Raw genomic sequence first — 227,405 nt, 5'->3', positions numbered from 1 at the left:
AGAAAGTCCTCTAATAAAATCTTCTACCTCGCGGGATTCCCTGTCTGCGATACTCAAACGAAGTTGGATCCATCTATCGGACACATGCAGTCCTGAGATAGCAAGGGAGCCGCTCAGTTTCCCACCGTTCCCAATTAAATTAAGAGCATTCGTGACATTTGATCGAGGCGCCCAATACTCAACATGTCCTCTATCTCTTACTAACCGAGCAATCAAGCGTTCAGCGAACTCAGGTGAAATATCAATAAGTACAACTCGTGCTTCTCCCGCCTTCAAAAGTTCGCTTTCACTAAAACAGAAGACAACTGTACCGTTTCCTTTGGGCAAGGGAAGCAGCTGCTCCGAAGAGCTTAAAAGCACCGCGAACTCAGTTTCAACTGGCTGGTAATCGCTCAGAGAATTGACTCTCATCCATTTTCCTTGTCGAGCTAGAATCTATCAGCTGCAACACTATGTACGATATTGCGAACCGTTCGGGGAACTACGCCGTCTCGTTGTTGAGCGACCCACTCTCGTCCACGAGACGACACGTGCAGCTGGGAGCGATCTTTGATTAGATTAATCCACATGTCAGCAAGTGCTTCCGGATTATCGGGTTCGACAACATTTCCGGCCTCGAGTTGCTCTACCAATCTCGCCGCTTCTCCCTGGACTACAGCACTAATGTGAATCCCTACCGACATTAGCTCATAGGTTTTTGACGGTACCGTACGGGTAAGCGGCTCCCACGCTGTCAGGTGTACCAACGCACTATCTGCCCAGTCATAAAACTCTTCCAGTTTTTCTGCGGGATAGCGGTGTTCGATAAGGGCATCAGTACCAGAATCATGAATCAGATCCTTTACCGCTAGCCAACCTGCCCCGTCACCGACAATCCGTAGGCTCACTTTGTACCCGCGATCCTGCGCAATCTTCACTGCCTTAACGGCATTGTCAAGGCGCTGCGCACGCCCTACTGTGCCAGCATAGAGAACATTAAGCCCCTCGCGATTAAGCGCACTCTTGTCTTCCGCCAGATATCTCGTTTTCGGCGGAAATACGTTACGCACCGTACAAATAACACGCTCACGACCACTACCTTTTGCAGGCATTGTGTCTTCAAGATGAGCGGCTAAGTCCTCGGAGGTAGTGATGATTCCGTCCGCATGGTTCAATGCCTTGTTCATAGTCCACTCGGTAAATGCAGTGAGTACCTGAAAAGGCCCCTTGCTTAAGACGATTTCACGAATAGACTTTCTACCTGTGCCGGAGTTCCAGTCGTCTTTTTCGCGTAGTAGTTCCGGCCATGCGTCTCGAAGGTCAATAATGTATGGGGCCCCAATAATACGAGCTGTAAGCATGGTCACCACCGACGTCGGTAACGCCGGCACCGTACCAATTACTAAGTCCGGAGCGTACTCACGGATCTTGCCCCGATGGCTGATTTGCATGGCAAGCATAGATGCAGCAACTGATGCCTGGTTTAAGATTCTTCGTGTCAGCGTCGATCCCGCTGGGAAGAATCCCGATCGCAGGATTTTTTCCCCTGAATTTCCACCAACAATATGTTGAGCACCAACGATCGACTCTCGTGAAAGCCATTCGATAATGCTAATTTGACGCTGGTAGTGCGGCGGAGGCGCGATCACCATCACCTCATGCCCAGCCTCCACGAGAATCTTGGTCAACCACGACCATCGCCGTTGAGGAACACCGTTCTCCGGAGCCCAATACTGGGATAGGACAAGAATCCGCATTGTTACGCCGCTCTTCCTAGCCGTTACGTCCCTACAAGGTGAAAACAACCACCCCATGGGGCGTCTTGCTATCGCCAAATTCCTTTAGTGTCGATGATGGTCTTTCCCTCAAGTTTCGAGGTATCAAATGCGACGAATTCTTTGTGATTAACCAGTAGAAGCACGACATCCGCAGCAGCAATAGCTTCTTCAGTTCCTTGCTTTGTAAGATTCGAAATGTTCTCCAAAACATCGGGAAGATCGTCTACGTTCGGCTCAACCACGCGAATGTCCAACTGTGGATTGTCCATCCCCAGTCGCTTGACAATTTCCAAAGACGGCGACTCACGCAGATCATCAATATCATTTTTAAAGGCAATACCAAGAGCAGCCACTACAGGGCTTTCTTTCCCTTCAATAGCCTCGATGACCTGCTCGATGACCCAATCCGGCTTCCCGTCATTGACATCACGGGCCATCTTAATAAGCCGCGCTTCTTCAGGAGCAGCGGAGACAATGAACCAAGGATCAACTGCAATACAATGCCCACCGACGCCTGGACCAGGCTGCAAGATATTAACACGCGGATGGTGATTCGCTAGCTCGATAAGCTCCCACACGTCAATTCCAAGGCGATCACAAATGAGAGAAAGCTCGTTAGCGAAAGCAATGTTGACATCGCGGAAGGAGTTCTCCGTAAGCTTTGCCATTTCCGCTGTCGTGGCATTAGTCATGAGGAGTTCTGCGGTACAGAAAGTGGCATACAAGTCTCGTGCAAGTTCAGTCCCTTTGGGGGTTAGACCTCCGATTACACGGTCATTGTTTTCCATTTCTTCCATAATCCGGCCTGGAAGCACTCGCTCTGGACAGTGCGCAATAAAGATGGCGTTGTCATCTTCGTCATTGAGTGACAAGTCCGGTCGAAGTTCAATGAGGTGCTTAGCCATGCCTTCGGTAGTGCCCGGAGGAGAAGTTGATTCCAACACTACGAGTGCTCCCGGACGAAGATGAGGTGCAAGCGCCTCTGAAGCAGCACGGATGTACTTTGTATCAACCTCGTGGTTTTCTTTGAAAGGCGTCGGTACACAAACAATATAGGCATCAGCTTCGACATGTTCGGCTTGGGCGATCAGGCTTCCCTCCTCGACCACTTTGGATAGAAGTTCTTCGAAGCCCGGCTCAAAAAAGGGTACCTTTCCGTCATTAATCAATTTGACGAAACGCTCATTCACATCAATGCCAACGACATTAACCCCCTTCGAGGCAATGAAAGCCGCTGTAGGCAGACCAATGTATCCGAGGCCTACAACACAAACTTTGTCAAAGCTTTTAGAAACGAATTCCTGAGACGACATCTTGTACCTTTCTCGCTTTACGCTCTGTCAACGGTATCACGGGTATACATTTTGCGAACATGTCAGTATCGTTCAATGAAAGCTTACAGGTAGTTTAACTCTCTTTAGCGAGCTCAAACCACCATGATGCAGGGAATAGCTCTTAGAACATATGCGAGATAAACTGACGAACCATGACTTTGAGGAGAAACTACGCGCGATATGGCGCCTCAACTTCTTTCTTCGGTTCTGTCGAGGATTTTCTAAGTACCCCCCTTCTAGGAAGTCTACCCAAAGAAGCCGAGGCAGTTTCGATTCGATACGGCGAAGCTTTCTTGGATTTACTTATTGAAGATCGCGGTGCCGATTCCACTATCATCCTGTTCCACGCCGCTATTGATCCTTCAAAAACAACTCTTCCCGTCTTTGTTGGTAGACAGGTTGTTGATGGCATTGATGCCAATTTGATATATGTCTCTGACCCCTCGCTTGACCGCGGAGCAAGTATTGGCTGGTTCACAGGAGACGAATCGCGGCCGTACCAGGAAGACCTAGAAAGGTGCCTATCTCACGTTTTCACCGGCCTCCACCCTGATACCCCTGTCTCCGAGTTAGGCGAGCGAACAATTTTTTGGGGTGCATCAGCTGGAGGCTTTGCTGCACTTTACTACTCAAACCGCTTCCCCAAATCACTGGCGGTGGTGTCTAACCCGCAAACACACATTGGCCGTTATCATGAACCCCAAGTGACAGCTTATCTCGAAAAGTGCTGGAGTGGCCGAAGCCTTTCCGACACGAACATTACATTCGACCTAGTGGCGGAGTACAACAAGGGCTTCGAGAACTATGTAGCGTACCTGCAAAACAGGGACGACGAGCTGCACTACAAACAGCATTTTCTACCATGGTCCCAGGCAGTGGCAGATCATCCCCGACAGTGGCGCCTTCTCCTCGGGGATTGGGGCAAAGGGCATGCTCCAGCCCCCACATTTCTACTTACGGGAATCCTTGGCTTCGCAGCATCCCTGCACGGCGATTGGGAGCAACTATTTAGCGACGAAGTTTTCACTGACGACGCCTAGTTCAAATCTCTACTTGCGTAGGATCTTGCTTAACCGATCAAAACGCACAATCGCTTTACTGGTCCATTCCTCCCCTACGAGTTTACGTGCACCGGCTACAATAGTCGACCGGTTCTGATAGACACCGTCAATAGCCTGATCAATGAAGCCTCGAGCTCCTTGGCGACGAACCAAATCCCAGTCATCGGTACCAACGTAGCTCGCTTTCCCATCTCGTTGCTGCATGACGACTCGTGAAACCCAAACTGTTTTAGCGCGGTCGCTTTGCGCCAGAATTCGGAATCCACGAAGCCGATAACCGTGCTCTAAATGCAAGCTCACCAGACGACGGAAAGCCCCTTCAGATACCGGAACATACAAAAAATGCCCGACACTTGGGTTTTGAGATGCCGCAAATCCCTCGACCAGCCTATAAGACGGGACACGCCGACCACGCGAATCCTCGATCCAAAGACTCACCAGAATCTCTTTCTCGAACGCATAGTCTGATTTACCCTCGATAATGAAGTTAACGTCGCTACTGTTAGGCTCGAGCAGGAAGTGAAGGCCATGGCCAACGGGACACTCGATGTTCAGGGCCAGACTCTTATCCTGCATCTGCCTCGTAACCGTTGGAAACGCCCCCTCAAGAGCAGCAACGTCAGTAAATGCAGGGAATGAGGCCATATCCTCCATAAGGCGCGCCATTAGCACGCTCGACTCATGGCGCATGGCATTGTCCTGCCCAGAATGAATAGCGCGTAAATATCCTAATTCACTTGCGTCTAAGATAACTGGGACAAAGCGGTCTGACTTATCATGCGGACCACTTTGGGGTTCCACAAAAGCTCCGTTCTCCTTAACCGCGCAAATCGACAACAACCCCATTGAGTTCATAGGGGCATGAGCCTCACGCATATGAAAGAACTGCCCGTCCGAATAAACCGCTTCAACACCGAGAGGCATACTAACGAGCATGCCCTCAAACTCCGGTTTAATATATGAATCCATCGTCTGAAAGTAATGTCTCGACAGGACATCATCATCGTCGAGCCGATAACGACCAAACGTGCCTCTAAAGCCTATACTCTCGACATATCGACGCACCGCCGTCCAGCCACTGTCGCCGTCAGGAAGCTCATCAAGATGCAGGATGGCATATTCTTCTGCCGCCTCGCGTAACTGCAATTTGAATTTATGAGGCAATGAATCCGAAATGGAGACGATATGCTTCACCTCGAAACCCTCGGCCGCCTGAGCCAAGGTTGGCAGAGTGTGATTCAGAAAGATATCCGCGCGTAGCGAAAGGCGAGAATCCTCATAAAGGTAGTCACGATACTCGTTTCCCGACAACCCAGCTTGCCCATTGCTAGCACGCCACGACACTGAATCCGGAACGAAGAGACTGAAACGGGTATGCCCAACAAACATGAATATCTCTCTTTTCCCTACGATTCTTAACTAACAAATAGCTTAGCGGCGCTTGCTAGCAAGTCCGAATATCGCATCACTAACGTCTCCAATACCGCCCTTGTGCAGGCGATTTGTAATCTTCAACATAGGCCCTATATAGTTACTTCTCGTTGCACCGGTTAAGGAAACTTACCAAGCAGCATACGCACATTCCTCCATAGCTCAGTTGGCAGAGCATTCGACTGTTAATCGAAGGGTCACTGGTTCGAGCCCAGTTGGAGGAGCGGTTACCCCCCTCCTATCGGCTAAAAGCCAATAGGAGGGTTTCCGCATCCCACGCCTGGCTACCACTTAAGTTGGGTTAAGGGACATTTCGTGTGGATTTAGGAGCGCACGGCGCAGCCTTTTCCTATACCAAAGCTCGGATCCCATCCATTATCGATATGGATGTCGCATGTGGCCGGTCGCCCACCTGGACGGCCACGTCGTGAGAGCTTTCCCTGGCCCAGATAGCGCCGGGTAGCAGCCCACTACCCCTCCACTATAATCAGCCCACTGCCCTCACTGTAATTAAGAATGGGAACCAATGACTTCTCTTTGAATAGCATCAGCTTGGGCTTCGTAGAAGATGCTCGAATAATGAAATGGGCTTAACCCCCATCGATGCTTTTCATCCGCCAAGAAGGTAGAGTCCGGATACTCAAGAAATCTGACGTTGTTGTCTCTCCCACAAGCTGCAATATCATATAGGCGCTGTAGTTTAGCGTTTTGCTTAGCAATGAGTTTCTGATCCGGCAAGAGACGTCCCGCCGAGGAATGCGTTGCCCAAAACACTTTATTAACCAAGAGGATCTTTTGGCTCAATGCTGAAGTAAAAAACTTCCATCCTTTTTCAAAATTCATAAAGTACGATTCCGAAAACACGTCGATTGATTTCGATCCACGTATGAGTCCAGTTGCCAGATATTCGGGGCTTTCGGTGTACACACTACGGGACCCCACGAACAAAGGAAGGCGCTCGTCAATATAATCAACCAAGATAGTAGAACCTGCCGCTAATTGTGCGAGCCGAATATTTGTCCTACTAAGATCACCTTCTACCATTCTTCTCTGAAATGGGCTTTTGTTAAGTTCCAGATGCTCTTTTTCGTGGTAAATAGGCGGTAAATGAAGTGTTGAATAGCTGAACCGTGCTCTATACCCTGCAAGCGGAACTTGCACATATTCAAAGACATCACGCGAAACACAGCTTCCCATAACGAACACCGCATTTTCAAAATCGTTTCCATCTATGGAAAAATAGATTTCAGAGTCTGTATACCACCGTCGAAGGAACATACTCACACTCGACAGACCTTCCATCGAAAACTGTTTTTCGAATCGCTCAAGTCTCCCAGTACCAATAAGATAGAAGAAATCAAAACCAGCTGGAGAGCGCACAAACCCGCTGGGGGTAGGCCCTTGCCCTTGCTCAATCCCAACGACGATTCTCTGATCTCGCCTTGCAAAGAATTGACCCGAAATCCGAAACACCCCCTCTGACTCGGAGCTCAAATCGAAGCTCAAACTACTGTCAAGGGCAAAGAGGCTTTGACTTGTATTCATGATTCCTTCAATACTTCCTTTTAATAGATACGATTCAATCGAAGTCACGGGACTTCATACGACAATGCATTCAGCTGCAGTTCTACATTAAGCCACGGTCGAAGTTCTAAGCATCTCGAGACACTCTCAGCTAACTCATATTTCCAAGCTATAGTGCAATCTTGTTCGTTACTGTCACACAAATGCACTTAGCATCGGATTCAAATTGAATCATACGCATTCTCATTCCCAGCCGGCTTGAAACACCTGCGCTGCAGTTACTATCGCACCAAAGAGGGATTGGCCACTATGCCAAGAACGCGTTATGTTGAAGCTGTAAAAAGGGAAGTCCATCCGATCACTGAACTGGCCCGCCAGAAGTCCCAATTACTCCAGCATATTTTCGAGGAAGCAGTCGACTTCCGCTACATAGTCCCCACATGTTAAAAGCTTGCTATCGCCGTGGATCCACAGATTGAAACCATGTAGGATTTCTTTTGCATTCCTATCCGGAAAAAAGAAGCCAAAGCCGCTACGTAGTGCGGAATAAGATCAATGAGGATGTTCACCAGGTTTGATGCCCGGCCTGGTTTGCGACTATGTATCCATACGTGTTCATCGACTCCGAGAATGCCTCACTCCATCGAAGTGGTAAGAGGTCGTCGAGGGCGTTCCGACGGCAGGTATCCGGTGCAACATGGTTAACCAGTTCCCTTCCTACACCGCGTGCTTTGACGGAGGCTGAAACACTCTTATGGTCATTAACTAGACACTGCAAGACTCAGTGAGGGCGCTTGGCTCCGTCTCCCGCACAAGCCAGTATGACCTAGAAGAGCTTTCTCACACACGACATGGCTACACACAGGAATCTGAGGCGCTTTACTTGCAGCCTGGTGGGAATCCTACGACGGGAAGAACGACGAGTCGACGGGCCGTGAGGTCGCGGGACATACCTGGCTACCCGCAGTCCGGCCCCTCGCCAATGGCGACTAACGGAGTGTCCTCGGTGATAGTAAGGCGACCTACTTCAGAAGCACCGGTGATGGTACGACCGGTTTCCATGGTACGGCCGATAGTGTAGACGACGAGCCGGTTTCCAGAAGGCTTCACAGCACGACTCCTTTGCGTGTTCAAATGACTACGCACCAGCTTTCATCTTCGCACCGGAAACCCCTGTAATGGTGCCCTCTGAACCCGTCAAGTTCTACTTCACCCCGCTTCGCCCCCGTAACCATAAGTGCCATTTCACCGGCAGTTTCAAATGCCCAATCCCAAAGATCCTTTAGGCCATAAAAGGTCTTTACGCTTGCATTACTCCCCAATTTCAGCATCCGCCATAAGGCCGACGCGTGCTAGTATTAACTAGAACACTGCGGGTTAATGCTCGCGTAGCTCATACCGACGGACTATAGAAGGATTTCAGAATGGCATTCGTAGGCACTACTCGCTTCAGTATTTACGATCCCACATCTCCAGCATGGAAATCAACTTCCACTTTTAATTCAGCCAAAGAATACTTTGACTATCTTTATGCCCCCGAACGAATCGAGCCCCGCCTGCGTATTCTTAGCAAATTCAGTATGCCACTCATTTCGATTGCGGCGGAAAAGCATCCAATTCGTCATCTCATTCGATATTCAACTGAGATGCCTGAAAAATACATCTCACAGCTGAAGGAAATCTCAAGCAAATATGATTTTATCATCCTAGAGCCACATACCGACGGAAAAAGTAAACTTAACCCCTATAAAATTGGACTCGACTTAGCTGGAAGCTCCAAAGCCTTTGGAATCTACAGACTCGACGACGACGATCTTCTAACTCCGGATTTTTTCAATCAAACTGCTAGATACCTCTCGCCCGCATTCGCAGGAATGAAGGTCTCACTCGCGTCGGGCATTACTGGTATTTACAACGGGAAAGAATTCAGCACTTTCCGACAATGTTATCGACCTAAAATTGCGATCGGCTTGCTCGGAATCTATACCACAGATAGTAATGGCCGATTGATTTCGCCTCCAGATTCGCCTCATCACCTTGCTGATAAATTTGGCCCAGTCATCGTAAACTCCGAACATCCATCCTATTTTTGGACCCGCCATGTGGGGCAAGACACCACATTCGACGCAGCAAATAAGGACTTGGAAATCATTCGTGAACTCAATAGTTTCGACTCACTTCCACCGTCTTGGAATATCGAAGAACTCTTTCCAACCATGCGAGGATCAATCAAAAATCGCAAGCGGTTGGAGCTCTTTAAAGGGAATCCATCTATCAACTCGGGTGATTTTGTAAAAATCCCCCCCATTAATGGAAACTTCACTCTTCGTATCGATGCCTCATTCAAGGAAGAAGTAGGCCCTAATTCGGCACTCATCAAATTTAGAATCAGTAATTCCACAGATAATACTCTTTTGGTTCCAAGTGAAACCCCAATTAATGGCCTATCGGTATCACCATATTCCTCAATTGGATATTTCCGCTACATTAAGACCAATAGTGGAAGAACTATCCAGGAAATCAGCGTCAATCTTCCGCATGACTTCACAGTTGAAGAAATTGGAATTCAACCATTTGGCATTAAAGCGCACCCCCTCGAGCTTCATTCTTTAGAAGTCATCACCGACGAGTAGTTGTTTCAAGGATCGGTACCTTCGGGAAGTTGGTTCACGACGTTTACTTCTTCCTAACCAAAACAAGCCCACTGAATCAAAGATTGTCTCAGATAGCCAACCGATCGAAAATCGTAGTCCGAAAGTCCCCCGCTATCGCAGTTTGCTCGGTCGCGGAAGTCCTACCAAGTTCCAAATATTGAGTCGAACAGAATCTCTCCATAAAAAGCCAAAGGAGCAACTGGCGTCATTTACCGACGATTTAGCTATTCTTTGAGCTGATTATCAACCGCAGCAAATCTTCAATAGGTAATGTTATGGCCGTAATAGTACTTTGATGCAAGCTCGGGGTACCAAAGATGGGACTTTTCATGAAGCCGCGAGTAGATTCGAAAGGTGCTCAATCACAGTTCGCCGCTCGTCGTAGCATCACCGGATAAGTTGTTCAATCCTCGGATGACGGTGCTGAGTTGGCTCACCAGTTTCGCATGGGCTAAGACAGAGTATGTAGCCCAACGGGAACAAGTTCTCTCAATTCAACTTGGTTCCGTGTCTGCGAGTATGGTGACACCACCAAGTCGAGCAAGAGCAACAAAGTAGTCGACCCTGCCCCATAAAACAGTTGGACTAACCCTCAACGCTGGGGTCAAAGTCTGGCAGGCGCTCCCCTACGCCGAGGAGCTCGGCAATAGCGGCAACGGCACGCTCGGCAGCCTTGCCATCGCCATAGGGGTTCACGGCGTTGGCCATGGAGTGGTACGCGGCGTCGTCATCAAGCAACAGCTTGGCCTCCGCCACGATGAGACTACGATTGGTTCCCACAAGCTTCACAGTGCCGGCAACAACAGCTTCAGGGCGCTCAGTGTTCTGGCGCATGACTAGGACCGGCTTACCCAGAGCCGGCGCTTCCTCCTGGACTCCGCCGGAATCCGTCAGGATGATGGTTGCGCGGTCAAGAAGCTTGGTGAACTGGTCATAAGGAAGTGGATTCGTGATGACGACATTGGGCAACGACTCTACTTCCGGAAGCACAGCTTCACGAACCTTTGGGTTCAGGTGTAGCGGAAGGACAAAGTTGATGTCCGAGTAATTCTCCGCAAGATCCTTGACTGCGCCGCCGATCTCCTTCATCGCTTCGAGGTTTTCACGGCGGTGGGTGGTGACCACCACGAGGCGCTTGCCAGATTCGGCTGCTTCCTGCAGCGCGGGATCCTCAAATTCGGTATCCCAGCTGGCGGCCTCCAGCAGTGCATCGATGACGGTATTACCGGTGACCGCGATGTCCTTCGACCGGACGTTCTCACGGCGCAGGTTTTCCATCGAGCCTGCAGTCGGCGCGAGGTGCAGCTCTGCCACCTGGCCAATGAGCTTTCGGTTGGCTTCTTCCGGGAACGGAGAGTGAATGTCACCGGTACGCAGACCTGCTTCGAGGTGAACGATCTTCACTCCACGGTGGAAACCAGCCAGCGCTGCGGCCATCGCAGTCGAGGTATCACCCTGGGAAATAATGACATCAGGCTGTTCGGCATCAATGATCTCATCCAAGCCCATCAGCGCACGAGAAACAATCTCATTGAGCCCCTGACCAGGCTTCATAAGGTGAAGATCCAGCTTTGGCTCAATGCCAAACATAGTATTAACCTGTTCCAGCATTTCCTTGTGCTGACCAGTGGAGACGGCGACGGACTCGAAACGCTCGTCCTTCTCCAGAGCCTTGATGACCGGTGCCACCTTGATGGCTTCAGGGCGGGTTCCGTACACGGTCATAATCTTTGGCTTAGACATAGACTTCCTTTGTTGACTACTGGGAGAGAATCTCCATAAGAGTCTACAATGCGGATGCTTCGCGCACATGGCCCAGAGTTATATAGAAAATAAACGCTAGTCCTCGCTCACGGTGACTTCGCGCGGCTCTTCAAGGCAATTGGTGCGGGGCTCAGCTGCCGCCACGCTGGCCGTTAGCAGCGCTGACATGGCCACGGCTGCCGATACCGCATGCGTACGCTTCGAAGTCTTCACAGGTATTAAGTTAACTGAAGCGAATGCATTATGGGAAGAGTTCTCGCCATATCTATTCGGCATCCCTGTTCGCTCCGCTGCCAAGAGGCCACCTGCCCCGGACTGGTTTGGCAGGTAGGCTATTCATGAGAATTGCACGTTGCCCGTACGTTGTACGCAAACGCCGGCTGATACGCTGGCTTGAAGTAAGGGGATGACTAGTTTCCAATGATCCAATTTGTTGTGGGTGCTGCCGCCGGATACGTCTTTGGAACCAAGGCGGGGCGCAAGCGCTATCACCAAATTAAGGGTGCCTACGAGAAGGCCGTCAACTCCCCCGCCACCAAGGCTGCGGTGCGTTCCGCACGCAAGGCAGTGGCCAACCGCTTGGACCCGGAACCGCGCATGCGTGAGCTTAAGGACTACAACAAGGGGCGCCGCGGCAACCGTGGCACCGCGAATGGTGTGCAACCGGATCGGATTTACGAGCCGGACGAAGATTAGCGCATACGCTACAACGCGTGCGCGCGGCTGCGGATTAGCGGGGGCGTCGGTTAGCGCACGCCGCGGAAAGCACGGTCGTTGAGCTCGCGGCGGGCTTGCTCGAGGGCGACGAGGTCCGCGAAGAGCGAGTTGTAGGATTCCTCGTCGTCGGAGGGGCGCATGCGGCCCAGCTGGGCCTTGAGCTGGGCTACCTGGTCGCCCACTCGTGCCTCTTGGAGGCGGGAGAGCACGGAATCGGCGTAGGCCTCAAGGTCGGTATCGGGGTTGCCGGTCTCCCCCAGCTTGATGGGTTCCACGGCGAGCTCAGAGACGAAGTTGCGAGCCATAAGGTCCGGCATTTCGCCAGCTACGGCGGCCAGCCATTCCACGCCGGGTTGCTCAGCGCCGGCGGTGACGCCACCGAGGGTGGAGATGGCGCGGCGGATGGTGCGGTAGGCCTCGTTGGAGTAGGCATCCTCCGTAATCCCGTCGAAGTAGCTGCCGGCGATCTGCGGGAATTGCAGGGCCAGCTTGAGGGCCTCGCGTTGTGGCCATAGGTGCGGCTCGCGGGGGCCGGGAATGTGCATAACGGGGGCGTTGGTCTGCGCGGGCACAGACGATGTTTGCTCCAGTGAGGCAAAACGCGGGCGCTGTTCCTTCTTCGGCTTGCGCGCCTCCTGGCGTACCTGGTGAAGGACTTCTTCCGGATCGGGCCAGCCCACCCAGCCGGCCAGGCGGCGGGCGTACTCGCGCTGCAGAGGTTGGTCACGGATTTGGGCTACTACGGGAACCGCACGCCGCAGGGCCTGGAGGCGGCCCTCCGCGGTATCGATGCTGAAGTCTGAGATCACGGAGCGGATGACGAACTCGAACATGGGGATGCGGTCCGCCACCAAGTCACGCACCGCGGCATCACCGCGCGCGAGGCGCAGATCGCACGGGTCCATTCCATCGGGGGCTACGGAGACGAAGGACTGGCCAGTGAATTTCTGCTCGCCCTCGAAGGCGCGCATCGCGGCTTTCTGTCCGGCCTCGTCACCGTCGAAGGTGTAGATGAGCTCGCCGTGGAAGTAGGAATCATCCAGCATCAAGCGTCGCAGGACCTGCAGGTGGTCCGCACCGAAGGCGGTACCGCAGGAAGCCACGGCAGTTTTCACGCCCGCGGCGTACATGGCCATGACATCCGTATAGCCCTCCACCACCACGGCCTGGTGCTGCTCCGCGATGTTGCGCTTGGCCAAATCTAGCCCGAAGAGCACCTTGGACTTGTGATAGAGCATGGTTTCGGAGGTGTTCATGTACTTGCCCAGCTTGTCATCGTCGAAAAGCTTGCGCGCGCCGAAACCGATGACGTTGCCGGACAGGTCCTTGATGGGCCACAGCAGACGCCGGTGGAAGCGGTCGATGGGACCGCGCTTGCCCATCTTGGAGATGCCGGCAGCGTCGAGCTCCTCAAAGGAAAAGCCCATGCGCAGCAGATGCTTGGTGGCGGTATCCCAGCCCTCCGGGGCATAGCCGCATTCGAAGGCGTAGATGATTTCCTTGGAGAAGCCGCGGTCGAGAAGGAACTCACGAGCAGTCGCGGCCTGCGGGGTTTCTAGCTGCTGGCGGTAGAACTCGTGCGCGGCCTTGTTGGCGGCGATGAGGCGGCGGCGAGTGCCGGGCTTTTCATCGCGCGCACCGGTGGAGCCACCCTGGTAGTTGATGTGGTAGCCGATCTTCTGGGCTACGGCCTCAACGGCCTCCGGGAAGGAGACCTGCTCCATCTCCATGAGGAAGCTGAAGACGTCTCCGCCCTTGCCGGTGGAGAAGCAGTGATAATAGCCGCGCTGCGGGCGCACATGGAAGGACGGGGTCTTTTCATCCTTGAAGGGGCTCAAGCCCTTCAGCGAGTCATAGCCAGCGGGTTTGAGCTGAACGTACTCGCCCACGATTTCATCAATAGGCGCGCGTTCACGGATAGCTTGGATATCGCTGTCCGGAATTCTGCCTCGTGCCATGCGTACAGACTACCCCGCCCGCCGGAGCTACAGGTACCCACGGCTGGGTGGATCCTTGATGCTTGTTCCCACATCCTCCAACAACCTGCGGTGGGGATTGGGAAAAGGCCTGGTCCGGATTTCTGGTTCAGGCCCTATACCTGCAATGATGGGGGCCATGTCCCAATCCTCCCCCTCCAAAAAATCGCTGCCGGCCATCATCGGTGGCGCGGTTCTAGTCCTCGTCGCGGGCTACTTCGGCATTGATCTCGGCGGCTCCGGCGATGGCGCGGACCAGAAGGCAGCGCCCTCATCGGCTGCGTCTGCTTCGTCCGCTGCATCCGGCGCATCCGGTGGCGGCGATGGGGATAAGGGGGACGTCGCAAAGCAGGGCAAGACAGACCTGCCCACCTGCGCTATGGATTCCCTGCCGCAGGAGGCGCACGAGACCGCCGAGGACATCCTGGCCGGCGGGCCCTATGACTATCCGGATAACGACAACGTGCGTTTCGGAAACTATGAGGGTGCGCTGCCGCAGCAGGCAAAGAATTACTACCGCGAATACACCGTGGAAACCCCGGGGATTGGGCACCGCGGGGCCAAGCGCATTGTTACCGGTGGCGGCAGTGAGACCGACCCGGATGTCTGGTACTACACCGATGACCACTACGACAGCTTCTGCAGTATCCCGGACGCGGAGGACTAAGACATGCAACGCATTCTCATCACCGAACCCATCCGCACGCGCGAGGATCTCTATGGCGCGCTCGGCCGCCTGCACGGCTGCACGTCCGGTGCCCCGCGCAACCTTGACGCTTTGGCGGACTTCCTCCGCGAGCAGCACATCGTGGCGATTATTGCTGCGGATTTTGACATGGTGGAAGAAGACCTGGCCCCCATCAGCATGGTGCTGGAGGACCAGGGTGTCGCGCTGGTGCGCTAGTGAGGTTGTTGACCGGCGAGTGGTTAGCCCGCCGGGGCCTTAGAGGCCGAGGGCGCGCTTGACGGTATCGCGCACTTCCGGCGCGAGGTAGTTCAGCAGGCCGGCGATGACGGCGGTGGCGCCTGCGGCACCGAAGAGGGCGCCGCGGATGGCGGGGAGGACGCTTCCGCGGCTCGAGCTGTTGCTCGAGTTGCTCGAGCCGCTGGAGCCGTCGTGGTTAGAGCTACTGCTGTCGCTGCTGGAGTCGGTGTTGTCGCCTTGGTTGCCGGCGGTAACTTCCACGACGCGGGAGGCCAAGGCTTGGTTGCCGGCGGAGTCCGTGACGGCGTAGGTGACGGAGTAGACGCCCGGCTTGGCGGTGTCGATGTTGCCCACCACCTTCACCTTGTCAGTGAGGTCACCGTCCTTATCGTCCTTGGCGGTCACGCCCTCAAGCAGGTTGGCTTCGGAGCCCTTGGTGATGGTGAGCTTGTCGCTGGGGACGGTGAGCTCAGGGGCAGTGTTATCCGGCTCTTGCTCCTGCTCCTGCGCGGTGAAGACGCCGAACTGGCGCACGATGCCAGGCTTGGTGCCCTCCTTGGAGGAAGCATCGGCGGAGGTGGCGTACCAGCCATAGGCCTGGCCGGCCTTGACGTCCTTGTAGGTCACGCTGGCGGGCCAACCGGACTTGGCGGTGTCTTTGCCAATCTCCTTGCCGGTATCGGTCAGGGCGAGCATCGAGTTCGTCGCAAAGCTGGTCTTGCGGGTCTGGAACTGGATCGGCACACGGAACTCATCCTCGTGGCCGTTGTAGCGCTGGCGGTCGTCGTACTCGGTGGCGTTGTGGTCGTCGAGAAGCGGCGAATACGTATCCACGATCATCTCTGAATTCTTCAGATCGAATTGCAGGAGGCGCAGGTAGCTGGAACCAAAGCGCAGGCCGGTGTCGCCGTCATAGTCGCCGATCTCCGTCAGCCCCAGCTCATCGGAGCCGACCTCGTAGAACTGGTAATCCGCGAGAAGCTCCACCACGTGGTTGTTGGTGTGGCCAACGTCCTTGCGGGTGACAATGGACACACCGTGCTCGTGGCCGGCCAGCACCAGGGCCACGTTGGGGTTCTTCTGGATGACGTTCTCGTAGACCATCACGCCATCGTGGGAGAAGTCCGAGCCGCGGCCATCCGGGTTCGCGGAAGGCTTGAGGTAGGCGTGAGTCAGCAGGATGGCGTTGCGGTCAGAGTACTGCTTGAGCACCTTATCGGCCCAGGCTGCTTCCTCCTCAGTGACGTCATAGCCCAGGTGCAGGGCGATGAAGTCCATGCCGTTGGTGGAGAACAGGTCATAGTGGTTGTCGTTATCGCCCTCAGCATAGGGGTGGTAGGAGGCGTCCTGCTCAGCCCACTTGCCCTTGCCCTGCTGCGCCTCGTAGCGCTCCGGGCCGAAGTACTCGTTGTAGAGGTTGTCGGCGCCGACATCCGCGCCGCTTTGGTTGTCGTGGTTGCCGGGCAGCACGCCGTTGACCACGCCGGCGTCCTCCAGAATCTTCTGGGCGTTGGAGGCTACCTCGAATTCCTTCTTGGCATTAGGGCGGTCGTTGTCCTTGCCAATCCAGTTCTCAATGATGTCGCCGGTGTGGGCGGAGTAGGCAATCTTGCGCTTCTCGGCGTTGTCCGCGATCCACTGGGTGGCGGCGGTGTAGCCGTCTTCCCACTTCTTGCGTTCCTCGGCGGTGGCCTTCTCTACTGCGCCTTCGGAGAGGTATTGGGTATCGGTGTGGTGGGCGATGGAGAAGTCATAGTCGCTGGTGTCGGCGAATTGCTCGTTGACGGGCTCGTTGAGGTCATCGGCAAAGACGTCATAGCCCACCAGCATGGTGTGGATGCTTCCGCCGTCGACGAAGTCCTGGTTGACCTCCGCACTCAGACTGACCTGGGCGTCGGCCGTGCCGCGGGTTTCTGCCAGCTTCTCCCAGCTATTGCTCTTGGTATTCCAGGCCATAAGGCGCACCGAACGCTTGGGGTCCACGGTGCCGGACCAGGCGAGGTCGTGGGCCTTCTTTTCAGTGTCCTTGACCTTCAGATCAAAGCGCTGGAAGGGCATGTCCTTCGTGGAGCTGGTCGCCTGGGCGTCCTCGTTGTCCGGGTTGAGAGACTTGTCAAAGTCCTCGCCGTCTTCGTACTCGAAGTCCAGGGTCTCCGGGATATCCGTGAAGGTGCCCTGGAAGCCCTTCTCCGCTACCGCAACGTCTGCTTCAGTGAAGGTGGTCTCCACCTCCCCACCGCTCGGGTTGTCCGCGCGGGCGGAGATGGTCACGCCCTCGCCGCTCGGCGTGGAGTCGGTGCCGGCAGCACCCGGGAGGTTGCCGGAGGTGAAGTCGATGGCCTGGGAGATGGGGTTGCCAAAGACATCGCGGCCCTCGACCTGGATGGAGTGGTTTCCTTCCTTGAGGCCGGTGCCGATTTCCTGCCCGCGCTCAATTTCCTCGCCATCCAGTGTGTAGGTGAGCTCGCGGGAGATGAGGGCGGCGTCGTTGAACTGGACGTCGAAAGTCACCGGGCCCGTCAGGTGCTGGCCGGCACTCGGGGTGGAGCCGGTAATCTCCGCCTTCTTGTCGGTGCTCAGGTTGGAGTCCTCATAAAGGACGGAAATCTCTTCTTCGCCCAGCGGATCGGAGAAGATGCGGGCTTCGCTCACGACGGCATCGGAGTAGAACTGGGCGGCGTTATCCCGGCCGGAGTCCGCGCCGATCATCACGGCGGTGGAGTTGGACTTGGGCTTGGTCACCTCACCGTTGATCTCGGTGTTCTCAGCCACCTTGGCGCCGTTGACATAGAGCTCGCTCTTGGTGCCGTCGTAGACGCCCACCGCGTGGTACCACTGGCCGGGTTCTACTTGCTGCTGGGCTTTCTTGTAGCCGTCGCTGCCGTTGACGGTGAAGGTGAGCTGGTCGCCGTAGATGACCATGGCCCAGCCGCCGGCTTCCTTGTTGGCGCAGAGGCTCTTTTCGTTGCCGTCGAATTCTCCGTCGTAGCGGAAGACGCATTCGACGGTGAAGCCGTCCTTGATCTGGTGAAACTTGTCTCCGATGTCGAAGCCGACGGCATCCTTGCGGCCGTCGAAGTGGGCCACGGGGCGCTCAAGCACGCTGTCTTGCTCCACGGTGGGCTCGCCGATCTTCAGCGGTGCGACATCGGAAGCGGAGTTGCTGATGGTCCCGTTCTCCAAGGACAAGTCCAGGATGTCTGCCTTGGGCAGGTTCTGGGCGGAGGCGAATGAGGGAGCAACAAGGCTTGAGCCAACGAGGCTGATGGAGGCGATCAGCGCGGCTTGATGCAGCTTTTTACGAGACTTCTTTTGAGACACAAAAATTCCTTGACAGATAGCAAAATGAAGAGACTTCCGCTTCTGAGGGCTCCACAGGAGCCGCACAGCTCACGGCCCGCCCGAGGCTAGGCCGCTCGTTTAACAACGAGTTGTCAGGTGCATGACGTCAAAGTAAACGGTGTTCAACTATCGAGTGACGGATATCTCCCGCTTCGCCCGGCCGTTGCGCGCAGCACGGCCCTTCCTCGCCTTCTGTCCGTGGGCAGGGTGCGCTGGTGCGCTAGCTCAGCCCTAGCTCAAGAAGCCGAAGAGCTCGGCGCTGCGCTGCGCCAGGCGCTCGAGGCGGGATTCCGTCATGGAGGCGATCTGGTCGATGATGGCGCGGTCGCGCTCCAGGTCGGTGTCTGCCTGGTTCCACCAGAGGGCGAAGGTGGCGTCCAGCGAGCCCGGCGCGCCGGCCACCAGGTAGTCGTAGACGCGGTAGATGCGCTCGCGCTGGCGGTCCTGGCGGGCCAGGTGGGCGGGCTCATCCATGACGTAGAGCACGGCGATGGTCTTGAGCAGGGTTACCTCCGCCACCGCGCCCGGCGGGACGGCGAGGTCACCGTTCATGCGGCCAAGCGGTTCGTCGTTAGCCGCAAGTGTGGCGGAGACGGTAGCGCCCACATAGCGGCCGACGAGCTCCGAGGTCATCTTCTTCAAGTTGGCATAGGAGCGCAGGGAGTAGTCGAAGTTGCCGATGGCGTTGATGACGTCCAGCTGGCGCAGGCGGTCGGCGGCCTCCAGGAGCTCGTCGGCAGTACCGCCGAAGGCCTTGGCGCCCTTGTCCGCGAGGTTGGCCAGCTCCACCAGGTCCCACAGCACCCCCAGGGAGATGCGGCGGGAGATGATGCCGTCTTCGACGTCGTGGACGGAATAGGCGATGTCATCCGACCAGTCCATGACCTGCGCCTCCATGGACTTGCGCTTATCGCTATGCCCTTGGCGCAGCCACTCCAGAATGTCCACGTCCTCGTCATAGGCGCCGTATTTGCGGTTGGTCGTGCCATCCGGGTTGGTCTTGGTCCAGGGGTATTTGCAGGCCGCATCGAGCGAGGCGCGGGTGAGGTTCAAGCCATAGCTGCGCGGGCCCGCCGGGGTATCCAGGACCACCTTGGGCTCCAGCTTGGCCAGGATGCGCAGGGTCTGGGCGTTGCCCTCGAAGCCGCCGAGGGCTACCTCGTTGAGCGCATTCTCGCCGTTGTGGCCGTAGGGCGGGTGGCCGATGTCATGGGTCAGGCCTGCCATATCGCACAGATCCGGATCCAGGCCTAAGCCAGCACCAATGCTGCGGGCGATCTGGCTGACCTCCAGGGAGTGCGTGAGCCGGGTGCGCGGGGTATCGCCATCGCGCGGGCCCACCACCTGGGTCTTATCCGCCAGCCGGCGCAGCGCCGCGGAGTGCAGGACGCGGGCGCGGTCCCGGGAGAAGGCGCCGCGGTGCTCCTCGGATTTGAGCAAGGCCGAGCCCTTGGGTGACTCGGAAGCGAGGCGGGCGACGTCTTCTGCGCGATAGGAATAGCTCACGGGTTTTAAGTTTAGGCGGAGTCCTGGTCTTCCTGGGTCTGCCTCGCGCCAATGACGCGGTGGCGCAGGGCCTGGTTGGGGCGGATAATGCGCTCGATGCGGTAGAAGGCCGCGCGCACGCCTTCGGTGCGCTCCTCCCCCAGCAGGGTGCGCAGGCCCAGGTAGGCCAAGCCGCCGGTCTCGTGGGCCAGGTAGCGCCACCACGGGATGGAGAAACGCGGGGAAGGATAATAGGGCGTGCCCATAACGGTAGCGGTGATTCCTTCTTGGCGGGCGATGAGGAAGGTGCGCAGGCGATGGAGCGGGTCGGTGATGATGACGGCCTCTCTCACACCCAGCTTGTCGCGCGCAGCAATCAGCTCGCTGCGGGTGTCGAGGCCTTCTTCGAGGGCGGTGACGTTGAGGGGGTCGTCGTCAAGCAAGGCTTTCGCCACCCCGGCTTCGGTGAACCTATCGCCGGGCAGCTTCCCGCCGACGGTGATGATGGGTAGGTCATGCGCGGCAGCGTATTCGGCGGCGAAGCGGACGCGGCCGCTCAGGATGCGGGAGGGGCGCCCGTCGTATTGCGCGGCACCCAGGACAATAACGTACTTCACTGTCTGACCACTCTAGCGCTAGGTGGGAAGGTATCGTGGTGCGCATGACTACTGCTGCTCGTTTTGGTCGCGCCGCCCTTGCTGCTCTTGTGTTGGGGTTGGCCACTGCTAGCCCCGCCGTGGCGGCGGACTATGTTCTTGCCGCGCCCGAGGCAGCCTCCATTAAGGACAAGGTGACGGATGAGGCGGGGGTGCTCTCGAGCTCGGAGAAGTCCGAGTTGGAGGACAAGATAGCCGCGCTGCAGCAGGAGAACCACGTGGTGATTTTCGTGGTCTTTGCCTCCTCGCTGCCGGAGGGCGCGGAAAGCTATGCGGGTGAGATTGTGCAGTCCAAGGGCCCAAACTCCGCGGCCTATGTGGTGGGCGTGGATGATTCCACCATAGGCGTGCAAACGGGTAAAGAGTGGCCGCGCGGGCGCCTGGACGCGATGTATGACGCGGCCTACGCCAAGCTTGCCGACGGTCACCAGTACGGCCCCTCCGCACTTGCGCTTGTCGACGCTGCCGCTTCCGGTTCTGCGGGGTCTTCTTCTTCCGGCTCGGCTGGTTCCTCCGATTCTGATGGCTCTGGTGGCCTGTGGTTGGCGGGCGGCGCGGGTGCTCTGGCTCTTGCCGGTGGTGGCGCTGTGGTGGCGAGCCGGCGCAAGACCAAGAAGGACTCGGCGGCCACGCTGGAGTCAGCGCGCCAGATTGAGCCGGGTAATACCGCGCAGCTGGACCGCTTGGATATGGCGACGTTGGAAAAGCTTGCGCAGGAGGAGCTGGTCTCCACCGATGAGTCGATCCGCCGCGGCAAGGAGGAGCTCGACATCGCGGTGGCCGAATTCGGTCCCGAGCGCACCCGCCCGTTCACGCGCGCGATGAACCACTCCACGCTAACACTGCAGAAGGCGTTCCAGCTGCAGCAGAGGCTGCAGGATAACCTGCCGAAATCGACTTCGGAGCGCCGCCAGATGCTGGTGGAGATTATCTCCTCCTGCGGGCAGGCAGATGATGCGTTGGATGAGCAGGCGGCGGACTTTGCCAAGATGCGGGACTTGCTGATCAACGCCGGCTCCAAGCTGGATGAGCTGACCCAGCGCACCGTCGATCTGCGCGGGCGCTTGCCGCAGGCGCGCACGACATTATCCTCCCTCAGTGCTTCTCATTCCGAGGAAGCGTTGTCCTCGATTGCGGATAACCCGGAGATGGCGGAGGTCTCGCTCGACGAGGCCGAGAAGCTGCTGTCACGCGGCCGCGAGCTGCAGTCCCAGCCAGCCGGGCAGCAGGGGCCGTTGGTGGGCTATATCCGCGATGCCGAGCATGCGCTGGAGGTCTCTGACCGTCTGCTCAGCGCCGTGGAAAACGCCGAGAACTCGATCACCGCGGCGCAGGATAACCTGCCGGCGCTCATCGATGAGGTGGAGGAAGAAATCGCCGAGGCACAACGCCTTGAGCAACAAGGAAAGGCCCAGGGCTCCCCTGCCGATTGGTCCGCGTTGGAGTCACTGCTCGTTCAGGCGCGGGAGGCGCTCAGTGCGGCTCGCCAGCAGGGCAAGGCCGACCCGCTGGGTCAGTACACTGCGCTGACAGCTCTCGATAGCAAGCTGGACGAGCAGCTCGACACCGTCCGCGAAACCAATGCCACCCGCGAGCGCCAGATTGCGCTCTACCGCCAGCAGATTGCCGCGGCCGAGTCCGCCATCCAGGCGGCGGAAGACTTGCTCTCCTCGCGTGGCCGCGTGGTGGGCCCCGATGCGCGCGTCGCGCTTGCCGACGCCTCCCGCCTCTTCGCCCAAGCCCAGAACTCCGCCTCCAAGGACCTGCGCGCGGCGCTCAACTTCTCCCGCGATGCTGCTGCGGCCGCGCAGACTTCGCTCAACCGCGCGAAGGAAGACCTGGAGGCTTATCGCCGCCGGGAGCAGCGCCGCCAGGCCACCGATGCCGCGGGCAACATCCTCACCGGCATGGTCATTGGCCAAATCCTCGGCGGCGGCAGCTCCCGCGGTGGCGGTTTCGGCGGCGGCTTCTCCGGTGGTGGAGGCTTCGGCGGCGGTGGCTTCTCGGGCGGCGGAGGCGGAGGCGGCTTCCGCGGCGGCTCCTTCTAGCCGCCCTCTCCCCTGCTCCGATTCCTCGCCTTCTCCCCTTTTCCGCCGGCGGCTCCCCCAGCCGCCTTCATACTTCTCCCCTGCCCGGCGCCTAGGCCTCGAAGCCCGCGGCCCACACCCGGCCTCTCATAACCGGGGCGGCCCCACATGGCATCTCGCAAAAGGCGCCTTGCACAAGGCATCTGTCAGATACCTTCTGCCGGATGCCATTTGTGAGATACCGTCTGCCACATTTCCTGTGCACACATCGGGCGACTGGACCCCGAATCGGTAGCCAGCCAATCAGATCCTCGGATACGGGGTGGTGCAAACACACGGTAGGCGTAAACCAGTCATGCACATGGTTCTAGTCAAAAGGCTTCTCTCACAAGGTTGCAGTCAAACGGTTTACTTGGGGGCAAGTAAACCTTCTGCACCGAGCTAGATGGTTCGTTTGGGGGCAAACAAACCTTATGACTGCAACCATCTAACTAGAGCCCTCTACTGGCATACCAAGCCGAGCAAGGATGCTAGAAGAGCTCCCCTTTTAATGAAATCACCCAAGTTTCCACGCCAGTTCTGGCTATATCGCGGAAGGTAGGTTAGGTGCGAAGGGGGCGGGTGGAGCCGTCGAGAAGCAGGCAACAGTAGCTGGTGAAGGCGGCGTCCGCGAGGGGGAGCTCGCCCACCGCAACCTCAAGGTCGTGGCCCCGCGGGGCGGTGCGGGCGACCTCGATGGCGTCTGCGAGAGCGAGGATGCGGCGCTCGCGGCGGAATGGGTTCGTGCGCTCGAGCAAGTACTCGCGGCCCTGACAGACCGCGCGCAGCTTTTTCACCGTGAAGCTGGTCTGCTCCGCCGAAAAGTCGGGCCCGCGCACAGTAAAGCTGCGGGCGCCCGGGATGTGCTCGAAGGCGATGGTGGCGCCCGTTCCAGGCAGCAGCAGGCCCGTCGGTCTCACGCGGGCGATGACCTCACCCGCACCATCCATCAACGCCCCGTCGCGCCACACCCAGCGCTGCATCAGAGCAGCACCACAACGACCGCGACGATGGTCAGCAGCACCAACGTCGCGATGATCGGGATAGCGGTGCTCTGCGTCCGCGCCTCCAGAATCACACGCGTAAACCAGCTCAGCGCCGCAATCTCCGAATGGTTGAGGTCATCGGAATCATCGCTCTTCTCGCCCTCAAACTCCAGGATGGCCTTACGCACACCCGAGTTCTTCGAGGAGAACTGCGCGATTTTCAGCCCGTCGTGGTCCTCAACAATCCAGTCGCCGCCGGCCTCGTTGATGAAGGCAAACGTGCGCCCATCCAGGGACGCCTCCAAGCGCTTATCGCGCTTGGGGTTGCCCGCCAGGCGGTAGACGCGGTCATCCTCCAGCGTCACCGACGCGCCCAAATCATCGAGCCCCAGGCGCCAATGCTCGCCTTCCACGTCCGCCGAGCGCTCCTGGAACATGCCCAGCGACGCCGGCCCCTCCCCCACGAGGAGCACCGGGTTCTTGCGGTCGCTGCGGTCCCAGCTGGTGTAATGCATTAGCAGCCGATCAGTCGAGCGGCCAGGTAAGCCTCAAGCTCATCGAGCTTGACGCGCTCCTGCTCCATGGAGTCACGCTCACGCACGGTGACCGCGTTGTCCTCCAAGGTGTCGAAATCATAGGTCACGCAGAACGGCGTGCCGATTTCATCCTGGCGACGGTAGCGGCGGCCGATGGCGCCGGAGGTATCGAACTCCACGTTCCAGTTCGCGCGCAGCTTGTTCGCCAGCTCGCGAGCCGGGGTGGACAGCGCTTCCTTCTTCGACAGCGGCAGCACGGCCACCTTCACCGGCGCCAGGCGGCGGTCCAGGCGCAGCACCACGCGCTTATCGGTGCCGCCCTTTGCGTTGGGGGCCTCCTCCTCGTCATAAGCGTCAACGAGGAAGGCCATCATGGAGCGGCCCAAGCCGGCAGCCGGCTCGATGACGTACGGGGTCCAGCGTTCGCCGGACTCCTGGTCGAAGTAGGACAGGTCCTCGCCCGAGCCCTTGGTGTGGACGGAAAGGTCGTAGTCCGTGCGGTTAGCCACGCCCTCCAGCTCGCCCCACTTGGAGCCCTTGAAGCCGAAGGCATACTCGACGTCCACGGTGCGCTTGGAGTAGTGGGAGAGCTTCTCCTTCGGGTGCTCGTAGAGGCGCAGGTTCTCTTCCTTGATGCCCAGGTCGACGTACCAGTTGTAGCGGTCATCGATCCAGTACTGGTGCCACTCTTCGTCCTCGCCCGGCTTGACGAAGAACTCCATCTCCATCTGCTCGAACTCGCGGGTGCGGAAGATGAAGTTACCCGGGGTGATTTCGTTACGGAAGGACTTACCAATGTTCGCAATGCCGAACGGCGGCTTCATGCGGGCCGAGGTCATCACGTTCTTGAAGTTCACGAAGATGCCCTGCGCGGTCTCCGGACGCAGGTAGTGCAAGCCCTGCTCATCGTCGACCGGGCCGAGGAAGGTCTTGAGCAGGCCGGAGAAGGCCTTCGGCTCAGTCCAGTCACCCGGCTGGCCGGTCTCCGGATCGTTGATGTCAGCGAGGCCGTTGGCCGGCTCGTGGCCGTGCTTTTCCTCGTAGGCCTCGATGAGGTGATCCGCGCGGTAGCGCTTACCGGTGTGCTTGGATTCCACCAGCGGGTCGGTGAAGACCTCGACGTGGCCGGAGGACACCCACACCTGGCGCGGCTGGATCACGGACGTATCGACGCCCACGACATCGTCGCGGGACTGCACCATGTGACGCCACCACTGGCGCTTAATGTTCTCCTTGAGCTCGACACCGAGCGGGCCGTAGTCCCACGCAGAGCGGGAACCGCCATAAATTTCACCTGCCTGGTAGACCAAGCCGCGGCGCTTACACAGGCTGACGACGGTATCAATGACGGATGCCATAGCTAATGGGACTCCTCTGGTAGGGGACAGTCTTTATACAATGCGGCCTAGTCTAGCGCGCCCCCTGACACCGCGTGCCCTCACCCCGAAACTGTGGTGCATTTTATACACTTTTTCGCATTCTTCAGCTATAGTACCTATATCTCTCTTTTTAACTCTCCCCCAATAGATATGGTTGAAGGTGAATGGTGTGACCAACACCCAGAAAGAAGCTCTCTCATTCGATCCTGCGGCAGCCGCCACCGTCATTAGCGCTTTGGATTCACCGTTGCGCATCGACATCATCCGGCGCCTAGCTGAGCGCGATCACTACGTCCACGAACTCGTGGCCGCCACCGGCAAATCCCAACCGCTTATTAGCCAACACCTGCGGGTCCTGAAGCGCGCACACATTGTCGACAGCGAACGCCTCGGCCGCGAAGTCCGCTACTTTTTGGCGGCTCCAAAGGTGCTGCCTTTGCTTCGCGACGCCTCACTGGCCACCTCTTAATGGAAGTGTATTGATAAACTTTAGACCCATGGCCATCCACGACAGTATTCCCAAGCTCGGCGCTCGCAATACCCGCCAGCGCACCGCCGTCGTCGAAGTCCTGCGTAGTCTCGACAAATTCGCCTCTGCCAAGGACATACACCAGGCGCTTATCGACGGCAACCAGAAAGTCGGCCTAACCACCGTCTATCGCACGCTCCAATCGCTTTCGGAGATTGAAGCCGTCGATGCACTCCACATGCCTTCCGGCGAGACCCTCTACCGGCACTGCGAAAGCAATGCGCACCACCACCACTTGGTATGCACCAAGTGCGGCCGCACCGAGGAAATCGACGGCGGCCCCATCGAAGAGTGGGCCTCCTCGGTAGCCAAGGAGCACGATTTCGAGCTCACCGGGCACGATGCCGAAATCTTCGGCATCTGTGCCAACTGCTCCGCGGCGTCTTAGATTGCGGGCTACTTGACGCCGCCAAAGCGGCGGTCGCGCCGCGCGTACTCCTCCACCGCGGCAAACAAGTCTTCCGGTGTGAAATCCGGGAAGAGCTTGTCCTGATAGATCATCTCCGCATAGGCCGACTGCCACAGCAGGAAGTTCGAGGTGCGCTTCTCACCGGAGGGGCGCAAGAACAGATCCACGTCCGGCATATCGGGGTCATACATCACCGAGCTCACCGTCTTCTCGTTGATGGAACGCGGATCGAGCTCGCCGCGGGAGACTTGCTCGGCGAGATCGCGGATGCCGTCGACAAGCTCGGCGCGCCCACCGTAATTCACGCACATCACCAGGGTCATCTTGGTGTTGTCCTTGGTGAGCTCCTCGGCTGCCTCGAGCTCCTTGATAACGGAGCGCCACAGGCGCGGGCGGCGGCCGGCCCACACCACGCGCACTCCCCTTTCGTTGAGCCAATGGCGCTGGCGGCGCAGCACATCGCGGTTAAAGCCCATGAGGAAGCGCACCTCCTCCGCGCTGCGGCGCCAATTCTCGGTGGAGAAGGCGTAGGCGGAAAGGTAAGGAACGCCGAGGGCGAGGCAGGCATCGACGACGTCGAGAAGCACTGCTTCCCCGCGGCGGTGGCCTTCGGTGCGCTTCATGCCGCGCTCCTCTGCCCAGCGGCCGTTGCCGTCCATGACCAGCGCGATGTGGCGCGGCAGGAACTCCTGCGGGATAGCGGGCGGATGAAGGACTCGGTTCGGGTCAGGCGTAATCACGCATTACAGTCTACTGTTCCATGATCCCCAGCGCGCCAACGGAGCGCTCGAGGTGCCATTGCAGGTGGGCACGGGTCAGCCGGTGGGCCTCCTGGGCTTGGGTGTTCGTCGGCTGGCTGGGGTGACCGTGGGCGATGAGCCACATGTGGTGCAGGGTTTCCGGGTCCACCTCCGCGGCCCCGGGCGGGCGGCATTGGTGGCAGGCGGCCCCACCCACGGCTGGGTGGAAGGCGTGGTGGGGGCCGGGCCTTTGGCACTGGGCGCAATCGAAAAGGCTGGGTGCCCAGCCGGCGTGGGACATGGCTTGGAGGAGGAAGGCGTCGAGAAGCATGAGCGGATCGCCGTGCTGGAGTTGGTTGAGGACGTCGACGCAGGCATCGTAGAGGTAGGGGTCCCCGGGGGCATCGGCGGCGGCGAGGCGCTCGGCGGATTCGAGGGCGGCGCAGGCGGCGGTGTAGCGCTCATAATCCTCGATGATGCGCGCACCGAAGTAGTCCACGGTATCGGCCTGGGAAATGGTGTAGAGGTTTCGGCCTGGGTAGAGCTGCACGTCGAGGTTGACGAAGAGCTGCAGGCGCGAGCCGAAGCGCGATTTGGCGCGGCGAACGCCCTTGGCCACCCCGCGCACGAGGCCGTGGTGGCGAGTCAAGAGCACGATGATGCGATCCGCCTCGCCAAAATCATAGGAGCGAATGACGAGGGCGCGGTCGCGGAAATTCTCCCGCATGTAGAAGCACCCCCGCTTCTAGAAGCCCAGGCGGCCCAGCGCCTTCGGGTCCGACTGCCAGTTCTTGAGCACCTTAATGCGCAGGTCAAGGTAGACGTTTTGGCCGAGCAGCTGGATGATTTCCTTGCGGGCGGTGCCCACGATGCGGCGGAAGCGGCGACCGTCCTTGCCCTCGATGATGCGCTTCTGGCCGGGGCGCTCCAGGTAGAGGATGGCGTGGACGTTGAGGACGTCTGGGCGTTCCTGGCTGGGCAGGATCTCATCGACCTCGACGGCGACGGAGTGCGGGAGCTCGTACTTCAGGCCGGACAGCGCAGACTCGCGGATAAGCTCAGCGATGCGCTTGGCCTGATCCTCGTCGGTGATGTGGTCATCCGGATAGAACTTAGGCCCCTCGGGGAGGTGGTCCACGATGACCTGGGTCAGCTCATCCAGCTGCACGCGCTCGGTGGCGGAGACGGGGATGACCACGGCGTCTGGGTTCTCCTCGGAGAGGAGCTCGTGAAGGGCTACAAGCTGGGCGCCGACTTGGTCCTTGGAGGCCTTGTCCAGCTTGGTGACGATCCCGATGATGGGGGTCTTCGGGGCGACCTTGCGGACGTTCTCCAGAATCCAGCGATCGCCGGGGCCGATCTTCTCATCGGCGGGGATGGTCAGGCCGATGACGTCGACGTCTGCGTAGGTGTCCTTGACTACCTCGTTGAGGCGCTCGCCGAGCAAGGTGCGCGGGCGGTGCAGGCCGGGTGTGTCGACGAGGACGATTTGCGCATCTTCGCGGTGTACGAGGCCGCGGATGGGGTGGCGGGTGGTTTCCGGCTGGTCGGCGGTGATGGCGATCTTCTGCCCCACCAGGGCGTTGGTCAGGGTGGACTTGCCGGTGTTGGGGCGGCCGACGAAGGACACGAAGCCGGAGCGGAAGCCCTCGGGCGTGTCGGTGTATTGCGAATAGTCAGCGGCGTTGGCTTCGCCCTCAGCCGGCAGGTCCGCGAAGGCGGCATCGAAATCAGTGCTCATATCGCCTCATATCATAACGCACGAGCTGCCGAGTCCCGTTCTTGTTGTATGGCCCTGCTCTGGCTCTCGACGTGCGGCCCGACGTATTTCCTGCCGATGCGCTTAAGAATAGTCCTTTCAGTTTGGTCCCTTCTCTGTGCAAAGGGACCATCTGGTGGTGGTTTTCGCGTACTGAAAGGTCCCTTTAGTGTGCGAAGGGACCAGACTAGAGGGACCTTTTGTGCTTTCGCGGGGTTTATCTGGCCTGCAGATGGTTCGAGTCAGACGGTTCTGGTCATAAGGTTTCTTTGCCCCCAAACGAACCATCTAGCGACCTCCAGAAGGTTTGTTTGCCCCCAAGAGAACCTTCTGACCCGAACCATCTGAGTAGAACCGTATGGCTGGAAACGACATCGTTGAAGGAGGGCCGCGAAAGCAGCGGTGAGGTGCGGGTGAAAGCTGATAGCGCGAGGTTATCCGCCGCATGGCGACTGCGAAAAAGCTTGCGCCAAATGGCATCTTGCACATGGTGTCTGTCAGAAGGCTAGAGCTCCTCCACCCGGAACTGCAGCTGCGGGTTAGCAAAGACATCCTGCGACTCGATGAGCAGCAGCTCCTGAGAATCCGCCTCATAGGTGTTTTGGAGCAGGTCAAAGACGGAAGACGCGGTTCGCTTGAGGGCCAGCTTGGCGTCATTGGTCTCCACGTAGTGCCCCGTAAAGAGCGAGGCCGTGACATCGCCCGAGCCGTTGCGCTTGAAAGGCAGCTTGGGGGTGGCCACCAAGAAGGCGCGTTCGCCATCAACGGCAAGCATCTCAATCTCGTCCTCGCTGGTCTCCGGGCGCTGCACCGAGGTGACCAACACGGTCTTCGGGCCGATCTCCTGCGCGCGCTTCACCGCCGCGAGGGTCTGCTCCAAGGTGCCCACCTCGCTGTCCGTCAGGTAGCCCAGCTCAAACTGGTTCGGGGTGATGATGTCCGCGACCGGCACAACCTTATCGCGCAGCAGCGGCGGAATCTCATCCGAGACGAAGCAACCGGACTTAGCGTTGCCCATCACCGGGTCACACGCATAGAGGGCCTTGGGGTTAACCGCCTTGATGCGGTTCACTGCATCCACGATGGCGCCCGCAATATCCGGCCCGCCCTGGTAACCGGACAAGATCGCATCGATGCGTGGGAAGGCACCGCGCTTCTCGATGCCATCCACAATCGCCGTGACCTCTTCCGCCGGGATCATCGGCCCGCCCCAGTCGCCATAACCGGTGTGGTTGGAAAAGTTCACCGTGTGAATCGGCCACACCTCATGGCCAGCGCGCTGAAGTGGAAAGACTGCTGCGGAGTTGCCCACGTGACCGAAGGTGACGTGGGACTGAATGGAGAGGATGTTCATAGTCCTCCATTGTGCTACGCCCCACGTAGCACCTCAACGTTTGGGCCGTTTTAGATTCCGCCGCCGGGAACTTCCTCATCGAGCTTCGCGCGCTCGGCGGCATCCGGGAAGGCCTTCGGGCCCGAGGGCTTGGGCTGGTAGCTCACGCCACGCGCCGCTAGGTCCTCGTACCAGTCCGCCAGCAGCTCATTCTGCAGGCCGAACATTTCTTTCTCCTCCGCCGCAGTGGTGTGATCATAGCCCAGCAGGTGCAGGCAACCATGCACTGTCAGCAAGGCCAGCTCGTGGCCCAAGGAGTGGCCGGCCGCGGTGGCTTGGCGCTGCGCAAACTCCGGGCAGAGCACGATATCGCCCAGCATGGCCGGTCCGGCTTCGGCAGCGTCGGGGCGCCCGCCGGTAGCGCCCGGGGTGAGCTCATCCATGGGAAAGCTCATCACGTCGGTCGGGCCTTCCAGGTCCATCCAGCGCACGTGCAAGTCCGCGATGGTATCCAGATCCACGGCGGTAATCGTGCACTCGGCATCCGGGTTAACGTCGAGGCGGCCGAGGGCGTAGGAGCAGACGTCGATCAGCATCTCCTCGTTCACGCCGTCATAACCGGACTCGTTAATAAATTCGATGCTCATTTCTTCTCCTCCTGCTCAGCAAAGTTATCGTAAGCCTCCACGATGCGCCCGACCAGCTGGTGGCGCACCACGTCGGCCGCGCCTAGCTCCGCGAAGTGAATATCCGGCACACCCTTGAGAATGCGCCGCACCAGACGCAGGCCGGAGACCTGGCCACCCGGCAAGTCCACCTGGGAAATATCGCCGGTCACCACGATGGTGGAGCCAAAACCCAAGCGCGTCAGGAACATCTTCATCTGCGCCGGCGTGGTGTTCTGGGCCTCGTCGAGGATGACGAAGGCATCGTTGAGCGTGCGGCCACGCATATAGGCCAAGGGGGCGACTTCGATGATGCCGGCCTCCATGAGCTTCGGAATCATCTCCGGGTCAATCATGTCCCGCAAAGCGTCGTACAGCGGGCGCAGGTAAGGGTCGATCTTGTCATTGAGGGTGCCGGGCAGAAAGCCCAGCTTCTCCCCCGCTTCAACCGCCGGGCGGGTCAGGATAATGCGGCTAACCTGCTTGGCGCGCAGGGCCTGCACCGCCTTGGCCACCGCCAGGTAGGTCTTACCGGTACCGGCCGGGCCGATGCCAAAGACAATCGTGTTCTCATCGATGGCTTGCACATAGCGCGATTGGCCCACCGTCTTCGGGCGCACGGCCTTGCCGCGGCGCGAAACGATATCCGCTGCGAGCGTCTCAGACACGGAAGCTGGGGCATCCACCGTGACCAGGTCCAGGGTGTGCTTCACGGTATCCGTGCTGACCGGATGGCCGCGGCGGGCAATGGCCTCGAGCTCCTCCAGGACCTTGTGCGCGCGGGCCACCTCATAATCGGGGCCGGCGGCAGTAATGGTGGTGCCGCGCGCAAAGAGGTCCACGCCCAGAAGGTTTCCCAAAACGCGCAGGTTATCGTCCGCCGGGCCGAGCACCGTGGCCAGGTAGGCGGAATCGAGATCAAACTTGGTGGTGATAATAGGCACGCCCAAAAGGCTACCAGCGCGAGGTCAGGGTGCCGATGCTGGCCAACGCCACCATGCTTGCCGACGCCGTCCTCAACACCTCCGGCCCCAACTTGATCGCCGTTGCACCGGCGTCCTGCAAGCGGGCTAGTTCCTCCGCGCCGATGCCACCCTCCGGGCCCACCAGAAGGTAGATAGTCTCGGCGACGTCGAGGTCAGCAAGGTCCTTAAGCCGAACCTCGGCTTCCTCGTGAAGGACCAAGGCTCGTGCGCCCGCAATCTCCTGGCACAACTGGCGGGTGGTCAAAGGACCACGCACGGCGGGCACGCGCGCGCGGCGCGATTGCTTGGCAGCCGCCACGGCCGCGGATTCCCACTTTGCTAGCGCCTTCGGGGCCTTCTTCGCATCCCACTTGGACACGCAGCGATCCGCCTGCCAGGCGATGATCTCATCCGCACCGGCCTGGGTGGCCAGGTCGACGGCCAACTCGGCGCGCTCCGACTTCGGGATGGCCTGGACCACGATGACGCGCGGGGAGGGTTCGGGGATGATCGCGAGGTCGTCGACAAGCGCGGCCAGCGTGTCCTTGCCCTGCGTATCAGTGATGGTGGCGGTGGCGCGGCGCCCGGACCCATCGATCAGGGCCAGGTGCTCCCCTGGGCCCATGCGCTTGACGGTGACCGCGTGGCGGCCCTCCGCGCCATCGAGGCCCACGGGCTGGCCGACCTTCGCGAGGGAGAGATCCGGGTGGAGGAAGACGGGCAAAGACATTAGCGGCGGAACTTACCTCGGAGGCGGGTAAAGAGGGATTCGCCCTGATTGTCACCGGCGCGGTGCACCTCGGTGCCGCTGTGACCGGCGGCGCGGACCTTTTCGAGGGCCTCACGGGTCTTCTTATCCAGGTCCGTCGGGATCACCACATCCACGTGAGCGTGGAGGTTGCCAAAGCCGTCGGTGCGCAGGCGCGGCATGCCCTTGCCCTGGAGCGTGATGGACTCGCCCGGCTGGGTGCCCGGCGCGATATCGATGGTGAGCTCTTCGCCGTCGAGCTGCTCGACGGTGCAGGAAGAGCCGAGGGCAGCATCCACCATGGGCACGCGAACGGTCAGGTGCAGGTCATCGGCATTACGCTCGAAGACGGGGTGCGGCTCGGTGTGCACCTCCACGTACAGGTCACCGGCGGGGCCGCCGCCGTGGCCGACCTCGCCCTGGGAGGCCATGCGGATGCGCATGCCATCACCAATGCCGGCGGGGATGCTCACCGTAATATCACGACGCTTGCGCACGCGGCCATCGCCGCCACAGTGGCCGCAGGGATCGGTAACCACTTCGCCGAAGCCATAGCACTTCGGGCAATCGCGGGTAGTCATCATGTTGCCCAGCATGCTGCGCTGGACTTCCTGGACCTGGCCCATGCCACCGCAATGGTCACAAGTGACCGGCTTGGCCTTGGACTCGGAACCGGTTCCCTCACAGCGGTCACAGATCACGGCGGTGTCCACCTTGACCTGCTGCTTGACGCCGCTATAAGCCTCCTCGAGGGTAATGGTGGTACGCAGGAGAGCATCATCGCCCGGCTGCACGCGGGAACGCGGGCCGCGGGAGGCCGCTCCCCCGCCGAAGAACTCGGCGAAGATATCCCCGAGTCCGCCGCCGCCGAAACCGCCAAAGCCGCCGCCTTGGGCCGCGCGCTCCTCCATGGGGTCACCACCCATGTCCACAATCCGGCGCTTCTGCGGATCGAGCAGAACCTCCTGTGCAAGGGAAGCCTCGCGGAACTTCTCCGCGGCCTCGTCATCGCCCGGGTTGACGTCCGGGTGGTACTTGCGCGCCAGCTTGCGGTAGGCCTTCTTAATCTCGGCGTCGGACGCCGACTTTTCTACACCAAGAATGCCGTAGTAGTCACGAGCCACGTACTGTCATCCTTCTATTTCTCGTTGATACTAAATCTAATCCGACGGGCTAGCTTACTCGCCCGCCAGGATTTCACTCACATAGCGTGCAACGGCAGAGACCTTGGAAATTGTTCCCGAATAGTCCATATACGTCGGCCCCACGACACCCAGCCCGCCGAGTGCCGCCGCATGCTCGCCGGTGCCAAAACCATAGCGCGTGGCCACGACAGAGGTTTGGCGCAGCTCGTCGGCTTCGTTCTCCTCGCCGATGGATACAGAAACATTGCCCAAATCCGGCACGCGCGCCAGCAGCTTGAGCACGACGACCTGCTCCTCGAGGGCCTCGATGATAGAGGGCAGGCCCTCGGTGAGAGCCACGCGGGTGAGGTTGGAGGTACCCGCCATAATCAGGCGGTCGGAGGGCTGTTCCACAAGGGTCTCGATCAGCGTCGTCGCGGCCTTGAGGAGGTGGGGGCGGATGTCGGCTGGGGAGTCGTCGACAAGCGCGGCCAGCTCCACCGAAGCATCGGTGAGCGTCTTGCCCTCCAGGGCGGTGTTGAGGATGTCGCGCAGGCGGTGGGTCTGCTCGGGGTCGATCACGTCATCGAGCTCCACATTGCGCTGATCGACGCGCCCATTATCCGTAATCAGCACCAAGAGCAAGCGCACCGGTGAGAGTGCCACGACCTCGCAGTGCTTGACGCGGGAGACCTTGAGGTTGGGCATCTGCACGACGGCTGCTTGCTTCGTCACCTGGGCCAGCAGCTGGACAGACCGGCGCAGCACGTCTTCCAAATCCACCCCGCCTTCGAGGAAGGTAAGCATGGCGCGGCGCTCGGCCTTGGAGAGCGGCTTGACGTCGTGCAGCGTATCGACGAATTGGCGGTAGCCCTTCTGCGTGGGCACGCGCCCGGAGCTGGCGTGTTCCTGGGCGATAAGCCCTTCGGCTTCGAGCACGGCCATGTCATTGCGGATCGTCGCCGAGGACACGCCCAGCTGGTAGCGCTCGAGCAGGGCCTTGGAGCCGACGGGCGATTGCGAGGCGATATAGTCCGCGACGATGGCGCGCAGGACCTCTTGGCGGCGGGCATCGGTGGAGCTGGACATGTCTTTAAGGCTATCCGTTCTGGCGGGCGATGAAGTCGTCAAAATTTGGCACAGTGTAGCTCACCCTGCCGTGTTCTGGAGCATAGATCAATCCTTTACTAATGAGCTTGGCTCGCACAGGACCCAGTTTCTTCGTGTCTTTACCTAAGATGTCCGCGATGTCCTTGCTCGAGATTTCCTCTCCGCCAACCTTTGCCATCGCGGTCAAGTAGTCCCGCTCGGCTGGAGTAGCGCGATCCCACCTGGCTTGGAAAAACCCGCGGTCCAACTGCTCAATTCCAAGCCGCGCGGCGCGTCGAGCTGCATCGGAATCCATAGGTGAAGTTCGCGCAGTACGCCACATTTGTGCACCAAATTCCTGGATGAAATACGGATACTGCCCCGATACATTAGCTAGATATTCAACTGCTTCATCGTCAAATTCCACATTCTGTGTCCGCGCAGGTTCACGGAAGGCGGCAACTGCGGCATACATTTCGAGCCTGCCAATTTGGTGCACCTCGAACATTCGCTCTGCATAAGAGCGGGACTCCGCCAGAATCCCTGGCAGACTCGGGAGCCCAGCGCCAATAATGTAAAAAGGCAAGCCCAGCTGCCCTGCTTCATGTTGTGCAGAAATGAGTGCTTCGAGCAGCTCTTCATCAAGGTCTTGCATTTCGTCGATGAAGATTCCTAAAGCTTTATCCTCCTTGAGGAGCGTCGTAGTGATGGCCTCGATCACATCGTGCAGATCAAGCTCGAGGTTTCCTGTTGCCGGAGGAATGTCTCCTACTTCAACCCCAAGGTCAATAATGCTTTGTCCTACCGAGAGCGAGAAAGATTTTACGGCCGCAGCAATAAAGTGAAAACCCTCAGATACCTTGGCTTTCGTCCGATAGCGCAAAGAGGCTTTGGCTAAACCTTGCGCTAGAGCACGGCGGGCTCCTTCTCGTCCACGTGCCCCCTGCGAAGCCTCAAACTTAATCGTTAGCCAGTCGGCTTGGTCAGCCTTCCTTTTTAATTGGTTGAGCAGCACGGTCTTACCCACTCCACGCAAGCCAACGAGCAGCATTGGACGGCCAAGCAATCCGTTCTGGATGCGTTTGACAAGATTGTCAAACGCATGAAGGTCTCTCTCGCGCCCAGTAAGAACTGTCGGCGCGATGCCCGAGCCAGGAGTATAGGGGTTTAAGGCGTCATCCATGCCACTAATACTAGCAATATCGAGAGCGACTAACAGGTTTCTCGACGTGGAGAGAGAAACTAACACCGCTATCAAACTTCCCGACGACAGGAGCAAAACTAACAAATTCCCGGCGGAGCTAACTTTAAGTCCCCATGTCTCCTCGACGTCGAAAGGCCAAGGCCTAGCCACTTCTTCGCAGCTTCGCGGTTGCATCACACAGCTGGTTCTACTCAGATGGTTCAGGTCATACGGTTTACTTGCCCCCAAACGAACCTTCTAGCAGCCTAAGGAAGGTTTGTTTGCCCCCAAACAAACCTTATGACTAGAACCTTTCCACTGGAACCATGTGCGGAAGGCTGAGGACAGGCCACGAGCAGGGTACGGCCGCTAATGAGCCAGCTGATGCGGATCCGGAGGTCGGCCCGCAGGCGGGGCAAGCCCCTAGCGAGCGGTGCCTTCGGCGGTATCTTCGGCGACAAGGAGGTCGGTGATGATCCCATCCGCGAGCAGGCGTCCCGCCTTGGTCACGCGGAGGTGGTCGCCGGCGCGCTCGAGCAGGCCGCGCTCGATGAAGCGCGCGGCGACGGGCTCGGCGGCCGGCGCGAGCCAGGACGCAGGGATGCCCTCGCGCAGGCGCAGTCCCAGCATGATGCGCTCGGTGTGGCGATCGGCGGCGCTGAGCTGCTCGCGCTCCTTGATGGGAAGCTCCCCCTCGCTGACAGCCTTGATATAGGTCCGCGGGTTCTTCACGTTGAAGAAGCGCTCGTTGCCTAGGTGCGAATGCGCGCCCGGGCCCGCGCCCCACCAATTGCCGTCCACCCAGTAGATGCGGTTGTGCTGGCACTCCCCGCCCGGCTTGGCCCAGTTGGAGACCTCGTACCACTCAAAGCCTTCGGCCTCGAGGGCGGAGGAGATCATCTCGTAGCGCCGGGCCAGCACGTCCTCGTCCGGGGCCGGAAGCAGGCCCTTCGATACCTTGCGGGCCATGCGCGTGCCGTCCTCCACAATGAGCGAATACGCACTGATGTGGTCCACCCCGGTCTCCAGGGCGCGCTCCAAGGTCAGGGCAACGTCGGCGTCCTCTTCAGTCGGCGTGCCATAAATCATGTCCAGGTTGACGTGCTCGAAGCCCGCGGCGATGGCTTCGCGTGCCGCATCGAAGGCGCGGCCCGGGGTGTGGGCACGCTCGAGCACGGCGAGCACACCCGGTGAGGCGGACTGCATGCCAAGGGAGAGGCGGGTGAAGCCGGCGTCGAGAAGCCCGGCGAAGTACTCCGGCGAGGTTGATTCCGGGTTGGATTCCGTGGTGACCTCCGCGCCCGGGGCCAGCCCGAAGGTGTCGCGCACCCGATTCAACACACGGCCCAGCCCCTCGGCCCCCAGCAAGCTCGGCGTACCGCCGCCGATAAAAACCGTTTCGGCCTCACGGCCTACCTGGGCCGCCGCCATCTCCAGCTCTTTCTCCAGCGCATCCAGATAATCGCTGGTCAGATCCCCTCCCAGCTCACCCGGGGTATAGGTGTTGAAATCGCAGTAGCCGCAGCGCGAGGCACAGAAGGGAACGTGAATATAAAGACCGAAGGGATCCATGGGGAACAAAATAACCGACTAAACCGTTGAAGCGGTAGTCTATAGTGCAGATTTGCAACCCCGATAGTTAAGAAAGGCCCCCTTTTTTCGTGGAACCTCCGAGTCGATGTCCCCGCCGCCTCCTTAAGGCGGTGGGGTGAGCCGTGTTATCTGCCATCCTGATGATTGTGGCGGGTTTCGCCGTCATCGCTCTCATTATCGTGGCCAACGCGTACTTCGTCGCGCAAGAATTTGCCTTCATGTCCGTGGACCGCACGCAGCTGCGCCAGCGCGCCGCTGCGGGGGATAAACCAGCGGAGCGCGCGCTCAAGATCACGCAGAAAACCTCCTTCATGCTTTCCGGCGCACAGCTGGGCATCACGATTACGGGCCTGCTTATCGGTTATGTGGCCGAGCCACTCGTGGGCCAAGGCCTGGGCCAGCTGCTCGGTGGCGTGGGCGTGCCCACGGGCGTGTCCGTCGCCGTGGGTACGGTGACCGCGCTGGCCGTGTCGACGGTTCTCACGATGCTCTTTGCCGAGCTCTTCCCCAAGAACTACACCATCGCCGCTCCCATGAAGACAGCGCTGTGGCTGTCCGCGTCCACGATGTGGTACCTCAAGATCTTCGGCTGGTTGATCCACTTCTTCGAGTATTCCTCCAACGCCATCCTCAAGGTCTTCGGCATCGAACCGGTGGAGGATGTCGATTCTTCTGCCACCACCGATGACCTGGAATCCATCGTGGATGCCTCCCACGAGGCCGGCGACTTGGATGAGGACACCTACCTGGTGCTCGACCGCCTCCTCGACTTCCCCGAACACGACGTGGGGCACGCCATGATTCCGCGCTCGCGCGTGGATGTCATCGAGCCGGAGACCACCATCGGTGAGGTCCGCGAGATGATGTCGGAGAACCACACCCGCTACCCCATCATCGACGATGAGCACAATCCCATCGGCGTGGTGCACCTCTATGACGTGCTGGGCACCGAGTTGCCCGCGGCCACCCCGGCCCGCGAAATCATGAAGGAACCCGTGGTGGTTCCGGAGCTCATGCCGCTTCCCGACGTCGTCACGGAGCTTCGCGACGCCGACGAAAAACTCGCCTGCGTCATCGACGAATACGGCGGCTTCGTGGGCATTGTGACCATGGAGGACTTGGCCGAGGAGATCCTCGGCGATGTCACCGATGAGCACGACCTCGAAGAGACCGAGGAGATCACCGAGCAGGACGAGACGCACTGGATCGTCGACGGTGACACACCCATCGACGAGGTCGAGCGCGCCATCGGCCACGACCTGCCGGAGGGTGATTTCGAAACCGTCGCCGGCCTGCTCATCGCGCACTCCGGCACGTTGCCGGAGGAAGGCGAAGAGCTCGCCATCGAGTTGGAGGCAGAGCCTGAAGACTGGGTCGACGGCGATGAAGCCCCCACCCGCACGCTCAACGTCCGCGTCGAGGAAATCGACCGCCACGTGCCCTCCGTCCTAGCCCTAGAGCTGGTGGAGGAATTCCCGGAAGGAGAGGATGACTAATGACTGATACCTGGTGGTTCAACCTCCTCATCACCATTCTCATCATTGCTGCTTCCGGCTTCTTCGTGGTCATCGAGTTCTCCCTCATGGGCGCGCGCCGCAACCGCCTGGAGGAAACCGCGGAATCCTCGGCTGCCTCGCGCGCGGGCCTGCGCTCGCTCAACGAGCTGACCGTCATGTTGGCCGGCGCCCAGCTGGGCATTACCGCCGCAACCTTCGTCCTCGGTGCCGTGACCAAGCCGTGGGTCCATCACCTGCTCATGAGCCCGCTGGAGGCCCTCGGCTTGCCGCTGGGCGTTGCTGACGTCGTCTCCTTCCTCCTCGCACTTTTCGTCGTGACCTTCCTACACCTGGTCATCGGTGAGATGGCGCCAAAGTCCTGGGCCATCGCCCACCCGGAGACGGCCCTGCAGCTCATTGCGGTTCCTGCCCGCGGCTTCATCTGGCTCTTCCGCCCGCTGCTGATCTGGATTAACAAGATGGCGAACAAGCTGGTGCTCATGACCGGCGAGGAACCCGTCGACCGCGCCGGTGCGGCCGGCTATGACGCGGAGACCCTGCGCCACCTCGTCGAGCACTCGCGGCAGACGGGCACGCTTGACGACGACTCCGCGAACCAGATCACCGGCGTCATCGAGCTGGAAGCGTCCACCGCCGCACAGTTGGCCCGCGAGCACGGCTCGGAAATCTTGCCTCTGTCTTCCGATGCCACGGTGGCTGAGCTGCACGACCTCGTCGTGCACAAGTCCATCATGCGCGTGCTGGTCTACCCGCGCGCCTCGCGCATTCCGCGCATCGTCCACGTCCGCGATACCCTGCTGGCGGATCCGGAAACCCCGGTGCTGGAATTCTCCCGCCCCGCGTTGGCGGTGAGTTCCTCCTCCACCGTGCAGAAGACTCTGGATCAGATGCGCGCCCGCAACGAGCAGCTCGTCATGGTGGGCAAGCCCACCAAGGACAAGACGGTGTGGATCCTGACCTGGGATGACATCATGGGCCAGCTGTGGCCGCAGATTACGGAACAGCTAGACCAGGCCGCGCCGGCCGCCAAGAACCCGGGGGCTTAGCGCGTACGCGCTAGACGGGGCACACGAAGCTAAGCGTGGTGCACGAAGCTAGACGGTGGCACGCAAAGTTATTCGTGCCACGCTAACTACGAAAAGCGCCGCCGAGAGAGGGATTCTCGGCGGCGCTCTTCTTTAGGTAATCCTTGTGTGTTGGCAACAAGGAAGTCTGTGATGCGGCTCCTTAAGCGGTCGTGGCGGCCTGCTTCTGGCGCTTAGCCCGGACGCGGGCGACGACGGCGTCGATACGCGCGCGCTCCTCTAGGAAGGGCGGCGGATTGTGCCCGCGCATGGTGCGCACGAAGGCGGGGTGTGCCTCGACGACGGTGTGACGCCAGGCTTGCACGGCAATAAGGGAGGATTCTCCCGCGCGCTTGTACAAGTTCGGCAGGGAAACCACGTCGAGGTTGCGGGCCACGGCGTCGGTTTGCGCCAGCACGTACTCGACCAGCTCGCGCAGGTAGGCAGCCACCGCGGCGGTACGGCCGCGCAAGGTTTCTGCCAGCTCGGAGACCACGACGGGCGGGCCGGAGATAGGCAGGCCCTCAGCGAGTGCGCGGGCGGTGAGCTGCTTCGGTTCCTCGACGTCATTGTCGCCGGAGGAGGCAGCCGAGATGGTGCCGGACTTCAGGCCGGAGACCAGCGCCTGGCGCAGGCCGATGAGCTCGCCGACGCAGCGCCCGGAATCCACGCGGGCGTCTTCGACGATATCCCCCAGCTCGGCCAAGCAGTCGAGGGAGAGTTCATCGTCCCAGTCCTCGATGGCCTCGATGAGGTGCTCGATGTAGTCGACGACTTCATCGCCGATGTTATAGATTTCTTGGGTCAGCTCACGGTGGCGCAGCTCGGCTGCGATCTTGTGCATAGGCCGCCCTTCCCGTGAGAACCTCTAGTTGAGGTTTAGAGTTTTTCTGACCCCGCTGACTCTATTAGAGATCCTCGCATTCGGCTGCGCGACACTCCGAAGGAATTCACAGACTCCGTCCAGCCTTATTTCTTGCCGGCGTAGAGGCGCTCAATGTCAGCCGCATAGCGCTGGGCCACCACGTAACGCTTGACCTTCAGGGTTGGGGTGAGCTCGTTGCTTTCCTCGGTGAGGTCCTGATCCAGGATGACGAACTTCTTAATACCCTCCGCGTGGGAGACGGTGGCGTTGACCTGGTTGATGGCGTCCTGAATATCCGCGCGCAGCGCCGGATCCGCAGCTACCTCGCGCATGCCCTTGGTCGCGGCGATGTTGTGGTCCGCCTTCCAGCGCTTGAGCGCGTCCTCATCCAGGGTGAGCAGCACGCCGACGAAGGGCTTGCCGTCGCCAACCACCATGGCCTGGGAGATCAGCGGGTGGGAACGCAGGATATCTTCCATCGGGCCAGGCGAGACATTCTTGCCGCCCGCGGTGACGATGAGGTCCTTCTTGCGGCCGGTGATAACGAGCTTGCCTTCTTCGTTGATCTCACCGAGGTCGCCGGTGTTGTACCAGCCGTCCTGCAGCGCATTCTCGGTGGCTTCCGGGTTCTGCCAGTAGCCCTTGAAGACGATATCTCCCTTAATCAGGATCTCGCCGTCCTCGTTAATGCGCATCGTCGTTCCGCCCAGCGGCGGGCCGACGGTGCCGATGGACTGATCCACGAAGTCCACGGCGGCAGCCGCTGCGGTCTCCGTAAGTCCATAGCCCTCGTAGATGGTCACGCCGATGCCGCGGTACCAGTGCAGCAGATCCTGCGAGATGGCCGAGCCACCGGAGATGCAGTACTTGACCTCGCCGCCCATTGCCTGGCGGATGGCGGAATAGACCAGCTTGTCAAAGGCCTTGTGCTTGGCCTTGAGAACTCGGTTGGGGCCCTCCGGGGTATCCAGCGCCTTGGAGTATTCGATGGCGACTTTCTCCGCGCTGTCGAAGATCGCGCCCTTGAACGCGGAGGAACCATGCGCCTTGGCGGACGCACCGTTGCGTACCTTTTCAAACACGCGCGGCACGCCAAGAATCAGGTTCGGGCGGGAACGAGCGAACTCAACGGTGATGGTGCTGAAGTCCGCCCAGTGGTTCTGGGACGCACCACCGATGGTGACCGCCAGCGACACCGCACGGCTGAAGACGTGTGCCAGCGGCAGGAAGGTCAGGACGTGTGCGCCCGGCACGGCGATGGCACCAATGGGGTTGGTCAGCAACCCGCGGGCTTCCGCCAGCCAGTTGCGGTGGGTCAGCATGCAACCCTTGGGGCGCCCGGTAGTGCCGGAGGTGTACACCAGGGAGGCGACGTCGTCAGTGTGCGTAGCTTCGATGCGCTGGTTGACGGTGTCGTCGCTGATGTCGCGTCCCTCAAACTTCAGCGTATCGATGGCCGAAGAGTTGATTTCTAAGACACGGCGCAGCTGGGAGGGGGAACCGTGCAGCTGCGGGGTTCCGTCCTCCTGCAGCTTCAGATGCTTGACCAGCTCGGAGTGCTCGCGGGTTTCCGTGATGGCGAGGATTGCGCCGGAGTCCTCGATGATCCACTGAACCTGGGACATCGACGACGAGGGGTACACCGGAACGGAAACCGCACCGGCGGCCCAGATGGCGTAGTCCAGCAAGGACCACTCATAGCGGGTGGTGGAAATGAGCGCCACGCGGTCACCCTGCTCCACGCCGAAGGCGATGAGCCCCTTGGCCACCGCGTAGACTTCCTCGACGAATTCCTTGGCGGTGACGTTGACCCACTCGTAATTCGCCGGGCGGGTAAACAGCACGCCATGTGGGCGGGCGTGCGCCGTAGCCATCATGGCGGTAAGGCACGTTTCGCCGTCCTTGATCTCGAATTCCGCTTTGGTGTGCGCTTCATTCAAAGTCACAGTTGTGTCCTTTCCCACAAAAACTAAATTCCAGCCCACTCTACCAACCTGATTTATTACGCGCGTGGGGAGGGCGTGGCACAATTGGGGGATGTGACTACCCGTGATCTGCTTCAAGAACTTGCCCAACGCCACGGTGTGGCCTGCGAGTACACCGCCCAGAACGGACAGCCTGTGTACGTCAGCGAGGAGACAATCACCTACACGCTGCGCGCACTCGGCGTCTCTATCTCCGACCGTCCGGACGATGAGGAGCTAACCCAAGCCCTCTTCGAGGACTACCTCGCTCGGGCTTCCCGCCCACTGCCGCCCTGCGTGGTGGCCCGCGAAGGCGCCGAAAAGTCCTTCGCCGTCCACGTCCACGACGGGGATCCGGTCTCCGTCACGATCGAATTGGAAAGCGGCGAGACCCGCCCGACTTACCAGGACCCCAACGATGCCCCGGCTGCCGACGTCTCCGGAACCATGTGGGGCGAGGCAAGCTTCCACGTCCCCGGCGACCTGCCTCTCGGATTCCATAAGCTGCTCCTGTCCTCTCCCGGCACCGGAGAGCACGAGTGCCCGCTCATCGTCGTGCCGAACCACCTGAGCACGGCAGATCGCTACCTCGAGCGCCCCGCAGCGGGTGCGATGACACAGCTGTATTCGGTGCGTTCCGAGAAGTCCTGGGGCATGGGTGATTTCGGTGACTTAGCAGAGCTGGCGGAGGTCTTAGCACCGGACTACGACTTCCTCCTTATTAATCCGCTGCATGCTGGCGAGCCGATTCCGCCGGTGGAAGACTCGCCCTACCTGCCCACCACGCGGCGATTCATCAATCCGATCTATATCCGCATCGAGGACGTCCCGGAGCTGAAACTACTCAGCCCGGAACTCCAGGATGACGTGGCCGAGCTGGCCGCCGAGTTCCGCGAGCGCAACCTGTCTGCAGAAGAGATTGATCGTGATTCCATCTTCGAGGCCAAGCTGCAGGTCCTCCAGGAGCTCTTCAACAAGGGGATGACCCCAGAGCGCCGCACCGCCTTTAGCGAGTACCAGCGCCGCGAGGGCCGTGGCCTGCGTAACTTCGCGCTGTGGTGCGCCGAGACCGAGCTCGAACGCCACAGCGGCCGTCGCCACGCGCTGAGCCTTGACGTCAGCGAGTTGGCTGAGTTCTATTCCTGGCTGCAGTTCCTCTGCGATGAGCAGCTAGATGCTGCCCAGCGCCGCGCGCTCGACGCCGGCATGAGCATCGGGCTTATCACCGACATGGCCGTGGGCATCCACCCCGCCGGTGCCGACGCCGTCAATCTGGCGGAATACCTCGCCCCGCAGTGTTCGGTGGGCGCCCCGCCGGATGATTACAACCAGCAGGGCCAGGACTGGTCTCAGCCGCCGTGGCACCCGGTCCGCCTGGCGGAATCCGGCTACCAGCCGTGGCGTGACTTGTTGCGAACGATGCTGGGCAATGCTGGCGGCCTGCGCGTTGACCACGTGCTCGGCCTGTTCCGCCTGTACTGGATCCCGCGTCACGCCACCCCGCTCAACGGCACCTACGTGACCTATGACTGGGAGGCTATGCTCGGCATCCTCGCGCTCGAGGCTGAGCGCGCCGGCGCGGTCCTCGTGGGCGAGGACCTGGGCACCCTGGAGCCGTGGGTCCAAAACGCTCTGCGCGATATGGGGGTGCTGGGCACCACCATCATCTGGTTTGAGCACGCCGAGGACGGCCCCACCCCGCGCCCGCAGGATCAATACCGCCAGATGGCGATGTCCTCGGTGGGCACGCACGATCTGCCGCCGACGCTCGCCTTCCTGCGCGGCGACCACATCGCGCTGCGCGCCCGCCTGGGTCTGCTCACCCGCCCGGTGGCAGAAGAAGAAGCCGAGGACCGCGCGTGGCAGGAAAAGGTCAAGGACAACCTGCAGGCCTATGGCATGTTGGACAACCGCGAGAGCGAAGAGGACATGCTCGTTGCCCTGCACCGCTACATCGCGGGAACCCCGTCGGCGCTGACGGTGACCAACCTGGTGGACATGGTCGGTGACGTGCGCGCCCAAAACCAGCCGGGCACGACGAAGGACCAGTACCCCAACTGGTGCATCCCGCTGTGCGATACCGCCGGCAAGCCGGTGTTGTTGGAGGATCTGCCGAAGCAGGAGCTCTACCAGCGCCTCGCCCAGGCCGCCACGAGGCCGGGCGCCGGGCGCTAAACGACGACGCCGACGATGGCCACCACGACGATGAGCGCGATCATCAGCCAGAGGGTCACGCTCACTCGGGACTTAGGCAGTGCGCGTTTGCGGTGGGGAGGCTGCGGGCGCTCGGGGTCCCACAGGCCTTCGCGGTGATCATCGTCAGTCATGTTTCTTCATCCTAGTCGCGGGCGCTAGCCACGAATTCACACGGTCGATAACCCACATCAGCACCCACCCCATGACGGTCGCGGCCGGCACTGCGGTCACGGCGAGCACCGCCATCTGCGCCCACACTGGCGCCTGCACGAGCCATTCCATGCCCTCAGGGTAGCCTGTTGTCCATGAGCAGTGCACCTTTCGACGTCACCTGCCCCGCGGGCACCATCACCGGCTACCTCGATGGGGACGTGGCCCATTTCCACTCCATCGAGTACTCCCACATCCCGGGAGATTTCGATAACCCCGAGCCCGCCCCGCCGCGTGACCAGGACGCGCGCGAACCGCATCCGGAGAAGGTCGCGCTGACCATCACCGCCCCCGCGCCCGGCGAACGCACCGCTGCCCTAGCACCCACCCTGGTCTACATCCACGGCGGCCGCTACGAGCACGGCTCCCACGAGGACCCCCGGGCGGAGGGCACGCCGACTGCGGAGGCGGGCATCGTCCACGTGCAGCTGGGCTACCGCGTGGGGCTGCCGGGGCTTGCCCGTTTCCGCGATGATGAGCCCAACCACTACCGCGCCATCGAGGACCTACAGCTGGGCTTGGAATGGATCCAGCGCAACATCGAGTCCTTCGGCGGCGACCCCACCAACGTCACCGTCGTGGGCCAGTCCGCCGGCGCTAATGCCGTTCTCTGGCTGTGTCGGCGCGACCACTACCGCGGGGCTTTTCGCCGCGCCGTGGCGCTCTCCCCGGGCTTCCCTCGTGAAAGCTTCGAGGAGCGCAAGGCCACGCTGCGCCAGGTGATGAAGAAACCCATCACACGCTCCTCCCTCGCGGCGATGAGCAAGGAGGAGCTCGCGGCCGGCTACGGCAAGTTCCGCAAGAAGTACAGCCTCGATATGGCGCTGGGCCCCACCCCACTGGAGTGTGGGCAGCTTGCCGACGTCCCCCTCATCCTCGCCAGCACCCGCGACGAGTTCTACAACATCCCGGCCACGCAGAAGATCGACCGCTCCCCTTTCCGCGGCCTCATCCTGCGCTATGTGGCCCCGCGCTTTGGATTTCCCCGCAATGGTTTCAAGCCGTGGTATCAGGTAGCACAGCACATGGATAAGGACCGCCCTATGGGCCGGTTGGTGGGTGATGCCATCATCCGCCGCTGGGCGGCCGAGGTGGCGGAGAAGGCACCAGGTAAGACCTGGATGGTGGAGTTTACCCGCTCCTCGGGCCCGGCCTTGCACTGCGAGGAGCTGCGCCCGCTCTTTGGGGACACGGAGCTAGCACAGTGGCTGCGGGACTTCCTGCGCACCGGCGAGCCCGGTTTCGAGGCCTACCGCCCCGAGCACGCCATCTGGGAATACAACCTGGATAACGGCGAAAACCGCGTGGCCTATTCCAGCCTGGATTACATCTCGGCGGCCTTCGCCCAGGATGGCAGCCTGCTTTAGGCCAACAGGGCCTCGCGCAGCGGCTCGTGGGCCAGCTCCTCAACCATCCACGGGCTAAAGGCGAATGGCGTGGCATCGGCGGCAGCGAGGACATCGCGCACCGGGACCCACGCGAAGGAGTCCACCTCATCCGGGTTAGGCGTGGGTTCGTCGGTGGTCTCAAAGAGATAGACCGGGCAGATTTCGTTTTCCACCACGCCGGAGGAATCCACGGCGCGGTAGGCAAAATCCGGCAGCACTAAGTGAGGTGTGCCGCTGAGGCCAAGTTCGAACTGGGCGCGGCGTATGACGGCGTCGGCAGTCGGCTCATCCGGCCCGGGGTGTCCGCAGAAAGAATTGGTCCATACACCAGGCCAGGTCAGCTTGGACAGGGCGCGGCGAGTCAACAACAGCTCGCCTCCGCGCACCACCCAGGCGGAGAAAGCAAAATGCAGCGGAGTATCCGCGGTGTGGACGGCGGCCTTCTCAGCTACGCCTGCGGGCTTGCCCTCGGGCGAGGCTAGAACGACGAGTTCCGTCATAGATTGAGGTCTCCTACAAAGCGCACGTTGCCGATGCTAAAGCGCGCGTTCCACAGGTTGCCGGGGGCAACATCATAGACATACTGGAGATTGGTGGACGCGCCTGCCCCCAGCGGGTGATCCAAGCCCGGCGCGGCTACATCTGGGTGGACAGCGGGGTCAACATCAATCGAATCCACGGTGGCCCAGCCGCCGTTGCCATCGGCGCGCTCGAGGGTGGGTTCCGGGAGGGCGTCGGCAGGCATGGGCACCTCGTTGAGGTTGTGGATCTTCACCGTGAGCACCGTTCCACCGCCGCCGGAGTACAGGCCCTGCAGCTCATACTCCACGTTGAGGCCCTTGTCCTTGACGGGTGCCGCCAGGTTGGAGGTCACCTCTTCGGCGTCCACGTCTTTAGCCTCAAACGTCGGCGGCTCCGAGCTGGACACCACGATGTTGTCCTGCGGGCCCGTGTCCGGCGGCTGGAGGATGCTGCAGCCTGAGAGGGCAACCAGGCACAGCGGGGCACACGCTAGGGGGAGGTACTTCTTCACCGCGAATCCTTTTCCATCACGACTTCGGTTTCTCCCTTACCTTAGTCGACGGGTTGGATATTCCTATTAAGGGCGTAACATCGGCCGACGATGAACTCTATTCTCCGCATCGTCCGCAGCGCGTCTGCGCTGTGGCCGTTCTATCTCGGCGTCCTAATCACCGCGTCAGTCACCGCGATTCTCTCGCTGCTGACGCCCTTCATCCTCCGCGAGGCCACCGACACCGTCGTCGCAGGAGGCCCGCTGCGTACCATCCTCTGGTGGGTCGTGGCGCTCTTTGTGGCGGATGCGCTGGGCAACGTGGTGAAAAACATCGGCGGCTATATCGGCGATGTCATGGTGGCGCGCCTGCGCCAGATTCTGTCCACGCGCTACTTTGCCAAGCTGCTCTCCGTGCCGCAGGGTTATTACGACAACCAGGTCACCGGCACCATCATTGCGCGCTTGGACCGCTCGATTGCGAATATCACGCAGTTCCTGCAGTCCTTCTCCAATAACTTCTTCGTCATGCTGATCCAGGCCGCGGCGGTGTTGGTCATCACCGCGGTGTACTACTGGCCGCTGGCCATCTTGCTGGCAGCGCTCTTCCCCATCTATATGTGGCTCACCGCGCTGACCTCGGAGCGCTGGCAGAAGTATGAGGGGATCAAGAACGAAAACATCGACGTGGCCAATGGGCGCTTCGCGGAGGTCATCGGCCAGGTGAAGGTGACCAAGTCCTTCGTCGCTGAGGCCCGCGAGTTGGCCTCCTTCGGTTCGCGCTACCGCACGGTGGTGGATACGACGAAGCCGCAATCGCACTGGTGGCATTCCATGGATACCGCGCGTGGCGCGGCCATGGCGCTGATCTTCTTAGGGATCTATGGCCTGATCTTCTGGCGCACCTTGGAGGGCCACTTCTCCATCGGTGACATGGTCATGCTCCTGCAGCTGGTGAACATGGCCAAGCAGCCGGTGTTCATGATGAGCTGGATCGTGGATGTCAGCCAGCGCGCCATTGCCGGCTCCAAGGACTATTTCAAGGTCATGGAGGAGACCCCGGAGCCGACGGTAAACCCGCAGCTGGTCGCCGCCGCTGACGCCTCCGACGTTCCCGAGCTGGACCTCACCCCGGCCGAGCCGCTGCGCCCAACGCAAGGCCCGGTCTTTGCCTTCGAGGACGTGTCCTTCTCCTATGAGTCGGAAAAGCCGGTCGTCGCCGATATTTCCTTCGCCGCCCAAGAGGGCCATAAGGTCGCGCTTGTCGGCGAATCCGGCGGCGGCAAGTCCACCTTGGTCAACCTGCTGCTGGGCCTGTACCAGCCCACGGAGGGAAAGCTGACGGTGCTCGGACACGACGCCGCGGAGCTTACCGCCGAGCGCCTGCGCGCCTCAGTCGGCGTGGTCTTCCAGGAGTCCTATCTCTTTTCCGGCACCATCAAGGAAAACATCGCATATGGCAAGCCGGGGGCGACGATGGAGGAGATCGTGAACGTCGCCAAGCGCGCCAATGCGCACGACTTCATCGAGGAATTCCCCGATGGTTATGACACCGTCATCGGTGAGCGCGGCCTCAAGCTCTCCGGCGGGCAGAAGCAGCGCGTGGCCGTGGCGCGCGCCATGCTGAAGGACGCCCCCATCCTCGTGCTCGACGAGGCCACCTCGGCGCTGGACACCAAGGCCGAGCGCGCCGTCCAGGCCGGTCTGGACGAGCTCATGAAGGACCGCACCACGCTCATCATCGCGCACCGCCTGTCCACCATCGCGGACGTGGACACCATCATCACCCTCGACCACGGCCGCATCTCCGAAATTGGTTCCCCGGCCGAGCTGGCGCAGTCCGGCGGCATCTACGCCGAGCTGCTGCGTTTGACCCAATCCGCCTCCGCCGCCGACCGCCAGCGGCTGAAAAAATACGGATTTGTGCAGCCCACCGACGAGTAAGGTGGGGCGCATGCATTTCCCTAGCCTGAAAGAACTTAGTGCCCGCGGCACCCGCAAGTGGACCGTCTATGACGAGGACATCATTCCGCTGTGGATCGCTGAATCGGACTTCCTCACCGCCCCCGCGGTGAAGGAAGCAATCCAGGAGGCTGTCGACGCCGAATCCTTCGGCTACACCCCGGCGCCGAAGGCCTCCGAGCTCAACGCGGCCCTGGCGGATTTCTATGAATCGCGCTATGGCTGGCGCCCAGAGCACGTCTTCTGGATTGGGGACGTCGTGCGCGGGCTGCTGCTCGGGGTGCAGTACTTTACTGAGGGCGCGGTGGCCGTACCGGTTCCGTCTTACCCGCCGCTGCTGGAGCTGCCGGAGACCGCGGGACGAGAGAAGATAGAGACCTCGCTGGAGCTAGACGATATCGAGCGTGCCTTTAAGGCTGGCGCCGGTTCTATCCTGCTCTCCCACCCCTATAACCCGCTGGGCATCGTCTTCGACGAGGACTGGCTGCGGGGACTCGTGGAACTGGCGGATAAGTATGATGCCCGCATCCTCTCCGATGAGATCCATGCCCCGCTGGTCTACGAAGGCCGCCACATCCCGTTGGGCGCTTTGTCCGACCGCGTCATCACCGTCACCGCTACCTCCAAGGCATGGAATACCGCGGGTCTCAAGTGCGCGCAGGTGATCTTCTCCAACTCCGCGGACGTGGAGCGCTGGAATTCGCTGACCGGTGTGGCCAAGGACGGCACCGGCACGCTGGGCGTTCTAGCGGCGGAGGCCGCCTACCGCGACGGCGGGGAGTTCCTCGACGAGGAGATTGCGTACTTAAAGAAGACCCGCGACTGGCTGGTGGAGGAGCTGCCCAAGCGCGTGCCGGGCCTAAAGACTTCCCACCCGCAGGCCACCTACCTGCTGTGGTTGGATTTTTCCGGGACCGCTATTGGTGATGACCCGAAGCCCGCGGCGTGGGTCCGTGAACACGCCAAGGTGGCTCTCAACGAGGGCGTGACCTTCGGTACGGGCGGCGAGCACCACGCGCGTTTGAACTTCGCCACCTCCCGCGAGCTGCTCGAAGAAGCGCTGGACCGGCTGGAGAAGGCCTTCAGCTAGAGTTTACATCTCATGTCATGGGCATTATTCTTAGAAAAATGTCCATTAATGACGCTCAGGCTCCCTCTCAGTCCGCCTCGAAGACGGGTTCCCCCATCGGCATCGTCATCGTTGCCTCACTCATGCTCTTCTCCATGTTCTTTGGAGCGGGCAACCTCATCTTCCCGCCGGAAGTCGGTGTCTCCTCCGGCACCAACTTCTGGCCCGCCACTTTGGGCTTCCTCGCCGCCGGCGTGGCACTGCCGGTCTTGGCTGTGGTCGCGGTGGCTATCTCCGGCCAGTCCGTGCGGGACATCGGAAACCACGGCGGCAAGATCTTCGGCGTGGCCTTCTCCGTCATTGCGTACCTGGCCATCGGCGCCTTCTACGCCCTGCCGCGTACCGGCGCGGTGTCCATGGAAACCGCCATCACCCCGCTGCTGGGTTGGGAGGGGACCTTCGCCAACGGCGCCTTCAACGTCGTCTTCTTCCTTATCGCGTTGGCTTTGGCCTGGCGCCCGAATGACATCATCGACACCTTGGGCAAGTTCCTCACCCCGGCGCTGGTCATCCTGCTCGCGGTCCTCATCACCCTCGCTACCGTGGCGAATCCCCGCATGCCCGGCACCCCAACCGAAGAGTATGCCTCCGCACCCTTCGTTACCGGCCTCTTTGAGGGCTATAACACCATGGACGCCATCGCGGGCCTGGCTTTCTCCATCGTCATCGTGACCTCCCTGCGCTCCAAGGGTTTTTCCAAGAACAGTGAGCTGCTGCGCGGAACCATTCTCTCCGCGGTCATCGCCGGCGCCCTGCTCGCCGCCATCTACCTGGGGCTGGCGTGGATCGGCCAAACCATGCCGAACGGTGCCTCCTATGAGTCCGGCGCCGCCTTGCTTGCCGACGCCTCCAATCTCACCATGGGCAACATCGGCCAGGCCGTCTTCTCCGCCATCGTCATCCTGGCGTGCATGACCACCGCCGTGGGCCTGATTTCCGCCACCTCGGAGTTCTTCGCCCTCCTTGTGCCGAAGACCACCTACCACCTGTGGGCCTGCCTGTTTACCGCGCTGTCCATCGCCTTCGCTTTCCAGGGCCTTGACACGGTGCTTGCCATCGCGGTGCCCTTCATCGTGTTCTTGTACCCGCCGGCTATCTCGCTGATTGCGCTGACCCTCCTGCAACCGGTAGTCAAGAAGTGGGTCACCTTCTACTGGGGATTCCGCTTGGCACTGTGGGTTTCCGTGCTGTGGTCCGCCGCCACCTCCTTCGGCGCCCCGCTTGATTTCGCCCCTGGCCAAGACGTTGGCCTGGGCTGGGTGGTTCCCACGCTCCTCGCATTTGCCATCGGCGTTATCATCGACGTTGTATCTACAGGCTCGTCGAAGAAAAGTGAGTAGCTCATGACGTCCCGCGCCGCTTTGTCCGTCCTCGATTTCTGCACCATCTACCCGGGGGAATCTCCCTCCCAGTCCATGGCCAGGTCGGTCGAGCTGGCGCAACGCGCGGAGGCATTGGGGTTTAAGCGCATGTGGTACACCGAGCACCACAACATGCCCTCCATTTCTTCCTCCTCCCCGGCGGTGCTCATCGCACACATCGGCGCGAAGACCGAGCGCATCCGCTTGGGCTCCGGCGGCGTCATGCTGCCGAACCACGCGCCCTATGTCATCGCCGAACAATTCGGCACCCTCGCCGAGCTCTACCCCGGCCGCATCGACCTCGGCCTGGGCCGCGCCCCCGGCACTGACATGCAGACCTTGGGCCGCGCCCTGCGCCGCGATGGCCACGCCGCCGAACGCTTCCCCGAGGACGTCAAAGAATTGCAGGGCTACCTCTCCGGAAAGTCCCTCATCCCCGGAGTGAAGGCCATCCCCGGCCATGGCACCAACGTCCCCATCTACATCCTGGGATCCTCGCTGTTCGGCGCCTCGCTCGCCGCCAAGTACGGGCTTCCCTATGCCTTCGCCTCGCACTTTGCCCCGCAACACCTCGAGGCCGCCACGGCCTACTATCGCGAGAATTACCAGCCTTCCGAAGCCCACCCGGAGCCCTATGTCATCGCGGGTGTCAACGTCACCGCGGGTGATGACGCCGAAGAGGAATTTGAAAAGGTCTGCTTCCGCCGCGTCAAGGCCTTTGCAGGTCGTGGCAAGCAGCTCAGCGACGCCGACGTTGCCCGCATCATCGATTCCCCGCAGGGCCAGCAGATCATCGGCATGCTGAAGTACTCCGCCGTGGGCAGTATCGAGCACGTGCGCGACTACCTCACGGAATTCCAAAATCTGGCCCAGGCGGATGAACTCATGATCTCCCTGCAATCCACAAGCCACGAGGCCGCCTTGGGTAACATGATTAACCTGGCTCAAGCGTGGCAGCTGTAGGCGGACGCGCCCTCGCGCATCCGCATATCCGCGCACCCGTACATTTTGCCCATCACAGCGTTTTCTACATAGAGGAGCATCACCGTGGCCCTTCGCGGTACACAGCAGCACAGTATTATCGCTGACTATCTGCGCAATCTCATCCGCAGCAAGAAGCTTTCTCCCGGTGATTTTCTGCCCAGCGAGGCCGAGCTGTGCGAGCAATTCTCCTCATCCCGTGGTCCCGTGCGCCAGGCCGTCGCGGCGCTGCGCTCGGAGGGCCTCATCTCCTCCGGCCGCGGCCGCCGCTCTGTCGTTCTCGGCCGTTTCACCTCGGAGTCCTTCGACTCCATCTACTCCGTGACACACTGGCTGCGCGAGCGCGGATTCGAGCCCGGCGCCTCCACCCTATGGCTGGGCCGCTGCCCCGCTACCGAAAGGGAGGCCGAGTTCCTGCGGGTAGAGCCCGGCTCCCCGGTTATCTTTGTGCACCGCGTGCGCAGCGCCAATGGCATGCCCATCGCCATCGAGCGCATGTTCTTCCCACTAGAAGTGGGCAGCCACATCCTCAACTTCGATGCCGATAATGAGTCCATCCACGATCACCTGCGCAAGCAAGGCGTGGAATTCGACAACGTCAACCGCGAGCTCTCGCTGGCTTCCGCCAGTGAGGAGGATGCGCGCTCCCTCAACGTGGAGCCCGCCACCCCGCTGTGGCGCCTGCACCTCGACATCTCGGATCACTCCGGGCATCCCGTCGAGTGCACCGAAATCCTGTACCTCGGGGACCGGCTAACACTTGGCATGACGAGCGTGCGGGGCACCACCTCCCCGCTCGAGGTCAAGTTGTCCGAAGGATGAAGGCCTGGTTAGGTGCGCTGGGGGTGATCGTGGGGGCGTCGCTCAGCGCCTGCTCCGCCGGTTCCACGGCGCTTGTTGATTCTGATTCCTCCGCGCTGACGCTGGCCACGACGACTCCCGCGACGTCCCTGGATTTCACCACCGTCGGCGGCGCCGCCATCCCGGCCGCGCTCATGAGCAACGTTTACGAAACCCTCGTGCGTATCTCCGCGCAAGGCGACATCGAACCGGGACTGGCCGAGTCCTGGGAGGTGGACTCCACGCGCTACACCTTCCACCTGCGCGAGGCCTCCTTCTCCAACGGCGAGGCCTTCACCGCGCACACCGCCGCGTGGTCCATCAACGCTGTGAAAACGGAATGGACCAACGGGCTCAAGAAGCAGATGGACGTGGTGGAATCCGCCACGGCGGTGGATGATCACACGCTCGTCGTCGAGCTATCCCGTCCCTCCGCCGGCTGGTTGTGGTCCATGGGCACCGTCATCGGCGCCATGCGCACGCCCACCGAAGCTGTGGGCACCGGCCCCTTCGCCGTCGCCGGCTTCTCCCCCAACGAGTACATCGCACTGCGCGCCCGCCCGGACTACTGGGGAACCCCGGCGAAGGAAGACATCACCATCCGCTACTTCCCGGATTCCCTCACCGCGGTCAACGCCCTGCGCTCCGGCGGGGTCGACGCCGTGTGGGGCGTGCAGAACCCCGAGCTGCTCGACACCCTCGATGACTCCATCGAAACAGCAGTCGGCACCACGAACGGCGAGGTGCTGCTGTCCATGAATAACCAGGCAGCGCCTTTCGACGACCCCCGCGTGCGCCGCGCCGTGGCTTATGGAATCGACCGCCAGGCCGCCAACGACATCCTCTGGGAGGGCCGCGCGAAAGACACCGGCGGCGCTCCGGTGCCGCCGACCGACCCGTGGTTTAGCGCCAAGGACTACTACCCTTACGACCCCGCGCGCGCCCGCGCGCTGATGGAGGAGGCCGGGGCCGTGGGCACGCCGCTCACGCTCACCGTGCCCAGCCTGCCCTATACGCAAACGCTCTCTGAGTTCCTCTACTCGCAACTGACGGAGATGGGATTCGAGGTCACGCTGGAAACCGCGGAGTTTCCCGCCGTGTGGCTGAGCCAAGTCATGGGGGCCAAGGACTATCAGATGTCGCTCGTCGCGCACGTCGAGCCGCGCGATATCCCTACCATCTTTGGCAACCCGGACTATTACATCGGCTATGATTCGCCGCAGACCCGCACGTTGTTGAAGCAGGATGACATGAAAGGGGCGGTCGACCAGATCATGGAAGATATGCCCGCCCTGACCTTGATGAATATGCCCAATATCGTGCTCTACCGCGAGGGCCTGACCGGCCTGCAACCCAACCAGATCACCGATGCCATCGAGTTGCGAGGAGTGCGATGAGATTCCTGCGCTTCCTCGGCACCATGTGGGCCGCCTCCATCATCATCTTCCTGCTCATGCGGGCAGTGCCCGGCAACCCGGCGCGCGTGGCCTTGGGCGTCAACGCCACTGATGAATCCGTGGCGGAGCTGACCCACGCCATGGGCCTGGACCGCCCGCTTCTCGTGCAATACCTGGAGTGGATGAAAGGGCTGTTGACCGGCAACTTCGGCGTCTCGCTGTCCTCGCAGCAGGACATCACCCCGCTCGTGGTTGACCGCGCGCAGGTCACGCTGTTGCTCATCGGGCTGGCCATCGCCCTCGCACTAGCCGGGGCTATCCCCATGGGCATCCTGCTGGCCCGCTTTAGGCTCCCCGTGCTCAACGCGGCCACGCAGCTGGGTATTGCGGTGCCGAGCTTCCTCGTCGGTATTTTGCTCGTCGCCGTGTTCTCCGTGCACCTGGGATGGCTGCCGGCGAATGGCTGGCAGCTGCCGCGCGAGGGCCTCAGCCACCTTGTCCTGCCGGTTATCTCGCTGGCACTGGTGCAGGGCGCGATGCTCACCCGCTACGTGCGCGCCACCCTCCGCGAGGAGATGGACAAGGACTACATCCGCACCGCCCGCTCCCTGGGTGAATCCCGCACCGGGGCGCTCATCCGCCACGGCCTGCGCAACGCCGCCCTGCCGGTGCTCACCGTCACCGGCGTGCAGCTGAGCACCCTGGTGGTGGGCGCGGTGGTCATCGAGAACGTCTTCGTCATCCCCGGCTTGGGCTCGCTGCTTCTCGACGCCGTCTCCACCCGCGACCTCACCACCGTCCAGACCCTCATCATGGTCTTCGTGACCTTCACCCTGACCGTCAACCTGCTCACGGACCTGGCCTACCGGGTCATCGACCCGCGGCTGAAGGAGGCGCGATGAAACCCGGCTATATCCTGGTGGGCCTGACCATCCTGCTTGCGCTGGTCTCCCTGGTGTGGACGCCCTATGACCCCAACCTCATCTCCCCCGACCGCCTGGCCGGCCCCAGCCTGGAGCACCTCATGGGCACCGACCGCTTCGGGCGCGATACCTTCTCCCGCATCCTCGCCGGCGCCCAGATCACCGTGCTGGTGGGCGTCGTGGCGGTGGCCATCGCCGCACTCATCGGCGTACCGCTCGGCATCGTCGCCGGGATGCGCGGCGGCGGTTTCATCATGGCGGCCACCGACCTGCTGCTCGCCTTCCCGGCGCTGTTGCTGGCCATCGTCGCCGGCGCGGTGTGGGGCTCCTCGACGCTCACGGCCACCATCGCCATCGGCATCGCCGGCATCCCCTCCTTCATCCGGGTCACGCGCTCCGGCACGCTGCAAATCATGACGCAGGACTATATCGCGGCCGCGCGCATCTCGCGCGTGCCGCCGGCGCTCATCGCGTGGCGCCACGTACTGCCCAACCTCGGCGGCATCGTGGCCATCCAGGCTTCCGTCTACTTTGCGCTGGCCGTCCTCGCCGAAGCCGGTCTCTCCTACCTCGGCCTGGGCACTGCCCCGCCGACCGCCTCATGGGGCCGCATGCTTCACGACGCCCAGCCCCTCCTGGCCACCCACCCCCTCCAGGCGCTGTGGCCCGGGCTGGCCATCGCCGGCACCGTCCTCGGATTCAACCTTCTAGGAAGCCATGCTGACCGTCACTGATCTGCGCGTGGGCCCCGTTGGCCCCCTCTCCTTTTCCATCGCTCCCGGCGAGCGCGTCGGCCTCGTCGGGGATTCCGGCAGCGGCAAGTCCCTGACGGCCCTGGCCATCATGGGGCTTTTGCCTGATCACCTGCAGGCCACGGGATCCATTCAGTTCAATGGCCAGGAGCTGCTGGGCATGCGCGACCGCAACCTGCGCAAGCTGCCGCTGGCCATGGTCTTTCAAGAACCCATGACCGCGCTCGACCCGTTGATGAAGGTGCCCGGCTTCAACCGCTTCCCGCACCAGCTTTCCGGCGGGCAGCGCCAGCGCGCGCTCATCGAGATGGCCATGGCCTGCCGCCCCAAACTCCTCATCTGCGATGAGCCGACCACCGCGCTGGATCCCTTCACCCAGGAAGAAATCCTGACCACCATCGTGGATGCCGCCGATAACGAGGACACCGCGCTGCTGTTTATTAGCCATGACCAGGATGTCGTCAAGCGCGTGTGCGACCGCGTCGTGCGCATCGGTGAGCTCACCACGCCCGATCTCACCCCGCCGCCCATGCCCACCCTGGGAGATCCCGTCATCACGCTCACAAACGTGACCAAGACCTACCACGGGGTGACCGCGCTGGACGACGTCTCCCTCACCGTCCGCGAGGGCGAGCGCCTCGGCATCATCGGTGGCTCCGGCTCCGGCAAATCCACGCTGCTCAAGCTGCTCACCGGTTTGGCGGAGCCGACCTCGGGAACGGTGGACGTCGCCAAGCGCGTGCACATGGTCTTCCAAGACCCCAAAGGCTCGCTCAACCCGCGCATGCCTATTTGGAAGATCGTGGCCGAGGGCGGCGGGACGCGCGAGGAGGCCGAGGCCGTGCTGCGGGAGGTCGGCATCGAGGACTTCGAGCGCTATCCGCGGGACTTCTCCGGCGGGCAGCGCCAACGCATCTCGCTGGCGCGCGCCGTGGTGGGTAAGCCGGATATTCTGCTGGCGGACGAGGCCGTCTCGGCGCTGGACGCCACCTCTCGGGCCCAGGTCCTGGAGCTGCTGCAGCGCGTGACGAAGGACATGACGCTGGTTTTTGTCTCCCACGACATCGACGTCGTGCGCCACTTGTGCCCCACGGTGGCGGTCTTGCAGGACGGCCGGCTGGTCGAGCGCGGCGAAGCGAGTAAGGTGTTCTCCCGATATGGAACACCCACTGCCGCAACGCCCTAACGCCCTTCAACTCTTTACCGCCTTCAACACCTCCGCGCGCCGTTGGCCCGGTGCCCTGCGCGCGGCATTGGCGATCATCATCCCGGGCGGGATTGCTGTTTTAACGGGCCACGCGGATGCGGTGTTGCTCATTTCTGCCGGCGCCTTCTCCGTCATCTACGGCGAGGGGCACCCCTACCGCACGCGGCGCCGCGTGATCCTCACCGCTGGCGGGCTGCTCACGCTGGCGGCTACGGCCGGTTCCCTCGTCGGCGTGCATGGCCTGGCGCTGTCTGCGGTGTTTACGGTGACTCTGGCAACCATCGGCGCGTTCGTGCAGAATGCGCTGCGGCTGCCGCCGCCGGGGTCCTTCTTCATCGTGATGGTGGCCGGTGGTTCCACCATGCTGCGCGGGGTCTCCCCGTGGGAGGTGGCCGCGTGGAGCCTGGCCGGCGTGGCGGCGGGCTACGTGCTGGGCATGGTGCCGCGCTTTAGGGATCCGCACGGCCCGGAAACGCGCGCGGTGGCCGCGCTGGAGAAGGCCGCCGATGCCTTCCTTCACTCGGACACCGATTTCTTGGCCCGCCACCACCAGGCGCAGTCCGCTATTTCCACCGCCTGGCAAGCGCTTGCCGACGCCGGCGTGATCCGCGGCCGCCGCATCCGCCGCCCCGCTCAGGCGGAGCTGGTTCACCGCGCGCTGGCCGCGCAACAGCGCATCGTGGCGCATCACAAACAGGTGGGCGGCAACTCGGATCAGCTCTCTGATTCCCCCACCTATGTCGACCCTGACCGCACCGCCATCCCGCACACCAAGCCGACGATGCGCTACCGCTTCTACCGCGCTGCGGTGGGCAATTCCCACGCGGTGGTGACGGCGGAAAAGATCGCGCTCGGCGGCCTGGTCACCGCGTTCATCGGCTTGGCGCTGGGGCTTAACCGCCCGGACTGGGGCGCGGTGTCGGTGCTCCTGGTCTTGCAGTGGGGCCCCGACCGGGTGCCGGGAACGATTCGCGGCGTGCAGCGCATGCTGGGATCGGTCTTGGGCGTGTGTCTCTTCGCTCTCATCGCTTCCTTCAGCCCGCACGGCTGGGGGCTGGTGCTCGCCTTGGCCTTCTGCCAGTTCTGCGCGGAGATTCTGGTGGTGAAGAACTACGCGCTATGCGTTATCTTCTCCACCCCACTGGCGCTGCTGATGGGCAATTCCTCGGAGCATTTGGCCCACACCATCGGCTCGCGCATGGCGGAGATTGGGCTCTCCGTGGTCGTGGCGATGCTCTTCCTGTGGCTGTGGAAGCCGCGGGCCCAGATGACCAACCACTACCGCCTGCAAACGCGTTGCTTCGAGGCGATGGCAGCCTTGCTCGGCTCCCTGCTTATCAAGACCCCGGAAGAGGCGTTGGCGCAGCGCCGCGACCTGCACTATGAGCTGCTCTCGGAGCGGCGCAGCATCCAGTCGCTGGCCACCAATCACTCCGATATCAGCCAGTTCTGGCAGCGCCACACGGCTCTGCAGACCGCCGGTTACTTCCTCCTCGACTTCTGCGTGGTCAACCCCCTCTCACAGCCCAGCCGCGCGGAGCTCGACACGCTCATTGAGAAGATCACCGCGGCGGAAATGCGGTCCTGACCTCATAGTGCGCACCCGCCGCGGAGTACTCGCGTGCGCACAGAAGAGGCGGATTATTTCACCGTGAACAACAGGTTCGGATCGAGGACGTGTTCCTCCACGAGCTCGAAGAGAGCAAAGGCTTCCTCCAGCTCACGGACATTCTCATCAAAATTAGGCAGCGACATGGCATTCCAATCGACGCAGAAATAAGTGCCTTCATCCTAGCTCACAACGCTGTCATTTCGCGCACCTGCGATAATGGTTGACGTGAACACTCGAAAATCTACCGGTCCACCGTTGGCCTCTACCCCCACAACATGCACCCGGGCCTGGTTCCCGGAATCGGTGTGGAAGACCAACGCAACGCTTTCACGCTGGACAAGGTCACCTTCTTCAGCACGGCTACGTTCGTCGTAGCCTTCATCATCTGGGGCATCACCTCACCGGAGTCCGTCTCCGCCGCCTCCTCCACGGCCTTTTCCTGGGCCATCACCAACGCCGGGTGGCTGCTCAACATCACCATGATGATGGCCGTCGTCACCATGCTCTACATCGGCTGCTCCCGCCTCGGCCGCATCAAACTCGGCACCGATGACGAGGAACCCGAGTTCGGCTGGTTCAGCTGGGTGGCCATGATGTTCGGTGCCGGCATCGGCGTCGGCATCTTCTTCTACGGTCCTTCGGAGCCGCTGTCGCACTACATCACCCCGCCTCCCCACACTGTCGACGGCAACAGCGTCGAAGCCCTCCACCAAGCAATGGCTCAGGCGCACTACCACTGGGGTGTCTCTCCCTGGGCGGCCTACGCCCTCGTCGGCGGCGCCATCGCCTACTCCTCCTACCGCCGCGGCCGCGTCCCGCTGGTGTCCTCGATTTTCAAGCCCCTGTTTGGCTCCCGCGATACCGACGGGCCGCTGGGCAAGCTTATCGACATCCTCGCACTCGTCGCCACGCTCTTCGGCACCGCCGCCACGCTGGGACTCTCCGCTATCCAGATCGGCCAAGGAGTCTCCATCATCCGCGGCGCAGGTCCGTTGACCAATGCCGTGCTCATCGTGATCATCGCCGTGCTGGGGTGCGGGTTCATCATCTCAGCGGTCTCTGGTGTCTCCCGCGGCGTGCGCTACCTGTCCAACTTCAACATCACGCTCACGCTCGGCCTGGTCGTCTTTGTTTTCTTCACCGGCCCAACCTTGCTCCTGCTCAACCTCGTGCCCTCCGGCATCGTCACCTACATCGACCAGTTCTTGCCCATGATGGCTAAGGGCCTGTCCTGGGGTGATGAAACGATTGAATTCCAGTCCTACTGGACCGCCTTCTACTGGGCATGGTGAATCGCGTGGACGCCCTTCGTCGGCATGTTCGTCGCCCGCATTTCCCGTGGCCGCACGCTGCGCGAATTCACCGCCGTCACCGTCTTCGCGCCCTCATCCTCATTTTGGCCTTCACCATCTTCGGCGGCACGGCCATCACTTTCCAGCGCGAGGACCTGCCCAACTTTGACGGCTCCGCCTCCGGCGAGCAGGTGCTCTTCGCCATGTTCGATAATCTGCCGCTGAGCAGCATCACGCCCTTCATCCTGATCGTGGTCCTAGCGGTCTTCTTCATCACCTCGGCCGATTCAGCGTCGGTCATCATGGGCACCATGTCCTCCAAGGGCGACCCCGCCCCCAACAAGTTCATCGTCATCTTCTGGGGACTGTGCATGATGGGCATCGCCATCGTCATGCTGCTGACCGGCGGCGAGGACGTACTCACCGGCTTGCAGAACCTCACCATCCTCTCAGCGCTGCCTTTCTGCATCGTGCTGCTCGTCATGATGGTGGCCTTCATCAAAGATCTGCGCTCCGACCCGATGTTCATCCGCCGCGCCTACGCGCGCGCCGCGGTAAAAACGCCGTCGTGCGCGGAATCGAGGAGCACGGCGATGACTTCGAGCTCACCGTCGAGCACGCCGACGAAGGCCGGGGTGCCGGCTCCGACTTCGACTCCTCAGCGCACCGCTACACGGACTGGTACCAGCGCACCGATGAAAAGGGCGAGAATGTAGACTACGACTTCGACACCGATACCTGGTCCGACGGCTACGACCCGCAAGCTGAGAAGAAGGAGAAGTAAATGGGAATCCCCGACGACGTCGTCCTTGACGGCTACACCCTCATCGAGCAACACGAGGTCGACCACGAGTTCCTCATCAACGGCTCCCCATTCGCTGCGGTAACTCCCCTGCTATTTGCTCTCACCATCGCCGGCATGCTCCTCGTGGCAGCCAGCTTCTTTCTGCGCGGCAGTCGCCGCATCATCGCTGGCCTGCTCGGCGCGGTCCTCACTCTCACAAAGCTGTGGTGGATGCCCATTGCACTTGCCCGCCAGTTCAACGACAGCCAGGTCTTCGGCTACGCGCTGAAGTACTACCCCCAGTACTGGCCGGCGGCGTCCATCATCGTGATCGTCATCGCGCTGCTCGGCCTCGCCTCCGCGTTTATCCGCCGGCGCTAGCGCGATTCCAACACCGCAATCGCGATGTGCACCCGGTTCGTGCCGCCCAGCTTGTCCAGGATGTGCTTGATGTGGGTTTTCACCGTGGTCACGGAGACGTAGAGCTGCCCCGCGATCTCCTGGTTGTCCAGGCCCTGGGCCACCAGCTGCGCCACCTCGTTCTCGCGCTGGCTTAAGCCCTCCAGCGGGCGAGGCCCAGGCGCCTTTGTCTCTGCCGGCGCGGGCTCGGGGTGCTTGAGCGCCAACAGGTTCTTCAGGGCCTTCGGACTCAAAAGCTGCTGCCCCGTGGCGGCGGCCCGCACCGCCGAGACCAGGCCCTCCGGCTCGATGGTCTTGAGCAGGAAGCCCATCGCGCCGGCGTGCAGCGCATCCACGATGAACTCATCCGTATCAAAAGCGGTGAGCATGACCACCGGGATATCCGGCGCGCTCGCGCGCAGTTTCCCGGCCGCCTCGATGCCATCCATGACGGGCATTCGGATGTCCATGAGAACGACATCAGGGCGCAGGTCCAGCACGCGGGCCACGCCATCGCGCCCATTGCTGGCCTCGGCCACCACCTCGATGTCTGCGGCGCCCTCCAGGATGAACCGAATGCCGCGGCGCAGCGCCTGCTCATCATCGACCAATACCACTGAAATCATTACGCGCGTGCCTCCTCCGGTAGTTCGAGGACCCAGGTGAAGGTGGAGGCATCGTCAAGCACTGTGAAGGTGCCTCCCGCCAGCCGGGCGCGTTCCTCCAGGCCCAACAAGCCGTTGCCGCCACCGGACTCTGGCTGCTCCGCTACTTTCTTGTTCTGCATGGTCACCCGCACCTTATCCTCCTCGTTCTCCACGGTGAGCGTCACCTTCTTCCCCGGCGCATACTTGCGCGCGTTGGTCAGCCCCTCCTGCACGGCGCGGCCCAGTGTGTGGGCGGCTAGTGTGCTCAGCTTATCGACGTCTCCCTTGACGTAGCGCACCTTCGTCCCCGCCGCGCGTGCGCGCCCGATGTGCTCCTCGATGCTCGCGCGCGGATCCACCCGGTCATCCACGCGCAGCGCCTTGATCACCCCGCGCAGGTCCTCCACGGCGGCCTTGGCCTCCGATTGGATGGTGTCTGCCGCCTCGGCGACCCGCTCCGGGTCGGCGTCCTTGCGGTAGCTCAAGCCTCCCGCGTACACGGAAATAAGGCTGAGCCGGTGCGAAAGGGAATCGTGGATATCGCGGGCAATGCGGTTGCGTTCCTCCAGGCGGGCGCGCTCCTCGCGCGAGCGCAGCTGATCCTCGTTGAGCTCCGCCAGGCTCACCAGCGTGACCTCGCGCTGGCGGCGCTGCGCGCGCACCGAGCCCGTAATCCAGGCAACGATAAGAAAGAGGCTTCCATAGAACACGTAACCAAAGGGATCGAAGATGTTCATCCGAATGTAAGGCACAGAGATAATGGTCACACACGAGGCCACGAACACCGCCGTCCCCGCCAGGGACCACCGCAGTCGGCCGCGCGAGATGATTGAAATCAACACCACCAGCACTGACAGCGACAGTGGGCGAAACCCGCCTAGTACCAGGACGAGCAGAGCCGCAATCAGCACCACCGGGTGGCCGGGGTACTCCTCGTGGATGTTGCGCTCCCGCCGTGAGTGGTGCAGGGCGAAGGGCAGCAGAATCCACGTGGCGAAGCTAAATAGACCCATCAAGCCCAAAACAAGGGCTTCCTGATCCGTCCCCTCGAAGTTTTCGATATGGGGGATCCATGCCGCCAAATCCGCCACCACGCAGAGCAGAATGAGCAGCACCGTGATCCACAGTGGTCGCGTCTTTCTCGTCATGGTTGCCACGATAGTTCTCCCTGCGTTCCGGAAAATCCTCCCTGCGGAGGATACCGGCACCCCAGGCGCGGTTCATAGCCTAAACCGCATGAGAAGAACACAGACTTTGTACGAACTGCTCACCGCCGCTGGGCTGGTGTACGTCGCTTATGATTTCTCCCACGGCGCTTTCGTGCCCACAAGTGCGCTCGCCGCGGTGGCCTACGCCGCTGTTGCACTAGGCCTCACGCTGCTGATTTTGCGCAAGCACCCCGGCATTGCGCACGGGGTGGTGTGGGGTATTGCGGTCTCCACTGTCGCCGGCCAGCTCAACGAGCACATGAACCACCTCCTCATCCGTACGGTCCCGGACTGGCTGGTCATCGCTGGAATCGCCCCGCTTAACGAGGAAGTCCTTAAATTCCTCGGCGTCGTCTTCATCTGCACCTGCGTCATCCGGCCCCGCCACTGGGCGGACTACGTCTTCGTCGGTGTGGCCGTGGGCATGGGCTTTAGCGTGACCGAGAACGCCATCTACTACGCCAACATGACACTGGAGAACCTCGATTCTGATCTCAAGGGAACGCTTCTGGGGCTCCTTGCCCGATTCATCGCGAACCCGCTCATGCATTCCTTCTTCACCTCAATCGCGGCTTACGGGCTCTCCCGCCGGCAACCGGTGCGCTGGTTGCTCATCGCCATGGCGGTGCACTTCACGGCTAATTTCGGCCCGTCTATCTCTACCGCGTTTGACGACGCCCTATGGCCCATCTTCCCCACCTTCCTCATCCTCATCGGCCTGTGGGTGGCCATGATTGTCAGCATTGTCAAACTCCGCAAAATCCTCCCTGCGGAGGATACCGGCGCAAAACCGCAGCTCTTAGGGTCGAAAGCATGAGAAACACACTGATTTATTCCTGCATCGGCGTCCTCGCCGCAGTACCGCTTGCCGACGCCCTCCTCCCCGACCCCACTCCCGACACCACCCCCGTGCGCGGCATCCCGGGACTGGAGTGCCCGGAGGATCCGTACGCCTCCTCGCAGACCTGGAACTGCGGGAGCGCGACCATCATTTCTGAGGAAGGCAGCTCCTCCCGCGAGGTCGAGACGTACCTGCCGCGCCAGCACCGCTCCTTCAACGGGACCAGCGCGCTCACCGACGCCCCCATCACCACCCAGGCTGCCGAGCTCTACCGCATCGAGGACGGCGACGGCATCACGCTGTCTCAGCGGCACAACAACACCATCTCCTTCCTCCACATCTACGGACCGAAGGCACGTGACTTCGCCGACCGCGTGCAGCCGGAGGACGCATGAAGTACCTGTACTACCTGCTGACCCTCGGCGCGCTGGCCGTCACCGCCTTCCACTACGCGAGCGAGCCCTTCCTGCCCGCAAGTGCTCTGGCCGCCGTGGTCTTCGCCGCCGTACTCGTCCCCCTCACGCTGTTCTTCCTGCGCCGCCGGCCGGGAATTGCGCACGGCGTGGTGTGGGGGTTCGCGGTTTCCGGGCTCGCGGTGGAACTCAACACGAACATGACCCACCTCCTCACCCGCGCGGGCCTGGACTGGCTGGGCGCTGCGGGGTATGCGCCGCTCATCGAGGAGGTGCTGAAGTTCCTCGGCGTGCTGCTTATCTGTACCTTCGTCATCCGGCCCCGCAGTTGGCTCGACTACGTCTTCGTGGGCGTGGCCGTGGGTATCGGTTTCACTGTGGGTGAGGACGCCACCGCCTTCGCGCGCATGACGGCGGACAACCTCGATTCGGATACCGCCGGGGCGATCGGGGCAGGCGTCATCCGCCTGGCCTCCAACCCGCTCTCCCACTCGCTGTTCACTGGTCTTAGTGCCTATGGCCTGTCCCAGAAACAGCCGGTGCGCTGGCTTATTATCGCCATCGCGGTGCACGCCACGAAGAACCTCTTCCCGTCGTTAAGCACTGCGCTCGACGACGCTATCTGGCCCCTCCTCGCCGGCATGGTCATCGTGCTAGCCGAATGGGTAGCCACCATCTGGGGCACTATTGCGCTGCGGAAGAAGGCGGCTGCGCATCCGCCCCTGTCCCCTGCACCGGCGCACGCATAGCCTTCGTGGCCGGCGAGGGGTGAGCGTCCTCGGCGGCGAGGCGCTCAAAGGCCACTGCCGCCAGGGCTGCGGCTTGGTCTCCCAGAACGGAATCATCGAAGCGCACCTGCGGCGAGTGGTTCCACTCGCGCATGTGCTCCGGGGTGTGCGGATCGCCCGTACCGAACCACATGAAGGTGCCCGGAACCTGGGCGAGTACCGCGCCGAAGTCTTCCGAGGCCATCATCGGGGTGTCCATGGTCAGCACGTTTTCCGCGCCGAACATACCCGCCCACAACGACGCAGCGAACTGGTCCTCGCGCGGTGAGGTCTTGGTGGCCGAGTACAGGACCTCGAAGTCCACCTTCGCGGTACAACGATGGGAAGCCGCCACGGAGCTCGAGACCTCGATGATCATTTGGCGGACGGCGTCGATGTGTTCGTCGCGAAGCACGCGCACCGTCGCGCCCAGCTCCGCCTTGTCCGGGATGACGTTGACCGCGCCATCGCCCGCGCGCAGGTTGGTCACCGTGATGACAATCGGCGAGTTCGCATCGAAGCGTCGTGTCAGCGCCACTTGCAGCGCCATCTGGATCTCCGCGAGGGCCGCAACGGGATCGATAGCATCGTGCGGGCGCGAGCCATGCCCACCCTTGCCGTAGACGGTAATCCCCAGGTTCGACGACGAGGCCATCATCGGGCCCGCGATGTGGTGGAAGGTGCCCCGATCCTGCGGGCCGACGTGCAAACCGTAGGCGGCGATGGGCCGGCGGCCGGCGGCGTCGAGCACGCCCTCATCGATCATCGGCTGCGCGCCGCCCGGACCTTCCTCGCCCGGCTGGAACATGAAGATGACATCGCCCAACAGCTCCTCGCGGTGGCGGCACAGCATCTTCACCGCGCCGATAAGCCCCGCCGTGTGCAGGTCGTGGCCACAGGCATGCATGTTGCTATTCGTCGAGGCAAACGGGCTGCCCGTTTGCTCACGCACCGGAAGGGCGTCCATGTCCGCGCGAAGCAGAACCGACACGGGGCGCTCGCCGCGCTTGCCGCCGCGCAGCACCGCGACGACCGAGCTGAGGTCACGGCCCAGATGAATCTCCAGCGGTAGGCCTTTAAGAGCTTCGAGCACCTTCTCCTGAGTGCGCGGCAGATGCAGCCCCACCTCCGGGTTCTGGTGCATATCGCGGCGGAAGGCCTGCAACTCCGGAAGCAGCTCCCGGCCTTCCTCCACGAACACGTGGCTGGCCAACCGCTCCCCGAGCTTGGCCGAGACCATCGGAAGCGGTGGCAATTGCTGACGGTGGCGCGGGGCCATCTTCATGGTGTCATCCTTTCCGAGCATGTGCGCCGAGCATACCGGAAACTGCTGTGCTGTCAGGTCGGTTTGGATTCAAGCTGATGGACTACCCATGCCCGCTATCCCGATAGCGAACCTCCTGCGAGGCTGTGTGAAATGGTCTCAGGAGGCTCTCGTTTCGACCGGCTTTACCGAGAGGAGAAAGGTTGGGCAGCAGCATATGGCGAATTCAATCGGTATGCGAACCAGCCAACTCAATCTAGGGGCTTTTCTCGTACCAGCCCCATTAACCAGGAATTTTGTCCCTCCGGTTGCGGGGCCCACGGTGCTGTTTTAGTCTCTGTGCCCATGGGGGATATCGAAACCTACATCCGCCTACGCAATTCGGGGATTGCGCTGGTGGAAAACATTCCTGGCTCACCCGACGAGCTTCGCGCGCTCGGCGCTTCTGCTTCCGATGCCACTGAGCTTGCACGCCTTAACCAGGTTTATTTCGGCCCCACCCGCTTTAGCGGTAAACAACGCAAAGCCCGCCACGCAGCACTTCAACAACGCCACAGCCTAGGCACCCTGGCACTGATTGAAACCTACACCGCGAAGGTGAAGAAAACACTCGACGCCTGGAACCTCAGAATCAAACTCGCAGGAACACCCGCACACCGCATCCCCACCGTCGCCGCCACACACCTGAAAGAACTACGCTCCAAGCGCATAGCCAAACCAGGCGTGCGCATCACCTACCGCGCACAAGGCCCCAACACCCTTTCCATAACTGACGATGCCACCACGATTGCCAACATGCGCGGTGTCCTCGAATCCACCAACAACACCGACCTGCTTCAAGCCGCCAACGACATCTTCTTCAACAAAGAAACAAGCGGTTCCAAACCAGCGGTGCGCACCCAAATCATCGTCACGTTGAACGAGTTGGACCAGATCATTAACGGCGACGGGGACGAAATAGAGCTCAACTTGACTAATGGTGGGCGGATGACCGGGGCAGAGTTTTTGACCCACAAGTTTGCCGAAATAGGGTATGCCACCATCGTGCACCCTATTGAAGGACCCATCGACACCTTCCGGCTAGAGCGTGGAGCAAACTACAAACAACGCCTTACCCTACATGCTGAATTCCACACATGTTCTAGACCAGGCTGTAACAAGCCCGCTGATTACTGCCAAGTCCATCACCTCATCCCCTGGCAGGCAGGCGGCTATACCAACATTAAGAACCTGACCTTCCTATGCGCCTACCACAACGGGATCAATGATGATGACCCACAAAGGCCTACCGGGCGCGGCTACATGTACCGGCTCAACACCGGGGTGGCCTTCATCCCACCCTGGGGCACACCAATAACAGCAATGCCCGAATACCAAGAAGCACTAGCCAGACTCACCGCCGAACAAGCAGGACAACCACCAGAGGAACCACCCGACAGCAGCTAACATCCACCAAACACAGCAACGGCAGGAAGGAAACAGCTAACCACCAGTGACAACACTGCCACCCGCGGACCACATCAAGGCACGCGGGCACATCGGTGATCCTTAAGTCAGCGCACTCGTCGGCCTAGGACAGGTTGAGACGAAAACCGGTGATCCCTGCCTGAACTTCCCCGGAATAGTGGGTGCACTGGTTCTAATTCAATACCGTGCACATAAAAGACTTGTTATCGTACTAGTAGCTACAGTGACCGAAGTTTTCACGCATGAAAGGACTACTCGTGACTAACCAAGTAAGCGTGTGGAAGATTGCCACCTCAATCGCAGTCGCGGGCAGCATCCTCCTGCTTATTCTTTACGTGGGTCTAAGCCGCTATTACAACTCACAAGAGCTCGCCATGCTTGTGAACGGCGCCACCGCCAACGGCCAGGACTACTCGGTGACAATCCACAATCAGCTCACCGGCGGCTACTCCTTTAACGCCCAGTAGGCAGGCTGAAAGCGCCATATCAAACCGGGCGCTTTCAGCCTCCAACAGCGCAAGTTCGCCCTGATTAGCACCAATAGCTCCAGACAGTGATGGTGGCCCGACCGGTACCGGAGGTGCTCGATGCGTTAGTCGGCGTCCGTGGACAGCGCCGCCACGAAGGCCTCCTGCGGCACGGAAACGGAACCGATGGACTTCATGCGCTTCTTACCGGCCTTCTGCTTCTCCAGCAGCTTGCGCTTACGGGAGATATCGCCGCCGTAGCACTTGGCCAGCACGTCCTTGCGCATCGCGCGGATGTTTTCACGCGCGATGATCTTTGAGCCGATGGCCGCCTGGACCGGCACCTCGAACTGCTGGCGCGGGATGATCTCCTTGAGCTTCTTCGTCATCTTATTGCCGTACCACTGCGCGGAATCACGGTGCACAATCGCGGAGAAGGCATCCACCGGATCACCGTTGAGCAGGATATCCACCTTCACCAGGTCCGCCAGCTGTTCGCCGGCCTCCTCGTAGTTGAGGGAAGCGTAGCCCTTGGTGCGGGACTTCAGCATGTCGAAGAAGTCGAAGATGATTTCACCCAGCGGCATGGTGTAGCGCAGCTCCACGCGGTCCTCAGACAGGTAGTCCATGCCACCCATCTGGCCGCGCTTGGACTGGCACAGCTCCATCGTCGGGCCCACAAACTCCTCCGGCACGATGATGGTCATCTTCACAATCGGCTCGTGAACCTCACGCAGCTTGCCCGCCGGCCAGTCGGAGGGATTGTGCACATACGATTCCTCGCCGTCTTCTGCCACCACGCGGTAGGTCACCGACGGGGCGGTGGAAATCAGGTCCAATCCAAACTCGCGCTCCAAACGGTCACGCGTGATTTCCATGTGCAGCAGGCCCAAGAATCCACAGCGGAAGCCGAAGCCCAGGGCCACGGAGGTCTCGGGCTCGAAGGTGAGGGAGGCGTCGTTAAGCTGCAGCTTTTCCAGCGCATCGCGCAAGTCCGGGAAGTCTGCCTGGGAGATCGGGAACAAACCCGAGTACACCATGGGGTTCGGGTCGGCGTAGCCCTTGAGCGGCTCGCTCGCGCCATTCGACGCCCACGTAATCGTGTCACCCACCTTGGTCTCACGCACGTTCTTTACGCCGGTAATGAGGTAGCCCACCTCGCCCGGGCCTAGGCCCTCGCACTTCTGCATGGTCGGTGAAACAATGCCCACCTCCAGAAGCTCGTGGTTGGCGCCCGTGGACATCATGGTGACCTTCTGGCGCGGGGTGAGCTTGCCGTCCATCATGCGGATGTAGGTCACCACGCCGCGGTAGGTGTCGTAGACCGAGTCGAAGACCATGGCACGGGCCGGGGCATCGGGCCCGAACTCGGAGGTGGGCGCCGGGACAAGCTCCGCAACCTTGTCCAGCAACTCCGCCACGCCCTCGCCGGTCTTACCGGAGACGCGCAGCACCTCTTCCGGCTCGCAGCCGATGATGTGGGCGATCTCCAGGGAGTACTTCTCCGGGTCGGCCGCTGGCAGGTCAATCTTGTTAAGGACCGGGATGATCTCCAGGTCATTCTCCATGGCCAGGTAAAGGTTGGCCAGGGTTTGGGCCTCGATGCCTTGGGCGGCGTCGACAAGCAGGATGGCGCCCTCACACGCCTCCAGCGCGCGGGAGACCTCGTAAGTGAAGTCCACGTGGCCGGGCGTATCGATCATCTGCATGACGATCTCCTCCCCCTTGAGGGGACCGGACTGGGGAATCCAGGGCAGGCGCACGTTCTGGGCCTTAATGGTGATGCCGCGCTCGCGCTCGATATCCATGTTGTCGAGGTATTGGTCGCGCATATCGCGCTCCTCCACCACCTGCGACAACTGCAGGATGCGATCAGCCAGCGTCGACTTGCCGTGGTCGATGTGGGCGATAATGCAAAAGTTTCGGATCTTGGACGGATCCGTAAACGTAGTAGCCGCGAAGTTTGTAGACATGCGTTTAGAATAGACGACATGTCTAGGTTGGCCCGCATTCTCGGCATCGGAGGCCCCGAGCCTGTCGACGCCGGCCTCGAGCGCATCACCGAACGCTTGGGGTTGAACCAAAACGATTCCGTGACGGAACCCCGCAAGGCCGCCGATATCCGCGTCGAGGCCGCTTCCGCCCACCCGCGCAGCGTCTTCTTCACCCCGGACATGGACGGGCAGGCTGACTCCGGGGAAGTCGTGTGGGTGTGGGCGCCCTCCGATGGCAAGCAATCCCCGCCGCGCGAGCGCGCAGTGCTGATTGTCTCCCGCACGCGCACCACGGTGCTCGGCCTTCTCATCTCCTCCAACCCGGGTCACGCGAACAAAGAAGAGTGGCTCGATATCGGCACCGGCGAGTGGGATGAAACCGGCCGGCAATGCTGGGTGCGGATGGATCGAGTGCTGGAGATTTCGGAAGAACAGTGCCGCCGGCAGGGCACGCTCTTCCCGGAGCGGCGCTTCGAGCGCATTGCCAACCGCCTGCGCTCCCGCTATCACTGGGCGTGATTTGGGGATTTAGCCTGCGCCCTGATAAATTTCTTGGGATGCCGGGGCACGCTGGCGGTCAGGACCTTGGGTCCGCCTTCCTCGGTAAAGCATTCCTACGACGATAAGAGGTAGAACGATGGCAAACATCAAGTCCAAGCAGAAGCGCATCCTGACCAACGAGAAGTCGCGTCAGCGCAACAAGTCCGTACGCTCCGCCGTGCGTACCGAGATCCGCAAGTTCCGCGAGGCCGTCGCCGCTGGCGACAAGGCTGCCGCTGAGAAGCAGCTGCGCGTTGCTTCCCGCGCACTGGACAAGTCCGTGTCGAAGGGCGTCTTCCACCGCAACACCGCGGCTAACAAGAAGTCCGGCATGGCCACCGCCTTCAACAAGATGTCCTAAATGAAACCGCTCCTGAAGTGGGTAGGGGGAAAGCGTCAGCTACTACCCGTTATCCACTCCATGCTGCCCGAGAGCTTCGACGCTTATGTCGAGCCTTTCTTGGGCGGCGGGGCGGTTCTTTTTTCTTTGGCGCCCGAACGCGCCCGGGTCAATGACCTGAACACTGAGCTCATCACCGTCTACGAGGTGGTCCGCGATGATGTGGACGAGCTCATCGCCCTGTTGAAGGGCTATCCGAATGATTCGGATTTCTTCTACGAGATGCGCGCCCGCGACCGCGAGCCGGGCTTTGCGCATTTGAGCCCCGTGGAGCGGGCTGCACGCACGATTTATCTCAATAAGACCTGTTATAACGGGCTTTATCGGGTGAATAACTCGGGCCAGTTCAACGCCCCATTTGGCCGCTACGCCAACCCGAAGATCTGTGATGAGCCCAATCTGCGCGCTGTATCGGAGTACCTGTCCTCCCACGACGTGACGTTTTATAACGGCGACTATGCCGCGGTGGAGGCCAACGAGGGGGATTTCGTTTACTTCGATCCGCCCTATGATCCGGTCAACCCCACCAGCAATTTCACCGGCTACCAGTCGGGTGGTTTTGGGCGCGCGGACCAGATTCGGCTGAAGGAAACCTGCGATGCCCTTAATGCCCGCGGGGTAAAGTTCCTGCTGTCGAATTCGGCGACGGACTTCATCAAGGAGCTGTACGCGGACTATCGCGTCGAGATTGTCGGCGCTACGCGCGCGGTGAATTCCGTGGCGTCGAAGCGCGGCAAGGTCGATGAGGTGCTCGTGCGCAATTATGCTTAACGACGCCGCCTGGGACCTCGTCTACCCCCACCTCGCCGCCGACATCGCGGACCAGGGCTATGTGGTGTTGCCCGCCGCGAAGCTCAAGGAGCTTTCCGGGCGCGAGCCGCGGTTGATGGCCAAGCACGATTTTTCCGCCGCGCGCCCCGAGGTGCTTCGCCAGCACGGGTTGTCCATGCTGCCGATTCGCCGCGATGCCTACCTGATTGGCCGCTTTGACCTGTACCAGCCTTTCCCGGAGGAGGCCGGGCCGCTGAAGTCGATGCCGGTTCCGGGGCACATCCAATCCATTGACTTCGAGAACCTGACCTCGGAGGCCGCAGCGTTGACCGCAGCGCACTTAAGCGGCATGCTTGATGATTTCCTGGGCGGTGAGTTGGTGCCGACGGTCAGCGGGCGCATGTCGACGCTCACGCTGCCCATGCGGGTCGGCGGACGCGATATCGAGGTGGACCGCGCCCAGATGGAGATCGACGCCGGCTTCGAATCCGCCGAGCACCTCGTGCTCGTGGAGGCGAAGAACCACGTCTCCCCCGACTTCAACATCCGCCAGCTCTACTTCCCTTTCCGCCGCTTCTCGCGGGCACTGGATAAAGAAGTGGTGCCGGTGTACCTGGTCTATTCCAATGGCATCTTTCACTTCTACCGCTATGTGTTTAGGCAGCCGGAGGACTTCCGCAGCATCGAGCTGGTGAGCGCGGCGCGCTATGTTCTGGGCGAGTCCGGCGTGACGGATGCGACGGTGCGCGAGGTTCTGGAGCACACCCACGTCGTGAACACCGCCGTTCCCTTCCCGCAGGCGGATTCCTTCGCCCGCGTCATCAGTCTGCTGGAGAACCCGGTGGATAAGGCTGATATGCCGGAGGAGTTCGGCTTTACCCCGCGCCAGGCTGATTACTACACCAACGCCGCCCGCTACTTAGGTTTGACCAAGCTCAGCGGCACGCGCGACGAGCGCAACCTCGCCCTCGTTGAGGCGCTGGCCTCGCGGCCGGTGTTCCGGGAGATGGTGCGGTTTGTCGTCGATAAGCACTGCGCGCTGAGCAAGGCCGAGGCGGCCGGGTTCATGCGCGCGGCCAACCTTGGCCTGAGTGAGACGACCCTACGCCGCCGCTCCGCCACGGTCGCGGCGTGGTCCCAGTGGCTCAAAGAACTACTCGATCAGTCCTAGGCGGCCTGGATACCGGCCCACACCAACGCACAGCCGGCCACCACGAAGAAGGCACCGGAACCGATGTCGATCCACGGGCCGGCGGCCAACAGGCGGCGGCGGATCGCGCGGGTCGAGATGACCGCCGAGAGGACAACGAAGAGCAGGTAGCTCGACAGGGACAGGCTCAACACCAAGGCCACCGAAAGCCACACCGGCGGGTGCGGCGGCAGCAGCGGGGCGATCATGGCGGCGAGGAAAAGCACGATCTTTGGGTTGGACAGGTTGGTGGCCAACCCCGTGCGGAAGACCTTGCCCACCGAACCCAAGCGGGCGGCGGCCTCCTCCTCATCCACCGGCGGCTGCTTGCGCAGCTCTAGCCCGGAGCGAATGGACAGCACGCCCATGAAGACGAGGAAGCAACCGCCAATCACCTGAATCAGGGAGAGAACTCCCGGGAAGGCGGTCAGCAAAGCGGCCGCGCCAAACACAGTCAGCGTGCACCAGAACAGCACGCCGACCTGAATGCCCGTCGACGCCGCGATGGCGTGGCGGCGCGAGCGCGTGGCATAGCGTGTCACCAGCACAATGTCGGGGCCGGGTGCCGCCGCGCCGACGAGGTTCATGAGGAGGATGGCCGCAAACGCGGACCAGCTCATGACAGGCGCTCGAGAAGATCCTCACGGCCGAACATGCGAGCCGAGTCGAGGGCATTTGGCTGGCCGGCAGTGGGGTCGGCGCCGGCGTCGAGAAGGGCGTCGATCACCGCGTCTTCCTTCTTGAAAATAGCCCCGGCCAACGGCGACTGGCCGCGATCGTTGAGGAGGTTGACGTCGGCACCCGCCGCGGCGAGCTGGCGCACCAGCTCCGCATGGCCGTGGTAGGCGGCGAGCATGATGAAGGACTGCCCGTCCTGGTTCACCATGTCCACGTTGACGCCCTGCTTGATGTACTCGAGCAGCGTGGCATCGCCGTTGCGGGCAAAATCGAAAAGCTTGGTGGCAAAGTTCTGGATGTCATCCATGGAGGGTTAGTCTAGCGCGCCAGCTCCGCCACCCGCTTAACGGCCGCCTCGATGGCGAAGTCCTCGTCCCCGCCCTGACCCTTGACCGCGGCATCCAGCTCCGACATGAGGATCACGGCCTTGGTGATATTCTCTCCCGACCAGCGCCGCGCCACCGGCTGGGTGAGCTTGATGGCATAGGGCGCCATGCCGGTCTGGGAGGCCAGGGAATACTGATCCCCGCGCGCGGTGTAGAGGCGCGCGATGTTGCCCACCTTGTTCGCCAGGGCAGATGCAATGGCCACGGGGCTCGCCCCCAACTGCAGCGCGCGGCGGCACGTGGACACCGCCGCCTCCACGCGGCCTGCCACAGCGGCATCCGCGATATCCCAGTTGGCCACCTCGGCCACACCTACGTAGTACGCGTGCACCGCCTCGCGGGTCACCTTGCCGCCTGTGTCGAAGACGAGCTGCGAGATGGCGGAGGCGAGCTCGCGGAGGTCGGAGCCGACGCCGTCGAGAAGCGCCTGCACCACATCCGGTGTAGGCCGCACCCCATGCGAGGCGAACTCACGCGTAGCCCACTGCGCGAGCTCGTTCGGGTAGAGGGAAAAGACCTCATGCACCTCGGCCGTCTTGCGCAGCGCCGCGATGAGCTCCGGCGGCTTCTTCTTTTTCTTCAGCGTCTTCGCCGTCACCGAGTACATCAAAATGAGCGTGATACCGGGCATGGGGTTAGCGCAGGCGTCGAGGAGGATCTTCGTGACCTCCTTGCCGGCCCTCTCCACGTCGCTGATGACGATGACGCGGTCCTCCCCAAACAAGGAGGGGCTGGTGGCTTCCAGGATTTCGCCCTCGCTGACCTCGGAGGCCTTGAGCTTGGTTACCTCACCTTGTTGGATGGACAGGCGGGCGCGCTCGGCCAGGAATTCATCATCACCGAGGATGAGGTGCACGGGGGCAGAAGACATGCCTGTCATCTTAGCAACGCCGCAATGACCCACCCGCCAAGTAGGAGCATCGCGACGGGCCCCGCCGCCACGGTGGTCACCGGCATGGAGGAGGCGACGAAGTGGATCCAATCCGCCAGCGGCTCAATAAGGATCACCAGGGGCCTGCCCCACCCCACCTGCGCCAGGACGGCGGCGATGAGCCCCACGACGGTGATAATAGGCACGACCGGGGCCACCAGCACGTTGGCAATGACTGACACCACCGAGACCCGCCCGCTCATCAGCGCAATGAGCGGCATGGTCACGATGTCCGCGGCGATGGCGACCGCAAAGGCCCGGGCCACGATGCCCGTGCCCAGCACCCGCAATAGCAGCGGGCTGAGTACTACGATGCCGGCGGTGGCCGCGACGGAGAGCGCGAAGCCGAAGCTGACCGCTAGGTCGCTGTCCGCCGCGAGCAGAAAGAGCACGCCAAGAGCCAGGGCATGGAGCGGTTCCATCTTCGAGGAGCTGAGCACCGCCGCCAGTCCCGCCAGCCCGGCGACGGTGGCGCGCTGGACGGAGGGTTCCCACCCCACAAGTGCCACGAACAACGCCAACGCGCTTGCCGACGCCCCCACTCTCACCCGCTGCCCCGGCACCACCAACGCGGCCGCGGTGCACACGATGGCAACGTTGGAGCCGGACACAGCACTCAAATGCGATAGACCCGTGTCGATGTAGAGCTGCTTATCCTCGGGGCTTTGCAGGCTGGTATCGCCCAAGACCATGCCGGGGATGAGGCCGTTGTCACACACGGCGCGGAAGTTTTCTGCGACCGTCGCCGTCCAGCTATGGGCGTGCGCGGTGAGCTCACCACTAAAGACGGATGTGCCCACGCCAACCTGATCCGAGGGGCCGGGGTGACCGTGCACCGTCACCAGCGAGCCACCGAAGGCCTCCGGTTCCTCCTTGAGGAAGACGGGCAGCTGCGCCGGGTAGCCCGGCACGCGCAGGCGCACCATCCACCCGGATGCCGTCTGAACCGGGTCGGCGGCGAGCTTTCCCGTCACCTCCGAGCCGAAGCGGAACGCCGCGGCGCGCACCGAGCGCACATAAGCCAGGGTGGCGAAGATGACCCCGCTCGCCGCGCACAAGATGCCCTGCCCGCGCCACTGACCACGCGCTAGCGCGAAACACACCAGCCCGCTCAACAACCACGGATGGCCGAAAAGCACGGCGAGCGTGGCCAGCCACGCCACCACCGCGGCGGGCACGAGCCGCAGCTCTCTCACGGCCGGACCTTGTCCTTCAGCTTGGCGAACTTCGCCGGGCCAATGCCGGAGACGTCCATGAGTTGCTCCACGGTGCTAAAGCTCCCGACCTCTTCGCGGTGCGCGATGATCGCCGCCGCCGTGGCCGGGCCAATACCCGGAAGCTCCGTCAGCTCCTCCTCGCTGGCGGAGTTGAGGGAAACGAGCCCCTCCCCCGCCGCCTCGGGGGCGTTGGGCGGGCCACCGACGGTGATCTGCTCGCCGTCGTTAAGCTTCTGCGCCAGGTTGAGGTTATCGGTGGGCACGCGCGGGCGCGCCACCTCGAGGGCGTCGTTAATGCGCGCGCCCGGCGCCAAGGTCACCAGCCCGGGCTGCTCTACCTCACCCACGACCGCAACCACGATATCCGCCGCCGCCTCGCTGCTCGGCGCAGCAACCTCATAGGGGTTCTCCGCACTGCGGCTCGCCCCCAGCCAGGCCAGAAGTGCAACGCCGGCCACGCCCACAACAACCAGCGCCAACCAGGGCGGGACGCGCACGCGCGGAAAGTCGACGTTGAGCAGTTCTTCTTCCCCGGTCGGGCGGGTGAGGTCGCGGAGGCGATCAGCAATGGCGTTCATGCCCGCGACGCTACGCAGCGTCCACACCCCCGTCGAGGGCTTAAGCCGCAGCCTGTGGATAACTTGTTGAAGACGTCAACAACGTCTTTAGCTCGGCTCCGCCGTCAGCTAAAGACCGCGGAGACGCCGATGGCTCCGGGGCCGACGTGGACTGCGAGGACGTCGGTAAGCGGCACCAGCATGAAAGAGGAATCCGGCAGGGCCAAACGCAGCAAGTCCTCCAGCCGGCGGGCCGAGACCTTGTCCTCGTTGTACTGCACCGCGATGAAGGCCGGCTTGCCCTCGGCGCGGGAGGCCACCAGGTCCACGAGCTTGGTAAAGGCCTTGGTTTGGGTGCGGGTCTTGCCCACCATCTCCAGCTTGCCGCCCTGAATGGCCATGATCGGTTTAGTAGCCAGGAGTGCGGTGGACAGCATCGCCGTGGCCGCGGACATGCGCCCGGAGCGGCGAAGCTCCTCCGTCGAGCTGAGGTAGACCAAGGTATGCCCGCGCTCAAGGGTGTTGATGGCCGCGGCATAGCACTCGTCGAGCGAAGCGCCCTCTTGCGCAAGCTTGGCCGCCGCCATAGCAGCCGCGCCCATCGCCATGCCGGCAGTGCCGGAATCAATAACACGCACGGTGTTCGGGAAAACGCCGGAAGCGGTCACCGCCGCCGACCACGTCGAGGACAGATCCTTCGACAGATGGATGGCCAGCACACCATCATCACCGGAGCGCTCCATCTGCCGCCCGTATAAAGCAGCCAGCTCAAGGGCAGTCAAACCGGACGTGGACAGCTCCGCGCCATCCTTGCCATGGCTTTCCATGACGTGCAGATCCACGACGCAGATGCCGAGCTCCTCGACGATATCCGCCGGCAAGCCCGCGGCGGAATCGGTAACAACGCGGATCACTAGACGTCCGCCCCCGCGCCCCCGATGACGGCGCCACCCATATTCCAGCCGTCGAAGTACCACTGGGCGCGGCCGACGTTCTCCGGGGTGAATTCCAGCGGGGACAGCGGGCGTGCAGCATCAAATTCGGGCCGTGCGGTCAGCTGCGACCAGTGCGTATTCTTCAGCCCAGACAGGATCCCGTACTGGTGGTGCTCCAGGCCCAGAAGGTGGCAGGTCAGCGCGGAAATGGCACCGCCGTGCGCGACGACGAGGACCGCCCCCTCATCCCACTGCGGGTGATTCTGCATGAGCTCATCAATCACGGGGCGGGCACGGTTGGCCACATCGACGCGGCTTTCGCCCTGCGGCGGCGCCCAGGTGGGGTCGTGGCGCCACAGCGCACGCGCCCCAGGAAACTGCTCATCTACTTCAGCGGAGGTCATCCCCTGCCACTCACCGAGGTGGGTTTCGCGCAGGCGCTTATCGACGGACACCTCAAGCCCCAAGCGCCGAGCAATAATCTCAGCGGTATCGCGGGCACGGATGAGGTCCGAGGAGACAATCGCGGTAATCCCTTTGCCCTCGAGCAGATCGGCCGCGGCACGGGCCTGGGAGTGGCCTGCTTCCGAAAGCTCGGTGTCCAAGTGCCCCTGCATCCGGCCGGTGGCGTTGTACGTCGTTTGGCCGTGGCGGATGAGGAGGAGGCGGCGGGTCATAATTCGTCGTCTTCCGGCTCTGGCTGGGCCAGGGGAAGCTCATCGAAGGAGTCGATGTCGCGCGGGTTGACGTCATTGGACCACTCGCCGGGGCGCTCCGGGGTGTCTACACCGGGGATGTCGAGAAGCGGGCAATCGTGGTAGAGGCGGTCCAAGCCGTAGAACTCGCGCTGATCGTTGCGCTGGACGTGGACCACGATGGGGCCATAATCGAGCAGAACCCACCGGTTCTCGCGGTTGCCTTCGCGGCGCTTGGGCTCGAAGCCCTGCTTAGTCAGCTCGTCTTCGACTTCCTCCACGATGGACGCCACCTGACGCTCGGTATCGGCGGAGGCTAAGACGAAGACCTCGGTAATCGCCAGCACGTCGGAAACATCAATAGCAGCGATGTTGGTGGCCAGTTTCTCATCCGCAGCCAGGGCGGCGGTTTCCGCCATGCGGCGTGCTTCATCAGTAATCGACATGACAATCCCTACACAAGTACTTTTCTGCTTAAGAACTCTAGTCTTACACGACAAGGCTCATTTTCCTAGTCGAATTCCCCCGCCCGACTACCGGAAAGGCACAGACGTTACAGGGGCTTTTCCGGGTGCGGACCATAGAGGTGGTTCTTGGCAATGTATTGCACCACCCCATCCGGCACGAGGTACCACACCGGCTGGCCCTGCTGCGCGCGGGCACGGCAATCGGTCGAGGAAATGGCCATGGCGGGGATTTCAATCAGCTCGATGTCATCCTGGGAATCCTGCGGCAGCATGTCCTTGCGCAGGTCATAGCCTGGACGGGTCACGCCAACGAAGTGAGCCATCTCCAGCATCTCCTCCCAGTTGCGCCAGCTCATGATGGAGGCCACCGAATCGGCGCCGGTGATGAAGTAAAGCTCGGCGTCTGGGAAGATTCCGCGCAGATCCCGCAGCGTATCGATGGTGTAGGTGGGGCCTTCGCGGTCGATGTCCACGCGGGAAACGGTAAAGCGCGGGTTCGACGCCGTGGCCACCATGGTCATCAGGTAGCGGTGCTCGGCGGCGGTGACCTGCTTGTCGGCCTTTTGCCAAGGCTGGCCAGTGGGGACGAAGACCACCGTGTCGAGGCGGAAACGGTGGGCTACCTCGCTGGCGGCGACGAGGTGACCGTTATGGATGGGGTCAAAGGTGCCGCCCATGATGCCGATGCGTTGCGGACTAGTCATGGCTGGTGAGTATACCGGCCACGGAGTCGATGACCTGCATGTCCTGCCCGGAAGGCTCCGCCAAGAAATAGGAGGCATGGCGCTCAGCCTTGGTGGCCAGGGCGCGGCTAGCGGCGTCGAGGGAAAAATCGCAGACGAAATCCCCTTCCAGGCAGTAGTCGACGTAGCGCTGCGCCGGCAGCCCGGCGCGGTTCTTAGCCCACGGCACCTGGTGCAAGGGATTGCCAAAGGTGAGCACACCATGCAGGCGCCCAGATTCTGCGAGGTACTCCTCCGTGCTCGTCGCTACGAGCGCTCCTTGCGAGTAGCCAGCGGCTACCCAACGCGGGTGGCAGCCGGTGGTGGCCTCATAGTTGTCCACCACCTTCGGCGCATTGCGGGCGCCGGTGCGCAGGCTGTCGGCAGCTCCAAACGTCACCGAATACGCCATCTCCCCGAGGGAGTGTTCCTGGAGAATCCCGAGCGCTCGCTGCACAAGCTGAAGCGGTCCCAAGTCTTCACCCTCCTGCGCCAAGGGCGGCAGGTTCATCGAGGCCGGGTACGCCTCCGGCCCCAAAGCCAGAACATAAACACCATCCATTGTGCCGGGGTGGCGCTGCTCTACCTGATGGAACAGAGCGGCAAAGTTGCGTCCCTCAAAGCCGGTGGATTCCGGCGCACGTTCGGAGTAACGCTGCGGGCCTACGTATTCGCCCTGCTCCTCGTTCTGGTCTGAACCGCGTGCGACAAGCACCACGGTGTCGGGGCACGTGCCGACACCGCTCGCCGAGGCCACCGGCGCGCTGAGAAGGGACGCTGCCGTGCCAAGGGCGGCAGCTACACAGGAAACACGAAAAGAAAGAGACTTCATTCTTTCCTGTTTAGCGGAAACGAACGCCATCTACCATGTGGCCGATGGAATCGTAGACCTGGTTATCCCACTGGTGGTTGGTGAAGAAGTACTGGCCATGGGAGCCGCCGGTGGGCTTGGCGGCGTAGAGGGTCTGGGCGGAGAGGTCGCACACGGCGTCGAGCGGCAGGCAGTAGTCCACGCGGCTGACGTTGGCGCGCATCTGCGGGAAGTAGCCCATCGGGCCGCCGGCGCCCTGGGTTGCGCCGACGACGGCCGGGTCCCCGGCGCGGGTCAGCGGGTTACCAAAGGTCACGACGCCAGCGAGCTGACCGCGGCGAGCCAGTTCCACCTCGTGGTTGGACAGGATCATGGCGCCCTGGGAGTAGCCAGACAGGATGTATTGCGGGTGGCAACCGGTGGCGGCTTCATAGCTGTTGATCGCGCTGGTCACGCCACGATTGCCGGTCTGCACGGAGTACATGAACTGGTTGATGGCGGAGACTGCGGTGTTGATGACCGGGTTGGCGTACTGCGTGGCCAGGCGCACGAGGTCAGCCGCGGTGTTCGGAACCGTCTCGTTCGGAACAGAGTATTCCGGGTAGGTCGCCGGATAGTACTGCGGCTCCAGCCCCAGCACGTAGACGTCCTTCATCAGCGAATTTCCGCCGTGAGTGGCCTGGTAGCGTGCCTCGGCGCCCTGCAGCATGGCGCGGATGGATTCGCCCTCCCATCCATTGGAGGCGCGGCCGCCCTGGTTCGAATACTGCGTGGGGTAGACCTGACCGTTTTGGCCGGAGCCGCGCGCGGCGACGACGACCACTGCGGGGCACTGTTCGTCAGCGTGCGCGGCGGGTGCGGAGATGGTTTGCGGGACAATGAAGGCGGACACGGCCATGACGGCGGCGGCCACGGAGGAAGCAATGCGGGACAGCATGGGAGAAGGCACCATTCAGTTCTTTGTTATTACCGCGCTTTAGAATACCCAGTGCTCCCCCGGCGCGCAGCACGAACCCCGCGCAAGGCAGACAATCTACTCGAAAAGTTTTCGAGTAGATTGCTTTGCGCAGGTCAACCTCGAAAAATTCTTTTCGAGTAGCTTTCGAGTACCTTTCGAGTAGCTTTTCTAGCTGTCCCTAGGGGCGGGTCTGGCCGGTGCCCTGCAGCACCCACTTGGTGGACGTTAGCTCCGGCAGCGCCATCGGGCCGCGCGCATGCAGCTTCTGGGTGGAGATGCCGATTTCGGCGCCCATGCCGTAGACCTCACCATCGGTAAACGCGGTGGAGGCGTTGAGCATGACCGCTGCGGCATCCACCTCGTTGGCGAAGGTCAGCAGCACGTCAGCATCCTGGGCCGCAATGGCCTCGGTGTGGCCGGTGGTGTACTCGGCAATGTGCGCGATGGCACCATCCACACCGTCGACCACCTTGGCGCAGATATCCATGGAGAGGAATTCCTCGCGCCATTCTTCGTCGGTAGCCTCCACGGCGTCCTTGACGCCAAAGGCTTCGAGTTCCTTCACGTCGCCGTGGATGGTGACCCCTGCCTCCTGAAGGGAGGTGATGATGCGGAGCTTGGAGGCGTCGTCAAACGCAGCGTCGATCAGCACGCACTCCGTCGAGTTACACACAGAGGGACGGCGGGTCTTGCCGTTGATCACCATGTCGATGGCCTTGTCCAGGTCAGCGGAGGCATCGACGTAGAAGTGGCAATTGCCGGTACCGGTCTCGATAGCGGGGACGGTGGCGTTTTCCACGACGGCGTTGATAAGGCGCGCGCCGCCACGCGGGATGACCAGGTCCACCAGGCCGCGGGCAGTGATGAGATCCTGCACAGAATCGTGGGTCTCACAGGGCAGAAGCTGCACGCCCTCGCGCGGCAGATCGAACTCCGCGAGCGTGTCCTGGAGGAGCTCAACGAGCTTGGCGTTGGAGTTCTTCGCGGACTTCGAGCCGCGCAACAGCGGCACGTTGCCGGACTTCAGGGCCAAGCCGAAAGCATCGACGGTGACGTTCGGGCGGGCCTCGTAAACCATGCCCATCACGCCGAGCGGTACGCGGACCTGCTTCATCTGGATGCCGTTATCCATGGTGCGGCCCTGCAGGATCTCCCCTACCGGGTCCTGGAGGGAGGCTACCTGGCGCAGGCCGCCGGCAATACCCTCGATGCGGGCGGAATCAAGCGACAAGCGGTCGATGAGGGATTCGGACATGCCATTGGCGCGGCCGGCCTCGATATCGAGCTGGTTCGCGGCGAGGATGTCCTCGGCGTGCGCGATGAGGTTTTCCGCGGCGCGGTTCAGGATTTCATTCTTGCGCGGGGTGGGCAGCTGCGCGAACTGCGGCGCCACCGCCTTGGCGGCGCGGGCTTTGGACAGAACTTCTTCACGTTCGGTGTTGCTCATGCCATACCAGCGTACGGAAGGTCTGCCCGCTTGTCAGGGATTCTGTGCAGCTATGGGTTCTTAATGAGCGCCAGTTTTAGGCCCCAAGTTCGCGGCGGCGCTCCGCCGCGGCACGCAGGCGCTCGGCGCGCTTTTTCTTTTCCCCTTCGGAAAGCTCATCGAAGAGTTCTTCATCCGACTCGCTGAACTTCAGTACCCCGCGCGCAGCCCAGGAAGCGAAGAACGCGATGACGGGCGAGATCCAGAAATAGCTCCAGTCGAAGACAAAAAGCCCAAGGAAGAGGGCGATCATCGCCACCGACCAGATGACGGAATCCACTATCTGCACCTTGCGCCCGCGGGAGAGCATATCCTCCAGCTCCGCCTCGTGGCGGGTGGCGGGTGCCGAAGCACGTGGGGTGGAAAGCTCCGGCAGGTCCGCAAAGAGCTTTTCGACGTCTCCGCGCGTGCGCGCCGCGGCAGCCTCGCCGGTGCGCTGCTCAAATTCATCGGGACCCAACGCACCGTTGACGAAGTGCTGGCTCAGTTGCTCCAGGGCCTCAGAGCGCTCCGCATCACCAACACGGATATCGGGGTTCTCCATTAATAACCTGCCTTCGGGTCAACCAGAGTAGGCAGCTTGTCCCCCGCCGCGAAAGCCTTGGCCACCTTGACGGTGTGCGCGCCAATCTTCTCGCGCACGGAGCGCTGCGTATTGGCAATGTGTGGGGTGATAACCACGCGCTTATCCTGCCACAGCGGGTGGTCCTCCGGCAGCGGTTCAGGGTCGGTGACGTCGAGTGCCGCACCCGCGATTTCGCCTGCCTCCAGTGCCGCGACGAGGTCCTCCGTCTTGATGAGCGGTCCGCGGCCCACGTTGACCACGACCGCGTGATCCGGCATCTGCTTAAATGCCTCCGCGTCCACCATGTGACGGGTCTCCGGGGTCAGCGGGGCGATGAGCACGAAGTAGTCTGCTTGCGGCCAGACCTTGTCGACCTGGGAAATCGGGTAAGTCTCCTCCGCGCCCTCGACCGGGTTGCCGGAGCGGTTGACCGCAATGATGCGCGGCCCAAAACCGGAGAGCATGCTGATCAGACGCTTGCCGATACCACCGGCGCCAATAATGGCCACCGTCTTGTCGTCGTAGAGGTAGGAAGTGTGCGCCTCCATCTCTGCATAGGAATCAAACGTGCCGTTGACGCGGCGGTGCGCATGTAGCTGCGCCAAAAGTAGCGCGATGGTGGATTCCGCCACCGTGTTGTCATAGACACCGGCCGCGTTCGACCACGGCACGCTGCTCCCCTTCATCACTTCAAGCACGTGGTCCACGCCCGCCGAAGGAATCTGCACGAAGCCAATATTCTCCGGCAGCGGGTCCGGGAAATCGCTGCCGTCGCCGGTGTAGATGAGGAAGGAGGCCTCATCTAGCGGGGCGCGCTCAAAGCCCGCGGCGTCAAGCACCTTGATGGTTTCCTCCCAGGGGTGCGGTTCGATGGCGTACTTCATGCATATCCTCCTTAACTAGTAGCCGGCGTCCGGGTCGACGCGCGTGGGCATGTCCTCGCCGCGCTCCCACGCGGCGGCGTTGGCATTGAAGATAGCACCCAGGTGGTACTGGGCCACGTGATCCGAGGCCGCCATGTGCGGCGTCAGCGTGGCGTTGGGTAGATCGTAGAGCGGGTGGCCATCCGGGAGCGGCTCCGGGTCCATGACCTCTAGGCCCGCGCCGGCAATCTCGCCGGAGCGCAGGGCCTCCACGAGATCGTCCGTGACCACGGTGCTGCCGCGGCCGACGTTGACGAATACCGCCGAAGGCTTCATGGCGCGGAACACCGCTGCGTCGAAGAAAGCTTCCGTGGCGGCCGTCGCCGGCAGGATGCTCACGACGAAATCCGCCTCAGACCAGGCCTCGTCGGCGCGCTCGATGGGCAACGTCACGTCCGCTCCCTCTACCGGGCGGCCCGAGCGGTTCACCGCGGTGATATGCACGCCGAAGGGCGCGAGGTAGGCCATGAGCTGCTTGCCGATGCCTCCCGCGCCAACGATGAGCACGCGCGTTGGCCCCTGCTGCTCATAGAGCCAAGCCTGGGATTCATCGAGCTCACGCGCCACCGACCAGGACTTCGCCAGCGCGAAAGCCTTGTGGTGGTGCGCCTGAGACAACATGAGTCCCAGCGCAGATTCCGCCACAGGCTTGGCAAAAGCACCGGCGGAGTTGCACCACGGCAGGCCATCGCGCCGGATGAGCCCGGCATCGATGTGGCGGTTAACCCCAGTGAAGCAGTACTGCACCCACTTGATGTTCTCCGGAATCTCCGGGGTCTGCGCCGGGTCCGAGGCGGTATTCACAAAGACCTCGGCTTCCGCCAAACTTTCGACGCGCTCGTGCCCGGCTGCGTCGATATCTGCCACGGTTGCAGCCCACACGTCGGGGCCCATGAAATAGCGCATTAAATACGGGAGGCGAAGTTGGACAGGTAGTCGGCATGGACAACCGGGCGGCGCATATCCTCCGGCAACTCATCGGTGTGCTTGCCCAGCAGGTTGTGCAGTGTGGTGGAGTCATAGCCCACCTCGCCGCGCCCGATGACCTGGCCCTTGGGCCCCATGATGTCCACGATCTCACCGGCGTTGAACTCGCCCTTAATGTCGGTAATGCCCACGGCCAGCAGGGAGTTTCCACCGCGGACCACGGCCTCCATGGCGCCCTCGTCCAGGCGCAGGGAGCCACCGGTATCCGCGCAGTACAGAGCCCAGAACTTCCACGCGGACAGGCGGCGTTCCTCACGGGTGTGGAAGACGGTGCCTACGGAGGCGTCGTCAAGCGCCTGCCCGATGTTATCCGCCGAGGTCAACAGCACCGGAATGCCGCCGCGCGTGGCCAGGCGGGCAGCGGAGACCTTCGTTGCCATGCCGCCGGTGCCGACCTTGCCGCCGTCGCCAGCAACGACTGCCTTGAGGTCCTTACCGGTGCGCACCTCCTCCACGAACTTGGCGTCCGGTTCGGCCGGGTTCTTGTCGTAGAGGCCGTCCACGTCAGAGAAAAGGAAGAGGGCATCCGCGCCGACCAGATTGGCCACGAGCGCAGAAAGGCGGTCGTTATCACCGAAGTGCATCTCGGAGGTGGCCACGGTGTCGTTCTCGTTGACGATGGGCACCGTGCGCATCTGGCGCAGACGGTCAATGGTGCGCTGGGCGTTGCGGGCGCGATCGCGCTTGCCGACGTCCGACGCGGTCAGCAGCACCTGGCCAATGGTGCGGTTATAGCGGGCAAAGGACACACCCCACTCGTAGGCGAGGTGCACCTGGCCCACCGCGGCGGCGGCCTGCTTGGTGGCCAGATCGGTGGGGCGGGTGGTCAGGCCCAGCGGGCCCATTCCGGCGGCCACGGCACCGGAGGAGACGATGATGATGTCGGAGACGTTCATGCGTGCGCAGACGGCGTCGACGATCTTGTCGATCTTCTCGGTGGAGGTCACGAAGTCATCGCGCGTTAGCGACGAGGATCCGATCTTGATGACGATGCGCTTGGCTTTAGAGATCTCCTCGCGCAGCGGCGAGGAGAAACCGCTGGATTTCTCCGATAACGTGGTGGTCTCCGGGTAGTCCACGTCCGGGGTCGGCCCCTCGAAGGGTTCGAGGGGGAGAGGATAGTCGAGCTGGTTGTCGTGTTCGGATGACATACCAGCTCAGTATACCGGGCTAACCCTGCCAGCGATCGCGGTTCGCGGACTCGCGAGTGACTTCCCCGTCCGTGCCAAAGTCGAACTCGTCCACGAGGCCGCGGCGCGCCTGGGAGGCGCGCTTGCGCTCGGCGGCGGAAACGCGGTCGGTGCCCATGAGGCGGCCGTCCTGTCCGCGGCCCGCATCAGTTGCGCGGCCACCGGCCATCGGCTCATACTCGAAGGTGATGTCCCCGATGGTGACCGGGCAGCCTTCCTCCGCGCCCTGGCGGTGCAGCTCTTCCTCGACTCCGGCCTTGGCCAGGCGGTCTGCGAGGTAGCCCACGGCCTCGTCGTTTTCGAAGTCAGTCTGGCGAATCCAGCGGTCGATCTTGTCGCCCTCGACGATGAATCCGCCCTCCACCTCGGGGTCGGGGCGGACGGTGAAGTCGGCGAAGGAGCCCTTCTTTTTCTTGCCCACGGACTTGGGCTGAATGATGGTGTGGTTATTGTCCACCGCCGCCTTGGGCTGTGACTTGCGGTGTTCCTTAACCATCTCCATCAGCTTGTACTTGAGGGGCTCTAGGCCCTTGCGCGCCACCGCGGAAATGATGAAGACCGGCCAGCCGTACTTCTCCTCGAGGTCTCCCTTGACGAATTCCGCGAGCTCCTCTGCCTCGGGAACATCCGCCTTGTTAAGGATGATGACGCGCGGGCGCTCGCGCAGGTCACCGAGGCCGGTGTCCTGCTCCAGCAGCTCTTGATACTTGGCCAGCTCGGTCTCGAGCGCCTCGATGTCGGAGAGCGGATCGCGGCCCGGCTCGATGGAAGCGGTATCCACCACGTGGGCGAGAACCGCTGTGCGCTCGATGTGGCGCAGGAAGTCGAGGCCTAGGCCCTTGCCTTCGGCAGCCCCCGGAATGAGGCCCGGGACATCCGCCATGGTGAAGGATTCGTAGCCCATGTCCACCACGCCTAGGTTGGGCTGGAGGGTAGTGAAGGGATAGTCACCGATCTTCGGCTTGGCTGCCGAAAGCACAGAGATGAGGGAGGACTTGCCTGCAGAGGGGAAACCGACGAGCCCAACGTCCGCCATGGACTTCAACTCGAGGATGAGGTCGCGCGCCTGGCCCGGCTCACCCTGCAGCGCAAAGCCCGGGGCCTTGCGGGCGGCCGAGGCTAGCGCTGCGTTTCCAAGTCCGCCGAAACCACCCTCCGCGGCCACGAAACGAGTGCCCGGGACTGTGAGATCCGCGAGCATCTCCCCGTCCTCGGTATAGACCACGGTGCCTTCAGGGACCTCGAGAATGAGGTCCTCGCCGCGCGCGCCGTTGCGCCAGTCACCGGCGCCGTTGCCGCCGCGGCCGGACTTCAGGTGCGGGCGGTAGTGGAAATCCATGAGGGTGTGGATCTGGGGTGAGACCTCCAGCAGGATGTCTCCGCCGTGGCCGCCGTTGCCGCCATCGGGCCCGCCGAGCGGCTTAAATTTTTCGCGGTGGACGGAGGCGCAGCCGTGTCCGCCATCGCCTGCCTGCAGGTGCAAGACCACTCGGTCAATGAATCGTGCCATGCCCGCTAGTCTAACGGTTCCTGGCATACCGTCCTAGTTGAGCACTGTCGTGGATCTGAAGCCAATGCCCCCTTGTTTTTCCACGCTCCCCCCACCACGCCGGCCGCGTGAAAACGACAAAATCCCGAGCGAAAAGCTCGGGATTACGCCATGAAGCTCTTAGGCAGTTGCTTCTGCAGCAACCTCTTCGGCCGGAACAATGTTGACCAGACGACGTCCACGCTTGACGCCGAACTCAACAGAGCCTGCCGCGAGAGCGAACAGGGTATCGTCGCCGCCGCGACCAACGTTCTCACCCGGGTGGAACTTGGTGCCGCGCTGACGCACGATGATCTCGCCGGCCTTAACCTGCTGACCACCGAAGCGCTTGACGCCGAGGCGCTTGGACTCGGAATCGCGACCGTTGCTGGAGCTGGAAGCACCCTTCTTGTGTGCCATGTGGTTTCCCCTCCTTCAGGGATGAATTAGAGCCGGTTAAGGCTTACTTGATACCGGTAATCTTCAGCGTGGTCACCGGCTGACGGTGACCAAGGCGACGCTTGTAACCAGTCTTGTTCTTGTACTTGAGGATGTCGATCTTCGGGCCCTTGCCCTGCTCGACAATTTCAGCGGAGACGGAGACCTTCTCCAGGTCTGCAGCCTTCGACTTGACGGTTGCGCCATCGACGAGCAGAACCGGGGTGAGAGCAACGGAGGAACCCGGCTCACCCTCGATCTTCTCGACCTTGACGAGGTCACCTTCAGCAACCTTGTACTGCTTTCCGCCGGTCTTGACGATCGCGTACATAGAGGGCTACCCCTTATCTAAACTCGGCTCGCTAGCAGCTGGGTGGTGCCGCTAACGAATGGACATTGGACATTGGCGTTTAGAACCACATCCGCGAGAGACGTGCGGGAACCGCAGCGCGTCCCATCAAGCGCATTCATGGTCTAAACAGCGACTGTCAAAGACTACCCCGTGAGGGGGCGAAAAGGCAAAACGCCTTTTCTAGCGCGACCTGCGCCGCGCTACTCGACGCCTCCCGCGCCCGCCCTTTCGCGCCTTCGACGCTGTGGTCTGTGCGGAAGACTCTCGCCGCTGCGCCTCGCTCCCCTGTCCGCGTTCATTCGGCCTCTGGGTGGCTTGGCTCTGCGCCATCTTGCGCACCACTCGGCGGCGGCCGCGGCTGCGGGTCGCGCGCACGCTCGTGTTCTCGCCCGACTCCGCGCCCTTGCGCTCAGCCTTGGCCTCCTTCTTAGAGGTGGCTAGTTGAGCGTCCTTGGCCGGAGCCTCGTCCTGCGCGAAGTCTTCACGCTTCGGGCGAATATCCGAGCGGGAGTTTCCGCGCGTGCGGCGCTTGCGGCGCGGTGACTTTTCAAAGGCTTCGACAGCCTCGTCATAGGTCTGCTCCGAGCGCTGCGTGGATGCCTTTTCCGCACCGGCGTGCTCATCGCGCTTGCCGTGCTTCGCGCGCGAGCCCTCGCTCGTCTCCTCGCGCTGTGGCTCCCGGAAGGTACGCGTTGCCCGGCGCGGCTTGCGCGAGCGCTTCGCCTTCGACTTCGGCTTCGAGCGCTTCGCGTCCAAGCTTTCCGCTACGGCATAGCCAATGGAGGCGCTATCCGGGGTATCCGGCTCGTCCTCGTCGACGACGACCACGTTGGCCACGAGCTCCTCCAAGGAGGACTCGTCGTCGCGCGTTGTGTCCTGTTCTGCGCCGTTTCCATGCTCGGCGGCTTCCTCCTCGTCGCGGTGCATGCGCACGGCAGCCGGGTGCTGCTTCGGATCGCGCTGCGGTGCGCGGCGCTCCTTGCGGCCACGGCGCTGCGGCTTCGAATTCTCTTCCTCGGCATCCTCATCAACCGGGTACTCGTGAATGATGATTCCCCGGCCATGGCAGGCCTCGCACTCGGTGGAGAAAGTCTCGATGAGGCCGGTGCCCACGCGCTTTCGCGTCATCTGCACCAGGCCCAGTGAGGTGACCTCAGAAACCTGGTGGCGCGTCCGGTCACGTCCCAGCGCTTCCTTGAGGCGGCGCAGCACAAGGTCCTGGTTTTCCGGCAGCACCATATCGATGAAGTCCACGACGATCATGCCGCCGATATCGCGCAGGCGCATTTGGCGCACGATCTCCTCGGCCGCCTCGAGGTTATTGCGGGTCACCGTCTCCTCGAGGTTGCCACCGGAGCCGGTGAATTTGCCCGTGTTGACGTCAATGACCGTCATGGCCTCAGTGCGGTCAATGACGAGGGTGCCGCCAGACGGCAGCCACACCTTACGACTCAGGGCCTTCTGCAGCTGCTCATCAATGCGGTAGGCGCTGAAGGCATCCTCGCCATCGTGGTCGCGGGCGTCATAGCGCACAACGCGGTCCGCCAAGTCATGCGCCATGGAGTCCACATAGGCGCTGACCGTGTTGTAGGAACGCTTGCCGTCCACAACCAAGGTGCTGAAGTCCTCGTTGAAAAGGTCGCGCACGACCTTGATGAGCAGGTCCGGCTCTTCGTACAAGGTGACCGGCTTGGCACCCTTCGTTGCCTTCTCGTGCGCGGCGCGGGCGCTAATGTCCTCCCACAGGGAGTGCAGGCGGTTGACGTCGGACGCGATGTCCTCCTCCGACACGTTCTCCGCTGCGGTACGGATGATGGCGCCGCCATCCCCCGGGATGACGCGCTCCAGAATCCCCTTGAGGCGCTTGCGCTCCGGCGCCGGCAGCTTGCGGGAAATACCCGCGCTGCGCCCGCCCGGCACATACACCAGGAAGCGGCCGGCCAAAGAAATCTGGGTGGTCAGGCGCGCGCCCTTGTGGCCGATGGGATCCTTGGCCACCTGAACTAGGACCTGATCACCGGACTTCAAGGCGTTTTCCACCTTGCGGCCGCGTCCGCCAATGCCCAATGCGCGCCAGTCGATGTCGCCCGCGTACAGCACGCCGTTTCGGCCCTGTCCGATATCGACGAAGGCTGCCTCCATCGAGGGCAGCACGTTTTGCACGCGGCCCAAGTAGATATTGCCAATTTGGGAGGGGTGCGTCTCCGTCGTGACGAAGTGCTCGACCAGGAGATCATCCTCCAGCACACCGACCTGGGTGATGATGCCCGCGCCGTCGGTGCGCTGCTTATCGCGCACCACCATGGTGCGCTCTACAGATTCGCGACGCGCGAGAAACTCCGCTTGGGAGACGATGTGCTGGCGCTCGCGGCCCTTCTCCCGCAGCTCCGCACGGCGGCGGCGCTGCGCCTCGATGCGGGTTGAGCCCTTGATGGCCTTCGGCGCGTCAATGTGCTCGACTTCCTCGCGGGCTGGCCCTCGGCTTTCCGCCCCGCGGCCGCGGGAGGTTCCGCGGCTACCGCGACGGCGACCACGCGGCTGGCTTACCGGCGCCGAATCTTCCTCGGTTTCTTCCTCGCGCTTTTCTGGCTTCTGGCACTTGGCCAGCGGAGTGATCTTCGGCGCCATGAAGACCGGCGCGAAGTCGTACACGTCCGGGTCTTCCTCAGCCATCGGGGTGATCAACGGGGTGAGGTCCTCGTCCTCGGCGCTATCACCGGCCTCGACGAGCGCCTCGTGCAGCATTTCGGCATCGACCTTGTCGACGATCTGCGAAATCTCGTTATCAACGTTCTTGCGCACGCGCTCACGCAGCTTTTCTTCTTCCTCGCTCAACTGCTCCGGCTGCTCCGGCTGCGCAGCAGGCTCTTCCGGTGTGGGTTCCCCTGCCTGCCCCTTCGGCTCAGCCTTCTTGCCTGCCTTGCTCACGCGCTTCGCCGCGCGCTTGGCGCGCTTCTTCTTCACGGTCTTCTCCGGCTTTTCTTCAGCCGGGGCTTCAGTAGTTTCTTCGACAGGTTCTTCGGGGGTCTGCGCAGCATCGGCCGTGGCTGCAGCCGGGTTGGCGTCCTCGGTGGCGGCCTGCTCGGGAGCTTCGGTGGCGGGCACGAGGACGTCGATAAGCTGGCCCACCTCTTCCGGCGTAAGTGTGGACTGTGCGGACTTCTTGATTCCCATCTCCGCGAACTGAGCCACCAATTCCTTGGAGGCCACGCCCACCTGCTTGGCCAAGGCATAAAGGCGAGTCTTGGGGGCGAGCGCTTCGCGGTCAATCCCCGCAACAGCCGCGGCCAACGTCGATTCAGTACGTTCTTCTTCTGTTTTCTTCTTGGATGCCATCAGTGGCTAATCTCCTGACGTTGTGCTCACCCCGGGCGCAGGTTGCCGCCACACGGTAGTGAGTCTTTGAAAAAAATTCTCATCATCTTTATTAAGTTGTCAGCGCCTTCTATTCTGGCACAGAGCTCGGCCTAGGCTCACATGTTAGTATCGCCGCTATGTCCGACAGCGCGCCCACAAACACACCCGTCGAGCGGAAAATACCTGTACACGCGCCACGCACTGTGGCGCAGGCGCGCGCCCGCAACGAGATTGCGCTGAGGGACATTGTGACCGTGGCCGTGCCCGCGGGCATCGCTTCCGGTCTTCGCGTCGTTGACTTCCCTTATCCCTACGCGGTCCCAGTCTACGCGGTGCTCATCATGGTGATGCTCTACGGCGCCATCCGCATCATTCGCAGCAAGCCAAAGTTCGTCCAAGCTGCGCAAGAAGAGTACCGGGCGGGCGATTACCCTCTTCTCGCCTACTTTCTACCGGTGCTTGCTATCTTCTCCCCTCTCATCACTGAGGGAATTCAGTCCACCGGGATTGTCGGCGATATATCGCTCAACCCTATCCTCGTAGCAGCGGGCCACACGACCTTTGCCATACCGGCGTTTATCATCGGTGGCCGCGCCTTCGGCACCACTGCCTTTCGCGTGGGCAAGCGCCGCATCAAAGCCATCACAGAAAAGGACAGCTTGGATGGCGTCACAGAGAAAAGCATTGCCGCCGTGGAGGATCACCCGGAGGCCCTCAGCGGACTGGTGGCGGCGGGCGCCGTTACCGGTAACACCATTTCCATCCCGGCATTGAGCAGGCTACTCGGCTACGAGGAGGGGCTCGAGGAGGAAATGCGCGAGCTCGAAAAGTCCGGCGTAGTGAAAATGTCTGGTTTTATTTATGGCAAGAACCAGCGGACCTTTAACATCACTCTGACCGAAGTTGGCGTGCGCAGCATGGACGCTGCACGCACGCGCTAGCGCGGAAGAGTGTCATCTCCCGGGAAGAGTTTCGGACCAATCCACAGCATGAAATAGACCAGACCAACGAGGACTGGAATTTCAACAAGGGGACCAATCGTTCCGGCAAGGGCTTGAGCAGACATCGCTCCGAAGGTGCCGATGGATACTGCAATGGCAAGTTCAAAGTTGTTTCCTGCTGCAGTGAACGCCACACTGGCAGACTGCGCGTAATTCATACCAACGGCCTTTGCCACGCCCAGCGACAATACAAGCATGCCCACGAAATAGATAACCAGCGGCACAGCCACGCGCGCTACCGTTACTGGCTGTTCCACAATGTGCTCGCCCTGCAGGGAGAAGAGCAACACAATTGTGTACAGCAGACCAATCATGGCCAGGGGCGATACGGCTGGGAGGAAGCGGTTCTCAAACCATTCCCGTCCTTTTACCTTTTCGCCCCACACGCGAGACAGCGCACCCAACAGGAACGGTATGCCCAAGAAGACGAGTACGGCCTTGACGATGGCCCAGAAGGAAAAGTCAGCGCTCGTCGTGTCCAAGCCCAGCCATCCGGGGAGGACGCGAAGGTAGAACCAGCCCAGAACACCAAACATAGCGACCTGGAAGATGGAGTTCAGGGCGACAAGCACAGCCGTTGCCTCGCGGTCAGCGCACGAGAGGTCCGACCACACAAGCACCATGGCAATACAGCGCGCAAGGCCCACAATGATGAGGCCGGTGCGCAGCTCCGGTTGGTCCGCCAAGAACAGCCACGCCAGGGTAAACATAAACGCGGGCCCCACCAGCCAGTTGAGGACGAGCGATACCGCCATGAGGCGGCCATCCGTGGCGATTTCCTTGGTCTTCTCGTAGCGAACCTTGGCCAAGGGTGGGTACATCATGACGAGGAGACCAATGGCGATCGGGATGGAAATCCCGCCGACTTCAACGGCGCCCAAGGCTTGGCCAATCCCGGGAATGAAGTGGCCAATGAGCAGTCCGGCGGCCATCGCCAAAATGATCCATACGGGTAAAAATCGGTCCAGAAAAGACAACGTCGGGCGCTGCGACACGGCCATGTCTCTCCCTCCTTCAACGTTGAACAAAGCATGATACGAACATGCAATGTACAGCACGTATTGATAGGCGTCAATATAACGTAGGGCGCAAGGATAACCCCTATACTGATCGCATGGCTTCCTCTTCCACGCCCGAGACCAGCGCGCCCGGCACTGAGTGTTGCTCCTTAAGCACGGGCCCGCTTAGCGACGCCGAGGCGACGCATTTTTCGCAGCAATTCAAAGTGCTGGCAGACCCAGCACGCCTGCGTCTTTTGTCCATCCTGTGTGATGAAGGCTGTGGGCCTATGAGCGTCACGGAACTCACCGAGCTCACTGCGCTGAGTCAACCCACGGTCTCCCACCACTTAGCACGCCTGCGGGAGGCCGGCTTGCTATCCAGACAGCAATGTGGCCGCACCGTCACCCACCAGGTGCACAAAGATGCATTTAGAGCATTGCGCACATTGCTCTCGTTCGACTAACCGGTACCCGATCGGATCTGCGCTCGAGCACGCAGGTCGGGGTTCAGCCCAGTAGCAGAAATGACAAAAGCCCGAGCAGTTCATTCATCTTCGTGAACTGCTCGGGCTTTATTGCGCGCTAGGCGCGGTGAACTTCTTTAGAGGTTCGGGAACCAGATGGAGATCTCGCGCTCAGCGGACTCCGGGGAGTCGGAACCGTGGACGACGTTCTCGCCAACGGTCAGAGCGAAGTCACCGCGGATGGTACCCGGGGTAGCCTTCTCCACCGGGTGGGTGCCACCGGCGAGCTGACGCCATGCAGCGATGGCGGACTCGCCCTCGACGATGCCAGCAACCAGCGGTGCGGAGGTGATGAAGTCAACGAGATCGCCGAAGAAAGGCTTATCCTCGTGCTCGGCGTAGTGCTTCTTTGCGGTCTCCTCGTCGGCGACGCGCAGATCCATGGCGACGAGCTTCAGGCCCTTGCGCTCGATGCGGGAGATGATCTCGCCCACGTGGCCGTTCTTCACGCCGTCCGGCTTGATGAGAATGAGTGTACGTTCAGTCATAGGGCACATAGTACAGAACAGGTGCTCCCGCGTCCCGACAGTGGGCCAATTATTAAGCGCTACGTGAGGCGGCGCACGATTTCCTCCGCGCGCTCATGGCTCGTGCCACGAAACCACATCTGTACTTGACGCACGGCCGTGCCGTATTGGCCGCTCTCCAGCAGGCCTTTCAGCTCCTCGCGGTGCCATTCTTCCAAATCCGCAAACTCCACCGGGCGCTCGTCGCGCTGCTGTTTGAGCACGCCGACGACGAGGAAGACGAAGGCCGGAATCAACAGCGCCAGTGGCAGCGCAAAACCGCCAAAATACAGCTTGGCCACGAGAGCAGCGATGCACAGCAGGGCGGACAGGCCGTAGAGAAGAAAGAGCATGCCGGCTAGTCTAGCGCGTTCAGCGTCGACTGCAGCCAGACGCGAGAGTTCATGAGCAGGCGCTTCGCCGCCGCAGTATAGGGAGCCCACAACTCGAAGGCGTGGACGCCGCCATCCACGACCTCGCACTGCGTGGGCACGCCTGCGGACTTCAGGCGCTCGGCGTAATCCACAATCTCGCCGTAGAAGAGCTCGCTGCTGCCCGCGTAAAGCCACGCCGGCGGTAGGCCAGACAGTTCCGCGCGGCGGCCGGGCACGGCATAGGGCGCGTCCGGCTTGCCGTTGGTGTAGTAGCGCCAGGCCTGCGCGTTGGAATCCGCATCCCAGATGGGGTTGCGGTCGGTGGACGCTGCGCGGTCATCCAGCATCGGACAAAATAGCCACTGCCCCGCCGGCTGGATTCCGCCTTCATCATAGAGGCGCTGGCACAGGGCGGCGGCGAGCCCTCCCCCGGCGCTTTGGCCGCCGATGACAATCCGATCCGGGCTAAAGCCCAGCTCCTCCGCGTGCGTGAGGAGCCAGTGGTGGGCCGAGTGGACGTCGTCAAGCGCGGCCGGATAGGGATTTTCCGGGGCATAGCGATAGCGCGGCGCGATGACGGTGACACCGACTTCCGCAGCGGTCTCTTTGAGGTGTTTGACGTCCTGGCGCGGATGGCCCATGAGCAGCCCTCCGCCATGGATCCACAGCACGGCGCCGCGTGGGTTCTCCGGGCTATAGATGGTCGCGCGGATTTCGGCGTTTCTCACCCGCTGCGTGCGCACGCCCTGGATATAGGGGGCGGGCCACAGCGCTGGAACTACACGCCCGGCGCGGCGAATCAGCGGGTTGGTTGGATCCCACAGGGAAATGAAGGCCGCTCCCGCGCGCAGCTCCGGCCGGATATACACCGCGGCGGCCTACTTCTCAGTCAGGTGCTGCGTAGTGAGGTAGCCGCGGTCCATGCGGGCAACGAGCACCGAGCGCATATACGCCGCCAGAGCCCAGAGAAGGGCGAAAATGATGAAGATCGTGGCCACGGACCAGTGGACCATGAAACCAAGAACAATGCCGATGACGTGGAACACGATCAATACCCCGACGACCCAGGGCTTGTTCATGAAGGGGAAGGACGCTAACAACAGCACCATAAATCCGATGACCACGCCATAGTTGAACGGGGTCCACAAGGTGCCGTCATACAGCTTGTACAGCATCGGCAGCGCCAAAACCAAGGTGATAAGTTCCAGCGTGAGGGAGCTGGCTACCACCATGCCGCCGAATTGCTTGAGGGGATCCTTGGTCGGCGCTTGGCCTAGTCCGAGCGGGCCAATCTCCTCCTCAGGAACAGGTTTGCGGGGGCTCATGCGGGCTCCTTTCCAAAGAGTGCGCGGGCATCACCTGCTGTGACTACAGAGCCAGTGATCACGATGCCGGATCCGGACTGCACGTCGGCCTCCTCCGCCAATTCCACAGCCTGGGTATAGGCGCTGGGCAGTTCGGGCTCGACGTACACGCGCTCTTCGCCGAAGATATCGCGGGCCAGCTCCGCCAGCTCATAGGCATCGCGGGCGCGCGGAGAGGTGTTCTGCGTGATCACGACTTCCGTAAGAACGGATTCCAAGGCCGTGAGAATGCCGGCGGCGTCCTTGTCGGCGAAGATGGACACCACGCCGATGAGGCGGGCAAAGTCGAAGTCACGGTCGAGCGCTGCGGCTAGGGCCTTGGCACCATGCGGGTTGTGGCAGGCGTCCAAGAACGTGGTGGGGCTGGTGCGCACGCGCTCCAAGCGTCCGGGGGAAATGGCCTTGGCAAAGCCGGTGCGCACGGAGGCGATGTCGAGCTGATTGCCTGACGACGCCCCGAAGAAAGCCTCCACCGCCGCCAAGGCGACGGCCGCGTTCTTGGCTTGGTGCTCGCCGTGCAGCGGCAGGAAGATGTCCTCATAGAGGCCGCCGAGACCTTGGATGGTGAGCTGCTGGCCGCCGACGGCAATGCGGGATTCCAGCGCGGCGAACTCGGAGCCCGCGCGCGCTACGCCGGCGCCGACGTCGACGGTGCGCTGCAGCAGCACACGCATGGCCTCCGGCTCCTGCTCGGCGATGATAGCGATGTTCTCCCCCGGCGTGAGCACGTCGTCGGCATCGTGCTCGCGGGCTTTGATGATGCCGGCCTTTTCACCGGCGATCTCGGTGATGGTGTCACCGAGGTAATCCGTGTGGTCGAGACCCACCGGCATGACCACGGCTACCTCCGCGTTGACCACGTTCGTGGCATCCCACGTGCCGCCAAGGCCAACCTCGACCACGGCGACGTCGATGGGCGCATCGGCGAAGGCCGCGTAGGAAATACCCACCAGCACCTCGAAGGTGGACATGGGGATGTCGGAGCGGGAATCCACCATTTCCACATAGGGCTTGATTTCGCGCCAAATGCGCACGAAGTCGCGCGGGTGGATGGGGTGGCCGTCGATGCCGATGCGCTCGGTGACTAGCTGCAAGTGCGGGCTGGTCACTAGGCCTACGCGGCGGTGGAAGGAGCGCAGCAGCGAATCGATCATGCGCGCGGTCGAGGACTTGCCGTTGGTGCCTGCAACCTGGATGACGTGGAAGGAACGCTCCGGGTTGCCCAAGAGATCCATGAGCATCTCGATGCGCTCGAGGCTGGGCTCAATGATAGTCTCCGGGGCACGCGCGTTGAGCTCCGCGGTCACCTGAGCCAGCTCCGCGAGCTCCTCCGGCGTGGCCTGCTCGGGCGCTGCCTCCTCGTAGTCATCCTCGCCGCCGAGGTTGAGCGTTAGGCCGGAGTCGGTGATTTCGACCGGCCCGCCATCGGTGCCCTCCGCGAGGGCATCGACGACCTCAAATTCCTCGCGGTCTTTCTCCCCCGCCACTACTTGAGCCCCTCCAGACGTGCGGTGATGCGCTCGACTTCTTCCTGAGCCACCTGCTGGCGCACGCGGATCTTCTCCACGACGGCCTCCGGCGCCTTGGACAGGAAGGCCTCGTTACCCAGCTTCTTGCCGGTCTGGTCCAGCTCCTTCTGGGCCTTGGCCAGATCCTTCTCCAGGCGCTTGCGCTCTGCGGCGACGTCGACGGCGCCGGAGGTGTCCAGGGTGACCTCGACGGTGGCCTGGGACAGGCGCACCTCGATGGAGGCGGACGCGGTGAAGTCCTCACCCGGCTCGGTGGTGTTGGCCAGGTTGCGGATGAGCCCTTCCTGCTCCTGCAGGTCGGCCGCGGCGAAGTCGAGGCGGCCCGGGACCTTCTGGGAAGGCTTGACACCCTGGTCGGAGCGGAAGCGGCGCAGCTCGGTGATGAGCTTGTCTGCGTCCTGAATGCGGCGGGCGGCGACCTCGTCCTTCTCGGCGCCGCCGTTGGTGTGCTCCTGGGTAGGCCACTGCGCGGTGACGATGGTCTCCCCGCCGGTCAGGGCCTTCCACAGGACCTCGGTGACGAACGGCATGGTCGGGTGCAGCAGGCGCAGAACCAGGTCGAGCACGCGGCCCAGGACGATCTGGGTCGTGCGTCCGGTGGCCTGCTCCTCGGCGCTCGCCGCATCGAAGTCGCGCGGGATCTGGGTCTTGGCAATCTCCAGGTACCAGTCACACAGCTCATCCCACACGAAGTGGTAGAGCAGCTCGTTGGCCTTGGCAAACTGGTAATCATCCAGGTAGGCGTCCACCTTGGCGCGGACCTCTTCGGAGCGGTCGAGGATCCAGCGGTCGGCGTCGGTCAGCGCGTCGCGTGCCGGCAGCTCAGCCACGCCCGCACCGTTCATGAGCGCGAACTTGGTGGCGTTGAAGAGCTTGGTGGCAAAGTTGCGGCCGGCAGCAGCGGCGTCGACAGCCAGCGGCAGATCCACGCCCGGGTTCGCGCCGCGGGCCAGGGTGAAACGCAGTGCGTCCGCGCCATAGTCGTGCACCCAATCCATCGGGTCGATGCCGTTGCCCAAGGACTTCGACATCTTGCGTCCCTGCTCATCGCGCACGAGGCCGTGCAGGTAGATATCCGTGAACGGAACCTGCGGGCGGCCGTCCTTACCCTCACCGAGCAACTCCGGAGTGTGGGCGCCGGCGAAGGTGCCGAACATCATCATGCGGGCGACCCAGAAGAAGAGGATGTCATAGGCGGTGACCAACACGTTCGTGGGGAAGAACTTCTCCAGATCGGCGGTCTTTTCCGGCCAGCCCATCGTGGAGAAGGGCCACAGCGCGGAGGAGAACCAGGTGTCCAGAACGTCCGGGTCCTGGACGTAGCCTTCTGGGGCTTCCTCGTCGGGGCCGACGCAGACGATATCTCGCTGGCCGTCCTCGCCCTCCGGGCCGTACCAGATCGGGATGCGGTGGCCCCACCACAGCTGGCGGGAGATGCACCAATCGTGCATGTCATCGACCCACTCGAAGTAGCGCGGCTCCAGGGACTTCGGGTGGATGGTGGTATCGCCCTCGCGGACGGCATCACCGGACATCTTCGCCATCTTCTCCACGGCCACGAACCACTGCAGGCTCAGGCGCGGCTCGATGGGCTCGCCGGAACGCTCCGAGTGGCCCACGGAGTGGACGTAGGGGCGAATCTCCTTGACAATGCGGCCCTGCTCGCGCAGCGCCTCGCGGATCTCCACGCGGGCTTCCTCGCGGGTCAGGCCATCGAACTTCGTGCCGGTGTTCGCGATGTGGCCGGTGGTGTCCATGATGGTGGGCATGTCCAGGTCGTGGCGCAGGCCCATGGCGTAGTCATTCGGATCGTGCGCCGGGGTGATCTTCACGGCACCGGTGCCGAATTCCATGTCCACATAATCATCGGCGATGATCTTCAGGCTCAAATCATCGCGGAAGGGGTGCGGCAGCTCCTTACCCACCAGGTGGGCGTAACGCTCGTCATCGGGGTGGACGGCGATGGCGACGTCACCCAGCATCGTCTCCACACGGGTGGTGGCGACGATGAGGTGCGGTTCGTCGTCGTTCAGCGAGCCATAACGAATGGACACGAGCTCGCCCTCGACGTCCTTGTACACGACCTCGATATCGGACACCGCGGTCTCCAGCACCGGGGACCAGTTGACCAGACGGTTAGCCTGGTAGATCATGCCCTCGTCGTAGAGGGTCTTGAAGATGGTCTGCACGGCGCGGGAGAGGCCATCATCCAGGGTGAAGCGCTCGCGGGACCAGTCCACCGAGTCACCGATGGCGCGCATCTGGTTCTGGATGGTGCCACCGAATTCTTCCTTCCACTCCCAGACCTTGTTGATAAATTCCTCGCGCTCATAGTCCCAGCGCTTCTTGCCCTCCTGCTCACGCAGGCGGGCCTCCACCTTGGTCTGGGTAGCGATACCGGCATGGTCAGCGCCCGGCAGCCACAGGGTGGCATAGCCCTGCATGCGCTTGCGGCGAATGATGGAGTCGATCAGAGTGTGGTCCAGGGCGTGGCCCATGTGCAGCTGGCCGGTGACGTTCGGCGGCGGCAGCACGATGGAATAAGGCTCCGCCTCCGAGGAAGCATCCGGGGTGAAGTAACCGGCGCTTACCCAGCCTTCGTAGAGGTCTTTCTCTACTGCCTGCGGCTCCCAGGACTTGGGAAGCTGGTCCGCGCGGTTGGTGCCAACGAGTTGCTCTTTATTCTGATCAGTCACCTGGCCAACTCTACCCTGTGCGTCAACTGGCACCAGCGCCGTGTCTAGAGTAAGGGCATGTCTCACAACCCTGGCCACCGCGCCCGCCTCCGCACCCGCCATTTCGCCCGCTCTAAAGAAAACTCTCAGGCCTTCGCGTGCCTGACGAGCTATGACTGCATGACCGCCGAAATCTTCGATGAAGCCGGGGTAGATCTCCTGCTCGTCGGCGATTCCCTGGCCAATGTGGTCCTGGGCCGCGAAACCACGCTCTCGCTCACCTTGGATGAGATGATCCCCCTTGCCCGCGCGGTGGTTGCATCGACCTCCCGTGCCTTCGTGGTGGTGGACCTTCCCTTTGGCTCCTATGAGGACGGCCCCTCCCAGGCGCTCGAGACCGCGGTGCGCGTCATGAAGGAAACCGGCGCGCAGGCCGTGAAGCTGGAAGGTGGTGCGGAGCGCGCTCCCATTGTTGCCGCGCTTGTCGCCGCCGGCATCCCCGTCTGCGCCCACATTGGCTTTACACCCCAGCAGGTCCACGCCTTGGGCGGCTTCGTGGTCCAAGGCCGGGGTGCCGGTGCGGAGAAGCTTCACGACGACGCCCGCGCCCTCGCCGAGGCCGGCGCCTTCGCCGTGGTGCTGGAGATGGTCCCCGCAGCCCTTGCTGAGCAGGTGACCAAGGAGCTGCCCATCCCCACCATCGGCATCGGCGCTGGCACGCAGACCGACGGTCAGATTCTGGTGTGGACCGATGCCTTCGGCCTGGGCGGTCCCAAGGCGCCGCGTTTTGTGCGCCGCTACGCGAATCTGCGCGGCGCGCTGCTGGAAGGAGCGAAGGACTATGTCGCAGATGTGGGTGAACGTTCCTTCCCCAACGCCGAGGAGTCTTTCGAGGACTAAGGTCTTAAGCCATGCAGATCCTCACAACTAAATCCGAACTCCGTGCCTTCCGCGCGGCAACGTCCGGCTCCGTGGGCTTGGTGCCCACGATGGGCGCGCTTCACGACGGCCACGCTTCCCTCATTCGCCGCGCCCGCGAAGACAACGACACCGTGGTGTGCTCGGTCTTTGTCAACCCCCTCCAGTTCACGGACCTGGGCGATTGCGAAGACTACCGCGCCTACCCGCGCACCCTCGACGCGGATGCCGCGCTGCTGGACTCGTTGGGAGTCGATGCGGTCTTCGCCCCCAGCGTGGAGGAGATGTACCCGGGTGGTACCCCGCGGGTGTGGGTGCGCACGGGTGAGATGGGCTCGGTCTTGGAAGGTGCCTCGCGCCCCGGCCACTTCGACGGCGTAGCCACCGTGGTGAGCAAGCTGTTTCACCTTGTCGCACCGGACCGCGCTTATTTTGGGCAAAAGGATGCGCAGCAAGTAGCCATCATCCGTCGCCTGGTGGCGGACCTCGATGTGCCGCTGGACATCATCAGCGTGCCCATCGTGCGCGCAACGGACGGCGTGGCCGAGTCCAGCCGCAATGCACGCCTCAGTGCCGCCGAGCGTGAGCAGGCGGTCGCCCTATCCCAGGCGCTCTTCGCGCTGCAGGATGGCGCCTCGCTCAAAGAAGCCGAGGCCCAGCTCGCCACCTCCCCCGGCGTGACGGTGGATTACCTCACCGTGGTGGACCCAGCCACGCTCGAGCCCGTAGATACACAACACCGGCCCGCCTTGGCGCTGGTTGCAGCGCAGGTGGGGCCGGTGCGACTCATCGATAACTTGGTGCTGGAGGCTTAGCCCTTCAGCAGGTGGGCTACGGCCTCGCGCTCCTCACGCAGCTCCTGCACGGAGGCCTCGATGCGCTCCTTCTGGAAGTCACTAAGCTCCAGGCCTTGGACGATTTCCCACTTTCCGTCGCGGGAGACGGTGGGGAAACCTGCGACGAGCCCCTCGTCCACGCCATAGGAACCATCCGAAACGATGGCGGCGGTGCGCCAATCCTCGGTGCCATGGATCCAATCGTGCATGTGATCCACCGCGGCGGATGCTGCGGAGGCTGCCGAGGAGCGGCCACGCACGGCGATGATCTCGGCGCCGCGCTTGGCCACCTTCGGAATCATCTCCTCCTTGTACCAGGTCTCATCTACCTCGGCGTTGGAGTAGGTCAGGTCCGGGAACTGGGAGGCGGAGTGGTTGCCCCAAACGGCAACCTTGGTCAGCTCCGCGGTGGGCACGCCCGTCTTGAGGGACACCTGGCTCAGCGTGCGGTTGTGGTCCAGACGCATGAGCGCGCTGAACTGGCTCGGGTCCAGGTCCGGAGCGCTGTTCGCGGCGATATAGGCGTTGGTGTTGGCCGGGTTGCCCACGACGAGGACGCGAACGTCGCGTGCGGCGACGGCGTTCAGCGCCTTGCCCTGCACAGTGAAGATAGCGCCGTTAGCCTCCAACAGGTCAGCGCGCTCCATACCCTTGGTGCGCGGGCGGGAGCCCACGAGGAAAGCGGCCTTGGTGTCCTTGAAGGCCACCTCCGGATCATCGGTGACGGTAATGCCGCGAAGGAGCGGGAAGGCGGAGTCATTAAGTTCCATGGCCACGCCCTCAGCGGCACCAACGGCGTCCGGGATTTCCAGCAATGCGAGTTCAACTGGAGTGTCCTTGCCATAGACATCGCCGGCAGCGATGCGCCACAGCAGGGAGTACGCGATGTTGCCGGCGGCGCCGGTCACGGTGATCTTGACGGGTTGAGAAGCAGTCATGTGTGAATCCTTTCGGCTGGGTACTCACTTCCCCACCCTAGTCCCGTTTTTCGCCCCCATGGGGTGTGATTTTACCCCCGAAAGATGCAAGTTCTTTGCACTTGAACTCCATAGCCTTCTTTTTTCGGCATAGTGGACAACTGTACGCATATTCATCGACTAGACGGGACTTTCCATGAGCACTGAGGCTGCAACGGTCGACTCCGGCTCTGTTGAGCACGTGATCGATGTTGCGATAACGCAGTTTTCTGAGCACGGTTATGCTGATACCAAGCTCGAAACCGTGTCGAAGCTGTCTGGAATGTCCAAGCGCATGATCCATTACTACTTCGGGGATAAAAAGGGCCTCTACCAGCAAGCATTGGCTGCAGCTGCCCAGCGGCTCAACCCTCCGGAGGGCAGCTTGGAAATCAATTCCGCGGTCCCAGTAGAGGGCGTGCGCACTTTGGTGGACTGGATGTTCCGCCAGCACGTGGACAACCCGGAGGCCATCCGGATGCTGACGATGGAGTCCTCGCACAGTGTGCTGGAGTCCTCGCACGCGCTTGTCGACGTTTCAGCGATCTCCCTCCACCTCGACAGGCTGCTTATGCTGGGCCAAGATTCCGGCGCCTTCCGACCGGGCATTTCTGCCAACGATATCTTCACTCTGATTTCGGCGCTGACGATGTACCGGGTGACCAATCACGCGATGATGAGCAATCTGCTCGACATCGATATGCACACGCACAACAACACTGAGGGTCTGCACCGCATGGCCGTCGATGCCGTGCTGGCCTTCCTCACGGCGAACATCCCCGACATTGGCTTTGAGTCCTATCTCAAGCAGAACGAGACCGAGCTGGAAGCCGAATCCGCGCCCTTGGACGTCTACTCCACCGAGGACGAAGGCGACGTGTCCCGGGACCTCTACGAGTAGAACCCTCTTCCCAGCACCGGGCGAGCAATAAAACCACAGTAAAGGAACCATTTACCCGCCGGTCCGTGCATAATCCCAGGTCACGATCTCGCGCCATAGCTAAATGGTCCCACTCATCTGGTTCCTTTGCCCCCAGCACGAAGATGGAATCTGACAGACGGCGTTTTTAGGCCTGAAAACGCCTTTAGACAGCGCAAAAGGCATCTTCAGCCGTGAAGATGCCTTTTATAAGGTGCCGTTTAGGCGGATTCCTTCGCCTCATCCGAGTACACGAACTCCGGCTCGCCGCCGTCGGTCACGCAGTCCTGCGTGATGTGGACGCTGGCAATGTCCTCGCGGTCCGGAAGGTCATACATGATGGGGACAAGCAGCTCCTCCATGATGGCGCGCAGGCCACGGGCACCGGTCTTGCGCTCGAGTGCTAGCTCGGCGATTGCCTCCAGCGCCGCATCCTCGAAGTGCAGCTCCGCACCATCCATGCTGAACAGGCGCTGGTACTGCTTGACCAGGGAGTTCTTCGGTTCCACCAGTACCTTAACCAGCGATTCGCGGTCCAGGTTGTCCACCGTGGCAACAACTGGCAGGCGGCCGATGAATTCCGGGATGAGGCCAAACTTCACCAAGTCCTCTGGGCGCACCTGGGAGAAGAAGTCGACGGATTCCTTCTCGTCCTTGGTCTCCAGCTTGGCGCCGAAGCCCACGCCCTTCTTGCCCACGCGCTCCGAAATCACCTTGTCCAAGCCCGCGAAAGCACCGGCCACGATGAAGAGGATGTTCGTGGTATCCAGCTGGATGAACTCCTGGTTCGGGTGCTTACGTCCGCCCTGCGGCGGGATGGCCGCCACGGTTCCCTCGAGGATCTTCAACAGCGCCTGCTGCACGCCCTCACCGGACACATCGCGGGTAATCGAGGGGTTCTCCGACTTGCGGGAGATCTTATCCACCTCATCGACGTAAATGATGCCGTGCTGCGCGCGCTCCACATCAAAGTCCGCAGCCTGCAGCAGCTTGAGCAGGATGTTCTCAACGTCCTCGCCCACGTAACCGGCCTCGGTCAGGCTCGTGGCATCCGCGATCGCAAAGGGCACATCGAGCAAACGTGCCAGGGTCTGCGCCAGGTAGGTCTTGCCGGAGCCCGTCGGGCCCAGCATCAGGATGTTGGATTTGGCAATCTCCACTTCTTCATCCTGAGTCTTCTTCCGACGGCCTTCCAAGCCCGCGGCTTCCTCAGCCTTGATGCGCTTGTAGTGGTTGTACACAGCCACCGACAACACACGCTTGGCCTGGTCTTGGCCGATGACATACTTATCCAGAAAAGCCGAAATCTCCGAAGGACGCGGAAGGCGCATTTCCTTCTCTTCGTCCGCCTCAGCCTGAGCCGCGCCGAGCTCCTCTTCGATGATTTCGTTGCAGAGCTCGATGCACTCGTCACAGATGTAGACGCCGCCGCCGGCGATAAGCTTCTTCACCTGCTTCTGGCTCTTTCCACAGAAGGAACACTTGAGCAGGTCAGCGCTTTCTTGCATACGTGCCATGAAGGCCTTTCAACTCTTTTCTCTGGGGTTGGGTGGAGCGATTTTACCGCAGTCCATTCCACTCTAGTAAACCACCCAGACCCGAGCGCTATTCCTCGCGCGGCGGCGCGCCACTGAATTTAAAACGGCAGTTAATGGACATAGACAGAGCGGTTCACTAACTTACATCGAAACCTCTCCATCAGCAGAAAGACTTTCATGGACATCCGCGAACTCATCGACCGCTCCCCCATGGGCGCGCGCCAGTGGCTCATCATCGCCATCGCCCTCTTCCTCAACGCTCTCGACGGCTACGACATGGTGGTCATGGCCTTCGGCGCCGGACCTGTCAGCGAAGAGTTCGCCTTGTCCAATTCCTCCCTAGGCTGGCTCCTCTCCGCCGCGCTTATCGGTATCGGCCTCGGTTCCTTCTTCCTTGCCCCGCTAGCTGACCGCCTCGGGCGCACCACACTGATTACCGTCTCACTCATCATCGACCTCGTCGGCCTCGTTCTCACCGCCCTCGCGCCAACGTTTAGCCTTCTCCTCTTCTTCCGCCTCATCACCGGCATTGGCGTCGGCGGCGTCCTCGTCTGCGTCACCGTCCTCGTCAGCGAGTATTCCAACCTACGCTTCCGCGGACTGGCCGTCGCCATTTATGCCTCCGGCTACGGCCTTGGTGCATCCTTCTGCGGTGTTATCGCATCAACCTTCGATAGCTGGCAACCCATCTTCTGGGTCGGCGCAACGCTCACCGTCGTGGCCCTTATCCTCACGGTTGCTGTCGTCCCCGAGTCCGCCGACTTCCTCGCCGCCCGCGGCCGCATGGACGCCGTGCGCACCATCACCGCCAAGCTCGGCCTCAAGAGCGAGGTCAGCGTCCGCCCCCGCACCACCCACAAGGCGTCCTACAAGGACCTCATCTCCCCACAGTTCCTGCGCACCTCCATCAAGCTCTGGCTGGCATTCAGCTTCATCATGTTTGCTTACAACTTCACCTCACAGTGGACCCCGAAGCTACTTACCGCCGAGGGCCTGACTGCTCAACAAGGCATCATCGGCGGCATCATGCTCTCCTTCGGCGGGGCTATCGGCGCCATCCTCTTCGGCCTATTCACCACGCGCATCGACGCCCGCCCGCTGCTCATCGCCTTCTGTCTTGTCTCCTCCGTCGTCCTCGTCGGCTTCATCAACTCCACCGCCGTGCCCACCCTCATGTTCGCCCTCGGTGTCGGCGTAGGCCTTAGCCTCAACGCCTGCATTTCCGGCCTCTATACCGTCACCCCGGAGGTCTACCCTTCCGCACTGCGCACCACGGGAACGGGCGCCGCCATCGGCATCGCCCGCGTCGGCGCCACCCTCGCGCCTATCCTGGCCGGCTACCTCCTCGAAACAGGCTGGACCCCGACGGGCCTCTACACCCTCGCTGGTGTTACCGCGGTGCTGGCCGCGCTCTCCCTCATCGGCGTGCGTGCCTACACGGCGACCACAAAGCACAGCACGCCACAACCGGTAGCGGCCTAGGCTGGGGCTCAGAGCCACCCTCAACCGCTAAGGAGCTTCACATGTTCGATCTTCAGGACCAGGTTGCCATCGTCACCGGCGGTGCCGCCGGCATCGGCCGCGGTATCGTCAGCGCCCTGCGCGAGGCCGGCGCGACCGTCATCATCGCTGACCTCAACGAAGAGGCCGCACACAAAACCGCCGAAGAACTCGGCGCGGACGCCCTGCTTGTCGACGTCACCTCGCGCGACTCCGTCCGCACCCTTTATGGGGACGTCGTCAAGCGCTATGGCCGCATCGACATTGTCTGTTCCAACGCCGGCGTCTTCCCTAACTGCCCTCTCGAGGACATGAACGACGAGCAGTGGGACGCCATGTTCGCCATCAACACGCACGGTACGTTCACCGTGGTGCAGGAAGCGCTGCCTTACATGAAGAAGGCGGGCTACGGGCGCATCGTCATCACCACCTCCATTACCGGCTCACACACCGGCTACCCAGGCTGGGCGCACTATGGCGCTTCGAAGGCTGCGCAGCAAGGCTTCATGCGTTCTGCGGCGTTGGAAGTCGCCCGCGATGGCATCACCATCAATGGAGTGCTACCGGGCAATATCCTCACCGAGGGCCTCGAGGGCCAGGGCCAGGAGTACCTCGACCAAATGGCGCGCTCCGTGCCTATTCACCGACTGGGATCTCCGCGCGACATTGGTAACGCAGCAGCCTTCCTAGCTTCCCGTGAGGCGGGCTACATCACGGGACAGACCCTCATTATTGACGGCGGCCAGATCCTCCCCGAGTCCCCCGAGGCCATCCTGCCGCCCTACGAGGACTAGACCCTGCATTAACCCCACGAACGCGAAGGCCCCGCTCCCGGAACCATCCGGAAAGCGGGGCCTAAAGCCTAGGTACTACGCGTTGAGCTTGCGGTAATCAAAGACGGTATCGATGAGACCGTATTCGACGGCTTCCTGCGCAGTGAGGATCTTGTCGCGGTCGGTATCGATACGCACCTGCTCTGCGGTGCGGCCGGTGTGCTCGGCCAAGGTCTCCTCCATGAGGCGGCGCATGCGCTCGATCTCGTTGGCCTCGATCTCAAGGTCAGAAACCTGGCCCTGCGTGCCCTGCGTGCGCGGCTGGTGAATCAGCACGCGAGAGTTCGGCAGCGCGGCGCGCTTACCCGGGGCGCCAGCGGCCAGCAAGACGGCTGCTGCGGACGCGGCTTGGCCCAAGCAGACGGTCTGCACATCCGGGCGGACGTAGCGCATCGTGTCGTAGATGGCCATCAGCGCGGTAAACGAGCCACCCGGGGAGTTGATGTACATCGTAATGTCGCGGTCGGGATCCTGGGACTCCAGGACCAGCAGCTGCGCCATGATGTCATTGGCGGAGGTGTCATCGACCTGGGTGCCCAGGAAGATGATGCGCTCTTCAAAGAGCTTGGAATACGGGTTGGTGGTCTTCGATCCCTGTGCGTTCTGCTCAATGAACTCCGGCAGAACGTAGCGGGAAGAAGGCATCTGTAGGTTCGACATAGTGATAAAGCTCCTTGTTCCCTAGTTGGTGATAGGACCGTTGACGGACTCGATGACGTGGTCGACGATGCCGTATTCCTTAGCCTGCTGGGCGGTGAACCAGCGGTCGCGGTCCGAATCCTTGGTAATTTGCTCGAAGGTCTGGCCGGTGTGCTCAGCGATGAGCTCAGCCATCTCCCGCTTGGTCTGTGCGAACTGCTCCGCCTGGATGGCAATGTCTGCAGCAGTACCGCCCACACCGGCAGAAGGCTGGTGCATCATAATGCGAGCATGCGGCAGCGCGTAGCGCTTGCCCTTGGTGCCACCAGACAGGAGGAACTGGCCCATCGAAGCAGCCAGGCCCATGCCATAGGTAGCCACATCGCACGGCGAGTACTTCATCGTGTCGTAGATTGCCATGCCCGCGGTAACGGAGCCACCCGGCGAGTTGATATAAAGCGAAATATCGCGCGTTGGGTCCTCTGCGGACAGCAGGAGGATCTGCGCGCACAGCTTGTTCGCAATCTCATCATCCACCTGGGTTCCCAGGAAGATAATGCGCTCGCGCAAAAGGCGCTCATAGACGCTATCGCTCAGATTCATACCCGTAGACGACGAGTTCATTGAAATCTTCTCAGACATTAGTGGTTCTCCTTCAAGTGAAGAATGCTTTAACTGGCCCCACCTTACCGGCATTCCTCTCAAACTTGGCCTCTGTTCGCTATGAGCGTTGGGGCGCAGCGCCAAAGGCGCATACGGAAGCTGGGTTAACATTTACTCATGTCTGTTTCCGAGCTGTCCACCAGTACCCAGAACTATTTGAAAGCTATCTGGGGGCTAAAGGAATGGTCATCCGAGCCCGTTACCGCCACACTTATTGCGGCACAGCTGGGACTCAAGCTCTCCTCGGTTTCCGATGCAGTGCGCAAAATGTCGAAGCAAGGGCTCGTGTCACACACGCCCTATGGCTCTGTGGAGTTAACCGAACTTGGCAGGCAGTACGCATTGGTCATGGTGCGCCGCCACCGATTGCTTGAGTCTTTTTTGGTTCAAGCATTGGACTACACGTGGGACGAAGTCCATAATGAAGCCGAAAATCTCGAACACGCGGTGTCCGACATGCTCATAGAACGTGTAGATAAGTTCCTTAATTACCCCACTAGGGATCCGCACGGCGATCCTATCCCTACGGTTGATGGACAGATCACAATCCCCAGTGCGCACCGTCTCACCGACAGCGGTGCGCAACCGCAAGTGACCGTGGAACGCATTTCTGATTCCGACCCACAACTGCTGAAGTTCCTTGAAGAGCGCGGCATCGTCACTGGGGCTGTTCTTAGCACGCGCGAAGGAACGCCCTTTTCAGAATCGCTCGAAGTACAGGTAGCCGGCAGTACTCAGTGGGTAGTACTTGGGCGCCCAGCTACGGACGCAGTGTTTGTAGCACACCACAGCCGTTAGACCTTCCCCTTTGCATTAATCCTACTCTCACCTGCCCTTTTCAAAACTACGTTGGGCCGTAGTTGCAACTACGCCATTGCGTAGTTAGTCTTTTCGAATATCACCTATCCCACTTATGGCTAAGGCCAGGATGAGCAGGATTGCTATGTCAGACTCACCAGATTTGGTGTATTTTTCTAGCGTTTCAGAAAACACAAAAAGATTCGTCGAACGCTTAGATAGACCCGCGGTGCGCATTCCACTGCGCCCCAAGAAAACCGGGATGATCCAGGTTTCACACCCGTACGTACTCATCGTTCCCACCTACGGCGGAGGCTCGCTCAAACGCGCAGTCCCCAAACAGGTCATCGACTTCCTCAATGACCCAATCAACCGCTCCTTTATCCGGGGCGTTATTACCTCAGGGAATACCAACTTCGGAAGTGCTTACTGCGTCGCCGGACGCATCATTTCCGCCAAGTGCCACGTACCGGAGCTGTATCACTTCGAGCTTCTCGGCACACAGAAGGACATTGCCGCCGTAAAGCAGGGCCTTCAAAAGTTTTGGGAGCAGCAAAAGCAGCTAACGATGACACCCCATTAATCCCCCACAAGATGAAGAACACATCCGCATCACACAGATTGGACAACACAATGTGGCCTCTTGATGCCACCCCCACACAGACTATTGGCGCTACGCCCCGCACTGCTTCAGCAGACAATGCCGGCGGTGTCGGCAAGCGCAAAAGCTACCACGCACTCAACGCGCAGCTGAACTTGTTCGACGCTTCTGGAAAAATCCAGTTTGACAAGGACATTCAGGCAGCACAAGACTATGTCACGCACCATGTCGCTCCCCGCATGCATCAGTTCGATTCCACCAAGCAACGCTTGGAATGGTTGGTTGATAACGAGTACTACGAGCGGGATTTCCTTGAGCTTTATGATGACGCCTTTCTGTGCGCCATGTACGACAGAGCACATCAAGCTAAGCACCAGTTCCGCACCTTCCTCGGCGCATTTAAGTTCTTTACTTCATATGCACTGAAAACCTTTGATGGCTCCCGATTCCTAGAAGGCTACGAAGAACGTGTCGCCACCACAGCTTTATACCTTGCACAGGGCGACGAAGAGCTCGCAGAAAAGCTGGTGGATGACATCATGACCGGACGATTCCAGCCCGCCACCCCTACTTTTCTCAACGCAGGCAAAGCCCAGCGCGGCGAAATGGTCTCCTGCTTCCTCCTGCGAATCGAAGACAATTTGGAGAGCATTGGTCGCAGCGTGAACTCTGCACTGCAACTATCAAAGCGCGGTGGTGGAGTGGCCTTGTTGCTGAGCAACCTGCGCGAATCCGGAGCCCCGATCAAAAAGATAGAGAACCAGGCTTCCGGCGTAGTCCCAGTCATGAAGATTCTCGAAGATAGCTTCAGCTATGCCAACCAATTGGGCGCCCGGCAGGGCGCTGGAGCCGTCTACCTGCATGCGCACCATCCAGATATTCTTCGCTTCCTGGATACCAAGCGGGAAAATGCCGATGAGAAAGTCCGCATCAAGACTCTTTCGCTGGGGGTTGTTATTCCAGATATAACCTTCCGGCTGGCCAAAGAGAACAAAGATATGCATCTTTTTAGCCCGTATGACATCACTCGCGAGTACGGCGTAGCCATGTCTGACATGTCCATCACCGAGTACTACGACGAGTTGGTTGCCAATCCGCGAATTTCTCACACGACCATTAAGGCCCGCGAGTTTTTCACCACGCTGGCTGAGCTTCAGTTTGAATCCGGATACCCCTACATCCTCTTTGAGGATACGGTCAACCGCGCTAATCCCCTCAAAGGACATATCAATATGTCCAACCTGTGTAGTGAAATCCTCCAGGTCAACACGCCATCGACCTACGGAGCTTCGGGTGACTACACCACCGTTGGCCAGGATATTTCCTGCAATCTAGGTTCGCTCAACATTGCAAAGGCTTTTGAATCACCGGACTTTGGGGAAACCGTCGAAACCGCAGTGCGTGCCCTCACGAAGGTTTCAGACCTGACGAACATCGAAGCTGTTCCTTCCATCGCTCACGGAAATGCTTCCATGCATGCCATTGGTCTGGGCCAAATGAATCTCCACGGCTTCCTTGCTTCACAGCGTATTCCTTATGGCTGCGCCGAGGCACTGGACTTTACAAATATTTATTTCCTGACGGTGACCTACCATGCGCTCCGCGCATCCCATGCACTCGCGGTTGAAAAAGGTCAACGATTCACAGGCTTCGAAGAATCCACCTATGCCACTGGCGCCTACTTTGACAAATACATCGACCAAGACTGGGCGCCAGCCACTGAACACGTAAAACAGCTCTTCCACGAAGCAGGCGTACAGATCCCCCAACGCGAGGATTGGCTACGGCTCAAGAATCAAGTGATGCAAGACGGCATCTACAACGCCTACTTGCAAGCAGTTCCACCCACTGGATCAATTTCCTACATCAATGACTCCACCGCGTCCATCCACCCGATTGCCTCCAAGATTGAAATACGCAAGGAAGGCCGCTTGGGGCGCGTGTACTACCCCGCACCGGAAATGACCAACGACAACCTGGAGTATTTCGATGACTCCTACGCCGTGGGATACGAAAAAATCATCGACACCTACGCCATGGCCACCCAACACGTGGACCAAGGGCTTTCCCTGACCTTGTTCTTCACCGCTGATACCACCACGCGGGACATCAACAAGGCACAGATCTATGCCTGGAAAGCCGGAATCAAGACCCTCTACTACATCCGTTTACGCCAATCCGCGCTCCAAGGAACCGAGGTCGAAGGCTGCGTCTCCTGTGCTTTGTAGAAGCACGGTCCTCCCCTTGTCCACAACCATCCACTCAGAAAGAAAGAAGCTATGTCTTCAACATCGAACAGTGCTGAACTAACCGGCATTTCAGTTACACCGCCGAGCTACCGGCATGATCCTTCAGCCCGCATCCGCGCCATCAACTGGAACCGGGTGAGCGATGACAAGGATCTTGAAGTGTGGAACCGTCTCACCGCTAACTTTTGGTTGCCAGAGAAGGTCCCGCTTTCTAATGATCTCCCGGCATGGCAGAAGATGACACCCGAGGAACGCAACCTCACCATGCGGGTGTTCACGGGACTCACCACCCTGGATACTGTCCAGGCCACCGTGGGTGAAATCTGTCAGATTCAAGATGCCCGCACCGAACACGAGGAGGCCGTGTATACCAACATCGCCTTCATGCAGTCAGTCCATGCCCGTTCTTACTCTTCAGTGTTTTCTACCCTGAGCAGTACAAAGGAAATTGATGAAGCATACCGCTGGGCGGTGAATAATGACCTTCTCCAGGCACGCGCCAAGAAAGTGCTCGCGCACTATTTTGGGCCGGATCCACTCAAACGCAAGGTGTCATCGACGCTGCTTTCCTCGCTGCTTCTCTACGCGGGTTTCTATCTTCCCTTGCACTTTTCTGTCCACGCCACCCTGACAAATACGGCAGACATGATTCGCCTCATTCTGCGTGACAAGGCAGTGCACGGCTACTACTCGGGTTACAAGTATCAGCGCGGTCTGGAATCCACGACCCCGCTACGGCAGAAGGAAATGCATGATTTCACCATTTCTTTGCTCGAAGAGCTTTATGCACTAGAGCTGGACTATTCCGGCGAGCTATATGAGCCTTTGGGACTCATGGATGACGTAGCCGTGTTCGTTCGCTATAACGCCAACAAGGCACTCATGAATTTGGGCTACCCGGATTATTTCCCGCCCGAAGAAACGGAAGTGAACCCAGAAATCCTCGCCGCCCTAGCCCCCGGAGCAGATGAGAACCATGACTTCTTCTCTGGATCTGGTTCCTCCTATGTCATTGGTACTGCTGAAGAAACGAGTGATGATGACTGGGATTTCTAAACCTTTTCCGCGACCGGACCAAGGAAGCTGGCTTGAGACCATCGCGCTGTTTGAAGCCATCCGCGAAGGAAACCAACCCGCAGCCATGCGGCTTTTGAATACATCCGCCGCACGAGAGGCCGTCCTCGGGGGGCTTCTAGGGCTCATCGAGCTGTACTTCCGCCATGAAGAAGGCGACAAAGTAGATGGCTTCCTCACTGCCGCCCACGCTGCCGGCCCACCACCGGCCTTTGGCTGCAAGCCCTTTCTCCCCTGACCACGTCTCCCTACACCCAACTAAGAAAGAAGGTTTACCATGACCACCCCACGTATCAGCGTTATCGTCGGCAGCCTGCGGCGAGGGTCATTTACACGCAAGATTGCACACGAGGTGCTCACGATGATCCCTGAAGACTACGAGGCAAACATCGTGGAAATCCGTGACTTGCCGCTCTATGACTTCGACTACGATGACCCCGCCGTCACGGACAAGCCCACTCCGGCTGAGTACACCACTTTTCGCGAGTCCATCAAGAACTCGAGCGGGATCCTCTTCATTACGCCAGAGAACAACCGCACTATCCCCGCCTGCCTCAAAAACGCAGTGGACATCGGCTCTAAACCCAACTCAGATGTGGCGTGGAAGCACCTTCCCGCAGGTATCATTAGCCACTCTGTAGGCCGCATGGGCGGCTACAGTTCACAGAAGAACCTTCGCCTCGCCCTGTCCTACTTCGATATGCCGCTTCCGGGTCAGCCCGAAGTATTTCTGGGTCAATCCCCCACCCTTTTCGAAGAGTCCGGACATCTCAATGAACGCACCGCAGACTTTGTCAAGGATTACGTTATGCGCTTCCTGCAGCTAACCGACAAGGCCTTTAGAGCCACGAACGGCTAGCGGTATCCCCAGCCAACACCCATCACGCCCTCTACGAAATACTCAAAGACTCCTAGAGGGCGTTCACACTGACACAAACCCCGGATTCAGGCTCATCCTTGAGTTACCTGAATCCGGGGTTTCACGCGCGCTCGCCACCACACATGTGGCAGCGGCACATTACAAGCGGGAGATTACTTCTCCTCGGAAGCCTCAGCCTCGTCCTCGTCGATCTCGCCGAAGTACTGGTCAACATCAACCTTGTTGCCAGCCTCGTCGGTGACCTCTGCACGGCAGATAGCCATAGCCAGGGCCTTGCCGCGGCGAACGTCAGAGAACAGGTTGCCCAGCTGGTTGCTGGACTGCAGCTGCTGGATGAACTGGTTCGGGTCCATGCCGTAGGACTGCGCGGTGAAGAGGATGTGGTCGGTCAGCTCCTGCTGGGACACCTCCGGCTCCTCAACTTCGGCGAGTGCGTCCAGGAAGAGCTGGGTGCGGACGGATTCCTCGGCAGACTTGCGAGCATCAGCATCGAACTCCTCACGGGTGGTGCCCTGCGCCTCAAGCAGCTGAGCCAGAGCCTTCTCGTCGTGAGCCAACTGACCCATGACCTGGTGCAGCTGAGCGTGGACCTGCTCGTCCACCACGGAGGCGGGGAGCTCAAAGTCAACGTCGGCAAGCGCAGCCTTGAGGACCTCATCGCGGATGGCGGCAGCCTGCTCGGACTTCTTGGTCTCCTCAACGCGGGACTTGGTGTCCTCGCGCAGCTCGTCGATGGTGTCGAACTCGGAAGCCATCTGTGCGAACTCGTCGTCGAGATCCGGCAGCTTGCGCTCCTTGGTCTGCTGGACGTGGACCTTCACGGTGGCCTCGTCGCCCTCGTGCTCACCGGACTGGATAGTGGTGGTGAACTCGTTGTCCTCGTCGGTCTTCATGCCGCGCAGAGCGGTGTCGAGCCCCTTGATCAGGTTGTCGTCGCCGATGCGGTAGGTCATACCCTCGTGGGAAGCCTCATCCAGCTTGGTTCCGTCAACCTCGGTGGTGATGTCGATGATGGCGTAGTCACCGGTCTTCATCTTGCGCTTGGTGTCCTTGAGCTCACCGAAGCGGGAAGCCAGGTCCTCGAGCGCCTTGTCGACGTCCTCTTCGGAGGTCTCCAGTGCCGGCACCTTAACGGAAATCTTGGAGAAGTCCGGCACCTCGAACTCAGGGCGGATATCTACCTCAGCGGTGAACTCGACGAAGTCGTTGTCCTCCAGCTTGGCAATGTCGATCTCCGGCTGACCAATGACCTTGAGATCGTTTTCGGTAACAGCCTGCTCGTAGCGGGACGGCAGCATGTCGTTGACTACCTGCTCGAGGATGGGGCCACGACCAAAGCGGGCGTCGATAAGCTGGCGCGGAGCCTTGCCCTTACGGAAGCCCGGGATGGAAACCTGCTGCGCGATCGCCGCGTAGGCCTGAGCGATTTCCTTGTCCAACTCAGCGAACGGAACGTTGACGGTGAGCTTGACGCGGGTATCGCTCAGCTTGTCTACGGTGGTCTTCACGAGAAACTCTCCTGATTGTGATCGTCTAAAAATGTAATGAAGGGGCCTGGATGCGTGTCCAAGCCCCCATACGTCGGGGCGACAGGATTTGAACCTGCGACCCCCTGCTCCCAAAGCAGGTGCGCTACCAAGCTGCGCCACGCCCCGTATGGAAAGCCTCTGCGCCCGGAAGTTCCGCACGCAGCTGCGCTTCATACTGGGGCCAGTGTACCGATAGCCGCTTTACTATCCCAACACCGGCCCCATTTTATGTTCATTTATGCATGTCAGAGGATGTTTCACCGCTTAGAAGTCGAAGTCGAAATCAAACATTCCACCATCGCCTCCGTCGCCACCAAAGAGGCCATCGAAGAAGCCACCATCGTCGCCTCCCCCGGCATCGCCAGAGCCCATATCACCAGCTCCGTCCATGGCACCGCCGTCCATGCCTTCAGCGCCGCCGAGGTCTCCACCCCAGTCGCCGCTTTCAGCCGCCGCGGCGGAGTAGCCGACTCCGGACATGCCCGCGAACATGGCGTTGAACATCATGGAGTAGCCCACCATCCACACGCCGGTGGTCAATGCATCAGCCCACCACGGGCGCGAGTACCAACCGGCCGGGACCGGGCGCCCAGCCACGACACCGCCCGGGTAGTAATTCGGGGTTTGTGCAGATGCGCTTGGCGACGCCGTCAACGTCTCCCCGTTTGCTTCCACCGTGCGGGTTTCCGTGACCTTGCCGGCCTGGCGCTGGCCCTCCAGCGGCGGGAGTTCGGGGCCTGGGTCCATGCCCATAATCTCGCGCGCGGCCGCCACATAGTACAGCCCCTCCAGCGCGGACTCCCGCGCGAGGTGCGCTTGCTTGGCGGTGGTGGCGCGGGAAATCGCCGAGTTGGCGGCGGTAAAACGCTCGGAAGCATCAGCCATGGCCTGCTGGGAGGCAGTATCCGTGCCACTCAAGTTCATCACCTGGCCGCCAAGGCGCTCAGTCCAGCGGCGCGCATCCGCCATCGCGTCCTCGAAACGCTGAGATTCTCGCAGCTCTTGCTGCTTCTTCCCGTTGCGCGAGGACAGGAACCATGCGCCGCCACCGACGACGAGGATAAGGAGCAATAACGAGCTCACGAAAGCACCACTTTCATCTCAGAGTTGAATTGCGTGTCGAACTATGTGTTGTTTTGCTTGTACGCCTACCCAAACTAACGCGCTTTACCCCGCTTAAGTTCCCATTTTCCTTTCAGCGCCCGCGTGCGCTAAAGTAGTCGGCACGCCGATTCAACGGCTTTCAACGTTGAGACTTTCAAAGTCAAGACCTTGAAAGTTGAAGATTGCCGGTTGTGGGAATGTCGTATAGTGGCTAATACCTCAGCCTTCCAAGCTGAAGACGCGGGTTCGATTCCCGTCATTCCCTCCAAGGAAAAGCCGCGCTAACCACCTAATTTAGGTCGTTGGTGCGGTTTTAATCGTTTTCTGCACGGATGAACAAGCTCTGCGTAGAGTGGGCCGCATGACTGTACCTAATATCAAATTGCACGATGGAAACTCCATCCCGCAGCTCGGCTTCGGCGTCTTCAAGGTTGACCCCGACAAGACCGAAGAGCTGGTCCTCAAGGCCCTCAAGGTGGGCTACCGCCACATCGATACCGCTGCCATCTACGGCAACGAGGAAGGCGTGGGCCGCGCGATTGCCAAGTCCGGCATCCCGCGCGAGGAGCTGTTCATCACCACGAAGCTGTGGAATGACCGCCAAACCGACGCAGCCGCAGCCCTCGATGAATCTTTGGAGAAACTGGGGCTCGACTACGTTGACCTCTACCTCATCCACTGGCCCTGCCCGGACAACGGCCACTACGTCGAGGCGTGGAAGCAGCTCATCGAACTGAAGAAGGCCGGCAAGGCAAAGTCCATTGGTGTCTCCAACTTCGAACTGGAGCACCTTGACCAGCTGGAAACCCAGACTGATGAAACCCCCGTGGTCAACCAGGTAGAGCTGCACCCCTACCTGCAGCGCTGGCGCGAGCTCGATGCCTTCCGTTCCCACAAGGTGCAGATTGAGGCTTGGGGCCCACTGGGCCAGGGCAAAACCGATCTCTTTGAGCAGCCGGAAATCACCGAGCCCGCCGAGAAATACGGCGTCTCCCCCGCTCAGGTGATCATCCGCTGGCACCTACAAAATGGCGTCATCGTGTTCCCGAAGTCCGAAAACCCGGAGCGCATCGCGCAGAACTTCGATGTATTTGGCTTTGAGCTTGATGAATCCGAGATGGCCGCCATCACCGATCTCGACCTTGGGGAAGAGGGCCGCGGCGGCACTCACCCCAAGGACATGAACTAAGCCTCCGGAAGCTCCGGCGGAATGTTGGTGCGCTCGTACTCGGCAAGAATGTCGATGCGGCGCTGGTGGCGCTCGGCACGGGACCATTCCTGATCCAGGAAGGCATCCACGATGGCGAGTGCCTCCTCCTCGGAGTGCATGCGGCCGCCGATGCCGATGAGCTGGGCGTTGTTGTGCTCGCGGGCCAGGCGTGCGGTCTCCGGCGACCACGCCAGGGCGCAGCGCGCGCCCTTCACCTTGTTAGCGGCGATCTGCTCGCCGTTGCCGGAACCTCCCAGCACGATGCCGAGCGAACCCGGATCGTTGACGGTCCGCAGCGCGGCCTCAATGCAAAATGCCGGGTAGTCATCCTCGGCGTCGTACTCATGGGCACCGCAATCAATGACGTCGTGGCCCTGCTTCTTCAGGTGTTCGGCAATGACGTTCTTCGTCTCGAACCCTGCGTGGTCTGCTCCTAAATAAACGCGCATGGCCCACATCCTACCGGTCGGCGAACACGCCCGCCGACCCGTTTTAGCAATAATTCAAAATTGATATGGTGGGGCACGTCTACTCCCAAGGAAGGACCCCACTATGTCCATGACCGCACGCGTCTGCTTCCTTTACGTCGGCGCAATCCTTGTCGGCGCAGGTTTATTCGCCGCCGGTTTCTTCACCGACAACGTCTTCATTCTGCCACTTCTCTTGGACGCAGTGATGACGCTGGCCCACCTCGGCGTGGGCCTGTGGTGGCTCCTACATAAGCCACGCACCGCCGGCGGAATCACCGCCGGCGTCCTCGCGCTACTTGCAGGTGCGTCGTGGGCCACGTGGCTAGCCGCAGCCTGGGAGGAATACCAGGCGCAGAGCTATCTGCCCATCATTAACATCGCGGGACTTCCCGCTATCGTACTCACCCCTATCGTCCTGGTCTGCGTCATCGTGGCGGCAATGCGCAACCGCACGCGTTAAACCTGGGGATCCTCGGTGCGGGAGCGCTTGAGCTCGAAGAAGTAGGGGAACTGGGCGAGGCGCACGGAGGCATCGAAAAGCTCGCCAGCTTCCTCGCCGGTGGGAACGCGCGTAACGACCGGGCCGAAGAAAGCAGTATCGCCGAACTTCACCACCGGGGTGCCAACCTCATCGCCGACCTCGGAGATGCCCCGGTTGTGAAACTCGGTGAGCTTGTCATCCATCTCTTCGGTGTTGGCCACGGAGGCGAAGGTGGCGGGGAGGGAGGCGTCGCCAAGCGCCTGCTTGATGATGTCGTCGTAGGCGCCGTAACCCTTCTTGCCGCCCTGGCCCTCCGTGTGGATGCGGGTGCCCATCGCGGTGTAGAAGGCATCGACCTTGTCCGGGGCCTCCACGGCAATCTTGGCCGCCACGCGGGCAGGACCCCAGTTGGCTTCCATCATCTTCATGTACTCCGGATCCAGGTCGCGGCCCTTGTTGAGCACGGACAGGGACATCGGCTCAAAAGTCACCTCGATATCGCGGACCTTCTCCACCTCCTTAATCCAGCGCGAGGTCAGCCATGCGAAGGGGCATGAGCAGTCGAACCAGAACGTCACTTGTTGAGCCACGGTAAATCTCCTTTGTTTCTGTGGTCTTTGGCACCCCACCCTAGGCGTGTGACTACGCTGGTGCAGAGACTTTAGGTACAGAGAAAGAGGAGATGCACCTTATGACCTCGATTAACCTCACCCGCGAGGAAGCCCAGCAGCGCTCCGACATGGTGGAGGTAAGCCACTACGACGTCGCCCTCGACCTCACCGGGGAGGAGTTTTTCACCTCCACTACGGTGGTGAAGTTCCGAGTTAAGAAGGCCGGTTCTACGTTTATTGACTTGCGCGGCGACGAGCTACTCGAGGTCCGCCTCAACGGTGCGCCGTTGCCTATCGACGCCTACGACCCCACCTACGGCATCCCACTGTCGGGTTTGCAGGTGGCTTCTTATGAGCTAAAGGTCGTGGCGAAGATTCGTTATTCCCGCACCGGTGAGGGTCTGCACCGCTTCGTCGACCCAGTCGACGGTGAGGCCTACCTCTACACCCAGTTCGAAACTGCCGACGCCAAACGCGTCTTTGCCTGCTTTGACCAGCCGGATTTGAAGGCTACGTACTCGCTAGCTTTTGAGGTTCCGGAGCACTGGACAGTGATTACGAACTCCCCCATCACGCGTTCGGGCAACACCGTGCGCGCGGCGGTGGATTACCCGCTGTCGACCTACCTGATTGCCCTGTGCGCGGGCCCGTACGTGGGCGTGACGGATACGTGGACAGGCACGCTGGCGGAGCACCCCGAGGGCTCGCCTGCTAAGTCCGTTGAGGTGCCATTGGGGATCTACTGCCGCCCCTCGCTGCTGGAATCGCTCGACGCCGAGCGTCTTTTCACCGAGACCAAGCAGGGCTTCGATTTCTACCACCGCAACTTCGGCTTTGCCTACCCCTTTGGCAAGTACGACCAGATCTTCGTGCCGGAGTTCAACGCCGGTGCAATGGAGAACGCCGGATGCGTGACCATTCGTGATGAGTACGTCTTTACGTCGCAAGCCTCGCACTACAAGTATGAGCGCCGCGCGGACACCATCCTGCACGAGCTGGCGCACATGTGGTTCGGTGACTTGGTGACCATGCAGTGGTGGGATGACCTGTGGCTCAACGAGTCCTTCGCCACCTGGTCGGCGGCGATTTCTCAGGCGGAGGAGACCCAGTACGACACCGCGTGGGTGACCTTTGCCAACGTGGAGAAAGCCTGGGCCTACCAGCAGGATCAGCTGCCCACGACACACCCGATTTCCACGGATGCTTCTGATATTGAGACCGTGGAACAGAACTTCGACGGCATCACCTACGCCAAGGGCGCCTCGGTGCTCAAGCAGCTGCAGGCTTATGTGGGCCGCGAGAACTTCTTCGCCGGGGTGCGCCGCCACTTCCAGGAGCACCAGTGGTCGAATGCCACCTTCGGGGATCTGCTGCGCCACTTGGAGGAGGCCTCGGGGCGCGACCTGTCCTTCTGGGCGCAGCAGTGGTTGAAGACTTCAGGAGTCAACACGCTGGGTGTGGCGCTGGAGACGGACGAGTCCGGCACCATCACACAGGCCCACCTCACTCAGCGCGGCGATACCCTGCGTACCCACCGCGTCGCGGTTGGCGTTTACGCCCTGCAGGGTGAGAAGGTGGTGCGCACCGAGCGCATCGAGATGGATATCGATGGTGCCTCCACCGAGATTCCGGAGCTTGTGGGCCGCGCGCTTACCGACGTCCCCTTCGTCCTTCCCAACGACGATGACCTGACCTACTGCCTCATCGATCTGGATGCGGGTTCCTTGCAGTTCTTGTTGGAGAATGTCGAGAAGTTCGAAGACCCCATGGCCCGCACTCTGTGCTGGTCCACCGCGTGGGAGATGACCCGGGCAGGTTCGATGCGCGCCCGCGATTTCGTCGCACTCGTCGCCCGCGGCGCGGCGGCCGAGACTGAGCTCGCCGTGCTCGAGCGCATTCTCTCCCAGGCGGCAACGGCTCAGTCCACCTATGCCGACCCGGAGTGGGCAAAGGAGGATACGCAGCTTGCCGACGCCCTCCTCGCCGGCGCCCGCTCCGATGACGCCGAGCGCTCCATCGTCTTCACCCAGGCGCTGGCCGGCATTAAGCTTCACGACGCCTCCCGCGCCTTCTTCCAAGACCTTCTTGAGAACTCCTCGGATGCGGGCCTGCGCTGGAAGGCGCTCACCGCGCTCATCGCCGATGGCTCGCTTGCCGACGTCACCGGCCCCGAGGCCGCCGGCGCCGCCATGACGGCGGTGGCTGAGGAACTCAAGCGCGATAACACCGCGACAGGCTACCAGGCCTCGCTTAAGGCGTTGGCCGCGGTTAATACCGAGGACAACAAGCGCGCGGTGTGGGACGAGATTGTCGCCGGTGAACTGGGCAACCGCGACTTGGAGTCGAAACTAGCGGGCCTGACCTTTGTTGGCGCCGATGAGCTCCTGCCGAGTGCTGAGTTCTTCGACGTGGCAGAAAAGATCTGGTCCGCGCAGTCCAACGAGATCGCCCTGGCCACGGTGACCGGGTTGTTCCCGCGCTGGGATGTCAGCCAGGAAACCCTCGACCGTGCCGATGAGTTCCTCTCCCGCGACCTGGCCGGTGGCCTGCGTCGCGCCGTGACCGAGCAGCGTGACCGCCTCGCCCGCGCCCTGCGCAACCGCGCCGTCGACCGCGGTTAACACCGCGTCTAGCCCCTCCCCTGAGGGGCTTTTCTCATGCCAACTCCACGCCCACAGCCACCTTCCCCACCCATGGTGCTCATTCCTCCATTTTCGGGTTGGCCTTTCCCACACCACCTGAGCTGGGTGTTTCTTCGCTCCGGTTGCGGGGCCCACGGTGCTGTTTTAGTCTCTGTGCCCATGGGGGATATTGAAACCTACATCCGCCTTCGCAACTCGGGGATTGCGCTGGTGAAACATGTACCCAGCTCACCCGACGAGCTCCGCGCACTCGGCGCGGATGCCTCCGATGCTGCCGAGCTTGCAAACCTTAACCAGGTGTACTTCGGGCCCACCCGCTTTAGCGGCAAACAACGCAAAGCCCGCCACGCAGCACTTCAACAACGCCACAGCCTAGGCACCCTCACACTCATCGAGTCCTACACCGCAAAAGTCAAGAAAACCCTCGACGCCTGGAACCTGCGAATCAAACTCGCCGCCACACCCGCACACCGCATCCCCACCGTCGCCGCCACACGCCTGAAAGAACTACGTTCCAAACGCATAGCCAAACCAGGCGTACGCATCACCTACCGCACGCAAGGCCCCAACACCCTCTCCATAACCGACGATGCCACCACGATCGCCAACATGCGCGGCGTACTCGAATCCACCAACACCACTGACCTGCTTCAAGCCGCCAACGACATCTTCTTCAACAAAGAAACAAGCGGTTCCAAACCGGCAGTGCGCACCCAAGTCATCGTCACGTTGAACGAGTTGGACCAGATCATTAACGGCGAGGGTGATGAAATCGAGCTCAACCTCACCAACGGCGGGCGCATGACCGGGGCGGAATTCCTCACCCACAAATTCGCCGAAATAGGCTATGCCACCATAGTGCACCCTATTGAAGGACCCATCGACACCTGGCGACTAGAGCGTGGAGCAAACTTCAAACAGCGCCTCACCCTGCACGCTGAATTCCACACCTGTTCTAGGCCTGGCTGTAATAAACCCGCTGATTACTGCCAAGTCCATCACCTCATCCCCTGGCAGGCAGGAGGCTACACCAACATCAAGAACCTGACGTTCTTGTGCGCCTACCACAACGGGATCAATGATGATGACCCTTTAAGACCTACTGGCCGCGGCTACATGTACCGGCTCAACACCGGGGTCAGCTTCATCCCACCCTGGGGCACACCAATCACCGCAATGCCCGAATACCAAGAAGCACTAGCCAGACTCAACGCCGAACGGGAAACAGCCACAAAGACCCAGGCCACAGCACCAGCCCAAACCCCAGACACAACGCCACAACAACCACCAGACCCACCACCCGGCAGCAGCTAACACCCCCAACCACCTAACGCAGCAAGGACAGCGCCAACCACCGGCCCCGTCAACAACAGAACCGTTGACGGGCACATCGGCGATCCTTCGAGACTGTGCACCCGTCGACCCAAGACAGGTTGACGGGGATACCGGCGATCCCACACAACGATTCATTTGCCGCTAGGTGCAGCAGGGTCGTGACGGCAAGAACCTTAAGCCCTTAAAAGGCGAAGCCCGCCAACCGGAAAATGGTTGACGGGTTTGCTGTCGTGCACTGATGCAGCTCGAGCAGGCCGAGCCTTGCGGCGGCTGACCGCGTTGGGGCGAAGACCAGAGGTGGTTAGTCGAGTACCGGCGTGGGATCCTCGCCGATGACGACCTCCACCGTGACGGCATCAGGGCGCAGGGTCTCTTCCAACTGAGCAGCCACGACGCCGCCCTCCGCCTTAACGGTTCGTGTAATGCGCAAGACGGGTTGGTTCCGACCCACTCCAAGGGCCTTCTGCTCCTCCGTGCGCGCGGTGGCGGCCACGAGGGAGTCCCGCTTAAACACGGGCACCAGGTCAAGCTCCGTCAACAGCTCGGTCAGCGGCTTTTGAACGTCCTCTTCCGTGAGGTCCGAGGCCAAGGCCTGCGGGATAAAAAGGGTGGAGGCCATGATGGGCGAGCCCTCGGTCAACTGCACCGCGCGGCATTCCCACACGGAATCGCCTTCTTCAATCCCGAAGGAGGAAGCGAGATGCCCAGGCACCTCAATCAGCGTCAGCGACAACACCCGCACCTCAACATCGAGGCCATGTTCACGCAGCTGGTCGAGGGCACTTCGCCCGCTCGTCAGGCTCAGCGTCGGCGGGGTGGCACGCACGAAGGTGCCACCGGTGCGCCCGCGCTTGCGGTCAATGAGACCTTCGATCTGGACGATATCCAGCGCGTGGCGCACCGTCATGCGCGCCACCTTGTATTCCTGGACTAACTCCCGCTCCGTGGGAAAGCGGTCACCCGGCTTCAGTTCGCCGGATTCAATCTTGCTCCGCAGCGAATCCGCGATCACCAAATAGGCGGGGCGGCGACGTTGAGAGGTGGACACGCCTCATCACTGTACCGTGCGCTGCGTTTTTCGCATCTTGAGAGAAAATGCGGCTCCTACTTGCGCTGATTCAACTCAATGCGCGGGCGTACGCGAATCTCCGTAAGCTGCGTCGTCGGGCCAGCATCAACGGTGGCGCGGATGGCCTTCGCCACCTCCACAGGAGCGATGACATGCTCTGGGTTGTAATCCTGCAGGCCCTGCAGCATCGGGGTATCCGTCGGGCCCGGCGCGACGGTGGACACGCGGATGCCGAGTTCGCCGAGGCGGAGGCCGTCGGCAAGCGCGTACAAAGCATGCTTCGTGGCGGCGTAAATGACGTTGTCACCATAGGAGTGAATGCCGGCACCGGAGTTAATGAACACCGCAAGCCCCTCCTCCGCGCGCAGCGCGGGCAGAAGCAGGCGGGTCAGCTCGGCTGGCACGTGAACGTTGAGGTCCATCTGCGCGCGCCAATCCTCCGGCCGAGCGCTTTCCACCGAGCGCTTATCCGCCCGAGCCGCCGCGTGTACAAGCACATCGACGCGCTCCAGCGAAGACAGTTCGGCGGGAAGCGGTGAGCCGTCGAGAAGCGACAGCAAATCGATTGCCACCGGCACGATGTTCTCCGCCTCCGGCAGCTCCCCGGCGCGCCGCCCCAGGGCATACACGCGGTGGTCCCGGGCAAGGTCCTTGATGATCTCCGCGCCCATTCCACCCGTCGCACCAGTTACAACGGCAGTTTTCACCATGGTTGTTCCTCCTTCTCGTTAGCGGAAGCGCTTCGGCACATCCGGCTCCCCTAGCGTCAGCATCAGGCGGTTGGCCCAGTTGAAGAACGCGGTGGAGTTGATGACATCGATGATGGCTAGGGTATCGAATCCCACGGCCTCGAGGCGTTCAACGTGGGAGGCGTCGAAGGCAAAGGGTGACTCGGTCAGGGCCAGGGCGGCATCGCGAATGGCGGACCACTGCGCCGAGCCCAGGTCAGCATCTACGCCCTCCTCGAGCAGACGGTCAATCGCCGCGGCGTCACCGCCCTCTTCCTTGGCGCGCTGCTGGTGCACCGACGCGCAGTACTCGCAACCGTTGAGACGCGATACCACCGTGGCGGCCAGCTCACGCTCGGCGCGGCCGAGTCCGCCGTCGGTGTTGTAGAAGATGTCCAGGTCCGTGAGCGTGCGCGCCTTGAGCGCGGCCGGATCGCGGGCGAGCAGACGGAAGTACTCCATATCGATGCGCTCGGGCTTAATGAGCGCATCGCGCTGCGCGTCTGTGAACTCCTCCTTCGGCTGCGGCGGCACCCACGGCTTCCAACCCAGCGAGTGCGCCACAAAGCCCTGCGGCTTGGCGGCGTCCGGCACCAACGTCCCCTCCCCCGGCACCCACTCCGGGGTCTGGGTGGGACGCGGCGCCTCAGTCACGGGCGCGGGCTGCGCGGTACCGGCAAGCACGGAGAGGCCGTGCGCCACGCGCAGCTGAAAAGACAGGAAGCTGACCAGCTGCGCCAGCGTCACGATGTCATCGTCAGACCAGCCGGCCGCCTGCAGGTGACCAATCGCAGCCGGGGAGGCGTCCTTGGGGTGGAAGACCAGCAGGTGGGCGAAGTCGAGGGCGGCGGCGAGGCGCGGGGAGCCGTCGAAAAGCGTGAAGCCGCCATCAATATACGGGCCGGTGGTGATGCCGCGCTCCACCGCGCGAGATATTTCGGCGGCAAGCTCCTCCGACTCCTCCGCCAGCAGGTCAGAATAAAAGGCGACGGCAGGCGTCGCCTGGTACACGCCCGCCACAAAGGTAGCGATAGCGTAGCGCTCCGCATAGCTGAACGTACCGGGCTCCGCAGGCTCGAGGAGCGCGGCGAAGGAGGCCTGTGCGTTCTCCTTGGCCTCGGGCCGGCGCTCGCGCAGCTTGGCGACGTCCCCCTCAACACCCGCCAACAGGTTAATGATGTCTGCCATGAATTAATCCTTTCTTGTGTTCGCCCCAGGCTACAGACCCAGGTTGAGGTCGCCGGCGCGATAGCGTGAGCCGGGGATGGCCTCGATGAGCTTTTGGGTAAACGGTGACTGTGGGTTGCTAAAGACCTCGGCCGTGGGACCAGATTCCACCTGCTGCCCCTTCGAGAGCACCGAGACGGTATCGGAGATTTGGTTGACCACCGCGAGGTCGTGCGAGATGAAAATGTAGGTCAGGCCGAGCTCCTCCTGCAGCCGCGCCAGCAGCCGCAGGATCTGGGCCTGCACGGTGACGTCGAGGGCGGAGACTGCCTCGTCGAGGATGACCAGCTCCGGTTCCACGATCATGGCGCGCGCGATGGCCACACGTTGGCGCTGGCCGCCGGAGAGCTCGCGCGGACGGCGGTCGTAATAATCCGGGTTCAGCGCCACCAGGTCCAAGAACTCCTTGGCCTTTTCCTTGGCCGCGCTTGCACGCGCCCCCTTCAAGTTCCGCAGCGGCTCCGCCACCGTCTGGCCGATGGACTGCTTGGGGTCCAGGGAGCCGTAGGGGTTCTGGTAGACCAGCTGGATGTTGTTGCGCTCTTCGCGCAAGGCCTTACCGCGCAGGCCCACGATGTCGCGGCCGCCCACGGTGATGCTGCCGGAAGTCGGGGTGTTGAACATGGCGATGCTGCGCCCCGTCGTGGTCTTGCCGGAACCGGATTCACCCACGATGGCGTGGGTCGAGCCCTTGGCCACGGTAAAGGAGATGCCATCTACCGCGGTGAAATCACCGAAGCGCTGGGTCAGGCCCTCCACCCGCACCAAGGGTTCGCCCGCGGTGCGGTCAGTGGTTGTGTCGGTCTTGACGCCGGCGTTGCGCGACGTAGCTGCTGGGCCGGTGTCGGCGACGGTGAGGGAGGGGGCGTCGGCAAGCAGGCGTTTGGTGTAGTCGTGGCGCGGGTTCGTCAGCACCGTGGCGGCCAGGCCCTCCTCGCGCAGCTGACCGGACTCCATAACCACGACGCGGTCGGCGCGGTCACCGGCCACGGCGAGGTCGTGGGTGATGAAGAGGATGCCCATGCCGAGCTCCGCGCGCATGTCATCGAGGAGATCGAGGATGATCTTCTGAACGGTGACGTCGAGAGCGGAGGTGGGCTCGTCGGCGATGATGAGGTCGGGCTCCAGCGCCACGGCGGCGGCGATGAGCACGCGCTGCTTCATGCCGCCGGACAGCTCGTGCGGGTACTGGTGATAGCGGCGCTCAGGGTCATCGATGCCGACGCGCTCCAGCAACTCCAGGGCCTTTGCCTTGCGCTCGGCGGCGCTGCCCACCTTGTGGATGCGCAGCCCCTCCTCCACCGAGGCGCCGATGGTCTGCACCGGGTTGAGGGAGTTGTTCGGGTCCTGCGGGATCAGCCCGATGCGTCGCCCTCGCAGCTCAAGCCACTGGCGCCGGCGCAGCGAGGTTATATCGCGACCATCGAAGGTGATTGTTCCGGCATCAATGGTGGCATTCGAGGGCAGCAAACCGATGGCTGCCATAGCCGAGGTGGTCTTGCCGGAGCCGGACTCGCCCACGATGGCGGTCATCTGCCCCGGGTGAACCTCGAGGTTGACGCCTTGTACGGCGGAAACGTCACCACCTGCGGTGGAATAGGACACGTTGAGGTCCCGCACGCGCAGCAGGGGCTGCGCTGCATTTTTTGTAACAGACATGTTAGGCCTCCACGGGGAAGTTTTGGGACAGGCGGTTGGCGGACATCACCACGGCGACCAGCGCGATGCCGGGCAGGATGATGAGCCACCAGGCGGTGGCCATGAAGTCGCGGCCTTCGGCGATAATGAGGCCCCATTCCGGGGTCGGCGGCGGGGCGCCGTAGCCCAGGAAGCCGAGGATGGACAGCTGCAGGATCGCGGTGCCGAACTGCAGGGTAGCCAGGGCGATGACAGGCGTGAGTGAGTTGGGAAGGATGTGGCGCAAGAGCACCGTGGCGTGGGTGGCACCGGCGCCGTATGCGGCCTCGATGTAGTCCGAGCTGGCCACGGTGATCACCTGGGAGCGGGCCAGGCGCGCGAAGGCCGCCACGGACGTCGCACCGACGGCCACCGCTGCCTGCACGGAGCCAAAGCCCAGCACGATGATGATGGACAGCGACAACAGGATGCCGGGGATAGAAAGAAGCACGTCGACCACGCGCATGAGGACGGTGTCCACCGCTCCTCGCAGGGAGCCGGCGAGAAGTCCGATGAGCGTGCCGACGACCAGGCCGACGGCCACGGCGATCAGCGCGCCGAGGAGCGACTGGCGGGCACCGTAGACGATGCGCGCGTAGAGATCGCGGCCCACCGCGTCCGTGCCCATGAGGTGGCCGGACTCCCCCGGCGCCAACAGAGCTACGTCGGTGCCCGCATAAGGGTCGGCCGAGGTAAACAGACTTGGGAAGAGCGCGGCCAGGAAAGCGATCACGAGGATCACGATGGCGATGATGGAACCCGGCGCGAGCCACGGGTTCGCGGTGTGGCGGCGCGGCGCCCGTGTAGAACGCAGCGGTTTGGTGTGCGTCATGCTCATGAGCGCACCTTCCTTTCTTCAGCGGCGGTAGCGCGGCGCTCCGGGGCGCTGGCGCGCAGGCGCGGATCCAGCACCGGGTAGAGCAGGTCCACCACGAGGTTGATGATGATGTAGGAGGTCGCAGCGATGAGAACCACGGCCAGCAGCACCGGGGTATCGCGGTTCGCCACGGCCTGCGCCACCATGTAGCCCAAGCCGGTGCGGCCAAAGACGGTTTCGGTCACCACGGCACCGCCGACGAGCTCACCGAAGAGCAGGCCCGCCATGGTCAAGGTGGGCAGCAGCGAATTGCGCAGGACAGTTCGCCAGAAGATCCACGCCTCCGAGGCACCGCGTGCGCGCACCGCCTGGACGAAGGGCCGCGATTGTGTCTCATCGATGGAGCGGATCAGCACCTGAATCAGCGGCGCGGCCATAGGAACCGACAGCGTCAAGGTAGGCAGGATGAGGCCCTCCACGCTGCCGGGTTCGATGACGCGCACCCAGCCCAGCTGGAAAGAAAAGAACTGGATAAGCAGGATGGCAATCCAGAAGCCGGGCAGCGACACCATGAAGGAAGGCAGGCCCCGGAAGAAGGAGCCGATGGCGCCGAGACCGGGCAGCGTCGCTAGGAAGGCCACGAGCACGGCCACGATGAGTGCCAAGCCGATGGCGCTGGCGGCGAGGATGAGGGTGTGGGGAAGGGCGTCGGCAAGCAGCGTGGCTACCGGGGCGCCCGACTGCGTGGAGTTGCCGAAGTGCCCGGTGAGGAAGCCACCCAGAGACGTGAAGTACTGCACCACGAGCGGCTTGTCGACGCCCATCTCCTCCCGGATGGCGTCAATCTCCGCCTGGGACAGGCCCAGGGCGGGGTCGCCGAAGCGCGACTGGACGGCATCCGATGGCAGCGCCGACAGGAGCAGGAAGGCCACGGTGTAGGTAATGAGCAGCACGAGGAGGGCCTGCCCAATGCGGCTGAAAATCTGGCGGGTTGTCATTTATTTCTCCTCCTCATTCGACGCGGCCTCGATGCTGACCTCGTAGAACCAGGGGCGCGCCACCGATTCCGGGCTGAAGCCCGAAATACCTGGCCGGACGGCGTAGACCACGGGTTCCTCAAAGAGCGGCAGCGCATAGGCCTGCTCGGTGATGTAGTCCTGGACTTCTTCCGTGGCCTTGATGCGGCCTTCTTTGTCGGGGGTGTCGAGGACGGCGTCGAGAAGCTCCTGCAGGTGCGCGTCGATTGGGGTGCCCTCCGCGTCCTGGTTGAGGAAGGCGTCGCGGTTGTTGATGCCGTAGAGCGAGGTGATGACGTCATAGTCGGCGCGACCCACCATCGAGTGGTAGATCTGCACCTTGTCGACGTCCTTGGCATCGGCGTTCTGCGTGGCCTGATCACCCGCGTTGACCTGGATGTCGATGCCCAGCTCACCCAGCTGGTCCTGCACCATGGTCATGACTTCCTTAGAACGCGGCTGCGGCAAGGCGGTGTTGGTGCGCAGGACAAGGCGCTGGCCGTCCTTGACGCGGATGCCGTCCGGCCCGGGTTCCCAACCGGCCTCGTCGAGAAGCCGCTTGGATTCCTCGGGATCGAAGGTATAGGCGGCGGACTGGTCCTTGTAGGCCAGGCCGGTCTTGGCCACCGTCGAGGTGGCCAGCGGGTAGGACTCGGAGAAGAGCACGCGGAGGATTTCCTCGCGGTCCACGCCGTGGATGATGGCCTCGCGCACGCGCTTGTCCTGCAGCAACGGGTGGTCGAAGCGGAAGGCGAACTGGTTGTTCATGGAGTTGGTGCCGCGGGCGATGATGTTGATGCCCTCTTCCTTTAGCAGCGGCTCCTGCGGGGCGGAGATTTGGCGGGCGATATCGGCCTGACCGGAGAGAATAGCGCCGGTGCGCACGGATTCCTCGGCGGCGAGGATGTAGTGGACGCCGTCGATCTCCGCGCGGCCTTGGTGCTTCACGGCCGGCGGGGCCCAGTCATAGTCCTCGCGGGTCTTGAGCTTGAGGTCGGTGCCGATTTCTTCCGATTCCACCACGAAGGGGCCCGAGCCAATGACGTTGACCGCGTTGCCGGGACCGAAGCCCTCGTTGTCCAAGGCCAGCGTTGAATCGGAGAGCAGGCCGGCGTTGTAGGCAGAGGTGGCCTGGAGGAAGCCCGGGGAAGGCTGGGTGAAGTAGAACTTCACGGTGTCCTCGTCCACGACCTCGCCGTGGTCATAGTTGGCGATCTGCTCTGAGCTGGTCAGCGTGCGGGACTTATCGCCGCGGCCGAAGAGATCGAAATTGGCCACGACGTTTTCGGCAGTTAGCGGGGAACCGTCGGAGTAGGTGACGTCGGTGCGGATATTAAACGTGTACTCCGTAGCATCGGCGTTGACTTTGGGCATCTCCGTGGCAATCCACGGCGAAAGTTCGAGGGTCTCGGGGTCTTGGTACAGGAGACGATCGGTCAGCTGGTTGACCACGCCACCGTTGGGATAAAAGCCGGCGGCCGGCGGGTAGAGCGTGCGGAAGAACTGCGGCTCTAGGTAGGTGAGGACGTTGTCCTCCCCGTCCGGCCGCTCCGCGGCGGAGCAGCCTGCTAAGGCGAAGGCCGCTGCCAGGGTGGCGGCGAGTGCGCGTAGGGTTTTCACGGTATTGCTTTCAGAGAGTAGATAGTCGGTTTGAATTGTGTCTACGGATTTAACACAACGCATACTGACCGGTATTATTCCACTAGACAGAACAGTCTAAAAGTTTGAGGTTGATTTTTATGCCCTCCATCGCCATCGTCGGGGCCGGCCCGCGCGGCATCTCGCTGGTCGAGCGCCTCGCGGCCCACCTGCGCGCGACCCCCCTTGAGTCACCCCTGCACCTCCACATCATCGATGATGCCCCGCTGGGCGCTGGCCGCATTTGGGATACGGAGCAGACCCGCACGTTGTGCATGAACACGCTGGCCGGCGCGGTCACTCTGTTCACCGAGCCCAGTTCCACCACCACCGCGCCGGTCCTCGAGGGCCCCATCCTCTACGAGTGGATCCAGCTCCTGCGCGGCGAGCGCCCCGACATCGCGCCTGCCAAGCTGGAGCTTTATGATTCCCACCCGCCGCGCGAGGAGCTCGCTGCTTCCTTTGCCGAAGAGCTCGCGCACACCCGCCCGGAGTCCAACCCCTCCCGCGCGCTTTACGGCGCCTACCTGGAGTGGGTCTTTGAGGTTGCGCTGGCGCAGCTGCCGGAGAGCGTGGACGTCGTCCAGCACCGCGCCCGCGCGCTGTCCATCGAAGCCGCTGAGGACCACGATGTCATAGCACTTTCCGACGCCTCCACCGTCACCGCCGACGCCACCGTCCTGGCCTACGGCTGGCAGGTGCCCGCGCTGAGCGAGTCCGAACGCCCCCTGGCGGAGGCTGCACACTCGGACCTGCATTGGGTGCGGCCAGACAACCCCGTCGAACAGCCGGTGTCTGCGGTCCCCGCGGGCGAGAAGGTCCTGGTCCGCGGCCTGGGTATGGGCTTTTTCGACATCATGGCGCTGCTCACCATCGACCGCGGTGGTGAGTTTGTGGAGGATCCCTCCACGCGCTCCGGGCTGCGCTACGAGCCCAGCGGTGAGGAGCCGCACTTCATCGTCTCCTCCGGCCGCGGCTACCCTTATATCCCGAAGTCGGAATACCACGCGCTGCCGCCGAAGGCCGCCCTGACCCGCTTCCGCGCCGCGGTGGCCGCCCTGGATCCGGAGGCTGAGCTGAACTTCGGCACGCAACTACTGCCGCACATTCTGCGCGATGCCTACGCCGAGTACTACGAGAACCAGGCGCGGGTCGCACCCGATGCCCCGCAGCGCCCCCTCGCGGATATCATCGCCACCATCGACGCCACCGCGGTGGATGCCGACGACCTGACAGGCATGGCGGACCAGCTCACCGTAGCCCTCGAGGGTTCCTCCGCCCAGCCGTTAGATCTTGCGCACTGGGCGAACCCGCTCGATGATTTCACCGGTGGTGAGGTCACCGAGTACATTGCCGAAGGCCTAGCACGCGACATCATCGAGGCCGTCGCCGCCGCCGATTCCCCGCTGAAGTCCGCGCTGTGGGCTATCTCGGCCGCGCGCAAGCCCTCGTCGATTGCCGGCTCGGAAGGCCGGATGACGTGGGAGTCGCGCACCAGCACCTTCAAGGAGTTCATGGCCTTCGGGCAGATGGTGGGGTCGGGTCCGCCGCTCTTCCGCACCCGCCAGCTGCTCGCGCTTGTCGACGCCGGCCTCGTCACCTTCCTGGGGCAGCGCCCCCAGATAGAGATCGGAGAGAAGTTCACGCTGCGCACCGTGCACAACGAGGCTTCCTCCGCCTGGCTTATCGACGCCTGGATGCACTCCCCCGATGTCCGCCGCGCCGGTGACCCCCTTGCGGTGTCCCTCAACGGGCGTGTTCGCGCGTTCGTCGACCACGGGCAGGCCACAGGCTCGCCGGAGACGACGTGGAACCGCCGCGCAGTCAACCCCGGTGGCGCCGAGGACCCGCGCTTGCACATCGTGGGCATCCCCACCTATTCGCAGTGGCCGGACACCACCATTTCCCCCATGCCCGGAACGGACCCACTCATGCTGCAGGAGACCGACCGCACGGCCGGCTCCCTGCTCAATTCCCTCTAATCACACACAGCGAAAGCGCCGAGGCTCAAAACCTTGGCGCTTCGGCGGTTTTAGTGAAGGGCGTCGAGGGCCTGCTCCAGGTCCGCGAGCAAGTCATCGATGGACTCGATGCCCACCGAGATGCGCACGAGGTCCGCCGGTGGCACGAGCTCGGAGCCCTCAGCGGAAATGTGCGTCATGTTCTGCGGGTGCTCAATGAGGGACTCGACACCGCCGAGGGACTCAGCCAGCGAGATGAGCTTGGTGTTGAGACAAATCTGGCGGGCGTGCTCCTCGCTGTGGAAGCGCACGGACATCATCCCGCCGAAGCCACGCATCTGCTTCTTAGCCAACTCGTGGCCCGGATGCGAGGGCAGACCCGGGTAGAGAACCTGCTTGACCTCCGGGCGGGATTCCAAGAACTCGGCCACGGCCTGCGCATTGGAACAGTGGCGGTCCATCCGCACTTCAAGGGTTTTGATGCCGCGGGCGGTGAGGTAGGCGTCGAAAGGCGAGGACACCGCGCCGACGTTGCCCTGGAAATACAGCAGGCGCTCATCCATCTCCGCGGAGTTGGTCACAACCGCACCGCCCAGCACATCCGAGTGGCCGCCCAGGTACTTCGTGGTGGAGTGCAGGACGTGGTCCGCGCCCAGCTCCAAAGGATTCTGCAGGTAGGGCGTGGCAAAGGTGTTGTCGACGACAATCTGAACGTCGCCAGCCGCCTTAACAACCTCAGAGACTGCGGCGATATCCGTGATCGTCGTCGCTGGGTTGGTTGGGGTCTCCAACCAAATGAGCTTGGTGTTCTCTTTCAACGCCGCCTCCACCGCCGCGGTATCGGCGGTATTGACGATGGACAGCTCGATGCCCCACTCGCCGTAGTCATGATGCAGGAGGCGGTACATGCCGCCATAGGCATCGTTGCCGAGGATGACGTGGTCACCTGGACGAACAAGAATCCGAATGAGGGTATCGACGGCCGCCATGCCCGTGGCGAAACAGCGCGCATACTCGGCATTCTCCAGCGCCGCGAGGGTCTTCTCCAGAGAATGAACGGTGGGGTTAGCCACTCGCCCGTACTCATAGCCGCCGCGCAACTGCGCGAGGCCGTCCTGTTGGTAGGTCGTGGAGGCGTAGATCGGTACGTTGATGGATCCCATGTAGGGATCCGGCTGGTAACCGGCATGGATTGAACGAGAGGAAAAGCCAAGGGTGCGGTTGTCAGTCATGAGGCACAATTCTAGACCAAGCTGTTCAGTCGCGGGAAAGACAAGCTTTTTATATTCAGCTCTCTTCCCTACCATCGGTAAGCGTCAGTTGTGAGCGATAGCAGAAAGGACACACGTGACCAGACCAACCGCATACCTAAGCGCTTCCTCCGAGCCAACCGACGGGGCTGTCGACGCAGTCACCCGCTGGTGGCAAACAGAAAACATGCAGTCCTGGCTCATCGACAAACCCATCGGCATCGCGCTCATCCTCATCGTCGCCATCATCGGCAGCTGGCTGCTGCGCCGACTCATCACCAAGCTGGCTGATAACAGCATCAAGAAGGGCAAGCTCAGCTCGCCGCTCTCCCCGCGCAAAGCGCACCGAACAACCGACAAAGTCCTCGAGCAAACACAGGAGGCTCGGCGCACCTCCCGCATCCAGACCCTCGCCGGCGTTGGACGCTCCGCGGTTGCCATATTCGTCTGGGTCTGGGCAGCGCTCGCTATCTTGGACAAGCTCGGAGTCAACGTCGCCCCGCTCGTAGCCTCAGCCGGCGTGGTTGGTGTCGCCCTTGGTTTCGGCGCCCAAGCGCTGGTCAAGGACTTCCTGTCCGGCATCTTCATGCTCATGGAAGACCAGTACGGCATCGGTGACACCATCGACCTCGGAAACGGGGTCTTCGGCGACGTGGAGTCAATTTCCCTACGTATTACCACGGTCCGCGATATCGATGGCGCGCTATGGTACGTCCGCAACGGCGAAATCTTGCAGGTGGCCAACCATTCCGACCGCTACTCCGTCGCCCGCGTGCAAGTCCCCATCGCACTGAGTAACGACCCCACCCGCGCAGTCGAAGTCATCACCTCCGCAGCAGAGGACGCCGCCCGCGACCCCGAAATCAAGGGCTTCATCCTGGCCAAACCTACGGTCAATGGCATGTCCGGTTTGGAAGTTGACCACATGTCCTACCGCGTTTCCGTCAAGACGCTACCGGGCAAACAATGGGACGTGCAGCGCGCGATGCAGGCGAAAATCCTCACCGCCATGCATACGGAAGGAATTACCACGCCCTACCCGCGAGGGATGGCTATCTTTGATTTGGAAGAACCCAGCCTGACGCGAAAGGAAGATTAGGCGTGCAACCAACGAGCGTGTACGAAGCCGTCGGTGGAATGGAGACTTTTGAGAAACTCGTCGGTGGTTTCTATGCACAGGTGCGCGACGATGATCTCATCGGGCCGATGTACCCGCAGCAGGATTGGGAGGGCGCGGAAAAACGTCTGACCTGGTTCCTCGTGCAGTACTGGGGCGGACCCCAGCTCTTCTCAGAGAATCGCGGTCACCCGCGCCTGCGCATGCGCCACGCGCCCTACCCCATCGACATAGCTGCTCATGATCGCTGGCTCGAGCTCATGGGCAATTCCTTGGCGCAGATCGACGAGGAGACCATCCCGCCGGCCTACCGTGCGATGATTTGGGACCATATGGAGCGAGTAGCGGCGATGCTCATCAACCGCGCACCCTAAAGCCCGAAGGCGTCCTTTACTGGCTGAGACACCAGCTCTCCCCCGCGGGTCATCAGGCCATTAGCCAAGCCCGGGAAGCGCTCGACTGCGCCGTCGAAGCCGCCGGCAGCCAGGGCGCGCATGTACGGCAACGTGGCCGAGCCGAGTGCGCGCGCGGAGGTGTTCGCCACCGCGCCCGGCATGTTGGCAACACAGTAGAAGAGGGTGTCGTGCACCTTGAAGGTGGGCTCATCGTGCGAGGTCTTGTGGGAGTTCTCGAAGCAGCCGCCTTGGTCAATGGCAACGTCGACAAGCACGGCGCCCTTCTTCATGCGCTTGACCACGTCCTCCCGAACCAACTTCGGGGCAGCAGCGCCGGGGACGAGGACGGCGCCGATGACGAGGTCGGCGGCGAGAAGCTCCGCTTCCAGCGTGGCAGGGTCCGACACCAGGGTGCGCACGCCGCCCTGGTACTGCTCATCGAAGCGCTGCAGGACGTGTGGGTCAAGGTCAAGCACCGTGACTTCCGCGCGCAGGCCGTGCGCCATAGCCACCGCGGACGCGCCAACCTGGCCGCCGCCGATGACCACCACTCGCGCCGGTTGGGTGCCCGGCACGCCGGAGACCAGCAAGCCACGCCCACCCTGCGTGGACAACAGATGGTGAGTTCCCTCAATGACGGCGAGGCGCCCAGCCACCTGGGACATCGGTGTCAAAAGCGGCAGGGTGCCGCGGGCATCGGTAACGGTCTCATAAGCCACGGCGGTGGTTCCGGCCTCAACGAGGGCGTCCGTCAACGGACGGTCCGCCGCCAGGTGGAGGTAAGTGAAGAGCAGCAGATCCTCGCGCAGATAGCCATATTCCGCCTCGAGCGGTTCTTTGACCTTGACCACCATGTCCGCCGCCCAGGCCTCCTTAGCGGTGGCGACGATGGTCGCGCCCACAGCTTGATACTCGGAGTCCGGGAAAGAAGCGCCTTCTCCGGCCCCAGTTTCCACTAGAACCTCATGGCCGTCTTTGATGAGTGCGTGCGCAGCGCTCGGGGTAAGAGCGACGCGGTTCTCGTTGTTCATGATTTCTTTGGGTGCCGCAATACGCATCGTGCGAGCCATCTCCTTTTATTGAAGAAACTGAATTCGACCCCTTAATGGTAACGCAAATCACGCTGCGTTGAGGGCGTAGAAACCACACAGTTTTTCTTCCGCGGTGCTGCGCCCCGCCGCGGACTCTGCGGTGGCGAGGCTGGAGACGTTTTAGAACAAAGACAGCCGCGTGGAGTGATAAACACTGCCGAAGGGCGCGTCGAGGCGCACCCATCGGCCCTTGCCCGCCACGCGCAGGTGGCGGGGGATAGTGAGTGACGCAGCAAAGCCCGGGATGAGACCCAAACTCGTGCAGGCGAAGATCATCCGCATAGGAATCTCTACTTGGGTCTCCGCGCTCTCCACGGTGAGCACGGTTTGATTCAACAGGCTTTTCGGAGGTCCCATCGGACCAGAGAATTGCCGAGCTAGCTGCCGACCTTTATCCGCTAAGTCACGGACGACGTCGACAGGCAATGAATCAATCTCTCGGAACCCCTGTGCCGGCGGCAAGGCCCCCGGCCATGAGGGATCGCGCGCGGGGCCTAGGTCAAGGACGGCCGCCCCGTCCTCCTCAAGGAGGTGATCGGGGGTGCGGAGGGCGTCGAGAAGCGCCTGCGCCGACACCACTGCCCCATCGCGGCCTACGACGCCTTCACAGCGCCGCGCTACGACGACGTCGAAGGGGGTCGTGACAAAAACCTCAACGTGGGTGGCGTCGTATTGACGCAAGCGCACCGTCGCTGAGGCATCCAGCCCCGTCGCACGAGCGAGGAGGGCCTGCAGCCCCACCCCGCCGTTGTGCAATGTCAGGGATTCACTCTCCATAATTGCGCTGGCCGCCTACTGCTCGTCCAACTCGACGACAGCATTTTCCAGGATGATGGTGCGCTCCTGCTCAGAAACCTCTCGCGGCATCTGGGTATCTGGATCAATGGTGACCTGCACACAGTCGATGACGCAGGCCACCTGGCCCTGCGCGTCCTTGATTTTCTGGCGAGTGGTAAACGACGTAGTTCCAAGGCGCACCACCGTGGTCTCCACTGTCACCGTGCCGTGCCGTCCATCCCACTTGATGGGGCGAACATAGTCCGCGTCGATGTGGCGAACAAAAGCCACCATGTTTAGGCCACGTGAATAGAAGTGGTGCATGGCAAAGGCCAAGCGCGCCTCCTGTGCCAGCTCGATAAAGTTGGCGTTCATCATGTGGCCGTACATGTCGAAATCCGACCAACGCACTCCCACGGTGAGCTCGTGGACGTTGTCCTTAGTCTCCTCCGACACAACATTCTGAGCGGGCATTCCAGAATCCTTCCGAAGATTTCCTTTGAGTGTTAGGGCTGAGCGGCCCTAGCGGCTGAGCTTGCGGTGGGTAACGCGAGACGGACGGGCGGCGTCCTCACCGAGGCGCTCCACCTTGTTCTTCTCGTAATCGCCGAAGTTACCCTCGAACCAGAACCACTGGCCTTCCGCGACGTTGCCTTCCCAGGCCAGGATGTGGGTACAGGTGCGGTCGAGGAACCAGCGATCGTGGGAAATAACCACGGCACAGCCGGGGAACTTTTCCAGCGCGTTTTCCAGGGAGCCCAGGGTTTCCACGTCCAAGTCGTTGGTCGGCTCATCGAGGAGGATCAAGTTGCCGCCCTCTTTGAGGGTCAGGGCCAGGTTCAGGCGGTTGCGCTCACCACCGGAAAGAACCTTAGACGGCTTCTGCTGGTCCGGGCCCTTAAAACCGAATGCGGAGAGGTAGGCGCGGGACGGCATCTCGTTCTGGCCAACGTGGATGTAGTCCAGCCCATCGGAGACGACCTCCCACACGGTGGCCTCTGGATCAATGTTTTCGCGTCCCTGGTCAACGTAGGAAAGCTTGACGGTCTCGCCGACGGTGACAGAACCGGAATCCGGCTCTTCCAGGCCCACGATGGTCTTGAACAGGGTGGACTTACCCACACCGTTCGGGCCGATAACACCGACGATGCCGTTGCGCGGCAGGGTGAAGGACAGGTCCTTAATAAGGACGCGACCATCGAAGCCCTTGGTCAGGTCCTTGACCTCCACAACCTTGTTGCCCAGGCGCGGCGGGGTCGGAATCTGAATCTCCTCGAAGTCGAGCTTCTTGTACTGCTCGGCTTCTGCAGCCATCTCCTCGTAGCGCTGAAGACGGGCCTTGTTCTTGGCCTGGCGCGCCTTCGCACCGGAACGAACCCACGCGAGTTCTTCCTTGAGGCGCTTCTGCAGCTTCTTGTCCTTAGCACCAGCAACTTCGAGGCGCTCTGCCTTCTTCTCCAGGTAAGTGGAGTAGTTGCCCTCGTAGGGGTAGAGCTTGCCGCGATCAACCTCACAGATCCAGCCCGCGACGTGGTCGAGGAAGTAGCGGTCGTGGGTCACGGCCAGGACGGCGCCCGGGTAGGACTCGAGGTGCTTCTCCAGCCACTGGACGGACTCGGCGTCGAGGTGGTTAGTGGGCTCGTCGAGCAGCAGGAGGTCCGGCTCACTCAGCAGCAGCTTGGCCAGCGCGACGCGGCGGCGCTCACCACCGGACAGGTTAGTCACCGGGTCATCAGACGGCGGGCAGCGCAGTGCCTCCATGGCCTGCTCGATCTTGGAGTCAACCTCCCACGCATCCGCGTGGTCGAGCTCCTCCTGCAGCTTGCCCATTTCTTCCATGAGCTCGTCGGAGTAGTTGGTGGCCATCTCTTCCGCGATCTCCTCGAAGCGCTGCTTCTTCTGGAAAATCTCCCCGAGGCCTTCTTCGACGTTCTCGCGGACCGTCTTCTCCTCATTGAGCGGCGGCTCCTGGAGGAGGATGCCGACCGTCTTGCCCGGGTCAATGAAAGCCTCGCCGTTGGAAGGCTGATCGAGGCCGGCCATAATTTTCAGGATCGAGGACTTACCTGCACCGTTGGGGCCCACGACGCCAATCTTGGCGCCCGGGTAGAAAGCCATAGTGACATTGTCCAAAATAACCTTGTCACCGATGGCCTTACGCACGTTTTTCATCGTGTAGATGAATTCGCCCATGTTTCACCCTTTACTTCTGTCAGGATTGGTCAATAACAGTACAAAGAGTACATCACATGGGCGGTGGTAGTCCCCCGTCCTTAGGCCATAGCTTCTTCTGGCGCCGGTTCTCGGTGAGGTTCGGTCGCACTCTGCGCTTGCTGACGATCCGCCGCAGTATCCTGCGGGGTATCTCCCGACTGCAGAGCAGCCGGCAATGCCTCATCCTCCGCAGTACTCGGCGGTGCCGTGTAATCCACATCCGGTACTGGCGGATTCTCCCCCAGCCAGAGGGCTTCGCTGCCCTCCTCACCATAGGAGGTACCAATCTTGGTGGAGGTAATGCAGAAGCGGTTGAGGTCAAGGCCCACGTGGGCGATCTTGATATAGGTCCTAGAGCGCTTTGCCCCGTTCTTATCCTCCCACCGGTCCGTGACAATGGAGCCCATAACAAAGACCGGCATGCCCTTAAACAGGGACTTCTTAACGTTGATGGCGCACTGACCCCACACCTCACCGTCGATATAGTTAAGGTCCAGCTCCCGCCACACAGTCTTGCCTTCGTCATCCTTTTCCGGAACGCTGCGCGAGGAAGCAAAGCGGAGGCGGGCCTTGTACATGGTTTCGCTGATTTTGGTCAGGTGGGGGTCGTGAGTCAGGCGCCCCGTGAGTGAAATTGGGTATTGAGACATTACGTGATTCCTTTGCTGTTTGTGGCTGGTGCTCTTTTTCAATGCGAGGAAGCGATGCGCCTCCCTTACCTCGCATCATCGCCACCGATCAGCGCGCCCGCAATGGCCTCACCGCGAACCTGTGGATAACTTGTTGAAAGCATCAACAACATATCCGTTTCGCCCGGTAAGGACTCCTTTTCACGCACCCAGGGTGCGCACTCCCGCTAGTGCTGGCGGAAGGTGGAATCATCCCCTTCGCTCATCTGCTTGAGCATGGCGTTATAGCTTTCCAAATCAGCATCACCGTCAATATCCGCCTTAGCATCATGGCGCCGAGCGGTGGCACGATCCTCCCGCAGCCAGTCGAGGAAGAGCGAACCAAACACAATCACCAGCGGGAATTGGCCGAAGCCCCAGGAAATACCGCCGCCGGTTCGTTGGTCCGTGACAAAGTCCGGGTGCCACGGCAAGCTCAAGGACTCATAGAAGTCCAAGCCCAGAATGACTTGCATCTGCATGAGGTAGACGCCAGCAAAAAGGTGCAGGGGCATCGACACGAAGAGGATGAGCAGGCGAATGCCCGTCGGCGCGCGCCACGGCAACGGGTCCGGGCCAATAACCTCCCAGTAGTAGATGTAGCCAGAGATCAGGAAGACCCAGTTCATGATCACGTGCCCAGCGTGTTCCGAAATGGCGAGCTCATAAAAGTTCGGGAAAAGATAGAGCACGTAGAGGAAAGCCAGGAACTGCACAACGTTGACCGCTGGATGCGTAAGAATGCGCAAGGTACGAGCCTTGGTGAGGGCGACGGCAGCGTCGTGAAGCGTGGGCTTGCCCGGCTCCCCAGGCTCAAAAGCTTCCATCACTAAGGTCACCGGAGCGCCCAGCACAAGGCACAGCGGGACTGCCATGGACAGAATCATGTGCACCAACATGTGCATGGAGTACAGCGCCGGCATATACAAGCCGATGCCATTGCTCATGATCAGCGTCATGCCCAGCGCTCCCACTAGGAACCACGCAGTGCGTCCTGCCGACCACGTCAGCCCGCGGCGCTTGAGGCGCCACAGCGCGTACAGGTAGAAGCCGGCCAGCACGATCCCCAGCGAGCCAAACATGAGATCAAAGCGGAACATGGTCCACACGTTGGTGGCGGTGGGGGCGTCGAAAAGCTCATAGCCCAGCAGGATCTGCATGGCATTGAGATTCGGGTCCCGCGGCGGCGGGGGCGGCGTACGGCCCATCGAGATGGCCACGCCAACGGTCGCCGCCATGATGAGAACCTCAACCACAGCCACCCTGATAAACAGGCGCGGCGAACTCTTCAAGTGAGGGATGGTGACCCGTCGGTGCACGAAGCCGATGGCCGCCAACACCACGGTGAGCACCGCTTTGCTCAGCACCAACAGGCCGTATCGAGTAGTGAACAGATCCCCGAACTCAACGCGAATCAGCGCATTAACTACGCCTGTAGCTGCCAGCCCCACGATGGAGAACAAAGCGACCGTGGAATAGCGACGCACCGCCACACCCATATCTGGGCCAAGGCGGCGGCCATGGGCGATGAGCCCCATGAGTCCACCGACCCAGAGCATGATGAAGAACAGGTGCAGCAGCAGCGAGTTCGTACCGTAGTCATGATCGCCGCCGGAAGCCGAGTGGCCCTCCATCCCGAGAGGCACCGTCAGCAACAATGACAAGAAAAACGTTCCGACCTGGCCCGCCCACGTGCGTGCGACAAAACCAGATACGGCAACAACCACTGCGATAGCTGCGGTGAGCAGCCAGACTTGCGACGCCGCGATCTGCCCCACTGCCATGCCCATCAGCTCTGGGTTGAGAACCTTGGCCAACGGGGTGCCGGTGAGATCCGACATGACGAGAGGGACCTCTAATAAAGACACCACCGCGGCGCCCACCGCCGCCCATGCGCCGGTCCGCGCTGCGATGTGCCCATCGACGGTGAGCGTGGCCTTGATGAGACGCTCGTTGTCCTTATCCGGTACCGCCGGGTAGATAAAGAAGGCGCTCGACATAAAGGAGCCGATAGAAAGCGCCATGAGCATCCACGCGATAGCGCGGAAGAAGGGCAGGCCGAACGTTGTCATACGCCCTGGGTCGGGGATGCCTAGGGCGGCGAGCGAGTCCGCAAGAAAGAACAGAGAAATGATTCCGCCCACGAGGCCCGCGAAGACGACGAAAGAAAGATTCAACAAGCGGGAAGGCTGCGCTCCCGACGTCGAGCGCGCCGCCCCCCGAAAGCGCTGTGAGCTGGGAGTTTCTTTCTCAGTGTGCATGGTGGGCAGTCTACCGTCACGGAGGTTCTCTTACCTAAAAAGTAGTTTTTTCTAAGCTTTCGGGTAGTCTGCTCTTATGGACTCTCGCCAGCTTCACCATTTTCGGTCCGTTGTGGACCACGGTTCATTCACGCAAGCTGCGGAAGCACTGCAGCTCACGCAACCTTCTTTAAGCCTGACCGTGCGCAAACTTGAAAAGGATCTCAACGTGAAGCTGCTCTCCCGCGGGCGCGGTGGAGTCCGAACCACAGAGGCCGGAGATTACCTCTATGGCGTCGCTACCTCGATAGATTCCCTTCTTACCACCGCCACCACGCGCCTTGCCGAAATTGCATCCGGCAGCGCGGGCTCTGTGACGTTATGCTCCGCCCCTGAGTTCAACTGGCTTTATATGCCAGAGATTCTGTGCCGCATGCGCCAACGTGCACCGGAGGTAAGTGTTTCCTTAAAGGACTTAGAACCAACCGGCACGATGAGAGAGGTCCTAGATGGCTCAGCGGAGTTGGGAATCCTCCTCACCACTAACCCACAGCGCTTCCACCAAGACTACGGCGCGCAGCTCACCATTGACTGCGCCGCAGAAATGGAGGTGCGCGCCGCGCTCCCTGAGAGGCTTAAAGGCTTGCCCGACCCCGTGCGGTTGACCGACCTGAGCGCTGAGACCTGGCTCTTGCCGCCGCGCTGGCCGGAACTCAGCGGTTTGCCGGAAGCAATGGATCAGGTGTGGGCTAAGTCGGCATTAAGCAAGCCCGTCACGGTCCAAGAAGTTCCCACGTTGCAGACGGGGTTGCCACTCGTGGCGGGCGACTACGGCATCAGCCTCCTGCCGCACACCGCGCAGACTTTGGGCCAGCGGGGAATCCACTTCCGGCGAATCGCGGAAGCCCTCCCGACCGTGCAGGCGCTCGTCATCCACCGCGCGGACCATGCGCTGAGCCCAGCGGCGCGCACGCTTAACGACGTCCTCCTCAACGCCAACGCCGAGCCAACGCCAGCGGTAGCCCGATAATCGGACTACACGCCCCAGTGCGTTATGATGGCGCGGTACGCCTCCATAGCTCAGTGGATTAGAGCAGTGGGTTTCTACCCCATGTGTCGCGGGTTCGAATCCTGCTGGGGGCACGCAGGTCAGGGCCACTTTTTGGGGTTTTATTAAGCCTCGGAAAGTGGCCTTTGGGCACAATTTGGACACACTTTTATGGACATCACCCTCGCGACTTTTGACCACGCTCCACAATCCGCGCTGCGCGGAATGCGCTTCAGCAATGCCTGGGGGACGTCACCAAGCTATGCGGAGTCACGCCGCGGAGTGCTCACCGGGCAGTACCCGCAGCGCGGAGCCACAACGCGCATCACGGACATTTTTGCGGCAGCTGGCTTCGAGGTTCGGGAGGATACCCGCCCCGCATCGTCACGGGTCTTTCGGCTTCTTGAGCAACCAGACCCCCACGTGTTGGATGATCTCGATGGCGTCGTAGCGGTGTGTTCCCTGCAGGAGGATAAGGCCGCGATGTCTCTCCTGTGGCCCGGGGTTGCAGAGTCCGGGGAGTGCACTGAGCTTGTCTCCCCGCTCGACCTAGCTCCTACCCTCGCGGCGATCGCGGGGCTTGATGTGCGCCCCAACGCGCCCTTGTCATTCGACGGGCTCAATTTGGTGCCGGTCCTCCGCTATGGCGCTTCCGGGCACGGGGCTCTCTTCTTCGACTACGGCGTACGCATGCAGGACGCCACGCTTGTCGACGGCACCGCAACCCCACCCAGCGCCCTGCCGCGTCTGCGTGATGAGTGGGAAACGTGGAAGCGCTTCATGGCGATGGGCCCGCTGCAGTAATTTGTAGAAACTAAACTACCGATTACTCCACTGGAATGACGACCCAGAGGATGAGGTAGAGCAGAATTCCTGAGAAGCCCAGCAGCGTGGCAACAACGAAGAGGATTCGCACCAAGGTCGGGTCGAGGTTGTAGGTCTGTGCGATGCCGCCGCACACGCCTCCGAGCATCGTGTCAGTTGTGGAACGGGTCAAACGTTGGTTGTTCATGATGTCTCCTTTCACTGTCCATTATCCAGAGTTGGGCCGAAGGGTTCATCGGTGTTTACCCTGATTTAGACCCTGATTGCTCTACGCTGGGTGGAAACTTCCCACCCTGAGAGAAAGGACGCCGTTTCATGGCTCACTCCCCCGGGCTGCCCGCCCCTACCCGCTCCTCGTATGCGCTGCTGACCGGCGCTAGCCAGGGCATTGGCGCTGCGATGGCCAAGGACCTAGCCGCCCGTGGCTACAACGTCATTCTCGTTGCCCGCCGCGAAGACGTCCTTGAATCTATCGCCGCGGACCTGCGCTCGCGCCACGAGGTGGACGCCATCGCGCTGGCAGCGGACCTCTCCGAGGCCGCAGACGTGAACCGCGTCATCGAGTTCATGGCGGGCAAGGAAATCTCCATCATCGTCAACTCGGCGGGCATCGCCAGCTTTGGCAAGTTCATGGAGCAGGACTGGGATTATGAAACCCGGCAGTTCGACCTCAATGCAAAGGCCGTTCACCGCCTGACGCGCGCCGCCCTTGAGCAGATGCTGCCGCGACGCAGCGGCGCTATCTGCAACGTGGGATCGGCCGCGGGCAACGTCTCCATCCCGAACAACGCCACCTACGTGTTCACCAAGGCAGGTGTTAACGCGTTCACGGAGGCCCTGCACTACGAGCTCAAGGGCTCCGGCGTAACCTGCACGCTGCTTGCCCCCGGCCCGGTGCGCGATGCCGTCATCCCCGAAGAAGAGCAATCCATCGTGGACAAGGTAGTCCCGGATTTCTTGTGGACCACCTATGAGTCCTGCTCCGAAGAGACCCTGGAGGCCATGGCCCGCAACCAGCGCCGCGTGGTTCCTGGGCCGCTATCAAAAGCAATGAACGCGTTGGGCAAGATTGTGCCCACCCCAATTGCTGCACCGCTTATCGGCAGCTTCTATTCCAAGATGGCCTAGGACATAAAAATGCCCGCTCTCCCCCGTGGAGAGCGGGCATTGCTTTACTTGCCTTGGAGCGGCGATTGCTCCGCGATAGCCTTCTGAGCGGCCTCCTCCCGGGCGAGCTTGCGCTCTACCCAGAACTCGGCGTTCTTGATGCCCAACGCTTCTGGGTCAAATTGCGGGTCCTTGCCAGCTGCCTTCTGTGCGCTGTAATCCTTGAGGCACTTGAGGGCCGGGACCTGGAGGAAGAGGATGGCGATGATGTTGAGCCACGCGGTCGCGCCAACGCCGATATCGCCCAGCGCCCAGGCAGCACCCGGAGTCGTCGTTGCGCCAACAACCACGGACACCACGAGGAGAATGCGCAGGAGCCACACCAACGCGCGGCGGGCGGTCTTGTTGCTAATCCAGCGGTTGAAATAGGTCAGGTTGACCTCCGCCATGTAGTAGTACGCCAGAACGGTGGTAAAGGCGAAGAAGGCAATAGCGATGGCAATGAAGCTCGGGCCGAAACCTGCCAACAGGGTGTCCAGACCGTGCTGGACAAAGCCCGGACCGACCTCGACCCCATCCGGGATTGCACCGGCGTAGCGCACTGGGCCATCCTCCGACTCGCCTTCGAAGACCTTGTACATGTCGGTAGAGATGATGATGAATGCGGTAGCAGAGCACACGAAGAGGGTGTCAATGTAGACCGCGAAGGCCTGCACGAAGCCCTGCTTGGCTGGGTGGGATACCTCCGCAGCTGCGGCAGATTGTGGGCCGGTACCTTGGCCTGCCTCGTTGGAGTAGATACCGCGCTTCACGCCCCACATGATGGCCGAGCCCAATAGGCCGGAGAAAGCCTGCTCCGCGCCGAAAGCGGACTTAAAGATCATGCCGAAGACCTCGGGGATCTGGTTGAAGTTCATGATCAGGATGATGATGGCAAAAAGGATATAGGCGCCGGCCATGAACGGGACCACGAGGGAGGCGAAGTTAGCGATGCGCTTCACGCCACCAATAATGATGATGGCGAGAATTCCGCCCAGAATCACGGCAGACCAACCGACCTCAACACCCCAAGCGTTCTGTACGGCCGCAGCCACGCCGTTAGCCTGAATGCCGGGCAGGAAGTAGCTGGTGGCAAGGATCATCGCAATAGCGAAGACGATTCCATAGACCACCATGAAAGGACCGGCCTTGGTGTGCTTATAGGCCTTCTCGATGTAATAAGCCGGACCACCGCGGTATTCGTCGGTGTCTTGGTCCTTCTCCTTATAAACCTGCGCCAAGGTACATTCCACGAAAGAGGTTGCGGAACCCAGCAGAGCCACCGCCCACATCCAGAACACGGCACCTGGGCCGCCGAAAGCGATGGCGGTTGCAACGCCCGAAATGTTTCCCACGCCAACGCGGCCCGCCAGGGAAATCATCAGCGATTGGAAGGACGAGACACCTGAATCGGAGCTTTCGCCGTCCTTCAGCTGCTTAATCATGTCCGGAATGCAGCGCACCTGTAAGAACTTGGTGGCCAGGGTGAAATAAATTCCCGCGCCGAGGCACAGGAAGACTAATGCTGGTGACCAAATTAATGAGTTGAGAGTGTCAAGAAAGGCTGACATCGGTAGGTTTCCGTCCTTCGATATATGTGAGTGCCATCACTTTAAAGGCTGACCTAATAATGTCCCATCTCCCAAGGGTTTGGTGAGAGAAATCATGAAAAAGTTCAAGAAGCCCTCGACACTGCCCCTCAATGTCAACCAGAAAACCCCAGCACACCTCGAATAAAAAGGCACCTCCCACAACGAGACCTCTCCTCACCCCCATCTACCCCCATCTCAGCCGACTAGGGCACCTCCCAAACCATGACCGAAGAGAAACTATGGTGGAAGCCATGAGTGATATCCCCGCCAAAAATGACCGCCTCGTCTGGATCGACTTGGAGATGACCGGACTTGAACCGCAGCGCCACGTAATCGTGGAAGTCGCCGCCGTCATCACGGACGCCGAATTAAACATCCTCGACGAGGGCCTCGACCTCGTCGTGCACGCTACAGAGGAAGAACTGGCGGAGATGGATGACTTCGTCACCGAGATGCATGCGAAGTCCGGTCTCGACAAGGAAATCCGGGAATCCACGATCACAATCGAAGAGGCAGAGGAGGCGGTACTGAAGCTCGTCGAGAAGCACTGCGACACCAACCACCCTGCTCCCCTTGCAGGCAATTCCATCGCCACGGACCGCACCTTCATTCGCGAATACATGCCGCGCCTGGACGCCGCGCTGCACTACCGAATGATTGACGTTTCCACGATTAAGGAACTAGCACGCCGCTGGCACCCGCGGGCATACTACAACCAGCCACAAAAGGGCATGGCACACCGAGCCCTGCAAGACATTATTGAGTCCATTCGAGAGCTCGACTTCTACCGCCGCAGCGTATTCCGCACGGACGACGGCCCCTCCACCGCGGAAGCGGAGGATCTTAAGGCTGCCACTACCGATGATTACCAGGCGTTTTTGTAAATTCAACGAGGTGAGTTAACCTGTATCTCGTTGCTTTCAGGCAACGATGGTGGCTGTAGTTCAGCTGGTAGAGCACCAGGTTGTGATCCTGGGTGTCGCGGGTTCGAGCCCCGTCAGCCACCCCGAATGTGCCCCGCGTCCTGTTCCGGCAGGACGCGGGGTAATTTTTTATGCCCACCAACCTTAAGCATGTTAGCCTTACCTAAACTTAGGGCATGTGGGCTTCTGTCCTCACAGAAGATCTAAGCTCATGAAGAGATAGCAAGGATAGTGATAACAATGGCTGACCAGGGCAAAGAGGCAGCGCCGAAGCGCAAACCCCGCAAGGCACATGAAGCGACCGTAACTGGCCGCCGCCAAGTATCTCCAGACCTGGTTCGGTTACACATGAACTCTCCAGCATTCATAGGCAAAGAGCTGGAGTTTACAGATCACTACATCAAGCTGTTGTTCGTGCCAGAGGGCGCCGATTACTCTTGGCCTTTTGATATTCAGCAGATTCGCGCAGAGCAACCGCGCGATAAGCAGCCGATTCTCCGCACCTACACCCTGATCAACGTGAACTCAGAAACCGGGGATTTTGACATCGATTTTGTGTCCCACGGTGATTCCGGCCTGGCTGGCCCCTGGGCACGCAGAGCCGAGGTTGGAGAGAAGCTCGGTTTCCTCGGCCCTGGTGGCGCGTGGGGACCAACCGAAGACTATGAGCACTTTGTGTTCGCCGGCGACGAGTCTGCAGCACCGGCTATCAGCGCTGGCTTGAAGCGGCTTCCCGACGGCGCGACTGCGACTGCATATATCGAGATCGAAGCCGAAGACCGCACGTTTGAACTGCCCACCCGCGATGGCGTGGAAATCACCTGGGTAGTCCGCAATGGCGCTACCCACGGTACTGAGCTATCCCGTGTGGTCCGCGCGGCTGGTATCCCCCAGGAGAAGAAAACCGGATGGTTCATCCACGGAGTCGCCGAAATGATCAAAGAGCTTCGTCGCTTCCTTTTCGTTGAATCAGGGATTCCCAAGGAAGACGTTTCTATCTCTGGCTACTGGCGTATCGGAATGACTGAGGACCAGTGGCAATCCTCCAAGCGTAATTTCAACGCAGAGATTGAGGCCGAGGAAGAACGAGCTAAGGCCTAACGTTTGTTTTCACGTTAGACTGCGGCAATGATCGATTTCACCGACACCGCCGACGTCGTTGCTCCCCAGCTTCTGGGCACGGTGCTCACGCACAACGGCGTTTCGGTGCGCATCACGGAAGTCGAGGCTTACCTCGGCGCAGACGATGAGGCCTCTCACACCTTCAACGGCCGCACCCCGCGCAACGCCGCCATGTTCGGCCCGCCCGGGTGCCTCTATGTCTATGCCTCCTACGGCATCCACCGCAACGGCAACATCGTGTGCGCCCCCGAAGGCACGGGTGAGGGTTGCCTGCTGCGCGGCGGAGAAGTTATCGATGGCATAGAACTTGCCTACCAACGCCGCGGCGATACAGAGTTTCACAACCTCGCGCGCGGCCCCGGCAACTTGGGCAAGGCCTTAGGTTTCCGCCTCGAGGACAACGGCACGCCGGTAGAACTTAGCCCGCGTGCCGAGGAGCCCGAGTGGGTGCGCGGTCCGCGCATTGGCATCTCCAAGAACCAGGACGCCGCCCTGCGGTTTTGGATTCCCTTTGACAAGACAGTGTCTCGACGCCGCGGTCTGCCGCGCTAGTGCTGCCCGGCCGCTACTGATTAGCGGTAGCGTTGCCCGCAGACCAAGAAGCCCAGTCCATGTTCCAATCACCCAGACCATCGAGCGGGCTCAGCACGCCGCCGCCGGTGTTGGAGACCCTCACAATATCGCCGCGCTTGACCGTGTTTTGGAACCACTGAGCAGCCTCAGTAGTCACGTTGATGCAGCCGTGAGACTGGTTGTAGCTACCCATCGCACCGACAGCCCAAGGCGCTGCGTGGACATAGATTCCGGAGTAGGACATCTGGGTTGCCCACTGAACGTCAGTCCTGTAGCCGCCGGCGTCGAGAGCCAGGCCGAAGGTAGTGGAGTCCATAACGAGGGACGGGTACTCGTCACCGATGACATAGGTTCCGTTCGGGGTATCCCACTGGCCATCCCTACCCATCGAGACAGGCAAACGGCGCAGCACTTCACCGTTTTTGAACACCGACATCATCTTCGTGTTGTTGTCGATCAGCGCGATGACGCGGTCACCAATGGTGAAGTTAGTGGAAGCATCCTCGCCGCCGTAGATGCCGCCGCCGAGGTTGCGGCCGTACAGGTCGACATCGACGGTCACTTTCGTGCCGGGTTCCCAGTAGTTTTCCGGGCGCCACCGCACTTCCTGGTTGTTGACCCAGTAGAAAGCACCTTCAACGGCAGGCTCGGTCTTGACTGTGATTGCCTCTTCGGCCGCCTTGCGGTCGGTGACGTAGTTTCCGAATCGCACGCCGATGACCTGGCCAACCCCCACCTCAGAATCCGGTATCGGACTCAAGGCCACTTCGGACACGCCTGCTGCCTGCGGGGTGGTGAAGGTGATGGTTTTATGGGTGCCGTCCTTGTCCGTGGCGTCGATGGTGTAGGTGCGGTTATACCCCAGCACTTCGGCGCTCTTCCACGTCTTCGAATCAGATGACAGCTCATCGTCCACTTCGATGCCGGCTTCGTTGGTCATTGTCACCGACTTAAGCCCGGCCGGGGACGTAACCTCAACCGGCTTGGAGGGATCTACGTCGCTCGCACCATCCTTGACGGAAAACTTCAGCTGCTTCGCCTTGGCGGCTGCCGACGCCGATGCTTCCGCCGAAGCGCTCGCTTTGACGTCAGCCTCCGATTGGGCAGTGGCCGGACCGGAATCCGCGGCACCACCAATGGTGCAGGCGGTTAAGAGTGAAGCGGTCGCAACGATACTCGAGAGAAGCATTGCGGGACGTGCGGAAGGGAATAGAGAATGCACACAAACCCCTAGCTCATAGAAAGACACAGACAATAATAAGAGTGCACATAGACTAACCGCACACGCACCCTACGAACCAGTTAGCGCCACCGCTCTTAACCGTTTCGTTACCCACCCGTCAGACTTCCACACCCGCGACTCTTTGAGAGAAGCATTTAGCCATGGCATTAATCGCGGAAAACACCCATTTACCTGGCGATTTTACCTTTTTACGAAGAGGGTGTTAAAGTTACATCTCGTTGCACGGCAGGCACTGAGGAAATCAGAGCCGGTCAGAGACACCAAGCGCCATTAGCTCAATTGGCAGAGCAACTGACTCTTAATCAGTGGGTTCGGGGTTCAAGTCCCTGATGGCGCACAGTTTAAGCCCCTCACCCCCGTGGTGAGGGGCTTTTCCGATCCTAGCCCAAGACCTCGAGCTGCTGCGTTTTGGGGCGCCACCACGCGGCCTGCGCCGCCGTGAATTCCTTGTGCTCAAAGGTCGAGATTTCATCGAGCGCCCGCATATACTCCGGCACCATCGCTCGCGGCAGCCGCAGCCCCATCGTCAGGTGCGGGGTCCACCGCGGGCCCCTCCCCTCCGGGTTCGAGGCACTGAGGCGGCGCGCGGCGGATTCCAGCTCATCCGTGGTTTCTAAAAGCCACGCCACGGTCTGTTTACTCTTCGTCCCAAAGACCACCGTGCCCACGCGGCGAAAGGCCGCGGGCAGAAGCGGCGGGAGCAGGTTGCGGGCCTCGTCGACGACTGCGGTCTCGAGCGCCGGCGCGAACGTCACCGTAATGTGCGGGCGCTGGTGCTGCACCGGAAAGCCACGCTGAGCCAGGGCAGCATAGACGTCCCGGATGGTGTTTTCATCCTCCGGGGTGAGGTATAACAGGAGGTTCTCGGGCGAATTTCGGCTCACACGGCCCGAGTCTAACTAACCTCCCGCAGCGCCACGACGGGTTGCCCGCGGTGGTCCAGCACATCCGTCTCTACGCCGTAGACCTCGCGCAAGAGCTCCTCCGTGAGCACCTCCCCCGGCGCGCCATGGGCGCAGGCCTTGCCACCATGGAGCACGACGAGCTGGTCGCACATCCGGGCGGCCAGGTTGATGTCATGAATCGCCACCAACGCGAGGCTTCCTTCCTCCCGAGCTTTTGCCCGCACGCGGCCCAAGACGAAGAGCTGCCGGTTGAGGTCGAGGGCGGAGGTGGGTTCGTCGAGAAGCATGAGCCCAGGGGTCCCCACCAGCATCTGCGCCACGGCGACGAGCTGGCGTTGGCCGCCGGAGAGCTCGTTGAGGTAGCGCTGCGCAATGTCGTCGAGCCCCATGGAGTGCAGGACCGCGGCGGTGCGGGTGATTGGGTCCTCGCACGCTTCGCGCCGCGCTGCAATCAGCACCGCCTCAAACGCGCGCAGCGCCGCGGTGTGTGGCAGGCCCTGCGGCACATAGCCGATGAGCTGGCGGCGCCGCTGTCCGCGCGGGCTCTGGCCGTCGACGCGAAAGTCCACCGTGCCGCCCCGCGCGCGGTGCACACCGGCGAGCGTCTTGATAGTGGTGGTCTTGCCGGACGCGTTCGGCCCCAGCAGCCCCACGACCTGCCCACCGCGCTGGGTGGGAAGGCTCAGCCCGTCCACCACCGTGCGCGAGCCATAGCCGGCAGATAGATCGGTGATGGTGAGTTCTACGTCCACAATGCCCTCCTCCGAGTCATGACGATGGCGATGAAGAACGGCACGCCCAGAAGCGAGGTGACGATGCCGATGGGGATGGCCAGCCCGGGCTTAATCAGGAGGCTTAGCGCGTGGGCGGCGCACATCACCGCCGCGCCTGCGGCCATGGAGGCCGGCACGAAGTAACGCTGGTCCTCACCCACCAACATGCGCGCGATGTGCGGGCCCACCAGGCCGATAAAACCGATGATGCCGGCGAAAGCCACGGTGGTGGCCGCGACGAGCGAGACCACGACGAGAACAATCACGCGTAGGCGGGAGGTGTTGATACCGAGGGCGGTGGCGCGGGCGTCACCAAGCCGCAGCGCCGTTAGCCGCCACGACAGCGCTCCCAGGATGGGCAACGCCACCGCAAGCACGCCGGCCAGCACGGCGTTGGCCTGCCAGCTAGCGCGGGTGAGCGAACCCATGGACCAGAAAACGATCTGTTGGAGAGCCTCGCTGGAAGAGCGGTATTGAATGAGCGCCAGCATGGCCTGGAAGAAGAAGACGAGGCCGATGCCGAGCAGCACCATCGTCTCGGACTTCGCACCGCGAATAACGGCGGCAACGACGATGATGGCTGTGGCCAGCGCCGCCGACAGCCACGCGATGAGTGCGAGGTTGAACTGCGGTTGGGCCAGAAGCTGCCAACGCAACACGATGGCGCTGGCTCCGCCGAAGGCAGCCGCCGCGGAGATGCCGAGGGTAAAGGGCTCCGCCAGCGGATTATCCAGGATGGTCTGCATCTGCGCGCCAGCCAGTGACAGGCTGGCGCCGATAAGCAGCGCCATGACGGCCATAGGCAGGCGCAGGCTCCACAGGACTGTACGCGTTTGCTTGTCGACGCCTCCCGGATCCACCATCCCCCGCAGCACCTGCCCCGGGGTGAGGTCGATGGCGCCAACGATCACGCTAAGAACGAATGCGGCGAGCGCTACGACGATAAGCCCAGCGACGATGGCGATGCGGCGGCGGGTCACGCGGGAGTGCTCGCGTGCGAGGGCCTCCACGGGAAGCACCGCGGTTTCTGCGTGCGTGGTCCGTTCAGGGCTTGCCGAGCGCGCGGTTGAGGTGAGAATGCTCATGACTAGTTGGTGCTGAAGAAGGTTCCGTCGCCGGGGACGGGCGAGTATTTCTCTTGGGCTTCGGCCCATTCTTTCTGAACGTTGACGTCTGCGTAGTCCTCTGGGTGGAGCCACGCGGCGATCTGAAGGAGTGCCAGGTAGTTGAAGGGCGAGTTGTAGAACTGGTGCCACAGGCCGTGGAGGTTGTGCTCCTTGACGGCAGAAAGATCCTCAAAACCAGGTTGGACGCCGGCCAGCGAAGCGGCGCTCTCGTGGGCATCCTTTTCGCTGATGCCATAGCCGGCGGCAGCGAAGCCGGTGTGGCCCTTTGCGTTATCCACTTTGGCGGACCAGTCGCCGCCGGTGGCAATGATCATGTCGGGATTGGCGTCGATGACCTTCTCCGGGGTCAGCGCGCCGGACTCACCCTCGATGATGCCGTCTGCCACGTTCTTTCCACCGGCGACGTTGACCAGCTCAGAAATGTTGGAGTCATTCCACGAGCCGCAGCAATCGGAGACACCCGCTGCGCGCCACACGAAGGTGGAGGGCTTGTCCTGCGCTTTCGTGGCGCGCTCGGTTACCAGATCCACGTTCTTTTGCCAGTCCGCGATGAACTCCTCCGCGCGGTCCTCGTGGCCGAAGATATCGGCGAAGATTTCCATGGTGGGAATGGTGTTCTCCAAGGGCTTGGCGCGGAAGTCCGTGACGGCATAGGTCAGGCCGGCCTGATCCAGCTTGTCGGTGAGCCCAGCGGTCTGGGAGGCCTCGTACTGATCCTTGGAGAGCACGATGAGGTCCGGGTCGAGGCTGATGAGCTCCTCCACAGTGACATCGCCCTTGGTGAAGCCGCCGATTTCCGGCAGCTCGTTGACTTTGGGCGTGGTCTTTTCCAACTCGCGGTAGTAGTCGGGCACATTCTGCTTCAGGTCCGATCCGATGGCCACGACCTTGTCCAGCGGGTCTTCCTTGTTGAGGATGCCGGTGGCAAAGACGCTGCGGCCTTCTCCCAGGATGACGCGTTCCGGCGCGTGGTCCAGCTCCACCTGGCGGCCGGCAAGGTCTGTGAAACTCACAGCGGCAGTCCCCTGCGCTCCCGTGGCCTGCTCGCTGCCGGCATCGGCATTGTCGGAGGCACAGCCCGCCAGCGCGCTGGCCAGCGCCGCCACCATGGCGCACGCCCCTACTACTCGCCCGGCGCGCGGACGGGATGCCTGGCCTGCAGGCGTCGATACGTGAAGCACGATTTCTCCTTCAAACTTTGGTCTTATGGTCTGTTCGGAGGTTCATACTACACAGACAGGTAAGGCTACCCAAAGCCTGCATAAGGTAGGCAATGCTTCCAGTAACGCATACGGAGCACAAAAATGCCCCACCCCGGGGTATTTCCCAAGGCAGGGCCTCTAGGTATGCAGTCGCGCCCAACGGCGCTAACCGGCTCTAGCGACGCTCAGCGAGCAGGCGCTGCAGTTCCTTGATATCGGACTTGCGGCGCTTGGAGCGGAAAACGGAGAAAGCGATAAGGCCTACGACGGCTGCACCAACGCCGGCGAGCGCCATCTGCACATTGCGCTCCTGCAGCTTCTGGGTTGCCGCGCCCTTAGCGTCCTCGACGAAGTTCTGCGGCTTGCTGCGATCAGCCAGCTCATCCAAGGTGCTAGCCAGCTGACGGCGGGTGCGCTCGATGTCGCGCTGGATATCATCAATGTTGCGTGCCACGTGAATCTCCTGAATTTGGCTTCGTTCGGTGTTGTTGCGGTTAGTGTATTTCTAACCGTTGTGGTTCTAACGTCGACATTCTACATTGACCGCCAGCTCCCCTGCAGAGTTGGCCAACGTTTGTTTCACCCTCGGTGGCGTAGATTCGCCAGATAGCCTCCCCGTAGGGCACGGTAAGGTAGACAGCATGACTGAAGCACAACGACTGTCCGTAGGAGACAAAGCCCCCGCTTTTTCCCTGAGCGATGATGCCGGCAACACCGTCAGCTTGAGCGACTACGCCGGCCAGCGCGTCGTGGTTTACTTCTACCCGCGCGCCAACACCCCTGGCTGTACGAAGGAAGCCTGCGACTTCCGCGACAGCCTAGAGCAGCTCAATGACATGAACATCGCCGTGGTGGGAATCTCCCCTGACAAGCCCGAGGCACTAGCAAAGTTCCGCGAGGACCATGAGCTCAACTTCCCGTTGCTGTCTGACCCCGACAAGGAAGTCATGACAGCTTATGCCGCTTTCGGCGAGAAGAAGAACTACGGCAAGATCGTCCAAGGCGTTATCCGCTCCACGTTCCTCATCGAGGAAGACGGCACGATCGGCCAAGCCATGTACAACGTCAAGGCCACCGGCCACGTCGCCCGCGTGCTTAAGGGGCTCAACTAAACCGTGGAATCCAGCTCGAAGTCACCGGAGATTCTGGTCCCGAGGCGTCGCCCAGCACAGGCGCGCAGCCGGGCCAAGTATGACCGGATCTTGTCCTGCGCGCGTCAGGCGCTCGTGGACTATGGCTTCGAGTCCTTTACTTTCGACGAGGTCTCGCGCCGCGCGGAAGTGCCGATTGGCACGCTCTACCAGTACTTCGCCAACAAGTACGTGCTGATCTGCGAGCTCGACCGCCAAGATACCGCGGAGATGTTGGCTGAGGTTGAGCGCTTTTCCCAGCGCGTTCCGGCCCTGCAATGGCCGGACTTCCTCGAAGAATTCATCGACCGCATGGCTCGTGTTTGGCGCAACGACCCCTCGCGCCGTGCAGTCTGGCATGCCGTGCAGTCCACACCCGCGACCCGCGCCACGGCCGCCGACACGGAGCTCAGCCTGCTCAAGCCCATCGCGGAAATCATCGAGCCTCTTGCCCAGGGCATGGACGCCGACGCCCGTGTGGAGATCGCCGCCTTCCTCGTCCACACCGTGGTTTCCCTGCTCAACTACAGCACCATGCGCTCCGAGGAAAGCTTTGATGGCGTGGTGGAAGAGATTAAGCGCATGCTCATCGCCTACCTCTTCGCTATTGCCACGAGCGCCTAGCCACACCCAGCGAAGTCAGGTGCGACCAGGCGTGTTTAGCGCGAAAGGTACACAATGGCGGTGGCGTAATCACCATCGTGGCTAATCGACAGCGCCGTGGAGAAATCCCCCAAGGACTCCCGCGTGAGGCGGGCAATCTCACCACGCAACTCGAGTGCTACGCGCCCCCACGCATCCGGGCGGACCTCAATCTCCGCCCAGTCCACGGCTTCCTCTGCGATGACCGGCGGGTGCGCGTAGAGCGCTTGCGACCACGCCTTAATGAAGGCCTCCTTCGCCGCCCAGCGCCCCGCCAGGTGCTGCGCGCGGGCAGCACCGCTCAGCCCCCGGGCCTGCGCCACGCGCAATTCGGAGGCGCTGAAAACCTGCGCGAAGCGCGTGCCGGGAAGCTCCAGCTGCTGGGCAAAGGACGGGATGTGCACCAGGTCGGTGCCCACGCTCACGCCACTTTTTGTCATGCGGGCAAGCTTAGCGTGCCAGCTCCTGCTTGAGCTCCTCCAGCTCGTCGCCGCCCGCCATCCACTGGGTCAGCTCCGGCAACGTGACCTCCTCCTTGGAGGCGTCCAGCGACATCTGCCCCACCGTGAGCACGATGAAGTGATCGCCCACGAAGTAGGCGTGCTGCGGGTTGTGCGTAATGAAGACCACGCCCATGCCGCGTTCGCGGGCGGCGTCGATAAAGCGCAGCACCATGCCCGACTGCTTCACTCCGAGTGCTGCGGTGGGCTCGTCCAGGATGATGTAGCGCGCGCCGAAGTAGATGGCGCGGGCAATCGCCACCACCTGGCGCTGGCCGCCGGAGAGCGCGGAGAGTTCCACGGAGACGTCGCCAAGCTCAATGCCCATTTCGGACAGCTGCTCGTGCGTAATGCGCTTCATCTCTTCCTCACGCAAGCTCCCCAGCGCCCCGGTAAGTTCCTGGCCCAGGAAGAAGTTGCGCCACACCGACAGCGAGGGAACCAGCGCCAAATCCTGGTACACGGTGGCGATACCGGCGTCGAGGGAATCGCGGGGGCTGGTGAAGTTCACCTCTTCCCCATCGACGGTGATGGTGCCACCGGTGGGCTGGTTAAGTCCGGCCAGAATCTTGATCAGCGTGGACTTGCCCGCGCCGTTATCACCCAGCACGCAGGTCACCGCGCCCTCTTTCACAGAAAGGTTGATGCCGCGCAGGGCGTGGAAGTTGCCGAAGGTTTGGGAAATATCGTGCAGCTCAATCATGGTTATCGCTTCCTCGTAAAGTTGGCCACCGAGGTGTTCGTCAGCACGGCGAAGAGCAGCATGGCGCCGAGGAAGAACTTGAACCAGTCGGGGTTCCAGCCGGCGTACACGATGCCCTGGTTGGTCATGCCGAAGATGAGCGCGCCGATGGCGGTGCCCACCGCGGTGCCGCGCCCGCCGGTCATGGAGCAGCCACCGATGACCGCGGCGATGATGTAGAGGAACTCGTTACCAATGCCTTGGCCGGCCTGGATGGAGTCGAAAGCAAAGAGGGTGTGCATGCCCACGAACCACGCCGCGAAGCCGACGAGCATGAACAGCGCCACCTTGACGCGGCGCACGGGAACGCCGACGGCGCGGGCGGCTTCATCATCGCCGCCGACAGCAAAAATCCAGTTGCCCCAGCGCGTCTTGTACAGCACCCACGAGGCAATGGCGACAAAGAGGATCCACCAGATGACGGTGGCGCGGATGCTCAAACCACCGATGTGGATGGTGCCGGCAAAAATGACGCGGGCGGAGCCGAACCCCTCCATGTCAGCGATGGTCGGGGTGGCCACCTGGCCGGTCACCAGCTTGGTAATCGCCAGGTTAAGGCCCTGCAGCATGAGGAAAGCCGCCAGCGTAATAAGGAAGGAGTCAATCTTTGTGCGCACCACAAGGAAGCCGTTGAGCGCACCGATGGCCAGCGCGGTCAGCAGGGATAGGCCCACGCCCACCCACGAGTTGAGGTGGAAGTTGTAGTTGAGCATGGTGGCCACGAGCGCCGCGGACGTCACCGCCACACCGGAGGACAGATCAAACTCATTACCAATCATGAGCAGGCCCACCGCCAACGCCACGATGCCCAGCGTGGAGCTGGCGTAGAGCACCGTGGAGAAAGCCTCAACCGAGCGGAAGGCGGGCGCCACGATCATGAAGAGGACGAAGATGACCACCGCGCCGAGCAGGCTGGCCAGCTCCGGGCGGCGGATGAGGCGCGCGAAGCCGCTGCGGCGGGTCAGACGGGTATCGGAAGGGCTGGATAGCGCCTCGTCGGATGCAGTCGTGGTTTCGCTCATCGCAGACCTTCCTTAGCGGATTCGGAGATGATGTCCACGTTGGTGGAATCCACGAAGGAGGGGCCGGTATAAACCGGGCGGCCGCCGCCCATGGTGGATCCGTTGCGGTGCGCCAACCACAGCGAATCGACGGCGAGATAGCCCTGCATATAGGGCTGCTGGTCGACGGCCCACTGGATCCGCTTATCCGCGATGGCTCCGACAAGCTCGGCGTTGGTGTCGAAGGTGGAGACCTTGGCCTTGGAGGAGGCGTCGGCAACCGCGTCGGCGGAGCGCATAGCCACGGAGGCCTGCAGCGCCATGACCCAGTCGATGGAGGGATCCTGGCTCAGCTTCGCGTTAATGGTGGACTGCGCGGCGGTCAGATCCTTTCCGTTGACGTACAGGAGCTCAACCTTGCCGTTGTCCAGCCCCTTCTTCACGCCGGCGCAGCGCGACTCCTGCGAGGAGTTGCCTTGCTCGTGGATAACGCACAAGACGTGCTTGGCGCCCTCATCCTTGAGGCGCTCGCCGGCCTTGGTGCCGGCGACTTTTTCCTCTTGGCCGAAGAAGGCGCTCATGCCGTACTTCTGGTAATCATCCATGCCGGCGTTAAGCCCCACGGTCGGGATGCCGGCATCGGAAGCCTTCTTGGCCACAGGCCCGATCGCACCAGAGTTGGGCATGGTCACGGCGATGCCATCCACGCCGGAGTCGATGGCGGACTGCACCAGGTTTGCCTGGTTGGGCGCTTCCGGATCGGAGGAATAGCGCAGCTCGATATTGTCCTTGCGGGCGGCATCCTCCGCGCCCTTGCGCACGAGGTCCCAGTAGGTATCCCCCGGCGCGCCGTGGGAGATCATGGCGACGACAAGGCGCTCGGTGTCGACGCCACCGGCTAGCTCGCCGTCAGCGTCGGGGCGGGGCGCGCCACCGGTGGCCGAACATGCTGTAAGCACGGCGGCGGCAGCGACCGAGATGAGACCTAGCAGTGGTTTCTTAGCATTTTTCACCCTTGCATGGTGCCCCAGATTGGGGGACTTCTCCAACACGTCTGACCTGCTTCTTTATCGTTCCAGAGGGTACAAGCTGGGGATACTCCACGGTTTGCTACCCCCGTTGAGCCGTGCTTCCTCCCTCCGGATCCAGGGTGCCTCCGCGCAAGCGCGCGGACTCGCTTAGCAGCACTGCGGCCTCGCGTTCAGCTACCTCGGCGGCTGTGCCCGCCCCCAGGTTGCGGCTCACCGGCCGCTCGTACAGGGCGGGCCCGCCGCGCATGGCTTTTTCCAGGCGCCGCAAGCCACACCGCTCCCGCTCGGCGGCGGCTGAGCGCCATGCTTCGGCCTCGGCCTCACCCCGCTCACGAACCAGCGCGGCATAAAACGCACCCGGGTGCACGAGCGCGATGAGGGCGGAGACATGCCCGAATCCCAGGGAGGTCACCAAGCCGGCTTTCGGCGGGGTGCAGCGCAGGTCCAACGGTTGGCGCAGCCACACCAGGTGCGGGTGGCGGCGCAGCACGGGGTCAACGCAATCAAGCGAACGGTTCGGCGGAAGGACTCCACTACGCAACACCTGAGTCAGACCGATGAGCTGGAAGGCGGCGGCACCGCCCTTGGCGTGCCCGGTCAGGCTCTTCTGCGAAACCACATACAGCGGGTTGCCGGGGCTGCGGCCGAGTGCGGCGGCGATGCGCTCGTGCAGATCCGATTCGTTGGGGTCGTTGGCGTTGGTGGACGTATCGTGCTTCGACACCACCGCAATATCGTCCGCGCCCACGCCGAGGGCCTTCAGCGAGCGGGCCAGGCGGGAGTCCTGCCCACCCCGCGCCGCCGAGAGCGCGCCCAGGCCCGGCGCGGGGATGGAGGTGTGCGCGCCGTCGGCGAAGGACTCGGCAAAGCCCACCACGCCAAGCACCGGCAACCCCATCTCGGCCGCAAAGGTTCCCCGCGCAAGCAGGATGGTTCCGCCGCCTTCGGATTCCACGAAGCCGCCGCGGCGGCGGTCGTTAGCGCGGGAGAAGAACCGATGCTCAATCCCCTTCGCCGCCATCTCCGCGCTATCGGCCGTGGCCGCCATGTCCCCGAACCCGGTGATTCCCTCAATCGACAGGGCGTCGATGCCGCCGGCCACGACGAAGTCCGCTTTGCGCAGGCGCAGCTTGTCGACGCCCTCCTCCACCGACACTGCCGCCGTGGCACAGGCGGCCACGGGGTGCACCATCTGGCCATAGCCGCCGACATAGGACTGCATCACGTGCGCGGCAATGACGTTGGGCAGTGCTTCCTGGAGGATGTCATTGGGCCGCGGCTGGGCCAAGAGCTTATCGACGTACAGCGAGCGCAGCGCCTCCTGGCCTGCCATGCCGGTTCCCTGGGTGGAGCTCACGCGCGCCGGGTGGATGTGGGCTAAGAGCTCGGCGGGGCTAAAGCCCGCTGACAGGAAGGCCTCCACAGCGCACACGAGGTTCCACAGGGCGAGGCGGTCGAGGTTATCCACCATGTCCGCGGGGATGCCGTAGACCTGTGGGTCGAAGCCCTCCGGAATCTGGCCGCCCACAAAGCGGGTCATGGCCACGCGGCGCGGTACGCGCACCGACGAGCCCGCGGCCCGGGTGACCTGCCATTCATCCTCACCGGTCGCATCAGTGACGCGGCGCAGCGTAGTGCCCTCGCAGCTGTCGACGAAGCTGCGCGCCGTCTCTTCGTCCTGCACAGTGAAGCTCAGTGGCTTCTCCAAGTAGATGGTGGTCAGCTCGGGCGCGAGGTTATCCACCATGGGCAGGTGCGGGCCGAAGTCATCGTGGAAGCGACGCACACCAATCCCGGCGAGGACCTCGTCGTGGAAGCGCGCGTAGACGTCTTCCTCAGCTAACTCTTCTCCTTCGGACGTCAGCCACCCGGCTGTGCGCTCATCCCAGCTGATGAGCCCGCGGCTCCACGCCAGCTCCAGCACTCCAGCAGCAGACAGGTCCCCGCCGACCTCCGCCTCAAAGCGAGTACGCGATGAACCCAGCGGGCCGAGCTCGCCGGCCCCGACGATGACCACCATGTCCTCGAGGGACTGCGTCACGCCGCTGAAGTCTGGGCTGGTCCACTCCATAGACCTCAGTACGTTCGGCAGGGCCTTCGCCGTTCGCGGCGCCTTCCCTTCGCACAAACTACCGGCTACGCGCGATGCGTCGCTGTTCTCGGGTTGCGCCGCGCGGGCCAGCTCCGCCAAGTCCAGCTCAGCCTCGGCCAGCCCGCCAGTGAGGTCCACGCTCAGCGGCGCCTGTGCTGCTTCGGCGCGGATGCGAGGGGAGGCGGTGGCGTCGATAAGCTGCACCGCCATTTCCTTCGCCGAGAAGGTCCGCACGCCGCGGGCCTCCACCTGCTCAACCAATGGGTCGTTGCCGCCCATCAGCCCGGTGCCGCGCACCCACCCGATCTGGGCATGCACCAGCGAGGTGCGCGCGCCCCAACTGGATTGCTCGGAAGACCAGCGGTTAACCAATGCATCGAGGGCCGCCTTGGCCTCGCCATAAGCGCCATCGCCGCCGAAGCGCCCGCGGTTGGGCGAGCCCGGAAGCACCACGTGCAGCCGGTGGCCAACATGTGTATCCGCGCCTACGCCGGACAGCGACGCGATGAGCTTCTCCACCGACCACAGCAGCAGACGCATCTGGGACTCCGCCCCTGCCCCGGCATCCGCAAGAGTGCCGGCGACACGCGGCGCGGCGAAGGGGAAGAGCAGATCCGGCACGTAAGCAGGCTTGAGCTGCACAGACTTTCCACCGACGGTGGCGGTGCGCTCCGCCGCAATCCATTCCGCAAGCGCGTCCACGTCCGCGAAGGAATTAAGGTTCGCCGGAACAACCCATAGTGCTGCCGCGCCGACGGCACGGCTGCGATAGAGCTCCTTATAGAACTCGAGGCGCTCGTGGCTTAGTTGGGAAGTCGTCGCAATCACGGTCGCGCCTTCCGCGAGCAGCTCACCGATGAGCTCTGCGGCAATCGAACCCGGCGAGCCACCCGTCACCACGGCCACCTGCCCGGCGAAGAGCAATCCATTCGCCGGGGTGCGGGCATCGCGGGCTAGGTCCTCATAGCCGAAGTGCTCAGCCAGGAGCGCCACCTCCTCGCCGGCGCCCAGCACGTCCAGCTCGGGCTCTGCTTCCCCGGCGGCGGCCGCGCGGGCGATGTCCTCGCGGGCGGTGGCCCAGAGGTCGTCGAGAAGCACTGCCTTGCGCGCATCGAAAGCGGGGGCGACCTGGCGCTGCCAGTCCGGGCCGAGCTCCGCTGCAACGAGCTGCTCCAGCTCCGTGTGCGAAGCGCTGTCCCCCTGCTCAGTCGCGGTCTCCTCGCGCCCCAAGGCGGCGAGTGCGGCGCGGGCGGAGTCCTCCAGCGCCGCTTCAAGGCGCTCGGTATAAGTGCGCACCGCCTCCGGGTCCACGGTCTCGTGTGGCGTTAGAGCAACGGCCTTCTGCAACGAGACTCCTTCGCGCTCGCCGGCGGCGTTCACGGAGGCGTCGATGAGCGCATCGAGCTCAGCAACCGACGCCACACCGGTCATGGGCAAGCTGGCCAGCTCCCCGCCGCGCAGCGACGAACCCTCGCGCGTGCCCAAGACCAGCTGTGCAATAGCGCGATCGGCCCAGCCCGAGCCCAATCCCCAGGTATTGCTCACGCGCTCCGCCACGTAGCTCGGCTTCTTGCCCGCAGGCCCGGTCAGCCGGGTAAGCGCCTGCGCGACGTGCTCCGCGAGGACCTCCCCAAACGTTGCGTAGCCCGGTGCGCGCTGCGCCACGCTCTCCGCCAGCTGCGAGATGGGTGCGTCCGCGGCATTCTCGATGGCGCTGATACCGAACTCCACGCCGAGGTCAACGAGCAACTGGTTGCGGCGGGAGGACACGCCTTCCACGAGGGTTTCGATGGAATCGGTCGCCGCCATCTGATCAGGCCGGACCTTCGTCCACAGCGCGATGAGCATCTCGAGGGCCTGGTGCACGCTGAGCGGAAGATCCTCGACGGCGGCTGGGGCCTCCTCGCGCGGGGCGTGCACGGAGTCTTCCCGGTGTGCGCTCTCGGATGGCTGCCTCGACTCAGGCTCATCTGCCTGTGCTTCGACGGCGTCCGCAGAATCCTGCGCTGCTGACTCGGGTGCCGTCTCGGCGTCTTCGGCAAAGACCCGCCCACGGTCGCGCTCGTAGTTGAGTACCTCAATGCCTGTGCTGCCCGCATACTGGGGAAGCCGCAGGGTTTGGCCCAGCATGTTGGTCAGCGTGGGCGCGGTGCCAACGCCAACCTCGATGAAACGCTCCACGCCGAGCCCACCAAGGAGCAGGTCCTGGGTCTCTATCCAGCGCACTGGGGAGGCAAACTGCCAGGCCAAAAGCTCGATGAGCAGGGTTCGGCCAAGACGCGCCGGGCATGCCATGGCGCCATCGAAATCCGCCAGGATCTCCTCGATAGGCTCCGAGTCCACCACTTCTGCGATGGACTCCACGAACTCGCGGCTCAGCGCGAAGGGCCGCGCCACGAGGTTAGGAATATAGCGCCCCACCAGCACGTCGAGGTTGATTTCTTCAGGGATGAGTGCATTGAGGTGGGCGCGGAAATCCGCCACGCCGCCCTCTAAGCGGGAGGAGTGGAAGGGCACGTCAATCCCCGGGATGGGGATGACGGCGCGTTGCCCGGGGGCGCGGTGCTCGGCGTCGCTCGCCAGCGCATCCAGGCCCGCCTTCGTCCCGGCGACCGCGTATTGACGCCCGGCAATATTGTGGTTGACCACTTCGAGGAACTCACCCGTCTCCGCGGCCATGCGGGCGACATGGGCGAAGGCCTCGCTCGCGCTCATCTTCATCTTGTGCGGGCGCAGCGCCGCCAAACCATAGAGGGACTGGCCAGCGGAATCGCGCTCGACCAGTCGGTGCATGGTCAGCCCGCGGACATAAACGATGTCCAGGACCGCCTCCAGCGACAGGACCTCGGCATAGGCAGCCAAAGCGTTGTACTCGCCCACCGAGTGGCCAGCGAAGAAGGCACTGTCTTCGAGGACCCCAGCTTCCTTGAGTGCTGCGATCTGTGCGCAGCCCAGCGTCGCCATGGCCACCTGCGTGAACTGCGTCAGGTAGAGCACCCCGTCCGGGTGCGTGAAGGTCTCACCACCCACCACCACGGTGTCGGGGTTGTGGCGGACAATCTCCAGGATGGAGAAGCTCAAGCTCTGCCGCGTGTGCTTGTCCGCGCACTCCCACACCGCGCGCGCTGCTGCGGATTCCGCATAGTCCTTCATCCCCATCCCCGGGGACTGGATGCCCTGGCCGGGGAAGGCATAGAAGGTAATCGGGCTGTTCATCGTCGCTCGCGCCTGCAGCACCGGCACGCCCTGGCTGGTGGCGGTCACGCTGCGGACCTCACCGTAGCCGCACCGCTTGTCGACGCCCACCCGTTCCACCTCGAACTCCACCTCACTGCCCGGCAGCACGGGTGCAAACCAGGTAGCGGACCACTCGAGGACGCGGGCGCCGTCAAAAGCCGCGGCCGCCTGTGCGAGTGCTGAGGTCCACATGCCGTGGACGATGGGGCCTTCCCGATGCCCCGCCAATGCCGCCGCGTTCGATGACAGGTGGATGGGGTTCCTATCCCCCGTGACCACGGCGAAAGGCAGCAAGGACTCCGGTGCCACCACGCTGATGCGGTGGCGGAACGAGCGCGGAGTCTCACGGACCGATGTCTCTGCTGTCTCTGCCCCGCTTTCTTGTGCACCATAAGTTGCGGCGCCCACGGTCTCGAGCGCGGCGTCACCGCGGCGCCCGGTGATAAGGAAGCGCTCGTGCATCTGCGCGAATTCATGTTCTTCTCCGCGCACGGCTGCAGTCACGCCGACAGAAACGTCGACTACGCGCCCCGACGGTGTATCGCGAACGTGTTTCAGTTCTGCGGTGTAGCTCAGTGCCAAGGGCTCAGCGCCTGGGGCTGCGCTAGTGAGAAACAGCTCCCAGGTATCTGGTTTGAGGCTCAGCGTGTGCTCGAGGTGGACCAGGTCGAGAAAGCCCTCCACCACCGGCTCCCCGGACGCCGCATGGGCACCGGCCAGCACGGCGAAGGTGGCCGGCCAGGCGGGGCCGACGAGGACATCGGGCGAGACAGTAGCGCTCGTCTCCCCGCTGGTCACCGCGCTGTAGTGGGCGATGTTGGTGGTGCTGAGGTGAGCGCTGACCGTCGCCGCAGTCCCAGAGCCTGCGTTTGGTAGGTCACCGCCGACAGCCTGGCGCAGCAGCTCCCGCATGGCGGTCTCGGCATCCTCGACCCTAACGAGTGGTGAGGCACCCGGAATGCTCGGCGGAGTAATGCGAACGCGCAGATCAGCTCCGGAATGGAACGGAACGGTCAACCACATGGCCTCCTCGCCCGCAGCTTCCAGCTCGGCGCCATCAATCCCAAGGCCCAGCGGGTTGGGCTGCTCGCGCCCGGCCCAATTCAGGCTCGGGGCGCGGCGGATGAGCTCTTCGTCGCTCATGTTGAGCTCGTTCGCAAGCCCCTCGTCGAGCTCTTCGTCGGAGGCGTCGAGAAGCGCAAGCGCCGCCTGCTCGAAGCGGTCGAGTATCTGTGCCACCGGCTCGTTGGCCTGCGTGATTCCCTCAACGGCTGACGTGCCGGGGATGATGCAAACCTCGTCGGCCTCGTAATGCTCATCGTGCGCCTGCCACAAGGTATCGCGGCGCCAGCGGCGGCGTACGTCAGCATCGATGACCGGCACAAAGTTTGCGGGTTTGCCCGGACCATCCACGAGCTGAATGAACCACGCGGCGTCGGTCGGGTGCAGCGCCGCGTCACCGTAGAGTTCGCTTAGCTGAGCAACTGCCTCGGCAGGGTTCTCGCGATCAACCTCAACGCGCAGCTCGATCTCGCCGTGATCGGTCGGGTGAAGGCGGGCTTCGGCGCGAGCCACCATGCTCGTAAATCGCCTCAACCAGGATTCATCAACCCAGCCGTCCAGGTAGGACAGCTCAAGGTAGCGCTGGAGCCACTCGGCATAGGTCATCTCATCGAGGTCCCCGAAGTAGGGCTTGCACGTGCGCCCGATGGCCTCAATGATTTCCGCGTGGCGGGTCTCCACGGCCGCAACATCACCGGCCACCTCATCCAGAAGGCGCCCGGCGCGAGCGAAAGAGTTATCCAGCTCATGGATGTCCGCGCCCAGGTCCGAGCGGCCCGACACAACGTCACTGCTGCGCGCGGCGACAAGAGCCTGCTTCACCGCCTCGGATGCGGTGGATTCCTTCGCTGCTATGACAGCGGTGCCCACCATGATGGCGTCGACTGGCGCTGCGGGCAGGCCGAAGCGTTGCGCCCACGTGCCCAGGAGGTACTCCGCGCCACGCGCCGGGGTGCCGATTCCCCCGCCAACGGCGAGGAGGACATTGTCGCGCTCACGGATCCGCGGGTAGGAGGCGGCCAGAACATCATCGAGGTCCTCGAGAGAATGGTGGCCGCCGGCCGCGCTACCTTCCAGCTGCATGATGACGGTGGTCTCGGGGAGAGCATCGGCGATACGGAGCACCTCCTCCACCTGCGCCGAAGTTCCCGGCTTGAAGGCGACCCAAGGGATGTTTGCCCCGTGGAGCTTCTCCACCAGCTCCACGGCCTCCTCCACAGGAGGAATGCCGGCGGAAATCACCACGCCATTGATGGGCATTCCTGCGGCACGCGCTCGCAGAATCGAGTTTGGCCCCTCAATCTGGCGGCGCCACTGGGAAGCCGCAAGGTACAGCGCATTGAACTGGGCGTTCACCCCTGGCTTTAGCAGCCGGCGCAGGGTATGCAGGTTCTCCTGCAGGATGTCATCGGTGTGCTGACCCCCGCCGGCCAGCTCCGCCCAGTGCCCGGCGTTGGCCGCTGCGGCAACAATGCCCGGGTCCACCGTGGTGGGGGTCATCCCGGGGAGCATGACCGGTGAGTATCCGGTGGTCTGCGTAAAGGCAGTCACCAGACGCCCGTCCGCCACGCGCGGTGCCCACTCGGACCACGCGCGAGGCAAAATGGGTGCGCGGCCCGGCTCCACGAGCTGGGCCAACCCTTCCGATGCAGCGACGGCCAGCGTGCCTACACCGCGCCCGGCGACGATTTCCCGAGTCAGCAGCTCCACCCCGCGGGCGGGCCCGATTTCCAGAATCCAACGCGCCCCGGCCTGAAGCGCTATGTCAACGCGCTCGGGCCAATCCACGTAATCGGTCAATACTGCCCGCGCGAGCTGCGCGGCGGATTCGGGTTCCAGTCCGATCCGAGCTGCCCAGCTTTCCACCTGGTCCACCGCACACTGCATGGTGGGATGATGGAAAGCAGCTGACACGTCAAGGTCGGAAACGGTAACTGCGGCGGACTTCCCTTCCCGCCCTTCTTTAAGGGCCGAGCTCTCCTGGAGCGCGGTCTTCACCCGGGAAAGCTCAGCCGGTGTTCCGACGATGACGAAGCGCCCCCGCCCGTTATCGAGTCCGATGTGGGCGCCGGCGTCGAGTAGTTGCTGCTTCGTCGCGCCGGTCACCGCCGCCATGGGCGCGCCCTGCGGGGTGCGGACCAGCCCAGCACTGCGTGCGGTTGTCTCCAGAGCCGCGCCGATGAGGCGTGCCAGCGCCAGAGCCTCGGCTGGGCTCATGCGTCCCTCAACGACCGCCGCAGCAAGCACGCCCTGGGAGTGGCCAATGTTGGTGACGGCATCCTCGAGTTCAATTCCGTGTGCACGCAGCGATTCGAGGACAGCCAACTGCGCGGTGAGGATGCCGGGGGTGGAAAGCGAGGCGTCGGCAAGCGCGTGCGCCCACGCCGGTTCCTCGTCTGCCCAGGCCAGAGGCGCAAACCCGTGCGGTGTGGAAGGCAGAAGTTCCTCCTCCAGCGGGGCAAGGAGTTCCTCGGCCGCGGAGAGGAACGCCGCTATCTTGGGTCGGACGCCGGTGGCGAGGGCATCGCGCAACGTCGGCAGCCAGGCATAGCCCTGACCGGAGAAAGACAGCGCAAAGGGCTCGGAGCCCAAGCGCGCGGACAAAGGCGACAAAGGCGCAGAGACGTGAAAATCAGACACCCGCACTACTCCCCCAAGGTGTGGGCGACGAGTTGAACCGCCTCTTCGAGGGAAGACTGGGTCTTCGGCTCAGGCGCATCACAAAAGACCTGGCAGGCGTGGTCCGGGACAACCTCGGCCGAGCGCGTCAGACCGCGTTCAGCGAGGTACTCGTCAAAGAACATATCGATACTCATACCGTGTGCCGATTCTACCCACTAGGATCAATGCGTCATGGCCTCTCGTACCCCGTTCTTCATCGCCGCGCTGCTCAACGCCGCGGTAGCAGTACTAGTGGCCATCGGCCTTATCCTCCCCGCCCCAACCGAACCTACGCCCGAGCGGCCCAAGGCCACTGAGACAGCGGCACCCACGCAGGAAGGCCCAGCAGAAGAACAAGCCGAAGAGGCCACACCCGCGCCAAGCATTGCGCCGGACATCGCCGAAGCGCTCGCCGCTTTAGATTCCTTGGAGGTCAAAGGCCGCGCGCCCAGGACCGGCTATGAGCGCGAAGAGTTTGGCCAGGCGTGGTCCGATGACGTCACCGTGGAGTTCGGCCACAATGGCTGCGATACCCGCAATGACATCCTTCGCAGGGACTTGGATCCGGAGAGCCTCGTTCTCAAGGAAGGCACCCACGACTGCGTGGCACTTTCCGGCACCTTGCACGATCCCTATTCGGGCCAGGACATTGAGTTCCAGCGCGGGGCGCAGACATCACGTGCGGTACAGATCGATCACGTTGTGCCGCTTGCCGACGCCTGGCAGAAAGGCGCCCAGCAATGGTCACCAGAAAAGCGCCGCGACTTTGCTAATGATCCCCGCAACCTCCTCGCCGTCGATGGTCCCCTCAACCAGCAAAAAGGCGCTGGCGATGCCGCCACGTGGTTGCCGCCCAACAAAGGATTTCGCTGTGAGTATGCACGCCGCATCGTAGAGGTGAAGGCGGCCTATGAAATCTGGGTCACGGCAGCGGAGAAGGATGCACTTCGTCAGCTACTGAATGCTTGCTGAGTATTCTTACCCCCTTTAGATGCCCTGATACCCCTCCCGCTACCCCCGAAATTATGCGCATAATATTCACTCACCCCTAAACGGTTATGCAGGGTTTTCGGCGGCGGGAACCTTGGTGCGCACTGCACCTACATTCCTCACGCCCGATAATTTCTATAGACCTATTAATATGTAATAAATGCAACCTACGGACGTGCAGGTGATACCCCTCATGAAACAAAAACAATAAATCTTTCCCTCCTGTCTCACATTTCTTTTAATATGTGACACAGAACCTAGCCTGAGGTCTAGGTCACATGGATGCCGTGAGGTTTCACGGCCGCCATACTTCCCAAACCCGTTGAGACCACACCCTGCGAAGGAATAGTGATGTTCAAGTACATCATCAAGAAGACCGCCAGCTGGCTGGTAGTCATCTTCCTCGCGACTAATATCGCGTACCTCCTGGCCGCAACCTTCCTTGATCCCCGATCAAATTATGTCGGCCGCAACCCACCGCTCGGGCCGGAAGAAATCGGCCGAATTCTCACGCCACTCGGCCTCAACCCGGAGACCCCGCTCCTTGAGCGTTGGTGGGGATGGCTGTCCAACATCATCTTCCACTGGGACTGGGGTACCTCCCCTCTCGGTGACCCGGTCAGCGCACAAATCGGGCACCGCGCGCTCGTCTCGGCACAGCTGCTGCTCGTGGCCACGATTCTCTCCGTCGTCATCGGCGTCGCCCTCGGCGTCTACACCGCCTCCCGCCAGTACAAGGCGGCCGACCGCTTTTGGCAGGGCGTCTCCATCATCACGATGAACACGCACGTCGTCGTGGCCTCCATCTTGGTCGTCGCCGGTGGTCTGTGGATCAACCGCGTCACCGGACACCGCGTGGTCTACGTAACGGGTGCCTCCAGCCTCGGCGTCGAAGGCTTCTTCCCCAAGCTGCTGGATATGGCGCAACACCTCATCTTGCCGTCCATCTCGCTCATCATCATCAGCTACGCCGGCTACCACATGATGCAGCGCACCTTGCTGCTGGATAACTTGAACGCCGACTACGTGCGCACCGCCCGAGCCAAGGGCCTGACGCGCTCCCAGGCCATCCGCAAGCACGCCCTGCGCACCTCCATCATTCCGGTCGCAACCTCCGTAGCCTTCTCCGTTCCCGGAATCTTTACCGGCGCCATCATGACGGAAACCATCTTCGCGTGGAAGGGCATGGGCCAGTACTTCATCGAAACCATCAGCCGCAACGACGTCAACGGCACCACCGCCGTCGCCGCCTTCGGTGCCGTCATGATTGCTTTCTCTGCAATCCTGGCTGACCTCGTCGTCGTCGCCCTCGATCCGCGAGTAAGGGTGAGCTAAATGTCTCCAGAAAAGAAATCTACGTCGCCACGCTCCGAAGCGCGCCACACCGAGCGCCACCGCCGCAACGACCTCGCTATCGATACGGCAGCTGATAACCTCGGCGTGCGCCCGCATGCCGCCACTGCGGACTTTTCACCGCAGACCGAACCCAACGCACAATCCGCGCTCGGCTCCGGCGTCGACGTCGATGACGCGCAGCGCAAGCAATTCTCCAGCAGTGATTTCCGCGGCACCTCCAAACTCAAGCTGTACGTTCGCCGCTTCTTCCGCAACAAGGCGGCTGCCGTCGGCCTCGTTATCTTCCTACTGCTTACCTTGCTCTCCATTTTCGGCAGCTACCTCACCCCGTGGTCCTTCGACGAGCCGGACTTCTTCAACCTCTCCACCGGGCCTTCCCCGGAGCACTGGTTCGGAACCACGGACTCTGGAAACGATCTCTTTGCGCAGACCGTCCACGGCTTGGGCCGCTCGCTGATCATCGCACTCATCGTCTCGTTGGCCTCTACCCTGCTGTCCGCCTTCATCGGCGCGGCCGCGGCCATGTACGGCGGCGCGGTGGAAAAGGTCATCCTGGCAGTCATTCACTTCTTGCTGGCCATCCCGACCTTCCTGCTCATCGCCCTGGTGGTTTCTGATTCCGGCGGTGACTGGAAGCTGCTCATCGTGGTGCTCATCGCCTTCGGCTGGATGTACCCGGCGCGCGTCATCTGGGCCATGGCGCTCAGCGTGCGCGAGAACGACTATGTCCGCGCCGCCGACTACATGGGAGTCTCGCGTCTGCGCACCATCTTCCGCCACGTGGTTCCCAATATCGGCTCGCTGCTCATCATCCAGGCGGCCCTGGGCGTGGTGTCCACCATCATGTCGGAGACCGCGCTGTCCTTCCTGGGCTTGGGCGTGAAGCTTCCCGACGTCTCCCTGGGCACCCTCCTGGCCGGCGGCGCCAACGCCGTTGAGGCCTCGCCCTGGCTCTTCTACTTCCCCGCAGGCATCCTCACGCTGCTGACCGTCTCCATGGCGTTCATCGCCGACGGCCTGCGCGATGCCATTGACCCCAACTCGAACTCCGGAGGCCGAGCATGACCCCGCAGAATACTGCACACACGGCCAACGCCGACCCGGCCAGCCGCGCCACCGACCCCACTTCATCCACCGAGCCGGTGCTGTCCGTGCGCAACCTCACCGTCACCTTCCCCTCGGAGGCCGGCTCCGTCCACGCAGTGCGCGGCGTCGACTTCGACCTCATGCCGGGGCGCACCCTGGCGATTGTGGGCGAGTCCGGCTCCGGTAAGTCCGTGACCTCTTTGGCCGTCATGGGCCTGCTGCCCGACTACGCCAAGGTGGAAGGCTCCGTGGTCTATGCCGGCACCGAGCTCATTGGCAAGTCCGACAAGGAAATGTCGAAGATCCGCGGCAAGGATATCGCCATGATCTTCCAGGATCCTCTCTCCTCCCTGACCCCGGTGTTCTCCATCGGTGACCAGCTCATCGAGGCTATCCAAACCCACCGCGATGTCTCTAAAAAGGAAGCGGAGAAAGAGGCCATTCGCCTGCTCGAACTCGTCGGCATCCCAGAGGCGGAGAAGCGCGTGAAGTCATTCCCGCACGAATTCTCCGGCGGCATGCGCCAGCGCGTGGTCATCGCTATTGCCATGGCCAACAACCCGCGCGTCATCATCGCCGACGAGCCCACCACGGCCCTCGACGTCACCATCCAGGCCCAGATCCTGGAGGTCCTCAAGGTAGCCCAGCGCGAAACGGGTGCCGCAGTCATCATGATTACCCACGACATGGGTGTGGTCGCCGGCACGGCCGACGACGTCCTGGTCATGTACGCCGGCCGACCGGTGGAGCTGGGTGATGTCGACACCATCTTCAACAACCCCAAGATGCCCTATACCGTGGGCCTTCTCGGGTCGACGCCGCGCGTGGACAAGGCCACCGACGAACCACTGACCCCCATCGTGGGTACCCCGCCGCAGCTTATCGACGTCGCTGCCGAATGCCCCTTCGCGGACCGCTGCCCAGTGGTGAAGGATGAGTGCCGAACCCTGGAACCGGAGCTGCGCGCGCTTGACGACGTCCCCGGGCACTTCGCCTCCTGCCTGCGCTCCGATGAGATCAAGGACGGCACCATCGGCGGCGAGCGCATGTACCCGTTGCCGAAGATTTCCGCCGATACCTTGGGCGATACTCCCTACGAGCAGCGGCCGGTTACCTTGGAGGTCAAGAACCTGGTCAAGGACTTCCCTCTTATCAAGGGAGCGATTCTCAAGCGCCGCGTCGGCACAGTACACGCGGTCAAGAACGTCAGCTTCGATGTCCACCAGGGCGAGTGCTTCGCCATCGTGGGCGAGTCCGGCTCCGGCAAGACCACCACCCTGCTGGAAATCATGGACCTTAACCCGCCGGAGGGCTCCACCATCGTGGTCAACGGCACCAACACCTCCGGTTTGAGCGCGTCCGCGCGCCGGAAGCTGCGCAAGGATATCCAAATCGTCTTCCAGGACCCGATGAGCTCGCTCAACCCGCGCATGACCATTCGTGAGATCATCGCTGAGCCGCTGGAGTCGCTGGGGTACGAGGGGGACGTCGGCCAGCGCGTGGCTGAGCTGATGCAGCTCGTCGGCCTCGAATCCCACCAGGTGGATCGCTTCCCCGGACACTTCTCCGGCGGACAGCGCCAGCGCATCGGCCTGGCCCGTGCTCTGGCCACCAACCCCTCCATCGTGGTCCTCGACGAGCCTGTCTCCGCACTCGATGTGTCCATCCAGGCCGGCATCATCAACCTGCTGCACGACCTGAAGAACCGCCTGGGCATCTCCCTGGTCTTCGTGGCCCACGACCTCTCCGTGGTGCGCCACCTCTCCGACAAGGTCGCCGTGATGTACAAGGGCGACTTCGTGGAATACGGCCCCACGGACGAGGTCTTCGACAACCCGCAACACGCCTATACCCGCGCGCTGCTCTCCGCCATCCCGGTGCCGGATCCAGCCGTGGAACGTGACCGGGTGCGCGAGATTTACCAGCCCGCCGAAACCCCGGCTTAGCAAGACTTATAACTAAATACTCACCTTTGTCTCCATGTTTCCTCTCGAAAGGACACACATATGAATATGAAGCTCCGCAGGACCGCCCTCGCAGTGGTCACCGCCTCTGCCCTCATTCTCACCGGCTGCGCCTCCGATGGCGCCTCCGGTTCCGATGGATCAGGGAATTCCGCCTCCGGCGAAAAGCTCGACGTCAAGCTGGACGGCTCCTATAACCCTAAGGACCGCTCCGAGCTCAAGGAGGGTGGCGAGCTGCGCTTGGCTATCGACGAGATCTCCCAGCAGCAGAACACCTTCCAGGCCGACGCCACCTCATACACCCTGAGCCTGTGGAAGTACTACAACCCGCAAATTGGCCTCTTCGATGGCGCGGGGGAGTTCCACGTCAACAATGACTACATCACCGACGTCAAAGACGAAGAAAAGGACGGAAAGACTGTCGTCACCTTCACCATCCACGAGAAGGCGCAGTACAACGACGGCACCCCGATTGACTGGAAATCCTTTGAGAACACGTGGAAGTTCAACAACGGTGAGAACAAGGACGTCAACGTTAGCGCCACCGACGGCTACGAGCTCATCGAGTCCGTCAAGCCGGGTGAGAACGACAAGCAGGCCGTCATCACCTTTAAACAGGCCTATCCGTGGTGGCAGGGTCTGTTCAACGTCCTGCTCCCGCCACAGGTTGACTCCGCGGAGAAGTTCAACGAGGCCTACCTGGGCAAGGTCCACCCGGAGTGGGGTGCGGGCCCGTACAAGGTCGAAAGCGTCGACTTCAAGAACGGCAGCGCTACCTTCGTTCCGAACGAGAAGTGGTGGGGTGATAAGCCATTCCTAGACAAGGTGACCTACCGCCAGATGGAGGACCAGGCCTCAATCAACGCGTTCAAGGCCGGCGAAATTGACGCCACCGGCGTGGCCAACAAGGAACGCCTGGCGGCCGTAAAGGACATGCCAGACGTTGAAATTCGCACCGCCATGACCCCAGGCAAGAACCTGTACACGCTCAACTCCAAGAACGAGATTCTCTCTGATATCAAGGTGCGCGAAGCCATCATGACTGGCATCGACCGCGCCACGCTCTCCGGCATCCGCTTCAACGGACTCAACGGCTACACCGAGGACCTGCCAGGTTCCTTCAACCTCTACCAAACCCAGAAGGGCTACGAGGACAACGTCGGCGCAGTCATTTCTTTCGCTCCAGAGAAGGCCAAGTCGCTCCTCAATGAGGCCGGCTGGAAGGAAGGCGGCGACGGCATCCGCGAGAAGGACGGCAAGAAGCTGTCCATGCGCTACACGCTGCTGGGAGATTCTTCCATCAGCAAGGCCATGGCCACCGCCACCCAAAAGATGATGAAGGATATCGGCGTGGACCTGAAGGTGGAGGAACGCCCAGTCTCTGACTTCTCCGAGATCACCTCCAAGTACGACTTCGATATTCTGCCTATGGGTTTCTCCTCCGGCGATCCCTTCGGTGTCGCTTACTTCGGCCAGACCTATCGCACCGGCTCCCAGCTCAACCGCTCCGGCACGGGCACACCAGAACTGGACAAGAAGATCGACGAGCTATCCCAGATCGCTGACCCAGACGAGCAGATCAAAAAATCCAATGAGCTGGAGAAAGAGGCCCTTGCCCAGTACGGCATCATTCCTATCTTCAACGGCCCGACCATGGTTGCGACCCACCCCGATATCGCAAACTTCGGCGCCAACTCCTTCGCCGTCATCGAGGTGGAGAACATCGGCTACACCAAGTAAGTAACGGCCGCCTAGCACCACCCAAGGCAGCGAAAGAGGGCCTTCCCCAAGCGGGAAGGCCCTCTTTTTATGTGCTGAGCTTAGTCTTAAGCGCTGTGCTTAGTTATTGCCCTTGTTGAGCTGGTTGCGCAGCTGGTCAAAATAGTCGCGCGCGCTCTGCGGCTGGTTATTGCCCTGCGGCGGGGAAGGGAAGCTCGGAATCTGGCTAAAGCCCTGGCCCTGCTGCGGCGCGTTCTGCACCTGCTGCTGTGCTTGTTGCTGCGCGCGCTGCGCCTGCTCCATCATCTCAGCATCGCGGCGGGCGCGCTCGTCGCGCTCATGGCGCTCCTGCTCCTCGCGGCGGCGACGTGCAGCACCGGAATCCTCACGGCTGTGCTTGTTGTCGGACAGGGAAACCGACGGCTTCGGCGCTTCATTAATAGCGTTGGTGGACAGCAGTGCGTCGCGCATACCGCCGAAGAGATCCTGCATGCCGCCCGGATTAGACGGCATGTAGAGCACATTGGTGTGGGCGCGGTCGGCCACGTCTACCATGGCGTCGAGGTACTGGGAGACCAGCATGAGGGTCTCGGGGTTCTCTTGCACGCCGGCAGCACGCAGCAGCTCATACTGCTGAGCAATACCTTCGACGATCTCCTTACGCTGGTCAGCCACACCGCGGCCCTGCAGCTTCTTGGCCTCGGCCGCACCTTCGGCCTCCTTGACCACGCGGATCTTCTCGGCCTCTGCCTGGGCAACGGCTGCCTCGCGCTCACGCTGTGCGGCGTTAATGGAGTTCATGGACTCGCGCACGCGGGCATCCGGGCGGATATCGGTGACCAGGGTATTGACAAAGTTCCAGCCGTAGGCGGCCATGTTATCGCGCAGGGACATCGCCACGTTGCGGGCGATGGTGTCCTTGGAGGAGAAGGAATCATCCAAGTCCATGTTGGCAACCGAAGAACGGACATTGTCCTGAACATAAGCCACGATCTGCTGCTCGTGGTTAGACAGAGTGTAGAAGGCCTGACGCTCGCTGCCCTGAACTACCTCGTACTGCACAGCAACGGGGATCTGGACGAAGACGTTGTCCTTGGTCTTGGTTTCCACCATGACGTCGAGCTGACGGATCTGCAGGCTGATCTTGGCGCGCACGCGGTCGACATAAGGCACCTTGAAGTGCAAGCCCGCGTGAGCAACGTTCACGAACTTACCCATCCGCTCAATGATGGCGGCCTCCTTCGTCCGGACGATGTAGAAACCGTCGAAGGCGGTGGCAATAATAATTAGAAGAATCACGCCGATGACGATGAGTCCGCCCATAGGCTTATCCTTTCTGCTTCGGTTGGATTTTCCTAACCAGTTTGCCACACGGTGACCACCACCACATCTTGGGGGAGATTGCTCCCCGAACGCACTCGACGCCCGTTAACGCTCGTCAGCCGCCCGGAAGAGCTCGCCCAAAATCCCCGCGCCGTCTTCGCTAATACCGTTGTGCTGGAAGCGGTTGGTCACCACCGGGCGCAAGTCACGATAAGTCTCCCCCGTGGCAAGGGAATCTTCGAAGGGCACGAAGATATCGTCAAGGTAGATGGCGGCGGAGGCGGTCACGGGGGCGTCGGCAAGCTTGGCGGCATCGTACGGCGAGCTTGCCCACTCGTGGGCGGCGAGCTCCTCGGCGGCCTGCTTGAAGAGGCGCAGCGCCGGGTCCTCGTCGAACTGCCAAGGGAAAATGTGCTCGCCGGTCAGATAGGTGCCTTCCTCGGCGAACTCGGGGAATTCCTCGCGCACGCGGTGCGCCGCCCAGCCGGTCACAGCCTGGCCGCCCACGCCACCGTAAATGGACTCATGGATGGCCGCGTAGAGAGGCCCAGCCTGGAAGCTCACGCGGCTACCGACGTTGTTGAGGAAGTCCGAACGCAAGCGCTTCTCGCCGTTCACGGTGCGGAAAGGCTCCTCCAGCAGGTAACCCAGAGAATCGAATCCGGTACCGCGGCCCAGTTCGATGCCGATAGTGCGGAAGCGGCGGGAGGACAGGCGCTCCCCTGTCGGCAGCAGCTCTTCCGAGTTGTCCAGGTGGTGGATGAGCTCCTCAATGCGCGCTTGAGCCCACGGGAACTGGGCATAGAAACGTTCGTGACGCACCTTGAGCTTGGCAAAAGTCGTGCGGTAGAGATCATCCGCACCCTTAGTCAGGGTGGGCAGGCCGCCGGTGAGAAAGGCACGGCCGATGGAATCGGGGAACATCGAAATATAGGCAGTACTGATGAAGCCGCCAAAGGATTGGCCGTAGAGATCCCAGGAATCCTCGCCGAGGTGCTCGCGCAGGCGCTCGGCATCGCGCACGATATTCTCCTGCCGCAACTGCGCCAAGCGCTGCGCCGTGCGATCCTCAGCCGGGCTGAGCTCGTCGATGCGGTGGCTGCGCCCAGTGCCGCGCTGGTCCATGAGGATCCAGCGGTAGCGCTCCAGGCCCTTGCCGATGAGCCCAGTGGCACCCGTCGGCCGCGGCGCCGGGAAACCCGGCCCGCCCTGGTTATAGAGCAGCACCGGGTAATTCTCACCGCCCGACGGGATGATTTCCCGAGCGTAGAGCTCGAACTCCCCCGCGGCTGGATTGTCATAATCCCAGGGGACGGTGATGGTGTGTTCCTTGATGGTGTGGCCGAAGCGTTTCATGCTTCTAGTAGACCACGAAACCTTCCTTGCGGAACACCTCGCGGATCTCCTCCACGTCTTCCGGCTTCGGCGGCTTTGTATCCTCCAGGGTGTACGGGTAGCCCAGCTCGTGCCACTTGTCCGCGCCCATGTTGTGAAAGGGCAGCACCTCGACGCGCTCGACGTTGCTCTTCCAGCGGGAGACAATTTTGGCTACGTTGGCGACATTCTCGGGGCCGTCGGTAAGCCCCGGCACCACCACGAAGCGGATCCAGACCGGCTTGCCTATGGCGTTGAGGCGATCCCCAAAATCGATCGTCGGCTGGAGCTCGCGGCGGGTGACCTTCTTATAGGTCTCCTCGTCACCGGACTTGACGTCCAAGAGCACCAGGTCGATATTGTCCAGGTCCTCATCGCGCAGACGCGCGCCGAGGTAACCCGAGGTGTCGATCGTGGTGTGGATGCCTGCATCGTGGACTTCCTTGAGCACACGCCGCGCGAAGGCGATCTGGAAGAGCGGCTCACCGCCCGAGATGGTCAGGCCGCCCCCGGAGGCGTTGAAGATGGGCTTATAGCGTTTAATGCGCTTGACCACATCCTCGATGCGCTCCAACGTTCCGACCTTCATCTCCATGGTGTCGGGGTTGTGGCAATACTGGCAGCGCAACGGGCAACCCGACATGAACATGGTCATGCGGGTTCCAGGCCCATCCACGGCCGTCACCAGCTCCCAGGAGTGCACGAGCGCGACATCGCCAGAGCGGCGGGCCTGCATCAACTCCGGGCGGGTGTAGCCCTCGAGGTCATTGTCCGTTCCTAAACCGGCGGCGGCGCCGCGCACCTTCTCCCCTTCTTCAGGGTTGAGGTGCACGACGCCGGTAATGCCATCTGCCATTTAGGAGCCCTGGTGGAAGGTACGGGAGATGACGTCGAGCTGCTGCTCGCGGGTGAGCTTCACGAAGTTCACCGCGTAGCCGGAAACACGGACCGTGAGGTTCGGGTACTTCTCCGGGTGCTCAACGGCGTCCTCCAGGGTGGACTTGTCCAGGACGTTGATGTTGGCGTGGTAGAGGCCCGAGTTCATGTTGTTGGCGGTGCGGCTGGCCTTCATGGAAGCGAGGCGCTCGTCGAAAGTTTTGGTTGCCATGTTGTGTTCTCCTTAGGAAGTGGTGTGGATGTGGTCTATTCGGAATCCATGATGAAGCCGGCGTCGAGGACGCCCACCAGGTTGGTGATGCGCTCCTCCGGGGTGCGGCCCAATCCGGACGGGGTGATGGTGTTGGTCAGCGAGATGCCGTCGAGTGCATCCTTGTAGTCCAGCTTGCCTACCGACAGCATGGAGGCAACCATGCCGTGGCTATCCGCGCCGTTCTCCGGGTTGGCACCCGGCGCGAACGGGGTGCCCGCCTCGTGGCCGGACGGGAAGGCACCGGTGGCCTTGCCGTAGACAACGTTGGAGGTAATGGTCAGCACCGACTGGGTGGGGATGGCGTTGCGGTACATCGGGATGGCCTTAATCTTCTCCATCACGGTGTGAACGATGGTGGCGGCGATGTCATCGGCGCGGTCGTCATCGTTTCCATAGAAGGGGAAGTCACCTTCCGTCTTGTAGTCCACGATCAGACCGGAATCATCGCGCACCGGGTAGACCTTGGCGTACTTGATGGCGGACAGCGAGTCAGCCACGATGGACAGGCCGGCGATACCGCAGCCCATGGAGCGCACGATATCGGAATCATGCAGCGCCATCTCGATGGCCTCGTAGGCGTACTTGTCGTGGCAATAGTGGATGATGTTGAGGGCCTCAACGTAGGTGCCCACAACCCAGTCCAGCATCTCCTCGTACTTCTGCCAGACCTCGTCGAAGTCGAGCGGTCCATCGCCCTTGATGGGCTCGTAACCGTCGACGACCTGCTTGCCACTGACCTCGTCGCGGCCGCCGTTGATGGCGTAGAGCAGGGCCTTCGCAGCGTTGACGCGGGCGCCGAAGAACTGCATTTGCTTGCCGACGGCCATCGGGGACACGCAGCACGCAATTGCGGCGTCGTCGCCCCACTGCTCACGAATCTGCTTATCGGACTCGTACTGGATCGAGGAGGTCTCAATCGAGATGTGGGCGCAGAATTCCTTGTAGCCCGCCGGCAGCTGCGGATCCCAGAAGATGGTGATGTTCGGTTCCGGGGACGGGCCCAGGTTGATCAGTGTCTGCAGCAGACGGAAGGAAGTCTTGGTCACCATGTGGCGGCCATCGTCGCCAAAGCCGGCATCGGACCAGGTTGCCCAGTACGGGTCACCGGAGAAGATCTGGTCATAGTCCTCGGTGCGCAGGAAGCGCACGATGCGCAGCTTGAGCACCAGCTGGTCGATGATTTCTTGGGCGTCTTCCTCGGTGATGATGCCAGCGGCAAGGTCGCGCTCGAAGTAGCAGTCGAAGAATGCGGAGAGGCGGCCGATGGACATGGCGGCGCCGTCCTGGGACTTGATGGAGGCCAGGTAGCCAAAGTAGGTCCACTGGACTGCCTCGTGGGCGGTCTTCGCGGGCTTCGAGATATCGAAGCCATAGGACTCAGCCATGACCTTGAGCTTCTTCAGAGCCTTGATCTGCTCGGCGTGCTCCTCGCGGTAGCGTGCCCAGTGCTCGGAGAATCCGATATCACCGACTGCGTGCTTGGATGCCTCCTTCTCAGCGATGAGGTAATCCACGCCGTAGAGGGCCACGCGGCGGTAGTCACCAATGATGCGGCCGCGGCCATAGGCATCCGGCAGGCCGGTGATGATGTGAGAGGAACGCGCTGCGCGGATGCGCGGGGTGTAGATATCGAAGACCGCGTCATTGTGGGTCTTGCGGTAGCGGGTGAAGATCTTCTCTACGTCTGGGTCAACTTCCTTGCCGGCCTCAAAGATAGCCTGCTTGACCATGCGCCAGCCGCCGTTGGGCATCATGGCGCGCTTCAGCGGAGAATCCGTCTGCAGGCCCACGATGACGTTGTCGTCCTCACAGATGTAGCCGGCCGGGAAAGCATCGATATCGCTCGGGGTGTGGGTGTCCACGTCGAAGATGCGCTTCTGGCGCTCGATGGACAGGTAGTTCTCCTCCAGGTGATTCCACACATTCTTGGTCTTCTCGGTGGGTCCAGCAAGGAAGGAGGAGTCCCCGTCATAAGGGGTGTAGTTGCGCTGGATAAAATCACGAACGTCAATGTTCTCAGTCCACGGGCCGGGCTCGAAGCCCTTCCATGCCTCGAACTGCACGGACTGTTCAGTTGCGGTGGTCACTATATTGACTCCCTTCGTAGTTCACACGACGCGTAATGCTTAGTCGCAGAAGGGCTTTAGGTGACTTCAATTCACGGGCAATTCGGTCAACCCGTCCGTCACCGAACCCCTCTCTGTAGCCCATAGTAGGGGTAAAGACGCACAAGCTCATATCGGCAAATGCGGGCCGCGCGCCACCAAAGGTGCCAGTGTGAGCACTGCACAGGTCAGCTCCGTCATAGGTAACGGCCGTACGGTTGGATGTGGGGGTAAAGCACCCCCTGACGTGGCCTTTCCCACACTTTTTGGGGCGAGCTCTTGGTGCGTGTCCTTGCCGCGCTCTATTGTTATGCGCAGTATCCTCGTCTCGCTTTTTAGCAAGGAGCCTCCCCGCGTGTCCGACATCGCAACCGCCCCTCAGCCCACACACCCGGTCGACGCCATCCCACCCGCCCCGAAGTTGGCAGCGCTCGGACTCCAGCACGTCCTCGCATTTTATGCTGGCGCGGTCATCGTACCGCTGCTTATCGCGGGCTCGCTGGGGTTGGATGAGGCCACAACGATCCACCTCATCAACGCCGACCTGTTGACCTGTGGTCTGGCGACGTTGATCCAAGCGGTGGGCGTCGGCAAGCACATCGGCGTTCGCCTGCCCATCATCCAAGGTGTGACCACCACGGCGGTCAGCCCCATCATTGCCATCGGGCTCAGCGCGGGTGACCAGCCGCTTCCTACGATTTATGGCGCAATTATTGCCGCCGGTATTTTTACGTTTTTCGCCGCGCCGGTCTTTGGACGCGTGCTCAAATACTTCCCGCCGATTGTCACCGGCACCGTGCTTCTGGTCATGGGCACATCGCTGCTGGCGGTATCTGCAAATGACTTTGTCAATTACGCCGACGGGGTCCCGGCCGCGCGCGATCTACTGTATGGCTTCGGCACGCTGGCCATCATCATCGTGGTTCAGCGCTTCTTCCGTGGCTTTCTGGGGACGCTGTCGGTGCTGCTTGGTTTGATCATCGGCACCGCTTTGGCGCTCGTGTTGGGTGATACGTCCTTCGACGGTGTGCGTGAGGCCGACGCCATCGGCATGACCACGCCTTTCTATTTCGGCATGCCGCGCTTCGACATCATGGCGATTCTCTCCCTCATCATCGTCATGATCATCACCATGGTGGAGACCACCGGCGATGTTTTCGCCACCGGTGAGATTGTAAAGAAGCGCATCAAGCGCGATGACGTTGTGCGCGCCATCCGCGCCGATGGCCTCTCCACCACCCTGGGCGGCGTGATGAACTCCTTCCCGTATACCTGCTTCGCGCAAAACGTCGGCTTGGTTCGCCTGACCGGTGTGAAATCGCGCTGGGTGGCAGCATCGGCAGCCGGTTTCATGATCATCCTGGGACTACTGCCCAAGGCCGCCGCCGTGGTGGCGGCTATCCCCTCCCCGGTACTCGGCGGTGCCTCGTTAGCGCTCTTCGCCAACGTTGCGTGGGCGGGCCTGCAGACCATTGCGAAAGAAGACATCACCGACGGCCGCAACGCCGCCATCGTCACGACCGCGCTGGGCTTGGCCATGCTCGTCACCTTCAAGCCGGACGTAGCCACCGCCTTCCCGGAGTGGGCGCAGATCTTTGTCTCCTCCGGAATGTCCATCGGCGCGATTACGGCGATTCTCCTCAATTTGCTGTTCTTCCACGTCGGTGCGCAGTCGGGTGATGATGTCAGCCGCCTCGACGGCGCCGGCGTCTCGCTTAAGGAGCTCAACGAGATGGAGCGCGACAGCTTCGTCAGCGCCCTGCGCCCACTCTTTAACAACGAGACCTGGCCGCTCGAAGCTGCCTGGGAGCTGCGCCCCTTCCAAGACGTCAGCCAGCTGCGGGAAGCAATCCAGGTTGCGGTGCTCACCGCCCCGAGTGAGAAGCACCGCGCACTGATCCACGACTACCCGGCGATGGATGAGCTGCTGCTTGTCGACGCTGACTCGGCCGCCACCATCTCCGCCGACCGCGGTTCCCTGGCCTTGGATGACCTCGATGATGTACAGACGCAGCAGCTTATCGACGTTTCAACAGCCTACCGCGAGCGCTTCGACATGCCCTTTGTGGCATACCTAGACACTAACGACTCGGCCGACCGCGTCATCGATGCGGGCGTGCGCCGCTTGTCCAACTCGGATGAGCTGGAACAGCGCGTGGTCTTGAGCGAAATCATCGAGATTGCCAACGACCGCTTCGACATCCTCCTCGCGGACGCCAACCCGGTACGCGCTTATTGGGACCGCAAGTTCACGGAGGTCGAGTGACCAGAAGTCACTCGACGTAGAAAAGGTTCATTCCACGTACAAGGCCACTCGACGTAAAAGAAGGTTCATTCCGCCTTCAAGGTCACTTGGCGGGCGAAGGTTTGTGGAACTCCATGGTGACCTGGGCTTCGGAGTCCACTCCGCGAATGATCCCTTCATAAAAGCTGCGGGCTTGGTCTTCTAAAAGCTCGCGGTTGTCGTTGATGTCCTTGTGCTTCTTATCGGCACTGAGGACGTCCGACACCGTGGATGCGGCGTCGAGTGGCTGCGTGGTCCAGCTGAGAACTCCGTTGTTCTCCACGGCGGTCTTAAACTCCTCGTCGGTGTGCCCGATGAAGATGAAGTCCGGAATGTGGACCGTGTAGGAATGCTCGCCGGTTTCGGTGACGCTCACGTCCTTGCCCTCAATACCAAGCTTGGCTTTGTAGGAATACTGCACAAACTGGGTGCGGCCGGTCCACGGAACCCTCACGCCAAATACCTGCCCGGCGGAGGACTTCTCCGTGAGCCCTTGGATACCGAGGCTAAGCAAGACGACTTGCTCCTCGCGCTCGACTGCGTTGATTACCTGCGAATTGGTTGACTCTACCGGCGCGGTGTACACCTCTTGTGGTTGGCGCACGGCATACACCCCTAAGCCGGCACAGGCGAGTGAAAGAAGCACCACCAACGCGATGAGCGTGGTGCTGAGTTTGCGAGGAGACATGAGGCTTAGCCCTTCGTACGTAGTAGAGATAGCTACGCTCCAGATTAGTCTCCGCAGATTTAGTACACGTCACCTGCAGTCACCGAGACGAGAGCCTGCTGCTCAGCGAAAGCAGCAAAAGCCATTAACAGGGTGTCGATATGCGTGCGCAGGTGACGATCCATGACCACCGAGCCCGACTTCCGAAGGCGCTCTTCGGCGACCCCGTTGACGTCGCCAAGCACCAGCACAACCTGGCCGGGAAGAATACCAGCGAATTCTGTGGCGTCGACAATCACGCCGTCGCACGCACGCGCTTCCGCTTCGCTACCGATCCACCGGACAGAGACTCCTTGCGGCGCATAAGCGGCGATGTCATCAGCGAGCCGTTTGCTCATCATAAGCCCAAAGGTTATGGTCTTGCGCATTTCAATCATCTTCCTTAATCGTGCATGACGTGGCTTTTTACCTTGACAAGCTACAGATTAAAGATTGAAGCGTTCACCGACCATGGTCATTTCATGCCGATACAATCAAGCCCATGGACAAGGAAGAACGCCAGCGCAGAATCATTTGGGCCGTTGACTCAGGAAGCAAAACGGTCAGCCAATTACAAGAACTCACCGGAGCTTCCGCTATTACCATCCGCCGCGACCTCACGGCGCTGGAAGAAGTAGGGGCCCTCGAACGATTTCACGGAGGAGCACGCCCCGCGGTTCGAAGGGGCGCCCGCTATCCCCTGGAGGTACGCAGAAAAGAGGATCCCGCCGGCAAACGGGCGATTGCTGCGGAGGCTGCCCGCCTCGTTGAACCAGGCTCCTGCGTACTCGTTGACTCAGGGACAACACCAACTGCCGTTGCCCGCAATCTCGCCGGCATGGACATCACAGCACTAGCGATGTCCCTGTACGCGGGCGCAGCATTAGCCAAGACGCCGGGCAGTGACGTCATCATTCCCGGCGGAACCGTCAACAGCGACGATCTTGCGGTGTACGGGGCGGAAGCGGTTGAAACAGTCCTGTCCATGCGCTTCGACCTCGCGATTGTCGGAATCTGCGCGTGCACTCCGTCGGTAGGCCTTATGTCCCCGAACCTCACCGAGGCGACCATTAAGCGGGCCTATTTCCAAGCCGCCCGACGAGTCATCGTTGTCACCACACCAGAGAAATTCACGCGCATGTCAGCCCACCGCGTGGCCACATTTGATCAAGTAGACACGGTCATCACAACGACTGACCTATCCCAGGATCTAGCCGAGGATGTGGTCGATGCCGGCGCCAACCTCACGATGGTGCCGGTGGAAGGCGCCTAAAGCTGGAACTTTTCGACGATTTCAGTGCGACGCTTGTGCTCCATCCAGAAGGACAGGAACGGGACAACACCGGCAAGCGCCGTGGTGAACAACTTGCTCACCGGCCACATGACGCGCGGCCCAAGAACCAGGATGGAGACGAGGTAGACCATATAGGCCACGCCGTGGGCTTGGGCAATGAGCGTGGCCCACGACGGCATTTCCATGCCTACGCCGTACTGCAGGATCATGCGCACAACCAAAATAAGAAGGAAGATACCGGTAACCGTGGCGGCGATGGAAAAGAACTTCAGCGGACCACGAATGCGGGCCTGGCGGTCTGGGTGGACGGCGTTGCTCATTGATTCTCCTCTTCGGTGCCGCGACGGCGGCGCTGTTTGTTCATGGCGTTGAAGGTTTCCACATCAACCTGCGGCCGAGGTGGCAGGAAATCCTCGTCGATCTTGGTCACGGCTTGTTCCTTGGTTGACCTCACGCTCTTTGCTTCATACTGAGCTGGTTCTTCTCCCCGCTCGAGGGCTTCGTTCTCTGCATCGATACGCTCATTCTCGTAGCGCATAGCGGTGCGGTATGCGTAGACCACGAACACCGCGAAGAGCGGCCACTGGAAGGCGTATCCCAGATTTTGGAAGGTTCCCGAGCCAGAGCGGAACCGAGTCCACTGCCAATAGGCAAGGAACAAAAAGAGCACGACAAAGAACACGATGAGGACGATGTGCCACCATCGAACCTTCATCCGCTTTTTCGGTGCTGGGTTGGTGCTCACCCACAACAGCCTACCCACCACGCCGTGAAAAGTGGATTTCCTTCCGCGGCCTGCTGCCCTGTAGGCTAGTGGACGTTGCGCAGAGAAGGTAGTACTCCGCAGCAACAAAACCAGCGCCCGTGGCGGAATTGGCAGACGCGCTAGATTTAGGTTCTAGTGTCTTATGACGTGTGAGTTCAAGTCTCACCGGGCGCACAATTTCAAACCCCGCTCGGCAAATTTCGAGCGGGGCTTTTGTTATTCCCAGTTCCGCGCAGGGCCGCGCTTAGGCTTGCCCGGCGAGGGCCGCCAAAGGTTCGCGCAGCTGCGCCAGTGCGCGGCCACGGTGCGACACCGCGTTCTTTTCCTCCGGGGACATTTCCGCGGCGGAACGGGATTCGCCCTCGGGCTGGAAGAGGGGATCGTAGCCGAAGCCATTTTCGCCCTGTGGAGCGGTGAGCAAGGAGCCTGGCCAGCGGCCCTCCACCACGTGCTCCTGGCCATCCGGGGTCACCAGCGCGCAGACCGACACGAAGGCAGCCGCGCGACGCTCTGCGGGTACGTGAGACATCTGCCCCAACAGCAAACGATTATTCGCTTCATCGTCGCCATGTCCGCCCGACCAGCGGGCCGAAAGCACGCCCGGCATGCCGTTGAGTTCTTCCACCGCGAGGCCGGAATCATCCGCAATCGTTGCCAAGCCGGTGTGCTTCACCCCGGCGCGCGCCTTAATCAGCGCATTATCGGCAAAGGTGCGGCCATCCTCCACGGGCTCCGGATAAGCCTCCACCGCGGACAGTGGGAGCAGCTCGATGCCCGCGATGCCGGCGTCGGCGAGGATCTTCTCTAGTTCCTTGAGCTTCTTGGCATTATTCGAAGCGACGAGGAGCTTTACCATCCGAGGGCCGCCTTTTGAGCGTCGATAAGCTGGGCGCAACCAGCCTGCGCCACGTCCAACATGTCGTTGAGCTCCGCGCGGCCGAACAAACCGTGCTCGCCCGTGCCCTGAATCTCAACGAAGTCTCCGCCTTCCTGCATCACCACGTTGAGATCAACCTCCGCGCGAGAATCCTCCTCATAGGGCAGGTCGAGGCACACGTGACCGTCGATGATGCCGACGGAAACAGCAGCGATGGGATCCAGCAGCGGCTCGCCCGGGACGACGCCTTCCTCCTTGAGGTAAGCAATCGCATCAGCCAGCGCCACATACGCGCCGGTAATCGACGCCGTGCGGGTACCGCCGTCTGCCTGCAGCACGTCGCAATCCAGCTGGATGGTGTTCTCCCCCAGCTCAGACAGGTCCACGGCGGCGCGCAGGCTGCGGCCCACCAGGCGGGAAATCTCGTGGGTGCGGCCCTTGACCTTGCCCTTCATCGACTCGCGCGGCATGCGCTCGTGGGTTGCAGAAGGCAACATGGCGTACTCAGCAGTCAGCCAGCCCTCGCCGGAATCCTTCTTAAAACGCGGCACCCCGAATTCCACGGAAGCCGTACACATGACTCGGGTGTTGCCGAACTCCACCAGCACCGACCCAGCCGGGTTGGTGGTGAATTTAGGGGTAATGCGAACGCTACGGAGTTGGTCGAGCGCGCGACCATCAGCACGAGTGAAATCAGTCATGCCCACTACCCTACCGCGCGTGTTAAAAGTCGAGCTCCATCCCAGCGGCGCCGACGACGATCTCTCCGTCGAACTCGCGGGCAGCAGCAGCATATGTTGCGGCGACATCGCCCCACGGCTGCAGGTGAACAAGCACGAGCTTCTTTACCCCTGCCTCACGCGCTAGGCGCCCAGCTTCTGCTCCCGACATGTGCATGTCTGGAGCCTTATCCTCCGAAGTCTCGCCCCAAGCAGCCTCACAGAGGAAAGCATCCACGCCTTGGGCGGCCTCAACGAGTGCGGGCGTATAAGCGGAATCCGCCGAGTAACACACAGTTGCGCCGGTCTTCGTGTGCTCGACCCGCAGAGCATACGTTTCTACCGGGTGCACGGTACGGAAAGGCGTGATGTAGACATCGTCGACAAGCTGGCGCTCACGGTCCACCCACGGACTAAACGCAAAGGAATCACTCATATCATCCACCCCATCCGGGGCATCCGATGACAACCGACCCAAGTGGGTTTCAGTCGCCGCCGGGCCGAGGCAAAAATTGCGGGAAGCTGCCGGGGCCGTGGGGTGGAAGCGACGCCAGACCATCAGCGACGGGAAGTCTAGGCAGTGGTCAGCGTGGAGATGCGTTAATGCCACGTGAGCATCGCACGGATCCTGGAGTTCCTGCAGGCGAGCAAGCGTACCCGGGCCGAGGTCCATGATGATGGACGGAGCCGAGGGGAATGACAGGAGGTAGCCAGAGGCCGGATTACCCACAGTGGGCACCGACCCGGAACAGCCTAGGATGGTCAGCTTCATGCGTTCAATAGTTCCACGAAACAATGGGGGATGCGAGATTTGGCTCGATTGTACATCTTTGCCGGTGCTAAATCTTGGGTCCCAGGAATCGCGTAGCCAAACGCTCGAACGCCGCGTGGTCACCAGTGCACTCAAAACTGCGGGTTGGCACTTGCCCCGCCGGGGCAAGCATGTCCATGTTGGTGAGGATGCGCAAAACGTCCTTCGTGGTCTCCTCAGCGGAAGACACCAAGGTGACGTTGTCACCGATAGCGAGCTGGATGACGCCTGTGAGCAGCGGGTAGTGCGTGCAGCCGAGGACGAGTGTGTCGACCCCTGCCGATTGCAGCGGAGCGAGGTAGCCTTCCGCCACACCGAGGATCTGGCGCCCAGCGGTAATGCCGCGCTCGACAAAGTTCACAAAGTCCGGGCAAGCAACTGCCTCGCACTCGACGTTCGGGTTGACCGCAAAAAGATCTTGATAAGCACCTGAATTAATGGTGCCCTCCGTGCCGATCACGCCGATCTTGCCGTTGCGGGTGGTGGCAATGGCACGGCGCACGGCCGGACGAATCACCTCGACGACCGGAATGTCGTAGCGCTCGCGGGCATCGTGGAGGAAGGCTGCGGTGGCGGTGTTGCACGCAATCACCAGCATCTTGCAGCCACGCTCCACGAGTTCATCAGCAATCGCGGTGGACAGCTCACGGACTTGGGCAATGGGCCGCGGGCCATAAGGGGCACGGGCGGTATCGCCGATGTAGACGATGGATTCGTCGGGAAGCTGCTCAATGATTGTGCGCGCAACGGTGAGTCCGCCTACACCTGAATCAAAAATCCCAATGGGAGAGGTTGCATCAGCCATTAGTTCATCACTCCTCGAGGCGCAGGCTTAACCTTTCTCATCGGGTCATCAGAGGTGATCACCATGCCCGCAACGATGCCGCCAATGGCACCGAAAAGGTGGCCCTGCCAGCTCACTCCCTCATAGATGGGCAGCACGCCCCAGATGAGGCCGGAGTAGGCAAAACCAAGGCCTAAGCCAACGAGGAACTGGCTCAACGAGCGGTTAAAGATACCCCGCACGATAAGGTATGCCAACCAGCCATACACCACGCCCGAGGCGCCAATATGCGAGGTTCCCGGCCCGCCCAGCAGCCACGTGCCAACACCGGCGATGAGTACCACGATGATGGTGACCTCCCACCACGCCTTACGCCCGGATAGGCCAATCAGGAAACAAAACACCGCACCTGGCAGCGAGTTACCGATGAGGTGCTCAAAGTTTGCGTGGAGCAGCGGCGCGGTGAAGATCCCCCAGATACCGTTGAAATCCAACGGGTGAATGCCGTACTGCCCCAGCTCGCTTCCAAAGAACAGGAAGTTGATGATGTGGATGATCCACTCGACGGCCAGGAAGCCCACCGTTAAAGACGCAGCCGTTTTTAAACGTCCGGTCCGGGTGTAGTTCTTCGAGTCCCCCTTGTTGAGTACGGGTTGGTGCCCCGTTCCCGGTCCTGCCGGGCGGGGTTGGAAAGGGTTGGGCTCATGCGATTGCTGCTGGCCAAAGGGTCCACTCGTGGTCATAATGCCTCCAACTTTAGCAAGCGTGAGGCAAGGACTACGTCTCCAATCCCGGCCTGCGCTTCTGCTAGTCCATGATGACGTTGAGCAGCGAATCCTGGCAGAAGGCCAGCCATTCCACGAGCGCATCGCGGTCTGCCCCGGGGGTATCCTGCGGCACGTCCCCCGCAGCGATGTAGAGGCGCAGGTCATTGAGGCCGGCGAGGAAAGCATGTGCCTCTTCCTCACTGATAGCCACCTCTACCCCGCCAGTGGGGCCAAGGGCGGTGTTAATCACCTGGAGATTCTCCAGCTTGGCGCGCGCGATGTCATTCTCGTGCAGCGAGCGCAGCAGCGAATTATCACCATCGAACTCCTCATCCCCTGGCTTCTGGAAGTCTGGAAAGAGACGGGCCAGTGACGGATCCTCCGGTGCTTCGGTGTGGCCAGTGGGCATGTCGAGCATGTCCGCTAATTCATCCTTCGGCGCTGACTGCGCGCGGGCGATGATGGCCTCGGAGACCGTCGCGGTGAGATCACCGAGGACTTCACGCTCCATGGGCTCGAATACGGTGGTGTACTTCGCACCACGCATGAAGGACTTTTTCTTCTTCCACGTCTGCATACTCTTATCCTGCCTGCTGCATCGTGGCCCACAGGCCGGCGACCTGTAGTTTCTTCACGTCAGCTTCAACCTTGTCGCGTTCGCCCGAGGACACCGCTGCCTTACCTTCGGTATGGACTTGCATCATCAGCTCGTTAGCTCGCTTCTTGTCATAACCCAAAACGGTCTGGAACACGTAGGAAACGTAGCTCATTAGGTTGACTGGGTCATCCCAGACAATGCACATCCACGGCAGGTTTTCGCTCGTGGCGACGTCGACGTCAATCGCCTCATCCAGCTCCGGGGTGGCCATGGGCGAACTCATCACCACGACTGCGGACGTTTCGTTGTGCGCTTTCATGTCCTCTACACTAGCCAAATTTTTTTATCGCGCGAACAGTTATACTGTCTTCGACCTTTAACCTGATTGTCGTTTGCAGGTGGCATCGATGAATTCTTTCTCCCTTCCCCCAGCCGTTACTGACATTCTCGCGGGACGCCAACCCTCAAGAGAAGACCTTGTGCCTCTCGTGCAGCGCATCATCACCGTATTGGTCCTCGGTGGCACGCTCGTGACCGCCGTGCTCAGCTTGACCAACCCCTCCGATAACGGCAGCTCACAGGATTCTGAGCCTCCCGCGCCGGCGACGTGCGATTACGAGCTTCCCGACGTCCCCGTCCAACGCCAGCTCGCCACCATCCAGGATGAGCTCATAGAGGCGCTCAACACGTGGCGTAAGGAGGATGGCCTAACCCCGCTGGTGCCCGGGATCGACCGCCAAACCGCTGCCCGCGAAAAGGCAGAATGCAACGCGGTAACACACGAAGAAGGGCCATCTGAAGAAAACGTGCAGATGGTCCAGCACCACCTTCCTTTGGACACGGCGAGTGGATATGAGTTTGTCGAAGCCTTCCGAGCTTCCCCCTCCCACGTGGCCGCCTTGCGCGATCCCCGCATGACCACCGCTGCGGTGGGCACGGCTTACAGCGACGGCGAAGTCTACGTTGTCATTCAGCTCGAAGCATAGAACTGCTGATTTTTCGGTACACGCTGAGTAGCATCTTCGATGTGACTACTACCTCAGACAACGTCCAGGATTCTGGGATCGCGCCCAGCGATCGTTCTACGGCCCTGCTTACCGATAAGTATGAGCTGACCATGCTGCAGGCTGCGCTGCGCGATGGCTCCGCACACCGCCAGGTGGCCTGCGAAGTGTTTGCCCGCCGCCTCCCCAACGAGCGGCGCTACGGTGTTGTCGCCGGCACCGAGCGTGTCCTTCGCGCAGTCCGAGACTTCCGCTTCACCGCTCAGCAGCTGGCGGAGATGGATTTCCTCGATGCAGAGACCAAGGACTACCTGGCTAATTACCGTTTCTCCGGGCACATCGATGGCTATCGCGAAGGCGAGCTGTACTTCCCCAACTCGCCGCTGCTGACCGTGCGCGGAACCTTTGGCGAATGCCTGATCCTGGAAACCGTGATCCTGTCCATCATGAATTCCGATTCCGCAGTGGCCTCTGCGGCCTCACGCATGGTGGTGGCTGCGGATGGCCGCCCCATCATCGAGATGGGCTCGCGCCGCACGCACGAGTATGCCGCCGTCACCGCCGCCCGCGCCGCCTACCTAGCCGGTTTCCAGGCCACCTCCAACCTGGAGGCTGGCTACCGCTACGACATCCCGGTCTCCGGTACCGCGGCGCATGCATGGACGCTCGCGCACGTCAACGAAGACGGAACCCCGAACGAGGAGGCGGCCTTCCGCGGGCAGATCGAAACCCTCGGCGTAGGCACCACCCTGTTGGTGGATACCTACGACATCACCAAGGGCGTGGAAACCGCCGTGCGGGTGGCCGGCCCCGAGCTGGGCGGCGTTCGCATCGACTCCGGCGATTTGGCCGCTGTCACCCGCCGTGTGCGCAAACAGCTCGATGACTTGGGCAACCACAACACGAAGATCGTTGTCTCTTCCGACCTGGACGAGTTCGCCATCGCTGGCCTGCGCGGAGATCCCGTCGACGTCTACGGCGTCGGTACCTCGGTGGTCACCGGCTCTGGCGCCCCAACCGCCAGCATGGTGTACAAGGTCGTCGAGGTTGATGGCCATCCCGTGGCCAAGCGTTCCTCCTCGAAGAAGTCGCAGGGCGGGGCAAAGCGCTCCCTGCGCACCTACCGCTCCTCCGGGGTGGCCGTCGAGGAGCTCGTGCTCCCCTTCTCCGCCGAAGACCCAGACACCGGGACGCTGAGCACCCGCGACATGACGGTGCCGCTCATGCGCGACGGAGAGATCCTGGACAATCTGCCCACCCTCCACGAAGCCCGCGAGTACCTAGCCCAAGCCATCACCACTCTGCCGTGGGAAGGTTTAGCTCTGACCCGCGACGAACCTGCAGTGCCGACCCGCTTCATCGGGTTCGGCTCATAGGATGCGTGCGGGAGGCAACCGACTAGACTGACTCAAATGCAGGATTCAACGGTTGACCTCCTCGACGCTGCCGTCTCCGCCCTCGGAGGTGCGCGGCGTGCCGGCCAGGTGCGCATGGCGGAAGCCGTGACCACCGCGCTGGAAAAAGAGCGCCACCTCGCCGTGCAAGCTGGAACGGGTACGGGTAAATCACTGGCTTACCTCGTCCCTGCTTTTCGCCACGCGCAAGAGACCGGGCACACCGTGATTGTTTCCACGGCCACGCTGGCACTGCAACGCCAGCTGGTGGAACGAGATCTGCCGCGCCTCGCCGAGGCCCTCGAACCGCACCTGGAAAAGAAGCCGACCTTCGCCATCATGAAGGGGCGTTCCAACTACGTCTGCCTCAACAAAGTCTCCCGCGCCGCTGAGCTTGACGACGAAGACGCCCTGCTTGACCAGGACGCCATCTCCAGCCTCGGCCGCCATGTCCAGCGCGTCTACGAGTGGGCGGAGGACACCGAGACGGGTGACCGCGAGGACCTCGAACCGGGAGTGCCCGATCTAGCCTGGCGGCAGGTCTCCGTCACCTCCAATGAGTGCCTTGGTGCTACCCGCTGCCCGCACGGCGAGGACTGCTTCGCGGAGCTCGCGCGGCGCCGCGCGGCAGACGTCGACATCGTCGTCACCAACCACGCGCTGCTCGCCATCGATGCGGTGGCAGACATCAACATCCTGCCGGAGCACGATGTCGTCATCATCGATGAGGCACACGAGCTAGATGGCCGCATCACCTCGGTCTCTACCGCCGAGATCACCGGGCGCGCCCTCAAAATGGCGGCCAACCGCGCCAAGTCCCTCGGCGCCAATGGCAAAGACCAGCGGCTGAGCGAACAAGCCAATGAACTGAGCCAACTACTCGGTGAATTCACGCCGGGCCGCTGGACCGATCTTCCGGAGGAAGCCAAGCAGCAACTCATGAGCCTCGCGGACACGTTAAGCGACTGCCGCGAGACCATCGCCCGCGCCCCCGAGGGCGAACAGGCCCAAGACCCAGAAAAATCTGCCGAGCGCCAAAACCTGGCCAATCACCTCGGCAGCCTCGTCGAAGCCATCGCCCGCATCCTCGACGTCTTCGCCACCGGTGACCCCGCAGCGCACGCCGACGTGGTGTGGCTGGAACGCGATGAGCGCACGCTAAACGACACCCTGGCCGTGGCCCCGCTCTCCATCGCCGGCATGTTGCACGAAAAGCTCTTCGGCGAACAGACCGTGGTGCTAACCTCCGCCACGCTCGCCTTGGGCGGGCGCTTCGACGCCATGGCCGCACAATGGGGCCTGCCCAAAGGTACATGGGACAGTCTCGACGTGGGCTATCCTTTCGACCCCGCGCGCAGCGGCATCCTTTATACCGCGGCACACCTGCCGCAGCCAGGCCGCGACGGACTCAGCCCGCAGACCCTTAAGGAAATCCGCGAGCTCATCATGGCCGCGGGCGGGCGCACCCTCGGTCTCTTCTCCTCACGCCGGGCCGCGCAACAAGCAGCCGAGGAGCTCAAGCCCACGCTCCCTTTCGATATTTATCTCCAAGGCGAGGACTCCATCGGCGCGCTCGTGGATAAATTCACAAAGAACGAGAACTCCTGTCTGTTCGGCACGCTCACTCTCTGGCAGGGTGTCGACGTCCCGGGCCCCGCGTGTTCCCTGGTGCTCATCGACCGCATCCCCTTCCCCCGCCCGGATAGTCCCCTGATGCAAGCGCGCACCGAGGCCGCGAAAGCGGCTGGGCGCAACGGTTTTATGGAGGTATCTGCCACGCACGCGGCGCTGCTTATGGCCCAAGGCGCGGGCCGCCTCCTGCGCTCCACTGCGGACCGCGGGGTCGTCGCGGTCCTCGATAGCCGCTTGGAAACCAAGCGCTATGGCTCCTACCTACGCGCCTCGATGCCGCAGATGTGGCCCACGAGCGACCCGCAGGTCGTGCGCGGCGCGCTCAAGCGCCTGGTTGAGGCCCGCTAGGGGTGACGCAGCGCGCACACCGTGGCTGAGTCTGGAGCGACCTCGGTGAAACCGGCGTCATGCACCACGACGGCGCCGGGGCAAGCGCAAGCCACGGCAAATTCCTCATGGGGAATTTCGCGCACGGACAGCGCAAAGTCCTGTACTGCCCATTCCTCCACTTCCTCGGAGCTCATCGCCGCAGCTAACAGCATCGAACCGTGTCCTACCTGTGCTGCGGCCTTTCCCGCGCTCATGGCGAGGGAGGCGTCGACGTAGATCACGGGGGCGTCGCCAAGCGCGGGCCCTGGTTCATCCTGGGGCAGATCGGTGTGGCCGATCTGTAGCTTCGCCACGAGTGGGTGCACGTACTGCACTGCCGAGGGAAGGAAGACGCGGGCGCGATCATCCACGGTGACGCCCGGCAGGGACTGCACATCGCGCCAGGCCTTGTTGCGTGCGCGGCGCGCCACCTTGCGGATGCGGTGCCCGTACCACTGCCCTAGGGCCTCGGCGAAGGCCCCATCCTGGCCAGCCCTCTCATCGAGACAGAGCTTGACGACGCCTTTAGCTGCTGCCTCGAGCACCTCGGTGCGCGCGGGCGGATCCTGCTTGGGCAGGTTGAGCGCGATCTGCATCGCCTGAATGGTCTCGGGTTTGTTCGGGTCCTCAGGGTCATCGCGCCAACTGCGCTCGCTGCACGCAGCCGCAAGACGGCGATGGGCCTCGCGGAGATTACTCACTGGCAACTTCTTCCATCGGGATACCGAGGATCTGCAGGATCTCATCCATGTACGGGTGGTTGACGGAGGTATCCGCAACCTGGCGCAGCGCTGGCTTGGCGTTGAAGGCGATGCCCAAGCCGGCGGCGGAAATCATGTCGATATCGTTAGCGCCGTCGCCGACGGCAACGGTCTGCAGCATGCTCAGGCCCGAATCCGCAGCGAATTCGCGCAGGAACTTCTCCTTGGCCTTGCGGTCCACCACGTCACCGATGACGCGGCCGGTGAGCTTACCGTCCACGATTTCGAGGGTGTTGGCGCGCACGTAATCGAGGTCGAGTTCCTGTGCTAAATCCTCGAGGACTTGGATAAAGCCACCAGAGACTACCGCAACGCGGTAGCCCATGCGCTTGAGGGTGCGGATGGTGGTCCGCACGCCCGGGGTCAGGCAAATATCGGCGGCGGTTTCTGCGATGACGGACTCCGGCAAACCTTCCAGGGTGGCGACGCGCTCGCGTAGGGATTGCTCGAAGTCCAGCTCGCCGCGCATCGCGCGCTCCGTCACTGCGGCAACCTCTGCTTCCTTGCCGGCGTGGGCGGCCAGCATTTCGATGACCTCGCCGGTGATAAGGGTGGAATCGCAGTCAAAGCAGATAAGCCGCTTCGAGCGGCGCTGCAGGCCGGAGCGCTCGATGGCGATGTCGACACCTTGCTCGGTAGCTAGGCGGGCCAGCATGGCGCGGACAGGATCGGCAGCACCATCGATCGTGATATACAGCTCCAAGCCATTGAGCGGATAAGTGGAGAGCCCGCGGATCCGGTCGATGTTGACGTTGAGGTTAGCCAGTTCCTTAGCAATGGCCGACATCTGGCTGGCGTTGAGCTGGCGTCCCAGAACCACGACGACGTGCGTCGAGCGCGGGCGTGAGGTTGACTCTTCTTCTCGCAGGTCCACGTTGATGGACTGCGCGTAGATGCTCAGCGTATTGCGTAATCCCTGCTTCAATGCCTCGAGGCGCGAGGCACGAACCCGAATGTAGGCAGACAGCGAAATCCGACCGGAGAAGATGGCTTGCTCGGCGTCGACGAGCTCCACATCATGAGAGCCCAGTACGCGGAAGAAGGCCGCCGACACGCCTGGCTTATCGGGGCCGGAGGCGGTAACAACGGCGAAGACTTGTTCACTTTGACTATCCACGGGGCCTATTATCTCACACCACGTTCGTAATCTTTTCACCTACGGCAAACGCCGCCTCCCCATCGCGGTGATGGGGAGGCGGCGTTTTCAGGAGTACTCAGCTAGTGAGTGCTTAGTGGCCGACGTGTGCTTCCTCGCGCATGCGCTTAACCATGTGCGGGTAGTGCAGCTCGAAGGCCGGGCGCTCGGAACGGATGCGCGGCAGCGACACGAAGTTGTGGCGCGGCGGCGGGCAGGAGGTGGCCCACTCGAGGGAGTTGCCGTAGCCCCACGGATCGTCCACAGTGACGATCTCACCGTAACGCCAGGACTTGAAGACGTTCCAAATCAGCGGGATAACCGAGGCGCCGAGGACGAAGGAGAAGATGGTGGAAATCTGGTTGAAGACCGTGAAGCCATCAGACTCCAGGTAGTCGGCGTAACGACGCGGCATACCCATGTTGCCCACCCAGTGCTGGATAAGGAAGGTGCCGTGGAAGCCGATGAAGGTCAGCCAGAAGTGAATCTTGCCCAGGCGCTCATCGAGCATACGGCCGGTCATCTTCGGGAACCAGAAGTACAGGCCAGCGAAGGCGGAGAACACCACGGTACCGAACAGGGTGTAGTGGAAGTGAGCAATCAGGAAGTAGGACTCAGCAAGGTGGAAGTCCAGTGCCGGGGAGGCCAGCATAATACCGGTCATACCACCGAAGAGGAAGGTTGCCAGGAAGCCCATGGCGAAGATCATCGGGGTATCCCAGGTGATGTGGCCCTTCCACATGGTGCCGACCCAGTTGAAGAACTTCACACCGGTCGGAACCGCAATGAGGAAGGTCATGAAGGAGAAGAACGGCAGCAGAATGGCACCGGTCACGAACATGTGGTGAGCCCACACAGCCATGGACAGCGCACCGATTGCCAGCAGAGCGAAGACCAGACCGATGTAGCCGAAGACGGGCTTACGGGCGAAGACAGGTACAACCTCAGAAATGATGCCGAAGAACGGCAGTGCCAAGACGTAGACCTCAGGGTGGCCGAAGAACCAGAAGAGGTGCTGCCACAGGATGCCGCCACCGTTGGCGGAGTCGAAGATGTGGCCGCCCAGCTTGCGGTCATAAAGAACACCCAGCGCCGCAGCGGTCAGCAGCGGGAAGATCATCAAGACGATGACAGATGCGGTAAACACCGCCCAGGTGAAGACCGGCAGACGGAACATGGTCATGCCCGGTGCACGCAGGGTGAGGACCGTGGTGATCATGTTGATGGCGGAAGCAATGGTACCGACACCGGTAGCACCCACGCCGACGATCCACATGTCAGCGCCGATACCCGGGGTGTGAACCGCGTCAGACAGCGGGACGTACATGGTCCAGCCGAAGTCAGCAGCGCCGCCCGGAGTCAAGAAGCCCGCGAGCATCACGATGCCGCCGGTCAAGGTAATCCAGAAACCGAAAGCGTTCAGACGCGGGAAGGCCACATCCGGTGCGCCAATCTGCAGAGGCAGAACATAGTTACCGAATGCCCACACCACTGGTGTTGCAAACAGCAGCAGCATGACGGTGCCGTGCATGGTGAAGAGCTGGTTGAACTGCTCGTTGGACAGGAACTGCAATCCTGGGGTGAAAAGCTCAGCGCGAAGCAGCAGAGCCATGAAGCCACCGAGGAAGAAGAAGCTGAAGGCCATGATCATGTACATGATGCCCAGCTGCTTGTGGTCGGTGGTGGTTAGCAACATCCACGCCTTGGAACCGGTCTTTGCGTTACCAGTCGGCTCCGGACGTGTAGGCGCGACGTAATCGTCGAGCCGTGGCGCCACAGCGGTCATAAAATCCTCCTGAAGAACAAGCGTCTAACCACATCGGTATCACGCGTTTTATCGCGCCACACGCCCAGTGATTAAACACCTAGGTTTACTCGCCTTATATTAGGGCACCTCAGGGCCAAATTTCCAGCGCTCTGATATTCCCCGTAGCCCTTGCTAGCCCCGTTTTATCCGGATAACCCCTTGTACGTGGCAGACCCGCTACACCATGCCTCACCAGGCGGTGATCTAGAACACAGATGGCCGAGTGTGCGGGCCCCTAAAACCCGAAAACGCACCCCCTGAAAGAATCAAACTTTCGGTTGATCGTTCTAGGAGGTGCGGCGTGGCAGTGGATGGTACTTAGAAGTCCCAGTCCTCGTCGGTGGTTTCCTCCGCCTTGCCAATCACATAGGAGGAACCGGAGCCAGAGAAGAAGTCATGGTTCTCATCCGCGTTCGGAGACAAGGAGGACAGGATGGCCGGGGACACGCGGGTTTCATCAGCCGGGAAAAGCCCCTCGAAGCCTAGGTTATTGAGCGCCTTGTTGGCGTTGTAGCGAAGGAAGCGCTTTACATCCTCGGTCCAGCCCAACTCATCGTAGAGATCCTCGGTGTAGTCGATCTCGTTCTCGTAGAGTTCATAGAGCAGGTCGAAGGCGTAGCCCTTCATCTCTTCCTGCTCCGACTCCGAGAGCTTCTTGTAGCCCTGCTGGAACTTGTAACCAATGTAATAGCCATGAACAGCCTCATCGCGGATGATCAGGCGGATGATATCGGCCGTGTTCGTCAGCTTTGCGCGCGACGAGAAGTACATCGGCAGGAAGAAGCCTGAGTAGAAGAGGAAGGATTCCAGCAAAGTAGACGCAACCTTCTTCTTCAGCGGGTCATCGCCCTGATAGTAGGACATGACGATTTTTGCCTTGCGCTGGAGGTTTTCATTCTCTTCGGACCAGCGGAAGGCATCGTTAATCATGGGAGTCGACGCCAACGTCATAAAGATATTGGAGTAGGACTTCGCGTGAACAGACTCCATGAAGGCGATGTTGGTATAGACCGCCTCTTCGTGGAGAGTGGTGGCGTCGGGAAGCAGCGATACCGCACCGACGGTGCCCTGGATGGTATCGAGCAGAGTGAGACCAGCGAAGACACGCATGGTGGTCTCCTGCTCCTTCTCAGTCAGAGTTTTCCAGCTCTGGATATCGTTAGACACCGGCACCTTTTCCGGGAGCCAGAAGTTACCGGTGAGGCGATCCCACACCTCGAGATCCTTCTCATCTGGAATCGTGTTCCAGTTAATTGCCTTCACCGGAGCCTCGTGGCTAGCGATGTAATCGTCGTACTCGTGAGACACGCACGTCACCTCGTCTTACTAGTTATTGTGAGTCTGGTGCCATGGTACCCGGTAAAACTAGGGGCCAAAATTCCTGCGTGTTTTATACTTAAGCCCTGTTCACACGCCCCCAAATGTCGATGGAGGTACCGACTCCCCGTGACTGAGCCCTCCGCTCCCCTACTCAGCACCGTTCTAGACACCATGGGCGCCGACATCGTCAGCGGCACCCTTGCCGCCGGCGAGCGTTTTACACTCACCGACCTCTGCGCGCGTTTCGGAGTTTCCCGAACCGTAGCCCGCGAGGCAATGCGCGCCCTAGAGCACTTAGGCATGGTCTCTTCTTCACGCCGCGTAGGTATCACGGTGCTCCCCATCAGCGAGTGGGCGGTATATGATCCCGCCATCATTTCGTGGCGCCTGAGCTCAGAGAAATCCCGCGACAGGCAGCGCTCCTCACTCAACGAACTGCGCCTTGCCATCGAGCCCGTCGCCGCCGGCCTCGCTGCGCTGCATGCGTCCCAAGAAGATAAGGAAGAGATCTTAGAGCTGGCCCAACGCCTCCAAGACACGCCAACGCGGCGCGTCGGTGAGCACCTCGCTACCGACCTGCGTTTTCATGCCATGGTTCTCCACGCCTCGGGCAATGAGATGTTTTCAGCTCTCAGCCCCTATCTGCTGTCCATGGTGCGCGGCCGTTCCCTCTTTGGCTCCCGCAAACGCAACCCCACGGCCGGCACCGAACAGCGCCACCTGGATCTAGCGGAGGCAATCCACCGCGGCGACTCCCCCGAGGCAGAAAAAATCGCACGCGCCATCCTAATTGAGGCGCGTGCGAACAAGGACTAACAAGAACTAGAGCATGCAGGAAACGCAGCCCTCAACCTCGGTTCCCTCCAGAGCCATCTGGCGCAGGCGAATGTAGTAGAGGGTCTTAATACCCTTGCGCCATGCGTAGATCTGGGCGCGGTTGATATCGCGGGTAGTGGCGGTGTCCTTGAAGAACAGCGTCAGCGACAGGCCTTGGTCAACGTACTTCGTAGCCTCGGCGTAGGTGTCGATGATCTTCTCGTAGCCGATCTCATAGGAGTCCTTGAAGTACTCCAGGTTGTCGTTGTCCATGTGCGGCGCCGGATAGTAGACGCGGCCAATCTTGCCTTCCTTGCGGATTTCAATCTTGGAGGCGATCGGGTGAATCGAGGACGTCGAGTTGTTGATGTACGAAATCGATCCGGTCGGCGGCACTGCCTGCAGGTTGCGGTTGTAGATGCCGTGCTTGGCGACGTCCGCCTTCAGCGCAGCCCACTCCTCCGCCGACGGGGTGTGAATCGAGGACTTAGCGAAGAGCTCCTTGACCTTTTCCGTGCGCGGAGCAAAGTCAGCCGGATCATAACGGTCGAAGAACTCACCGCTGGCATAGTCAGACTCGGGGAACTCGGTGAAGTACTCGCCACGCTCGCGGGCCAGCTTGTTGGATGCACGCAACGCGGCGTACATGATGGCGGCGAAGTAAGCGTTGGTGAAGTCCAAGCCTTCATCGGAGCCGTACTCAATGTGCTCGCGGCCAAGGTAGCCGTGCAGGTTCATCTGCCCCAGGCCAATCGCGTGGGAATCATCGTTGCCCTTGCGCACGGAGGGAACGGAGTCGATGGAGGTCTTGTCCGCCACAGCCGTCAAGCCACGGATAGCGGTTTCCACCGTCAAGGCGAAGTCCGGGGAATCCATGGTAGCCGCGATATTGAGGGAACCAAGGTTGCAGGAAATATCGCTACCCAAGGTCTTGTAGGTGAGGTCGTCGTTAAGCTCTGACGGGGCGTTCACCTGCAGAATCTCGGAGCACAGGTTCGACATGTTGATGCGCCCGGTCTTGACCGGGTTGGCGCGGTTCACGGTGTCCTCGAACATGATGTACGGGTAACCGGACTCGAACTGCAGCTCCGCGACGGTCTGGAAGAAGTGGCGAGCGTTGATCTTCTTCTTGCGGATACGTGGATCCTCGACCATCTCTTCGTAGTGCTCGGTGATGGAAATATCGCCGAAGGCCTTGCCGTAGACGCGCTCGACATCGTACGGGCTGAACAGGTACATGTCATCGTTACGCTTTGCCAGCTCGAAGGTGATGTCGGGGATCACGATGCCAAGCGAAAGGGTCTTGATACGGATCTTCTCGTCCGCATTCTCACGCTTGGTGTCAAGGAAGCTCATGATGTCCGGGTGGTGCGCGTTGAGATACACCGCGCCAGCGCCCTGGCGAGCGCCCAGCTGGTTGGCATAGGAGAAGGAATCCTCCAGCAGCTTCATCACGGGGATGACGCCGGAAGACTGGTTCTCGATGTGCTTGATCGGCGCGCCGGATTCGCGGATGTTGGACAGCAACAGGGCAACGCCGCCGCCGCGCTTGGACAGTTGCAGGGCGGAGTTAATAGAGCGCCCAATCGACTCCATGTTGTCCTCGATGCGCAACAGGAAGCAGGACACCAGCTCGCCACGCTGGGCCTTGCCGGCGTTGAGGAAGGTCGGGGTAGCCGGCTGGAAGCGGCCGGTCATGATTTCATCCACGAGATGCTCAGCCACCTCCGTGTCACCATCAGCCAAGAAGAGTGCGGTCATGGACACGCGGTCTTCGAAGCGCTCGAGGTAGCGGCGGCCGTCGAAGGTCTTCAGGGTGTACGACGTGTAGTACTTGTAGGCGCCAAGGAAGGTCTTAAAACGGAATTTAAAGGCATAGGCACGCTTGAACAGGGATTTGATGAATTCGAAGTCGTACTGCTCGATGAGCTCTGGCTCGTAGTACTTGTTTTCCACCAGGTAGCGCATCTTCTCTTCCAAGTCGTGGAAGTAGACAGTGTTCTGGTTGACGTGCTGGAGGAAGAATTGGTTCGCGGCCTCGCGGTCCTTGTCGAACTGAATCTTGCCGTTCTCGTCATACAAGTTCAGCAGCGCGTTAAGTGCATGATAATCCAGTTGCTCGGCCGGCTTCACAGGTTCGGCGACGGTCTTACCCAGTTGCGTGGTCACGACGTTCACGGGCCTTTCTTTGCTATGGCGAAATGGAGAGACGAAATAGTACGGATGAGGCTTTAGGCAGCTAAACCTAAAGCGGCCGCGTTGGCCAGGAGGCCTTCACGGCAAATTGTGACATCTTCCTCGGTTCCGATAAGCTCGAAGCGATACACATAAGGAACCTTACACTTGGCGGCGATGACGTCACCCGCCTTGCCAAAGTCACTGCCGAAGTTGCTGTTCCCTCCGGCTACAACGGCGCGAATGAAGCTGCGGTTGTGTTCATCATTCAGGAAACGAATGACTTGTTTGGGTACAGGCCGCGTGTTCTGCCCGCTTATCGACGCCCCTCCCCCGTATGTCGGGCAGACCAAGACATAAGGTTCATTCACGGTGAGGGGCTCGTCATTAAGACGCAGCGGGATGCGGGCGCTGGGAAGGCCGAGCTTCTCGACGAAGCGGTGGGTGTTTTCCGTAGCGGAAGAGAAATACACGACCAACATGGCGTTAACCTAGGCGCTCGCCACCATCGCAGTGAGGGCCTTGATGCGATCCGGGCGGAAGCCGGACCAGTGCTCGCCGTGCGCTTCCACGACCGGCGCTTGGACGTATCCGAGGGCCATGACATAGTCGCGGGCATCATCATCGAGGGAGATATCCACCAACTCGTACTCGAGACCAGCACGGTCGAGAGCCTTCTTGGTGGCGTTGCACTGGACGCAAGCGGGCTTAGTGTAGACAGTGATGCTCATGTGACGTTCCTTTGGCTTCCTTCGGCGCTACACGCGGAGTGACTGTTGAATTCGATACTGGCAGAGCGTTCAACGGCTCTGCCTACAGGCTCTGAACAGCGATATCGGACCGCCGCTCAAGCAACATCAACGACACTATACTTTGTGCCCGCACCCCGCAACTAGCACTACATGTAGTAGTTACATGCCTGGTATTCCCAGGATGTAACTTGGCCCGACCCCACATGTTGACACCCCATCACTCCGCCCGTCCCCACGGCGGTAACTACACCGTTGATATTCCCTGCACGTTTACCGAAGATTCACTTAGTTTGTGACAAAGTCCACAAAAGGGCACGGCTCTAGGCCACGCCCTCGATACCGGCCCCTTTATTGCCAATGAAATCTAATCAAGCATTGGCTCGACACAGGTTCCAGACTCAGCCCCTTGCCCCGCCTCGCGGGTCAGACCAAAGAGCACCTGGCTCATCGTCATGGGATCCCGCGGCAGGTCCGGATGCAGCGGCTCCGCTCCGCACAGCTCCCCTAGATCGATATTGACCACGTCGGCGCCGTCGACAGATGTAAGCATGGAGGAAGAGTTCGGGGTCACCGTGACGTCGGCAGGCGAATAGATCGAGGTATAGAGCGGCCCCGGCGCCGTATCAGGCAGCGCGTTGAGGTTCTCCATGAACTCGGAACCGACAACTTGCTGGATGCCTGCAGAGCTTGCCAAGAACCGAGCAAAGTGTGGCATCGCCGCAATCATCTTGGCCAGAACCTCGCCCATCCCGTTGAGGGTTGTGCCATGGAGGTTGCCACCAATGGCCACAGCGTGGGAAACGTGCTCAGCCGAACCGTACATCTGCGTGTAGGTCTTGATGTGCAGCCCGCCCTGCGAGTGGCCCACCAGATTAACCTTGTCGCTTCCGGTCACCTCGCGCACGTAATCAATCTGCCCTGCAATTTCGCGCGCAGACTCATCCAAGTCCGCAATCGCCTTGGCCCGAGGATTCGCATTCTGCAGCGTCACGTCGTCCGCGCCGTAGTCAAAGGCCCACACGCACATCCCCTCCTCCTGCAGGACCGGGATCAGTTCGTTCCACGTCGAGGAATTGTCCGACGTGCCGTGAAGAAGCACCACCGGCTCACGCACCTCGCCGCTCGGCTCGCACGAGGGATCATTGATTCCCAGCGAGGGATCCGCCAAGCTTTCAAACTCAAAGTCCGCAGCATGAGCTACCGGGACAGTGAACCCAACTGCAGCAGCACACACCGCCGCCGCGAGACGCTTCTTCATTATTCTTCTTTCTTTCAACTATCTTTCGGACCCCTGCTGAAGTCCGCCCGATAATTATATTCATTAAATCGCATCTGTCCAGGCACGTGGGCATAAAAAATCCGCCCTCCCCACAAAGCGGGGAGGGCGGAGACGAGGAAACTCGTTTCTTAGCCCTGGCGAGCCTTGAAGCGCGGATCCTTCTTGTTGATCACGAAGACCTTACCGTGGCGGCGAATAACCTGGGCGCCCGGCTTCTTCTTCAGCGACCGAAGCGACTTGCGAACCTTCATCGGGCGCTCCTTTCGTTATGCGCAATCTTGATGCGATTGATTAGTTCAAAGCATAGCTGGGAAGACACCCAGCAATGACACGAGGAAAAATGTTACCCCACACGCGCATCATTACCAAAACACTCAGCTTTCGGAGTAGCGGGAGCGCAGCTGCTCGGCAACATCCTCGAGGCGCTCCCCCGCCGTTTCCGGAACGAGTGCGCGGGTATATCCCACCGCAACGAGGCCTAAGACCGCGAAGATTCCAAAGGCCAGCGAACCTCCGAGCCACTCCACCACCGGCAAGAAGAACTGCGCCACCGCCCAGTTACTCACCCACAGCGCCAGCCCGGCGATTCCCATGCCCACCCCTCGAACCTCAGGCGGCACGATTTCTGACATGAGCAACCACGTGGCCGGGGAGACCGCCGCCTGTTGGAAGGCAATGAATGCCGCCATGCACGCCAACGACAGCATGGCCAGCGGAATGGAGTCATGGGCGAAGTGATAGGCCACCGCGAGGACCACGAGCGAGACCACGTTTCCGCCTAGGCCCGCCAACAGCAGCCGGCGGCGTCCCAGCCGGTCAATCACGCGCATGCCCACGAGGCACGCCACGACGGACACCGCACCGATCACCATCGACGTATATACCGAGTTAGTGGTGGAGATACCCACCTGGTTCATCATCGCGGGCGCAAAGTACACGATGGCGTTCACGCCCGTAATCTGCTGGGTCAAGCCCATGAGCATGGCGAGTGCGATGGCCCAGCGCATCCAGCGGTGGCGTCGCACAGCGTTCCATTCACCCGTACTCGGCCGCGCGCCAGTTTCCAGCTCCGCTCCCTGCGCACCGACCCGAGCGCTGACCGCGGCAGCTTCACGCGGTCGCCCTTGTGCCGCGAGCCATGCCGGGGTATCGGGCAGGAAGACCATGCCGAGCGCCAGCGCCGCGCCCGGGACCGCGGCCAGCCCCAGCATCCAATGCCAGCTGCCGCTTGCAGCCAACAGCGAGTTCACGCCATACGCCAGCAGCTGCCCCACGACGATCATGAGCGTATTGAGGGAGACCATCCGGCCCCGCACAGCCGCCGGGGTGATTTCGGAGATATACATCGGGGAGACGATCGACACCGCGCCCACTGCCACGCCGAGGAATGTGCGGGCGGCAGCGAGTTCAGCGGCCGAGCTTGAAAGCGCGCACCACACGGAACCAGCCACGAAGATGAGCCCACCGGCGATGAGGGTGCGACGCCGCCCGATCATGCTCGCCACACGCCCAGCGACCAGCGCGCCGGCTGCCGCGCCAACCAAAAGCATCGAGGTCACCAGCCCCTCCTCGTGGGCGGACATGCCAAATTCCGGCCCAACGAAGAGGAGGGCGCCGGACATCACTCCGGTGTCATATCCAAAGAGCAGGCCACCCAGGGCGGCGACGCCTGCGACCATCATGACGTACGTATCTTTGTTCACGGGTTCCTATTGTCGCAGGCGGCTACCATTGGCGTCATGTCACATGAATCCATAGACCTCCAGCACGACATCATCGGGGCCCTCGGCGTAAAACCCAGTATCGATCCAGCAGAAGAGGTTGAGCGCCGCGTCGCCTTTTTGGTGGACTACCTACGCACAACCGGCGCGAAGGGCTTTGTCCTAGGCATCTCTGGCGGCCAGGACTCCACCCTGGCAGGGCGCTTGGCACAGCTGGCGGTGGCCCGCGTCGACGGCGCGGACTTCTGGGCCGTGCGCCTTCCCCACGGTGTACAGGCCGACGAGGATGACGCACAGATCGCCCTCGACTTTATCGAGCCCGACCACTGCCTGACCGTCAACATCGCCGAGGCCACCTCGGCTCTCGACGGCGCCGTGGCCAACGCCCTACACCAGGACTCCCTGGGGGACTTCAATCGAGGCAACCTCAAGGCCCGCCTGCGCATGGCCGCGCAGTACGCGCTGGCCGGCGAAGTCGGCGCGCTGGTCATCGGTACAGACCACGCCGCCGAAAACGTCACCGCCTTCTTTACCAAGTGGGGCGACGGCGCTGCCGACGTCCTGCCCCTCGCCGGGCTTAACAAGCGCCAGGGTGCTCAGCTTCTGAAGCATCTCGGCGCACCAGATTCCACGTGGAAGAAGGTTCCCACCGCAGATCTAGAGGATGACCGCCCCCTACTCTCTGACGAAGAAGCGCTCGGCGTCACCTACTCCCACATCGACGACTACCTCGAGGGCAAGGACGTGCCTGCTGCCGCCCAATCGCGCATCGAGACCCTGTGGCGCCGCGGTGCCCACAAGCGCACCATGCCGCCTGGGCCGCAATAGTCTTCTGCCGGTTGCAGGGCGCTCTTAAGCAGTGGAATCGCGCTAACGCAACGCGTCGAGCGTGGCCTCCGACGCCTGTTCGAGCGGGCCGTAATACGCGGGCCCATGTGTTAAGGAATGCACCGCCAGCGGGTGCAGCTGATGCATGGGCACCCACTTCTCGTATTCCTTGGGCGCCCCGTACCCGCGGAGGATTTCCTCGTAGAACGGCGCGCCAAACAGCTCAAGCATGGCGAGGTCCGTCCACGGGTGACCGCCGTGTGCGGCTGGGTCAATCATCACGGCCGAATCGGCAGTAAACAGTACGTTGCCTGCCCACAGGTCACCGTGAATGCGAGCCGGTTTCACGTCCCAGTCAGCAGCTTTTATCGCCTCGCATGCTTGTCGGACAATCCCCTGCAATCCCTGAGGCAGTCCATCCACGAAAGGCAGCACTCGCTGCTCAGCGTAGAACTCGCCCCAGGATTCGCATGGTTCGCAGGGCTGCTCCACGCGCCCAATGAAGTTCGCACCCTCCCAGCCCGCCGGCGGCGCGCCAAAGGCGGGCGCTCCCGCTTCATGGACCGTGCGCAGCGCAGCGCCAAAGGCGCGGGCAGCAGGAGCGCTCGGCCGCGCCTGCTCCACCCGCCGCGTGCTAAGAGAAGTAGAGGTGACTTCGGTGACGTCCACGACGACGGCGGCAAGCGCCTGCGCCAGCCATCTCAACCCAGCAGCCTCGGCACCAGCTTGATCAGGACGGGACACGGTCTTGGTGAATACATCCATGGCCCCAGCATAGAAAAAGGCCGCCCCCATTCAAGGAGACGGCCGAAAGTGGAGCTAACGGGATTCGAACCCGTGACCCCCACACTGCCAGTGTGGTGCGCTACCAACTGCGCCATAGCCCCAGAGCTGTATTGAATTATGAAGTGGAGCTAACGGGATTCGAACCCGTGACCCCCACACTGCCAGTGTGGTGCGCTACCAACTGCGCCATAGCCCCTCATACGAGGTGCAACCTTTGTGATTGCAACTCGTATCAATATATCGCCTCCGTTTTCACTCACCAAATCGCGAGTTTAGGTGCGGTATTTGCACGCCCCTACTTAGCGGCGACGAGGTCGACCCACTCCATGATGGAGGTCTTGTCATCCTCCGGAATGTCCTTGCCGTCCTTGATGATGCGCGGCGAGGACACGCTGCCGGTGTCGGCTTCCAGCTTCTCGTAGTTCGCGGTTACTAGGGCGTTGCCCTTGCCCACCGGTGCATCCTCGATGGCCTTGACGGTGTCCTTATCCGCACCCAAGGACTTAGCGGCCTGCGCGAAGTCCTTCATCTCCCACTTGTTGTACACCTTGGACTGCTCATCCATGAGGTACTTACGCAGGTTCCAGTAGAGCTGTACGTCACCGGACTTGGCGACCTGCTCCATCGCAGCCGCGGCCTTGGAGGAGTGTCCCTCGTTGGACTTGATGCTCTCGATGCCATTCGGGCTGCCATCCAGGAAGTTGAGGGTGCGCACCTTAACGATGAGCTTGCCCTGTTCAATCTTTTCCTTCATCTGATCATCGGTCTGCTTGGCCAGATCAGAGCAGTGAGGGCAAGAGTAGTCCTCGTACAGCTCGACCTCCGGCGCATCCTTGACGTCGGCAGCCTTGAGGGTCACGGCGTTATCAGCAAAGGACATCTCCATATTGACGTCCTGCTTGGTGTAGCCTTCCAAGCCCTCAACGCTGGCACCACGGTTTTGGTAGAAGATAAAGCCGAGTACGACGGCAATAATCACCAGCAGAACACCGATGCCCCACAGGAATCCGCTGTTGTTATTGGCGGTGGGGTCTTTAACTGTACTCATTGAGAAACCTTGTCTTGTATGACGTAAATGGAACGAATCGAAATCCTACACATCGCTGTTAAGGGTGCAATGCAAACTTGGTGAAGGGACGCTTGATTGTCCACACCATTAACACAGAATAGAAGACATCACGCAGCAGTGTCATCATGTAGTTCATCACCTGCGCGTCTTCATCGGGGCTAACGGAGAAACAACCGCAGTCAATCCCGAGACCTCGCATCCACGCTTGCGCAATGCCAATCATGAATAGAACGAGGACAATCTGTCCCACCCATGCCGATTGGCGCAAGAACAGCCCCAACAGCAACAACAGGCCGCCGCACACTTCCAGCGGGCCAATCAGGTAGGACAAATACTGAGACCACTCTGGTGTAAAGATCTCATAGGCCTTGATGCTTTGGGACACTGCGAGCTGATCCGACAGCTTCGACACTCCCGCTTTGATCCACACATAGGCCATATAAAAGCGCGCGAATGCACTAATTACATCAAGCACAAGGGCGGCGCTGATTTTGTCTTTGATCACGAGCACAGCCTAACAAGTTAAGGGTGGAGAGCGTAACGGCGATACGGGCGCCAGATTGTCCAAAGGGTGAGGACCAAGAAGGTTGCATCACGTAGCAGCGTCAGCGCGTAGTTCATGCCTTGGCTCACGTCGGCGGGGTCATAGCCGAAACAACCGCAATCGATCACCAGCCCACGCGCCCATGCCTGGGAGATTCCCACCATGAAGAGGACTAAGACCACCGCCGCGACTGCCGACGCCTCCCTCAAGAACAACCCCAGCAGCAACAGCACCCCACCCATGAGTTCCAAGGGGCCGATGAGGTAGGCCAAGTATCCGGACCATTCCGGGGTGAAGATACCGTAGGCCTCGATGGCCTGGGTCATTTCCATCCTGGCGTCCAGCTTCTGAATGCCGGCGATAATCCACACGGCAGCCATTCCAAAACGCACCAGCGCGCTCATCAGATCGGCGGCCGACATGGATTTTGCGGATGTCATAATTCATTAGCCTAGTCTCGGACCTGGCTTCGGACCCAGACTTCAACCCTGGCCTTCAGACCTAGCCTTCGAGAACCTGCGACACCAACGCCTGCGCCTCTTCCTGCACCTGCTTAAGGTGTTCTTCGCCACGGAAGCTCTCGGCATAGATCTTGTACTTGTCCTCCGTGCCGGAAGGGCGGGCAGCGAACCACGCGTTCTCCGTCGCCACCTTCAGGCCGCCAATCGCTGCGCCGTTGCCGGGGGCCTCGGTGAGTTTGGCCACGATCTCTTCTCCGGCCAGCTCAGTCGCCGTCACCTGCTCCGGCGACAGCTTCTTCAGGATGGCCTTCTGCTCGCGGGTAGCTGGGGCGTCGGTCCGAGCATAGGCCGGCGCACCGTATTCTTCGGCCAGCTCAGCGTAGCGCTGGGACGGGGTCTTGCCCGTGACCGCCAGGATCTCGGCAGCCAAGAGATCCATGATGATGCCATCCTTGTCGGTGGACCACACGCTCCCGTCAAAACGCAGGAAGGAAGCGCCGGCGGATTCTTCACCGCCGAAGCCCAGGGAGCCGTCGACAAGCCCCGGCACAAACCACTTGAAGCCCACCGGCACCTCTACGAGCTCACGGCCCAAGCTGGCCACGACGCGATCGATCATCGAGGATGAGACCAAGGTCTTGCCCACCCCGGCCTCACCCCACTGGGGGCGGTGGCTAAACAGGTACTCGATGGCCACCGCTAGGTAGTGGTTCGGGTTCATCAGACCCGCATCCGGGGTGACGATGCCGTGGCGATCGGAATCCGCGTCGTTGCCCGTGGCCAGGTCGTACTTGGAGCGGTTCTCCACCAGCGAAGCCATGGCGTCCGGGGAGGAGCAGTCCATACGAATCTTGCCATCAGTATCCAGCGTCATGAAGCGGAAGGTGCCGTCTACCTCTGGGTTCACCACCGTCATGTTGAGCCCATAGTGCTCGGCGATGGCCGCCCAGTAGTCCACCGAGGCGCCGCCCATTGGATCCGCGCCGATGCGCACACCGGCTTTTTTAATGGCCGCCATGTCCACAACATTGGCTAGATCAGCCACGTAGGAATCGAGGTAGTTGTGCTTCACGCAGCGCTCATCGAGCACGCCGTCTACCGCCACACGCTTGACTCCGTCGAGGCCGGCGCGCAGATAGTCGTTGGCCTTGGCTGCAATCCAGTCGGTGGCATCCGTGTCCGCTGGGCCGCCCGTCGGCGGGTTGTACTTGAAGCCACCATCGCGCGGCGGGTTGTGGGAGGGAGTGATCACGATGCCATCGGTGCCCGGGTTGGTCAGGATGGCGTGGGAGACGGCCGGGGTCGGGGTGTAGCGGCCGCGGTCATCCACACGGACCTCCAGTTCATTGGCTAGGAGGACCTCGAGGGCAGAGACCATGGCGGGTTCGGACAGGGCGTGGGTATCACGGCCGATGAAGATGGCGCCCGTGGTGCCCTGCTCGGCGCGGTAGTCCACGATGGCCTGGGTGATGGCCAGGATGTGGGCCTCGTTGAAGGCGGTGTCCAAGGCGGAGCCGCGGTGCCCGGAGGTGCCGAAGGAAACCTGCTGGTCAGGGTTATCGGCGTCGGGGGTGCGGGTGTAATACGCGGTGACTAGTTCTGCGATATCGATGAGATCGGAAGGCTGGGCTGGTTGGCCGGCGCGCTCGTGTGCCATGGTGGGTTCCTCCTTGGAGACGTGGATACACCCTAAGCTTGCCTGCTTCACGCTGGTTTCGCATCCCAATTAGGATGGTGCCTATGCCACAAATCCTTCTTGTGGGCTGCGGGACCGCGCTCGGGGCGCTGACTCGCTTCGGCCTTACTTCACTTCTCGGGGGTGGCGCGCTGCCGCTGCTGCTCATCAATGTTGTAGGCAGCACTGTCATGGGCTATGCCAAACCACCGGCGTTCTGGGGCACAGGATTTCTGGGCGGCTTCACCAGCTTTGCCGCCTTTGCCTACCTCACCTCGGGCTTTAGCCCGGCGCGGGCGGGAGCGTACGTCCTGGCGACGATCATTGGCTGCACCGCGGCATACCTCATGGGTGACCGCCTGCAGGATCGGGGGCACGCATGATTCTCTCCATCCTGGCCGTCCTCGCCGGCGGCTTTGTTGGCGGCTGCGGGCGCTACTTGCTCACCCGTGTGCTGCCCTCCCCCACGTGTACCTTTGCCGCCAACCTCGTCGGCGCGGCGGTGGCCGGTGTGGCCTACGGCTATGCCACGCATGCCCACGCCCCCGAATATTTCCTTCCCCTGCTGGCGGCCGGACTCGCCGGCGGGCTATCCACGTGGTCCACGATGGCCAAGGAGCTTGGTGAAATGATAAAGGCCAAGCGCTGGTGGCGCTTGGCGCGTTATCTCTTCTGGACCATCGGCCTAGGAATCATCGTGGCCTGGCGCGGGGCGTGGGTCGGCTCGCTGCTAGCCTGACCCGCCCCACGCCCTTGTGGGCTGCGCTAGTCGGCGATTGCGTCCAACGGCGGGGTCTTCGCCGCGCGCTGTGCCGGCCACAGGGCTGCCAGCACACCGACGATTCCGGAACCGACAAACATGATGACGAGCATCAGCCACGGCACCGTCGTGGAGTCAAGACCTTCGTCAGAGAGCACGGAGATGAAGGACCATCCCATTCCCAGCCCCATGAGAATGCCCATGAGGGCGCCGAAGAGGGCGATCTGTACCGATTCCACCGTGATCATTGTGCGAATCTGGCGGCGTTGAGTACCCACCGCGCGCAGCATACCGATCTCTTGGCGCCGTTCAATCACGCCGAGGGTGAGGGTATTGACAATGCCCAGGATCGCGATGACCACAGCCAACGCCAGCAGCGCGTAGAGAATTGTGAGCATCTGGTCAATCATGCCGGCGGCCTCGCCTGCGAATTCCTCGCCGGTGCGCACCTGCACCACGACGAGGTCCTTGACGGACTCCTCCAGGTTCGCGCGCAGCTTTTCCTTGTCATAGCCTTCCTCCGCGTTCACGTAGACCAACATGACGTTGAGGCTAGCCGGGTCGAGGACCTCTGTTGCCGCAGAGGCGGAGACAGCTAAGCGCGGGAGCATCTGGAAGGGCTCATACGTGCCGAGGAGCTTCACCTGCGTGGTACGAGACGGATCCGGGCCCGCCAGCTCATAACTCTGGCCGACCTCCCAGCCCTGCTCTGCAGCCAGGTCGGCTTCGGCGATGAAGCCCGGCTCCTCGCCTGTCTTCAACGATCCTTCCACCAGGGTGAAGTTAAGGACGTCATCGGCGTTGCCATCGATGACCTGGCTGAGCATCATCTCTGGGCCATAATTCATCGAAGCCTGACCATCCACCTGCAGGGGTGCTGTGCTCATCGACACGACCTGTCCGACGCCCTCAGTATCGCTGGCGCGCTGCACAGTCTCGTTCGGCGTCGGGAAGTTTCCAGACGTCGGGCCGGACAGCAAGAAGTCCGCGCGGGCGTCCTGCTCGACGGTGTCGGCAACCGAGGCTTTCATCGTCGCACCCAACATGCCGATCGAGGTCACCAGCGCCACGCCCAGCATGAGAGCGAACGCGGTAGCCGCGGTTCGGCGCGGGTTACGCGCCGAATTCGTCGACGCCAGCTTGCCCACCGCACCAAAGGGCGCGCCAACCACGCGGCCGATCCCCGGAACGATAGGCAGGGAGATGGCCGGGCCGGCAAGGAAGAAACCAAGGATTAGGTTGAGCGCACCGAGGCCCACGAGGGAGGCGCGGATGCCTGTGGAGGCATCAACAAACACTCCAACAAGCGCGAAGATGATGCCTACAACCAGCAGCAGCCCGCCCAGCACGCTGCGCACGAGCAACGAAGAACCAGCCGCAGACTCGGTGGTGCGCATGGCTTCCACGGGTTTGACCGCGCCTGCCCGGCGCGCCGGTGCCCACGCGGAAATGATGGTGACCACAGCACCCAAAAGCAACGGCACGACGACTGCGCTAACGCTCAGGCCCAAACCACCGCCCATGGGCATGTCTTTGGCTTCAAAAACTGCCTTGATGAGTGCCACCAGGCCCATGCCGGCGATTACGCCCACGGCAGAACCCACAAGGCCCACGATGAAGGCCTCCGTCACCACCGAGCGCGTAATCTGCCCACGGGAGGCGCCGAGTGCACGCAGGAGTGCGAACTCCTTGGTGCGCTGAGCCACGATCATCGAGAAGGTATTCGCAATGATAAACGTGCCCACCAACAGCGCGATGAGGCCGAAAGCGATAAGGAAGTAGTTGACGAATTTCAGGGCAGAGGAAATCTGATCCGAAATCTCATCGGCCAGTTTCTGGCCAGATTCCGCCTTGACCTCGAAGGTCTCGTTGAGGTGCTCCACGAGTTTATCGGCACTCACTCCCTCGGCGGCAGCGACCTTCAACTGGGCAGAATTACCATAGCGCTCGACGAAGGCCTCGTGGTCCATGAGCAGTGTCAGGCTGGGGCCTTGGTCCACCACAGGCTTGACGACGCCCACGACCTTAACCTCATCACGCTGGTCCGGGTGGACTACGAGAAGGCTGTCGCCGATCGTGATATCGAATTTTTCCGCAGCCGAGTCATTGATGAGAACCTCGCCGGTCCCGTGAGGCGCGGAGCCTTCGACAAGCGTGGCGGGCTCACCGACGGATTGCTCCTCCGGGTAGTAGGGCTGCACGCTGGAGGTCCCCCCACCAGTTTGAAAGGCCTCGGCGTCCTTGTTTGCCACCACGACCGTCTGGCTGCTTTGCATGTTCACCGCGCGCACATCGGGGTCGGCGGCGATGTCATCGCGCATCTTCTGATCGAGGTTGGGGCCGCCCTCCTTCTGGCTCACGGCCGCATCCACGCCAGTAAACGCGGTAGATACCGCGGAGTCGAAGGTGCTCGAAAGCGAATTGGTGAACATGAAGGAACCCGAGATGAACGCGGTGCCGAGCACCACCGCCAGTAGGGTCAGGGCAAGGCGCAGCTTGTGCGCGAGAATATTGCGCACGGACACCGTGCGCATGGTGTTCTTTGTGGCCATGCTCTAGCCCTCGATTTCTGCCATCACGGCGTGGATGGACTCCATGGTCGGGTTGTTCAGCTCGTTGACCAGCCGGCCATCGGCAAGGAAGACCACGCGGTCTGCGTAGGATGCGGCCTTAGCATCGTGCGTCACGATGACGACGGTCTGGCCGTCCTGATCCACTGCGGTGCGCAAAATATCGAGCACCTCGGCGGAAGAGTTGGAGTCCAGGTTGCCGGTCGGTTCATCGCCAAAGATGATTTCCGGGCGCGAAACCAGAGCGCGCGCGCAAGCCACGCGCTGCTGCTGGCCACCGGAGAGCTCTGATGGGCGGTGGTTCAAGCGGTTGGACAGGCCCAGACGGGAAGTGACCTCATCGAACCATTCCTTATCTACCTTGTTGCCAGCGATATCGGTGGGCAGCGTGATGTTCTCTGCCGCGGTCAGCGTGGGCACCAGGTTGAAGGACTGGAAGATGAAGCCCAAGCGGTCGCGGCGCAGGGCGGTAATATCCTTGTCGCTGAGCTGCGACATGTCGGTGTCACCGATGAAGGCCGAGCCGGACGTCGCCGAATCGAGCCCCGCCATGGTGTGCATGAGCGTGGACTTGCCGGATCCCGAAGGGCCCATGATGGCGGTAAAGGTATTGCGCGCGAACTCAACGTCGACGTGGTCCAACGCGGTAACTGCGGTATCTCCCTGACCGTATTGTTTGAACAGGTCGACGGCACGAGCCGCAGCAGTCATCGTTGGGGTTGTCATGGACGTGTTCTCCTTATAGATGGGGAAAGTAACGTCCCTACCCTATCTTGCCCTGGGTAAGTTATGTGACGCGTGTGGTCTAAAATATGCTCCATGCGCGCATCTCTTTCCGCTCTGGAACACTACGACCGCTGTGCCGAAGCCGCCGCGGCTCAAATCATGCGCCACTACTCCACCAGTTTTTCCCTGGCCACGCGGCTTCTCTCCCCCAGGGTCCGGGTGGACATCCGCAATTTATACGCCATGGTGCGCACCGCCGATGAAATCGTCGACGCCGGGCTCGATCCCCAGGACGCCGCCGTGCTTCTCGACGCCTACGAGGCCACCGTCCGCGCCGCCCCGTCCCAGCGTTTTCACGCTGATCCGGTCGTGCATGCCTTTGCGCTTTCCGCGCGGCGCTGCGGGTTCAGCGACGAGCACGTTGCACAGTTCTTTTCCTCCATGCGTTGCGATTTAACGCACCGCACGCACACCCATGACTCCTTCGAGGATTACGTGTGCGGCTCCGCGGAGGTCATTGGGCTCTTGTGCCTGGACGCCTTCTACACCGGCGGGCCCCGCCCGTCCGGCATCGAGGAGGGCGCGCGGCGCCTGGGCGCAGCCTTTCAGAAGATCAACTTCTTGCGCGACCTGCGCGAGGATTCCGCAGAGCTAGGCCGCTCCTATTTCCCGGACTTGCCGGACCCGGCCAACTTGGATGAGGAGCGGAAAACGGCGATCATCGCTGATATTCGGCGCGACCTGGCTGTAGCGCGCGGCGCGATGAAGAAGTTGCCGCGCGGTTCGCGGGTGGGCGTGGCAGTCGCGACGGCCCTGTTTACCGAGCTCACCGACCAGCTCGCGGCCACCCCAGCCGCCGATATTCTCACGACACGGGTCTCCGTCTCGCCAGCGCGCAAGGCTTTCTTGGTGAGCCGGGCAGCGACAGCGGCGGTGAAGTAGCTATGAGCAAGCGGGTTGTCGTCATCGGTGCGGGCATCGCTGGCCTGGCCAGCGCGGCCCTGTTGCTGCGTGAGGGCTGGGAGGTGGTGGTCGTCGAGAAGCAGCACAGCGTCGGCGGGCGCGCGGGCGAACTGGAGGTCGACGGTTTCCGCTTCGATACTGGCCCGTCCTGGTACCTGATGCCCGAAGCATTCGATGAATTTTTCAAGGCCTGCGGGACGAGCACCGAGCACGAACTGGAGCTTGTCGACCTCTCCCCCGCGTATCGCGTCTACAACGACGACGGCGCCTTCCTCGACATTCACAGCGGCGTGGACAATGTTGTTCGGCTTTTTGACTCCATCGAGCCAGGCTCAGGCGAGCGCGTGCGCGCCTACTTAGCGCGCTCCTCTGATATCTATGCTGTGGCGCTAAGCAGCTTTTTGTACACCACGTTTTCCCACCCCACGCAGCTTTTAACCCGGGACGTGCTCACGCGGCTGGGTACGCTGGCGCTACTTCTCACTCGGTCCTTGGACCGGCTGGTGGCAGCACAGTTTCAGGACTACCGCCTGCGCCAGGTGCTGACCTACCCGGCGGTGTTTTTGTCCACGGAGCCAACAGCTGCACCGGCGCTGTACTCCTTGATGAGCCACACCGATTTGGTCGAAGGCGTGCGCTACCCGCAAGGTGGTTTCGCCGCGGTGGTCGCGGCGATTGCGCGCCAGGCACAAGGCGCCACCTTCCTCATGGATACGGCGGTGACGGCGATTGAGTGCGCAGAAGGTCGTGCGACTGGCGTGCAGCTGGACGACGGCCGCGTCATCTCCGCCGAGGCCGTCGTGTCCGCGGCGGACCTGCGCCATACTGAGACTGCTCTGCTGCCTCAGTCAGCGCGGACATATCCCGAGAGCTATTTCGCGCGACGCGACCCGGGCCTCGGCACGGTGTTGGTCTTCCTCGGCGTGCGGGGCGCGCTGCCGGAGCTGGCCCACCACACCCTTCTTTTCAGCAAGGACTGGGAGCCCGATTTCCGGGCGGTGTATCACGCTCCGGAGGCTTCGCGCCCGCTGGGGGCGTCCGAGTCCATCTACGTGTCGAAGACCTCCGCGACGGATCCTGCCGTGGCGCCGGAGGGCTGCGAGAATCTCTTTGTGCTGGTCCCCGTGCCGGCGGAGGAAAACTTCGGCGCGGGTAACGCCTATGGCGAAGAAGAATCGCCCCGCGTTGGCGCAATTGCCGATGCCGCGATTCACCAACTCGGCACGTGGCTTGGCATTCCCGACTTTGCTGAGCGCATCGTGGTGCGCCGGACGGTCGGCCCCTCTGATTTTGCGCGGCGCTACAACTCCTGGGCTGGTGGCGCGGTGGGACCCGCGCATACGTTGCGGCAATCCGCCTTCTTCCGCGGGCGCAATGCCTCGCGAAAACTCAAGAACCTGTACTACGCGGGCGGTACGACGGTACCGGGTGTTGGTGTACCGATGTGCCTCATTTCCGCGCACAATGTCATCACGCGGATGCGCGAACAGCACTAAGCGTCGAGCTCAAGGGCTGCGGGTGCACCGCTGCGTTTAGTCTTCACCGTCACGGCGTGCCCACCAAAAAGATAGCCATCATCGAATTCCACGCTGAGGTGTCCGCGTTGGGGGACTTCAACGGCAACGGGCGTGAGTTTGGCGTATACGTCGCCGGCCGTGAGCTCAGGTGCCGGGACGTTTGCGCCCTCGGACAGGGCGACGTCATGGCGCCAGCGGTTCGCAGCTCGAAGAGCTTTTTTGGCGGCAAAGCGCCGGGCCTCATCGATGATCTCAGCACTGAGGACCTTATTGATAACGGTGAGGGGTGCCTTGAATTTTCGCCTCAGGTTCGCGCTCTCCGCGAGGAGAAGCTCCTCCCCTTCGTACCAGATGCTGAAATCAACTCCGAGCTCTTCTGCCCTACCGTCGAACGTGTTCGTACTGCGATCGAGCACCAACGGACCGAACTTGGAATCAAGCTCTACCGGAACGGCAATCCGAGCGAGGAGTTGCTCCATGTCTGTGTCATCCACGTCTGGGAGGATCTCCCAGATATCGACATAGTGTGCTTTGCTCCTCTCGTGGAAGTGGTGGCTACCCCGAGCATGAATCACCGTGAAAGGCTCAAGCTCTGCAACTTCGCGCGGATCCCACAGCGTCTTTCCTGCGGCTGTCTGGAAGAGCTGCGGATAGCGCACGCCGACGTCACCAGTAATCAGCTCGTCCTCAGGCAAAATCTTTAGGGCGACTCCAGGCATGTTCATGAGCTGAATATGCGTCTTGTCCTCAGCGTAGGGATCATCGCTCACCCACTTCTTCGGCACATCTGCCACATCGAAGAGAAACTCTGCCTCCTCGCAGCGCAGGATAGAGCTGACGACGTCATTGTCCGAGAATTCACGGTAGAGGGAAAGCATGCCGCAATAGTACATACGTGAAAAGGCTACGCAGCGCTCCATGGCGTAGTCTGAGGAGGTTGACGTCGAGTAGAAGGGCGAAAGGCCGATGGCAGAAACGATTGAGCAGGCCGCCGAAATTGTTGAGGAGTGGCTCAAGCAAGAAGACGCCATCGACCCCCAAAAGGCTCCTCGGCTCCAAGAGCTCTTAGCTCGCGTTCCACGTCAAGAGCTCATCGCGATTGTGGAGCGCCAGAATGCTCTCCGCGCCGCATTGGCGTTAAGGCTGCTGCCGCGTCAAAAATCTATCGCGGTCTTCGATGCGCTTGATGCCAAACACCAAGCGGACATCATTGACGAGTTGGGCAACGCCGATGTCTACGAATTCTTCGACGAGCTGGATCCCGAAGACCGCGTGGCGCTGTTGGACGAGCTTCCTGCGGAAATTGCGGATCGCCTCCTCCGTTCGCTGACTCAGACTCAGCGCGATGTGACCGGAGTGATTCTCGGGTACACGAAGGGATCCGTCGGCCGCCGTATGTCGCCGGAGGTGCCCAATATCCACCCGGAAATGAGCATGGAAGATGCCCTGCGCACCCTCCGCGACAACGCCGATGAACTAGAAACCATCTATACCGTTCCTGTGACGCGTAAGGACCGGCGTCTGGTGGGCGTCGTCAGCCTGCGCGAGCTCTTCACGGCTGAACGCGGCATTCTCATTGAGGACATCATGAACGAGCCGGTGTATGCATACGCGACTGCCGACGCCGAAGAGACCGTCCGCTGGTTCTTGCCCCTCGACATGCTGGCGCTGCCGATTGTGGATGATTCGCACCGCCTCGTTGGCCTTCTTACCTGGGACGATGCCACCGACATTATGGAGGAAGCGGACAGCGAGGACTCGGCTCGTTCCGGTGGTACGGAAGCGCTCCAGCAGCCGTACTTGTCGACGCCCCTTCTCAAGCTCGTCCGCTCCCGTATTCTCTGGCTGCTCGTTCTCGCCGTATCGGCTCTGTTGACCGTGCGGGTGCTCGATTCTTTCGAAGACACACTGGCTAAAGCGGTGGTGCTGTCACTATTTATCCCGTTGCTAACAGGCACGGGTGGAAACACGGGAAATCAGGCAGCAACGACCGTCACACGAGCGCTCGCGCTTGGCGACGTCCGCACACGCGACCTCTTGGCAGTCATGTGGCGGGAATTGCGCGTCGGAATGTTGCTGGGCGCTGTGCTGGGGCTGGCCGGGCTTGTCTTGGCGACGGTCATCTATGGCCTAGATATCGGCCTCGTCATCGGCTCCACCCTGTTTCTCATTTGTTCGATGTCCGCGACGGTAGGCGGACTCATGCCCATTGTGGCTAAAACTGTTGGCGCGGACCCTGCGGTCTTCTCTAACCCATTCATCTCCACCTTCTGTGATGCAACGGGCTTGATCGTCTACTTCTTCATTGCGAAGTCTGTCTTGGGAATCTAACTGGATACAGAAGGGTGTCCGCCAGGCCGTACAACGCCTGCTACATGACGAATAAGCCCACGCCCCAATCTTTGGTGCGAATTGACAGCCACTAACCGCCCTGAGCGCCCGCGCACAATCCTTCGCTTATCCCGCAAGCAGTCCAATTGCAAGGTTAATAGCAGCGTGCAATATCGCGCATTCAATGACGCTTCCCGAGCGGTATCGCACCACTCCCAGGATCCACCCGCAGAGAAACTGAACCGGAAGTATGGGCCACAACTGCGCATCGAAGCTCAACAACATCAAATGAGGCAGAAGAAAAACTCCCGCTTGGAGCGTGTTACCACCCCAGAACCCCCAGGATCGAAGAAGTAAGCCGCCAACAAATCCTCGGAAAAACACTTCCTCGCCTATAGCCCTGAAAATGACAGCAAGGCTTACCCCTTGAGACAGAACCACCCCCGGTATGGCCAGACTAGCCGACGACACCACACGGATACCGGCGTATCCTATTCCAAGCAACACGGGGAAAAGGATGATGCTTAGTACTACTGTTTGCCAATTTCCCAATCGCCAACCCACATTTGCCCGAGCTTGAGAAACCCCAATTCTCTTGCGCTGAAAAATGATATAAAGCACTGAAGGAACGAGAAACAAAAGGAATTCAAACATCTTCTCCGTACCCTAATCCCGGACCGGGTTGGCTACTTAGCCAGAAAGCTCGGTGCCCAGTTTACAATTCTGTATGAGGACGAGACGCCCGAGCATTGGTGGGGTAGATCATACTTCCGTGGCCCTTTCGCAGTAGTTAGGAACTAGGCAGCTACCCGGGTGGGTATGAGCCTTGTTTATCAGCGCTTTCAGGTGAACATGATTAGGCCCAATTGCCGAGGCGGGGCCTAATGACTCGGTCACTACAAAGTTATTTGTTCAGACCTGGAAGTGCAGACCTGCCGCGTGTGAAAAACAAAAAAGAGACCGTTGAAGCAATCGTGCTTCAACGGTCCTTGTCGTTGTATTGAGTTGTTTGTTGTTGTTTGGTGTCGGCGGTTTCTTACTCTCCCACAACCTCCCGGTTGCAGTACCATCAGCGTTAGCAGGCTTAGCTTCCGGGTTCGGAATGGGTCCGGGCGTTTCCCTGCTGCTATAGGCCACCGACAAACACACAGGGCAACGTCTGGTTGCTGGTGTTGTGTCAGATACTGTGTAGTGGACGCGAACACGACAGTGTGATTGTCTTGTTGTGTTTGTTGTTGACACACCCTTGAAAGAAAGGTGTGTGTGTTTGTTTTGGTCTATTAGTACCAGTAGCCTTCACACCTTGCGGTGCGTCCAGGTCTGGCCTATCAACCCCATCGTCTTTGGGGGACCTCAAATGAAACCTCATCTTAAAACAG

General features: G+C 61.6%; 211 protein-coding genes, 9 tRNA genes, 2 rRNA genes and 1 pseudogene (1 of these 223 running past the window's edge). 84 read left to right on the top strand and 139 right to left on the bottom strand.

Features of this window, described 5'->3' with window-relative positions:
- From M5J06_RS06810 to wecC, 3 genes are all read right to left on the bottom strand, one after another.
- Positions 1–411, bottom strand: partial view of a hypothetical protein gene (locus M5J06_RS06810; RefSeq protein ID WP_145990289.1) — the 5' portion only. Its footprint begins 174 nt before the window's first position; only the first 411 of its 585 coding nucleotides appear in the window; it begins with the start codon at positions 409–411; the stop codon falls past the left edge of the window.
- A gap of 17 nt (positions 412–428) precedes the next feature.
- Positions 429–1,736 carry a glycosyltransferase family 4 protein gene (locus M5J06_RS06805; protein WP_101735528.1) on the bottom strand — a complete coding sequence of 436 codons (1,308 nt, stop codon included), beginning with the start codon at positions 1,734–1,736 and terminating at the stop codon, positions 429–431.
- Between the two features lie 68 nt (positions 1,737–1,804).
- Positions 1,805–3,070 carry a UDP-N-acetyl-D-mannosamine dehydrogenase gene (wecC, locus tag M5J06_RS06800; RefSeq protein WP_101735527.1) on the bottom strand — a complete coding sequence of 422 codons (1,266 nt, stop codon included), beginning with the start codon at positions 3,068–3,070 and terminating at the stop codon, positions 1,805–1,807.
- Between the two features lie 173 nt (positions 3,071–3,243).
- On the opposite strand from wecC, the gene M5J06_RS06795 reads away from it, so the two are divergent.
- Positions 3,244–4,131: a hypothetical protein gene (locus M5J06_RS06795; RefSeq protein ID WP_145990288.1), complete on the top strand. Its 888-nt coding sequence runs from the start codon at positions 3,244–3,246 to the stop codon at positions 4,129–4,131.
- Positions 4,132–4,140: 9 nt separating this feature from the next.
- Here M5J06_RS06795 and M5J06_RS06790 read toward each other — a convergent pair whose 3' ends face one another.
- Positions 4,141–5,541, bottom strand: a complete 1,401-nt coding sequence (locus tag M5J06_RS06790) for a glycosyltransferase (RefSeq protein ID WP_250224266.1) — start codon at positions 5,539–5,541, stop codon at positions 4,141–4,143.
- A 193-nt stretch (positions 5,542–5,734) separates the two neighbouring features.
- Here M5J06_RS06790 and M5J06_RS06785 point away from each other — a divergent pair.
- Positions 5,735–5,807, top strand: a tRNA-Asn gene (locus tag M5J06_RS06785).
- Between the two features lie 286 nt (positions 5,808–6,093).
- Here M5J06_RS06785 and M5J06_RS12465 read toward each other — a convergent pair.
- Both M5J06_RS12465 and M5J06_RS06775 read right to left on the bottom strand, forming a co-directional pair.
- Positions 6,094–7,176: a DUF6270 domain-containing protein gene (locus M5J06_RS12465; protein ID WP_145990287.1), complete on the bottom strand. Its 1,083-nt coding sequence runs from the start codon at positions 7,174–7,176 to the stop codon at positions 6,094–6,096.
- Positions 7,177–8,064: 888 nt separating this feature from the next.
- On the bottom strand, positions 8,065–8,217 hold the full coding sequence (locus tag M5J06_RS06775) for a hypothetical protein (protein ID WP_180952019.1): 153 nt from the start codon (positions 8,215–8,217) through the stop codon (positions 8,065–8,067).
- Positions 8,218–8,531: 314 nt separating this feature from the next.
- On the opposite strand from M5J06_RS06775, the gene M5J06_RS06770 reads away from it, so the two are divergent.
- A complete protein-coding gene (locus M5J06_RS06770; protein ID WP_250224265.1) occupies positions 8,532–9,740 on the top strand; it encodes a glycosyltransferase in 1,209 nt (402 codons plus the stop codon).
- 606 nt (positions 9,741–10,346) lie between these two features.
- Here the strand turns inward: M5J06_RS06770 and wecB are convergent.
- Both wecB and M5J06_RS06760 read right to left on the bottom strand, forming a co-directional pair.
- Entirely contained in the window at positions 10,347–11,504 is a 1,158-nt protein-coding gene (wecB, locus tag M5J06_RS06765) for a non-hydrolyzing UDP-N-acetylglucosamine 2-epimerase (protein WP_101735523.1), read from the bottom strand.
- 96 nt (positions 11,505–11,600) lie between these two features.
- Positions 11,601–11,738 carry a hypothetical protein gene (locus tag M5J06_RS06760; RefSeq protein WP_154736808.1) on the bottom strand — a complete coding sequence of 46 codons (138 nt, stop codon included), beginning with the start codon at positions 11,736–11,738 and terminating at the stop codon, positions 11,601–11,603.
- A gap of 207 nt (positions 11,739–11,945) precedes the next feature.
- Between M5J06_RS06760 and M5J06_RS06755 the strand changes: the two genes are divergently transcribed.
- Positions 11,946–12,221 (top strand): hypothetical protein, encoded by a 276-nt coding sequence (locus M5J06_RS06755; protein WP_250224264.1) that lies wholly within the window; start codon positions 11,946–11,948, stop codon positions 12,219–12,221.
- 50 nt (positions 12,222–12,271) lie between these two features.
- On the opposite strand, the gene dnaG is transcribed toward M5J06_RS06755, so the two are convergent.
- Positions 12,272–14,200 carry a DNA primase gene (dnaG, locus tag M5J06_RS06750; RefSeq protein WP_070624483.1) on the bottom strand — a complete coding sequence of 643 codons (1,929 nt, stop codon included), beginning with the start codon at positions 14,198–14,200 and terminating at the stop codon, positions 12,272–12,274.
- Positions 14,201–14,357: 157 nt separating this feature from the next.
- Here dnaG and M5J06_RS06745 point away from each other — a divergent pair, with 157 nt between their 5' ends.
- Entirely contained in the window at positions 14,358–14,885 is a 528-nt protein-coding gene (locus tag M5J06_RS06745; RefSeq protein ID WP_250224263.1) for a guanyl-specific ribonuclease, read from the top strand.
- 3 nt (positions 14,886–14,888) lie between these two features.
- A complete protein-coding gene (locus tag M5J06_RS06740; protein ID WP_070519618.1) occupies positions 14,889–15,122 on the top strand; it encodes a barstar family protein in 234 nt (77 codons plus the stop codon).
- Positions 15,123–15,161: 39 nt separating this feature from the next.
- Here M5J06_RS06740 and M5J06_RS06735 read toward each other — a convergent pair whose 3' ends face one another.
- The 3 genes from M5J06_RS06735 to M5J06_RS06725 form a co-directional block, all read right to left on the bottom strand.
- Positions 15,162–18,464 (bottom strand): LamG-like jellyroll fold domain-containing protein, encoded by a 3,303-nt coding sequence (locus M5J06_RS06735; RefSeq protein ID WP_250224262.1) that lies wholly within the window; start codon positions 18,462–18,464, stop codon positions 15,162–15,164.
- 252 nt (positions 18,465–18,716) lie between these two features.
- A complete protein-coding gene (locus tag M5J06_RS06730) occupies positions 18,717–19,991 on the bottom strand; it encodes a deoxyguanosinetriphosphate triphosphohydrolase (RefSeq protein ID WP_250224261.1) in 1,275 nt (424 codons plus the stop codon).
- An 11-nt stretch (positions 19,992–20,002) separates the two neighbouring features.
- Positions 20,003–20,587, bottom strand: a complete 585-nt coding sequence (locus M5J06_RS06725; protein WP_250224260.1) for a YdcF family protein — start codon at positions 20,585–20,587, stop codon at positions 20,003–20,005.
- Positions 20,588–20,631: 44 nt separating this feature from the next.
- Here M5J06_RS06725 and M5J06_RS06720 point away from each other — a divergent pair, with 44 nt between their 5' ends.
- On the top strand, positions 20,632–22,674 hold the full coding sequence (locus M5J06_RS06720; protein WP_250224259.1) for a TPM domain-containing protein: 2,043 nt from the start codon (positions 20,632–20,634) through the stop codon (positions 22,672–22,674).
- A gap of 581 nt (positions 22,675–23,255) precedes the next feature.
- Here M5J06_RS06720 and M5J06_RS06715 read toward each other — a convergent pair.
- The 3 genes from M5J06_RS06715 to M5J06_RS06705 are packed head-to-tail and all read right to left on the bottom strand — an operon-like array spanning position 23,256 to position 25,572.
- Entirely contained in the window at positions 23,256–23,675 is a 420-nt protein-coding gene (locus tag M5J06_RS06715; RefSeq protein ID WP_250224258.1) for a hypothetical protein, read from the bottom strand.
- Positions 23,675–24,193, bottom strand: a complete 519-nt coding sequence (locus M5J06_RS06710; protein ID WP_070530243.1) for a hypothetical protein — start codon at positions 24,191–24,193, stop codon at positions 23,675–23,677. Before M5J06_RS06710 ends, M5J06_RS06715 begins: the two co-directional genes overlap by 1 nt.
- Positions 24,193–25,572 carry a glycine--tRNA ligase gene (locus M5J06_RS06705; RefSeq protein ID WP_070530241.1) on the bottom strand — a complete coding sequence of 460 codons (1,380 nt, stop codon included), beginning with the start codon at positions 25,570–25,572 and terminating at the stop codon, positions 24,193–24,195. Before M5J06_RS06705 ends, M5J06_RS06710 begins: the two co-directional genes overlap by 1 nt.
- 190 nt (positions 25,573–25,762) lie before the next feature.
- Between M5J06_RS06705 and M5J06_RS06700 the strand changes: the two genes are divergently transcribed.
- Together M5J06_RS06700 and M5J06_RS06695 are read left to right on the top strand one after the other, a co-directional pair.
- A complete protein-coding gene (locus M5J06_RS06700) occupies positions 25,763–26,062 on the top strand; it encodes an ArsR/SmtB family transcription factor (protein ID WP_070564773.1) in 300 nt (99 codons plus the stop codon).
- Between the two features lie 28 nt (positions 26,063–26,090).
- Positions 26,091–26,510, top strand: a complete 420-nt coding sequence (locus M5J06_RS06695; protein ID WP_070530236.1) for a Fur family transcriptional regulator — start codon at positions 26,091–26,093, stop codon at positions 26,508–26,510.
- Positions 26,511–26,518: 8 nt separating this feature from the next.
- Here the strand turns inward: M5J06_RS06695 and M5J06_RS06690 are convergent, their stop codons facing one another.
- The 11 genes from M5J06_RS06690 to hemW all read right to left on the bottom strand — a co-directional run bounded on the left by M5J06_RS06690 (position 26,519) and on the right by hemW (position 37,709).
- Positions 26,519–27,271: an isoprenyl transferase gene (locus tag M5J06_RS06690; protein ID WP_250224257.1), complete on the bottom strand. Its 753-nt coding sequence runs from the start codon at positions 27,269–27,271 to the stop codon at positions 26,519–26,521.
- A gap of 10 nt (positions 27,272–27,281) precedes the next feature.
- Positions 27,282–27,998 carry a DNA repair protein RecO gene (gene recO / locus M5J06_RS06685; protein WP_070561484.1) on the bottom strand — a complete coding sequence of 239 codons (717 nt, stop codon included), beginning with the start codon at positions 27,996–27,998 and terminating at the stop codon, positions 27,282–27,284.
- An 18-nt stretch (positions 27,999–28,016) separates the two neighbouring features.
- Positions 28,017–29,012: a GTPase Era gene (era, locus tag M5J06_RS06680; RefSeq protein WP_070530228.1), complete on the bottom strand. Its 996-nt coding sequence runs from the start codon at positions 29,010–29,012 to the stop codon at positions 28,017–28,019.
- Between the two features lie 523 nt (positions 29,013–29,535).
- Positions 29,536–30,384 (bottom strand): pyridoxal kinase PdxY, encoded by an 849-nt coding sequence (gene pdxY / locus M5J06_RS06675; protein WP_250224256.1) that lies wholly within the window; start codon positions 30,382–30,384, stop codon positions 29,536–29,538.
- A 50-nt stretch (positions 30,385–30,434) separates the two neighbouring features.
- Positions 30,435–31,010, bottom strand: a complete 576-nt coding sequence (gene ybeY, locus M5J06_RS06670) for an rRNA maturation RNase YbeY (RefSeq protein WP_070530222.1) — start codon at positions 31,008–31,010, stop codon at positions 30,435–30,437.
- Positions 31,007–31,972 carry a PhoH family protein gene (locus tag M5J06_RS06665; RefSeq protein WP_070561478.1) on the bottom strand — a complete coding sequence of 322 codons (966 nt, stop codon included), beginning with the start codon at positions 31,970–31,972 and terminating at the stop codon, positions 31,007–31,009. The genes ybeY and M5J06_RS06665 overlap by 4 nt, the downstream gene beginning before the upstream one ends.
- A gap of 10 nt (positions 31,973–31,982) precedes the next feature.
- On the bottom strand, positions 31,983–32,723 hold the full coding sequence (locus tag M5J06_RS06660; RefSeq protein ID WP_250224255.1) for a 16S rRNA (uracil(1498)-N(3))-methyltransferase: 741 nt from the start codon (positions 32,721–32,723) through the stop codon (positions 31,983–31,985).
- Positions 32,723–33,865, bottom strand: coding sequence for a molecular chaperone DnaJ (gene dnaJ, locus M5J06_RS06655; RefSeq protein WP_143334694.1), 1,143 nt, complete (start codon positions 33,863–33,865; stop codon positions 32,723–32,725). Before dnaJ ends, M5J06_RS06660 begins: the two co-directional genes overlap by 1 nt.
- A gap of 54 nt (positions 33,866–33,919) precedes the next feature.
- Positions 33,920–34,954 (bottom strand): heat-inducible transcriptional repressor HrcA, encoded by a 1,035-nt coding sequence (hrcA, locus tag M5J06_RS06650; protein WP_070530209.1) that lies wholly within the window; start codon positions 34,952–34,954, stop codon positions 33,920–33,922.
- Between the two features lie 10 nt (positions 34,955–34,964).
- Positions 34,965–36,137 carry an ATP-binding protein gene (locus M5J06_RS06645; protein ID WP_250224254.1) on the bottom strand — a complete coding sequence of 391 codons (1,173 nt, stop codon included), beginning with the start codon at positions 36,135–36,137 and terminating at the stop codon, positions 34,965–34,967.
- Between the two features lie 423 nt (positions 36,138–36,560).
- Positions 36,561–37,709, bottom strand: coding sequence for a radical SAM family heme chaperone HemW (hemW, locus tag M5J06_RS06640; protein WP_250224253.1), 1,149 nt, complete (start codon positions 37,707–37,709; stop codon positions 36,561–36,563).
- Positions 37,710–37,852: 143 nt separating this feature from the next.
- Between hemW and M5J06_RS06635 the strand changes: the two genes are divergently transcribed.
- Complete coding sequence (locus M5J06_RS06635; protein ID WP_070561468.1) at positions 37,853–39,226, top strand: hemolysin family protein; 1,374 nt, start codon at positions 37,853–37,855, stop codon at positions 39,224–39,226.
- The gene (locus M5J06_RS06630) at positions 39,226–40,293 is read left to right on the top strand and encodes a CNNM domain-containing protein (protein WP_250224252.1); all 1,068 of its coding nucleotides are present in this window, start codon (positions 39,226–39,228) and stop codon (positions 40,291–40,293) included. Before M5J06_RS06635 ends, M5J06_RS06630 begins: the two co-directional genes overlap by 1 nt.
- Before the next feature lie 181 nt (positions 40,294–40,474).
- Here M5J06_RS06630 and M5J06_RS06625 read toward each other — a convergent pair whose 3' ends face one another.
- Both M5J06_RS06625 and M5J06_RS06620 read right to left on the bottom strand, forming a co-directional pair.
- The gene (locus M5J06_RS06625; protein WP_070519581.1) at positions 40,475–41,155 is read right to left on the bottom strand and encodes a hypothetical protein; all 681 of its coding nucleotides are present in this window, start codon (positions 41,153–41,155) and stop codon (positions 40,475–40,477) included.
- 125 nt (positions 41,156–41,280) lie between these two features.
- Positions 41,281–43,122, bottom strand: coding sequence for an AMP-dependent synthetase/ligase (locus tag M5J06_RS06620; protein WP_070530199.1), 1,842 nt, complete (start codon positions 43,120–43,122; stop codon positions 41,281–41,283).
- A gap of 93 nt (positions 43,123–43,215) precedes the next feature.
- Here M5J06_RS06620 and malQ point away from each other — a divergent pair, with 93 nt between their 5' ends.
- Positions 43,216–45,315, top strand: coding sequence for a 4-alpha-glucanotransferase (gene malQ / locus M5J06_RS06615; RefSeq protein WP_250224251.1), 2,100 nt, complete (start codon positions 43,216–43,218; stop codon positions 45,313–45,315).
- Here malQ and M5J06_RS06610 read toward each other — a convergent pair.
- The gene (locus tag M5J06_RS06610; RefSeq protein WP_185963341.1) at positions 45,312–45,467 is read right to left on the bottom strand and encodes a hypothetical protein; all 156 of its coding nucleotides are present in this window, start codon (positions 45,465–45,467) and stop codon (positions 45,312–45,314) included. The genes malQ and M5J06_RS06610 overlap by 4 nt on opposite strands.
- The gene (locus M5J06_RS06605) at positions 45,460–45,618 is read right to left on the bottom strand and encodes a hypothetical protein (protein ID WP_168164014.1); all 159 of its coding nucleotides are present in this window, start codon (positions 45,616–45,618) and stop codon (positions 45,460–45,462) included. The genes M5J06_RS06610 and M5J06_RS06605 overlap by 8 nt, the downstream gene beginning before the upstream one ends.
- Positions 45,619–45,641: 23 nt before the next feature.
- Between M5J06_RS06605 and M5J06_RS06600 the strand changes: the two genes are divergently transcribed.
- Entirely contained in the window at positions 45,642–46,913 is a 1,272-nt protein-coding gene (locus tag M5J06_RS06600) for a carboxylesterase family protein (RefSeq protein ID WP_250224250.1), read from the top strand.
- Here the strand turns inward: M5J06_RS06600 and idi are convergent.
- Together idi and M5J06_RS06590 are read right to left on the bottom strand one after the other, a co-directional pair.
- A complete protein-coding gene (gene idi, locus M5J06_RS06595) occupies positions 46,910–47,434 on the bottom strand; it encodes an isopentenyl-diphosphate Delta-isomerase (RefSeq protein WP_250224249.1) in 525 nt (174 codons plus the stop codon). The genes M5J06_RS06600 and idi overlap by 4 nt on opposite strands.
- On the bottom strand, positions 47,431–47,967 hold the full coding sequence (locus tag M5J06_RS06590; protein ID WP_250224248.1) for a hypothetical protein: 537 nt from the start codon (positions 47,965–47,967) through the stop codon (positions 47,431–47,433). Before M5J06_RS06590 ends, idi begins: the two co-directional genes overlap by 4 nt.
- Positions 47,968–48,057: 90 nt before the next feature.
- On the opposite strand from M5J06_RS06590, the gene M5J06_RS06585 reads away from it, so the two are divergent.
- From M5J06_RS06585 to M5J06_RS06530, 12 genes and pseudogenes are all read left to right on the top strand, one after another.
- Positions 48,058–49,890, top strand: coding sequence for an ABC transporter ATP-binding protein (locus tag M5J06_RS06585; RefSeq protein WP_070561462.1), 1,833 nt, complete (start codon positions 48,058–48,060; stop codon positions 49,888–49,890).
- A 10-nt stretch (positions 49,891–49,900) separates the two neighbouring features.
- Entirely contained in the window at positions 49,901–50,998 is a 1,098-nt protein-coding gene (locus M5J06_RS06580; RefSeq protein WP_070597419.1) for a MalY/PatB family protein, read from the top strand.
- Positions 50,999–51,036: 38 nt separating this feature from the next.
- A complete protein-coding gene (gene brnQ / locus M5J06_RS06575) occupies positions 51,037–52,377 on the top strand; it encodes a branched-chain amino acid transport system II carrier protein (RefSeq protein ID WP_070624495.1) in 1,341 nt (446 codons plus the stop codon).
- 3 nt (positions 52,378–52,380) lie between these two features.
- On the top strand, positions 52,381–53,361 hold the full coding sequence (locus M5J06_RS06570; protein WP_250224247.1) for an LLM class flavin-dependent oxidoreductase: 981 nt from the start codon (positions 52,381–52,383) through the stop codon (positions 53,359–53,361).
- An 84-nt stretch (positions 53,362–53,445) separates the two neighbouring features.
- Positions 53,446–54,201, top strand: a complete 756-nt coding sequence (locus M5J06_RS06565; RefSeq protein ID WP_070519561.1) for a GntR family transcriptional regulator — start codon at positions 53,446–53,448, stop codon at positions 54,199–54,201.
- Positions 54,198–55,616 (top strand): ABC transporter substrate-binding protein, encoded by a 1,419-nt coding sequence (locus M5J06_RS06560; RefSeq protein WP_250224246.1) that lies wholly within the window; start codon positions 54,198–54,200, stop codon positions 55,614–55,616. The genes M5J06_RS06565 and M5J06_RS06560 overlap by 4 nt, the downstream gene beginning before the upstream one ends.
- A complete protein-coding gene (locus M5J06_RS06555; RefSeq protein WP_070530180.1) occupies positions 55,613–56,518 on the top strand; it encodes an ABC transporter permease in 906 nt (301 codons plus the stop codon). The genes M5J06_RS06560 and M5J06_RS06555 overlap by 4 nt, the downstream gene beginning before the upstream one ends.
- Entirely contained in the window at positions 56,515–57,273 is a 759-nt protein-coding gene (locus M5J06_RS06550; RefSeq protein WP_070519554.1) for an ABC transporter permease, read from the top strand. The genes M5J06_RS06555 and M5J06_RS06550 overlap by 4 nt, the downstream gene beginning before the upstream one ends.
- The gene (locus M5J06_RS06545) at positions 57,257–58,477 is read left to right on the top strand and encodes an ABC transporter ATP-binding protein (protein WP_250224245.1); all 1,221 of its coding nucleotides are present in this window, start codon (positions 57,257–57,259) and stop codon (positions 58,475–58,477) included. Before M5J06_RS06550 ends, M5J06_RS06545 begins: the two co-directional genes overlap by 17 nt.
- Entirely contained in the window at positions 58,449–60,086 is a 1,638-nt protein-coding gene (locus tag M5J06_RS06540) for an FUSC family protein (protein ID WP_250224244.1), read from the top strand. Before M5J06_RS06545 ends, M5J06_RS06540 begins: the two co-directional genes overlap by 29 nt.
- A gap of 299 nt (positions 60,087–60,385) precedes the next feature.
- Positions 60,386–62,186: pseudogene (locus M5J06_RS12405) on the top strand (BCCT family transporter).
- Complete coding sequence (locus M5J06_RS06530) at positions 62,187–62,567, top strand: cell division FtsX domain-containing protein (RefSeq protein ID WP_154736826.1); 381 nt, start codon at positions 62,187–62,189, stop codon at positions 62,565–62,567.
- Here the strand turns inward: M5J06_RS06530 and M5J06_RS06525 are convergent.
- Positions 62,564–63,211 (bottom strand): response regulator, encoded by a 648-nt coding sequence (locus M5J06_RS06525; protein ID WP_144268637.1) that lies wholly within the window; start codon positions 63,209–63,211, stop codon positions 62,564–62,566. The two genes, M5J06_RS06530 and M5J06_RS06525, sit on opposite strands and share 4 nt — an antisense overlap.
- Positions 63,211–64,380 carry a sensor histidine kinase gene (locus M5J06_RS06520; RefSeq protein WP_250224243.1) on the bottom strand — a complete coding sequence of 390 codons (1,170 nt, stop codon included), beginning with the start codon at positions 64,378–64,380 and terminating at the stop codon, positions 63,211–63,213. Before M5J06_RS06520 ends, M5J06_RS06525 begins: the two co-directional genes overlap by 1 nt.
- Positions 64,381–64,468: 88 nt before the next feature.
- On the opposite strand from M5J06_RS06520, the gene M5J06_RS06515 reads away from it, so the two are divergent.
- The 3 genes from M5J06_RS06515 to M5J06_RS06505 are packed head-to-tail and all read left to right on the top strand — an operon-like array spanning position 64,469 to position 66,443.
- A complete protein-coding gene (locus M5J06_RS06515; RefSeq protein ID WP_083304527.1) occupies positions 64,469–65,257 on the top strand; it encodes a PrsW family glutamic-type intramembrane protease in 789 nt (262 codons plus the stop codon).
- Positions 65,254–65,676 carry a hypothetical protein gene (locus M5J06_RS06510; RefSeq protein WP_070597427.1) on the top strand — a complete coding sequence of 141 codons (423 nt, stop codon included), beginning with the start codon at positions 65,254–65,256 and terminating at the stop codon, positions 65,674–65,676. Before M5J06_RS06515 ends, M5J06_RS06510 begins: the two co-directional genes overlap by 4 nt.
- On the top strand, positions 65,673–66,443 hold the full coding sequence (locus tag M5J06_RS06505; RefSeq protein ID WP_250224242.1) for a PrsW family glutamic-type intramembrane protease: 771 nt from the start codon (positions 65,673–65,675) through the stop codon (positions 66,441–66,443). Before M5J06_RS06510 ends, M5J06_RS06505 begins: the two co-directional genes overlap by 4 nt.
- Here M5J06_RS06505 and M5J06_RS06500 read toward each other — a convergent pair.
- Positions 66,379–67,746 (bottom strand): M20 metallopeptidase family protein, encoded by a 1,368-nt coding sequence (locus M5J06_RS06500; protein ID WP_250224279.1) that lies wholly within the window; start codon positions 67,744–67,746, stop codon positions 66,379–66,381. The genes M5J06_RS06505 and M5J06_RS06500 overlap by 65 nt on opposite strands.
- A gap of 324 nt (positions 67,747–68,070) precedes the next feature.
- Here M5J06_RS06500 and M5J06_RS06495 point away from each other — a divergent pair, with 324 nt between their 5' ends.
- Entirely contained in the window at positions 68,071–69,171 is a 1,101-nt protein-coding gene (locus M5J06_RS06495; RefSeq protein ID WP_250224241.1) for an HNH endonuclease signature motif containing protein, read from the top strand.
- Between the two features lie 278 nt (positions 69,172–69,449).
- The gene (locus M5J06_RS06490; protein WP_070597460.1) at positions 69,450–69,659 is read left to right on the top strand and encodes a hypothetical protein; all 210 of its coding nucleotides are present in this window, start codon (positions 69,450–69,452) and stop codon (positions 69,657–69,659) included.
- Positions 69,660–69,784: 125 nt separating this feature from the next.
- Here the strand turns inward: M5J06_RS06490 and lepA are convergent, their stop codons facing one another.
- On the bottom strand, positions 69,785–71,632 hold the full coding sequence (gene lepA, locus M5J06_RS06485; protein WP_070519533.1) for a translation elongation factor 4: 1,848 nt from the start codon (positions 71,630–71,632) through the stop codon (positions 69,785–69,787).
- An 18-nt stretch (positions 71,633–71,650) separates the two neighbouring features.
- On the opposite strand from lepA, the gene M5J06_RS06480 reads away from it, so the two are divergent.
- From M5J06_RS06480 to M5J06_RS06465, 4 genes are all read left to right on the top strand, one after another.
- Positions 71,651–72,172, top strand: a complete 522-nt coding sequence (locus tag M5J06_RS06480; protein ID WP_070519531.1) for a type II toxin-antitoxin system PemK/MazF family toxin — start codon at positions 71,651–71,653, stop codon at positions 72,170–72,172.
- A 118-nt stretch (positions 72,173–72,290) separates the two neighbouring features.
- Positions 72,291–72,554: a 30S ribosomal protein S20 gene (gene rpsT, locus M5J06_RS06475; protein ID WP_070564689.1), complete on the top strand. Its 264-nt coding sequence runs from the start codon at positions 72,291–72,293 to the stop codon at positions 72,552–72,554.
- Positions 72,555–73,364, top strand: a complete 810-nt coding sequence (locus M5J06_RS06470) for a DNA adenine methylase (protein ID WP_144014828.1) — start codon at positions 72,555–72,557, stop codon at positions 73,362–73,364.
- A complete protein-coding gene (locus M5J06_RS06465) occupies positions 73,357–74,535 on the top strand; it encodes a type II restriction enzyme (protein ID WP_250224240.1) in 1,179 nt (392 codons plus the stop codon). The genes M5J06_RS06470 and M5J06_RS06465 overlap by 8 nt, the downstream gene beginning before the upstream one ends.
- On the opposite strand, the gene M5J06_RS06460 is transcribed toward M5J06_RS06465, so the two are convergent.
- The 20 genes from M5J06_RS06460 to M5J06_RS06365 all read right to left on the bottom strand — a co-directional run bounded on the left by M5J06_RS06460 (position 74,532) and on the right by M5J06_RS06365 (position 93,715).
- On the bottom strand, positions 74,532–75,173 hold the full coding sequence (locus M5J06_RS06460; protein WP_070519522.1) for a LysE family translocator: 642 nt from the start codon (positions 75,171–75,173) through the stop codon (positions 74,532–74,534). The two genes, M5J06_RS06465 and M5J06_RS06460, sit on opposite strands and share 4 nt — an antisense overlap.
- Positions 75,170–75,538, bottom strand: a complete 369-nt coding sequence (locus M5J06_RS06455; protein WP_070530472.1) for an ankyrin repeat domain-containing protein — start codon at positions 75,536–75,538, stop codon at positions 75,170–75,172. The genes M5J06_RS06460 and M5J06_RS06455 overlap by 4 nt, the downstream gene beginning before the upstream one ends.
- 11 nt (positions 75,539–75,549) lie before the next feature.
- Entirely contained in the window at positions 75,550–76,497 is a 948-nt protein-coding gene (gene holA / locus M5J06_RS06450; protein WP_070519517.1) for a DNA polymerase III subunit delta, read from the bottom strand.
- A complete protein-coding gene (locus tag M5J06_RS06445; protein ID WP_101735485.1) occupies positions 76,494–77,744 on the bottom strand; it encodes a ComEC/Rec2 family competence protein in 1,251 nt (416 codons plus the stop codon). The genes holA and M5J06_RS06445 overlap by 4 nt, the downstream gene beginning before the upstream one ends.
- Positions 77,741–78,343 carry a helix-hairpin-helix domain-containing protein gene (locus M5J06_RS06440; RefSeq protein WP_250224239.1) on the bottom strand — a complete coding sequence of 201 codons (603 nt, stop codon included), beginning with the start codon at positions 78,341–78,343 and terminating at the stop codon, positions 77,741–77,743. Before M5J06_RS06440 ends, M5J06_RS06445 begins: the two co-directional genes overlap by 4 nt.
- Positions 78,344–78,447: 104 nt before the next feature.
- The gene (locus M5J06_RS06435; protein WP_250224238.1) at positions 78,448–79,236 is read right to left on the bottom strand and encodes a DegV family protein; all 789 of its coding nucleotides are present in this window, start codon (positions 79,234–79,236) and stop codon (positions 78,448–78,450) included.
- The gene (locus tag M5J06_RS06430; RefSeq protein WP_070564677.1) at positions 79,236–79,934 is read right to left on the bottom strand and encodes a histidine phosphatase family protein; all 699 of its coding nucleotides are present in this window, start codon (positions 79,932–79,934) and stop codon (positions 79,236–79,238) included. The genes M5J06_RS06435 and M5J06_RS06430 overlap by 1 nt, the downstream gene beginning before the upstream one ends.
- Complete coding sequence (gene rsfS / locus M5J06_RS06425) at positions 79,931–80,398, bottom strand: ribosome silencing factor (RefSeq protein WP_070519508.1); 468 nt, start codon at positions 80,396–80,398, stop codon at positions 79,931–79,933. The genes M5J06_RS06430 and rsfS overlap by 4 nt, the downstream gene beginning before the upstream one ends.
- A gap of 107 nt (positions 80,399–80,505) precedes the next feature.
- Positions 80,506–81,123: a nicotinate-nucleotide adenylyltransferase gene (gene nadD / locus M5J06_RS06420; RefSeq protein WP_070530460.1), complete on the bottom strand. Its 618-nt coding sequence runs from the start codon at positions 81,121–81,123 to the stop codon at positions 80,506–80,508.
- Complete coding sequence (locus M5J06_RS06415; protein WP_250224237.1) at positions 81,116–81,973, bottom strand: cutinase family protein; 858 nt, start codon at positions 81,971–81,973, stop codon at positions 81,116–81,118. Before M5J06_RS06415 ends, nadD begins: the two co-directional genes overlap by 8 nt.
- Before the next feature lie 10 nt (positions 81,974–81,983).
- Entirely contained in the window at positions 81,984–82,904 is a 921-nt protein-coding gene (locus M5J06_RS06410) for a cutinase family protein (RefSeq protein ID WP_250224236.1), read from the bottom strand.
- 184 nt (positions 82,905–83,088) lie between these two features.
- Positions 83,089–84,357, bottom strand: coding sequence for a glutamate-5-semialdehyde dehydrogenase (locus M5J06_RS06405; RefSeq protein WP_250224235.1), 1,269 nt, complete (start codon positions 84,355–84,357; stop codon positions 83,089–83,091).
- 76 nt (positions 84,358–84,433) lie between these two features.
- Positions 84,434–84,940 (bottom strand): DUF1707 SHOCT-like domain-containing protein, encoded by a 507-nt coding sequence (locus tag M5J06_RS06400; RefSeq protein WP_070525723.1) that lies wholly within the window; start codon positions 84,938–84,940, stop codon positions 84,434–84,436.
- Positions 84,940–85,845 (bottom strand): D-isomer specific 2-hydroxyacid dehydrogenase family protein, encoded by a 906-nt coding sequence (locus M5J06_RS06395; RefSeq protein ID WP_250224234.1) that lies wholly within the window; start codon positions 85,843–85,845, stop codon positions 84,940–84,942. Before M5J06_RS06395 ends, M5J06_RS06400 begins: the two co-directional genes overlap by 1 nt.
- Positions 85,846–85,860: 15 nt before the next feature.
- The gene (locus tag M5J06_RS06390) at positions 85,861–86,790 is read right to left on the bottom strand and encodes a D-isomer specific 2-hydroxyacid dehydrogenase family protein (protein WP_250224233.1); all 930 of its coding nucleotides are present in this window, start codon (positions 86,788–86,790) and stop codon (positions 85,861–85,863) included.
- Positions 86,790–88,022, bottom strand: a complete 1,233-nt coding sequence (gene proB / locus M5J06_RS06385) for a glutamate 5-kinase (RefSeq protein WP_070564657.1) — start codon at positions 88,020–88,022, stop codon at positions 86,790–86,792. The genes M5J06_RS06390 and proB overlap by 1 nt, the downstream gene beginning before the upstream one ends.
- Positions 88,023–88,041: 19 nt before the next feature.
- Positions 88,042–89,571, bottom strand: a complete 1,530-nt coding sequence (obgE, locus tag M5J06_RS06380) for a GTPase ObgE (protein ID WP_250224232.1) — start codon at positions 89,569–89,571, stop codon at positions 88,042–88,044.
- 159 nt (positions 89,572–89,730) lie between these two features.
- A complete protein-coding gene (gene rpmA, locus M5J06_RS06375; RefSeq protein ID WP_070597445.1) occupies positions 89,731–90,009 on the bottom strand; it encodes a 50S ribosomal protein L27 in 279 nt (92 codons plus the stop codon).
- A gap of 43 nt (positions 90,010–90,052) precedes the next feature.
- The gene (rplU, locus tag M5J06_RS06370) at positions 90,053–90,358 is read right to left on the bottom strand and encodes a 50S ribosomal protein L21 (protein ID WP_010190885.1); all 306 of its coding nucleotides are present in this window, start codon (positions 90,356–90,358) and stop codon (positions 90,053–90,055) included.
- A 201-nt stretch (positions 90,359–90,559) separates the two neighbouring features.
- Positions 90,560–93,715 carry a translation initiation factor IF-2 N-terminal domain-containing protein gene (locus M5J06_RS06365; protein WP_250224231.1) on the bottom strand — a complete coding sequence of 1,052 codons (3,156 nt, stop codon included), beginning with the start codon at positions 93,713–93,715 and terminating at the stop codon, positions 90,560–90,562.
- A 158-nt stretch (positions 93,716–93,873) separates the two neighbouring features.
- On the opposite strand from M5J06_RS06365, the gene M5J06_RS06360 reads away from it, so the two are divergent.
- The gene (locus M5J06_RS06360; protein WP_154762210.1) at positions 93,874–94,677 is read left to right on the top strand and encodes a hypothetical protein; all 804 of its coding nucleotides are present in this window, start codon (positions 93,874–93,876) and stop codon (positions 94,675–94,677) included.
- Here M5J06_RS06360 and arsB read toward each other — a convergent pair.
- Complete coding sequence (gene arsB, locus M5J06_RS06355; protein ID WP_250224230.1) at positions 94,674–95,738, bottom strand: ACR3 family arsenite efflux transporter; 1,065 nt, start codon at positions 95,736–95,738, stop codon at positions 94,674–94,676. The two genes, M5J06_RS06360 and arsB, sit on opposite strands and share 4 nt — an antisense overlap.
- A gap of 113 nt (positions 95,739–95,851) precedes the next feature.
- On the opposite strand from arsB, the gene M5J06_RS06350 reads away from it, so the two are divergent.
- On the top strand, positions 95,852–96,202 hold the full coding sequence (locus M5J06_RS06350) for an ArsR/SmtB family transcription factor (RefSeq protein ID WP_250224229.1): 351 nt from the start codon (positions 95,852–95,854) through the stop codon (positions 96,200–96,202).
- Positions 96,203–96,339: 137 nt separating this feature from the next.
- Here M5J06_RS06350 and ndk read toward each other — a convergent pair whose 3' ends face one another.
- Genes ndk through M5J06_RS06320 form a run of 6 tightly spaced genes read right to left on the bottom strand, consistent with a single transcriptional unit; the run spans position 96,340 to position 102,731 of the window.
- Positions 96,340–96,750 carry a nucleoside-diphosphate kinase gene (gene ndk, locus M5J06_RS06345; protein ID WP_250224228.1) on the bottom strand — a complete coding sequence of 137 codons (411 nt, stop codon included), beginning with the start codon at positions 96,748–96,750 and terminating at the stop codon, positions 96,340–96,342.
- Positions 96,751–96,809: 59 nt separating this feature from the next.
- Positions 96,810–97,121 carry a hypothetical protein gene (locus tag M5J06_RS06340; protein ID WP_070519479.1) on the bottom strand — a complete coding sequence of 104 codons (312 nt, stop codon included), beginning with the start codon at positions 97,119–97,121 and terminating at the stop codon, positions 96,810–96,812.
- A 5-nt stretch (positions 97,122–97,126) separates the two neighbouring features.
- On the bottom strand, positions 97,127–98,011 hold the full coding sequence (locus M5J06_RS06335; protein ID WP_250224227.1) for an alpha/beta hydrolase: 885 nt from the start codon (positions 98,009–98,011) through the stop codon (positions 97,127–97,129).
- A 9-nt stretch (positions 98,012–98,020) separates the two neighbouring features.
- Positions 98,021–98,467 carry a DUF4233 domain-containing protein gene (locus M5J06_RS06330; protein WP_250224226.1) on the bottom strand — a complete coding sequence of 149 codons (447 nt, stop codon included), beginning with the start codon at positions 98,465–98,467 and terminating at the stop codon, positions 98,021–98,023.
- Complete coding sequence (folC, locus tag M5J06_RS06325) at positions 98,464–99,993, bottom strand: bifunctional tetrahydrofolate synthase/dihydrofolate synthase (RefSeq protein WP_250224225.1); 1,530 nt, start codon at positions 99,991–99,993, stop codon at positions 98,464–98,466. Before folC ends, M5J06_RS06330 begins: the two co-directional genes overlap by 4 nt.
- Positions 99,993–102,731: a valine--tRNA ligase gene (locus M5J06_RS06320; protein WP_250224224.1), complete on the bottom strand. Its 2,739-nt coding sequence runs from the start codon at positions 102,729–102,731 to the stop codon at positions 99,993–99,995. Before M5J06_RS06320 ends, folC begins: the two co-directional genes overlap by 1 nt.
- A 57-nt stretch (positions 102,732–102,788) precedes the next feature.
- On the opposite strand from M5J06_RS06320, the gene panB reads away from it, so the two are divergent.
- Both panB and panC read left to right on the top strand, forming a co-directional pair.
- Positions 102,789–103,610, top strand: a complete 822-nt coding sequence (panB, locus tag M5J06_RS06315) for a 3-methyl-2-oxobutanoate hydroxymethyltransferase (protein WP_070519471.1) — start codon at positions 102,789–102,791, stop codon at positions 103,608–103,610.
- An 11-nt stretch (positions 103,611–103,621) separates the two neighbouring features.
- Positions 103,622–104,443, top strand: coding sequence for a pantoate--beta-alanine ligase (gene panC / locus M5J06_RS06310; RefSeq protein ID WP_070519469.1), 822 nt, complete (start codon positions 103,622–103,624; stop codon positions 104,441–104,443).
- Here the strand turns inward: panC and M5J06_RS06305 are convergent.
- Positions 104,440–105,402, bottom strand: a complete 963-nt coding sequence (locus tag M5J06_RS06305; RefSeq protein ID WP_070530427.1) for a malate dehydrogenase — start codon at positions 105,400–105,402, stop codon at positions 104,440–104,442. The genes panC and M5J06_RS06305 overlap by 4 nt on opposite strands.
- A 175-nt stretch (positions 105,403–105,577) precedes the next feature.
- Between M5J06_RS06305 and M5J06_RS06300 the strand changes: the two genes are divergently transcribed.
- Positions 105,578–106,321: a TetR/AcrR family transcriptional regulator gene (locus M5J06_RS06300; protein WP_070684261.1), complete on the top strand. Its 744-nt coding sequence runs from the start codon at positions 105,578–105,580 to the stop codon at positions 106,319–106,321.
- 239 nt (positions 106,322–106,560) lie between these two features.
- On the opposite strand, the gene clpX is transcribed toward M5J06_RS06300, so the two are convergent.
- Positions 106,561–107,856, bottom strand: coding sequence for an ATP-dependent Clp protease ATP-binding subunit ClpX (gene clpX, locus M5J06_RS06295; RefSeq protein ID WP_070565117.1), 1,296 nt, complete (start codon positions 107,854–107,856; stop codon positions 106,561–106,563).
- A 198-nt stretch (positions 107,857–108,054) separates the two neighbouring features.
- On the opposite strand from clpX, the gene M5J06_RS06290 reads away from it, so the two are divergent.
- Positions 108,055–109,359 carry an MFS transporter gene (locus M5J06_RS06290; protein WP_250224223.1) on the top strand — a complete coding sequence of 435 codons (1,305 nt, stop codon included), beginning with the start codon at positions 108,055–108,057 and terminating at the stop codon, positions 109,357–109,359.
- 41 nt (positions 109,360–109,400) lie between these two features.
- Positions 109,401–110,171 (top strand): 3-oxoacyl-ACP reductase FabG, encoded by a 771-nt coding sequence (gene fabG / locus M5J06_RS06285; protein ID WP_250224222.1) that lies wholly within the window; start codon positions 109,401–109,403, stop codon positions 110,169–110,171.
- 75 nt (positions 110,172–110,246) lie between these two features.
- On the opposite strand, the gene M5J06_RS06280 is transcribed toward fabG, so the two are convergent.
- Positions 110,247–110,870, bottom strand: coding sequence for an ATP-dependent Clp protease proteolytic subunit (locus tag M5J06_RS06280; protein WP_070447792.1), 624 nt, complete (start codon positions 110,868–110,870; stop codon positions 110,247–110,249).
- A 21-nt stretch (positions 110,871–110,891) separates the two neighbouring features.
- Complete coding sequence (locus M5J06_RS06275; RefSeq protein ID WP_010190917.1) at positions 110,892–111,491, bottom strand: ATP-dependent Clp protease proteolytic subunit; 600 nt, start codon at positions 111,489–111,491, stop codon at positions 110,892–110,894.
- A gap of 138 nt (positions 111,492–111,629) precedes the next feature.
- Between M5J06_RS06275 and M5J06_RS06270 the strand changes: the two genes are divergently transcribed.
- The 6 genes from M5J06_RS06270 to M5J06_RS06245 all read left to right on the top strand — a co-directional run bounded on the left by M5J06_RS06270 (position 111,630) and on the right by M5J06_RS06245 (position 117,093).
- Positions 111,630–112,310 carry a metal-dependent transcriptional regulator gene (locus M5J06_RS06270; RefSeq protein WP_250224221.1) on the top strand — a complete coding sequence of 227 codons (681 nt, stop codon included), beginning with the start codon at positions 111,630–111,632 and terminating at the stop codon, positions 112,308–112,310.
- A gap of 115 nt (positions 112,311–112,425) precedes the next feature.
- On the top strand, positions 112,426–112,893 hold the full coding sequence (gene nrdI, locus M5J06_RS06265; RefSeq protein WP_005324049.1) for a class Ib ribonucleoside-diphosphate reductase assembly flavoprotein NrdI: 468 nt from the start codon (positions 112,426–112,428) through the stop codon (positions 112,891–112,893).
- 50 nt (positions 112,894–112,943) lie between these two features.
- Positions 112,944–115,139: a class 1b ribonucleoside-diphosphate reductase subunit alpha gene (gene nrdE, locus M5J06_RS06260; protein ID WP_250224278.1), complete on the top strand. Its 2,196-nt coding sequence runs from the start codon at positions 112,944–112,946 to the stop codon at positions 115,137–115,139.
- 51 nt (positions 115,140–115,190) lie between these two features.
- A complete protein-coding gene (nrdF, locus tag M5J06_RS06255) occupies positions 115,191–116,216 on the top strand; it encodes a class 1b ribonucleoside-diphosphate reductase subunit beta (protein WP_144014843.1) in 1,026 nt (341 codons plus the stop codon).
- The gene (locus tag M5J06_RS06250; protein ID WP_070564615.1) at positions 116,197–116,472 is read left to right on the top strand and encodes a hypothetical protein; all 276 of its coding nucleotides are present in this window, start codon (positions 116,197–116,199) and stop codon (positions 116,470–116,472) included. Before nrdF (M5J06_RS06255) ends, M5J06_RS06250 begins: the two co-directional genes overlap by 20 nt.
- A 39-nt stretch (positions 116,473–116,511) precedes the next feature.
- Positions 116,512–117,093, top strand: a complete 582-nt coding sequence (locus M5J06_RS06245; protein ID WP_101735461.1) for an NADPH-dependent FMN reductase — start codon at positions 116,512–116,514, stop codon at positions 117,091–117,093.
- A 173-nt stretch (positions 117,094–117,266) separates the two neighbouring features.
- Here M5J06_RS06245 and tig read toward each other — a convergent pair whose 3' ends face one another.
- From tig to M5J06_RS06230, 3 genes are all read right to left on the bottom strand, one after another.
- Positions 117,267–118,622, bottom strand: coding sequence for a trigger factor (gene tig, locus M5J06_RS06240; protein ID WP_070564609.1), 1,356 nt, complete (start codon positions 118,620–118,622; stop codon positions 117,267–117,269).
- A gap of 73 nt (positions 118,623–118,695) precedes the next feature.
- Positions 118,696–118,769: transfer RNA gene (locus M5J06_RS06235), tRNA-Pro, on the bottom strand.
- 138 nt (positions 118,770–118,907) lie between these two features.
- Positions 118,908–119,726 carry a DUF1542 domain-containing protein gene (locus M5J06_RS06230; RefSeq protein WP_250224220.1) on the bottom strand — a complete coding sequence of 273 codons (819 nt, stop codon included), beginning with the start codon at positions 119,724–119,726 and terminating at the stop codon, positions 118,908–118,910.
- Positions 119,727–119,940: 214 nt separating this feature from the next.
- Between M5J06_RS06230 and M5J06_RS06225 the strand changes: the two genes are divergently transcribed.
- A tRNA-Gly gene (locus M5J06_RS06225) sits at positions 119,941–120,015 on the top strand.
- A 93-nt stretch (positions 120,016–120,108) separates the two neighbouring features.
- Positions 120,109–120,936, top strand: coding sequence for an aldo/keto reductase (locus M5J06_RS06220; RefSeq protein ID WP_250224219.1), 828 nt, complete (start codon positions 120,109–120,111; stop codon positions 120,934–120,936).
- Here M5J06_RS06220 and M5J06_RS06215 read toward each other — a convergent pair.
- A complete protein-coding gene (locus M5J06_RS06215; RefSeq protein ID WP_010191143.1) occupies positions 120,933–121,406 on the bottom strand; it encodes a ribose-5-phosphate isomerase in 474 nt (157 codons plus the stop codon). The two genes, M5J06_RS06220 and M5J06_RS06215, sit on opposite strands and share 4 nt — an antisense overlap.
- 103 nt (positions 121,407–121,509) lie before the next feature.
- Here M5J06_RS06215 and M5J06_RS06210 point away from each other — a divergent pair, with 103 nt between their 5' ends.
- Positions 121,510–121,887, top strand: a complete 378-nt coding sequence (locus tag M5J06_RS06210) for a hypothetical protein (protein WP_180952016.1) — start codon at positions 121,510–121,512, stop codon at positions 121,885–121,887.
- On the opposite strand, the gene M5J06_RS06205 is transcribed toward M5J06_RS06210, so the two are convergent.
- Complete coding sequence (locus M5J06_RS06205; RefSeq protein ID WP_144676982.1) at positions 121,884–122,498, bottom strand: mycothiol-dependent nitroreductase Rv2466c family protein; 615 nt, start codon at positions 122,496–122,498, stop codon at positions 121,884–121,886. The two genes, M5J06_RS06210 and M5J06_RS06205, sit on opposite strands and share 4 nt — an antisense overlap.
- 101 nt (positions 122,499–122,599) lie before the next feature.
- On the opposite strand from M5J06_RS06205, the gene pepN reads away from it, so the two are divergent.
- Together pepN and M5J06_RS06195 are read left to right on the top strand one after the other, a co-directional pair.
- Entirely contained in the window at positions 122,600–125,140 is a 2,541-nt protein-coding gene (pepN, locus tag M5J06_RS06200; RefSeq protein WP_250224218.1) for an aminopeptidase N, read from the top strand.
- 180 nt (positions 125,141–125,320) lie between these two features.
- Positions 125,321–126,475 (top strand): HNH endonuclease signature motif containing protein, encoded by a 1,155-nt coding sequence (locus M5J06_RS06195; protein WP_250224217.1) that lies wholly within the window; start codon positions 125,321–125,323, stop codon positions 126,473–126,475.
- 322 nt (positions 126,476–126,797) lie between these two features.
- On the opposite strand, the gene M5J06_RS06190 is transcribed toward M5J06_RS06195, so the two are convergent.
- Genes M5J06_RS06190 through M5J06_RS06160 form a run of 7 tightly spaced genes read right to left on the bottom strand, consistent with a single transcriptional unit; the run spans position 126,798 to position 134,713 of the window.
- Positions 126,798–127,544: a GntR family transcriptional regulator gene (locus M5J06_RS06190; protein WP_070596667.1), complete on the bottom strand. Its 747-nt coding sequence runs from the start codon at positions 127,542–127,544 to the stop codon at positions 126,798–126,800.
- A 56-nt stretch (positions 127,545–127,600) separates the two neighbouring features.
- Positions 127,601–128,275: an SDR family oxidoreductase gene (locus tag M5J06_RS06185; RefSeq protein WP_070522254.1), complete on the bottom strand. Its 675-nt coding sequence runs from the start codon at positions 128,273–128,275 to the stop codon at positions 127,601–127,603.
- An 18-nt stretch (positions 128,276–128,293) separates the two neighbouring features.
- A complete protein-coding gene (locus M5J06_RS06180) occupies positions 128,294–129,481 on the bottom strand; it encodes an alkylhydroperoxidase domain protein (RefSeq protein WP_250224216.1) in 1,188 nt (395 codons plus the stop codon).
- 30 nt (positions 129,482–129,511) lie between these two features.
- Entirely contained in the window at positions 129,512–131,179 is a 1,668-nt protein-coding gene (locus M5J06_RS06175) for a dipeptide ABC transporter ATP-binding protein (protein WP_250224215.1), read from the bottom strand.
- Between the two features lies 1 nt (position 131,180).
- Positions 131,181–132,035, bottom strand: a complete 855-nt coding sequence (locus M5J06_RS06170; protein WP_250224214.1) for an ABC transporter permease — start codon at positions 132,033–132,035, stop codon at positions 131,181–131,183.
- The gene (locus M5J06_RS06165) at positions 132,032–133,012 is read right to left on the bottom strand and encodes an ABC transporter permease (protein ID WP_250224213.1); all 981 of its coding nucleotides are present in this window, start codon (positions 133,010–133,012) and stop codon (positions 132,032–132,034) included. Before M5J06_RS06165 ends, M5J06_RS06170 begins: the two co-directional genes overlap by 4 nt.
- Positions 133,013–134,713, bottom strand: coding sequence for a TIGR04028 family ABC transporter substrate-binding protein (locus M5J06_RS06160; protein ID WP_250224212.1), 1,701 nt, complete (start codon positions 134,711–134,713; stop codon positions 133,013–133,015).
- 56 nt (positions 134,714–134,769) lie between these two features.
- Between M5J06_RS06160 and M5J06_RS06155 the strand changes: the two genes are divergently transcribed.
- Positions 134,770–136,650, top strand: a complete 1,881-nt coding sequence (locus tag M5J06_RS06155) for an FAD/NAD(P)-binding protein (RefSeq protein WP_250224211.1) — start codon at positions 134,770–134,772, stop codon at positions 136,648–136,650.
- A gap of 50 nt (positions 136,651–136,700) precedes the next feature.
- On the opposite strand, the gene M5J06_RS06150 is transcribed toward M5J06_RS06155, so the two are convergent.
- Positions 136,701–137,861, bottom strand: coding sequence for a cystathionine gamma-synthase (locus tag M5J06_RS06150; RefSeq protein WP_250224210.1), 1,161 nt, complete (start codon positions 137,859–137,861; stop codon positions 136,701–136,703).
- Between the two features lie 115 nt (positions 137,862–137,976).
- On the opposite strand from M5J06_RS06150, the gene M5J06_RS06145 reads away from it, so the two are divergent.
- Positions 137,977–138,978: a mechanosensitive ion channel family protein gene (locus M5J06_RS06145; RefSeq protein WP_250224209.1), complete on the top strand. Its 1,002-nt coding sequence runs from the start codon at positions 137,977–137,979 to the stop codon at positions 138,976–138,978.
- A 2-nt stretch (positions 138,979–138,980) separates the two neighbouring features.
- The gene (locus tag M5J06_RS06140; protein ID WP_367615194.1) at positions 138,981–139,370 is read left to right on the top strand and encodes a globin; all 390 of its coding nucleotides are present in this window, start codon (positions 138,981–138,983) and stop codon (positions 139,368–139,370) included.
- Here M5J06_RS06140 and ald read toward each other — a convergent pair.
- From ald to M5J06_RS06110, 6 genes are all read right to left on the bottom strand, one after another.
- On the bottom strand, positions 139,367–140,449 hold the full coding sequence (ald, locus tag M5J06_RS06135) for an alanine dehydrogenase (RefSeq protein WP_250224208.1): 1,083 nt from the start codon (positions 140,447–140,449) through the stop codon (positions 139,367–139,369). The genes M5J06_RS06140 and ald overlap by 4 nt on opposite strands.
- A gap of 153 nt (positions 140,450–140,602) precedes the next feature.
- Positions 140,603–141,259, bottom strand: coding sequence for a DUF8185 domain-containing protein (locus M5J06_RS06130; RefSeq protein ID WP_250224207.1), 657 nt, complete (start codon positions 141,257–141,259; stop codon positions 140,603–140,605).
- 15 nt (positions 141,260–141,274) lie between these two features.
- The gene (locus M5J06_RS06125; RefSeq protein WP_070531521.1) at positions 141,275–141,733 is read right to left on the bottom strand and encodes an acyl-CoA thioesterase; all 459 of its coding nucleotides are present in this window, start codon (positions 141,731–141,733) and stop codon (positions 141,275–141,277) included.
- 48 nt (positions 141,734–141,781) lie between these two features.
- The gene (gene ettA, locus M5J06_RS06120; RefSeq protein WP_070522290.1) at positions 141,782–143,452 is read right to left on the bottom strand and encodes an energy-dependent translational throttle protein EttA; all 1,671 of its coding nucleotides are present in this window, start codon (positions 143,450–143,452) and stop codon (positions 141,782–141,784) included.
- Positions 143,453–143,532: 80 nt separating this feature from the next.
- On the bottom strand, positions 143,533–144,123 hold the full coding sequence (locus M5J06_RS06115; protein WP_250224206.1) for a single-stranded DNA-binding protein: 591 nt from the start codon (positions 144,121–144,123) through the stop codon (positions 143,533–143,535).
- Positions 144,124–144,329: 206 nt separating this feature from the next.
- The gene (locus tag M5J06_RS06110; protein ID WP_070563726.1) at positions 144,330–146,402 is read right to left on the bottom strand and encodes a bifunctional copper resistance protein CopD/cytochrome c oxidase assembly protein; all 2,073 of its coding nucleotides are present in this window, start codon (positions 146,400–146,402) and stop codon (positions 144,330–144,332) included.
- A gap of 76 nt (positions 146,403–146,478) precedes the next feature.
- Between M5J06_RS06110 and M5J06_RS06105 the strand changes: the two genes are divergently transcribed.
- The 3 genes from M5J06_RS06105 (at position 146,479) to M5J06_RS06095 (ending at position 148,233) form a co-directional block, all read left to right on the top strand.
- Positions 146,479–147,411: a LysR family transcriptional regulator gene (locus tag M5J06_RS06105; protein WP_250224205.1), complete on the top strand. Its 933-nt coding sequence runs from the start codon at positions 146,479–146,481 to the stop codon at positions 147,409–147,411.
- Positions 147,412–147,450: 39 nt separating this feature from the next.
- Positions 147,451–147,524: transfer RNA gene (locus M5J06_RS06100), tRNA-Arg, on the top strand.
- Positions 147,525–147,600: 76 nt separating this feature from the next.
- Positions 147,601–148,233 carry a hypothetical protein gene (locus tag M5J06_RS06095; protein ID WP_070531532.1) on the top strand — a complete coding sequence of 211 codons (633 nt, stop codon included), beginning with the start codon at positions 147,601–147,603 and terminating at the stop codon, positions 148,231–148,233.
- 22 nt (positions 148,234–148,255) lie between these two features.
- Here the strand turns inward: M5J06_RS06095 and M5J06_RS06090 are convergent, their stop codons facing one another.
- The gene (locus M5J06_RS06090; protein WP_010191177.1) at positions 148,256–148,441 is read right to left on the bottom strand and encodes a PspC domain-containing protein; all 186 of its coding nucleotides are present in this window, start codon (positions 148,439–148,441) and stop codon (positions 148,256–148,258) included.
- 128 nt (positions 148,442–148,569) lie between these two features.
- Here M5J06_RS06090 and cmrA point away from each other — a divergent pair, with 128 nt between their 5' ends.
- Positions 148,570–149,382: a mycolate reductase gene (gene cmrA, locus M5J06_RS06085; protein WP_070531534.1), complete on the top strand. Its 813-nt coding sequence runs from the start codon at positions 148,570–148,572 to the stop codon at positions 149,380–149,382.
- Positions 149,383–149,426: 44 nt separating this feature from the next.
- Here the strand turns inward: cmrA and M5J06_RS06080 are convergent, their stop codons facing one another.
- Positions 149,427–150,971, bottom strand: coding sequence for an alanine/glycine:cation symporter family protein (locus tag M5J06_RS06080; RefSeq protein WP_070561394.1), 1,545 nt, complete (start codon positions 150,969–150,971; stop codon positions 149,427–149,429).
- Positions 150,972–151,243: 272 nt separating this feature from the next.
- On the opposite strand from M5J06_RS06080, the gene orn reads away from it, so the two are divergent.
- The 4 genes from orn to M5J06_RS06060 all read left to right on the top strand — a co-directional run bounded on the left by orn (position 151,244) and on the right by M5J06_RS06060 (position 153,589).
- Positions 151,244–151,876: an oligoribonuclease gene (orn, locus tag M5J06_RS06075; RefSeq protein ID WP_101735729.1), complete on the top strand. Its 633-nt coding sequence runs from the start codon at positions 151,244–151,246 to the stop codon at positions 151,874–151,876.
- A 49-nt stretch (positions 151,877–151,925) separates the two neighbouring features.
- Positions 151,926–151,998 (top strand) — tRNA-His (locus M5J06_RS06070).
- A 157-nt stretch (positions 151,999–152,155) separates the two neighbouring features.
- Positions 152,156–153,016, top strand: a complete 861-nt coding sequence (locus tag M5J06_RS06065; RefSeq protein ID WP_070561396.1) for a siderophore-interacting protein — start codon at positions 152,156–152,158, stop codon at positions 153,014–153,016.
- A 27-nt stretch (positions 153,017–153,043) separates the two neighbouring features.
- A complete protein-coding gene (locus M5J06_RS06060) occupies positions 153,044–153,589 on the top strand; it encodes a DNA-3-methyladenine glycosylase (RefSeq protein ID WP_154762199.1) in 546 nt (181 codons plus the stop codon).
- A gap of 13 nt (positions 153,590–153,602) precedes the next feature.
- Here M5J06_RS06060 and M5J06_RS06055 read toward each other — a convergent pair whose 3' ends face one another.
- A complete protein-coding gene (locus M5J06_RS06055) occupies positions 153,603–154,799 on the bottom strand; it encodes a L,D-transpeptidase (protein WP_210384644.1) in 1,197 nt (398 codons plus the stop codon).
- A 318-nt stretch (positions 154,800–155,117) separates the two neighbouring features.
- Here M5J06_RS06055 and M5J06_RS06050 point away from each other — a divergent pair.
- Positions 155,118–155,190 (top strand) — tRNA-Lys (locus M5J06_RS06050).
- Positions 155,191–155,233: 43 nt separating this feature from the next.
- Here M5J06_RS06050 and M5J06_RS06045 read toward each other — a convergent pair.
- From M5J06_RS06045 to M5J06_RS06025, 5 genes are all read right to left on the bottom strand, one after another.
- Positions 155,234–155,737 (bottom strand): 2'-5' RNA ligase, encoded by a 504-nt coding sequence (locus M5J06_RS06045; RefSeq protein WP_070561406.1) that lies wholly within the window; start codon positions 155,735–155,737, stop codon positions 155,234–155,236.
- A gap of 11 nt (positions 155,738–155,748) precedes the next feature.
- A complete protein-coding gene (locus M5J06_RS06040; RefSeq protein WP_250224204.1) occupies positions 155,749–156,510 on the bottom strand; it encodes an ABC transporter ATP-binding protein in 762 nt (253 codons plus the stop codon).
- Complete coding sequence (locus M5J06_RS06035) at positions 156,501–157,616, bottom strand: FecCD family ABC transporter permease (protein ID WP_154762459.1); 1,116 nt, start codon at positions 157,614–157,616, stop codon at positions 156,501–156,503. Before M5J06_RS06035 ends, M5J06_RS06040 begins: the two co-directional genes overlap by 10 nt.
- Before the next feature lie 2 nt (positions 157,617–157,618).
- Complete coding sequence (locus tag M5J06_RS06030) at positions 157,619–158,767, bottom strand: ABC transporter substrate-binding protein (RefSeq protein ID WP_070561410.1); 1,149 nt, start codon at positions 158,765–158,767, stop codon at positions 157,619–157,621.
- 268 nt (positions 158,768–159,035) lie between these two features.
- Positions 159,036–159,314, bottom strand: coding sequence for a DUF3618 domain-containing protein (locus M5J06_RS06025; RefSeq protein ID WP_010191207.1), 279 nt, complete (start codon positions 159,312–159,314; stop codon positions 159,036–159,038).
- A 187-nt stretch (positions 159,315–159,501) separates the two neighbouring features.
- Here M5J06_RS06025 and bcp point away from each other — a divergent pair, with 187 nt between their 5' ends.
- Complete coding sequence (gene bcp / locus M5J06_RS06020) at positions 159,502–159,972, top strand: thioredoxin-dependent thiol peroxidase (RefSeq protein ID WP_070525341.1); 471 nt, start codon at positions 159,502–159,504, stop codon at positions 159,970–159,972.
- Between the two features lie 3 nt (positions 159,973–159,975).
- On the top strand, positions 159,976–160,614 hold the full coding sequence (locus M5J06_RS06015; protein WP_070729986.1) for a TetR family transcriptional regulator: 639 nt from the start codon (positions 159,976–159,978) through the stop codon (positions 160,612–160,614).
- Between the two features lie 35 nt (positions 160,615–160,649).
- Here M5J06_RS06015 and acpS read toward each other — a convergent pair whose 3' ends face one another.
- The 6 genes from acpS to M5J06_RS05985 form a co-directional block, all read right to left on the bottom strand.
- Positions 160,650–161,072: a holo-ACP synthase AcpS gene (gene acpS, locus M5J06_RS06010; RefSeq protein ID WP_250224203.1), complete on the bottom strand. Its 423-nt coding sequence runs from the start codon at positions 161,070–161,072 to the stop codon at positions 160,650–160,652.
- A gap of 10 nt (positions 161,073–161,082) precedes the next feature.
- Positions 161,083–161,835: an ATP-binding cassette domain-containing protein gene (locus M5J06_RS06005; protein ID WP_250224202.1), complete on the bottom strand. Its 753-nt coding sequence runs from the start codon at positions 161,833–161,835 to the stop codon at positions 161,083–161,085.
- A gap of 2 nt (positions 161,836–161,837) precedes the next feature.
- Positions 161,838–162,896 carry an ABC transporter permease gene (locus M5J06_RS06000; protein WP_070685384.1) on the bottom strand — a complete coding sequence of 353 codons (1,059 nt, stop codon included), beginning with the start codon at positions 162,894–162,896 and terminating at the stop codon, positions 161,838–161,840.
- The gene (locus tag M5J06_RS05995) at positions 162,893–163,888 is read right to left on the bottom strand and encodes a substrate-binding domain-containing protein (RefSeq protein ID WP_070522495.1); all 996 of its coding nucleotides are present in this window, start codon (positions 163,886–163,888) and stop codon (positions 162,893–162,895) included. The genes M5J06_RS06000 and M5J06_RS05995 overlap by 4 nt, the downstream gene beginning before the upstream one ends.
- 97 nt (positions 163,889–163,985) lie before the next feature.
- Positions 163,986–172,937 carry a type I polyketide synthase gene (locus M5J06_RS05990; protein WP_250224201.1) on the bottom strand — a complete coding sequence of 2,984 codons (8,952 nt, stop codon included), beginning with the start codon at positions 172,935–172,937 and terminating at the stop codon, positions 163,986–163,988.
- A 5-nt stretch (positions 172,938–172,942) separates the two neighbouring features.
- The gene (locus M5J06_RS05985; RefSeq protein ID WP_154762460.1) at positions 172,943–173,113 is read right to left on the bottom strand and encodes a hypothetical protein; all 171 of its coding nucleotides are present in this window, start codon (positions 173,111–173,113) and stop codon (positions 172,943–172,945) included.
- Positions 173,114–173,150: 37 nt separating this feature from the next.
- Between M5J06_RS05985 and M5J06_RS05980 the strand changes: the two genes are divergently transcribed.
- The 5 genes from M5J06_RS05980 (at position 173,151) to M5J06_RS05960 (ending at position 180,094) form a co-directional block, all read left to right on the top strand.
- Positions 173,151–173,930 (top strand): HNH endonuclease family protein, encoded by a 780-nt coding sequence (locus M5J06_RS05980; RefSeq protein WP_250224200.1) that lies wholly within the window; start codon positions 173,151–173,153, stop codon positions 173,928–173,930.
- Positions 173,931–174,299: 369 nt separating this feature from the next.
- Positions 174,300–175,283 (top strand): ABC transporter permease, encoded by a 984-nt coding sequence (locus tag M5J06_RS05975; protein ID WP_070522351.1) that lies wholly within the window; start codon positions 174,300–174,302, stop codon positions 175,281–175,283.
- Complete coding sequence (locus tag M5J06_RS05970; RefSeq protein ID WP_250224199.1) at positions 175,284–176,369, top strand: ABC transporter permease; 1,086 nt, start codon at positions 175,284–175,286, stop codon at positions 176,367–176,369.
- A complete protein-coding gene (locus M5J06_RS05965; RefSeq protein ID WP_250224198.1) occupies positions 176,366–178,336 on the top strand; it encodes an ABC transporter ATP-binding protein in 1,971 nt (656 codons plus the stop codon). The genes M5J06_RS05970 and M5J06_RS05965 overlap by 4 nt, the downstream gene beginning before the upstream one ends.
- 60 nt (positions 178,337–178,396) lie before the next feature.
- Positions 178,397–180,094, top strand: a complete 1,698-nt coding sequence (locus M5J06_RS05960; RefSeq protein ID WP_250224197.1) for an ABC transporter family substrate-binding protein — start codon at positions 178,397–178,399, stop codon at positions 180,092–180,094.
- Between the two features lie 99 nt (positions 180,095–180,193).
- Here M5J06_RS05960 and M5J06_RS05955 read toward each other — a convergent pair whose 3' ends face one another.
- From M5J06_RS05955 to pflB, 5 genes are all read right to left on the bottom strand, one after another.
- A complete protein-coding gene (locus M5J06_RS05955; protein ID WP_144014894.1) occupies positions 180,194–181,396 on the bottom strand; it encodes an SPFH domain-containing protein in 1,203 nt (400 codons plus the stop codon).
- 105 nt (positions 181,397–181,501) lie between these two features.
- A complete protein-coding gene (locus M5J06_RS05950; protein WP_250224196.1) occupies positions 181,502–182,752 on the bottom strand; it encodes an alpha/beta fold hydrolase in 1,251 nt (416 codons plus the stop codon).
- A 4-nt stretch (positions 182,753–182,756) separates the two neighbouring features.
- Positions 182,757–183,626, bottom strand: a complete 870-nt coding sequence (pflA, locus tag M5J06_RS05945) for a pyruvate formate-lyase-activating protein (protein WP_193629695.1) — start codon at positions 183,624–183,626, stop codon at positions 182,757–182,759.
- The gene (gene grcA2, locus M5J06_RS12360) at positions 183,627–183,878 is read right to left on the bottom strand and encodes an autonomous glycyl radical cofactor GrcA2 (protein ID WP_070525314.1); all 252 of its coding nucleotides are present in this window, start codon (positions 183,876–183,878) and stop codon (positions 183,627–183,629) included.
- A 35-nt stretch (positions 183,879–183,913) separates the two neighbouring features.
- Positions 183,914–186,007, bottom strand: coding sequence for a formate C-acetyltransferase (pflB, locus tag M5J06_RS05940; RefSeq protein WP_070530034.1), 2,094 nt, complete (start codon positions 186,005–186,007; stop codon positions 183,914–183,916).
- 373 nt (positions 186,008–186,380) lie between these two features.
- Here pflB and M5J06_RS05935 point away from each other — a divergent pair, with 373 nt between their 5' ends.
- A complete protein-coding gene (locus M5J06_RS05935) occupies positions 186,381–188,291 on the top strand; it encodes a solute carrier family 23 protein (RefSeq protein WP_250224195.1) in 1,911 nt (636 codons plus the stop codon).
- 82 nt (positions 188,292–188,373) lie between these two features.
- On the opposite strand, the gene M5J06_RS05930 is transcribed toward M5J06_RS05935, so the two are convergent.
- Both M5J06_RS05930 and M5J06_RS05925 read right to left on the bottom strand, forming a co-directional pair.
- On the bottom strand, positions 188,374–188,997 hold the full coding sequence (locus tag M5J06_RS05930; protein ID WP_250224194.1) for a hypothetical protein: 624 nt from the start codon (positions 188,995–188,997) through the stop codon (positions 188,374–188,376).
- A gap of 59 nt (positions 188,998–189,056) precedes the next feature.
- Complete coding sequence (locus tag M5J06_RS05925) at positions 189,057–189,404, bottom strand: hypothetical protein (RefSeq protein ID WP_232755607.1); 348 nt, start codon at positions 189,402–189,404, stop codon at positions 189,057–189,059.
- 113 nt (positions 189,405–189,517) lie between these two features.
- Here M5J06_RS05925 and M5J06_RS05920 point away from each other — a divergent pair, with 113 nt between their 5' ends.
- Positions 189,518–190,288, top strand: a complete 771-nt coding sequence (locus M5J06_RS05920; protein WP_250224193.1) for a DeoR/GlpR family DNA-binding transcription regulator — start codon at positions 189,518–189,520, stop codon at positions 190,286–190,288.
- Here M5J06_RS05920 and M5J06_RS05915 read toward each other — a convergent pair.
- The gene (locus M5J06_RS05915; RefSeq protein WP_070522386.1) at positions 190,285–190,629 is read right to left on the bottom strand and encodes a DUF3817 domain-containing protein; all 345 of its coding nucleotides are present in this window, start codon (positions 190,627–190,629) and stop codon (positions 190,285–190,287) included. The genes M5J06_RS05920 and M5J06_RS05915 overlap by 4 nt on opposite strands.
- Positions 190,626–191,024 (bottom strand): SURF1 family protein, encoded by a 399-nt coding sequence (locus M5J06_RS05910; RefSeq protein WP_070522389.1) that lies wholly within the window; start codon positions 191,022–191,024, stop codon positions 190,626–190,628. The genes M5J06_RS05915 and M5J06_RS05910 overlap by 4 nt, the downstream gene beginning before the upstream one ends.
- Positions 191,025–191,167: 143 nt before the next feature.
- On the opposite strand from M5J06_RS05910, the gene M5J06_RS05905 reads away from it, so the two are divergent.
- Positions 191,168–191,249 (top strand) — tRNA-Leu (locus M5J06_RS05905).
- Positions 191,250–191,319: 70 nt separating this feature from the next.
- On the opposite strand, the gene rdgB is transcribed toward M5J06_RS05905, so the two are convergent.
- The 7 genes from rdgB to clpS form a co-directional block, all read right to left on the bottom strand.
- Positions 191,320–191,931 carry an RdgB/HAM1 family non-canonical purine NTP pyrophosphatase gene (gene rdgB, locus M5J06_RS05900; RefSeq protein WP_144677026.1) on the bottom strand — a complete coding sequence of 204 codons (612 nt, stop codon included), beginning with the start codon at positions 191,929–191,931 and terminating at the stop codon, positions 191,320–191,322.
- The gene (gene rph / locus M5J06_RS05895; RefSeq protein WP_250224192.1) at positions 191,925–192,653 is read right to left on the bottom strand and encodes a ribonuclease PH; all 729 of its coding nucleotides are present in this window, start codon (positions 192,651–192,653) and stop codon (positions 191,925–191,927) included. The genes rdgB and rph overlap by 7 nt, the downstream gene beginning before the upstream one ends.
- A 22-nt stretch (positions 192,654–192,675) precedes the next feature.
- On the bottom strand, positions 192,676–193,443 hold the full coding sequence (locus M5J06_RS05890) for an MBL fold metallo-hydrolase (RefSeq protein WP_070522394.1): 768 nt from the start codon (positions 193,441–193,443) through the stop codon (positions 192,676–192,678).
- Positions 193,444–193,510: 67 nt separating this feature from the next.
- Positions 193,511–194,287: a glutamate racemase gene (gene murI / locus M5J06_RS05885; RefSeq protein WP_143336183.1), complete on the bottom strand. Its 777-nt coding sequence runs from the start codon at positions 194,285–194,287 to the stop codon at positions 193,511–193,513.
- The gene (locus M5J06_RS05880) at positions 194,287–195,009 is read right to left on the bottom strand and encodes a rhomboid family intramembrane serine protease (protein WP_070562138.1); all 723 of its coding nucleotides are present in this window, start codon (positions 195,007–195,009) and stop codon (positions 194,287–194,289) included. Before M5J06_RS05880 ends, murI begins: the two co-directional genes overlap by 1 nt.
- 64 nt (positions 195,010–195,073) lie before the next feature.
- On the bottom strand, positions 195,074–195,610 hold the full coding sequence (locus M5J06_RS05875; protein ID WP_070522403.1) for a DUF2017 domain-containing protein: 537 nt from the start codon (positions 195,608–195,610) through the stop codon (positions 195,074–195,076).
- A 4-nt stretch (positions 195,611–195,614) separates the two neighbouring features.
- The gene (gene clpS, locus M5J06_RS05870) at positions 195,615–195,950 is read right to left on the bottom strand and encodes an ATP-dependent Clp protease adapter ClpS (RefSeq protein WP_070522406.1); all 336 of its coding nucleotides are present in this window, start codon (positions 195,948–195,950) and stop codon (positions 195,615–195,617) included.
- 88 nt (positions 195,951–196,038) lie between these two features.
- Between clpS and M5J06_RS05865 the strand changes: the two genes are divergently transcribed.
- The 3 genes from M5J06_RS05865 to M5J06_RS05855 are packed head-to-tail and all read left to right on the top strand — an operon-like array spanning position 196,039 to position 200,009.
- Positions 196,039–196,617 (top strand): CAP domain-containing protein, encoded by a 579-nt coding sequence (locus M5J06_RS05865; protein ID WP_154737084.1) that lies wholly within the window; start codon positions 196,039–196,041, stop codon positions 196,615–196,617.
- A gap of 41 nt (positions 196,618–196,658) precedes the next feature.
- Positions 196,659–198,011, top strand: coding sequence for a nicotinate phosphoribosyltransferase (locus M5J06_RS05860; RefSeq protein WP_367615193.1), 1,353 nt, complete (start codon positions 196,659–196,661; stop codon positions 198,009–198,011).
- 36 nt (positions 198,012–198,047) lie between these two features.
- A complete protein-coding gene (locus M5J06_RS05855) occupies positions 198,048–200,009 on the top strand; it encodes an ATP-dependent DNA helicase (protein WP_250224191.1) in 1,962 nt (653 codons plus the stop codon).
- Here the strand turns inward: M5J06_RS05855 and M5J06_RS05850 are convergent.
- From M5J06_RS05850 to nrdF (M5J06_RS05835), 4 genes are all read right to left on the bottom strand, one after another.
- On the bottom strand, positions 200,006–200,731 hold the full coding sequence (locus M5J06_RS05850) for a peptidyl-tRNA hydrolase (protein WP_250224190.1): 726 nt from the start codon (positions 200,729–200,731) through the stop codon (positions 200,006–200,008). The genes M5J06_RS05855 and M5J06_RS05850 overlap by 4 nt on opposite strands.
- Positions 200,724–201,917 carry a phosphoserine phosphatase SerB gene (serB, locus tag M5J06_RS05845; RefSeq protein ID WP_250224275.1) on the bottom strand — a complete coding sequence of 398 codons (1,194 nt, stop codon included), beginning with the start codon at positions 201,915–201,917 and terminating at the stop codon, positions 200,724–200,726. The genes M5J06_RS05850 and serB overlap by 8 nt, the downstream gene beginning before the upstream one ends.
- Positions 201,918–202,020: 103 nt before the next feature.
- Entirely contained in the window at positions 202,021–203,712 is a 1,692-nt protein-coding gene (gene ctaD, locus M5J06_RS05840; protein ID WP_250224189.1) for an aa3-type cytochrome oxidase subunit I, read from the bottom strand.
- Positions 203,713–204,051: 339 nt separating this feature from the next.
- Positions 204,052–205,041 carry a class 1b ribonucleoside-diphosphate reductase subunit beta gene (gene nrdF / locus M5J06_RS05835; RefSeq protein ID WP_070522424.1) on the bottom strand — a complete coding sequence of 330 codons (990 nt, stop codon included), beginning with the start codon at positions 205,039–205,041 and terminating at the stop codon, positions 204,052–204,054.
- A gap of 183 nt (positions 205,042–205,224) precedes the next feature.
- Here nrdF (M5J06_RS05835) and M5J06_RS05830 point away from each other — a divergent pair, with 183 nt between their 5' ends.
- Positions 205,225–205,869, top strand: coding sequence for a FadR/GntR family transcriptional regulator (locus tag M5J06_RS05830; RefSeq protein WP_154762484.1), 645 nt, complete (start codon positions 205,225–205,227; stop codon positions 205,867–205,869).
- 6 nt (positions 205,870–205,875) lie between these two features.
- Here the strand turns inward: M5J06_RS05830 and nrdE (M5J06_RS05825) are convergent, their stop codons facing one another.
- The 6 genes from nrdE (M5J06_RS05825) to M5J06_RS05800 form a co-directional block, all read right to left on the bottom strand.
- A complete protein-coding gene (gene nrdE, locus M5J06_RS05825) occupies positions 205,876–208,038 on the bottom strand; it encodes a class 1b ribonucleoside-diphosphate reductase subunit alpha (RefSeq protein ID WP_250224188.1) in 2,163 nt (720 codons plus the stop codon).
- A gap of 62 nt (positions 208,039–208,100) precedes the next feature.
- A complete protein-coding gene (nrdI, locus tag M5J06_RS05820) occupies positions 208,101–208,526 on the bottom strand; it encodes a class Ib ribonucleoside-diphosphate reductase assembly flavoprotein NrdI (protein WP_250224187.1) in 426 nt (141 codons plus the stop codon).
- Positions 208,527–208,535: 9 nt separating this feature from the next.
- Positions 208,536–208,775 (bottom strand): glutaredoxin-like protein NrdH, encoded by a 240-nt coding sequence (nrdH, locus tag M5J06_RS05815; protein WP_070522434.1) that lies wholly within the window; start codon positions 208,773–208,775, stop codon positions 208,536–208,538.
- 385 nt (positions 208,776–209,160) lie between these two features.
- Positions 209,161–210,054, bottom strand: a complete 894-nt coding sequence (locus M5J06_RS05810; protein WP_250224186.1) for an esterase/lipase family protein — start codon at positions 210,052–210,054, stop codon at positions 209,161–209,163.
- 149 nt (positions 210,055–210,203) lie between these two features.
- Complete coding sequence (gene ykgO / locus M5J06_RS05805) at positions 210,204–210,326, bottom strand: type B 50S ribosomal protein L36 (protein WP_003847162.1); 123 nt, start codon at positions 210,324–210,326, stop codon at positions 210,204–210,206.
- A gap of 123 nt (positions 210,327–210,449) precedes the next feature.
- Positions 210,450–211,778 (bottom strand): sugar porter family MFS transporter, encoded by a 1,329-nt coding sequence (locus tag M5J06_RS05800; RefSeq protein ID WP_193629685.1) that lies wholly within the window; start codon positions 211,776–211,778, stop codon positions 210,450–210,452.
- Positions 211,779–211,814: 36 nt separating this feature from the next.
- On the opposite strand from M5J06_RS05800, the gene nadE reads away from it, so the two are divergent.
- Complete coding sequence (nadE, locus tag M5J06_RS05795) at positions 211,815–212,624, top strand: NAD(+) synthase (protein WP_256485581.1); 810 nt, start codon at positions 211,815–211,817, stop codon at positions 212,622–212,624.
- Between the two features lie 42 nt (positions 212,625–212,666).
- Here the strand turns inward: nadE and M5J06_RS05790 are convergent, their stop codons facing one another.
- From M5J06_RS05790 to pgm, 7 genes are all read right to left on the bottom strand, one after another.
- Entirely contained in the window at positions 212,667–213,389 is a 723-nt protein-coding gene (locus M5J06_RS05790; protein ID WP_154737249.1) for a fructosamine kinase family protein, read from the bottom strand.
- A gap of 49 nt (positions 213,390–213,438) precedes the next feature.
- Positions 213,439–213,511 (bottom strand) — tRNA-Ala (locus M5J06_RS05785).
- Positions 213,512–213,533: 22 nt separating this feature from the next.
- A tRNA-Ala gene (locus M5J06_RS05780) sits at positions 213,534–213,606 on the bottom strand.
- Positions 213,607–213,705: 99 nt separating this feature from the next.
- Positions 213,706–214,458, bottom strand: a complete 753-nt coding sequence (locus M5J06_RS05775) for a DsbA family protein (RefSeq protein WP_070563121.1) — start codon at positions 214,456–214,458, stop codon at positions 213,706–213,708.
- 58 nt (positions 214,459–214,516) lie between these two features.
- On the bottom strand, positions 214,517–214,984 hold the full coding sequence (locus tag M5J06_RS05770) for a MauE/DoxX family redox-associated membrane protein (RefSeq protein ID WP_250224185.1): 468 nt from the start codon (positions 214,982–214,984) through the stop codon (positions 214,517–214,519).
- Between the two features lie 17 nt (positions 214,985–215,001).
- Positions 215,002–215,463 (bottom strand): MauE/DoxX family redox-associated membrane protein, encoded by a 462-nt coding sequence (locus M5J06_RS05765; protein ID WP_070522452.1) that lies wholly within the window; start codon positions 215,461–215,463, stop codon positions 215,002–215,004.
- Positions 215,464–215,524: 61 nt separating this feature from the next.
- Positions 215,525–217,141: a phosphoglucomutase (alpha-D-glucose-1,6-bisphosphate-dependent) gene (gene pgm / locus M5J06_RS05760; RefSeq protein ID WP_250224184.1), complete on the bottom strand. Its 1,617-nt coding sequence runs from the start codon at positions 217,139–217,141 to the stop codon at positions 215,525–215,527.
- 83 nt (positions 217,142–217,224) lie between these two features.
- Between pgm and M5J06_RS05755 the strand changes: the two genes are divergently transcribed.
- Together M5J06_RS05755 and M5J06_RS05750 are read left to right on the top strand one after the other, a co-directional pair.
- On the top strand, positions 217,225–217,542 hold the full coding sequence (locus tag M5J06_RS05755) for a fluoride efflux transporter family protein (protein WP_250224183.1): 318 nt from the start codon (positions 217,225–217,227) through the stop codon (positions 217,540–217,542).
- Positions 217,539–217,898, top strand: a complete 360-nt coding sequence (locus tag M5J06_RS05750) for a fluoride efflux transporter FluC (protein WP_070522464.1) — start codon at positions 217,539–217,541, stop codon at positions 217,896–217,898. Before M5J06_RS05755 ends, M5J06_RS05750 begins: the two co-directional genes overlap by 4 nt.
- Before the next feature lie 26 nt (positions 217,899–217,924).
- Here M5J06_RS05750 and M5J06_RS05745 read toward each other — a convergent pair whose 3' ends face one another.
- The gene (locus M5J06_RS05745; RefSeq protein ID WP_250224182.1) at positions 217,925–220,471 is read right to left on the bottom strand and encodes an ABC transporter permease; all 2,547 of its coding nucleotides are present in this window, start codon (positions 220,469–220,471) and stop codon (positions 217,925–217,927) included.
- Between the two features lie 3 nt (positions 220,472–220,474).
- Complete coding sequence (locus tag M5J06_RS05740) at positions 220,475–221,215, bottom strand: ABC transporter ATP-binding protein (protein WP_070530082.1); 741 nt, start codon at positions 221,213–221,215, stop codon at positions 220,475–220,477.
- 93 nt (positions 221,216–221,308) lie between these two features.
- Between M5J06_RS05740 and M5J06_RS05735 the strand changes: the two genes are divergently transcribed.
- Positions 221,309–222,157, top strand: coding sequence for a phytoene/squalene synthase family protein (locus M5J06_RS05735; RefSeq protein ID WP_250224181.1), 849 nt, complete (start codon positions 221,309–221,311; stop codon positions 222,155–222,157).
- Positions 222,158–222,159: 2 nt separating this feature from the next.
- Entirely contained in the window at positions 222,160–223,674 is a 1,515-nt protein-coding gene (crtI, locus tag M5J06_RS05730; protein WP_250224180.1) for a phytoene desaturase family protein, read from the top strand.
- Here crtI and M5J06_RS05725 read toward each other — a convergent pair.
- Complete coding sequence (locus M5J06_RS05725) at positions 223,671–224,573, bottom strand: DUF2262 domain-containing protein (protein WP_250224179.1); 903 nt, start codon at positions 224,571–224,573, stop codon at positions 223,671–223,673. The two genes, crtI and M5J06_RS05725, sit on opposite strands and share 4 nt — an antisense overlap.
- Before the next feature lie 88 nt (positions 224,574–224,661).
- Between M5J06_RS05725 and mgtE the strand changes: the two genes are divergently transcribed.
- Positions 224,662–226,026 (top strand): magnesium transporter, encoded by a 1,365-nt coding sequence (gene mgtE, locus M5J06_RS05720; RefSeq protein WP_070522478.1) that lies wholly within the window; start codon positions 224,662–224,664, stop codon positions 226,024–226,026.
- Positions 226,027–226,152: 126 nt separating this feature from the next.
- Here the strand turns inward: mgtE and M5J06_RS05715 are convergent, their stop codons facing one another.
- The 3 genes from M5J06_RS05715 to M5J06_RS05705 all read right to left on the bottom strand — a co-directional run.
- Complete coding sequence (locus M5J06_RS05715) at positions 226,153–226,680, bottom strand: CPBP family intramembrane glutamic endopeptidase (protein ID WP_070625026.1); 528 nt, start codon at positions 226,678–226,680, stop codon at positions 226,153–226,155.
- 369 nt (positions 226,681–227,049) lie between these two features.
- Positions 227,050–227,167, bottom strand: a 5S ribosomal RNA gene (gene rrf, locus M5J06_RS05710).
- Positions 227,168–227,285: 118 nt separating this feature from the next.
- Positions 227,286–227,405 (bottom strand): 23S ribosomal RNA (locus M5J06_RS05705); the annotation flags it as partial.

Source organism: Corynebacterium intestinale (assembly GCF_023574125.1).
GTDB lineage: Bacteria > Actinomycetota > Actinomycetes > Mycobacteriales > Mycobacteriaceae > Corynebacterium > Corynebacterium hesseae.
The sequence above is the reverse complement of the archived record's forward strand: the minus strand, read 5'-3'. Positions and strand labels throughout refer to the sequence as shown.

What these genes read in the sequence shown, in the direction of transcription:
- M5J06_RS06805 (WP_101735528.1), bottom strand. Translation starts at nt 1,736, where the DNA reads ATGCGGATTCTTGTCCTATCCCAGTATTGGGCTCCGGAGAACGGTGTT.
- wecC (WP_101735527.1), bottom strand. Translation starts at nt 3,070, where the DNA reads ATGTCGTCTCAGGAATTCGTTTCTAAAAGCTTTGACAAAGTTTGTGTT.
- M5J06_RS06795 (WP_145990288.1), top strand. Translation starts at nt 3,244, where the DNA reads ATGACTTTGAGGAGAAACTACGCGCGATATGGCGCCTCAACTTCTTTC.
- M5J06_RS06790 (WP_250224266.1), bottom strand. Translation starts at nt 5,541, where the DNA reads ATGTTTGTTGGGCATACCCGTTTCAGTCTCTTCGTTCCGGATTCAGTG.
- M5J06_RS06770 (WP_250224265.1), top strand. Translation starts at nt 8,532, where the DNA reads ATGGCATTCGTAGGCACTACTCGCTTCAGTATTTACGATCCCACATCT.
- wecB (WP_101735523.1), bottom strand. Translation starts at nt 11,504, where the DNA reads ATGTCTAAGCCAAAGATTATGACCGTGTACGGAACCCGCCCTGAAGCC.
- M5J06_RS06755 (WP_250224264.1), top strand. Translation starts at nt 11,946, where the DNA reads ATGATCCAATTTGTTGTGGGTGCTGCCGCCGGATACGTCTTTGGAACC.
- dnaG (WP_070624483.1), bottom strand. Translation starts at nt 14,200, where the DNA reads ATGGCACGAGGCAGAATTCCGGACAGCGATATCCAAGCTATCCGTGAA.
- M5J06_RS06745 (WP_250224263.1), top strand. Translation starts at nt 14,358, where the DNA reads ATGTCCCAATCCTCCCCCTCCAAAAAATCGCTGCCGGCCATCATCGGT.
- M5J06_RS06740 (WP_070519618.1), top strand. Translation starts at nt 14,889, where the DNA reads ATGCAACGCATTCTCATCACCGAACCCATCCGCACGCGCGAGGATCTC.
- M5J06_RS06720 (WP_250224259.1), top strand. Translation starts at nt 20,632, where the DNA reads ATGACTACTGCTGCTCGTTTTGGTCGCGCCGCCCTTGCTGCTCTTGTG.
- M5J06_RS06715 (WP_250224258.1), bottom strand. Translation starts at nt 23,675, where the DNA reads ATGCAGCGCTGGGTGTGGCGCGACGGGGCGTTGATGGATGGTGCGGGT.
- M5J06_RS06710 (WP_070530243.1), bottom strand. Translation starts at nt 24,193, where the DNA reads ATGCATTACACCAGCTGGGACCGCAGCGACCGCAAGAACCCGGTGCTC.
- M5J06_RS06705 (WP_070530241.1), bottom strand. Translation starts at nt 25,572, where the DNA reads ATGGCATCCGTCATTGATACCGTCGTCAGCCTGTGTAAGCGCCGCGGC.
- M5J06_RS06695 (WP_070530236.1), top strand. Translation starts at nt 26,091, where the DNA reads ATGGCCATCCACGACAGTATTCCCAAGCTCGGCGCTCGCAATACCCGC.
- recO (WP_070561484.1), bottom strand. Translation starts at nt 27,998, where the DNA reads ATGCGGGAGAATTTCCGCGACCGCGCCCTCGTCATTCGCTCCTATGAT.
- era (WP_070530228.1), bottom strand. Translation starts at nt 29,012, where the DNA reads ATGAGCACTGATTTCGATGCCGCCTTCGCGGACCTGCCGGCTGAGGGC.
- pdxY (WP_250224256.1), bottom strand. Translation starts at nt 30,384, where the DNA reads ATGAACATCCTCTCCATTCAGTCCCACGTCACCTTCGGTCACGTGGGC.
- ybeY (WP_070530222.1), bottom strand. Translation starts at nt 31,010, where the DNA reads ATGAGCATCGAATTTATTAACGAGTCCGGTTATGACGGCGTGAACGAG.
- M5J06_RS06660 (WP_250224255.1), bottom strand. Translation starts at nt 32,723, where the DNA reads ATGTCTTTGCCCGTCTTCCTCCACCCGGATCTCTCCCTCGCGAAGGTC.
- hrcA (WP_070530209.1), bottom strand. Translation starts at nt 34,954, where the DNA reads ATGTCCAGCTCCACCGATGCCCGCCGCCAAGAGGTCCTGCGCGCCATC.
- M5J06_RS06645 (WP_250224254.1), bottom strand. Translation starts at nt 36,137, where the DNA reads ATGGATGACGCCTTAAACCCCTATACTCCTGGCTCGGGCATCGCGCCG.
- hemW (WP_250224253.1), bottom strand. Translation starts at nt 37,709, where the DNA reads ATGGATCCCTTCGGTCTTTATATTCACGTTCCCTTCTGTGCCTCGCGC.
- M5J06_RS06630 (WP_250224252.1), top strand. Translation starts at nt 39,226, where the DNA reads ATGACTGATACCTGGTGGTTCAACCTCCTCATCACCATTCTCATCATT.
- M5J06_RS06625 (WP_070519581.1), bottom strand. Translation starts at nt 41,155, where the DNA reads ATGCACAAGATCGCAGCCGAGCTGCGCCACCGTGAGCTGACCCAAGAA.
- M5J06_RS06610 (WP_185963341.1), bottom strand. Translation starts at nt 45,467, where the DNA reads ATGACTGACGATGATCACCGCGAAGGCCTGTGGGACCCCGAGCGCCCG.
- M5J06_RS06605 (WP_168164014.1), bottom strand. Translation starts at nt 45,618, where the DNA reads ATGGAATGGCTCGTGCAGGCGCCAGTGTGGGCGCAGATGGCGGTGCTC.
- M5J06_RS06600 (WP_250224250.1), top strand. Translation starts at nt 45,642, where the DNA reads ATGAGCAGTGCACCTTTCGACGTCACCTGCCCCGCGGGCACCATCACC.
- idi (WP_250224249.1), bottom strand. Translation starts at nt 47,434, where the DNA reads ATGACGGAACTCGTCGTTCTAGCCTCGCCCGAGGGCAAGCCCGCAGGC.
- M5J06_RS06585 (WP_070561462.1), top strand. Translation starts at nt 48,058, where the DNA reads ATGAACTCTATTCTCCGCATCGTCCGCAGCGCGTCTGCGCTGTGGCCG.
- M5J06_RS06580 (WP_070597419.1), top strand. Translation starts at nt 49,901, where the DNA reads ATGCATTTCCCTAGCCTGAAAGAACTTAGTGCCCGCGGCACCCGCAAG.
- brnQ (WP_070624495.1), top strand. Translation starts at nt 51,037, where the DNA reads ATGTCCATTAATGACGCTCAGGCTCCCTCTCAGTCCGCCTCGAAGACG.
- M5J06_RS06570 (WP_250224247.1), top strand. Translation starts at nt 52,381, where the DNA reads ATGACGTCCCGCGCCGCTTTGTCCGTCCTCGATTTCTGCACCATCTAC.
- M5J06_RS06560 (WP_250224246.1), top strand. Translation starts at nt 54,198, where the DNA reads ATGAAGGCCTGGTTAGGTGCGCTGGGGGTGATCGTGGGGGCGTCGCTC.
- M5J06_RS06555 (WP_070530180.1), top strand. Translation starts at nt 55,613, where the DNA reads ATGAGATTCCTGCGCTTCCTCGGCACCATGTGGGCCGCCTCCATCATC.
- M5J06_RS06550 (WP_070519554.1), top strand. Translation starts at nt 56,515, where the DNA reads ATGAAACCCGGCTATATCCTGGTGGGCCTGACCATCCTGCTTGCGCTG.
- M5J06_RS06545 (WP_250224245.1), top strand. Translation starts at nt 57,257, where the DNA reads ATGCTGACCGTCACTGATCTGCGCGTGGGCCCCGTTGGCCCCCTCTCC.
- M5J06_RS06540 (WP_250224244.1), top strand. Translation starts at nt 58,449, where the DNA reads ATGGAACACCCACTGCCGCAACGCCCTAACGCCCTTCAACTCTTTACC.
- M5J06_RS06530 (WP_154736826.1), top strand. Translation starts at nt 62,187, where the DNA reads ATGGGAATCCCCGACGACGTCGTCCTTGACGGCTACACCCTCATCGAG.
- M5J06_RS06525 (WP_144268637.1), bottom strand. Translation starts at nt 63,211, where the DNA reads ATGATTTCAGTGGTATTGGTCGATGATGAGCAGGCGCTGCGCCGCGGC.
- M5J06_RS06520 (WP_250224243.1), bottom strand. Translation starts at nt 64,380, where the DNA reads ATGACGAGAAAGACGCGACCACTGTGGATCACGGTGCTGCTCATTCTG.
- M5J06_RS06515 (WP_083304527.1), top strand. Translation starts at nt 64,469, where the DNA reads ATGAGAAGAACACAGACTTTGTACGAACTGCTCACCGCCGCTGGGCTG.
- M5J06_RS06510 (WP_070597427.1), top strand. Translation starts at nt 65,254, where the DNA reads ATGAGAAACACACTGATTTATTCCTGCATCGGCGTCCTCGCCGCAGTA.
- M5J06_RS06505 (WP_250224242.1), top strand. Translation starts at nt 65,673, where the DNA reads ATGAAGTACCTGTACTACCTGCTGACCCTCGGCGCGCTGGCCGTCACC.
- M5J06_RS06500 (WP_250224279.1), bottom strand. Translation starts at nt 67,746, where the DNA reads ATGAAGATGGCCCCGCGCCACCGTCAGCAATTGCCACCGCTTCCGATG.
- M5J06_RS06495 (WP_250224241.1), top strand. Translation starts at nt 68,071, where the DNA reads ATGGGGGATATCGAAACCTACATCCGCCTACGCAATTCGGGGATTGCG.
- lepA (WP_070519533.1), bottom strand. Translation starts at nt 71,632, where the DNA reads ATGTCTACAAACTTCGCGGCTACTACGTTTACGGATCCGTCCAAGATC.
- M5J06_RS06480 (WP_070519531.1), top strand. Translation starts at nt 71,651, where the DNA reads ATGTCTAGGTTGGCCCGCATTCTCGGCATCGGAGGCCCCGAGCCTGTC.
- rpsT (WP_070564689.1), top strand. Translation starts at nt 72,291, where the DNA reads ATGGCAAACATCAAGTCCAAGCAGAAGCGCATCCTGACCAACGAGAAG.
- M5J06_RS06470 (WP_144014828.1), top strand. Translation starts at nt 72,555, where the DNA reads ATGAAACCGCTCCTGAAGTGGGTAGGGGGAAAGCGTCAGCTACTACCC.
- M5J06_RS06465 (WP_250224240.1), top strand. Translation starts at nt 73,357, where the DNA reads ATGCTTAACGACGCCGCCTGGGACCTCGTCTACCCCCACCTCGCCGCC.
- M5J06_RS06460 (WP_070519522.1), bottom strand. Translation starts at nt 75,173, where the DNA reads ATGAGCTGGTCCGCGTTTGCGGCCATCCTCCTCATGAACCTCGTCGGC.
- M5J06_RS06455 (WP_070530472.1), bottom strand. Translation starts at nt 75,538, where the DNA reads ATGGATGACATCCAGAACTTTGCCACCAAGCTTTTCGATTTTGCCCGC.
- holA (WP_070519517.1), bottom strand. Translation starts at nt 76,497, where the DNA reads ATGACAGGCATGTCTTCTGCCCCCGTGCACCTCATCCTCGGTGATGAT.
- M5J06_RS06440 (WP_250224239.1), bottom strand. Translation starts at nt 78,343, where the DNA reads ATGAACGCCATTGCTGATCGCCTCCGCGACCTCACCCGCCCGACCGGG.
- M5J06_RS06430 (WP_070564677.1), bottom strand. Translation starts at nt 79,934, where the DNA reads ATGACCCGCCGCCTCCTCCTCATCCGCCACGGCCAAACGACGTACAAC.
- rsfS (WP_070519508.1), bottom strand. Translation starts at nt 80,398, where the DNA reads ATGTCGATTACTGATGAAGCACGCCGCATGGCGGAAACCGCCGCCCTG.
- nadD (WP_070530460.1), bottom strand. Translation starts at nt 81,123, where the DNA reads ATGACTAGTCCGCAACGCATCGGCATCATGGGCGGCACCTTTGACCCC.
- M5J06_RS06415 (WP_250224237.1), bottom strand. Translation starts at nt 81,973, where the DNA reads ATGAAGTCTCTTTCTTTTCGTGTTTCCTGTGTAGCTGCCGCCCTTGGC.
- M5J06_RS06410 (WP_250224236.1), bottom strand. Translation starts at nt 82,904, where the DNA reads ATGGTGCCTTCTCCCATGCTGTCCCGCATTGCTTCCTCCGTGGCCGCC.
- M5J06_RS06405 (WP_250224235.1), bottom strand. Translation starts at nt 84,357, where the DNA reads ATGAGCAACACCGAACGTGAAGAAGTTCTGTCCAAAGCCCGCGCCGCC.
- M5J06_RS06400 (WP_070525723.1), bottom strand. Translation starts at nt 84,940, where the DNA reads ATGGAGAACCCCGATATCCGTGTTGGTGATGCGGAGCGCTCTGAGGCC.
- M5J06_RS06395 (WP_250224234.1), bottom strand. Translation starts at nt 85,845, where the DNA reads ATGAAGTACGCCATCGAACCGCACCCCTGGGAGGAAACCATCAAGGTG.
- M5J06_RS06390 (WP_250224233.1), bottom strand. Translation starts at nt 86,790, where the DNA reads ATGCGCTATTTCATGGGCCCCGACGTGTGGGCTGCAACCGTGGCAGAT.
- proB (WP_070564657.1), bottom strand. Translation starts at nt 88,022, where the DNA reads ATGTCATCCGAACACGACAACCAGCTCGACTATCCTCTCCCCCTCGAA.
- obgE (WP_250224232.1), bottom strand. Translation starts at nt 89,571, where the DNA reads ATGGCACGATTCATTGACCGAGTGGTCTTGCACCTGCAGGCAGGCGAT.
- rpmA (WP_070597445.1), bottom strand. Translation starts at nt 90,009, where the DNA reads ATGGCACACAAGAAGGGTGCTTCCAGCTCCAGCAACGGTCGCGATTCC.
- rplU (WP_010190885.1), bottom strand. Translation starts at nt 90,358, where the DNA reads ATGTACGCGATCGTCAAGACCGGCGGAAAGCAGTACAAGGTTGCTGAA.
- M5J06_RS06365 (WP_250224231.1), bottom strand. Translation starts at nt 93,715, where the DNA reads ATGGCATCCAAGAAGAAAACAGAAGAAGAACGTACTGAATCGACGTTG.
- M5J06_RS06360 (WP_154762210.1), top strand. Translation starts at nt 93,874, where the DNA reads ATGTCCGACAGCGCGCCCACAAACACACCCGTCGAGCGGAAAATACCT.
- arsB (WP_250224230.1), bottom strand. Translation starts at nt 95,738, where the DNA reads ATGGCCGTGTCGCAGCGCCCGACGTTGTCTTTTCTGGACCGATTTTTA.
- M5J06_RS06350 (WP_250224229.1), top strand. Translation starts at nt 95,852, where the DNA reads ATGGCTTCCTCTTCCACGCCCGAGACCAGCGCGCCCGGCACTGAGTGT.
- ndk (WP_250224228.1), bottom strand. Translation starts at nt 96,750, where the DNA reads ATGACTGAACGTACACTCATTCTCATCAAGCCGGACGGCGTGAAGAAC.
- M5J06_RS06340 (WP_070519479.1), bottom strand. Translation starts at nt 97,121, where the DNA reads ATGCTCTTTCTTCTCTACGGCCTGTCCGCCCTGCTGTGCATCGCTGCT.
- M5J06_RS06330 (WP_250224226.1), bottom strand. Translation starts at nt 98,467, where the DNA reads ATGAGCCCCCGCAAACCTGTTCCTGAGGAGGAGATTGGCCCGCTCGGA.
- panB (WP_070519471.1), top strand. Translation starts at nt 102,789, where the DNA reads ATGTCTCACAACCCTGGCCACCGCGCCCGCCTCCGCACCCGCCATTTC.
- panC (WP_070519469.1), top strand. Translation starts at nt 103,622, where the DNA reads ATGCAGATCCTCACAACTAAATCCGAACTCCGTGCCTTCCGCGCGGCA.
- M5J06_RS06305 (WP_070530427.1), bottom strand. Translation starts at nt 105,402, where the DNA reads ATGACTGCTTCTCAACCCGTCAAGATCACCGTGACCGGCGCCGCCGGC.
- M5J06_RS06300 (WP_070684261.1), top strand. Translation starts at nt 105,578, where the DNA reads ATGAGCACTGAGGCTGCAACGGTCGACTCCGGCTCTGTTGAGCACGTG.
- clpX (WP_070565117.1), bottom strand. Translation starts at nt 107,856, where the DNA reads ATGGCACGTATGCAAGAAAGCGCTGACCTGCTCAAGTGTTCCTTCTGT.
- M5J06_RS06290 (WP_250224223.1), top strand. Translation starts at nt 108,055, where the DNA reads ATGGACATCCGCGAACTCATCGACCGCTCCCCCATGGGCGCGCGCCAG.
- fabG (WP_250224222.1), top strand. Translation starts at nt 109,401, where the DNA reads ATGTTCGATCTTCAGGACCAGGTTGCCATCGTCACCGGCGGTGCCGCC.
- M5J06_RS06280 (WP_070447792.1), bottom strand. Translation starts at nt 110,870, where the DNA reads ATGTCGAACCTACAGATGCCTTCTTCCCGCTACGTTCTGCCGGAGTTC.
- M5J06_RS06275 (WP_010190917.1), bottom strand. Translation starts at nt 111,491, where the DNA reads ATGTCTGAGAAGATTTCAATGAACTCGTCGTCTACGGGTATGAATCTG.
- M5J06_RS06270 (WP_250224221.1), top strand. Translation starts at nt 111,630, where the DNA reads ATGTCTGTTTCCGAGCTGTCCACCAGTACCCAGAACTATTTGAAAGCT.
- nrdI (WP_005324049.1), top strand. Translation starts at nt 112,426, where the DNA reads ATGGCTAAGGCCAGGATGAGCAGGATTGCTATGTCAGACTCACCAGAT.
- nrdE (WP_250224278.1), top strand. Translation starts at nt 112,944, where the DNA reads ATGTGGCCTCTTGATGCCACCCCCACACAGACTATTGGCGCTACGCCC.
- nrdF (WP_144014843.1), top strand. Translation starts at nt 115,191, where the DNA reads ATGTCTTCAACATCGAACAGTGCTGAACTAACCGGCATTTCAGTTACA.
- M5J06_RS06250 (WP_070564615.1), top strand. Translation starts at nt 116,197, where the DNA reads ATGATGACTGGGATTTCTAAACCTTTTCCGCGACCGGACCAAGGAAGC.
- M5J06_RS06245 (WP_101735461.1), top strand. Translation starts at nt 116,512, where the DNA reads ATGACCACCCCACGTATCAGCGTTATCGTCGGCAGCCTGCGGCGAGGG.
- M5J06_RS06220 (WP_250224219.1), top strand. Translation starts at nt 120,109, where the DNA reads ATGACTGTACCTAATATCAAATTGCACGATGGAAACTCCATCCCGCAG.
- M5J06_RS06215 (WP_010191143.1), bottom strand. Translation starts at nt 121,406, where the DNA reads ATGCGCGTTTATTTAGGAGCAGACCACGCAGGGTTCGAGACGAAGAAC.
- M5J06_RS06210 (WP_180952016.1), top strand. Translation starts at nt 121,510, where the DNA reads ATGTCCATGACCGCACGCGTCTGCTTCCTTTACGTCGGCGCAATCCTT.
- pepN (WP_250224218.1), top strand. Translation starts at nt 122,600, where the DNA reads ATGACCTCGATTAACCTCACCCGCGAGGAAGCCCAGCAGCGCTCCGAC.
- M5J06_RS06195 (WP_250224217.1), top strand. Translation starts at nt 125,321, where the DNA reads ATGGGGGATATTGAAACCTACATCCGCCTTCGCAACTCGGGGATTGCG.
- M5J06_RS06185 (WP_070522254.1), bottom strand. Translation starts at nt 128,275, where the DNA reads ATGGTGAAAACTGCCGTTGTAACTGGTGCGACGGGTGGAATGGGCGCG.
- M5J06_RS06180 (WP_250224216.1), bottom strand. Translation starts at nt 129,481, where the DNA reads ATGGCAGACATCATTAACCTGTTGGCGGGTGTTGAGGGGGACGTCGCC.
- M5J06_RS06175 (WP_250224215.1), bottom strand. Translation starts at nt 131,179, where the DNA reads ATGTCTGTTACAAAAAATGCAGCGCAGCCCCTGCTGCGCGTGCGGGAC.
- M5J06_RS06170 (WP_250224214.1), bottom strand. Translation starts at nt 132,035, where the DNA reads ATGAGCATGACGCACACCAAACCGCTGCGTTCTACACGGGCGCCGCGC.
- M5J06_RS06165 (WP_250224213.1), bottom strand. Translation starts at nt 133,012, where the DNA reads ATGACAACCCGCCAGATTTTCAGCCGCATTGGGCAGGCCCTCCTCGTG.
- M5J06_RS06160 (WP_250224212.1), bottom strand. Translation starts at nt 134,713, where the DNA reads ATGCGTTGTGTTAAATCCGTAGACACAATTCAAACCGACTATCTACTC.
- M5J06_RS06155 (WP_250224211.1), top strand. Translation starts at nt 134,770, where the DNA reads ATGCCCTCCATCGCCATCGTCGGGGCCGGCCCGCGCGGCATCTCGCTG.
- M5J06_RS06150 (WP_250224210.1), bottom strand. Translation starts at nt 137,861, where the DNA reads ATGACTGACAACCGCACCCTTGGCTTTTCCTCTCGTTCAATCCATGCC.
- ald (WP_250224208.1), bottom strand. Translation starts at nt 140,449, where the DNA reads ATGCGTATTGCGGCACCCAAAGAAATCATGAACAACGAGAACCGCGTC.
- M5J06_RS06130 (WP_250224207.1), bottom strand. Translation starts at nt 141,259, where the DNA reads ATGGAGAGTGAATCCCTGACATTGCACAACGGCGGGGTGGGGCTGCAG.
- M5J06_RS06125 (WP_070531521.1), bottom strand. Translation starts at nt 141,733, where the DNA reads ATGCCCGCTCAGAATGTTGTGTCGGAGGAGACTAAGGACAACGTCCAC.
- ettA (WP_070522290.1), bottom strand. Translation starts at nt 143,452, where the DNA reads ATGGGCGAATTCATCTACACGATGAAAAACGTGCGTAAGGCCATCGGT.
- M5J06_RS06115 (WP_250224206.1), bottom strand. Translation starts at nt 144,123, where the DNA reads ATGTCTCAATACCCAATTTCACTCACGGGGCGCCTGACTCACGACCCC.
- M5J06_RS06110 (WP_070563726.1), bottom strand. Translation starts at nt 146,402, where the DNA reads ATGCACACTGAGAAAGAAACTCCCAGCTCACAGCGCTTTCGGGGGGCG.
- M5J06_RS06105 (WP_250224205.1), top strand. Translation starts at nt 146,479, where the DNA reads ATGGACTCTCGCCAGCTTCACCATTTTCGGTCCGTTGTGGACCACGGT.
- M5J06_RS06095 (WP_070531532.1), top strand. Translation starts at nt 147,601, where the DNA reads ATGGACATCACCCTCGCGACTTTTGACCACGCTCCACAATCCGCGCTG.
- M5J06_RS06090 (WP_010191177.1), bottom strand. Translation starts at nt 148,441, where the DNA reads ATGAACAACCAACGTTTGACCCGTTCCACAACTGACACGATGCTCGGA.
- cmrA (WP_070531534.1), top strand. Translation starts at nt 148,570, where the DNA reads ATGGCTCACTCCCCCGGGCTGCCCGCCCCTACCCGCTCCTCGTATGCG.
- M5J06_RS06080 (WP_070561394.1), bottom strand. Translation starts at nt 150,971, where the DNA reads ATGTCAGCCTTTCTTGACACTCTCAACTCATTAATTTGGTCACCAGCA.
- orn (WP_101735729.1), top strand. Translation starts at nt 151,244, where the DNA reads ATGAGTGATATCCCCGCCAAAAATGACCGCCTCGTCTGGATCGACTTG.
- M5J06_RS06065 (WP_070561396.1), top strand. Translation starts at nt 152,156, where the DNA reads ATGGCTGACCAGGGCAAAGAGGCAGCGCCGAAGCGCAAACCCCGCAAG.
- M5J06_RS06060 (WP_154762199.1), top strand. Translation starts at nt 153,044, where the DNA reads ATGATCGATTTCACCGACACCGCCGACGTCGTTGCTCCCCAGCTTCTG.
- M5J06_RS06055 (WP_210384644.1), bottom strand. Translation starts at nt 154,799, where the DNA reads ATGCTTCTCTCGAGTATCGTTGCGACCGCTTCACTCTTAACCGCCTGC.
- M5J06_RS06035 (WP_154762459.1), bottom strand. Translation starts at nt 157,616, where the DNA reads ATGAGCATTCTCACCTCAACCGCGCGCTCGGCAAGCCCTGAACGGACC.
- M5J06_RS06030 (WP_070561410.1), bottom strand. Translation starts at nt 158,767, where the DNA reads ATGGTGGCGGCGCTGGCCAGCGCGCTGGCGGGCTGTGCCTCCGACAAT.
- bcp (WP_070525341.1), top strand. Translation starts at nt 159,502, where the DNA reads ATGACTGAAGCACAACGACTGTCCGTAGGAGACAAAGCCCCCGCTTTT.
- acpS (WP_250224203.1), bottom strand. Translation starts at nt 161,072, where the DNA reads ATGACAAAAAGTGGCGTGAGCGTGGGCACCGACCTGGTGCACATCCCG.
- M5J06_RS06005 (WP_250224202.1), bottom strand. Translation starts at nt 161,835, where the DNA reads ATGATTGAGCTGCACGATATTTCCCAAACCTTCGGCAACTTCCACGCC.
- M5J06_RS06000 (WP_070685384.1), bottom strand. Translation starts at nt 162,896, where the DNA reads ATGAGCGAAACCACGACTGCATCCGACGAGGCGCTATCCAGCCCTTCC.
- M5J06_RS05985 (WP_154762460.1), bottom strand. Translation starts at nt 173,113, where the DNA reads ATGAGTATCGATATGTTCTTTGACGAGTACCTCGCTGAACGCGGTCTG.
- M5J06_RS05980 (WP_250224200.1), top strand. Translation starts at nt 173,151, where the DNA reads ATGGCCTCTCGTACCCCGTTCTTCATCGCCGCGCTGCTCAACGCCGCG.
- M5J06_RS05975 (WP_070522351.1), top strand. Translation starts at nt 174,300, where the DNA reads ATGTTCAAGTACATCATCAAGAAGACCGCCAGCTGGCTGGTAGTCATC.
- M5J06_RS05970 (WP_250224199.1), top strand. Translation starts at nt 175,284, where the DNA reads ATGTCTCCAGAAAAGAAATCTACGTCGCCACGCTCCGAAGCGCGCCAC.
- M5J06_RS05965 (WP_250224198.1), top strand. Translation starts at nt 176,366, where the DNA reads ATGACCCCGCAGAATACTGCACACACGGCCAACGCCGACCCGGCCAGC.
- M5J06_RS05960 (WP_250224197.1), top strand. Translation starts at nt 178,397, where the DNA reads ATGAATATGAAGCTCCGCAGGACCGCCCTCGCAGTGGTCACCGCCTCT.
- M5J06_RS05955 (WP_144014894.1), bottom strand. Translation starts at nt 181,396, where the DNA reads ATGGGCGGACTCATCGTCATCGGCGTGATTCTTCTAATTATTATTGCC.
- M5J06_RS05950 (WP_250224196.1), bottom strand. Translation starts at nt 182,752, where the DNA reads ATGAAACGCTTCGGCCACACCATCAAGGAACACACCATCACCGTCCCC.
- pflA (WP_193629695.1), bottom strand. Translation starts at nt 183,626, where the DNA reads ATGGCAGATGGCATTACCGGCGTCGTGCACCTCAACCCTGAAGAAGGG.
- grcA2 (WP_070525314.1), bottom strand. Translation starts at nt 183,878, where the DNA reads ATGGCAACCAAAACTTTCGACGAGCGCCTCGCTTCCATGAAGGCCAGC.
- M5J06_RS05930 (WP_250224194.1), bottom strand. Translation starts at nt 188,997, where the DNA reads ATGTCTCCTCGCAAACTCAGCACCACGCTCATCGCGTTGGTGGTGCTT.
- M5J06_RS05925 (WP_232755607.1), bottom strand. Translation starts at nt 189,404, where the DNA reads ATGCGCAAGACCATAACCTTTGGGCTTATGATGAGCAAACGGCTCGCT.
- M5J06_RS05920 (WP_250224193.1), top strand. Translation starts at nt 189,518, where the DNA reads ATGGACAAGGAAGAACGCCAGCGCAGAATCATTTGGGCCGTTGACTCA.
- M5J06_RS05915 (WP_070522386.1), bottom strand. Translation starts at nt 190,629, where the DNA reads ATGAGCAACGCCGTCCACCCAGACCGCCAGGCCCGCATTCGTGGTCCG.
- M5J06_RS05910 (WP_070522389.1), bottom strand. Translation starts at nt 191,024, where the DNA reads ATGAAGGTTCGATGGTGGCACATCGTCCTCATCGTGTTCTTTGTCGTG.
- rdgB (WP_144677026.1), bottom strand. Translation starts at nt 191,931, where the DNA reads ATGGTAAAGCTCCTCGTCGCTTCGAATAATGCCAAGAAGCTCAAGGAA.
- rph (WP_250224192.1), bottom strand. Translation starts at nt 192,653, where the DNA reads ATGACTGATTTCACTCGTGCTGATGGTCGCGCGCTCGACCAACTCCGT.
- M5J06_RS05890 (WP_070522394.1), bottom strand. Translation starts at nt 193,443, where the DNA reads ATGAAGCTGACCATCCTAGGCTGTTCCGGGTCGGTGCCCACTGTGGGT.
- murI (WP_143336183.1), bottom strand. Translation starts at nt 194,287, where the DNA reads ATGGCTGATGCAACCTCTCCCATTGGGATTTTTGATTCAGGTGTAGGC.
- M5J06_RS05880 (WP_070562138.1), bottom strand. Translation starts at nt 195,009, where the DNA reads ATGACCACGAGTGGACCCTTTGGCCAGCAGCAATCGCATGAGCCCAAC.
- M5J06_RS05875 (WP_070522403.1), bottom strand. Translation starts at nt 195,610, where the DNA reads ATGCAGACGTGGAAGAAGAAAAAGTCCTTCATGCGTGGTGCGAAGTAC.
- clpS (WP_070522406.1), bottom strand. Translation starts at nt 195,950, where the DNA reads ATGAAAGCGCACAACGAAACGTCCGCAGTCGTGGTGATGAGTTCGCCC.
- M5J06_RS05865 (WP_154737084.1), top strand. Translation starts at nt 196,039, where the DNA reads ATGAATTCTTTCTCCCTTCCCCCAGCCGTTACTGACATTCTCGCGGGA.
- M5J06_RS05855 (WP_250224191.1), top strand. Translation starts at nt 198,048, where the DNA reads ATGCAGGATTCAACGGTTGACCTCCTCGACGCTGCCGTCTCCGCCCTC.
- ctaD (WP_250224189.1), bottom strand. Translation starts at nt 203,712, where the DNA reads ATGACCGCTGTGGCGCCACGGCTCGACGATTACGTCGCGCCTACACGT.
- M5J06_RS05830 (WP_154762484.1), top strand. Translation starts at nt 205,225, where the DNA reads ATGGGCGCCGACATCGTCAGCGGCACCCTTGCCGCCGGCGAGCGTTTT.
- nrdI (WP_250224187.1), bottom strand. Translation starts at nt 208,526, where the DNA reads ATGTTGGTCGTGTATTTCTCTTCCGCTACGGAAAACACCCACCGCTTC.
- nrdH (WP_070522434.1), bottom strand. Translation starts at nt 208,775, where the DNA reads ATGAGCATCACTGTCTACACTAAGCCCGCTTGCGTCCAGTGCAACGCC.
- M5J06_RS05810 (WP_250224186.1), bottom strand. Translation starts at nt 210,054, where the DNA reads ATGAAGAAGCGTCTCGCGGCGGCGGTGTGTGCTGCTGCAGTTGGGTTC.
- ykgO (WP_003847162.1), bottom strand. Translation starts at nt 210,326, where the DNA reads ATGAAGGTTCGCAAGTCGCTTCGGTCGCTGAAGAAGAAGCCGGGCGCC.
- nadE (WP_256485581.1), top strand. Translation starts at nt 211,815, where the DNA reads ATGTCACATGAATCCATAGACCTCCAGCACGACATCATCGGGGCCCTC.
- M5J06_RS05790 (WP_154737249.1), bottom strand. Translation starts at nt 213,389, where the DNA reads ATGGATGTATTCACCAAGACCGTGTCCCGTCCTGATCAAGCTGGTGCC.
- M5J06_RS05775 (WP_070563121.1), bottom strand. Translation starts at nt 214,458, where the DNA reads ATGAGTACAGTTAAAGACCCCACCGCCAATAACAACAGCGGATTCCTG.
- M5J06_RS05765 (WP_070522452.1), bottom strand. Translation starts at nt 215,463, where the DNA reads ATGACATCCGCAAAATCCATGTCGGCCGCCGATCTGATGAGCGCGCTG.
- pgm (WP_250224184.1), bottom strand. Translation starts at nt 217,141, where the DNA reads ATGGCACACGAGCGCGCCGGCCAACCAGCCCAGCCTTCCGATCTCATC.
- M5J06_RS05755 (WP_250224183.1), top strand. Translation starts at nt 217,225, where the DNA reads ATGCCACAAATCCTTCTTGTGGGCTGCGGGACCGCGCTCGGGGCGCTG.
- M5J06_RS05750 (WP_070522464.1), top strand. Translation starts at nt 217,539, where the DNA reads ATGATTCTCTCCATCCTGGCCGTCCTCGCCGGCGGCTTTGTTGGCGGC.
- M5J06_RS05745 (WP_250224182.1), bottom strand. Translation starts at nt 220,471, where the DNA reads ATGGCCACAAAGAACACCATGCGCACGGTGTCCGTGCGCAATATTCTC.
- M5J06_RS05740 (WP_070530082.1), bottom strand. Translation starts at nt 221,215, where the DNA reads ATGACAACCCCAACGATGACTGCTGCGGCTCGTGCCGTCGACCTGTTC.
- M5J06_RS05735 (WP_250224181.1), top strand. Translation starts at nt 221,309, where the DNA reads ATGCGCGCATCTCTTTCCGCTCTGGAACACTACGACCGCTGTGCCGAA.
- crtI (WP_250224180.1), top strand. Translation starts at nt 222,160, where the DNA reads ATGAGCAAGCGGGTTGTCGTCATCGGTGCGGGCATCGCTGGCCTGGCC.
- M5J06_RS05725 (WP_250224179.1), bottom strand. Translation starts at nt 224,573, where the DNA reads ATGCTTTCCCTCTACCGTGAATTCTCGGACAATGACGTCGTCAGCTCT.
- mgtE (WP_070522478.1), top strand. Translation starts at nt 224,662, where the DNA reads ATGGCAGAAACGATTGAGCAGGCCGCCGAAATTGTTGAGGAGTGGCTC.
- M5J06_RS05715 (WP_070625026.1), bottom strand. Translation starts at nt 226,680, where the DNA reads ATGTTTGAATTCCTTTTGTTTCTCGTTCCTTCAGTGCTTTATATCATT.